Here is a 230,686-nt window from a genome sequence, read left to right as displayed (position 1 = left end):
TAATTTCAGCCGGAAACGACCAGCCCTGCACTTCAAAAACGACGCCAAAAACTTTTATTCCGTGCTTGCCGCATTCTCGGATGAACTCTTTATCATTCATGTAGCCATACATACGCAGTCGTGGGGAAACATCACCGTAAGCCTCTTCTTCGAGATAAGGAAGTGATACAACACCGCCTCCCAGCGCTGACCAAACAAGCAAAGTCGCTTCATAATCCACTAAATCCTCAACCATTTGCGTTCTACGCATCGGCAGACTAGGGTGATAACAATGCTCATCGCGATACCATCCGTCAAAATATATGCCCCGTTCCATATCATTCAGCCTTCTTTCGTTGAGAGTTTTTGGAATCGTTTAAGTGAAAAGAGCTTGAGATCAAATCTCGGTTGTTCGCCCGTCGCCAGCTGGGACAGTATTTCTCCGATGACACTAGCAAACTTAAAGCCGTGACCTGAAAACCCAGCGCCAATGACAACATGCGGATAATCCGGATGACGATCTATGATAAAATGCTCGTCTGGCGTCATGGTATAAGTGCAGGAGGAGCCTTTCAGCAGCACTTTGGCTGCTTGCGGCATGTATTGCTGCATATATTGTTTAAGATCAAATTCATCATCTGGGTAAGCGCCAAATTCCGGCAGAGCTTTCTCTGCTGGCGCCGGGCGATGCTCACCATCGTGGCGTCCAACCTTAACTCCGGAACCGTCGATAGAAGGAAAGCCATAATAAACGCCTTCCGGCAAATCGAACAAGAAAGCTGGAAAGCTCGTGGAATCGTATTCGTCTGTCTCTGTTCCGAACCAACCAACGGCCTTACGGATTGGATCAAGCGGTGGGGTGAGACCGATTTGGCTTAACAATCCGCCTGCGAACTTCCCTGCGGTGACGATGACCGCTTTCGCTCGATAAGTCGCTTCCGACGTTATTACCGTTACGCCTTCTCTATCAGGTCGGATGTCCGTGACTGGCGTCATAACCTTCAGCTCAGCTCCTTTAAGGATTGCTGATTCGCGGAACGCTTTAATACATTCCTCACAGAGCATGATTCCGCTGTCTGCTTCGTAACAGCCGATCATCTTTTCTGGGAATGTGACCCCCGGCCATCGACGGCTCATCTCCGCTGCATCCAGAATCTCAACCGGCAATTTGTGCTCTTCAGCGCTATCCATCATCTCCGTAAGCATTTGTGAACCTGGCTCTCCTGTTTGAAGAAACCCTGTCTGGAGGAACAGCTTCCGGTTGGTTTCATCCTCGAGCTCGCCCCATAGAGCCTGCGCCCGAAGCGCCATTGGCGTATATTCACGACCCTCGCCATAGGCATGACGAATGATTCGTGTTTCACCATGATGTGTCCCGTTGCGGTGAGGTGGATTGTCCGCATCGATTAATAGCGTCCGACATCCCTTTCCTGCCAAATAGTACCCAGCTGACATCCCCATTGCACCAGCGCCAACCACGATAACATCATATTCCTGCATCTATTTCGACCGCCTTTCTGTTCTAGCAATGATTAAAGGCTGCTTTTCCTTGGAAGATCTATAAGCATATAACGCGACTTCCATCGCCCGAAGACCATCCCAACCTGTTATAGGCGAAGGCAAGTCATGGACAACGCAATCGATAAAACTGTCGATTAAACCCTGATCCGCATCCGCGCACCAAAATTCATGCGTCGTTTTCATAGTATCGTCACTATGAAGTGTGATCGCCTGCTTATAGAGGTCAATCCGGCTGCTGCCTTTCGTTCCGATGATTTCGATCGTCAGATCGCCCCAAGTTGGAAAAGATTTCGACTTCGACCAGGATGGGTCCAACGATGCGATAACTCCGTTATCGAATTCGAACGTCAGCAACCCGGAGTCATCCGCGTCGATATCGTGGAATAACGTATCCGCTTCTGCATATACTTCCTTGACTTCCGAGCCTGGCATCAACCAGCGCATGACGTCAAGCACGTGTACAGTATGATCCATGATCGCTCCGCCACCAGACAGCTCTTGTTCGATAAACCAGCCGCCCGGCATCGTACCGCGGTTCGTTCCATTAATAGCAATAATTTCCCCAAACTCGCCGTTTGTTACTTGCTCCTTCATGCGAATGGCTACATCGTGGTAGCGGCACGGGAAGGCGATCATCAGCTTCACATTGTTCGCTTCAGCCGCGTGGATCATCGCAAGACCTTCTTCGATCGTAGTAGCAATCGGCTTTTCACATAAAATATGTTTACCTGCTTTAGCTGCAGCAACCGAAATTTCTGCATGCTTGGAATTCTCCGAGCAAATGATAACCGCATCGAGATCAAGTGCCAGCAGGTCGTTATAATTCGCATGCCATTGCGTACCGAATTCTTCAGCCAATCGCTTGCCTCTGATGACATCTTCGTCGGCAATTCCGATCAATTCCGCAAGTGGATTGTGGATAATGCAATGAGCATAAGACCATGCATGCATATGGGCAAAGCTGATAATTCCGATTTTCATGTTCCTTCCCCCTTACAACGTAATGGCTTTCCCGGTTTCAAGCGAATGTTGTACAGCCAAGATGACATCCAGTGTCCGAAGCACGTCATATCCGCTAATCATTGGTTCTTGGCCATTTACAATACAATCTATGAAATGCTGGAGCTCCAGCTGATACGGACTAACACCCAGTGGACTTTCATTGCGATATTCGATTCCATTTTCCGTTTTGAACGTATTCATGATCGGCATTGAGGCTTCATCATTTTCCATCGTCATTAGTCCACCACGGCCAGCCACTTCCAAAAAAGATCTAAAGCCAGTCGCTAACCCTCTGCCTCCGCTAATATGAGCGATGACTCCGTTCTTCATTCGCAGCGAGACAAACAAGTGGTCTGTGTTTAAACCTTCTTTGCCCAGTCTTCCTTTTGCGTAAACCCGTTCCACATAGCCAAACGTCCAGATCAGCCAATCTATGTCATGCCGTATAGAATCTAGGATTTCATCTCCAAAATTAACATAGGCGCGATACCAATCCTCACTAACATCCTGCAAACTAATTTCCCGTTGCATTCGGACAGTACCAACCTTGCCTAGCTTCATTTGATCAACCAACAATTTAGCCTTTAAATAATCCGGGAAGAAGCGCTGTACATGACTAACCATAAACTTCACGCCTGCCTTGCTGCACGCCTCAATCATCTCTAGTGCGTCCTGCTTCGAACCAACGATCAGCTTTTCACAAAATACGTGTTTCCCCTTCGCAGCTGCCTGCAAAACATGTTCCTTCTGTTGATGAGTTGGCAAGCAAATATCGATGACGTCCGAATCTTCCGCTGCCAGCATTTCTTCAAGCGTCGGGTAACAAGCAACTCCCCATACATTCGCCAATTTGTCAGCAGCTCCCTGAAGCGAATCAACGATCCCAATCAGCTTAGCTCCTTGAATACGCGAGTAAGCCCGCGCATGTAACGTTCCCATTATTCCGGCTCCTACCATTGCAACCTTTAGCATGTTATATCACCTCTACGCGTTGATGGACAAACCCTTAATGTAAGTGTCATGAATGTGAAGCTCGTCATCTAATAGGATAAAATCGGCGTCCTTCCCTACAGCTAGCGAGCCTTTGCGTTGCTCGACACCGCTTTTTCGGGCCGGCACTATTGTAAAGGACGGTAGAATGGTTTCCAATGGAAGCCCTGTGAAGGTGATGACATTTCGCAAGGCCTGAATCATTGTCAACGAGCTCCCGGCGAGTGTATCCGTACCTGTCAGGTGAATAATGCCATCCATAACTGTAGATTCTTCGTAGATTCCGTCAGGCAAACCCGCGTATGCCACTGCGTCTGTAACGACGCATACATTCTGCGGAGTTTTGACGGCAAACAACAGCCTAACACCCGCAGGGTGCACATGGATTCCGTCGGCTATTAGCTCGACAACAAACTCCGGAATGATCAGTCCTGCCCCTGCCACGCCTGGTTCCCGATGATGAAACGGGCGCATGCCGTTAAAATGATGGGTTGAATGCAAGCAGCCAAGCTCGACTGCTTTCGCTACCTCATCATAGGTGGCATCAGAGTGGCCAATTGAAACCTGAATGCCGCGATTGAGTAGATAGGCAGCCAGCTCGAACCCGCTTTTTATTTCAGGTGCCAATGTGACTAGCTTAATTATATTTCCCGAGACATCAAGATAAGCTTGCATTTCGGCCAAGTCAGGCACCCGTAAGTGCTCTGTCATAAAGGCGCCTTTTCGTTTAGGGCTCAGGTAAGGGCCTTCCAAATGTACGCCTAAAAGTTCCGCTCCTGTGAGCCCAGCTGAATAAGCTTCATATATATTGTTTAAAGCAGTGAACACTTGCTCTTTTGTTCCAGCTCCTGTCGTGGCCAAGAAGGAGGTCGTGCCATGTTCAGCATGGAAACGGCTCATTCCGTCTAAATTGGCATACGTCGGCTTCATCACATCAAACCCATTTCCGCCATGAACGTGAACATCGATCATCCCAGGAATGACCTTGTGACCAGCCAAATCCACTATGTATTCAGGCGATTGCGGTAAAGAGACTTCCCTTGCTGAACCAATGGCTTCAATTTTACCATCCGCATTAACCTGCATGCGGCCATTTTCCACAATCCCTGTTTCCGTATAAAACGTTCCGTTTATATAGACTGACGATGCCCTTGTCATTTACTACTTCCTCCTAATCGTAAAAGCTAACAGCGCTAGCTTTTATAGCTTAACTGCCGAATTCGTTTCTGAGGAGATTCGGATCGCTTCAAGCAGCTTGACGATCTCAGTCCCTTGCGCAGCATCGCAAACTGGCTGCTTTCGCTGTAGAACGCAATCAATGAAATGATTGATCTCTTCCTGATAATAGTCGTTGCTTTGCACCTTCATGTCGTATGAGACCGGAATTCGATCACTTTCCTTGAAAAACGTAAACGGATCCAGACTCGCCCCGCCTTTTGTCCCGTATAAATCTATTTTCATAGCGTCATCTTCACTGCCATTAACAGCCCAGCTTGCTTCAATTGTCAGAACTGCACCGTTCTTGAATGTAATATAAGCTGTTCCCAAGTCTTCCACGTCATAGACAGGATTTTCTTTATTGTCTATGGACATTGCCGCATAAAAGCCAACGCCTTCCGTTTGATAAGGAGCCACCTTGCGAAATAGCTTGCCCATAACTTGATCTGGCTCCGGCTGTCCCATCATCCACCAAGCGGCATCAAGTGCATGCACCCCGATATCCATCATAGGGCCACCGCCGGACTGAGCCATATTCGTAAACCAACCAAATGGAACGCCGCGGCGCCGCAGAATACGGGCTTTCGCATAATAAATATCGCCGAGCTCACCATTGGCGGCAATTCCATGCAATGCGCGGCAATCGTAACGGAATCTGCTGCTCATACCGACCATTACGATCCGGTCGCTTGCAAGCGCCTTCTCACGAAGGAGTTTGGCTTGATCAGAAGATACCGCCATCGGTTTTTCGACAAGCACATCAAGCCCATACTCCAATGCTGCTATCGCAAGCTCAACATGGCTTTCATTAAACGTAGCAATACTCACCGCATCCAGCTGTGCATTCGCAAACATTTCTTGTGCTGAGCCGTATGCCTCAATGTTCCCTAATTCTCCCGCAACTTTCTGGGCACGCTCCAAATCGATATCCGCTACTGCAACCAACTCCACCTGGGGATGATTCTGATATTTCGGAATATGAAACATATGAGCGATCATGCCAATCCCAACGATTCCCACTCTAACTTTACGCATTCATAGTCACCTCTAACATAGATTTTTTTTCTGAATTTTGTTGTATCATCACTGCGTTTTATCTACATTTAATTGTTGTAAAAACGTTTTGACAAAACTAACTAAAAACTCAAATTTCAAGGAACTTTCCAGTAATTGTTCCTCTAAAAGACAACTCCTATTTCCCCATTTTCCACAACGACTGGATAACTCTTTACTCTCACGTTAGGATCATGAAGAGCCAACCCTGTCTTGATCTCGAATTCCCAACCGTGCCAAGGACAACGGACGATTTCTCCCAGACGCCCGAACTCATATTCATATACCTCGGATGGCAGAGCGGTTCCGACCACCAAGCCTTTGCATATTGGAGCTCCTGCATGCGGGCAATAGTTGTGCAAAGCGTAATACTCTCCGTTTATCGAATACACTCCTACTGATCTACCTTGGACTTCAATAATAATAGGTTTGCCCTCTTCTATTTGATCAACATGAGCTACAAAGTGAGTTGTCATTCAAAAGCCTCCAATGGCTCTTTCTTTAATTTGTATAGGTTCATCGCGTTTTCTGCCATAATCTTCGAACGGATTCTTTTAGAAAATGAGGCCATCACGACCTTTGGATTGTCAAAATCCCAATGGGGATAGTCGCTAGAGTACATGATATTGTCTTCCATGCCACTCATCTCGATGATCTGCTCTAGATATTGCTTGTTCCCGGGCTCTTCAATTGGTTGAGTAGTGAAATAAAAATGTTCCTTGATATACTCAGATGGTAATCTCTTCAACCAAGGGGCAGACGCTCGCATCGCCTTATAATTCTTGTCCATTCGCCACATCAAGTGAGGCAGCCAACTGATTCCGCCCTCTATGCCTACAAACTTCAATTTCGGAAATTTTTCAAATACGCCTTCGCAGACCAGACTGTTCACGTGCGTCATGTAGTTAGTAGGTAAAATGTTATGCCATTCCATATATCGTGTCGGATATCCGGAAGGTGTCGGCGCGCCTGAGATCCCTCTTCCTTCAGTTCCTGGATGGATAGCCACCGGCAGTCCGTTTCGTTCAGCAGCTTCGTAGATCGGATGATAATAACGTTGGCCGAACGGCAGCCGCGCAGCACTGCACATGATCACTTGAACGAAACCTGGATGGCCGGCCATGCGGTTAATTTCTTTAGCGGTAGCTTCAGGATCCGAATGATTGATCACAATTGACCCTCTAAACCGCGGATCCGTCTTTAACCAAACATCCGCGAGTAAATCGTTATGTGCGGAAACTACCACATTGGCGTAATCGGGATCCGGGTGAATCGACATCTCAATTGCTCGTCCCCAGTTCAGAATCCCATAATCAAATCCGTATAAATCCATGTGCTCCTTGATGATCATAGAAGGATCGCTTCCAGGCGTGCCCCCATCTTCGGGGACTGCGTCTCTCCTCAGCACACCTACCGGTGAATAGAATGGCATACCTATTGACGTTCCGGCTTGCAGCCATTGCCTGTGCCACACTTCAGCCAAATAGGGCAATATTTGTTCTTGATTCCTGACTTCATTGTGAATATCCGTATCTATCAAACCCAGTACTTCAGACACAATTAATGACCTCCTCGCAGTAATTTCTTTTATTAAGAACATCGGTCAACAACTCTCTATTTATAAAGCTTCATTTTAAAGATGAGTTATTTCCCTGCTTGTACTATATCATAAACTCTTGTTATCATGAATAAATTTGATAACGTTTACAAAAGACAATAAAAAAAGCGCATCATACCGAAGATAATAATTTATATTACTATAAAAAAAAAATGACAACCTGCTTTTGATTTATTTTTTTCTAAAAAAAAGCAACCTCAGTCCGATGATAATGAACTAAGGCTGCTTGACTCTGCTCTCTTAAATAGGCAGCTTATTTTTTCGCTAAAATACAATCGTCCACATAAAAGGTAGTTGTATCGTTATTCTGTCTGACTAAGAATACAGCATCATCCAATGTGCCAGTCCAAGCTACATTCACTGTTCCGGTCATTAACGTCCAGCCTGTGTCATTAATTGTGCCGGTAATTGTGGACTCATGCCATGCGCCGCCATAATAAAGTGCAATGGTAATACGCGTATCATTCTTAGTACCCGAAGCGGAACGCACCCAAGCTGATATATTGTAGGTTCCCTGCCCGCTGGTAGACAAGTAGCTTGTCATATGCTGGCCAATCCAGGAATCGACTTGTGTCCGGCTTCCCGCTTGAGCAACATAGCTGCCATTCATTGGTGCAGGAGTGCTTACTTGACTAGCAGTTAATGAGGCTGTCGTCCAGCTTGTTGTCCCACTCTCAAAGCTTGGGTTTTGTAAAACGTTTGTCGTTTTCATCATGGAAATTTTATCTACATAATAGTTGGTTATATCATTATTCTGGCGAATAAGAAATACAGCATCTGTATTAGCCAATGTTCCCGTCCAATTCGCGTCGATGACTCCAGATATTTCGGTCCAACCCGTATTGTTAATTGTGCCTGTCATACTAAATTCATGCCATGCACCGCCATAATATATTGCGATGGTTACACGTGTATCATTCTTGGAACCGGAAGCCGATCTTACCCATGCCGATATATTATAGGTACCCTGCCCTTGAGAGTTCAAGGCACTCCCAATATATTGGCCTACCCATGAATCAACCTGAGTACGGCTGGATGCTTGGAGAATATTGCTGCCGTCAACTGGTAAAGGGGTATTAACCGTACCTATGGATAATTGTGAAGTAACCCATCCACTAGTACCACTTTCAAAGCTGGCATTACCAAGAATTTCAGTTCCACCAGTTCCCGTCGATGCAGTTGTGGGATAGTTGCCGAACAATTGAATTTCGCCAATTCGGGCAAGGTTGTCCATGCTTTGATTCGGATTAGTAATGTATAACCGCCAAGCTTGCGCCGTTATTGCTGTGAATGTTCTGTCCGTTGAATTTGCTGTATTGCTTGCTACTGTATCCGCGTCCTGCCAGCTCGAACCATTATAATACTGCAGCTTGTAATCCCTTGTATTGTAACAAGTGCAATCACCGACAGCACCGGAATGCGAAACGGTCCAGCGGTTTACAGCATATGGAGCTGTCAAATCCAATTGCAGCCAATGCGTACCCGTCGCGTTTCCAGAAATCCACCGAGAATTGATGCCTACAGTACCGTCAACAGCTCGGCCTGCTTCATTGCCTGGTGAACCGTAATCGTCACTTGGCGTTACGGGTACATGATAGGCAAGGTCGCCATTGCCATTGATATAGACATGCTCGAATTTGACAACACCCGGAGTGGTTATGGGATCGATTCGAACCTGCTTAATGGTCCCTGTCCATAAAGTGTTAGCGCTCATATTGAGCACGTAGTTTTTCAAAAGCAAGTCACCAGCAGATACCTGAAATTTAAGCGACTTGGATTCTGAATAATTTGGATCTGCTGTTGTTGTAAAATAAATTTGAGCATTGGTGTCAGCGGACATATTCTGCATGCCAATTGAAACGAATGGATTGCTTGATGCGCTAAGCCCAAGATTGTTAGGTGAGGCAATGGAAGGATCATTGTTCGTGCCGACCATGTCATAAATATTGTTCAACACATTGTTGCCGCCGCTCCAACCGTTTGCATTGCCGTCGCTTTCCCAGCTAAAATCACCCGGATTCACTATCCGTACTTTATTAATGCTTATATACGTATTGGATCCTTGAGTGACTGTGAGTTTAACATCATAGTCTCCTGCTGCCGTCCCAGACGGAACAGTCAGTGTATGAATACCCGACAAGTTTGTCCATGAACCGCCTGATAGACTGGTAAAAGATCCGCTGCCGCCCCCTGATACACTCCAACCAGATGGAACAGTAATTGCATAAGTACCGCTAAGTGAAGTGCTTGCTGTGTAATTACGGATCCGAACGGGTAGATCTTCCGTCCCTCCACTAGTCGTTAAGTAGTTAACAGCAGGCATAATAACACCATTAAGCGGCTGCGCTAGTACCACAAAGGTAGAAAACTGAATCGAGCTGGAGCCGCCATATGTAGCAGTTACCGTCAAATTATTTTTATTCCATAAGCTGCCACTCCCTACCGTCACAGTAAAGGAAATATTCTGTGAAGCGCCAACTGCCAATCCCGAATAGGATGTTCCACTCGAGCTAGTTACCGTCCACCCGCTTGGTACTGCAATGGATGCATTGCCCGTAATCGCTGAACTCGTTTTATTCGTAATTTTTCCGCTGACAACGACTGTATCACCTTGTACCCTAGTCGGATGATCCGGGGCAAATTCCAAACGGACGCCTGGATCTAGATCTGTTAATCCATGACTAGATATATAAGATTTGTAAGCTGAGTTGCTTAGACCAAATACGTCTTGGATGGCATTAAGAAATCCATACCCGTATAAGGTATCCGGCTGCAGCATGCCGCCTTCTCCGGTTTCATTCCATGAATAGAATGAAGCATATCCATTGGAGGATGTTTTCGTGTCTAATAAATATTTGGCAGAAGCAAGTACTCCTGATCTGAAGTTATCTGGTTTAACAGGCTCCGTAATCCCATAATCAATCGCATATTGGGTTCCGTTTGCCCAGCCCGGATATCCCGTGCCGCGCCATGGATTCGGGTTAAATTGTGAAGCCCCATTTCCTAACAGCGGCGCGGAATAGCCTGTGCCGTTATCATTACTGTTAAGCGGCATAAAACCATCGATCCCATCAGCCGTATCCGATGAATTAGGTGAATTATCAGAGGTAATGAATGGTGTTTGCATGCCTGCTGCAGTAATTGCATTCCTCAGTTGAGTGATCGCCGTGCTTAACCCGCTGCTGCCGCCCATTCTGCTCTTGAATGTATTGATCGAAAAGAAATGGAAGTAAGGTTTACCGCTGGCTGTCTTGTCATACTGACCATCTCTCATGAAATTGACGATAGAGGGCACGATTTTTGAGTTCCAATCACTGGCCGGGTAATCTCCGCTATCGACATACATAAGATCGAATTTAAGTAAGTTTTTATGAGGTGAATTGGTAAAATTGGTTAGTGCCTGTTGGCCAGGATTTGCTTGTCCGCCTCCCCAAATATTCCAAAACCAATAAAAAGTAAAATGATTCAAGCCTCGGCTAGCTGCTTCAAGTATATGCTGATCCATAACTGCTTGCTGACGGTCGTCATACCAGCCATCAATCGGCTCGCGGTCTGGAATCGGACCAAAAGCGAATGGACCTGGCGCAGTCAGCATATCTTTTATCCCGCCGTAAGGGTCATTACTTCTATAAAAACGTTTCTGAGTAAGAGTTGTCATTGTAACGTTTAATTCAGGATTCCAATCCGTGAAATAAATAGCTCCTATATCATAAGTAGCATTAGCCTGAGATAGATGAACCGCCAAAGGAGCACATAATCCAATTAGAACAAGAAAAAGTATACGTTTGAAATTAGTAAATAATTGAGTTTTCATAATTCTCTCCCTCCAGTTGAATGAATTAATTCATAATTACTTTTACGTCATCCACGAATGCTGTATTATCGCTTGTTGTTGTACCCACGAATTTAATCGTATGTGTGCCTGCGCTTACGGTAAAATTGCTTGAGTTGTATGCAGAGAAAGTTGCTGTAGCTGGCGTATAACTTCCAACATTTGTAGAGTCCACATATACATCAAAGGACTGCTGACCTCCAAAGTTAGTTCTTTTAGCAGCCTGGAAGGCTATTCGATATGACCCTGCACTGCTAAAATTAACCGTTTGCGTAATTTGGCCACCATATTGAATTAACGCACATTGCACCCCTTCTGGAGCCGTAGCACCAAAGGCGCTTCCACTATGCTGCACGCCTGTCAAGCTGTCAAAAGTCCATCCATTCGTCATGGGTCCGTAGATATAAGTGCTTGTGCTTGGCAATTCAAAACCAGCATTTACTAGTGCAGGTGCAACTGCTGTTGCATATGCTTCTATCTCAGACAAGCCAACGTTACTCCCAGCACCTGTCGTGACAGTAAACTTCATCCAGGTTACATTTTTGCTTGGAAATGAGACGACTAGTGCTGTCCCATTGTTCGGAAGTGCGCCAACACTTACTAAAGTGCTATCACTAAAGGTCAATGTCCCTGCCGAAATGGTATCCGTCGAATTGGGCCGATCATACAGCTTAACGGAATTCAAGGTTTGCGAAGTGCTCCAATTTAACTGAATCCATGGTGTGGTTTGTCCATTTGAAGCCCATTCACCCACATCGGCTTGGCCAATTACGCCATCAACAGCCTTCGTACCCGCATAGGATGAACTATATTGGGTGGAAACGGATACCGTTGCGCTTGGTGCAAGATTACTGCTGCCGCTGTTTGCTGAAGTATACGCAATTGAAGGAGCCCAACTTGTGGTGTCGTTCGAATTGGTACTGTTGCTGCCTACTTCGAACCGAATGAGATCCCCAGCTGCAACTATGAGGTTATCCAAGTTTGAATCTACACCGCTCTGATCATTGTATGTGATCGTCTGATCTGCACTTGCTGGCCATATGCGGGAGCCATTCTTTGTGATTCGAGCTAATACACCGTCACCGCCGCCGATATCCGTTTTTAGCAAATGGCCGCGGATGCTAATTGTACCTGCACTCGGTGCCGTCCAAACGCGTGCAACATCACAGGCTGCGCAAGTGCCAGGATGCAGCTCGGATACGGATACCTTCTGATTGGATGGATTAACCGTATCCTGATACCAATTTCGTTCAGCAGCATTATAGTAAGGTAAATTGCTCCAGCTGCCACCGCTCGGTTTATATTGATAGGTCCAAGCGCCACTGCCTTGTGTGCTTGAAAAGCCATTCATCGCATTATATAGGCCGCTGTTGGCATTTATGTTGTTAGTTGCTGTAATTTGGCTAATGTTATCACCCGATAAAAAAGGTAATGAGCCTTCATTATAGAAATTGTTCGTTAGGCTGCCTGATGTGACTGCAGTCGAACCATGCTGGAAGATCGAGCCTGCGCCAACCTGCGGTGTTCCAGCTTTATTGTGCAATCCATTACCTTCGAATGTGTTGCCGTTTTCAACCTCATTGGTGCTGTGGTCGGCTACCCCCATGCCTGAGTTAATATTTAAGTATTCAACACCTGGCCCAGCATTGCGGCCAATATAGTTGCCGATAAACTGAATGTTATTCGTTAGATACTCATGATCGACTGCCGTTTGATCGTATGAATTCGTATCGGCAGTATCTGTAATAATATTGTTAATAAGCTTGATGTTAGATGCGCGTCCTAGGAAAATAGCCGCTGTACCCGCAGAGGTATGACAGCCCGCCACATTTTTCAACACTGAATTCATCACGATTGAGTTGCTAACGCCCGATAACCTCAGTGAGTCGCTGCACCCTAATCCTGCATTCTGATAAGCAACTCCTGCATGTCCATCATCATCATGAAAATATAGATTGCTCATCGTGAAATTTTGGAATAAATTGTTGCCGTCTCCGCCGTCCGATGAGTTATATCCGTTATAAGAATCCACGGAAAGGCTGTCCACGTTATGTGTGCCTTCCAGGTTTGTAATCGAAACATTACGAACCGCATATTCAACACTTGTAAATGAAAAACCAGAGGTTGTGAAAAGAATACCCGAGGACATAAAAATCCGGTCGCTTGTAGCAGTTGGATCATCCGTGGATGACGAATGATTGCCATTGGATGGATAAGCAATGGTCTGAGCCGCCCAAACACCCCGCATGTCATGCACATAGATATCATTAAAGCTAAGGCTATCATGAGATTTGGTATTGAAATACACATAAATCCCTACACTGGCATTGGCTACTTCAAGTGAGCTGATTTTCCAATAAGAAGGATTGACAATTTTGATGCCTTTGTCAAAGGTTGCCCCGTTGCGAATAATTTTGGGACGGTTGCCTGAACCATAAGCACCAATTTCAGCATAACTTACTGACGTGCCAGAGCCTGCTATAACCATTTCCTGATTCCATGTAGCCCCTCGAGCCAACAGAATTTTATCACCAGCACCGAAGGTCATTGCATTAACTCGATTAAATGTACACCAAGGGGCACTAGTTGAGGTGCCTGCACCTGTGTCGTTGCAATTTGAGCCTGATTGATTGTTCACATAATAGGTGGTAGCGTTTGCAAAAGCTCGTTGATCTGGCGAAAAGGTCCCAAAAAGCAACACAAAGCAAGGTATGATTGTTAACCAAACCTTATAAGACCGAGATATCTGTTTCAATAGATCCACCTCTTTATTTTATTAACATGGCCCCTTCTCCAATTCTAACCAAAAACTCTCTCTCTATTGGTCCTGATGCGCGTAATGAAACACCTCCTCAATTTGAACAGAATCGTTGCCATTCTCCCAGCATAACAATATATCTGACATAAAAGCCGCCCATCTGTGACTAGCCGGGTGACTGGACAACACTTTTGAAACATAGGCAAAATCCTCTGCTTCCATATAAGCAAACAGCAAGCCTTCGTAATAATAAATGCTGTATGAGGTGATCCCTGCTTCGCCGAAGGCTGCAAGCAAATCGGGATAGACATGACGATGTCTATCCACGTAAGTCTCATAATCAGCAGGAGATATCCGCAGTACAAATGAAGAGCGAGCCATATGTATTCCTCCTAAAATGATAAACCATTATTTACTAAGACGTATTCCGATTGATCCAGCATTGATATCATGGCACCAAGCTAATGCAGCTTGAGGATTGGTAAACTCAGAGCCCCAGCCAATGTGATAATCGAATTCATAAAAACCGCCGACAGTCGCTTTAAAGTTGGTTTCCCAATAATTGTTAAGCACCCAAGAATACATGTTAAGCGAGTTAAAATCAAGGTGTTTATCTCCTGCAAGCTGCCGCTTTTTATACGCTAAAGTTCCTAGCTGCATTAACGGGGTATCTGGTGTAGCTATAGCAATTCCATAAGTATCAGAAGTGCAGGCAACGCCTTCTTGAATACAGGAATAATCTGTATTGGTACCGGGCAATTGATCTTTCCAGGCGCGGACAAGTGCTCCTGTTTTCTCCAGCCATAGCTCCTTATTCTCGTCTTGACCCGTTTGAAACGGCAAGCCAATATAAACATTTTCCGGCTGCCATACACTATCTTTGTGCATGCGAACCTGAACGTCTGCTCTGGACAAACCTGTAAATAAAGTTAAAAGCATGGAATAATAGCTAATGCCCGGCACTTCATAATCGAATTCATAGGTTGCTAACAAAGGTCCATTCATGACTTCCCGTACACCGGACAGAATACCAACTGAACGTTTGACATGCGAGCCTTTGCGGTTTCTGCCCATGTTTACACGTGACTCAACCATTTTTTCTTTAATAGGCACGGGCGTAACTTCATATACCGGCGTAAAAGCACCAGCCAGAACACCAGCTTTGATCAAGTTAACTCCCGTATCTGTTGGTATCCATTCTGTAATTCCCTTACCTGTTTCCCAAGATATCCTCACATTAGGTGTTTCAATCGAAGTTCCATCGAATTGAATTCTCAGGTTATTGTCTTGTGCACTTTGTTCGAAAACAGTAGCAATATCCTCTACGCCATCCGTGCCGCGAAGTCTTCGGGAGGAAATCGTTTTATCGGAAGCTGTTTCAATAAACCGGATATACAGCTTCTTTTCTTCCTTAGCCTGAAGCTTTGCGACGACACAGATCAATGTGCCGCGGGCAACTGTTTGAACCTGATGCGCCAGCACTTCTCCGCACTTAGCCTCCACGACCTCAAACGCACCTGCAAATTTGGTCTGCTCCCAATAATCGATGTGAAGCTTATATAAATCCTCAGTGGGATGGTCTTGCGGGTTAATAATTGCATATAGAAAAGGAATGTTGACTGCAAGCTGTGCTTCACCTCTTGCTGCAAGCACCTCGTCTAATGTCTCATATATTATTTGATGCGCGCGGGTTGCGCTCAGCTCTTTTCTTGAGCCTAATGTCTGGACAAGCGCATTCCATGGCTCCTTAACCGAAGATGAGTAACCCCACGTATGTTCAGCATATAGGGTTAGCTGATATTCCGCCTCTGCCATCTGCTCAGCATTGGTATAGGCTTCCATCGGATCAAGCCGGCGTACTTGTGCTAGCTGCCGCTGTGCTTCGCGAAAAATCTTGGTTGCCGCAGCAGTTGAGCCAACACCGTCTGACCACCAATCAGGCCAATCTCCCTGGTAGACGGGAATTTCTTGCGGCTGCACTTGAACAATGTCGAAGAATTGACCCAACGTCATCATCTCAAGCTCGACCTGAGCTCCGAATCTCTCATTCCATTCGCGAATAAAGCTAACTATATCACCATTAGGCGGAGCGTTGTCCGTAATCAAGCCGGATACCATCATGGGCACAAAATCATAAGGATGTTTGTCCGCTTCCAGCTGTGCAAGGTACCTAAAAATCCGTGTTTCAGCAACTTCAAAATGATTATCCATGCTAGCCGAAATATGATATTCATCTTGCAGCATATAAGAGTCCAGTGCACCTGGAACAAGTCCGAGATTGTTGCCAATATGATAGAGGTCACCGTTCCAGACTAGCAGCTTTTGGCCATTAGGCGTTTCCCACCAGAATGGAATTTGTTTCTGACCTAGGGGAAACATGCCATGCTGCGGATGCAAACAGGAGAATAAATGCTCGACACCAGCATCAACAAGCGCTTGCGCATATCCCCAGCTCATCCCGTTGATATCAGCAATCATCGCAGAGCGAATCTTCACTCCCAATTTTTCTGCGTATGCAAAGGACTTGGCTATATTCTTGCTTAACACTGGAATGTCTATCAGATCGGTCATATTCAAGTAATTAGCTGTCAGCTCGATGTCGCCTCTACGAACAGCTGCTTCGAACTTTTCGATCAACAATGAGTCTGACTTAGCTAAAAACCTCTCTACCGGCCAGAAATTCTCACATACCCAGCGAAATCCTTGCCATTCGGGTTTAATTCCATGAAACGCATTCTCGCAAATCTCAACTGCTTGACGTATAAAATCGACATGGTACCGTTCAATTTTTTCTTGGCGTTCCGTGTAACCGATATCTGTATGTGAATGATGAATAACGGCAATTTTCCATTTCTGTTGTAAATCTCGCATCGTAGTGAAATCTCCCTTCATTTTCAGTCACAGTTTAACAATGGGTTACCCCTTCAGGGCACCGCCAGTCACTTGCTTAAAGAATTGTTTTTGTACAAGCAGGAACAAAGCTACGAGCGGAAGTGTCGACAACAAACACAAGGCGAATACCGGCCCCCACTCTGTTGAATATTGCCCTCTGAAGCTAAAAATCAATGAAATCAAGGTCTGTTTGGTATCCCCCCGTAGAAAAATAAGTGGGTACTGGAAGTCATTCCAGATCGGGAATATTGTTGTTACAACAACCGTTCCTGTTGCAGGCAGCAATAGTGGGAATATGATGCGCCAGAACATGTTAAACCGATTGCAGCCATCGATTTTTCCTGCTTCTTCAAGCTCCCGTGGTATCGTCTTCGTAAACCCAACATAAATGAAAGCGGCAAAAGGAATATTGATTGCTGTATATAACAGAACGAGCATCGTTCTTGTATTAGATAAACCAAGTGCTATCCCCATCTTAAATAGAGGTACCATGCTAACCTGTACAGGGATGATCATGCCGCTCAGCAACACCATCAGCATAATGCCAAACAGCTTGCCTCCACCACGTGAAATTGCATAACCCGCCATGGACGATACGGCAATTAATAACAGGATGCTTATGCCGGTTATATAAACTGTGTTGCCTAGCGATTGGAAGAAAGAAGCCTGTTTCAGCACTTTAGCAAAATTGTCGAAGTACGTAAAATCAGGAACATTCAGAAAATCAAACACCTTGCGGTCTGTTTTGAAGCTCGTCACAATAAGCAGGACAAAGGGAAAAAACACCAGTAAGCCAAAGAACATTACAATCAGCTCAATCAGCCAAAGTCTCCATTTTTTCGTACCTACAGCCATTAGTACTCCACCTCTCTTTTTCTGGAGAAATATAGAAGGATGGATGTCAGCGCAATAATAACTACCATAAAGGCAACTGAAGCTGCCGTCGCATAACCCATCTGACGGTCAACGAAAGCGAATTTATAGACTTTAAGCGCCATGGTTGAGGTAGCATCACCAGGCCCACCATTCGTCATGACATAAGGAATATCAAAGTAACGCATTCCACCTACAAGGAGCAGGAAATTGATTATTCCGAAGGAAGGCATTAGCAAAGGCAAAGTAATATGCCAGAGTCTACGCCAAGCGGAAGCTCCATCGATTTTGGCTGCTTCATAAAGGTCTTCCGGAATAGATTGCAAGCCTGCCAGGTAGATAACGGCCCCGAATCCAGCTGTCTGCCACTCATTCATAAAAATAATTGTATTTAAAGCTATCTTTCGGCTGCCCAGCCAATCATGAATGAGTCCATCAATGCCCATCGTATGCAGCAGTGTATTGAATACACCGTCATATTGCAGAATCAAACCCCAAATGACCGAAATGACCATTAGACTCATGAGCTGCGGCAAATAGTACATTGTCCTTAGAAAACCACGGGTTTTTAACGGGAGATTCAAGGCTAGTGCCAAAAGCAAAAAAAGCGGATTTCCGATAATCATTGTGATGAGGGCGAAGAAAATATTGTTTTTAGCGGATTGGATAAACGATTCGTCTTCAATCAGGTAATGGAAATTCTTCAAACCAATATAGATGGGTTTACTCATTCCATCCCATTCCGTAAGTGAATAACCGACCGTTCTAAAAAGCGGATAATAAACAAATACCAAGAAGATTAGCATGGCTGGGAGAACGAACATTAGATACCCCAGTAAATTCTTTTGAGACGGTTTCAAACGTTTCACTGCATTTCACCCCATTTGGAAATGGTATCGGCTGCCACTAAGGGCAGCCGGTACTTGGAACATTTCGTATTCTAATTATTTAAAGGAAACCGTTGATTTATCTTTCTCGTATAGCTTGTCTGCTTGATCCAGATCTTTAGGATCAAATTTCTTATCGGCAATGGTTTTAATAACTGTGTCAATCAACTTATTCAATACAGATGGAGGCAATTTAAGCTGGAATTGTGGAGCTGTTGGCAATGTGGAAAGTGCAGTAACAATATCCTGCATACCAGGGAATGTATAGTCAGCGGTTACACCTTTAATACCTGGAAGCGAGTTTTTGTCTTTCAAGTAAACAGGCAAAATGTCTTTATCCATTAGAATAGCTACATAGTCTTTAGCTTCTTGAATGTGCTTGGACTTAGCATTGACGGATAAAGATACATCAACACCCGAGATCAATGTGGATTTGCCATTCTCATCGAATAATGGGAAGAAGCCAACATCTACTTGTGGAGTCTTTTTGCCTACATCAGCCAAGAACCAAGGTCCGAATACGACCATCGCTGCTTTTCCATCCGCAAACATTTGTTGCTCTTGATCATAATTGATCGATAATGCGTTTGCGTTAAAGTAACCTTTTTGCGCCAATTGCTCAATTTTCCCGAAAGCGTTATTCACTTCAGGTGAATTCACTTTTGCTACGCCGTCGTAAAGATCCTTCTCGAAATTAGGATGAGTTCCGTAAGTGGAGTTTTCAATGATCGGCAATGTAAGTGCCCATGCTGTCCAGTTGTCTTTAAAGCCGCCAGTGATTGGCGTGATTCCCTTAGCTTTGATTGCTTCGCAAACGGCTAGGAACTCGTCCCATGTTTTTGGAGCTGCAAGGCCAAGATCAGCGAAAATCTTCTTGTTGTAGAGCACGCCGAACGTTGCTGTATTCAAACCAGCTCCATATAGCTTGCCTTCAAATGAATTCGCATCTGTTAATGTAGTAAGCATGTTAGGTGCATAGGGCTGATCAGATAAATCAGCTATGTAGCCGCCTTTAGCAAGTACGGTAGGACTTTGATTAAAAAGCACATCTGCGCCTTGACCAGCTGCAAGATCGGTATTCAGGATTTCTGTCAATTTAGCGCCTGGCACTACTTTATACTCTAATTTTGCATTTGGATATTTTTCTTTGAATTTCTTCTCAGCTGCTTCGATGTAAGGCTTAGATTCTGTTTCTGTCCAATAATAAACGCTTAATGTGAACGGGTCGCTTCCTGGAGCAGCCGTCGCTTCCGGTGCTGCTGTTGCTACTGCAGTTGCAGCTGGCGCTAATGAGGAAGCGCTCTCAGTTTCAGCCTTTTTGGTTCCGCAAGCAGTCAACATACTCATAGCAAGTAGAACTGAAGCTGTCAATAATGTTGCTTTTTTCATTTTCATTTAAATCTTCCTCTCTAGGATAGTTTACGACAATTCCCCACTTATAAATGTTTGCATCAAACATTCTGGATAAAGAATGTTATTTGATGTTTTTAGAATACTATACTTTATTTTAAATGTAAACAAATTAATTATATGTACTTTAGTATTCTTTACTAAAACATATAAACAAAAAAAACGTTTATTTATCCTAAGACAAACAAACGTTTTAATGATTGTGTATGTCTGGGTGTCTTATCTAATTAATCTTGGGTATATTCCTTGGTACTGTCACGAATAATCAGCTTAGGAACGACAGTGTCAACAACTGTTTCTGCTGCATTATATGGCTTCCAGTTAAACAGCAGCATCTCTGCTGCCCTTGTACCAAACAGGTATGTGTTATGGTCAATCGTTGTAAGTCCAGGATCAATGTGCTCGCCAAACATTTCATTATCATATCCGATTACACTTAAATCATTGGGTATGCTTAACGATCTTTCACGGGCTGCATTAATGACACCTAAAGCCTTGTAATCGCCTACTGCGAATATCGCCGTTGGTGGCTCCGACAATGACATCAGGGCTTCAAAGCCTTCTGCACCCATGCTTTCATCTTCGTACATTTTATCCACTACACTAACTAATTCAGGATCAAAGTCGATATGATATAAGGACAAAGCCAGCTTGTATCCTTGGAGCCGTAAAGAAAACTCATGATTTAAATGGAGCTGCGAGGTTCCAGTGAGAATTATCCCAATGCGCCGATGTCCGAGTGATAAGAGATGCTGTGTAGCCAGATAACCCCCTGTTAGGTTATCTTCAATTACATATGGAATTTGCAGATGAGGATAGCTAAACTGAACGGTAACCATCTTGCGTTCTTCCTTTTTCCACTGCTGCAATGCTTCCACATAGTCCATTCTTGCCGTAGGAACGTCTGTAATCAGCACATAACCTGCATCTTCCTCATCTGGCAGTTCAAATTTCGGGCCCAGATCGAGAATACGAAATTCCACATCATTTTCTTCGCATATGGCTTGAATGCCTGATAGCAAATTGCGATAGAAGTCTAAAGTGAACATGCGCATTTTGACCCCTGGATGGGCAAAATAAATCCGTTTAAGCTGCGGTAAAGGCTTAATTATTTTGCTGCTGCGCTCAATGCCTGACTTTTGATCTTTGACAAAAGTACCTTTACTGCGGATTCGATAGATTAAATCTTCAAGCACCAATTCACTCAGTGCCCTGCGGGATGTCATTTCACTGGTATTATACAATCGAGCCAGATCGGACTGATTTGGTATAGAATCGTGTGGCTTGAGCTCACCACTAAGTATCTTTTGTTTATAATCATTCACAATTTGTTGGTACATATATATCTTATGATCTTGTTCCATATCTCCACCTCTGCTTTAGTATACTTTAGTTCGTTTATATTTTCAAGATACCTTTTAAATCTGGAGATCTATTTTGATTCCATAAACTTCATAGTTCATAACAAAGATTTGTTTAAAGAAATTTAACTTGTATGTATTACCTAACTTCTCTTGCTGGCGGAAAAATGAACAGGTCTATTTCCATGTTGATCCTCATTAAGTTCAGGACAGACGAATGATTGCATTCGATCTGCCCTTTCCTTGTATATTTCAAGGACTTTGTTTCAATCTTAATCTTAAATATATAATGAGGTGCAATTGACGAAGTAAAAAATACTAAGTAAACAAGATATCCGTGTAGCTATAGAAGGATCCTGGGGTTTTGGTTTTAGATGCTGCTATAGCTAGAATATAAACTTCAAGCTTTTCACTTGTCTGCTTAATGGCTTCAATCTCCAGCTTATGAGTTCCCTCTTCTAGAACGAATTCTACAGATTTACTGCTTACTGCTCGATGATAGGCTGGCATGAATTCCGTTTGATGCTCATCTTCAAATAATAATTTACCGTTTAAGCTGAGCTTTACCGGTGCAGCGGTTGCCGCAATTAACAAAACCGTTCGTGTACTTGGATTGAATAGATTGGATGACGCGTAATAAGTTCCAACCTGCTGTGTATTTAGCAGCTCGCTAAAATTAATCGCATTCCCAGGAAGATCTATTTCCACTGCTGATTCTTGGTCAGGACCTCGCAATGACCAGCGTGCAGCTGTTACTAATATGAAATGTACGGTCTCCTTATGCCATATCTGATCATCATGGTACCGAGCAATATGCAAAGATAATTCGTTGGAAGCTGAAGTTGTTTCATTTGTTTGCACTTCAACATTCCATTCCAAGCTTGCTTCACATTCAAGTGTAAAATCCCTTTCGTCTATTTCAGTCCATCCGTTAGGTAAAGTTAACTTCAGCTTACCTTCCCATAATTCTTTGGAATGATTAGTTAAGATAAATTTAACTTGTTTATTCGCACCACTTCCAATTACAGGTCCATCAACACCATAATCAATCAGCAGCTCAAGTCCGCTATTATCAAAGGTTCCTTGGGGGAGTAAGAAGCGATCCCTGCGTACATTGCGATCTAAATCTGCTTTTCCATCTGCTTGAATTTCATCAACCCATTGAATTAAGTCACCAAAGTAAGAGGGTTGATCTTCAACTATGTCAATTGGGGTATCCCAAACCGCCAAAACCTCTCTGCCCATTCGCATTGTTCTTCTTGTAAGCTCATCCAAATCCTGCGGTGCAGGAAAACCCTTAATAGGCGGACTTACTACTACTCGATCCCCTACTGGCTTTACCCAACGCTCTGGCAAGCTTTCCGGTCCGCCAATAATCCCAAGAATAGCAGCCAAAGTTGCAGCCGTGCAATCTGTATCGTAGCCGCAGTTTACTGCCTTTAATATCGAATCTTCAAAATCATTTCCATACAACCAACCAAGAATAGTAAAGGCAATATTCTGCGGAGCATCGGTAAAATTAGGATGACCGTGGTGCAATAAGATTAACTCACGCGCTTCCAACCATGTTTTGTCAGCTTGATGCCATTTAAGTAAATCCTGCAAAGCAATGGCTGTACGGCATTCCTTAGGGATAAAGGCTAAGCCAATTTGAATTAATTGGTCGCGATCGCTAATTACAAAGGCAGCACTCTCAATGGCAGCGAAGAAAACTTCACCGTACACACCTTCACCTGCGGCATGATCAACAATGGCATCTTCATAAGCATAATATGCGGCAACATGTGGAGCACCTGGAGCTACCATTGCCCAAATTTCGGAGCGAATCGGTGAGCCCATACAGTTATTGAAGGGGTTATTAAACCAACCAGATATAGGAGCCTGCAAGCCTCTTCTTAAATTAGTTAACGCATAGCCGTACTCATCAAACGGAAAGAATACATGCTCTAACCATTCCTGTCCCAGCTCCTTAGCAGTTAGCCTTGCTCCATATTGTTCTAGAGCGTGCAGCCAAACCAGCTGTAAATCCAGATCGTCATTTTCCAATGGCCCATCTGGCAGAATAGGATAAAACTTTAAATCTAGCAATTCCATCTTTCCCTCTACAGGTGCACCTAATGTACCGCCTATATTCTTGCCAAGCCAGCCACCGTATACTTTTCTGTAATATTCCGCTGCATTTAATTTCATTCTTCCCATTTACTGATCCCAACTTCCCATAAAATTTGATATAATCATTTTGAATCGATTCAAATATATCAACAGTTTCAGCGAGATAACATGCACGTGATTATCATTTTACAATCCAAAATCTTAATTGTGTTTAGGAGCTTCCAATGAGTTATTTCTCAATGTCCCGCTTAACGCATATTGATGTCAAATGGGTAAACGTTCATAAAGGAAACGCTGAGTTTCTTCATGTTTCCCATGCAAATCCTTACTTTGAATTAATTATTGTCACGGAAGGTCCGATTTATCTCCAAGTAGAACAAGAAAAGCTTACTCTACAATCTGGAGAATGCTATCTATTAGCACCTTGGGAATTTCATTCCGGATGGAAAGAAATTAGAGACACAGCGGGCTTCTACTGGATTCAATTTGCAGCGGATCCTATGCTGCGCCTGGTTGAGGAAACAATGTTCCCGGCTCAAGCTTTGCAATGGAGCCGCTTTACGGATAAAGATCTTCGTACAGGAAATGATGCATTGATTGATTATTTACTGCTGCCCAGAAAATCGACACCTGTTTTTTTATATGCGTTATTGGGATTTGCAGAAAAACTGCATGACGAAATGGCCAATCCCAGAGGATACAGCCGATATCGGGCAAATATTAATTTAATGCAAATCACTGAGCTGTTAGCTGAAAGCTTATTAGCCCAGAACCACATGGACTCTTCCGTTCCTGCGTCTTATTTAACCTACCGAAAAACCGTGAACTATATAGAAGAATATTATAGCCATGAGCTGTCAAGAGATAGAATGGAAACCAGTTTAGGTAAAACCTATGAATATATTTGCCAGGTTTTCAAGAAGCATTCGAGTATGAGTATTACAGCCTACATGCATCAACTACGCATTCAGCGGGCCAAATATTTATTTGATAACACCCATCGAACCATAACTGAGATTGCTTTGGAAGTAGGCTATCAGGATGCGTTTTACTTTACACGAATCTTTAAAAAGTACGAAGGGGTACCACCTACTCATTATCGTTTAAAAACCTAGCCTGTATCATCCTTGTCATTCACCATAAATAAACGCCCCCCGTAATTATGAAAAATAATTACGGGGGTTCTTGTTAATAATAGGTAATGATTTATTAAGGGCGGGGTGATGATTGCATGAACCACTTAAAAATTAAAAAACAACCACCAACGGAAGCAGAAAGCCATGCAGTTGAGTTGAACCCTGGAGCTATCGATCTGAAAATTGCGCAGATTCAAGCCTATTTATCCTATACTGAAGACTTAATGATTCAAAAGCTCGTAGTTAACAATCAATCGTGCGCGTTATTATATTTAGAAGCCCTTGTAAAAACAGATTTAATTCAATCCAGTGTTTTAAAGCCTTTGCTGGAATCAAACTCAAGTGACATTGAACAGATCCTGAACTCAATCGAAGTCAAGAAATCATCCGATATTCTTCAAATAGGAACATCTTTACTCAATGGATTTTGCATAAGTGTACTAGAAAATGATTCAGCCGCGATCATGATGCCAGTCGCAGAATTGTATAACCGTTCTATCCAAGAACCCAAAGAAGAACAAATCATTAAGGGCTCACATGACGGCTTCATAGAAAGCTTAAGCGTTAATCTCAATTTAATCCGCAATCGAATCAAAAGTCCCAAATTGAAGGTGAAATACTTTACACTAGGTAGTGTCACGAAAACGAAAGTAGCTATGATGCATATGGACAACATAGCCGATACCAATATAATTGAAGAATGCGAGAAAAGATTATCAGCTATCGATCTTGATTATTTGTATTCCGTTGGCAACATTGAAGAGATGATCGAAGAGCACCCGTTATCTCCTTTTCCGCAAACGATTCAGACCGAAAGGCCGGATCGGGCAGTTTCTTATTTAATGGAAGGAAAAATCGTTATCATTGTTGACGGCAGCCCTTGTGTTTTGGTCCTTCCGATCACTTTTTTCTCATTTTTTCAATCCCCGGATGATTACAACGGTAGATGGATTACGGGATCATTTTATCGGATTATCCGTTATATTAGCTTTATGCTTGCCATTAGTTTGCCAGCGATCTATATTGCTATCGTATCATACCACTCCGAAGTACTTCCTGTAGGCATTCTTTATTCCGTTACGGTTTCTTTAACATATGTTCCATTACCACCTATCTTAGAAGCGATTGTCATGCTTATCATTCTTGAATTGCTGAAAGAGGCTGCAATTCGGTTACCTTCACCCATAGCTCAAACGATTGGTATTGTTGGGGGATTAGTCATAGGCACCGCTGTAGTGGAAGCCCATCTGGTTTCTCATACTATGATTGTCGTTATTGGATTGACGGCGATTGCATCTTTCGTAAGTCCGTTAAGTGAGTTCGGAACAAGCTTGAGGATTTTAGGATTTCCTTCGATGCTAGCTGCTTCTTTGTTTGGCTTATTCGGAATCTCCATCATTATGATGGCCATCTGCATTCATTTATGCAAGATTGAGACACTAGGTGTACCTTATTTCGCGCCTTTTGGCCCTTTTAATGGTAAAAAAGGTCAAATTGATATTTTTTTTAGACTTCCTATTTGGAAGACCTCTAAAGACTCGAAGACTAAGAAACCCGGTTTCCATATACAGTCATTTCTCAGGAGGTGGAAGCGCTCTTGAATAATACGATAACCAGATCCCAATTGTTTTTTTTGATAATCAAAACGCAGATTGGAATAGGCCTTTTATCCTTGCCTTCGGAAATTCATAGGATTGCTAAAAGGGATGCCTGGATCTCGGTACTCCTGGCTGGGGTCGTTATTCAGCTTTTGCTTTTCGTTTACTGGCAGTTGCTTAAAAAATTTCCAAATCACACCTTAAGTGAAATTACGGTCCGAATATTTGGATCATATATAGGTAAAGCTTTAAACCTCATTTATTATGTTTTTTATATTCTCATAGCGGGTTATGCGAGTACACTCTATGTCCACTTGATTCATACATGGATGCTCCCCAATACGCCAAGTTGGGTTCTACTTCTGCTCATCATAGGGATTGTTGTCTATTTGGCTATTGAAAATTTGCGTGTAATTGCAAGATTTTTTGTATTAGCTTCATTACTATTCGGTTTTTTGATCCTGATCAGTTTTTTAAACTTTACTAATGAAATGCACTTTTCTAACATTTTGCCGGTAGGTCAATCAGGTGCTATGCAAATTTTCAAAGGAAGTCAAAGAACCTTTTTTTCCATGCTCGGTTTTGAGGTGATCTTCTATTTCTTCGCCCAAGTTCAAAACAATCCCAAAGGTTTGTTTCGTGTAATCTCCTTAGCTAATTGCTTTGTTACACTATTTTATACTTATTTTGTATTTATTTGCCTGGTCGGATTTAGTCCCAAGGCGTTAGAACAAGTGAATGAACCCGTTTTGTTTATTCTCAAAGGGTTAACTTATCAATTGTTTGATCGTTTGGATCTGCTATTTTTGACAATTTGGATTATTCCAATGACCTTGACCATCGTTTCTTATCTATGCATAGCCGGAAAAAGTCTAAGTAGAAACCAAAGCTCTTATCGAAGGTTAGTATGGATCAGTGGGGTGTTTGTCTATTTATTAGCGTGGTATTTATCCGCCTTAGAAAATATAGATATTTTTAGTAAATTATTGGAGTATGGATACTTTATTATGATTGCAGCGTTGCCAATATTGTTATGGTTGGTGTCCTTCCTGCTAAAAAATACTGAAAAGGTTGGGTCAGCTTGAGAAAAAAAATATTTCTTGCAGTCATTATTGGATTACTTTCAGTAGTCCTATCAGGGTGTTGGGACATTCATTATTTAATCAATAAAAAGATGATAAACGGGATCAGCCTGGATGCTGCTAAAGATAATCAAATCACTGCAACAGTTAGAGCTATCAATTTGGAGAGTAAAGGTGGAGGACAATTCGATGTGAAGGATGAATTGATTCAAGCAACCGGGGATTCCGTTTTCAATATTGGTAATAAAATTGATAGTATGCTTCCAGGCACCCTTGAACCAAGCAAGGCCCATGTTGTGATCATCGGGGAGGAGCTGGCGAAGCGAGGCATTATGTCCCCTTTGGAGTTTATTTACCGCAGTCCTAAAGGGTATCTGAAATCAAATGTTCTAATAAGTACAGGATTAGCTTCTGAAGTTATATCAATTGAAAAATTAGCAAAGAGTCCTGTCGCTTTTGACATTAAGCAAATGGTTGTTGGAGCAGAGGGCAAGACGATTGTTCCGAAGCAAACTTTGTATTCTTTATGGAGTCAAATTTCTGACCCGGATGCAGATCTGGTGCTGCCCATGATTCGGATAGTTAGGAATAAAACTTTAATCATTGACCGTGTTGGATTATTTAATGGAGATAAATTTACCGGAGTGACCTTGTCCCGTGATGACAGTATCCTATTAATGCTTCTAAAAAACAAGCTAAACAGACATGCATTCATGGATATACCTATCAGTCAAAGCCCTGAACAGGACAAATCTAAAGAGATAAAAACGAATTTGATTACATTTGAAGCAAGGAAATCAAAGAGATCATTCAAGGTGTTTGTTGATAAAAATACGCAAAAAATCGAGTGCTTCATTAAGGTTGATCTTTATGGTGAGCTTAGAAGTTACTCAAGCAATCTGGGTACTAAAATCGATCGCGAGCAGCTGAATCAGGAATTATCTGCTTCGTTAAACAAACAAGCAGCAGGAGTCGCAAACAGTTTGCTGGAAGCGAATTGCGATGCTCTCGGAATCGGCAGAAAACTAAGAGTAAACCACTCAGAGCTGTGGAAAAACATCGACTGGGAGAATAAGTACAAGGATGTGAAGTTGAAGCCAACCATTCAAGTCCATATCATAAGTACAGGCCTAATCAACTGAGTCTGATCATATTTAATCCAAAACTCCTCCTCTCCTCATTAATAGTCACTTTATACGCTAACTCAGCTTCATGAGAAAAACTCTTTTTCCAGCAGTATACACAACGTGTGATAAAGGGGAAGATGTCGTTCTTGAATATCAGGTGTTTTCCTCCATGGAACGCGTATCGTTACATCACATATTTCTGCCAATCTCCCGCCGCCCTCACCAGTCAAGCCGATCGTTGTTACGCCCATTGCTTTTGCCACTTGCATAGCCCGGATAACATTATGGGAATTACCTGATGTACTAATCCCGAGCAAGGTGTCACCTGCTTTGGCGTAGCCAAAAACTTGTTGGGCAAAGACCATATCTGCTGCTACATCGTTTGCGTATGCAGTCATCAGCGCGGAATGACTGACTAAGGAAATGGCTGGTAAAGCCCCTTGTAAATGGTCTGCCAGATAGGCTCCATCTTCTGGAAAGAGCGAGTGAAATAAACTTCGTTGTTCTTCAGAGAGTGGTCTTCTGGTCATGAAGCCTTTCATTAATTCACCAACGATATGCTCACTATCGGAGGCACTGCCGCCATTTCCGCAGACGAGCAGTTTCCCGCCTGTCCGGAAGGTCTCAGATAACTTACGAAACACCTTTTCAAAATCCTCACTGCAAACGGATAAGTCCGGGTACTTATTTAAAAGCTCACTCATAACCATTTGGTAGCTTTCTGTTGAGAGCAATATATTCTCCCCCTTCGTTCAATTATTAAATAGCCAAGATTTCCTGTGGTGAAGCCGTACCTGTGGTACCCATTTTCTTAATTACAATCGAAGCAGCTAGATGAGCAAATGCTGTTGCCTCTGGTCCATCGCTTCCTGCCCCTAATGCACAAAGCAACGCAGCGGCAAAGCCATCTCCAGCACCAACAATATCAATTGGCGGCTCAACTACTCGAGTTGGGATAAGTATGCATGTTTCGGAATCGATCCATAGAGCGCCATCCGAACCTAGGGTAACGCAACACGTACCGTTTACCTCTTGAGACAGCTCCTTAGCCACCTCGGCCCATTGTTCTATTGTTCGTTCTGCACCGTCATACTCGGATTCTATCCACCTAACGGCTTCAATCTCATTCGGTTTGACAATTACATTGCGAAACAACCCGATTCGATCTCTACTATCAACGACAATTATTTTCCCCTTATCCGCCCAGTAGGAAAGCCTCTCACGAATGATATTGCCAACCACGCCAATCGTTAACTGATCTGTCACTGCAATAATATCGCAAATTAATGCCATGTCATCCAGCTTTTGTGCAAGCTTAACGGCAATGGTTTTATGAAGCTCCTGAAAATTATGAAACAAACCTCCTGTTGGCATAGCTCAAGAAGAAACTCCGTTTCAGCAATTGTTGATGCAGCTTGAACCACAATCGATTTATTTATATTGTGCTGATGCAGCATTAGGGCTAATTGATTAGGCAAATATTCTTGGTGCAGAATGCCTGCATCAGTCGTAAGCCATCCACGCCGCGGCTAAGCTGCCAATAATGCTGATGGGCATCGATTCTCATATTTAATCCTCATCTCTATTTAAGCTTATTGATCAAGATCTAATTTATATTAATGCAATGACTTGTGAGAATCTATCTACCGTCTCTCGCAACTCTCTTGTGCCTGTTAATCCAATAATAAATATGATAAACTCATCAGCATCATCATTAATTGTAAGAACCAATTCTCCTGCCATTCTGTGTTCTACGCTGCAATGTAATACGCGGTTTTTAATAGACCAATCTGTAATGAGTACGGGCACATTAGCTCGAATGTAGGGTTCACCATTTTTATCCACAATAAGATGACTTCCCGAATCAACCGTATAGCGATCGCTCCCCAATGGAAAATTGTTTAAGCCGCCCAATACTCCCGAAAGATTGCCAAAACGGTATCCCCCCCATGCACTAGCACTTATAAATTCTTCTGTATAGACATATCCTAGCAATCCACCCCAGGTTTGCATATGTGTGCAGGTTCCTTCACCGGTAATGGCATGATAATTCTCACGTATTTGACTATGGAGCTTCCACTCTTTCATAAAAATAGTATTGCTCTTCTCAGCAAAAGCAAAAGCAGCGTCATGAAATTTGTAGTTTTTAATGCCCTCATAGACCAGATAGTTCATAGGTCCCCAGATGTAACCTCGCCAATAATCTTGTTCTAGATAAGCTGGATCGTCTTTGGGTACACTCGGGATTACAAATTCTCCCCAAAACCTATTTTCATTCAACAGATGTTCATTCATCATTCTCTGCGCTTGTTCAGGTGTGGCAATTCCAGCAAGCATCGGATAGAAGCAGGTTGGCGAAACACGCTCGTTGAACGCTCCTTTCCAGTCTTTATTCATATAAATCCCTTTTTCTTCATTCCACAGTTCAAAGTTAACAAGTGTTTTCACTCTCTCATATTCAACCGCGAGTGAAATCGCAAAGGTTTGTTTACCTAATAGCTCAGCAATTTTTGACAATGCCCGACAATCCAAGGCATAGAGAGAATTTAGCCCGACATCGGACAGCTCCATTGTATGACTGGCTTTATTATAGATGACCTCATCATACATCGGACTGTTGTCCAATCCCGATTCCCATTTGGCTGCCGTAAGATCATCCACTTGCTCGACTCCTGCAATAAATGTATTCTCTGGTGTATCTGGATAAGGATCGGAGCCCCATTCTAGCAAACCGTCTTGATTCCCGTCTCTATTCACTGTCCACCACTGGTTCCACTTTAGCAGCGCTTCAAAGGTTTGCTCTAATAATACAATATCGCCAAATTGCTCATACAATTTCAGCACACAAAATGCGCCAACCGGCGGCTGTGAACGATCTTCGGAATTACGCAGCTCACCACTGAAATTAGGAATCATTCCACGGCTGGATACTTCCTGAAGAATACTGTAAATCTGCTGATAGGCTAGTTTTTTATCTTGAATGCCGCATAATAAGCTGCTAAGAAAGGTATCCCAGCAGAATAATACATACGAACCAAACATGACCCATTCCCCCATCTTGCCAAGACACCAGGTTCTAGCCACTGGAGTTACAAGTCTATCCTTCACACGATCATAAACCGTATTCCAGAGCATACCTTTCATAATGGCTTCCGGAACTTCGTTTAAAGCATTCTGTCCTTTAACTGCATCATTTAGAGAAATCCCCTTATTCTTAGCAAGCACGCTTTCCATTTCGGGAATAGTCATAGTTGAATTGCACTGAATATAAATGGGTTTATCTGCATGCAGCGTTATGCCTAAATGTGATCCATTCACCAACGTGCTTTCATCAATCTCGCCAACTACTTGTATCGCATATTTACGCTTATCGGATTGCAGAATCAGGTGATGGCCTTCCTTGGCGATACTGCAATTTCCTTTCCCACCCCAACGAAACAATCCGCTTATATAGAATTTAAGATGAGAGTTTAATGGGCTTCCCTGAGGTGAAACCTTATAGACAAATTGATCCCCATTACTGGCAGATTCCAGTTTATAAACACTTCCTTGAAACTTTATTTCAATTTCTGAATATCGCCCATATAAATCATGCATTCCATATTTAGTAATCTCTGTTGCGAAGAATTCATCTTTATATAGCTTTCGCTGATTGTCATAGAACCCGACACGTACTTGTGCCAGATCAGACATTCGCATAACGGCATTCACATGTCTAACATCCCAAGTATTCCAACAATTCAATAAGCTGAGGTCGGTCATCATTGAACCTCCAATGCAACAACGAGAACTTCCCCGTTTTCTTGCTGGAATTCATGTCTTTTGCCATTTAAATAAATAATGAACCGTTGGGCATCTCCCGATGAAATTTCCAACACACCATTTTGCCGGAATTCCATATGAAATTCTAAGCAAGCTCCCTCTTCGTACAAGCTTGTAATGCGAACAACAATATCGGTCTGAATATAAGGCTTGTCATTGCGAATAATGAGCAGTCCCGTTTCTTTAACTACCTTATAGATATCCTTGCCAAATGTTATTCCTGCTAGAGAAGCATGTTCCTCGCTTAAGTTGCCAAAACGCAGCCCTCCCCATGGCTGTGCTTCGACTAATTCTTCAACTGCCAGATAAGGCAGCAGCCCTCCCCAGGTATAAACTGGATCTGCGTTTAACACATCATCTCCATCACCAGTCAAAGCGTTGTAATTTTCATGAATATGATTGTCTTTCTTCCATTCCCCTAAGAACAGCCTCAAGCTTTTCTGGGCAATTTCATAAGCTAGATCGTAGTAGCCATATCTTTTTAATCCTTCTGAGACGAGGAAATTGGTGGGTCCCCAGATTCTTCCGCGCCAGTAATCATTGTCTTCAAAAGCCGGATGACTCTTCATTACAGTGGGTAATACTAGCTCGCCCCAGAATTCATTTTCATTTAACAAATGCTCCTTGATCATTCTTTCCGCCTGTGCTTGAGAGGCAATTCCAGCAATTAACGGATAGAAAGAAGTCGGAGTTAAAACCTCACTAAAGTGTCCATCCCAATGCTTGTTGCAATAAATGCCCAAGCTTTCATTCCAGAGCTCATCATTAATTCGCGCTTTAACCGCTGCATACTCAGCTAATAATTCCTTCGCTTCTTGATCTCTGCCTATTTCTCGGGCTATTTCGGCAAGTGCCCAACAATCCATTGCATACAGCGAGCTCAATCCAATGTCCGTTATATTCAGTGTTTTTCCTTCGGGTATAAAGCTCACATCGTCATACATGGGGCTATTATCTAGACCTGATTCCATCTTAGCAGCAACCTCAAAGGTTTCTCCGAGAATCTTACCCGCATTCTCAACAAAGGGCCGGTTGGAGCCCCATTCCAGCAAGCCGTCTCCGTTTCCATCACGGTTATTAATCCACCAACGATTCCATAGCAGCATTTTATCAAAAACATTATTCAATAGTTCTTTCTCCTGAAATTGCTTATAAATTTTTAGTATACAATAAGAACCGACAGGAGGATTTGAACGGTCAAATCGTGTTAACACCTGTGATCCATATTGCGGAGCAAAATCTGCTTGAAACTCTTCAAGCACACTATATACCTGTCTATAGGCTAGCTCCTTGCTCTGAAGCGCAGCCAATAATCCACCCAAGAAAGTATCCCACGCAAATAAGACATAACCGCCAAAATGAGTCATGTTCTTCATTACACACCACTCACGGGTTACCGGTGTACAAAACCGCTGTTTGGTTGGTTCATAAATCGTATTCCAGGTCATTCCTTTAATAATGGCTTGTGGCGCATCCTCGAGGATCCCTCCTCCAGAAATGGATTCACATAACCAAGCTGCCTTTTTCTGCGCAAGAAACGAATCCATCTCAGTGGCTGACAAGTCATGATTGCAGCGAATGTAGATGGATGTACCGCATTCTAGTAAAATCCCCTGCTGCGAAGTATTAAAAACAGTAGTTTTATCAATTTCACCGACAACTGTAATTTGATAGCTTTGCTCGCCAGCAGTCATCAGTATAGATTCATCGGTACAAACAATTTGGCCCTTGGCATGCCAGCGAAATAAGCCACAAATGAAGAATTTAATGCGAGGCAGTAGTTGATTAGGTGTAATTTTGTAGACAAATGTATTATCAATTGCCGCAAATTCCATGCGATAAATCAAATCCTCATATTTAAGCTCCATATCAAAATACGATCCATCGATACTATGCTCACCAAAGCGATGCACATATTTCCAAAGCATCTGATCGATGTATTGTTTTCTTTTATTATCATAAAGCGCTATTCGAATTTCCATCATTTCTGGAACCTTCATAACTGCATTTAAACATTCGACGTCCCACGTGCTCCAGGTTTTGATTTGCTCCATATCCAGCTCTCCTTGTGTATACTAGTTAATCATCACAGATTAAATAGTATATCTCGGCAAGCTGCAAAACTACTGCTAAATGCAACGAAAAATGGCAATAATCAAAGATTACAATTCATATGCATCACTTTGCCTCTTTTACTGCTGGGATGGTAATCCTTACACAAGTTCCTATCCCCAATCGACTGAACAGCTGGACGCCATAATTGGGACCATATTGCAGCTTAATCCTTTCATCCACATTCCGTATACCATAACCGACATGGATGCCATCCCGAGTAAATATTTGATCAATCGTTTGTTGGTTCATTCCAATCCCGTCATCGATAATTTTAAACTCAATTGCAGCTCCAACTAAGCAAGCTGTAATCCTCAGATTAATGCTATGACTAAAAAGCGCATGCTCCAGAGCATTCTCAACAAATGGCTGTAAGATCAGCTTTACCGTATCGAAACCAAAAACATCCGTTTGAAACTCATATCCCACATGGAGTCTATCTCTATATTTAATTTGTTGAATATCTATATATGTCTTAACTTGCTCTAACTCCTTATTTACAGAAATAATCAACCGCCCGTCATTTAAAGTAAGTCGATAAAATTTAGCTAGTCCCATTACCATTTCGTGGAGCTTATCGATCTCACCAAATTTAGCCAGCCTGCTTATTGAGGAAAGTGTATTGTATAAAAAATGAGGATTAATCTGAGCTTGCAAGGATTCCAACTCGGCTTCTTTCTTCAGGATGTTGGCTAAATAAACCTCTTTGATTAATTCATCCGTATTTTCACCCATCTTATTAAAAGCGTCAGCAATTTGCGTAAACTCATCATTTCCAGAAAAAAATAGCCTTTTATGAAAATCGCCTTCTTTAAATGCATTGAGTGAAGTAACAATCTTGCGAACCCGTTTGGAGAAGTAATTCGATACCAACATCCCAATAATGAATAAAATGAACGAACTAATCAAACAGACCAAAATGGTCAAATTGCGGACTTTTTTGGCGCTTTTCTCAAGTAATGAATTGGGGATAAGGGCTACTAGCTTCCAATTCAAGCCTGGTAATGATTCACTAATCATTAAGTGATCGCTTATGCCAACCTCATTTTCGAATGATTTAGGAGAATTGCTTCCTGAGGCTTTTATTGTTCTCCCCTCCCCATCCAACAGAAAGATCTTGCTGGATTCACCAATTTTACGATAATCCACCGCATCTATTAGATCAGAAAGCCTAACAATCGTCCTAGTCAATCCAATTTGTTTCTTCTGATTGATATCCATAAGTCTGCGAATTAATGAGATATTATGAAACTCCTCGTCATTCTCAACCTGCTGCCAAACAAACTCTGTTCCACGATAGCTTTCTTCTGGTAGTTTCAGGTTCTTAAACCAAGCTTCATTTTTTAGACGATCCATATGTAAAATCTCATAATCCACAAATCTCAAAGGGTCAAACTGAGGGTTCTGATCATTATAAATTTCAGGAATGACTTTATTATCAATATATACTTTAAGCAATACAGGAATATTAGACATATGTACGGCATTAGAAAGTGTCGGCATCAGATACTCTTTCATTAATTCATAACCGATCCATCCATTCTCAAAATAGCGCAATAAGCCTTGAATCTTATTATCGAAGTAAATTTGGTCAGAAATCCGCTTCTCTCCTTCAGACCTATACTGAATATTATCGCGTATTTGTCCCAGTGTCCCTTGCAGGTTCTCCCTGGTTTGCTCCCTAATTGAATTAATCGAAGAATCATAGGCTGCCCAGCCTACAACAATAACGGGAATAAGCACGAACAAAAAATAGGAAAACATCAGCTTAAATCCATAAGGTAAAAAATATTTTCTTGTTGTATCTTGCTTCATTATTATCATCCTCAACTTTGCTTGCGATAATCACCCGGGGTAATGCCGTATTTCTCCCTGAATTGCCTGCTGAAATAGGTTAAGCTCTTATAACCCACCTGATCCGCGATCTCATAAACCTTTAATTTAGGATTTCGCAGTAGCTCTGCTGCCTTCTCAAGTCTTATTTTAATTACATAGTCACTGAAATACTCCTCATTCTCTTCTTTAAAGAGATGCCCCAAATAATTGGGTGAAAAAGCGAAAAAGTTAGCGACATCGCGAAGTGTGAGATTAGTACTCATATGCTTCTGAACATATTGCTCAATTTCATCAATTAGCTTACGGTTTTTCCGTTGTTTTTTCAGTAAGAGCATTTCAGAAATTTCGAACAATCTGCGTCGCAGCCAGGATTTAATGTCATCCATGGTTTCAAAGCGGTAGAGAATATCCAAGCTCTTGAGCTCAATCCCTAGAATACTCTTCAGATTTTCATTCATACTGGAAAGAAAAGAATCCAGTTTCGTAATTATATGAAGCGTTACATTGTAAACTGTCATTTTTTTGCCATAGTTTTTTACTTGCTTATACAGATCCTCTAAACAATCATCTATTTGGACAAGATCATAGTTTGTAATCGCAATGAATAGCGTTTGCAGAAAATCGTCTACGTTCTGAATATCCTGCTGCTCATAGGACTTTGTATCCTCAAAGGTAATGATGCCGTTTTTACCGCAAAAGATTTTATAAGATAAAACCTCCTTAGCCGTGCGGTAGGATTCCGGAAGCTGTTCAAAACTGGTTACCTGCCCTAAGCTTGCTGTTGTTGTAAATAAGGAATATTTGCTCATATAATTCAGGATCCGTTCCAGCTTAGCTCTTGGATCATCTCCTTCTATAATTAGAGCCATACGTGATATATCCGTTTGACAATGCAGACTGATTCCTTCTGCTTTACAGCCAGCAGATAGCACAGCTAATGCTTTATTGACTATCATTTCCTGCTCATCTTCAGACTGACCCTCCAGCTTCCATGAAACATCATCCAACTCCAGCAAGCCAAGCTGATAGGTTCCCACGGTAATAGATGGTTGCGTTTGTTTAATCCAGCTTAGAAACCCCTCGCCCCCGCTTTTCCCTTCGATCCATTGATGCATCATTTCATCATAAGCTAGGTTCATGTGCTGCTTCTGCACGTTCTCCATTCGTTCCCACTCTAGTTCATGATGCAAAGAATCTCTAACATCACTAAGCACTTGGATCATTTCGTCATCGTTAAACGGCTTTAGCACATAACCGCTGGCATTTAACTGAATGGCCTTCTTGGCATAATGAAAGTCTTCATAGCCACTAACAAACACTATTCTTAGCTTTGGGTACATCTCCAATGCTCGGCTTGCCAATTCTAAGCCAGACATTATTGGCATCTTAATATCAGATACTAGAATATCGATTGGATATTCTTTTAAATAATCCAGCGCTTCAAATCCACTATTTAAGGATGCAACAATCTTCATATTTAAAGAATCCCAAGGTAGGAGACGCTCCATCCCTTCAAGATCCAGCATCTCATCATCAACCAATAATACTTTAAACATAATTCCCTTCTCCTTCCAGCTAAGTTAAAAAGGGCATACTTATTTGAAAGTATACCCTTTTTATTGTAGTCTTGTTTGACGTATTTATTGAACTTTTACTTTCGCTACGTTTTCTAGCCATTTTGTTGTTTTGAATAGCAATAGCTTGTCATACCCCTGGCTTACTGCTGAGTCGTTAGCTTCTTTTAGAATGGAATCTACTTCAGCATCGTTTTTCGCATAAATAGCTTTAGCCGTTGCCTTAGTAATAATATCCTGCAAGGCTGTTGCTGCGATACCCTCGGGTGAATCCGGGGATGGTGCTAAATTAGTAAATTCGGTCGTATTCAGCGAGGTTTTCCACATGACATTAAGCTGCTGAGTTGTAGACCAGCTGCGTTGATCCTCTGGAAGGGCACTGTCAATTTTCGCTTTTGTACCATCAAGGAATGCTGTGTTGCCTGCCCAGTCAAAGGATCCAAAATGCTCCTTATCCTTATCAGCCTGCGGTGTAGAGGTCCATTTGGCATTTGGAATCGGTGCTCCATCTGCATCTAACGTGTCCCAATATTGCCCTTTAGGACCAAAGTTCGTAACTGTTTGCCCTTCATTGCCTGTCAACCAATCCAGATAGGCAAATATCGCTTCGGGATTCTTAGCTCCTTTAGTGATGACATTGACATTCCAGCCTTGTGAAGCAAAGCTGTTAGGGAATACTTTGTCTTTAGAGACGCCATCTTTATGAATCGGCCAGATCGCCATATAGCCATCCTCTGGATCTTTTTGCTTAAGGAAATTATGAGCTTCAAGTACTTTAGAGTTCAAAGCATCCCCTGAAACGAACACAGCCACACGACCATTTTTAAGTTTTTCATACACCTGGTCACTTTTTTGTGTAAACGCATCCTGTGTTATTAATTTATCCCGGAAAAGCTGACTGGCATATTTCAATGTAGTGTTAAAAGTAGGGTCTAGGAATAAAGAGGTTAGTTTATCGTCTCTTGGAACTGCCTTCTCATTAATAAAGGTAATCGGATAGTTTTCCTCGAATCCAGTTGCAAATAAATAAACTCCGCCTGCATTAACATCAACTTCTAGTGGAACAATTTTTGGATATTTGGCTTTAACCATTTTCAGATAGCTTGCAAGCTCTTCAAAGGTTTCCAGCTTAGGGGAACCTAAAGCTTTGTAAATTTTAGTATTTATGACATATCCGGCATTGCCATTCGGTTTTTGTGTATAGTAATTAGGGAAGGTATACAGCTTGCCATCCTCAGAGCGAAGCATGTTGAGTGTTGATTCCCCAGCGTATTTCTTTAAATTCGGATATTTATCCAAGTATGGATCAAGTGCAACCAGCTTATCTGCCTTAACCAGCTTTTCCACGTCCGGACCACGATCGAGCAAAATAACATCAGGCAATTCATTCACCGCTATCATTGTACTAAGCTTCTGTACAGCAGCACCGCCTGACTGAATAGGTGTGACGGTCACCTTCAAATTATCCTGAATCCATTTGGAAGGTGAATCTCCACCCCATTGGTTCGTAACCCACCAATCATAATTCCCATAGAAGCTAAAGCTTAGTGGTTCAGACCCCAAAGTGAATTGCGCGGGAGCTGTCGGTGCTGGCTCTGCGCTCGGAGCGGTCGTTTCTACTGCCGCCATGCTGGCAGCTGGTGTCGCTGATACAACTGTTGCCACTTCCTTTTTAGTACATGCCGTTAAGAAAAGACTCATTACCAAAACCAAAGCAAGTGAAAGTTGAAGCATTTTGTGCTTTTTCATTTAACCTTTCCCCTCTCAATCCTATTATATGTTAAGCCCTTAGGCATCAACAACAAAACTATGCAACCTTTCAAACATAAGCACTAGCCTTTAAGTGAACCAACCGTAACCCCTTTAACAAAGAATCTTTGGAGGAATGGATAAACCACGATAATGGGAAGTGTCGCTACAATCATAATTGCCATGCTAAGTGATTTAGTTGAGATCGTCTGCGCATTGTTAAATTGATTCATCGCGGCAGCGTTGCCACCTGTGGCTTGTTGAAGCACTTCGCGGGCTAAATTCGAATTCAATACCTGCTGCAGTAAGCTTTGAATGGGCATCAAGCCTTGTTTGTTGATATAAATCGTAGCTGTGAGCCAATCATTCCAATGGAATACGGCAACAAACAGGGACAATGTAGCAATAACAGGACCAGAAATCGGGACAATAATTCGGAATAAAACGCCAAAGTTGCTGCAGCCATCCAGCTTAGCCGACTCTTCCAATCCATCCGGTATTTCTCGGAAGAAGGAGCGGAAAATAATCATATTCCATATATTAATGATGAACGGAATGATCATAATCCAGAAGCTGTTCGTTAAGCCAAGCGAGCGATTAATTACAAATGAAGGAATCAAGCCTCCAGAGAAAAACATCGTGAAAATGAAAAACAGCATATAAAATTTATAAAACGCAACACCCTTTTTAGATAATCCATAGCCCAGCATCCCTGTAAAAAAGATCGATAGCGAGGTTCCTGCCAGTGTGCGAAGCACGGAAATTCCAAATGAATTCAATAGACGGTCATCTGCAAAAACCACTCTGTAATTATCCAAGGTGAACTGCCTAGGCCAGAACGTAATACCGCCTAAGGATGTATCCAATCCGGAATTAAACGAGATCACCAATGAATTCCAGAAGGGATATGCTGCTGCAAAACCGAGCAGCAGTAGAAATATATAAATAAAAGTGCGGAGGATTTTATCCTCAGTGCTTAATTTCAACTGCCTTCACCTCTTTGCTTTTATAATGAACTACCAAAGACTATGACCAAATCTACGGGCAAGAGCATTGGCTGTGGTTAGTAACCCTACGCTGAGTACTGCTTTAAACAAGCCCACTGCAGTTGCATAAGAATATCTCGAGGTTTGAATGCCGACTCTATATACATAAGTATCGATAACCTCTGATACATCACGAACAATTGGATTAGTGCTTAGCAGATAAAGATCATCAAATCCGGCATTCAACACATTGCCAATACTGAGAATCAGAAATATCATAATTATTGGCATGAGCGATGGAAGTGTAATTGTGAATATTTGCTTGAAACGGCTTGCACCGTCAATCGCTGCGGATTCATACAAATGCGGATCAATTCCTGCGATTGCTGCCAAATATACGATGGAGGAGAATCCGATATCCTTCCATAAATTCGTTCCAATAATGATTGCCCAGAAATATTCAGGGACTGAAAGCCAATTAATCGGTTCACCCGTAATATTGAGCTTCTGCAAGAGGATATTGACACTTCCGTTATCAACCGACAGCATAGAGCCAACGAAACCTGCGACTATGACCCAGGATAGAAAATGCGGCAAATAGCTGATCGTTTGAAACACCCTTTTGAAGAAGATGGACTGTACTTCATTAAGAACAAGTGCTAGAAAAATCGGCGCAGGAAAGATCACAATTAATTTCAGCAAACTTATACAAATTGTATTTCTCATAATTCGCCAGAAATCCGGTGAGTGGAAAAACATCGCAAAATGCTTAGTTCCCACCCAAGGACTATGCAGCATTCCTTTAAACAAGTCATAATCCATAAATGCCGTCAGCACACCATACATAGGTAAATAGGAAAATATTAAAACGAGCAAAAACCCTGGAATAATCATCAGCTGGATATCCCATTGTGTGATTGCCCTCCGCATTAGGGACATTTTTCTAGCTTGTCTTTTATCCGGCTGTGTCACTGTCTCCGTTTGCATTGGCATCCCCTACTGTCCTTTTTTTAAATATCAGATAGTATATAATTCCATACTTTTGACTGATATTTCTTGGCAAACGCACCGTCCTTAAAGGACGGCCTAGCCGTTTACCCTTGTATCTTAATCTTACAGAAATTACTCCGTACCCAACAACCAATCCACGCAACGAAAAGTGTAAAAATTCAACTATTTTCAGCGAGGACACCAAAACAAAGTCAAAAAAACCGCTCCTTATCCATCACTGGAAAAGAACGGCTTATTAACTATTTGATTATTCTAAGTGTAATTTTAATTTTCCCAGCGTCCAATATCTGGGGCTGAACCATTGTAAGGCAAACCTACGTTCAACCCTTTATCCACAGCAAAGCTGCTTGCAGTGCTAGGTTTATAGAATGTATCCCATCTGCTTCCCGTGTTTAGATAACCCGGATTTCCGAGGATATTGTTGGCTTGAGTTGTCGCACCATTAATAACCCAAGGCTTGCTGACAGCATTATATTTCAGGTTATTCTTGAATACGATATTGCTGCCTACAGCCTCAAGATCAGATACACCCACATTCAGAAATGCATTATTTATGACATTCACGCCACTAATATTGCTTCCTGTTACTTTCACAGCATTCATGTAGGTATCGAACACATTATTATAGATATTAATATTAGTGAAGCTCCAGGTTCTGCTGTTGTCGATATAGATTGCGCCAGCACCAGCCCAATTGCTATGCTCTGTAGTGTTGTAGAATATATTGTTATGAATGCTTATATTCTTATGTCCCATATCCCACAATGCCATGCCAAAGCCCTTATTCTGAAAATAGCTATCATAAACTTCGATGCCTGGCGCAGCAATTTCAATCGCTTCCTTAGCACTATCTCCATCCAAATCTATCATTCTAACTCCGTGCACCTTCATATTCTCCGTACCGACCGGTGCATCAAAAATGCCTGGATGATTGACCAAGGATAACCAAGTATTGCAATTGACGTTGTATATTTCATTTCCGGTCCCCAGATTCCAAAGCTCAATAGAAATATTCTCGCCCCACATCGGATCGGATTCACTGACCGTAATCGTACTATCGTGTATTTTTACATTTTTTAAATAACCATCGTAAATAAACTTAATTCCATATCCTCCTTGGTTGTCATTAATCGTAATGTTGTAAATGTCAGCCCCATCAAGCTGAGCAATATTCAGATTGCCAATAGACTCATCTCCAAGGTTTTTTCCCGAATTAATAAACGTACAATTGTAAATTTTTGTACCTGTCATATAATAAGCCGGATAAACAAACCAATCTTTATCTCCTGGACCAAACACGGCTCCACGCTGATCCAAGTTTTTAAACGTCACATGATGCAGAGTTACGTTATTACGGTTTTCTACCCAAACACCAGCTTTTAATGATTTGCTGTTGCCATCAATAGTAAAGCCAGTAATGGTTTGATTGCCATTAGCTGGTGCAATTACCGCACTGGTCGGATCGCGAAATACGGTGTAATGAGGAGAAATAAGCTGGATCAAGCTGCCGTCATACCATAGCTTATAGTCAGCAGCACTTGGATTGATGCCTGGCGCAAGCGTTACACCACTGGATGAGAGGATTGTATTGGCTTCGCCCGCCCCTTGAATATTAACGCCAAGCGGAATAAGCGCTGGCTTCGTTTCAACAAACGTCCCTGCAGTGAGATAAATTGTACTGCCTACACCTGCCGGAACATGTGCCGCAGCATAAGCTAACGTCTTCCATGGATTTCCTGATGCCCCCGTACCTGAGCTGTCATTCCCGCTAGGCGAAACATAATAGGTTGACCCAGGAGGTGGAGTTGGAGTTGGCGACGGTGTAGGCGTTGGTGTTGGTGCTGCACCTGTCGTGAATGAAATACCTGCATTCCCAGCTAATCGGGATCCAGTTGCATTCGTTGCTGTAACTTTCCAGTAATACAATGTATTAGCAGCTAAAGCTGTGGTTGGCGTATAGCTTGTTCCAGTTAGAGAGCTAACATTGATCGCAGGACTTGTATAGCTGCTGTTCGTTGATACAACTAATGTATAGCTTGCTGCTGCGGTCGAAGCACCCCATGTGAAACTAGGTTTTACATTGGCATTCGTTGCACCGTTTACTGGAGCTGATTGACTGAATGTCCCTGGTGTTGGCACAGGTGTCGGTGATGGAGTAGGATCTGCCTGCAAAAGGATATAATCTAGATTCGCAACATCGCTAGAGGACGAATTGCTTTTAAATGAGATTGTGTTGACTCCGTTATTCAAGCTTACATTCTCCAGCTTATCCGCCCATGTATACCAATTGCCTGTGGCGGGCAGGTTAAGCGCCTTAATAACAGTTCCATTTATGATTAAATTAAGTGAGGTAACCGTACTATTCCCTGCTGCATAACGGAGGGTTAAATTACGGTTTCCGGCTGAAGCGACATTAACAGTAAAATCTGTACGAGCATTTGCGTTGAATTGATAGCCTTCGACATAACCAGTCCCGGAATTGCCTGGGTAGCCAGAGGTTGCAATAGTTCCACCGGATAAGCTGGCATTCTCAGCTTCATATTTGGTTGTACCCACCGGAGGAGGTGTTGGTGTTGCCGTAGGAGTTGGTGTAGGTGTTGGTGTGGGAGTTGCCGTGGGTGTGGGAGTCGGTGCTGCGCCTGTTGTGAATGATATACCCGCATTGCTCGCTATTTTTGAACTGTTAGCATTCGTTGCCGTTACTTTCCAATAATATAGGGTGTTAGCAGCCAAAGCGGTGCTTGGAGTATAACTAGCTGTCGCCAGATTGCTTACGTTAATAGATGGACTCGTATAGCTGCTATTGGTCGAAACAATCAACGCATAACTTACAGCGCCTGTTGATGTTCCCCATGTAAAGCTAGGTTTAACATTGACATTGGTTGCTCCGCTAGCCGGTGTAGTTTGACTGAATGCTGCTGGTGTTGGAGCCGGTGTCGGGGTTGGTGTCGGGGGCGGGGTCGGGGTTGGAGTAGCGCTGCCAGTGAATTTAAACCAATCTAAATTCCCTACTCCTTCAACCAAACCATTGGCCCCTTTAAATACTAGATAAAGATTATGAGTTCCACTTGCTCCAGTAACTGTGGTGCTCTGGGTAGTAAAGGTATTCCAGCCTCCTGTGCTCTGTACTGTCAAAGTACCAATTAAAGTACCTGTTGTACTGTCTAGACGAAGCTCGATTTTTTGCCCTGCATATGCTGCATCCACAGCTATATTCGCACTGAAACCAGTAGTTCCTGCCGCAAAAGGAACGTTGTTGTATTGCGCCCAATCGTTATTATCCAAGCTGCCTACGAAAGTGCTGTTATTGGCTATGCCTGACATCCCATTATAGCTCTCAGCCTCAATCGTGTTACCATCGGCACTGGCCTGTTGGACTCGAGCACTCCCTATAAGTAAAGTAAATACCATTACAAAAGCCATGATCATCGAGAAAAATCGCTTAGTATCCATTATTTTCATACTCAAATTCATTGCCACCTTATCTATTGAAAGATACAAGAATAGAGATAGGAAACTTTGATTGAGAGTAGAATAACCGCCTACTTCTACCGCTTAAGAATTAACTTTTGATCTCCATTCAAAAAACTATTCATTAACCATCACCCCCAGTCTTCTATTGTCTCTTCAAATCTTCCTTCTATTCTTGTTCACATTTATTATAAGCTTCACCTTTTTTAACAACTATCGCTAAATTCAACGAAAAGTGTCCAATTTCAACTATCTATTGTCCTACTTAAATATTCTTTATCCCCTGAAAGCTCCATAAGTCGCTTCCCGCTTGGTTTCACCTAGGTAATTCCCCAAAGCTTCGAGCAAGATGCTGCATTGCGCACCGAGTATTCCAGAAATGGAGAGATATGCTCTTCTGCCATCCATAAAGAGGATGCTCCTAGCTCCTGCAACCAAATGGGACGATCTGCATCTAGACTATAAGCTTTAGATAATTCGATGCAGTATTCAGCCAGATGTAAACTGCCTGAGCCTTGCCATCCATATAAATCCAAGGCTTCAGTGAATTTAACCCAGGTATGCAAAGCTGTTGCCGAACCCGCATTGCTTAAAGCCTTGCGAGAAAAGCCCTGATCCGAAAACCATGGATTTGATCAACACCGTTAACATGGAATTTCCCTGGAGCAACCAACTCACAAAAGCTCATCATTTCTGTCTGCCAAAGGTCGCCTTCCTCCATGCTGAAGCGGTCTCCTTTCCAGGTAAGAACATTGATTTCGTTGCCCAGATCGAATCCCATAAATTTCGGATGATCCTTCACTTTATTCGCAATTTGCTGGAATAAAAACTTCTCCGCTTTAATCATTTCACGGTTTGTGAAAAGATTCCTATCTCCCTTCCACGCCGGATAGAATGAAAATCCGCTTAACCATCCATTCAGCACGGTAATCTGAACATCCATCGAGCATTCGTCAGCTATATTCAACAGTTCGTAAAGTCTATTCAGTGCTGTTTCACTAACGTAATCCGGATTAGGCTGAAATATAGGCCATAAACAGTGAATGCGAATATGATCCATTCCCAAGCTGCGGATAGCTTGCAGATCTTCTAGAATACTTTCAGGGTTCCAATCCAACCAACTGTACCACCATTTCTTAGAAGGCACATAGTTAACACCGAATCTTATCATGCTATTCACACTCCAGCTCCTGAGCTCTATTCATCGAAATCTTATACTAATCAACGATAGGAATTTCTAAAGAGAGATAACAGACTCCAACCGTTCCCTTCTTCTTTGATCGCCTCTAGTGCATGCTGCTCCTCCTGATGGCTGGTAACTTCCGCAGAATTAAAGAAAGATTTCGTTTTATCGGGGATCAATTCAGTAAATGGCGCTAAGTTAATCGTCTGCCATTGTTTGCGATTGGATGAGAAGTATCTGAACGGCGGCTCCATTGCAAGCTTGGCACGATCATCTCCACAAATATATTGAATCAGCTGCCAAGCAGCTGCAGATTTTTTAGCGCCAAGAGGGATGCCATATATTTCGTATGCAGTGAAACCTAATGTTTGTTTGGGATTATCGGCCAAGATCGGCAATGAAACGACTCCCCAGTCATTAAATGCTTCTCGATCCCGACGAACGTCCAACAAGTTTCGGAAAAAGTCTGAACCGGCAAAGGTCATTGCAGCGGCACCCTGCATAAATTTATCGTTCCCATGGTCTGAGGCGGAGACAGCTAGTTGGCGAGCTTCGGGTGGCGCTATCGATCCGGAATGATACAAAGAGGCGAAACGATCCAAAAGGGGTATCCACTCATTCATATCGGCATCAGATTCTTCTTTCCATTTGGGAAGTCCCATAGACTCTCCAATGAAACGAATCAATTCTAGGCCGCTTAATCTGGAGTAGGGAGGCTGATAAATTCCATATATTCGTGCCTTATCTGCTTCATGAACCGAGAATTGTGCTACTAGTCGAAACCACTCTTCCCAAGTCATGCCTTCTTTTGGGTAAGCGATACTCTTCGAGTCGAAAATCGATTTGTTATAGAACAGGGCTAAGCTATCGAAGCTTGGAGACAATCCATAGTAACCTCCCCTATTCAATGCTTCCAAGACAGGTGGATAAAAAGCATTCATATCAAACTCGCCTTGTTCAATGTTGGCATCCAAAAGAGTTAGTTTATTATCGGTGGTTAGCTGTTCATACTGGGAGGAATTCATATAAATTAAATCTGGATGCTCATCTGCAATCAGTTGTCGAATGGTTTCTAGATCAAGCTCACCTGATGGATTTTTCTTTACTTTGTCCAGTGAAATTAATTCAATCTGAATATCTGAATGGATGGATTGAAATGGCTCCGAATACATTTTTGTAAAGAACGATTGGGCGCTATACCCGTAGTATCGATTCTGAGATGCTGCAAGCAAAACTTTTACTTTGCCTGAAGATTGAATGAGCTCTTGTGGATCCTTCTGTGAGTCAACTGCGAAGCAACCGCTTAGTAGACCCAGGATGGCTAAAAAAAGAATGCCTTTCAGAATGTGGACTTTTGATGCCACTTTTATTCTCATGCTGGTTTCCCTCCTCATGTGTTTAAGATATGATCGGTTCACTTACTGTTTCGATGTGGTAAAGATTTGCCTGGATTCGAAACATATCTGCATAAACTCCATTTTGGCTCATCAGTTGATTATGGTTTCCCTGTTCAATAATACGCCCCTTCTCCATGACAAGAATAAGATCGGCGTGCTTGCAGCTTCCCAGGCGGTGGGATACCATTAAGGAAATTTTCCCTTCAGACAGCGTTGAGAACAGTCTGTACAGCTCGGCTTCTGCCTTGGGATCCATAGATGAAGTTGGCTCATCCAAAACAACAAGCTCAGCCTCCTTAAAAAGAGCCCGACTAAGCGCAACCTTTTGCCATTGTCCTAAGGATAGTTCCTTCCCGCCTTCAAAAAGTATTCCTAGCTGAGTCTCCAGGCTTTCTGCCTTTAGAGTTAACCATTCATTTATTCCTGTGCGGTGAGCAGCCTGTATTAAGGCTTCCGTATTGTTGATTTGCTCTAAATGGCCTAAGCCGATATTCTCTTTTAATGTTAGCTGGTACTGTACAAAATCTTGAAATACAGCTGTAACCCGTTTACGAAAATCCGTAGGCTCCAGACTCTCCAATGGTATGCCGTCATATAAGATCTGACCTTGACTGGGAGAATATAAACCTATTAAACATTTAATTAGGGTGCTTTTCCCTGCACCGTTCTCCCCTACTATAGCAATCTTCTGACCTGGATGAATGTGTAGAGAAATTTGATCAAGATCAGGCTCTACCGCACCTGGATATTGAAAGGTCAATTCCCGAACCTCTATTCCTTTTTGAAGAGATCCGGATAAAGTACTTGGCTTTTCAGGGGACCTCTCCTCCTCCATCCCAGCAAATGTAAACCACTCACTGACATAGAGAGCGTCTTGATAGAATCGGGATAGAGTAAAGACCATTCCAGACATTGCGTTTTGTGAGTTCCGCATAGCTTGAAAAATGGAAACAAAGGAACCTACCGTCATTCGTCCCTGAACACAAAGCCAGGTTAATAGAATGCAGGCCAAATATAAAGTAAGCTCAGCGCCGCCCTCGTGAACGGATCTGCTGAGCAAAGTTTTACGATGCAATCGCAGCTGTTCCGTCGCGTTTTTCCAAAAAAGCTTGGACCAGAGATCTCGCAAATAAATGGCTGTCCCAAAAACGCGAATCTCCTTGGCAGCTTCACGTCCACATAATAGTTGGAATATATACTTGGAGCGTCTAGCCGTCGGTGTTTGGGCGATCATTTGCCAGAATTGCCATTGTCCAATACGCATATGCAAAAGCATATTTGGAATTAGGATTAGTAATAAAGCGGCAGCAACTGCCCAGTGAAATGCTGCAAGAACGATAAGGACAGCCGTCAGTGTAAAAACGTGTTGGACCAGTGCAAACAAGGATTGGATGACATTCATTGTCCGAAGACTTACACCGTTTGAAACCCTTTGCAGTTGGTCGTAATAGGTCGGTTGATCAAAAACGCTTAGAGGCAGTTTTGCTGCTTTTTCGGCAATTTGCTTATCCATGTGAAAGGATGTTCGGGTTTGTAATTGCAAGGACATGTACTCACCTATAGACCTCATAACGGTCAAGGATGCAAACAAGAAGGACTGTAGAGTAACCCAAGCAAGCGCTGCAGGGAAGGAAGCGGTTTTATTCGGGGAAACCAATGCTTCGGATAGGACATCCACCATTTCCTTCGTAGTATAAATTTGCAGAGCCGGTATGATTGCCGCAACGACTTGCAGCATACCCGCGCCTAACAAGAGCATGCGATCATTGCCCCAAATTAACCGCAAGACAGCCCCCGCTGTTTTCCAAACCATTATTCGAGAAGATGAAGATACATTCACATAACTGCCCCCCTTTATGCTCATCTGAACTCCAAAAAGCCAGAAAAAAAACAGAGGACAACGCGAAGGATGCGATGCCCCTGTTTCACCTCATCTTTATGGACAAGTGCAATAAGAGTTGCCGTCACAAATCTCGATGTGACCATTCCGATCTCCGTACCAAACACATGGATAGGAATAGCAATTGCAAGAACTAGCTGTTTGGATCATTAGTTTTCACCTCCTTTCAATGGCGATCCTGAGAAATTATGCGGTACGAGCTGATTCTAGAAGCAACTGCAAATCATTCTCGGTCTGCACACCGCCTTGCGCCAACACTTTCCCGTCAGCCCCAAGAAAATAGGCAAAGGGGACAAGCTTAGTTCCGAACTCGGTCAATTGATCAAAGGAAATAGATGATACTACAAGCTCATTTAAATTGAATTCTTTAGCCTTAGCCAGAGTATCTTCCAGACTGCCAGCTATCAGGACTAACACCTTAAGCTGAGGCTGTTTATGCTGAAATGGCGTAAGCAGCGGATACAAGGAAGCGCAATATTTGCAGGTAGTTGAAGTAAAGGCTACTATCGTCCCTTCTGTACGGGGGCGAATTATGGGAAATTCTTGCCCGGACACCGTAGTTATTTGCAGCTTTGGAAACAGCATCCCCTTGGGAAAGCCATGGTTACTGTGAGCAAGCTCTCGACGAGTTGAACGCTGGTATACTTGAGTTATGGCTACCGCCAAAAGAAGTAGTACCAAATATTGCATTATTAGTGCCAATTGATTTATGCCCATGGGATTAACCTCACGATTTCTTGACCATCATTTTTTGAAAACGGATCATTGCAGACAAAAGGCCATAAACAGCTAGAATGGATAAGGTGAGAAAAATTGCCGAGGACCATTCCATTAAGCTTGCATGCTGAAGCCCGGTTAACCGTGTATATAAAAATAAATATGTATCAGCGCCGGCCAAAATTAAGATACGGTATACCGTTTTTCTTCCAAATTGTTCAGTTGCTAGATTACCGAAGCAATTACAATCGAGACTTTTACCTTTAGCCCGCCAAACAGCCCAAACAAAGCTAATCAAGAGAGCACTAATGCCCAGTTGTCCGAAGATTCGAATTTTATCAACAAGAATGATTCCAGCAACAATGAGTTCTACAGCGGGAACACCCCATGATCCAATCCTGGACATCCAAGGAGGGAGTCCAAGCTCTTCCAATGTTTTAGCAAACGCTTTTAATTTAGCCAGCTTCGGAAACGCGCTTACGATAAATATAATAGCCAGAAACACCTGTAAGAATGCCGCAAAGCTCATTAAAGCACCTCCTAATATTTGTTTTATTTATGATTAAATTATTATTTCTCTCTATCATTATTCTATAATTTATGGAAAATATATACTGCACTATTCAACTATAAATTAAACTATTCAACTATTTTTCTACCTTTTTTGGAATATAATAGGCACGATGCTGAAAACCTTACTCCCGAACAGTATCTTCTAGAAAAGCTGCAGGACTATCTGCCAATAAACCCATTCCAAGCACGCTGCCATTAATGACCGCTATGTACAACTTCTTTTGCCTTTTGCAAGGTTAGAAAAGGATGGTTTATTAAACCGTCACCTGATAAATCGTCTCCCGTTTTCGCAACATAAATATGCACAGCATCCGTTGATTCTTGATCTGCGTATGCATTAATCGGTATCCATCCAATCATGCCAGATATTACGAGTGAAAAGGTCAAGAGTAGGACTAGCTTTCTTTGCATTTGTCTGAATTGTTTAATGTTGTACATAGGACATCCCCCAAAAAGATTTGTAAGCACTTCCATTACTAGTGTCCGATTACATCAACGAGGTGAGGCTTCAGAAGGCAAAAAATTTATTGGTCTCACACCTGCTGAGTTCAGATCAAATTCGCGACGGGAACAGGATGAATAAGCAAAAGCCGCTCCTCAACCATCACTGGCAAAGAACGGCAGATTAACTATTTGTTTATTCTGAGAGTAATTTTAATTCTCCCAGCGTCCAATATCAGGAGCAGTTCCATTGTAAGGAAGTCCCACATTCACCCCATTATTGACTACCAAGCTGCTTGCTGAAGCCGATTGATAGTAGGTATCCCAACGGTTTCCTGTATTCTTAAAACCTGGAAGACCAAGGATATTCCCTGTACCTAATGTGGGTCCATTTACCATAACAAAGCTTGCTTTTTGCGGATTCGTATGGTATTTAAGATTGTTCATAAAAGTAACTCCGCTGCCATTCTCAACATCTGCTCCCTCAGTATTAATAAACACATTGTTTTTAATATCCACACCGCTTGCGGAATTAAGATTTAGTCCATTCCCCATATGATCGAAGACATTATTGTAAATCTTGATATTACTGGCAGCATCCGGGACAAATACAGCAGCGCTATTCCCAAAGCCAAAACCAGGCGTGCGATTAACATTAGCAAATATATTATTACGAATAATATAATTTTTCAGCTCATAGCTGCCTCCTCCGCGCCAAATAGCGATTCCAAAACCTTTATCTTGAATATAAGTGTCATAAATTTCAACACCGCTAAGCGCGGCTTCAATCGATTCTTTACCGCTTGAACCGTCCTGATCAACCATCCGCACATGGTGAACCTTCAGGTTATTCGTAGCCGTCCCAACTGGCTGATAAGCAGTCATTTGGGCATGATTGACGAATGACATCCACGTATTGCAGGTAATGTTATAAACTTCATTGCCATAATGGAGATTCCACAGCTCAATGGAAATTTTCTCGCCCCACTGTGCATCTGTTTCGTTAACATTAATTGTAGTATCGTGAATCTTCACGTTTCTGTAATGACCAACAAAAATGAACTTGATGCCATACCCCATCGTATCATTGATCGTAATATTGTAAATATCCGCTCCATCTAATCCAGCTATGTTTAAGTTACCTAAGGTTTCGCTGCCTTGCTGCGAGCCTGAGTTAGTAAAGGTACAATTGTAAATGGTAGTATTGTACATCCACTTGCCATCTGGAAGAGGAATATACCAGTACATATCGCTGCGACCAAATACAGCTCCTCGCATTTGCAGGTTGTTAAAGGTCACATGATGCATCGTAACGTTATTGCGATTTTCTACCCATACTCCAGCTTTAATCTGTTTATTATTACCGTCAATAGTAAAACCGCTTAGGGTCTGATTGCCGTTAGCCGAATTAACCATGGTCTCAGGAGCTCCATATCTAGGATTGGCACCGGAATATCCTGGAGAGGTAAGCTGAATCAAAGTGCCCTCATACCAAAGCTTCCAATCCGCTGAGCCCTGATCGACTCCAGGGGCAGGTATGGCACCATTTGAAGTAACTGTAGTTGTACTTTCTCCCGCACCTTGGATATTAACACCAAGAGGCAGAATAGTTGCGACAGTTTCATAATAGATTCCTGCCTTTAAATATATCGTATTGCCTAGTCCTGCTGGAACATGAGCGGCCGCATAAGCCAATGACTTCCATGGGTTTCCATTCGTTCCAGTGCCCGTGGAATCGTTGCCACTTGGCGAGATGTAGAAAGTTGAACCAGGTACTGGCGTTGGTGTTGGTGCAGGTGTTGGTGTAGCTGTTGGCACGGGAGTAGGCGTTGGTGCCGCACCTGTTGTAAATGAAATTCCTGAATTAGTGGCTAATTTTGAACCACTCGCATTTATTGCAGTTACTTTCCAGTAATACAGAGTATTAGCAGATAATGCTGTATTAGGAGAATAACTATTAGTAGTTAATCCGCTTAAATTAATTGCTGGACTGGTAAAAGAGCTGTTTGTTGATACAACCAACGTATAACTAGCAGCATTAGATGAGCTTCCCCATGTGAAGCTTGGCGTTACATTCACTCCTGTGGATCCGTTGACCGGTGCTGTTTGGTTGAAGGCCCCAGGTATAGGCACAGGATCTGCCTGAATGGAGAGATAATCTAGATTCGCTACATTGTTTGCAGATTGGTTGCTTTTAAAAGAAATCGTATTCACACCACTGTTTAGGTTGATGCTCTCTACATCATCCGCCCATGAGTTCCAGCTTCCGGTACCCCCAAGATTTAATGTTCGGATTGTGATGCTGTTGACGATTAAGTCCAGCGAAGATACCGTTCCATATCCAGCAGAATAGTGTAGCGTGATATTTCGGCTTCCAGCTGTACCGACATTGACAGTAAAATCGGTTCTTGCATTGGCATTATAAATATAGCCTTCGACAAATCCAGTTCCCGAATAACCAGAGTTTCCGTTGTTGAACACAGCTCCACCTGACAAAGCCGCATTCTCAGCTTCGTATTTGGTTGTGCCCACTGGAGGGGCTGTTGGTGTCGGTGTTGGAGTAGTCGTATTAATAGTGTATAGCGCTGTTGCAACAGCCGAATTGGTCATGCCTGGTTTAATGGCTATAGCCTTTAAAGTTTTGGTAGATGCTACACTTATTGCTGAAGTATAAGCTGTAGAAGCTGTTGTTGGTGTGGTTCCATCTACAGTGTAACGGATAGTAGCACCTGATGTAGTTGTGCTGATCGTCACGGATTGTGCTGAAGCATAAGTACCTGCCGCTGGATTAAACACAGGTGTCACTACTATAGTTGGTACTGGAGTAGGTGAAGGTGTCGCCGATGGAGTTGGTGTAGCTGTTGGCGTTGGTGTTGGTGTTCCAGTGCCGTCATCAATGGATAAGTCCATATAATCTATATTAGCGGACGATGCTATGTCAGTTTCACTTTTGATTCTTATGTTTTGATAACCAGCTGGGATAGTGAAAGTAACTGTTATAGTGCTCCAAGTACTCCAGGATGCGGTTACCGGAAGTACCAATCCCTGAATTTTATTACTGCCAACAAATAATGATAAATTCGTCACTGTTCCTCCTGTCGCATTGGCATACCGGATATCTAGCTTTGCTGCAATTGACGAGCTTACTGACTTATCGAAACCGATCTGTGACCATTGACTCGTAAAACCAGTTACATAACCTGATCCAGAATAACCGGTGTTGGTAGATGCTACAGTGACGTTTGCTAAGTTACTTGTTTCCGCCTGATATCTTGTGGACGCTCCAAAAGCAGCACTTGCTTGTTGGATACCAACACTTCCTAAAACCAGACTTAATAACAGAACAAAAACCATCCAACCTGAAAAAAACCTCAATCTAACCATGTTATTATTATCCAAAATAATTTGCCTCCTTGTTATTCTAAAATCGATACAAGAATAAATGGTAGTCTTGAGTAAAAATTGTTCACCATAACCTTATAAAAAGCTTATATTATTACACCTCCACTTCTCATTAAATTCCCTTAATCACCATTTATTCTTATACATTTTTAGTATAAAATTCATTTTTTTGAATATCTATCTCTCCCAGCAACGAAAAATAAGAATATTCAACGAAATAAAAAAAAGGTGAACTCTTAAAAGAATTCACGCCAATTATCTACAACAAAAGATAATTATCCCGTGGTCCTCTATTGTAATCTCAACTAGATTAACAAACCTTTATTCGGGTTTAATTGCTGTATGATCAAACGTAAAACCGAATAAAATGTCCGGTGTTGCCAATGCTTTATACTCATCAAATGGCGGTCCTAGCCAAATTAGCAATAACAGAAGCATGATTATTCTTAATTTCTCGGAAACATGGCTGCATAAAATCATTTCCAGCCAGTTATCCAGCTTATCTACTAACATCTTTATTATGGATGACAAAAGCCAGTTGATCTCTGCTACATGGAAATATGCCATGATGAAAGATCTCTCCAAACAAAACTTTGTGAAAACTATTAATATTCATCCAAGTTCATCTAATTACTTCTTAGAAAATATTGATGGTATTAAATCATTGGTCATTTACACGGAGCCGGATGCATTTGGCTGGCGCTATATAAAAATAACCCCTTACAATACCATTGTCAGGGGGATCAACAATTTGAAGGTGAAAACCTTCTACATTGCGGGTGGGATTCTTTTATTAGGAATAATCACCTCATTGATAGTAAGCAGGCGATTATATATGCCTTTCCTATCCATCTCATCCAAGCTAACGACTCTAGAGTCCGAAAAACCCAATAATAAGGAGATACTAAAGCGCGAAATGCTGATGAATTTTGTGCAAAACAGTAAAACTATCCGCTCTGAGGCACTTCAGGAGCTATTTAATCAGTTTGGTGTGACCATTAGCTTGCAAGGCAGCTATGTGCTGTTAATTCTCAAAATTGATAATTACGCCGAGTTTCCAAACGCTTTAATTTTAAGCAACGAAACTTGATGCGATTCTCCAACATGAACATTACTTCTGAAATCTGTTCCCAGCACTATAATACGGAAGCTTTTTATATGGAGAATGATCAAATTGTAGTCTTGCTTAATATGAGCACTTCTTTTGCTGACTTAAACGATTCCTCACTCAAAAGAATATTGCCAGAGGTTCAAAATGCGTTAAATACCTATTTAAAGCTTTCTATCTCGATCATGGTCAGCTCGGAAAGCATGAATTAAGAAACAGTCAACAACATGTTTAAAGAAGCCCTTGATTTAACCAGCTATAGACTTGTTAATGGCCACGGATGCATTCTCTATGCGAACGTTATCCATGAACTAAACACTAAAATCTACATGTGAGGCCAATCAAATTTACCTTTCCATGGTAGATGAAGTATCTACTTATTCATTTAACTCGATAAATATGTGTTTATCGCTTTTATCCTATACCATTCAAAATGCAGTCCAAACCATCCAAAGAAACAATGATCCTGATAATGAAATTCTCTTGAGCTTTTCAGTTAATTTGAACAAAGTAGAGATAGTAAATAGATAAAGTCTATGAAATTATTAATAGTGATTATGTAACCCCCCCATTATCCTTAGACTCAATTGCTGGGAGGTTGGAGCTCTCCCCAAAATACCTTGCAAGACTCTTTAAACAATATACACTTAAGTCCATATTGGATTGCGTTACCAATGCCCGTATAACTAAAGCCAAGGAATTGCTGCTCCAATCTGAGCTCTCCATTGCTGAAATTTCGGAGCAAGTTGGCTTAACGGAGTTACACCAACTAATTATCGGAAGAATTCATAAATAAGAGCAAACCCAATGACGAGTCTGCTCGGTTTATTAATGACTTTAATTTCCTAAGGAACTTAAAATAACGCTCCCCCATTTGGCATAATTTTTCCCATCCGCATGCAATCTACGACTGTTTGTTAGAATGACAGCCGTAAGATTGATTGTGGGATCTAAAAAAAACATGCAGCCGCTAAACCCATTATGTCCAACTGTCGCTGGAGAAGCTAAATCACTAAAGCACCGAAACACATCCACATTCGTTGTGTCCTGCATATCCGTTTTCGTCTTAATCCAGAAAGCTGGCGTTCGACCAAATCTATTACCGGTCGATTCTTGAAACATGAGTCTAACAGCTGGTATAGAAAATAATCTTTTACCAGACCATGTTCCTCCTTGCAGCAACATATTACCAAAGCGCAGTAAATCCTCTGCTGTGGAATATAATCCACTGTCACCCGTTATGTCCAATTCAGACAAATTAGTCTCAGGCAACATGGTCTCTTGATGTAATGGTAACACATAATCCTCGGATTCTGCCATCTGACTGTCGAATGTCGTTCGCAGCATCCCTAAAGGCTCGAACAAGTTCCGCCTAGCATAAGATTCTATGGATTCACCCGTAACCCTCTCCAGAATGTCTGTCAAGATAGAATAGCCATGAGAAAAATATTCGTTTACTTCGCCCGGTCTATTTTTAAGTTCTCCAATGTCATATAGTCGGGAATAGTATGCTTTCCTTTCCCCTATTTTTGGCCAGTCAAATTGGGTATTGCCATCGAAACCGGAAATATGAGTCATCATCTGTAGTATTGTTATATTGGGAAATTTAAACCCCGGTATATATCGATCTATTGAATCATGTAATGCGATCCTTCCTTTTTCCACAAGCATAATCAGCAATGATGCCGTAATGGGTTTTGTGATGGATCCGATATTGAACCGAGTTTTCTTCGTCACCTCCTTGCGCGAACCAGGAAATGCATAACCTGCTGCATAATCGAATACTTTTATGCTATTTCTCGATACACTCACCGAGCAACAGGACAAAACCTCTTGTTCCCTAAGCTTCTCTATATGTTGTATTACATGATTGGACAATGTTCATTTCCCCCTAACTATTCCTTAACTGCACCAAGCACCATTCCTTTAACAAAATACCTTTGTAAGAAGGGATATACGAGCAAAATTGGAATGGAGGCTATAAAAATTTGCGCAGCCTGAACGGAACGCTGAGTTAGCTTCGCCGCATCATTAACGTTTGTAATTAAATCCTTTAGGTTATGACTGACTACAACTGTCTGCAAATATGTGGCTAAGGGGTAATTTTCAGGACGTGTCATATATATTAGGCCATCAAACCATGAATTCCAATGTCCCACCAAGGTGAATAGAGATAACGTTGCCAAAGCAGGCATTGAAATCGGCAGATAAATTTTCCATAAAGTTTGAAGCTGATTGGCTCCATCTATTAAAGCTGCTTCCTCTAGCTCCTTAGGTACATTACGAAAGAAATTCATTAACAGAATCATATTCCATACACTTACAGCACCCGGGAGAATAAGCGCCCACATGGTATTGTTCAGGTGCAGCTTGGAAACCAAAATATAAGAAGGCACAAGACCTCCGCTAAAAAGCATTGTAAAAACAAAATACCAGGCAAAGGTCGCTCTTGCTTTAAGCACCCCCGATTCCTTGGAAAGGGGATAGGCAGCTAGAATGACAACGATCATACTTAAAAGTGTACCAAAGATCACTCTTTTAACCGAAATCCAAAGTGACGAAATAAACAGGTGATTGGCTATCGTCTTATCATAGGCGTCCAGGTTGAAGCCAATCGGCCAGAAGTTTACCAGGTTACCGCTTACTGCAGCTTTATCACTGAATGAGACTGCCAGGATATGTATCATGGGCAATATGCAAAGTAAGCTTATGAAACCAACAAAAACAGTATTAAAGATCGTAAAGACGCGATATGGGGCTGTTTTATAATACACAGGTTTCTCTCCTTTTTAGAAAATCTTGTAGTTGCCATATTTATAAGCCATTCGGTATGAAAAGACGATTAACAGGGTGGATATAACCGATTTAAAAAATCCAAATGCGGCACCAAAACTTAACTGACCGCTCTGTATACCCATTCTATAAACGTAGGTATCGATAATATCGCCTTTACTGTATACAAGCGAGCTATAGAGATTGAAGATTTGGTCAAATCCAGCATTGAGAATACTGCCTAAGGATAATGTGCCAAGCACAATCATAATCGGTATTAATGAAGGTATCGTAACATGTACGGTTTGTTGGAACCGACTTGCTCCATCTGATTCAGCGGCTTCATAGAGAGAAGGATTAATCCCTGCTAAAGCGGCTAGATAGACAATGGTAGAGAAACCAAATTCTTTCCATACGTCACTGATAATCACAGTCGCTCTGAACCAGTTCCCGTTACCAAGAAAGAAGATCGGTTCTATACCAATGACCCCAAGAAAACGGTTTAATATCCCTCCTGAAGGTGACAATACATCCACTAGAATACCACCAAGAACAACCCAAGATAGAAAATGCGGTAGGTAAACAAGTGTTTGCACAGATCTCTTAAATGACTGAACACGCACTTCATTGAGTAATAGAGCAAAGAAAAAAGGGACAAAAAGACCTGCAATAATTTTAAATGCAGCAATAAAAACCGTGTTCCATATAACTTGCACTGCATCAGGGAATTCAAATATGGTGCGAAATTGCTCCAAACCAACCCATGGCGATTTTGTAAAACCAAGCCAAGGCTGATAATCCTGGAAGGCCATAACCAACCCACCTATAGGCAAGTACGAAAAAACAAAAGTTAAGATCACTGCAGGCAGCAGCATAAGATATAACCAGCCGTTGTTACTTCTAGATGACATAAATATTCTCTCCTTCTTTCTAAATCCATTAATATCTGGTGTATACTATTATTATATTTCCTTCCACCTGGAGGATATAGAAAAGGATTTGGTTATTCATAACGTTTTGTTCACTACTTTTCAGGAGGAGCAAGAAAATGCCCCAGGTTAAATCAAATGTATTCACGAAACTCCTCTTACTTTTATTTTTCATTCTATTACCGATCGTAATCTTATACTTATATTCCAATAGGACAAGCGTTAACCTAATCAAATCACAAGTACAAGAGTTGAACTTGAATCGGCTGACTTTTTTCACCAACCAGATCGAAGATGAAACCAATCAACTAAGTGTGCTTGCCGGTGTGATTAGCCGTGATTATTCAGTTCAATCTCTACAATCCAGAGATGATTTTTCATCCTATGCAGAGATATCATCCGTTAACGCAGTCGAGCAAAAGCTAAGACTTCAGCAGCTGTCCAGCAAATGGAGCAACCAATTAGTCGTTTATTATCCCCATGCCAATAGAATCGTGCCTGATTCGCTTTCTTCCATTAACAAATTTGATGTCAAGACGATAGTCAACCCAAGCAACCCATCATGGATATATGAAGAGGCAAAATCGGGGGCTATTGGGAAACCACGTTTCTCACATTTTGTTGTTGATCCTTATTTAGCAGACAGCACAAACGTCCAACAGATTACAAAAACTTATTTCTCAATTGCCATACTCGAGGACATGCTGTTTGAATTCAATAAAAACAAGCAAGGTGAAACTTTCCTCTATCAGGAAATGCACCCCGCTATTACTGGGACATCGGATCCTCAACATGATAGACAAGGTTTTATTGATTATTTAAAAGAGAATTTGAAAGGTCCCGTACAAAATAAACTTGTAGTTGTAAACAATCAGGAGTACTTGCTGAATGCCCTTATATTAAAAGGGATCAATTGGTATGCGATCGATGTTGTACCGATTAATGCTATTCTTTCCCCGATAACAAAAAACCGCAACTTATTCTATATATCCATCGCCATTCTAATTCTAATGGGTGTCGCGGCGTCCTTATGGCTCTATCGCTATATTCAAATCCCTATGGGCAAGCTGCTAGTAGGTGTCCGCCGAGTCAGACAGGGAGATTATTCGATACGTCTTGAACATCAGGATAATAATGAATTCGGCTATCTACTAACTAACTTCAACCAGATGGCAACTGAAATACAAACGCTAATCGAGCAGGTTTACGCAGAGCAAATTCACTCTAGAGAAGCTAAATTTAAGCAGCTTCAATCGCAAATCAACCCTCATTTTCTGTATAACTGCCTCTTCTACATTATGAACATGGCTACTTTAGGAGATGAAGAAGCTGTAGTCGCCATGTCTTTAAACCTGGGAGAGTATTTTCGTTATACCACGCGGATAGACAAGCAATCAGCCACTGTAAGGGAAGAAATCCAATTAATTAAAAACTATTTAAATATTCAGCAACTAAGAATAAAGCGATTATCTTACGAAATTGAGATTCCTGAAGAGATGCTTGATTTGGAAATTCCGCGACTAGCCTTACAGCCTATTGTGGAAAATGCAGTCATCCACGGAATTGATTCTCGTCCTGAACAAGGGTATATTCATGTGAAAGGAATTTCTACAAATAATGAATTCATGATTATTATTGAAGACAATGGACGCGGAATGTCAGTAAATGAGCTTGAGAAATTAAAAGGGACATTATTGCAGGAGCATCAAGAAGAAATGGGATATGGGGTGTGGAACGTTCACCAGCGCTTCGCACTTCAGTTTGGGGAATCTGCTGGATTAGATATTCATCTATCGAAAGACGGAGGCATGCAGTTTATTGTGCGATGGAATCTTAAAAAGAGATTATAAAAGGAGATTATCAATATGGTTCAAGTTTTGTTAGTAGATGATGAAACGTCCGTTGTAGATGCATTATCCATACGTATTCCTTGGGAAGAACTTGGTGTTAGTGCTGTTCATAGAGCCTATTCAGGTTTAGAAGCTTTTGAAATTTTCAAGCTGGGACAAATTGATATCGTCATTACCGATATTCGCATGCCCGGCATGAGTGGACTTGAATTAATTAAAAAGATCACCGCTGTCAAATTTCGTACAAAGTGTATTCTCCTAACTGGTTATGCTGAATTTGACTATGCTCAAGAAGCCATGCGTTCCCAAGTTTTCGATTACTTACTTAAACCTGTTAGTAATGATGAGCTTATTAGTACTGTGAAACGGCTTATTGCACAGTTGAAAGCAGAATGGGACGATATTAGCTCCTATCAAAGAGCATCCAATACGCTACGTGAGCATTTACCTCTACTGCGTAATAATTTACTCCAGGATCTCCTTCAAGGACGTAAAATGGAATCGCTCGCGTTTGCTGAAAAACTCGAGATGCTCAAACTCCCTTTTACCGCTGAAAGTCGCATCTGTATGTTGCTTATTCGAATGGAAGGACACTTTCTGAATTATAATAAACAAAGCATGAGCTTATTCGAGTATGCTGTCTTTAACATTACTGAAGAAATCATGAGTGCTGATTATGATATGTGGTATGGCAAAGATAGCCATGAATATTTAGTTGTCCTGTTAAAGGGAAAATCGATGAATCCAACAGAACAATCAATGAGCGATAATGAACTCCTAGAGCTCAGAGCAGAAGAATTGCAGCATAATGTTGAATTGTATTTAACCGGGAATATTACTATCCTCTTAAGCAATTGGACGGGCTTGTCTGAGAACCTATCTGATGTCTATGAAATCATGCTGTATGAAATGCGCAAAATGATCAAAGGTAATTCCGGGATCTTCAAAACGGTCGATATCTCCTCGCAGAAGGTGCGCATTCAATCTTTGCAGTGTCTTTATGAACCTCCCATGCTTAACCAACTGCTTGAAGCAGGACGTTGGGAAGAAGCAGCAATAAAAGTAGATCAAATTATGAACGAGCTTGCGAACAAATGGAATGATTCACTTGAGCATATAAATGAAGTCTACTACTCTCTACTGTCCTCTTTTAATTATATTGCTCATAAAAGCGGTAAACAGCTTATCCATATCGTTGGTTTGAAGCAACTAGAGTTAGAAGCCTATCAAAGGCGCTCGCTTGAACATTTTCGCAATTGGGCAAAGGATGTCTTGGGACTTATTAGAGAAGATCTCGATCAAGATAACAGGAATACTAATACCATAATCATTAATCGAGTACAGCAGTTTGTGGAGCATAGACTAGCTGAAGACGTATCCCTGCAAGCTATTGCAGATGAGGTTTACTTAAATCCGGGGTACCTATCTAAGCTCTATAAATTAGAAACCGGTGAAAATATAAGCGACTATATTTATCGGCTGCGGATGGACAAATCTGCTTATTATCTAACGAATACTCATTATAAAATCCAAGAAATATGCGAACTAATTGGTTACCAGAACACTTCTTATTACATCAAAATGTTTAAAAAACATTTTAATGTAACCCCGCAGGAGTATAGGATTCAATCCGTTACTATATAAAGAGAAAAGCCACCAGATCCAAAGGGACCAAGTGGCTTTTTCATTATTTAGTTGATGTTTTATACCAATCGTTAACTTCTGCCACGATGTCTTTATACCCTGCATTATTATAGTCTTCTAGGAATTTATCATAGTCATCTACTGGTGCTGCTCCATAAATGATTTTAGTTAAAGTCTCTTTTCTCATTTTGTCCAGCATCGATTGTTTGGACATCATCGTCTTGGTCGTTGGAATACCAATAATAGGAGGTAACTGGTATCCTTTATCGATTCCATCTAGTAATATTTTAGCTCCTTCAAGACTCTTCGCGTCCTCACCACCAAATTGTTTGGTTTCCATCGGAGTTACTGGTTTTTCACCCGCTGTAAATTTGCGCATCATATCAACCCATGCATCCGGGTAAACGAAATCTTTAGGTACACTAATGCGGACTGCATCCATATAATTGGGCACTTTGCTTTTATCATTGGTCGGTTTGCCATCAACAGTTGCCCAATCATAACCTTCAGCAAGACCAAATTCATATTTAGTACCTACATCTGGCTCTAAATAGTTTTTATAAAACCAATTCATGTATTTAATTACAGCTTCGGGATGCTCCATATCTTTCTTTATTAATACATTCATCCCATTTGTTGGACTTTCTTGGGCTACTTTATAGGTCCCATCTGTACCGGATGGATAAGGGTACGCTTTGAACTCTGAACCGGGTACATTTTTGATTAAGTCTGGAAAAGGCCAAACAGACAACCAGTAAGCACCAAATGTAATACCAGCCTTTCCACTGTTAAACAGCTCGATAGCCTTGTTATTATCATAAATACCGCTGTCTTTAGGGAAGTAGCCTTTCTTCATCCACTCCTGCAGCTTGCCTAAACCATTCTTTGCAGCTGGGGACAATAGTGGTTGGTAAGCTTGGCCGTCCTTATCTTTAGTCCAGAAATTATCGGTTGGTATAACTCCATCTGCAGCGAATACAAAATCCGGACTGCCCATCCAAGTTGCATTAACACCCATATCTTTAAGAGCTAAGGCTAATCCATAGGTATCCTTCTTATTATTTCCGTCTGGATCTAGATTTGTGAAAGCATCCATCACTGTTTCTAGTTCAGCAATTGTTGTTGGGGCTTTTAAATTTAATTTAGTCAGCCAATCTTGACGTATCCACATCACATTTCCGCGACCAACCATATTGAAGCTCGGCAGTGCATACTTCTTTCCATCCACTGTTACACCATTCCATAGCTCACTATGATTTTCGTACCCTTTTTTCCAATTATCTATTGCATATTTTTCAAACAGTGGACCTACTTCCTGATACTTACCTGATTTTACCAATTGACTCAATAGAAGTGGATCAGATATAGCCAGCATATCTGGCAATTCTTGATTGGCTGATAGCGCCAAACGAATCTTTTCAATTAATTCAGGCATGTTTGAAGCAGTCCACAAGTACTTCATCTTAATATTCAGATCTTGCTCAATTGATTTATCGATGACATTGTTATCGATGCTTTCGCCTTCTTTAAACTTCACATCGCCTTCGAGTACTTTGGTTGTCGTTAGAGTGACGGTATTCTCATATTTCTGTAGAGGTCCATCCATAACTACAGGAGGACTAACGGAAGTTGCCGTGTTTCCAGGGGTTTCTTTACTCGTCCCTTCATCCTTGCTGCTGGAGCATGCGCTTACAAATGCAAGTAAAACAATTAATAAAATTTGAATCATTTTTCTGTTAAGTTTACTCATCTTTCTGCCTCCCTATATTATAAAACTTTTTTTTGATACAAATTAATCATAATGAAATACGCTACGTACGGATATAGAACAATTTCGAGATTAATAGAATTCTATTGTTCATTCATTATCCATGTTGATGGCGGATAGGACTTATCTTAATTACAGAATCATCAAGATTAGTCCTGCCGCCATCTCAAAAGCTATTGCCTAATCAATTGATACTAATATTCTCTGCGAATGACTGTGTATTTAATGAACCTATTCCTATTTTACCTGAAGTTAACGTGGAGTCTGTTACATTTTGGAATAGTGTGGTCACTGTCGTGCCTCGTGTCCCTTTAATGGTCATAGATCCATTATTGTAAGTGATTTCTATGCTTGGCCAATCCCAATTCTTGATGGTATAGGCTCCTGAGTAAGTCCCGAGCGTAGACTCCACCCCTCCGAAAACCTTCTTTAATTCAACTGTATTCACTGTTCCGCCGCCAAACTGGACAAAATAAGTATTATTAGTATTGGTATAGTTAAAGTAAATTCTCGTCTTTCCATTATTATCTCCTGCATCGGTCTGAAGTGCAGCCTTATAGGTATATGCACCAGAGTAAGTGGCATTATCATAGATACCGCTCGCTAAACCGCTCCAATTCGTCAGCTGCAGCCTTGAGAATGTGACCGAAGCGTTGCTGAGTGTCCAATTCTGCGCTAGTCCATCATCAAAGTTTTCAGCATAAGGCGTAACTGCAGGGCTAGCCGCATTCTCATTAATAACAACTTCAACATCCTCTGCAAAAGATTGGGTACCTGATACGCCAACTCCAATTTTCCCAGAAGTTAAGGAGGTATCTTGAACAAGATTAAAAAGTGTAGTTGTTGTGCCAGCACGAATACCCTTGACCGTGATGTATCCACCTTTTTCATATTTAATTTCGAGCTTAGGCCAAGAGTTGTTTTTAATCTCATAAGCTCCATACGATGCTAAAGTTGTTTCTATCCCGCCAACTACCTTTTTCAGTTCAACAGAATTGCTTGTTCCTCCTCCTAACTGTACGTAATACGTATTGCTAGTATCGAGATAATTGAAGTAAACCCTCGTTTTCCCATTATTATCACTAGCATCGGTTTGCAGCTTCACACGATAGACATAATTGTTTCCTGTGTTAGGTGCAGAGAAAACGCGGTTGCTATAAATCCCCGATGTCGTCCCTCCCCAGTTGGTCATTTTCAGCTTCTGATATTCCACGAGTGTACCCGTTCCTAAACTCCAATTCTGAGCAACTCCATCATCAAAATTCTCAGAGTAACCATCATAAGTCGTCATAGATATAGGAGTCGTAAAAGCAGATGCATTCAGTCCCGTATCCCTTGCTCTTATCTTAAGTAAATAAGTTGTGTTTATAGTTAAATTGTTAAGAGTCAAGGAAGTTTTGCCATAAGTAGATCCTAAGAGTTGACTTCCATTAAATATATCGTATTCCATTACGCGAACATTATCCGTACTAGCTGTCCATGACAATGAAATTGAATTAGTTGTTTTACTAGTCAGCTGAAAATTAGTTGGCACACTCGGTGCTGTGTTATCCATCGCGCTAAATGCAGCATCGGCAAGTACAGCTCTCGGCGTACCTCCCCCGCCAACATTGGTGGAGCTGTTGTTGTCGATTACATATAAGTTTGTAATTAGTTTATTAAAATCATCATAGTATACCTTTGAATTGCCCGTTGCAGAAGAACCTTGATTAAAAGAATATCCGTTCACTTCTTCGAACTCATTCATAGCCTCAACTGATAAACTGAAAGCGTAGGCATCCCAACCCGTATCATCAGCAATGTAAGCCCCGTAGTCTTGAAGTGCATGGAACAGCTTTTTACCTGCTACTGTTTGTAAACCTAGAGATGATTCCGTAGCACTTGGAGAAATTGCCATTAAAGCACCCATTTCAATCTTCGGATTCGTACCGTGATAGTTACTTGGTGCACCTGCATCTGATCGATCTGCTGGCCATCGATAGCCTTTGGTAGTATCCGAGTTGTTATAATATAGATAATTCCCCCAAACATTTAATTTGAGTGCATGCTTAATTGGGGCCGTTCCTGTGAGTTCACCATGTCTAATGGAGCCACCTATAGCAGATAGTCCTGAGCCCCAATGGGTTCCTCCTATTCCCTCCCCTTGAATATCCAAATCTGTCGACCAACGATACCCAAAAACATTGCCTCCAGCGGTACAACGAGTTAGCGGTTCTAACTGAATAAGAGTATGTCCATCTGGTTTTAGAAAAGCTGCAACGTTATTTGGTGTACTGTATGGATTTGTTGTCGCATCCGCAACGATAAAATCATCAGGAATATTGATTGTACCTTGTAGATTGGATGTATCGCTGCATCTGCTAGTCCAATTGGGAACTCCATATATATTTCGGATTGGATCCGTTGAGTAAGTCTTCACATGATATTCTGGATCCGCATGAACATAGCTGCCTACTGGGAAATGCCCAAAGGATTGGTAGGAAGCATTAGAACCAATCGGCATATTCCATATGCTGTTCTGTGAGAATGGAGAAGTCCAAGGATCTCTCGCTGCATGAGCAGCACCACTACCTGATAGAATAAAAACACAAACAACTGCAGATCCAATTACAGCAAGCTTTGATAATTGTGTGACCTTCATTATTTTCATCCCTTCCTTAATCCATTTTAGCATCGCGCTTACACCTCTTAAAAAAATCTAACCTCCTATTGATTTCTTGTAAGTGCTTACATAAATTATAAAACAACTGTTTTTTCCGAGATATAATACTTTCTTCATTTTTATAGTCCATTTATGTTTTAATACAATAAAAAAACGCGCAGCATGAAGCCGTACGTTTCTTAGCATCGTCTAACATCCACATAGCAATATTGCGCGCCGAATTGATTTACATCGTGTCCCCAAACAGAAAGAATGGTTCTCAGTTATCAAAGCGGAAAACATAAGTTGTTTGCGGATCTGCTCTGAGGAATCCTTTAATACTTTTTTTACAGGACCTACATGAAAAGACGTCCTATCCTTCGATAGAGACGTCTTCATGGCTGCTTTAAATGAATTGGGATTATTACTTAGTTGCAGTTGATGAATCAAGCGCCTTCTGCATGATCTCCAAGTAACCTTTCAAGTTTAAAGCTTCAAGTCCTTTAATATAGGAATCCCAATCCTTCTCTAGGCTTTTCCCGCCTGTTACAAATTGAAGCGCATTCTGATCGATGTAATCCTTAATATTCGTTTGCATCATGCTCGCTTGGTCAGATGCAGCAGGGTCAATCCAAATAGCCCAATGTGGAAATACTTCTTCTGGCTGTTGCCCGTCATATAGACTGGTTGCTTCTTGAAGTCTGCGCTCATAACCCGTTGATCCATAAATATCGGTCGCTTGAACCCATCCATTACGAAAATCCTTGCTGTGATTGTATTGCGCTAAAGCACCCCATGAGCTATTGTGCGGTTTTTCCCCATCTTTTAAAGCAATTGTAGCAAAAATCGGCGTTGCACTTTTCTCAATCGCTACATCTCCGGCTTTTGGTTTTGTCCAATCTATATTCTCTTCCCCATAATTACCTAAAAGCTGTCCTTCTTGAGTGAAAACATAGTCCAGCATTTTAATTGCAGCTATTTGCTGTTCTTCATTAGCTTTGTTGGTTAAGACAAATGTTGCTCCTGGATCGACTGGATAGACATAAGTCGAATACGCTGCATGTGGTCCAGTCAACGGTGGAATAGGATTATAATCATTGCCGAATTTGTTACCTGGCGCTGTATTAACAAAAATGGCAGGATGCATGCCAACACCAGCACCAAGAAGCTGTGCATCTGCATTGTCGCCAATTTTCTTAAAAGCTTCTGCATTTTGGCTGAATGCACCCGGGTCAATCAAGCCTTCATCAAACAATGACTTGATGTACGTTAAGCCTTCTTTCCATTCATTCTTATTGGCTGCAATATCCACCTTGCCGCCATTAAGGGTCAGATACGTTCTGTCATCGTCATAAATAAATCCGTTCATCAGATACGGGATGACATGTACACCGTAGATTTCTGTGGAACCGCTCAATGGAACTTCATCCTTCTTGCCGTTGCCATTTGGATCTTGTGTTTTAAATGCTTCCAACACTTTTTTAAAGTCCTCGGTCGTTTTAGGCACTTCAAGATTCAGCTGTTTCAGCCATTTAGTGTTCAACCACATTTTATTGGGATATGAACAATGGAAGCATTCATTTAATTGGTTGAGGCCATATATCTTGCCGTCAGGCGCAGTATTCATTGCTTTATAGTACTCATTTGATTCTATGACTTTTTGGATATTCGGCGCATATTTAGCGATCAAATCGTTGAATGGGACAAGTACACCCTGGTTGCCGAAACGAATCAAATCCGTTTGGGAGAACTTATCAACCCATGGAATAAGCATATACAAGGCTGGGTAATCTCCGCTAGCTAGCGAAATCTGCCTTTTTTCAGCTGCTCCATCAAAAGGTACTGTCGTCCAATCAAAATGGACATTGGTTTTTTCCTCGACGACTTTAGTAAACAAATTTGTCTTCAAATCCTGATCCGTGCCTTGCTGTGCAAAAACACTTATATTTACCACTTTAGCGGATTCGCTACCATTTGTAGCTGCAGCCGTATTCTCTGTATTGTCCGCATCTTTTTTAGTACTGGAGCAACCTGATACAATAATACCAAATACTAAAACTGCTGCAGTCAGAGTCATTAAATAATTTTTCAATAGCAACCTCTCCCTTTTCATCCATAATTTTTAGTGAATATTATGACATTTCCACAGCTGATCTTACATATAGATCCCCCCTTTTATAGCGGTAACTATTAGCCTTTAACTGATCCAATCATCATCCCTTGCACAAAATAACGTTGAACGAAAGGATAGATGATAAGTACAGGTAAGCTTGCCACCACAATAAGTGAATATTTCATAAGATTAACCATCTGTTGTCTTTCGACTATTTTCCCTGCATCCACACTACCGGTGCCATTGTTGAGAATTAGAATGCTCCTCAGGATCAGCTGGAGCGGGTATAATCCCTGCGATTTTAAATAAATCAAAGAATCAAAGTATGCGTTCCATTGTCCAACGGCATACATTAAAGCTAATACTGCGATAATTGGCTTGGAAAGCGGGAGAATGATACTGAATATAAATCGAAAGTCGCTGCATCCATCCATCTCACTCGCTTCAGATAACTCATCCGGAATTGATGATTGAAAAAAAGTCCGCGCGATAATAACCTGCCAGACCCAGATTGCATTCGGAAGCAGAAGTGCCCAACGAGTGTCGATCAACCCTAATGTCTTTACTACAAGATAAGTTGGGATCAGCCCACCTGAGAAAAGCATTGTAAATGTAATGAAAATCATTAAACCTTTTCTGCCGAAAAATGTTTTTTTGGATAAAGGGTAAGCGATCATGATGGTTAACGTGACGCTAATCAGTGTTCCTATGCTAGTATAGAATAACGAATTTCCATATCCGCTGATGACTTGCGAATTTCGTAACACGGTAGAATATCCTTTCAGGGATATATCAACTGGCCACAGCCATACTCGCCCAGATGAAACGGCAGCCGCGCTGCTAAATGATGAACTCACGATATAAATTAGCGGATATAAGACAACTAGCAAGATAAGGGTTAAAAATACATAAACCAGCACAAGGAATATTCGATCTCCGAACGATTCCTGAATAGTTTGTTTCTGCTTCATTCGGATTTCCTCCTTAAGATGTCTTCTACCATAAACTGTTATTGGAAAATCGTTTTGCCAATGTGTTAACCATAAGCAGAAGAATGAGATTAATCATGGAATTGAATAATCCTACAGCGCTTGCAAAGCTATAATTTGCATTAAGCAACCCGATTTTATAAACGTAAGTTGAAATGATTTCTGATGTTGCCAGATTTAACGGGTTTTGCAGCAAATAAATTTTCTCAAAACCTATCGCCATGATACTCCCTACACTAAGAATCAGAATTATTATGGCTGCAGGCATCAGACCAGGAAGATCAACATTTAATATTTTTTGAATACGGGAGGCTCCATCCACTTTTGCCGCTTCATATAAAGAAGGATCCACACCTGAGAGAGCCGCCAAATAGATAACAGCTGAGTATCCGGCTGTTTGCCAAATGTCTGAAAACACATAAATCGAGCGAAACATGCTTGAAACTCCTAGAAAATTAATTGAATCGATTCCCAACGAGTTCATAATTGTATTGATAATCCCTAGACGTGGGGAAAGGAACAGTATGATGACGGAGACCATGACGACGGTCGATATAAAATAGGGTGCATAGGTTACCATTTGAACGGTACGTTTAAAGCGTCTGCTTTTGATTTCATTAAGTGCAATTGCCAGCAGAATGGGAATAGGAAAGCCAATGGCTAACTGAAACAAAGAAATAAGAAGGGTATTCTTAATCAAAGTGGAAAAAGCCGGATTCTCGAAAAACAATTTAAAATATCGGGTACCGACCCAGGGGCTGCCCCATATCCCCTTAATCACGTTGTAGTCCTTAAATGCAAGTACTGCATTGAACATCGGAATATATTTAAAAACAAGAAAGAAAATTACTGGTGGGATTATAAGCAAATATAGCTGCCAATGTCGTTTAAAGCTCTTCCTCGCAATTGCTCGCAGATTAGATGATTTTCCACTCCTTCTCTTAACTTCGTGTTTCGTTTCAATAATCGTATCCAAAGTAACCACCCCTGCCATTTCTACTTCATAGCGATTTGTTCGCGCTTACAATTTCTGATTATAGGATTACTCCTGCATGGAGTATAGGTACATTTCAAATTAAAGGTGCTTTTCTCTTGTTTTTAACTAGGTACAATTATCCTTAAAAGTGCCTTTTTCCATCTACAAAAAGATATGACCGTAAAACGGACATATCTTTTCTGTGGAATTGTGGTATTTCCTGGTTTCATACTGTTTTACTCATCAGATTGCCTGTAAGTACTTGGCAGTATACCTAAAATACGTTTAAAAGCTCTTCTAAAGGAATGGGAGCTATGATAGCCAACACTCAAAGCAATTTCATCGATCGTCAACCTCTTTTCTGTTAACAATTCCGATGCTTTAGAAATTCTTAATTTTTCTAAATAATCCGATAAGTTATCTCCTGTTTGTTCTTTATAGAATTGCGAAATATATTTCTCCTGTTTGCCTACCTGCTCAGCTATTCGAAAAAGCGACAATTCAGGATCCATATACATTTCTTCGATATATCGCTTAATTTTATCTATAGTTTCGTTATATTGCTCATGCTTTCGCTTCACAATCAAGTTGCACAGCTTCTCGATTGCCTTCTCCATATCGATTTTGAACTGTTCAATTCCATCCGTCGGTAGAATTTGAACGATTTCACTTTTTATTACCCAGGTTAACTCAGAATCTTGAAAGGTTTTTTGATCGAGAAGCTTCAGCATTGTCCCCTTTAGCTCCCCTATGAGCTGATTTTTCATGTCTAACGAGAGTTCCCTTACTTCAAAATTCAAATGAAAAATGTTCGTTATAATTCGTTTAACCTCTTCGAAATCACCGACTTTAATAGTATTCTGTAAACGCTGCTCCAATTCGATAGGATAATAGTACATAACGGTTTCCTTGGTAATATTCTGATACCAAATCGTCCCGTCCTTATTTGTAAAAATCGCATACTCTATAGCTTGCTTAGCTTCATCGAACGAGCGGCTAATATCAAAAAGAGATTGATACATAGAGCCCATAGCTACTGTTATAGACATCCGATAATCTCTATCAGCTATAAATGTAAGCCGCTCCAATATTTGCTCAACCTTTCTTTGCCATAAATCATCCAACTCACTTGAGGAAGTAAACAGAATGACGATCTGATCAGAACCCAGATTAGTCATCATCTGACTGTTATCGATTTCCTCCAGCATTTTTTTCACAACCAGACGGGCTACGCTTAATTCATTGAGGATTTCCTTACTATCAATCCCCCCATATCCATTTATTTGCACAATGCCGACATTTCCAAAATCCCCTATTAAACCAACCTTGGTCTGAGCAGCGATTGCCATTATTTCTTGAGTAGATTGGAATTCACTAGCGATAAGCCGTTTAACGAATGCATCTCTTAGAAGCGGGATTTGCCGTTTCAAATCATTCTCCAATTGTTTTAACGGAGCACTATTCCGATAAGCAAGCAAGAAGCCAATTAATAATCCAACCAATAATTCAACAGCAGTTAAGCTCCAAGTAATATGCTTAATTGTATTGGCCTTTTTCATCAGGGTTTGTTTAGGTATGCCCGCTGTATATAGCCAACCATTCTTTTCAGAGCGTATAGAGATTATTATAGTATTATTGCGTTGTTCACTAGATTCGGAGCCTTTTTCTAATTGGCTGAGGGAAAGAGCCTTAAACTGCGTATCGTCAATGCCTGTTTGGAGCAATGTATTTCCCTTGCTATCCGTAATGTGAGCCCACCCATTATACTGATCCGAAATGCTTCCCAGAAAGCTGCTTATTTTCTTCTCATCTATTACGATCACTACGGTAGCCTGTGGATTATTAAAGCTATCCAATGGCAGTGATTGGATAAAGGTAATAACAGAGGTTTGTTCCGTTCTTCTCGTGAATGGGCTAAGCTGATAAATTTCACTATGATGACTTTGATGCAGAAATGTTTTTTCCCATTCATTAAAGCTAAGATTATTATAATGATAAAGCTCGTAGTAATGCTCCAATCGATAAAATGCAGAGCCTTGTGCGAGGATAACATTGTAATTATTTAGATAAATATAGAAATTCTCCAAAAAGTCATTTGTCTGGCTATAGGAGATCATATCTCTTGCGTTTTTCCACAAACCATAAACGTTATAAAGATTTCCTTGCATTCTTTCATTAATAAGTTTGATCATATCCTGATTTATGGACAGCTGCCTGGTAAAGCCTTCTACCTCAGCCATTCGACGCTCTAATACTTCTTTACTTTGCTTTAACAGCATTAAGCTGGCTTCAATTGAACTAGCCTTGGCAGCATCAATCGAAACCCGATAAGAAATATAACCTGTGATATTAGGAATGATTAGAATAATGATGTATGAAATTAGAAATCTTCTCGATATTTTAGAAAAAATGGACATATTTTTTGTCCCCCTATTAACTCATAGTATTTTGATAGCGTTTTCAATTATTCAGAGGTTTGGAATTCATATTTCTATGCCAAAAAGGCCTTTAAGAAACCTTAGCGGAGAATATGTATGTCGAGTGGAATCCAAACGAAATACATACTCGTACATAATGGTTACTCAATAGCCTTACTTTCTTAAAGCTTAAATACATTTTCAGTTACTTAGATAATGATATTGAAACCACTCTACATCCAAATATCCTTTTTCGGTTTTTTCATTATAGCAATATAAGCCTACTCGATCCCCTCTATAGAATCCCCAGTTTAACTGATACTGTCCGCCAAAATCTTGGAAATCCTCCCCGTTTAAGCTATATGCATAAGTATGGATCCCATCAAGATTCCAAGAAGACTTCAACCATAAGAATGAACCTTCTATTATGGGTCCGTCAGAACACGTCCCTGTATCATTGTATTTTAAACGCTTTATACTGCCTTGCTGGCAAACTCCTAAAGTACAATATTGGGTTCCCATATGGCATATGCCCGCTTCCTGTCCATCTTCCATGCCGGTTAGATCTATTTTGACAATGACTTCGCTTTTAGCGGTTTTCATTGCTCTTTGAGTCAGCACATTACAAACCGTAAAAAAATTCCCAATCTCCAGAGGAATACAAGCATGCAGCCTTAAAAATCCTGGTCTTTCCGTTAACGACCATTTGTCTGATCTTGGCTGATGACTCCACTCCCAATGATGCTTGAGCTTGGGATGTTTAAAATCGTCGCTTTGATTAGGAAGTACAATCGGGTAGCCTGCTATCGGTTTTTTCCCTCCCCAAACCATTTCGCCAATGCCGTCACCATCAATGTCTTCTCCAATAATAGGCCAACCATCCATCCAAGTTACAGGCAATAAACTCAAAGTTCTTCCTTCCAAATATCCACATGATCCATGGTGGGTAATAAACAACCATTCACCCGTTGGAGCTTGCACTAATCCCCCTTGATTAGGCTCCCGATCCAATTCCTCACCATGCGTATGCAGAATTTCCTTTTCTTCATAGGGGCCATATAGGCTGGAAGCTCGCAGCATCATAACAACTCTCACCTCATTACCTGATTCAACCCTAATCTCACTATGGAAAAAATAATAAAGCTCGTTTATTTTATAAAGCTTGCTTGCTTCACTGCCTTTATATTGATGAAAAATAACATCGCTCTCCATTAATAGTTGTTTGCCATCGTTACTCATCTTAATCAGATGCATCTGATAGTTATCTGCAAAATGAGTGGTAGCTAAGTAGCCTTGTCCATCGTCATCCCAGAATGGGCAGCAATCATCCCAACCAGCTACATCCCATATGTGCTGCAATGGTTCCCATGGCCCCTCAGGGTTTGTTGCCGTACTCATAAAAAAACCCTCATCAGGTGTACAGAAATACACCCAAAACTTGCCATTGTGGAAACGAATTGCCCCCGCCCAAATTCCTCTGCCGTGGTGGTTCATTTTATCATAATTCAGCTTCGGGCTAATCTGAGTTATGTCATCCACGACATGCCCGATACTGCTCCAATTCACAAGATCTTTGGAATGCATAACAATCATTCCTGGAGATAAATGAAAGGTAGAGGAAATGCAGTAATAATCACTGCCAACTCCAATAACATCAGGATCGCTATAATCTCCTGGCAGAATAGGATTGATATAGGTGCCATCTCCTTGATCTCCCCATAAACCGGATTTTGATAGTTCCATTGCATTATGCATGCTGCTTCCCCCATTAAATGTTGATAATTCGCTTATTTATTAAAGTTCAATAGCTAAGCAATTCACATACTTTGTAGGCTGATGATCAGGCAGACTTACCACGAGTGTTCCATATGGCTGTTCGAACTGAACTTCGCCAAAACCCAAAAGCCGTACGGATTTTACTTTCTCAGCAGTTGTAAGAGAATGAATAACAGCTCTGTTGTTATCTGGCCAACGCATTTGAAAAGCATATAAAATATTTCCTTTTTGGGTGAAGCGAAAATCTGCATACGTCCAATACACGGCTTCCTCTTTAAACCCATCAATGACAACACTAGCAGGACCCTCAACAGCAATACGGAAGGGACGTGTGCCATAAACTCCTTCTCCACAAACTTTATTCCATTTGGCCATTTCCGTTAGAATAAAAGTACATTCATCATCTAGTGTACCATCTGGCTTTTGAGGAAGATTCAATAAAAGGTTGCCGTTTTTCGATATAATGTCAACCAGTATTTCAATAACGTGGCCTGGTTTCTTATACTCGCTGCGTACATCATAAAACCAGTGACCAACACAAGTATCCGTCTGCCAAACCTGTGGTTTAATACTCGCTTCTTGACTGCGCTCAATATCCAATACGCCAATTGAGAAAATCTCCTGGCGCCTATCCTTCTGGTTATAAACCGCTTGATTGACCCCTCCGTGATTAACTGCGCTCGTATTATAAAGATGGGCTACTGCATTAAGTCCCGCCTCATAGGAACCATCACCATGTACGCTTTTATCGGTGCCAAAAGGCAATGGACCATCGGAATACAAAAGATCAGGCTGATAGAGATCAATAATCTCCTTTACCACATCAAACCACTTCTGATGCCATAATGGGTTAGTACTGTACCATGGTTCTAAATCGTACATTCTCCTTGTAGAATCATAATGCTCGTGATTAGGGAGATAGAAATCCTCAAAAGTAGGGTCGTTTCCATCATAGGGCAGTCCGGCAAATGGGCCCGCTTTATCCTTACCCTTAGCCACGCTCAGCCAGCTAAACGTTGCCCCTAAATGCTCTGTAATGCCAAAAGGCAAGCCTCGTTTGACAGCCGCTGCCTTCCAAAGACCTACAATATCTTTCTGAGGTCCTATATTAACCGAATTCCATTTATGAATCTTTGAATCATAATTAAAAAAGTTATCGTGATGCATGGCTTGAGCGACGAAATACTTGGCACCTGCTTTAACGTATAAATCCATCAAGCTTTCCGGATCGAAGTGCTCCGCCTTCCACAACTGTACAATATCTTTGAAGCCAAAGTGAGACGGATGCCCATAATAACGTGTATGATAGCGGTAGAATTCCGTTCCTTCCAGATACATTCCACGAGCGTACCAATCTCCATACATAGGTACCGATTGGGGACCCCAATGCGACCAGATTCCAAGCTTTGCATTTCGAAACCATTCTGGACATTCAAACTGATTTAATGATTCAAACGAGGGTTTAAACGGACCTTTAGTAATGTGGGTATATGCCATCCCAATTCACCTCTTCCATTATATGCGCTCATATGATCTCCTCAAATGAAGCATGATAATCGTAGCACTTCTATGTTATCATTTGAATATACAATGCTAACCTTGTTTTGTATAAAATAAACTTCTTATTAAGGTGTTGAAAAATGGATATTGCTAAGCAGCATTTAATCAAAAGCTATCTATCCAACCTTCAAGTTGACGTTAATGCTATTGGTTACAATAGAGTGTTGATGGACTGGAGAGAAATCGATTATATCCCGAATTATAATAAGTTCTATTTGATTTGTGATGGAGATGGCTGGATCAAAATTGGTGATTCTGAGTTCTATCCCAAGTCAAAGCAAATGATTTTGATGCCTGAGGGAATTGAGCAATCCTATTCCTTAATCAATGATGACGTCTATACTAAGTATTGGTGCCATTTCACGGCTAAAATTGGCAATTTGAATCTTTTTGATTTAATTCAAATGCCTTATTTAATGGAGACTACAGACTTTGTACTTTTAGAGAGTATCTTTCGCGAGCTGCTCCTTCACCAATCAAGCTCAGCTCTCTCTGCTTCGTTACTGCTAAAATCTGCTCTCTTGAGATTAATATCTTATTATTTAGAGCATTCCGTTTTAGCAACCTTCAACAGTCCTAATTCCGAGACAATTGGAATTCTTAATACAACACTGAATTATATCAATAGAAATTTCCACCATAACCTAACGATTAATAAGCTTGCAGCTATTTCATATCTACACCCTAATTATTTTATACGGCTCTTCAAAAAGAATATGGGGACAACCCCCATTCAATATATTAATAAAAAAAGAATTGAGGAGGCTAAACGGCTCCTCAATTCTACAAACCTCTCCTTATCCGAAATTGGTGTTAAGGTCGGAGTCTCTGATATCTTTTATTTATCCAAGCTTTTCAAGGCTCAAACAGGCTTCTCTCCAACTACCTATAAAGAAATTAATACAGCGGAAGCAGCCATTTCTTTTTACTAGGTATTTTTTTCCTCCCTGTTTCGATTTAATTATATTATCATTCCTTCACAGAACCTACCATAGTACCTTTGGCAAAGTACTTTTGAAGGAACGGATAAACCATGAGAATCAGGATTGTTGATAAGATTATTGAGGCCATTTTCTTCGTTTCAGGCGGTATGTTCCGCATATTAAGATCAACAAATGAATCTACACCAAGCGCTGTTGAAGAGTCGCTCAACAAATTTTGCAAGAATATTTGCAAGGGCCACTTTGCAGTATCATTGATATAAAGCACAGCCGTAAAGAATGTGTTCCAATAGGCTACTGCATAGAATATAGCAAATGCTCACAGCTGAATGCCAAAATATGAAGAAGATCGCACCATTTGGCCAAGATGGTTTGGAATGCGATCTTTTATATTTTTGGTACCTAACCTACTCCATCTTCATTTTTCACTAAACATGACGAATAAGAATTAGGCTTCTTCAACAATCTGCAAAATCTCGCTTTATCCTTGAACATAAGAACGGAATGTATATTTGCCCGATCCTGCCCTAACGTTCACACATCCATCTTTCTCATTGATTAGCTTAATTCCAGATACCAAGGCAAGCTGACTGCCGCTCTCAGTTACACTTCCTACATCCGTTGTCGGAATGCAAATTACAATATAAGCTGATATTGGGATATCCACAGTCAATTCCAGCCATCCATTTGGCTTCTGGCACCATTGAACATCTAAACTTCCTTGTGGTAAACTATGAGATGCCTTTACCCAATCAATTCCTTGAGCGAGATATGGTTTAATTGTGATCGGATGCTCTCTTGTGCCGTCATAATCAATTTGAATCCCAGCAAGAGCGGAGTAAAACCATTCTTCAATATGTCCCATCATAAAGTGATTCTGCGAATGGCCAATCGTGGGTCCATCCCAATATTCAGCCAGGCTTGTAGCTCCATGTGCAACTTGATAGCGATAATAAGGCTTATTGGTTTGCTCAAGCATTTTCTGAATGACATCCGATCGATTAAACCGGGCCAGCGCTGTAAGAACATTGCGATGACCGATTTCTCCACTAGTGATGACGTACCCTCGCTTCTTCAGTTCACTGATAAGTCCTTCCAGTGCGGCTTGAGTAGTTTCTAGAGTCGTAACTCCAAGTGAGAGCGGCATGGCAAATGATGTTTGGGATCCAGAGCCATAGCTTTTCTGCTCATCATTAAACCATTCACGGTTGAATGCCTCTTTCACAGCTATTGCTAGTTTCCTATATCCCAGTACATCCTGCTCTTTACCAAGCAAGTGGGCAATATGGGACAAAATTATGCAATCATAATAAAAGGTTGCTGTGGCTGTTATCCCGATAGGAGTTCGATCCTTCCCATCCGTATTCTGCCATACATTTCCCCAATCGCCTAAGCCATGACGGATTATATAATCTGGCGCTTTGGAGGCTAAATAATTTACATACCGCTTCATTGAGTCATAATGTCTTGACAATATGCGGAGATCCTGTCCATACCAATTGTAATAAAACCAAGGCGTGATGACATAGGCGCTTCCCCATTCTGGCGAATCGCGAAACCCATCTGAGAATACAGTATATTCCGGTGCGATATCCGGTATAAGCCCATTCTCAAGCTGCGCTTCATGCATGTCCATGAACATTTTTGGAAGAAGAGCCGATAAATCGTAATTGTACCAAATGGATGGACCCATTAGATGATGCTCCTCAAGCCAGCCCAGCTTCTCTCGATGCGGGCAGTCGGTTAACACACTTTTGATATTGCTCAGCACTGCCTGCAAAATAATAGCATGGATTCCGTTCCAATCTGCCCTAGAGCACTCGAAGCTTCCAGCTTCCTTCAAGTCGGGATATATCATTTCACCAAAAAGCTCCAGCATTACCGGTGGTAATGTTAGACCAGAATCAGACTCCCGAAACGGAACGGCGCCTTCAACCTGAATATATCTAAATCCATGATAGCTAAACCTCGGATGCCACGATTCTTCTCCTTCCCCTTTCAATGTATATGAAAAAGAATTTGGTGACCCCGTCCATTCCTGATAAACATGCCCCTGCTCATCCAGCACTTCTCCCGGCAGCAGCTTGATAGTAGCGCCGCTTACTCCCTTTACGCGAATACTCGGTCTGCCGGAAAAATTAACACCCAAATCGTAGACAAATATGCCTGGAGACGGTTCCTTGATATCCTTAACTGTATAAGTTTTCATTACCTTATTAGGCGGTATAGGATAGCTGCGTAGCTTGCCTTTGGTCGGTTCAACAAGATCCGCTGGCGTCCATGAATCAGTTACGATGAAATTGGGTTGATCCCAGCCAAATAAATCGAGCCTAGCATCGTAATCCTCTCCGCCATAAATGCAAGAGAACACGATAGGTCCCGGGGCGATAAGCCAATCACTTCCGCTAGAAACACGAACCTTTTGACCGTTCACAAGCTCAATCTCCAACTGCATAATGACCTTCGGGAGGCCGAAGCTGCCTTGGTATTTTACATAGCGTGTACCCTTTACATTATAGAATCCATTGCCAAGCATAATACCAATTGCATTCTGCCCTTCAGTTAACCGGTCTGTGACATCATAGGTGCAATAGAGAGATGTTTCATCATAATCGGTCCATCCAGGCTCCAAAACATGCTGACTTACATTGTTCCCATTCATGCGAAGCTCGAACTGACCTAATCCACATATATAGGCAGTTGCACGTTCTACTGGGCTGTCCAGCATGAATTCATGACGAAAAATCGGCAACGGACCCACACCAGGCGTGCCTCCTTCCGGTGTCCAAGCTATTGCAAGAGATTCCGTAAGTCCGATCCAATCGGCATGCCAATCGGTTTTATTAAGCATCCCCATGCCCCAAGAGGCGGTGCTGCTCCATTCACTAATATGACCGGTGCTGTCACCCATCTGCACCCTCCAATAATATCTTCGTCCCGCAAGAAGTGGGGCACCCTGGTAAATGACTGCCGTATGTTCACCGGACACCACTAGCCCCGTGTTCCACATGTTCGCCGTTTCTTGCTCCAGCAATTCCGGACAATCCGCGACAAGGATTCGGTAGCTTATCTGATGTAAACCACGGCTTACCGAATCCGTTTGAAACTTCCAGCTAAAGGCTGGTTGAATGACTTCTAATCCTAATGAATTTTCCGCCTTCTCAACTCTTAAATCTACGACTTGAATTGGACTCACCATACAATATCCTCCCCTTATTCCTTTACACTACCAAGCACTATTCCTTTGACAAAAAATCTTTGTAAAAAAGGATATATCATTAAAATTGGAAGTGAACCCAGGAAAATTTGTGCTGCTTTGACCGTTTGATCTGAAACTTCAGACAGCGATTGCAGAGAGCTGCTACTACTTACCAAAGTCATATTAATATTGAAGAGAACAGATTGAAGATAGCTGGACAAAGGATAGTGTTCGGGTGTATTCATTAGAATAAGCCCATCAAACCAAGCATTCCAATGGCCAACGACGGTAAATAATGAAATAGTCGCGAGGGCAGGCAAAGACAAGGGGATATAAATTTTCCATAAAACGGTTACATAACCAGCTCCATCTATAAAAGATGACTCCTCTAGTTCTTTAGGCAATGCTCTAAAAAAATTAAGCAGTAGAATCACATTGAACACAGGCACAGCGCCGGGAAGAACTAGTGCCCAGACTGAATCCAGCAGCCCAGTATAGCGAATCGTCATATACCAGGGAATCAGACCTCCACTAAATAAAATAGTAAATACAAAATACCATGCATAAAAGGTCCGAAACATAAAAGCTCTGGATTCCTTGGATAAAGGATAAGCAATTAAAACAGCCAATACCATATTCACTAAAGTCCCCAGAATGACTCTTTTTGCAGTTATACTTAAAGCATGAATAAAGTCCGGTGTATTTAAGATAAATTGATAGGATTTAATATTGAAATCAACAGGCCAAAATTTAACCATACCCGATGTCACCGCACCGCTAGAGCTTAGAGAAACGGACAGTACATGAACCAACGGAAAAATACACAATAAGGAGAGAACAATTAAAAATAAATAGTTTGCAGTATGGAATATCTTTCTACCCCAAGTCAATGTATGCATAAGCTATCACAATCCTTTGGTTAAAAGATACGGTAATTGGCAAAACGATAAGCCAACCAATAGGAAACCGAAATAAATAGGAGAGAAATAATTGATTTGAAAAATCCAATTGCCGTTGAAACGCCGTATTGGGCATCCAACATGCCGATTCGGTAAATTAAGGTATCCATAATATCACCGCTTTGATAAACGGAAGGACTATATAAATTAAATACTTGATCGAAGCCGGCATTTAATACATTCCCTAAACTCAATGTCGCCATTAAAATGATGATCGGCAGCATCCCCGGCAAGGTAATATGCCAAGTTTGCTTCCATCGGTTAGCGCCATCTATATTGGCTGCCTCATAAAGAGACGGATTTATCGCTGTTAATGCTGCTAGAAATACAATGGTGCTAAAACCAAATTCCTTCCACACATCTGAGATCACAAGCACAAATGGAAACCATTTGATATTTCCCAAAAACAAGATAGGATCGATACCCAATAACCCCAGAAACTGATTCACGATCCCTTGAGAGGGTGATAAAATATCAATCATTATCCCTCCAAGAATAATCCAGGATAAAAAGTGAGGAAGATAAATCAAGGTTTGAATACCCCGTTTAATGAATACTTTACTTACTTCATTCAGCAATAGAGATATAGTGATCGGAACAACCAGTCCAGCCACGATTTTCATTAAAGCAATAAATACCGTATTCCATAGCACCTGATTAAAATCAGGCAAACTAAAAACATAATGAAAATTACCCCAGCCAATCCAAGCGGAATTGAAAAACCCCCCGGTTGGAGTAAATTTTTGAAAAGCAATGACGTTGCCCAATATGGGGATATACGAAAAAATAAATACGAGCAAGAATCCAGGTAGAATCATCAAGTGCAATGGGAACTGCCGTTTTATTCTACTGTTCAGCATAGCCTCTTCTCCATTCTGTTAGGGTTAGAGAGCGGTAAAGCAAATTTCAAGCCGACTTTACCGCTCTTCCTCTTCTGCTATTTAGAAGCATTCCAATCGTTAACTTCTTTTGTTATTTCGTCCCCGCCAGAGCTTTTCCAGTTGGAAACAAATTTATCAAAGTCATCAATAGGTGCAGAACCCATGATTATTTTAGTAAATGTCTCCACAACTAGTTTATCCAAGGTTGCTTGTTTTTCTCCCATCGTTGGAGTTGGAGCACCATAGAAGCCTGCATTTAGAATAGACTTGTTATTTAAATATTCATTAATTACAGCAAAGGAAGTATCATTCTCTGGGCCAAATACTCTTTCGTAGCCCCAGTCCTTCGTACTTTTCTTATTCAAATTGTCGAAGACCTGCCGGTAATTCACAAGCTGCTCCGCATTTAATTTGCTTGTATCCTTCGTTCTCAAGGCCTCTTTAATCTTTGTTTGTATATCTACATTTTTTCTCGCAGGCCAATAGTTTGAAAAGTAATATTTAAATACGGGTGTTCCATCTTTTGCAATCCCGTACTTTTCATATTCGGCTTTTTCTCCCCACATTTTTTCAGAGTAAAGATTCAAGATCTTAATTAACGCTTCAGGATGTTTAGCACCTTTCTTTACGGCATAATATCGACTTACTGGGAACGAAGCTTGAACAAGAGCCGGTTTATCGTCAACCGATATTATCTTATAGGCACCCCACTGCATATTCGGATCTTTATCCTTGCCGCCCTGCAATGGGAACAAGGGTGTCCACATGGCGCCAAAGAACATTCCTATTTTGCCTCCGGCAGTTAACTCTGCCTCTTTATTGCCATCTTTGATCCCAAACTCAGGATCAATTTGCTTATCATTGTACAATTCCTGAAGCTTGGCAAGCGCTGATTTCATCTCAGGTTGAATATTGCCGTAAACCAATTTACCAGAAGCTTCGGGAACCCATGTATTGGGATAAGCATGATAGCTGTTTGCGAAGCCTACAATTCCACCCGTACCGCCAAATAATTCCTTGCTTAGAGCCAATCCGAACGTATCGCTTTTCTTATTTGCATCTGGATCCTTCTTGGTAAAGGCTTCAGATATTTTTAACACATCATCCATAGTTTTCGGCTCAGTCAGATTTAGATTCTTTAACCAATCCGTACGAATAAACATTAACGGCACCGTATCCGCAGCACTATCCGTATTGGGTATTGCCAATAGCTTCCCGCCAAAGGTTGCTGATTTCAAAGCCATACCGCCATCTTGACCTAATATCTCTTTTGTAAAAGGAGTTGCATATTGATTGTAAAGCTCTGTAAGATCTTCCAATTGGCCTGCATCAGCCAATTGCTTGAGCTTAATCGCATCAGTCAAAAACATATCAGGCAAATTGCCGGCTGCTATGGAAACGCTTAATTTTTGATTATATTCATCAGCCGATCCTTTAACAGACCAAGTTGTTTTCTGCTTAATACCCAGCTCGTCCTCCATCGCTTTAGTCCAAATATTGTTATCGATAGACTCTCCATCCTTGAATGTTAAATCGGCATCGATAGCTCTTGCTATTGTCACCTCAATGGGTGGGTCATATTTGGCTAAAGGGTCTACAGGTTTATTATTGGTTGCCGACACAGCGGGATCAGTCGTATTGGTAGCTTCACCCGGATTTTTCGTAGAACAGCCAGTAGCTACAATGGACATAGCCAGCACCCCAATAAATAACGATGATTTTAATCTTTTCCTTTTCATATTGCGTTCCCCCTATAATTGATGTAAGAAGATCATCTTCCCTTCCTATATTATAAGATGTGCGTCTTTCAACTTTCTACTACCACGTCTTTACTTTCGCTCCCATTTCAATACTTCCTTACTGATTTACTTGTTCATGTGCTCTCTATATTCTTGTGGTGTGATATGGGTCCATCTTTTAAAAAACCGATAAAAATGCTGAGTATGCTCAAATCCGAGGGCCAACGCAATATCATTGGTTTTCAAATTGGTTTCGATTAGCAGTTCCTTCGCTTTATTCAAACGGGCATTTGTTATATAGTCGGATAGGCTATCACCAGTATTCTTTTTGAATAGACGCGACAAATAAGTTGGGTTGTGCATGACCACTTCGCCTAGCCGGGTGAGGGATAAATCGCCGGATAAATTCTGCCCTACATACAGCTTAATTTGCTTGGTCAAATGCCCTTCGATTTCATGCATACCGGACAACCTTTCCATAAAAACAACTTTTGCCATATCAGCAAAATATTGGATAGTTTCATTCCATGAGTCATGACTTCCCATTTGCGTTAATTTACTTAAGTCGATTTTTCTACCCATTTCCGATTCCGACCATGATTCATTTAAAAAAGTGATAAAAATGGAGACCAGAGAATGATAGATCTGAAGCTGATATCTTTCCATATTCGGAACCCGTTCCAAATCGAGGGTCATAATCTCTGTGTAAATTTGAAAGAACTCTTCCTGCTGTCCGCTTTCCAGATTAGTCTTCAGCCCATCCAGCTTTCTCATCTTCGTTCTTAGCTGTACATCTGCCATTTGCACATGTAAGCCTTCAGAGACATTCGTATCTTCAACTAGCAGTAATTCCTCTCCGAGACCTAATCCCTTGCTAAAGAGAAATTGTAAAGATTCGAACTTCTCCGATAGCTTCGAAAAGGGAACAGCCTCTGCCGCCAAGGCAAAGGATACCTTTATCTTAAGAATTTGTTTGGTTGTATTTTGAATTTCTTCCATAGTTCCTTGAACGAACCGTTGCAGCCATTTCCAGATTTTATCTTCATCGAAAGCTTCTTCCGATGTCCGTTTAGGTTGAATAAACCAAAGTAGACGCGAACGCTCATAATCGATGGATACCACTTGTAGAGATTGAGAGAGGTACTCTTCAGCAATATTCTGTATCGCATATAGCAACAGCATCTGATCCGATGGACTATAATCCTCTTCCCAACGATCTACCCTTCCCGCGATTAGAAGCACAGGACAATTTTCCTGTAGAGGTATGTTCAGTTCACCAATCTGCTTATGCAGAATTTGCAAGCTTCGCTGATCATCCTGAATAATATTTAGAAGAAATTCCTTGCGTAAATGGGGCAGAGCATGAGTCATTTGCTGCTTCGCTTTATGAATAAGCCTGTCCGTTTCCAGATCGTTTGTGAAGCTATCAATCGCTTTTTCAACCGTGCGGATAATGGTTTGATTTCCTTCCGTCTTTAACAAGTAATCGAAGCCCTTGTTTCTAATGGCCTCCTGGGCATAGGTGAAATCATTAAAGCCTGTGAGGAATATAACCTTGCATCGCGGCCAGTGATTGAGAATTTCCTTCTGCAGTTTTAAACCCGTCATACCCGGCATTTGAATGTCCGTAAGCACAAGATCAATTTTGACTTTTTGCAGACATTCTAACGCCTCAAAAGCAGAATATGCTTTATGCAGTTCCAAGCTTAAATGACTGACTTCAGTAAACATTTGGACCAGTCCGTCCACAATAATCTCTTCATCATCTACTATTAACATACGAATCATGCGTATCCCCCGCTTTTCTTGAATCCTTGGATTATCAATTCTATTTTTAAACCGCCTAATTCACTCCTCGAGACGGAAAGACCCGAGTCTGCACCGAACTTTATTTTTAAGCGCCGGTGGACATTAACCAATCCAGTGGTTTCCATTGCATCATTAGAGGATGCCAGCAAAGACTTCATTTCCCTTAAAGATTCCTCATCCAGTATATCGCCATTATCCTCGACGGATATCACAAGATTGTCCTCAGTGGCAGCAATCCGAATTTCAACTCGACCGTCTTTGACCTTATCCTTTAAACCGTAATTAAATGCATTTTCGATCATCGGTTGTAAAATAAGGCGAGGTACCAATAGGTTAAGGTACATTTCAGGCAGCTCCTCATACACTGCCGTTACTCGCCTGGAGAAACGAATCATCTGAATTTCCAGATAGATATAGGCGTGTTTAACTTCCGCTTCTAAAGTAACTTCATTGGACCCATTGCGTGTAATAAACTGAAAATACTCTCCTAAATAATCCGCCATCTTCAGTGCGGTCTCTGTATTTTGATACTGCAACAAGCTTTTCATCGAGAAGAAACTGTTATAAAGAAAGTGCGGATTAATTTGCGACTGCAGCTGCTTAAGCTCCGATCGCTGACTGCGAATCTGCTGCTCATATACTTCATCAATTAGTTTTTTCAGCTGATCCGACATGTGATTGAACTGCTCATACAAATAATGAAACTCATCTTCGTTTATATGATGGATTTTAAATTTTAGATTGCCTTGCTCTACTCTCCGAAAAGCAATAACAAGTCTTTTCAGCGGCTGCTGTATTAGACGATAAATCCAAAAAGAAAATACCACAACAACGAATGCCGATAAAGCAGATAAAAGCCAAAGCCATTTATTATATTTATTTAATGGTCCGAGAACTTTATCCTCCGGCACTGTCACCAAAAGTGTAATTCCCAAGATATGCGAATATTCCGAAGTAACCAAATAGGATTTACCCTTCCAGTTTATCGTCCCTTGATTATTATCAGTGGAATTCAACGGTATAGAACGTATAAAATCCCTTGTATTTTCTGTACCCGCAATGGAGTCGATGGAATCAGATATTTCCCAATTTTGTCGGGCATTAAATAGAATTGCCTCGCCTTGGGTATATTTTGTAATTTCCTGCAAGGTTTTTTGAATAGAATCCTTAGACAGCTCCAACTTTAAAGCAAAAACCGGCCTTTGTTGAGGCAGCAGAGGATCAGGGTAAAGCTGGCTGATAATGTAATGTTCGTTTGAATAGAAGAAAGCAGAAGGATACGCCTGCGGACTCGATTCTACGATCAACTCTTGCAGCTCATCATTGCTCATGCTTTCCGAAAAGCTGTTGGGATAAAGTGTTTTACCAATCAGCGGTATATAGAGCTTTGCGCTTTCCAAAAACCGGCTCGATTCCTTGAAAAGGGATATCTTTTTCTGCAGCCTTTGGATAGCAACTCTTCTATCAAATTCAGTCATAATGGGTGCTAGCGCACTTAAATTTTGCAAATCATCATCAAACATATATTCTTTTTTCCGCTTCGTAATCTGTTGGATTTCGGCTTCAAACGAATCTAAATAATAGTGAACCTGAGACTTCATTGAGAGCGTGATCTGCTCCCTTACACTATTTTTTCCAAATTGATTAATTGCAAGACTTAGCGTATAAATTGGTACGATGACTAAAAGAAAGGAAATCACAAGCTTCGGATATATAGATAGCTTCTTTAACATTCTCTCCAGTCGCTCCTTTCTGTTAGTATATTTCCCTCTTATAATTAAACTAATTACTGATTATGAAAACATATTGTAAACAATTTTGGATCAAAAGCATAGTGATCCTATAATCAATCGATCCAAATACCCGAATACCATCATTCACCTTTCGTTTCATTTATGAAATAGAATGAGTCAACTCAAATAATATAAGCCCAGCCAGAACACAAAAGTATTGTGTCAGACTGGGTTTAGTTTATTGAGGTATCATTTCTATCGTAACCTAACGTCCATGGAGAATATCAATCCTGTTAGAATACCTTGAATTCGTAAAAGCTGGCCCATTCTCCTGCTGATAAGCCGGTTACCGTTATTCGCACATATCTGCCGTTGGCCGTAAAATTATCTCTTTGGACTTGCTGGGAGAGCGGATTTGCAGTCTTATCGACGACCGTTGTCCAGCTTGAATTATCCGCAGATATTTCCACCTTATATTTGTACACATTGTTATGCTCCCAATTTACCTCGCTGCCTGTCAAGCTGGTTAAACTGCCCAAATCTACCTTCCACCAATGGTTTAAGCTTGCATTGGCTGCCGTCCAACGGGTAGAAGTACTGCCATCATTTCCTTTTACAGCTTCATGTGATTTGGAGGTTTCTTCACTATCAGCAGTAGCTGGTTTATTTAAAGCAAGATTAGGTTTAGCTGCTTCCTTCACAGAAATATTATCATATTGCGCATAATTCCAGCCGCTGCCTAAGGCAACCATGCCTTTTGTATAAGTCGTGTCGGTAACCGAAGCTACCTGAGCGTTGTCGATAAAAGCTTTAATATTAGAGCCTGTAAAGCTAAGCTTCAAGTTGTGCCAGGTGTTTGCCGTGAAAGGGACAGCTCCAGAAGCCAACACGATTTCACTAGCTGCCGGGGTAATAGGATCGCCTATGCGAAGACTCCAATTGCCACTGCTATCTACTACCAGTTTATAACCCTTCTGTAAGCTTTCCTGCTGTTTGACTCTTCCTTTATCACTGATTCGCCCAATAATGGATACCATTCCTGAATTTTCAATCAACACATCAGAGTTATAATCGAAATCCTTCCACTGCAAATCTCCAAACTCTGTGTACGAGCTAAGATTAGGCTTGAAGCTGCTCCATACATCCCACTCGATTAGAGGTCCGTTGATTACTTGACGTAAAGCTTTCCCGCCTCCGCCGTAACGATTGACGACCTCGAATGCTCCTTGTTCATCCTGTGTATATCAAGGTGTTACACCGACTAAATAATTCTCAAAATTGTTGGTATAGGGACTTGGGAAAGAGTTTAAAGCCAGAATCGGGTCTACGGCAGCTCCTTTATGCTGACCTGTTGTTGTCGTTATAGAGTAAATAGAATTAGCATCCAGATTGATTGTAAAAGAACCATTTATTGGTGTTATATCTGATTGCTGAATAAATTGAGTTGTGCTATTAGATTTCCAAACATGAATAATACCTGTGGATAGACCTCCGGAAAGGTTAAAGGTCATCGCCCGCTATTGGAATATAAATCAATCCGCTATGATCGGCAACTAATCCGCCTATAGCTGCTCCGCCTGCAATTCCGATGTTAATCGCCGTTGGATTTAAAGAAGCCGCCAAATCTTTAGCGCTGGGATAATACGCCTCCGCCAAATTGATCGTACGATTAAACCAAAGCTCATTAGTCCGCCTATTAGAAAATGTCCCTCTGGCGTATTAGTAACTTGGTGGTTGTGGTGCCAAGCACTTAAACCAACGTCAGCACCTCTTCCAACAAATTTTAACATTAGATACCACAACATGATAAAAAATAGTAGGTTACTTTTTATCACAAATAGGTTATTTTTAGATCTGTTACATTTTCATTAATTTCGTTAAAATTCAAGTGAGAGATTCATATATGATATCCTAGGTCGCAGTTCGTGTGGACTAGATCTCTAGATTGATTGGCCTTGTGACTATTGAGCTTATTAAAATAAAGAAAGAGTCGAACAGACAGAAGGATGAAACCTTTCATTTGTCCTGATAGTCTTTGATGGGAGGATAGCAGAGGATGAATAAAAAAAGAATCTTCTTTAAATTTTTACTTTTTATTATTCTTCTCGTCGTTATTCCATATATTATTATGAACTTTGTTGTCTATCGTCAGTTGAACGGGGCGCTAGAAAGTGAAATTAGCGAAACAACACACGGCTCCTTAATGCGTATTAAAGATGTTGTAGATAATGTAATTGAACAAGCTGATCTCATTTCACGTACTCTTTATGTCAACTCCGATATGCGGTTGCTTTCGGCATCTTTTAATAGTTCCGACTTATCGAATCAAATTATCTATTACCGCAATACCATTCAACGCCTGCTTTATTCCTTTACATCCGTTTACACTTATATCGATTCGATTGAAATTTATTCCCAATCTAACCAAATGGCTTTAACCAGCAAAAAAGATATAGGATCGATGCATAACTGCTGCTTAGACGAAAAGAAGGACACCGTTGTCCGGTCATCTCAATCTATGCTTTCTATAGTTAGATATTTCCCCCAGTTAGGTACGGTCACAGTAAATATTGATCTTAATAAATTAGGTGAAATGATTGGACGGACGAAAGCCCAATCCTTGGAGAGCCTATACATCATGGATGAAACTAATACTGTCATGTATAGTGAGGATCCGCAGTATTTACTCCCCCTCATGAAGGAATCCTCATTGTTCCAGCGAGCTTTTGTGAAGAATACCCTGATGCAGTCGATCCATTTTGATGGCAATGTTTATACAATGGCCTCTATTACATCAGACCGATACAATTGGAAGTATATCTCCTTTCTTCCTCCCCAACAGCAGGAGAAGAGCAACTTAGGATTACGCCAGTTCTCTTTCAACTTGCTTATCTTTACTGCTCTAAGCTTATTAATTATTGCTGTATTAATCTCCATTCGAACCTTATCACCCTTGAAGCAAATTTTGACCCTCATCGAAAATCCAGATATATGGCAATTCCGCTACAAAACAAAAAAACAACCAAAAATGAATGAACTTAAATACATTACCAGCACCCTTCTGAGAACTATCCAATCGAATAAACAACTTGAGTTAAAAATTAACGAAAGGTTTATATTATTAAATCAAGCTCGGATTAACGCCCTTCGTTCTCAGATCAACCCTCATTTCCTCTACAATACACTCGAAACGGTTAATTGGATGGCGATATCCTCAACAAATGGAAAAAATCAGCTTTCCAGTTTGATTACAAATTTATCTGACTTATTAAGACAAAGCGCCGCATTCTCTTCCGAGCTTATTCCGCTTGAACAGGAAATTGACAATGCCAAAAAATATGCAGATTTACTCATTAATCGATTTGAAGGCTTAATTGAAATGCACTGGAATATTCCAGTTGCACTATCCACTTATAGAATCATTCAAATTTGCTTGCAGCCTTTGATCGAAAACGCGATTTTCCATGGCATTATTCCCAGAAAGCAAAAAAGTGTTATTCACATCGAGGGTCGAGAGGTTAAAGAAGGTTTACTTGTAGAGGTGATAGATCAAGGTATTGGTATGTCAGTACTGAAGCTGCAACAGCTTAAAGAAACTCTTAATAATTCATTCGAAAATTTGGAAAGCTACTCCGGTCTGCAAAACGTTAACCGACGCATTCAAATGATGTACGGTGATGGATATGGCATTCATATCGAGAGCAAGCCAGAAACGGGAACAACCGCCAGCATATTGGTGCCAATTATGTCAATTTAGGAAACCATATTCGTACACAGGTACCTACATTAACCTCACTGGTAAGTGTAATGCCATAATTGTTGCCAAAAATGAGCTTCATTCGTTGATTTACGTTAAATAACCCAATATTCTTGTAGGCAAGCTCCTCGCTATTATTGGCTAATCTATTATTCAAATCCTTTAGACATTCCGAAGACATGCCAATCCCATCATCCTGAATCTCGATTAAGAGGTCGTTAGTAATATCCCTAGTGCGAATCCATATATTCCCCTTTTTCCTTTTTGGTTTAATTCCATGATAGATGGCATTCTCAATAATCGGCTGAAGCGATATTTGCACAATTTTGTTATTTAGTAAGGTAGGATCAATAGCCCAATTTACATTCAATTTATCCTTATACCGGTATTTCATAATTTGCACATAATGCTGTACATGGTTAATTTCGGACTCTAAAGAAATCAAATGACTTTCTGCATTCAGGCTATTGCCTACAAGATCGCTTAAAGACATCAGCATGGTAGATACTTCATTGTTTGCACCAATTATTTTTCCAGCCAATAGACGAATCGTTTCTAAGGTCGTATAGAGAAATAATGGATTGATTTGTGACTGAAGCGCAGCTAATTGCAGCTTCTGAAAAGCTGCATTTCGATCGTCCAATTGCTGTTCTAATTGAAGATTGGAAGTCATCGTGCTCGTAATATTCTCTGCCAAGAAGCTTAATTCACGTAGATCTCCCTTGCTCTTATCCGCCTTTATCCAATCGATTGGATTTTCCATCAAATGGAGGATTTGCTGAATGGGACGGTAGGTCCTTCTCGCCACAATATAAGAAACCAGCAGGATAACTGCAGCACCTACAATAAAGAATACGGTTAAAAACAATCTTAATCCATTGATTTTATCCTGAAAATTACGTAGTGGAGCTATTGAAATATATTTCCAGTTTGTTACTGATGTTATAGCTGAAACAAAATATATCCTGCCATCTATTTTTTTAATTACACTGCCACCTTCAGTAAGACCATCCCAAGGCTCTTCTTTGTATTCCTCTGCATTCTTGTGATTGCTATAAATCACTTTATCAACTTGATCTACAATCAAAAAATTATCCGTTAAACCTGGATTAGCTCGTCCAATAAATTTTTCAAGCTGAGTGATATCCAAATTAATAAAAAGGGTGCCTGATTTTTCGGTTTTAGCATGCTTCACGGGTTTATTCAGTCTGATAAGCGAAATTGACTTTGAGTTCTCTTTAAAAGATGACATATTCCAAGTTTCAGATGCTGAATCATCCAGACTAGTTCGAATATTATCCCAAGCTAAATCCTGAGAAAACTTCACATATCCTGTACGTCTATTTGAAATGACGTATTGTTCTTTACCAGAATAAATATAGATACTATGGATAAATGGAAAAGTTGGATTAAACATTTTAATGGAGTTATCAATACTGCGGAATACCTCATTAATATATTGTTCAGGTGTAGAGGATTGCATGAATTCTTGGATTTCCGGGTGTTCCGATAACTCTGAGGCCAAACGTTCTGCTTGTTGAAAAACGGTATCGATCATTTCACGAATCCGAAACAATGAGTTTTGGTTAACCGTGCTGATCTCGTTCTTTACGTTTTTGGTAATTTGCTGATATACAATAAAGCTCATCGCAATAAAGGGGCAGAAGAATAGCAAGGTAATCACCAGCAACCCTTTAATAAATAAACTGCGAAATTTATGATTCCAGTTCATTCATTGCTCACCTTCCTAGTAAAATTCTGCCGACCCTTAAGGATCGGCAGAATCTATGTGACTTATTTTTTCTTTTTCGCATCTTCATCGAGCGCTTTTTGGTAAAGGCTTAAATAGTCCGCAAGCTTCAAATCATTCAGACCATTCACATAACTGTCCCAATCCTTCTCTATATCTTTTTTGCCTGTAATAAATTCAACAGTAGATGCAATAACATAGTCCTTCAATGAGGTTTCCATTAGAGTAATCTTTTGGCTGGTATCATTGTCCATAAACAGTCCGGGAATCTCATCACTCTTCTGTTTATAGGGCGTGTATTTATCGATTTGAATCTTCGCCAATCGTTCTACATAGCCGCTTGGCGCATAAAAGTCCTCTGATTTAGTAATTAAATCCTCGAACTCCGTTGTGTCTGCGATTAAGCTTGTTTGGAGCCACAGACCGTCTTTCGCTTTTGAATCATTGTATAATGCATCGGGTGTTAAAGTATATTTAGCTTGATTGCCATACCGGGAAAGCTCCCCATTAGTCGCATCTCGATAGCCCTTCATTTCTGGAAGTCCGAATGAGGAATACAGATTGCCTTCATTGCTATAGAGATAATCAGCCACTCGGAATGCTGCTTCAGGGTTTTTAGCTTTCTTCGTAATAGCGAAAACAAATCCACCCACTCGCTCAGTTGACTTCCAAGGTACTTGTTTCAATCCAGATGGGCCAGTTAATGGAGGAATGGCATCATATTCTTTCCCTCTCGGAGTTGAAATGTCCACTCCCATTGCCAAATGCCCTGCTGAAAATGCACCCAGAACTTCAGTGGGGTTATTACCTAATTGTGATAGTTGTGCTTCAGGCTGGGTAAATCCCGAAGGATCGATTAAGTCTTCTTTAAATAAATCCCTAATATACGTTAAACCTGCTTTCCATTCGGGCTTGTTAGCCGCAGTATCCAGTTTGCCCCCTTGATTTATCAGGAAGTTTTTATCTGGATCAGCTAAAATGAATGCATTCATTAAGTACCATTGTGGTTCGCCTGCCCAAGTCTTGAAGGCGCCGCTTAAAGGGATTTCATCTGCATTTTTGTTCCCATTGGGGTCTTTTGTTTTAAACGCCTTTAGAACATTTTTAAAGTCCTCTGTTGTTTCTGGTACTTTCAGCCCTAAATTTTGCAACCATTGCATATTCATCCATAATTTCGTTCCTGTTTGTACATGCTCTTTCATATCAAGTCCAGGTAAAGCATAGATATTGCCGTCTGGAGCCGTAATTTCATCCCTTAATTTAGGATGCGCTTCCAAAACCTTGTAAATTTCTGTTCCAGGCACAATAAACGAATTTAAGGGAATCAATACTTTCTCATTGGTCCCATATTGAACCAAATCAGCCCGGCTGAGCCCACCGCTCATGATAACATCGGGATAATCGCCGCTAGCCATTAGGAGCTTTAATTTCTGATTAGCTTCAGATTGAGGCGCTACCTGAAATTTAAATTCAACATTCGTTTTATCTTCTAAGTATTTAGTAAACTTATTGGTTGTCACATCCACAATGGCATCCAATTGCACAATAAAAGCAGATAGCGAAACCTTCTTATTGTCAGTTGGTTTTACTGTTACTGTACTTTCTGTGCTACCTCCTGGTGCTGTTGTTGTTTCAGTTGACTTTTCCTTCGTGCAGCCTGCTAATACCAAGACGAACATTAGCGATACTGCGCACATGAGTGATAATGTTTTTTTCACAGAAACCCTCCTACAATTTTATTATACACTTTTTATCCCTCTAGCTATAGAACCATGTATGGCTGCATTAATCCAATCCACCACCTACTTTCACATCAATAGCCGTCACCCCTTTAAAGAGCCTAGCATCATGCCTTTAATAAAATATTTTTGGATAAATGGATAGAGCAACAATAACGGCGCACTAGCTACGACAATGACTGAATATTTCAATAGTACGGCTAAATACTGCCGAGTGATCATGTCTTTGACATCAATATTACTAGTCAGCATATTGGCTGAATTCAGAATCAAGATATTTCGCAGGATAATTTGCAAAGGATAGAGCTGTTGTTTGTTCAAATAAATCAATGCGTTGAAATAAGAGTTCCAATGTGATACTGCAAACATAAGTGTCAATACAGCAAGAATCGGTTTTGACAATGGGAGAACTATGCGAATGAAATAACGAATATCGCTGCAGCCATCCATATCGGCAGCCTCTTTCAGTTCCTCCGGAAGACTGGTCTGAAAAAAGGTTCTTGCAATAATGACATACCAAGCGCTAACTGCACCAGGAAGTACCATGGCCCATACCGAGTCTAGCAAACCTAAATTTTTAACCACAAGATAAATAGGGATTAGCCCACCACTGAACAGCATCGTTAAAGCCATGAAAAACATCAGTACCTTCCGGCCATAGAAATCTTTTTGGGAAAGAGGGTAAGCCGCCAAACAGGTCAGGGTAACATTGATCAACGTACCGAATGATGTATAATACAACGAGTTAACGAAGCCTTTTAGGATAGCGTTGCTTTCAAATATTGCCTTATAAGCCATTAAAGTTGGCTCAACTGGCCAGAGAATAACTCTTCCACTAATTAATGCGGTAGGCGAGCTAAAAGAAGCGCTAATTACATATATAACAGGGTAAGAGACTAGAATCAGAGCGAAGATTAATAGGGTATATACTACAATTAAATAGCCCCTATCGCCTTTGCTATGAGCTTTGATTCTCATACATAACACCTCTTTCTACCATAAGCTTGAATCACTTGTTCTTCGCGCCATTTGGTTGGCCATTAGGATCAGAAGCAAATTAATAAGCGAATTAAACAGACCAACTGCAGTGGCAAAGCTGTAATCACCTTGCACTAGTCCCAGCTTGTACACATAGGTTTGAATGACTTCTGAAACTGATGTGTTGAGCGGATTTTGCATTAAGTAAACCTTCTCAAAGCCCACATTCATGAGTCCTCCAATATTAAGCACCAACAAAACAATCATAGTCGGGCGAATGCATGGGAAATCAATATGCCGCATGGATTGGAATCGCGATGCACCATCGATTTTTGCTGCTTCATGGAGGCTGGGGTCTATTCCAGCTAGTGCAGCAATGTAGATTACCGCTGCATAACCCGTGGTTTGCCAAACGTCCGATAATACGTAAATGCTGCGAAACAAAGAAGAATTACCCATGAAATCCTGAGATGGGATACCCAACGCTCCAGTAATAATGTTGACCAAACCATAGCGTGGTGAAAGAAATTGAAAAATCATCCCCACCATGACAACTGTTGAAATCAGATAAGGTGCATAGGTAACCATTTGAACTATTTTTTTAAATCTCCACATTCGAATCTCGTTTAAGCATAGAGCCAAAATAATTGGCGCAGGGAAGCTTAAAAGCAAGGTATACCCGCTGAGAATGAGCGTGTTACGGATCAGCCTCCAAAAGAAGGGGAGATCAAAAAATTGTTCAAAGTATTTGGTTCCCGCCCACGGACTATGCAGGATGCCGAGTGAAACCCGATAGTCTTTAAAGGCAAGAACGATGCCTAAAAAGGGGATATAATGAAAAATAATAAAGTAGGCTACGGGTAAAGCCACAAAAAGGTAGAGTTGCCATCTTTTCTTGATTTTCTTAAACACTCGACCTAGAGGACTCCATACTCTCGGTTCTCTTTGAGTCACAGTGTTGATACTCATTCCATCACTTCCTCGCATCGTTTGTATATTTTAATTATAAAGAAGCTAAATCTCTGAATATACGCCACTTTTTCTAGAAAAGGGTATGTATTTCAACTTGTTTTTAGGTGCTTTTTGGTATGCATTTATGACTTTAATACAAAAAAAAGCCCATTTTCGCAATAATAAGCTTTGCGATGGGACTTTGGTATCTATTTTCAACTGGCTATTGCATTAAATCTATTGAAAAGTATACCTTATCAGTAAAACAGCAACTATTGACTACTCTTCTTCAGGATCCTTATGATTATTATTTAAAAGATATGCAAGTGTGAATTCTTTGGGAGTTTTACCTGTGGTTTGCTTGAAAATACGTGAAAAGTATTTGCTACTGGTGTAGCCCACCCTCTCACTAATCTCATAAATTTTATAACGCCCTTCTTTTAGCAATTCTATGGCAAGATTGATACGCAACGCAGTTAAATAATCAATAAAATTCTTACCTGTGTGCTGCTTGAATAGGCGACTGAAATAGACAGAGTTCAAGAAAACAATGTCAGCGACAGTCTCTAGGGATATATTTTTGTTGAAATGTTCTTTGATATATTGTTTTGCTTTTTCTATCAAACGACTTGAGGATTCCTTGGTTTCCTTTGCAGCTTCTGTCATCAGCTCGACCAGCTCTGTTTTACCCCATTCTTTCACATCGCGGCTATTGCTAAGCTTCATATCATGAATCGATTTATTGAAGCTGATCTCAGAGTTACTTTGCGAGATCAAGTTAGATAACAAAGCGAGTAAATCCGTAATCAAGCGCTGTGTGAATTGGACAGGCAAATCCTTAAATTCTTCCATAAAACGATCCAATAAACTCGAGGCCGCTTCTAAGTTGCCCTCGACAATATTAGATATGAACAACTTGTATTTTTGCACCAATCGATTATATTCATGTGTTTCAAGGCGCAGTTTACCGTTAGGCTCTGCTTCCACCAAGACTAGAGGGCGGCTGTATGTAGCGAGCTCCGTTATATTCCTATAAAATTGAACAATGCTAACGGTGAATTCCAAACCAAATATCGCTTGCAACGAATGCTGAGCTTCATCCAAATGAACGGACAACGAATGACGTAGGGTTTCATCGTTCCAGCCATCCGGCAAGCTCACAAAAACCATTAATTCGTTATAAGCATCCACTACGGGATAGTAGAGAAATGGAATACCTTGTTTCTCTAATAAATTACGGAGGGAAGAGGCAATATTTTCTTTGCTTTCTCTTGGAATCATGGTTGAATCCAGTGATAACTGCATATGCACTAAACAGCAACGATTGTTAATTAAGCTTAAAGGCAGGTTAAGGTAATTGATTTTTTTGCCTAGCTCTTTCTGGTTTCGAAAAGCTCCGATGAGCAAATCCGTAAAAAATTGATCCCGAAAAATGGGAACAATTTCGTTGTAGCGTTCCCTCTCAAGTCGAAGATCCGCCTCAACATCCCGCTCCCTATCCAATTTCTTCTTAAGATCAATGAATACCTCATGGACTTCTTCAAACTTGGTTGGTTTCAGCAAATAATGATGTACATTATACTGGATGGCTTGCTTAGCATATTCAAATTCTTTAAATCCGCTTAGAATTACGACTTTTGTGCTAGGCATATGCTCATAAATAAATTGAGCTACATCTAAACCTGATGCTTCAGTCATGCGAATATCAGTTAGAACAACATCAATGTTTGTTTTATTCTGCAAATACTCAATCGCTTCCTTGCCATCTTCAAAATTAGTCACCATTTCGTAGCCCAGTGCTTTCCAATCAATGAAATGGACTAAGCCTTGCCGAATAATTTCCTCATCGTCAATTATAATTAAGCGATAGTACATTTCCTTTCACCTTCATCTCAGTAATATTTTCTATTTAGTTATTATGCGTGCGTCGGTATGATGTTGCAAGAGACGCAATTAGAAATTCACTGTATTTCCAATAAGTATATCTTTAGTTCAATTCTTTCGACGATTGAAATTGACGCGGTGACATATTCGTATACTTCTGGAAAAATCGTGAAAAGCTAGTACGTTCCATACCAACTCTATTGGCAATATAGCTTACCTGCCAGTCTGTAGTAAGCAGCAGCTGTTTAGCCCGTTCCATCTTTAATTTGATGATATATTGATGCGGCGTGACACCGAAGGTCATCTTAAAGTAGCGGAAAAAATATTTGGGGCTATAGTTAAAGTGCCGAGCCACATGCTCAATTGAGATAGGCTCCATTAAATGCTCTTCAATATATTGTAGAATATCGTTCCATCTCTGACCGAAGCTAGTTGTAGTTAATTTGAGCGCTTCCTTTTCCTCCATCCAGATGAATCCGAGCAATTCATACATGATAGCTTTAACAGATAAAATCGCGAGCAGATCACCCGATTTAAACGTGCGATGCAGCTTTTTAAAAAGCCTTTCTAGCTTGGCTTTATCTTGAATTTGTAAAAATAGCGGTGAGTCTATCAGCTGGAACAATGGCATGGACCCTACAAATGCGTTAAAGTGGCAGTAATATTGGCGGAAGGGGTTATTAGCAGCAGTTGAAAAGGAGATCATTGCCCCTGCTGGCAAGAGAAATAACTGCCCAGGCAGTGGACTGAATATCTGGTCCCTGATCTGAATGCTTCCTTCCCCTTCGACAAAATAATAGAGACAATTGTTAAGTGTAATATGATTGTGATGCTTCCATTGCGCTGAAACGCGAACAAAACCCACGTCTGTAACCTTAAGCTGCAAATCCTCTAAATGGCGTTTAAGCCTGTCTAGCATAACCAACATTCCCACCGCCTTCATCCTAATTCTCTAAGCAAATGCTAACATAATTTAGTTAATAATAGTAGGTTACTTTTTGCTACAAAAAGGTTATTTTTAGAACTGTTATCTTTGGGTAAATTTCGTTAAGCTTTTATAGAGAGATGCATTTTACAAGGATTTATCATGCATACAATGATTGCTTGCTTCCGCAAGCTTTAAGGAGACTATTCATAATGACAGATAACCCTATTGGATTTCCTAGCAGAGCTTTAGATCTCGATGTTTATCCAGGCTTCCTTAATCCTCCTAAAGGATATGGAGAGGTCGCTTTTTATTGGTGGATTGGTGAAAAACTTACGAAGGAAAGATTATTATGGCAGCTTGAACAATTAAAGGATCACCATATTACCGGATTACAAGTTAATTATGCCCATAGTGATGAAGGCGGCGATTCATATGGGTACTCTTATCCAAGTGATCCGCCGTTATTCTCAGAGGATTGGTGGGAGTTATTTGGCTGGTTTGCAGAAAAATGTGGAGAACGCGGTATCACGGTTAGTCTAAGTGATTATACATTATGCTCACCAGGACAAGGCTGGTATACAGATGAAATTTTGTCGCTTGATCCAAGCATGGTTGGTACGAATCTTAAACATATGGAATGGAACAATATAGTGGGTTTATTAAACTGTACATTGCCATTACCGTCGAAAACCTTGAGTATTACAGCCTACAAAATCAATGAAAATCAGCTTGAGCCCATTACAGCGATCGATTTAATCGGCAGCAAGCAAGATAATATAATAAGTGTTTTTTTACCTGAAGGGAATTGGCGAATTGTAGCCGTTTACAGCGAGGTGAATACTCGTTCCTTAGATCCTATGCACCCAAATGCGGGAGCTAAGGTTATTGAGCACTTTTTTCAGCGTTTTGAAGATCGGCTATCTGGAATTCCAAATGCTAAATTAGGCTTCTTCTTTTCCGATGAATTGGATTTTGGGATTCGCGGACTTTTATGGAATAATACATTCCATGAAGAATTCATGCAACGAAAGGGTTATGACCTATTACCAGAGCTAGCTGCTTTGTTTACGGATATCGGACCACGTACAACTAAAGTCAGGTTAGATTATAAGGATGTATTGGTAGCTCTTTCGGAGGAACATTATTTCATTCCCGTTTATTCATGGCATCAAGAACGCGGGATGATTTATGGCTGCGACCATGGCGGCAGAGGCACGGATCTAGTCGAATTTGGTGATTACTTCCGCACCCAGCGCTGGAATCAGGGTCCTGGCTGCGATCAGCCTAGATTGGAATGCGATTTAGTTAAGAATAAAGTCGCCAGCTCCATCGCCCATTTATACAACCGCCCCCGTACTTGGCTCGAAGGTTATCACAGCAGCGGCTGGAGCACTAATACTGCGCAGCTTACGGAAGCAACCTTTCGCAATTTTGCAACTGGACATAATTTGCTTTCCTTGCATGGTCTATACTATACAACGCTTGGCGGCTGGTGGGAATGGGCTCCTCCGTGCAACCATTTTCGCATGCCTTACTGGCCGCATATGGAGTCTTTTCTCGCCTGCTCAGAACGTCTAAGCTACTTATTAAGCCAGGGTACACATGCATGTGATGTAGCAATCCTCTATCCAGTTGCAAGTGTGGAAGCAGGGATTGATGGAGAAGCAGCTGTTAAAACTTCCTTTGCAATAGGTGAACATTTATATCAACATGGCATTGATTTTGATTATATGGATTTCGAATCCTTGGATCGGGCAGAAGTGAAGGATCAAGAATTGCGGGTGTCGGGAGAAGCTTACCGAGTATTAATTTTACCTGCCATGCGTACCTTGCGATATTCTACCTTATTAAAAGCTTTAGAATTCTATAATGCTGGCGGTATTGTAATTGCGCTTGGCTTTCTTCCCATTGCTAGTGAAAATGCTGGTTTAGCTGATCCTGAGCTAGATCAAAAGGTTTTTGAACTGTTTGGCATGACCGCCAGTAAAGCCGCTGAATTAAATCAGTTTTTTATGAATGAGAATCAGATAGGTGGAAAAGCAATTTTTGCTATTACATTTGCAGAAGTTACTCAGCTTATTACTAATTCTTTCCCTCGGGACTTTGTTTGTCTGGACGTACTGCCTGAGAATGAGTTTCCTTATATAATGCATCGAAAAATTGGCAGCCGTGATCTATATATGGTCCATGGAGCACCAAAAGGCACGAAGTGCTTTTTCCGTTGTCATGGCTCCATTGAGCTTTGGGATCCATGGACTGGCGCTGTTACAGAAATCCAGGCTTACAACGTGACATCCGAGGGGACAACCATCTTGCTGCCATTGGATAGCGAGGCCGCACATTTAATTGTCTTTCAGAAGCGAGATGAACTCACAGAAGGAACTCAATTACAGCCAACTCTCTCATTGTCTACGAATACTTCAAGCAAAAAACGAGATGAATTGAACCATGAATGGGAATTTGAATTACAGCCCACATTAAACAATCAGTTTGGCGATTTCCGGCTGCCTGCAGCAGAGGAGATAATTGGTGCGGAAGCTTCAAGCTTTAGATTTGCCTTAGAAACAACAGCTAATCCTGGATGGGAAAACAGTGGATTCAATGACTCTGAATGGCAAAATGCAACCAGCGGCTATGGACCGTATTTCTGGAAGCTGGGTCCGATACCTAAGGACTCCATTACGAATAAAGTCGAAAGTCAATTATCCACTCTGCTAACCATTAAACCAGGAGATTCTGTGATGATTGGCGGGCATGCCTTTCCTTGGCAGACCTATGAATTCTCAATGCGATATGGTGTTGAAGGCGATCCTGGCCATCAAGGCTATCATGGTTTAAAAGGCAAAGTAACGGATCAGTTCTTTGCTTTAGGCAAAGCAAATGTTGATCAAACCGAAACGGTATATTCCTCAGAAACTGCTGGAGATGTTTATTATTTATGGTCCACTTTTGATGCTGAAGGTGAAACAAAAGCGAACATGAGGATGGATGGAAATTTGCCAGCTAGTATCTGGCTTAATAGTTCTAAAATGGAGCTAGTCGAAACTATCGTATCTATTGAAGCTAGGAATAATCATGTACTGCTGCGATACGATAATCCAGGTCGCAGCTCTGTAGTATTCGAAGCTTTGGATACCCCATTAGATTGGCAGCAAGCCTATCCTCTAGCTATGAGCTGGTATAAAAAGCCTGGCCTATTTCCTTATAATGTACGTTTAAATGAACACTTCGCTGCTGGCTGGTATCGTTTCACGGCTCCTCCAGGACTTCAAGCCATGGAGATTACAGCTTATGGCGATGTTGAAGCTTGGGCTAATGGCATTAAACTTTCTGCTGAGAGCTCTAAGAAAAACCTCGATGGTTCACTAACTTATACAATTACAACCTCTGAGAAGCTTGAGTATTCAGAATTAATCGCCTTAAGAATTCGATACAATAGTACCCACTTTGCTGGAGCAGCAATACCTCAACCGATTCGCTTCACTTGTTCGACAGGTTTAATTAAACCTGGTGATTGGTCAAAGATAGATGGTTTATACAGCTATTCAGGTGGAGTGATCTATAGAACCTCCTATATATGGGATCAACTTCAATCTCCAGTAGAATCTAAGGTTCTACTCGATCTTGGCAAAGTGATTTCTACTGCAGAAATTCGCATAAACGGAAATCACATAGGTACTTTAGTTGCTCCACCATGGAAATTGGATATAGGGACTTACCTCCAAACAGGTCAGAACCTAATTGAGATTCTTGTTTATAATACACTAGCCAATCACTACACAACGATCCCGACACGCTTTCGTGGGGACTTAACCTCTGGGTTGCTTGGACCCGTAGTTATTGAAATTAACTAAATCGCTCAAGGATAAACAGTTCCACCCGCTCTACTTTTAATAAAAACGGTGCGTTTGTCCGGAATTCTAAGATCAGTATAAGTAAAAAAACTTATACTTTCTTAGAATTTAAAAAATGGAACAGGACAGAAGAATGTGAACCATTCTTCTGTCCTGTTCCTATTTAGACGTGTCTATGATGATAAAATTATTTACTGAATATAAAATGGATTTTCAAAGTATTCGGTATTTTTTAAAGTATCTTGCCCTCTATTTCAGAGTTACACTAAATTTGCACAAAGATAACCAGCTAGCTGAAGGATGCTGAAGGTAACTTTGCATCTAACACTGTTCTCACATGGAGGTGAAAAGTCCTTAGAATCTATTTAAATGACATCATGATGAACTTGTAATTTATCATTGGCATCGAAGTAATTAATCCCCAAAAAATGAGAGGCGGTAAATTTATGAATAAAATCGTTAAAAATAGCTCGAAAAAATTACTACTGTTTCTACTAATGTTTGCAATGACAATTTCATGTTTGATAGTGACACCAATCGCCAGCGCTTATGGACCCTCAACTATGTACACGGGTACGAACCCAGCTCCAGGTTATGGGCGAGCCGCACAGTTGCATTATAGTGGTGCAAATAATGGAAAAATGTATGCCATATTCGATCATAATGTAGCCACTACACCCACTTTCAAAGTTTTTGAAAGCACCAATAATGGCTCAAGCTGGACACAGGTAGGTCAAGTAAGCGATACACAGAATGGTTGGGGGATGAGATACCAGCCACATATTTATGAGCTGCCGCAAGCCATAGGCACCATGCCTGCTGGAACACTCCTCGTTGCTGGAAACTCCATTCCTGGAGATTATACCGCAACCCGAATCGAACTCTATAAGAGCAACGATCTGGGAAGGACATGGACCTTCGTAAGTCACATTGCAGTCGGTGGGGATGCTAATCCTGACAGTCTCCATGACCCAATTTGGGAGCCCTTCCTTATGGTGGCCAACAACAAACTGATTTGTTATTACTCCGATGAACGCGATCCAACCTATGCTCAAAAGCTTGTTCACCAAACTTCAACCAATGGCACCACTTGGGGTTCGGTTGTGAATGATGTCGCATTGTCAACGCAATGGTATCGTCCGGGTATGGCTACGATTGCCAGAATGGCCAACGGAAAATATATTATGACTTATGAAATGGCGCCTTTAAGCGGCTGGCCAATCTACTATCAAATCTCAGATAATCCCGAGGTCTGGAATCCTTCGAATCAGGGCACGTACCTTGGTGCTGGAGGTGGTACACCTTATGTAGTGACCATGCCTAATGGCAAAATAGTCGTTTCCATGCTTGAACACGATAACCTATTCGTGAATAGCGCAAACGGAACTGGAGCCTGGACAGAAATTGCAAGTCCAATTGCAACCAGCTATAGCCGAGGCTTGCTGCCGCTTGATAATGGGCGCCTGTTTATTATGTCAAGTGTAGGCAATGACATGAAATATGCCGACATGGATGCAGGCGGAACATTAGCTAAATTTATTAATCGGGTTACAGGCAAGGCCCTTGATAACACAGGTTCTACAACAGATGGTACTGCCGTTGCTCAATGGACGAATGTAGCATCCAACAATCTGGTGTGGGAAGTGCAAAAGCTCCCCGAAGGTTATCTAAAGCTGCGAAGCGTGACGGGTGCAAGAAATTTGGACACCTTAAATCATACGGTTAACGGTCAAACTGTAGGTCAAATGAGCAATTCCAGCAGCTACAACCAGCAGTGGCGGATGGACTTTACCAGTGATTACTACCTCAAGCTGATCAATCGTTCAAACGGTTTAGCAGTAGATACTGGAGGACTTAATTCTAATGGAGCACTTATGCAAATGTGGGGTCTTTCATCCAACTTCAATCAATTCTGGACGATGGTACCACAAAACTAGCCTAATTTCTAAAATCCTTTCTTACGAAGCAGAGGCAACCACTAGGTTTCCTCTGCTTTTAACTACGGATGGCTGCCTTACCTCGCCTGAAAGACTATACCAATCTGCTCGCTATCTTCTCCGACTTTTTCTAGGAATTGAGGCTGTCTCTATGGGAAAACTCCCCCTTTATAAGCAAATTCAACAAATTATTCGCGAAAAGATTGAATCGGCTGAGCTTCGACCTAATGATCGGGTTCCCTCCGAACAGGAATTTATGGAACAATTTAATGTTAGCAAGATGACGGTAAAGAATGCTCTTACCGAACTTGCTGACGAGGGCTTAGTAGTTCGCATTCAAGGGAAAGGTACGTTTGTATTAAATAACCCTTCAGCTTAGGTTAACGCCAATAATTTAGAAAAACCAATTACGGGTCCTAATCTTATTGGCTTTATCATCCCTTCAATGGGAAGCAATGTGATTTTAAAGCTTTTGGAATATATCGAATATTACTGTAAAGAAGCAGGCTATCAGCTTATCCTCCATAATACACGCGAGTCTTCTATTGAAGAATCCAATGCGATAAAGCAATTAGTTGAAGCAGGAGTAAAAGGAATAATCATTTTTCCAACTGAGATTGAAAAATATAATGAATCGCTGCTCAGGTTGATCTTAGATAAATTTCCTGTTATCTTTATTGATCGTTATCTTTATTGATCGTTATCTTAAAAATATGGATACATACCGTATAACTTCAGATAATTTTAATGGCGTCTATAAAACTATTTCCTATCTCTTGGATAAAGGGCATCATCATATTTCAGTCCTATCACCCGAGAATACGAATACAGCAATTAATGATCGTACTGATGGCATAGAAAGAGCATTCACTGATCGCGGTGTTTCTATAGACAAAGGACTATGGTGTTATCTTCCTTTGGAGGTTCTTCATTAGCATTCATTAATGAAGCCTAAAAGCATGTCGGAATGAAGTATCAACAATCGGTCGAGTGCAATATGGGCTGTTGCTTTATCTGTTACAGCCGGATCAAGCTCAACTGCTTGATGCGCTAGAGCAACGTCTCCCTTAACGGCTGCCTCTGCGATCAACTCATGTACATCGGAGATCGTCCGACATAGCTCCGCCAGCGCTTGCGGAAGTGGTGGCACAGCGATTGGCGTCCATTTGCCATTGGCGATGGAAACAGGCACCTCGACAATTCGTTCCTCCGGCAGCTGCGGAATAGCGCCTGAATTGCGAATATTGAGAATATCGATTCTCTTCACCTCTCCACTATTTAGAGCCAACGCCACATCGACTGGATGCTCCCAGCTTCGGTTGCTGAACAGATCAGCCCAATCTCGCTCTCCTGCAGCAATCGCTTTAATCTCATCTAATCTTTTCTGCCGTTCCTGCTCTGTTCCATGATAAGGAGGCGTCGTTGTGTAATGAATGTCCTCCTGCACAGGCAAGTACTCAGCATGATGATCAACCGCACCCGCGGCAATCGCTCCATAAGCCTCCAGCCAGCGGCGCATGACTATAAGCTCTCGACGCTTGCCCTCCTCCAATGCGGAGAAGTCCCCTTCTCGAATATAAGCAGTAATAATGGGAAGCAGGTCTTCACCTGTAAGCTTGTCCTTCATAGAAAGCAACCATGCAAAGTGGTTGAGACCTGCTGTTACAATCTCTACCTCAGCTGGTTTTTTTCCAACCAATTGGGGAAGGATCGCATAATTCTCAGGTCCTTGATAGGCGATGTTGCAGAATCCAGCAGAACGAATGGAGGTGAATCTATCGATTGCCGTCACTACCCGCGGCATCGGGTTCGTCACATCTAAAATAATAGCATGCGGGCACATCTCCTCCATGTCCCTGCAGATAGCAATTAGAAGTGTAATCGAGCGGAAAGCATTCAGCATTCCGCCTATACCTCCACATTCTCTCGCTTGATCTGCCATTCCGAGTTCAGATAGAATTTCATAATCCATACTCCAGCGCCGCGCACCCTGTGGTGAAGCGGACACGATTACATAATCCGCACCGGACAAAGCTTCTCTGCGATTCGTCACTGCACTGATTTGAACGGAAACGCCCAACTCCTTCGCTATCCGCTTTCCCGCTCCAGCCATTGCTTCTACAGCTTCTAGATTGGGATCTACTAGCACCAATTCATCATTCGACAGCTTGTGCTTTACAATAATATCCTCCAATACCGTGGGAGCAAATACGAAGCTTCCTCCGCCAATTAATACAAATTTCATTCTGAATACCTCCATACATATCTATACTTTCAAATACAAGCTCAAGCGCATCCAATTCCAGCATTTCTTCAGTCCAAGTAAATATTAGAAAATCCGCAGTCTAAACCGCGGATTCCCCTATATTTATTACTTCTTTTTACTTGCTTGAAATTCTTTAAACTGCTTGTCATACTCAGCGATAACCTTATCCAGACCAGCTGCCTTCAAGCTTGCAAGTGCGGCAGGAAAATACTTGTCATAATCTTGTACACCCATTTTAATCGGGATAATTTTTGACTTAATTTCAGATAAAACATTGGCATATTCTACTGCTATGGGTTCACTATTAAGATGAAAACCAATCACTGTGGATAAATCAACTTTCATATCAGGTGCTTCTGTTTGAACCTTCAAATAAGCATCCGGAACGTCTTTGTCAAAAAGCATAAATTTGACATTGCCAATCATCCAGGATGGGAAATAGTAGGGCTGGTTATCCTTATCTTTAATGAAATCTGCCTTGCGCTCACCCACTGCTGTATATTGCTTGCCTTCAGCTCCGTAAAGGAAGAGATTATGATTTTCTTTACTGCTGTAGAGCCAATTCAAAAATTTGATAGCTGCTTCGGGGTGTTTAGCCGTTACGGGAACAGCATTAGTATTCCCAAATGCTAGAAATTGCAGCAGTGATTTTTCAGGGGCTAGGTAGCCTTCCTCTATTACTGCTGTTGGATTGTTCTTTTTAATACCTACAGCCGCATAAAGTGCAGCGTTTGTAGTAAAAGTAAAATCGCCTAATTCCATAGCCTTGTTGCGCTCTTCCGTCTTAAACGTCAAGATGTCGGGATTAATCAGTTTTTTCGTATATAACTCTCGGAAAACTTTTGCATCCTGTTTGAATTCATCGCTTTCTAACCATGAGCTCACTTTTCCAGTTTGGTCTACTTTTGCAATTTGTTCACGATAATCAACATAGAATGGCCATGAATCATAAGTGCGGTGTAAGAAAACAGGGGTAACGTCCATTTCAGTTTGAATATAAGATTGTTTTCCGGAAGCTTTTTGCATAGCTTCTGCAGCAGCAATAAACTCATCCGCCGTTTTAGGTACTTGTACGTTTGCTTTATCCAATAGATCTTTACGAATCCCTAATGTTCCTAATTCTCCGCTGCTTGCCGTTTCTAGACGCCACTGAGCAGGTACTGAATATATTTTCCCGTTAACTTTAGCTGCATCCCAAGCATAGGAAGGGATTAATTCCTTTAACACAGGACCATATTTGTCAATTAATTCATCCAGCGGCTGGAGAGCTCCACGCCCCACATAAGCTGCGGCAGGTACAGCACCGTTCTCCATTACATGAAGCATTTCAAATTCTTCGCCTGTGCTTAGCATAAGGTTAGACTTTTGATCCCATGCATCCCACGGAATAAACTTAAGCTCAAGCTGAACATTGACTCCATCTGCTTTCAATTTATCATTAACCAGCTTCACTACTTCATCTTGGTTAGGCTGAGCCGTACCCGGTATAACATAACGCAATTTAAGAATTTCCTCCGAGGTACCTGCTGTCGCCTTAACGTCTGTTGCTTTTACATCCGTACCTTCATTAGTACTTGATTTGCTGCATCCCATAATGAGAACAAACATTATCATTACAGCCAGGCTTGCAGGAATCCAACGCATTTTCTTCTTGTTCATTTTCAAATCCCCTCTCACTAATCCATTATTATATATAAAGCTTTTCAGCGATATATTAACCTTTAACAGCACCGACAATAAGACCTTTGATGATGAAACGCTGCAAGAACGGATAAAGTAAAACAATAGGACCAATGGTGATGATCGCGATTGCCATTTTAAAAGATTCCTTAGGGACGGTTAGATTTCCCGTACTAGATATCCCTTGCATCTGGTTGATCATACTGATTTCGGATTGCAGCTTGTACAATAAATATTGCAGAGGGTACAAGCTTTCTTTATCGATCAACATAATGGCGTTAAACCAATTGTTCCAATACCCAAGCCCATAGAACAAAGCCACTGTTGCAAGTACAGGCATGGAAAGCGGGAAAACGATACGAAAAGCGATATAGCCATCATTGGCTCCCTCAATTCTCGCTGATTCCAATAAGGCTTCAGGCAGCCCTTGCATAAAGTTTCGCACCAGAAATAAATTAAATGGGCTAAATAATAGCGAGGGTATAAGCAGCGCTAGGAAGTTATTCTTAAAGCCTAGCAAATCATTTACCATATACCATGGCACGAGACCTGCATTAAACAACATGGTGATGAAGAAAAATAACGCGATCATATTGCGATATCTTACCTGACGATTTGCCAGCATATATCCGGCCATTCCCGTGATGAGGACAGCCGCCAAAGTCCCAATTACCGTTACACCGATCGATACCATATAGCTTGAAATCAACTGATCGCTACTTGAGAATGCGGTTTTGTAAGCTGCTAACGAAAATTTATTCGGGAAAAAGCTATATCCTTTTTTGAGAACGGAATTTTCATCTGAAAAAGATACAATCAAAACAAGCAAAATGGGAAGCGTACATAATAATGCGAATAACGTGACAATAATACCGTTAATAGTCTGGAATAAATCATTTTTTTTCAATAGATTCACCTCTTTCTCTAAAACATAGCGTTATCTTTATTAAATCGCTTAACAATCCAGTTTACTGAAAGCACAAGCACGAAACCAACCACGGATTGATAAAACCCAATCGCCATAGCAATAGCCGGATTACCTGAGATACGCAGGGTGCGGAAAGTATACGTATCAATAACATCGGTTGTTGAATAAAGCATCCCATTGTCTCCAATAATGGAATAAATCATCCCGAAATCAGAGTAGAAAATTCTCCCAATGGCCAAAAGCGTTAGAATCGATACGGTTGGCATGAGCATAGGAAGGGTAATAGATTTGATTTGCTGCCAACGGTTAGCCCCGTCCATTTTCGCTGCTTCATATAAAGAATCATCAATGGCTGAAATCGCTGCCAGATAGATTACCGCCGACATCCCGGTTTCTTTCCACACATTAAGACCAACCAATATCCACGTCCATGGCTTTGGATGGGCATACCAGTTAAACCGCTCCATCCCAAGTGATTCCAACGTATTGTTAATGAGCCCATGCTCGGTTGCAAACAAGCTATAAACCACATAGCTGATAATGATCCAAGACAGAAAGTGGGGAAACAGCAATGTAGATTGAGAAACACGCTTGAACCAACGTGAACGAATTTCATTTAATAAAATCGAAAACATCAGCGCCACAATTGTCCCAAAAAGGATATAAAGGAAGTTAAGCTTAATAGTATTCCAAGTAACCATGATGGCCGCTGTTGAGTGGAAAAAGAATTCGAAATTCTTCCATCCTACCCATTCACTATGGAAAATACCTTTCGTATAGTTAAATTTTTGGAAGGCAATGATCATGTAGGGCAACGTCAGGTAACCATAGATAAGAGTATAGAGCGCTGCGGGTAATACGAGTAAATAAGAAATTGGATTTTTACGAATATCTGTAATCAATGTATATCTTCTATTCGATTTTGCCTTAGTTTGGCTCAAAGTCGTTTCCCTCCTTATGTTGTTGTTAACTTCGCTTTGATATTCTCAGTATGTTGGTTTATGTCTAAGCTGTGTAGTCAACATTTTCAAAAAGCCTTTAAAATCAAGGGATTTGGACACTACAATTTTTCGGTATGGCTTTGATTTTTTAAAGTCGGAGCTGAGATCATTGCTTATCAGAGGGGGATATTCTAGAATAATAAAATTAGGGGGCTATGAACGATGAAATGGAACCAATTATTCCGCTACTCTGTTTACCGCAATCTTTTGGTTTATTTTGTACTGCTTGTCGCTTTAGTAGTCGTCGCTGTAAGTAGCACATTATATTTTTTCTTTGCTACCAAAACCGAGGAGACCATCAGCAATAACGTGATTTCCATGCTGCGCCAAACCAGCTATACTTCCAGTATTATACAAGGACAAATTCAGACCATCGGAAATCATCTATTGAATAACAATCGCATTATTACAGTATTAAGAAAGCCGCAGCATGATCAAATTGAAGACCGCGATGCGATGGATATCCTATTAGACATTCAATCCGCCTATCCATTCATTAAATATATCGGTGTTTATAATGACAATACGAAACGGTACTTGAACACAGCCGGGACCCCTTATCAATTGAATGATAAGGAAAAAGAGTGGATCACTGGAACTCGAAACGTTCAATTTATCGGATTTTTTCCTCAGAAGCTCCAATCTGGATTCTCATTATCAAGCACGCAAGACCATATCCTTACCTTTATTTTACGTCCCAACTATGCACTAACTAACGCTTACAAAGGTGCCATAGTCATTCATGTGAATGAGCAATACATCCTAAATACGATAAAGTCCATTCGCAGCAGCAGTGACGATGTCTTTGTGATGGATGAAAAAGGACTGGTTCTCTCCCATACCAATTCGGAAGATTTCATGCAAAGCTTCGCCACTAAGCCTTATATTCAAAAGATCCTTAACTCCACTAAAAAATCGGATCATTTCGTTACCGAAGTTGAAGGTAGAAAACAGCTTGTCACCTTTGTGGAATCAAATGAGCTTAATTGGTATTTTGTCAGCGTCAAGCCTTACAATCTGCTGATCTCAGACATTTCTACATTAAAAAACTTTACCTGGCTGCTGGCATTAGTTATTATCCTACTCGGTGTCCTGCTTGCTTATTTTGCCGCTAACCGGCTTTATAATCCATTAGGCCGTTTGATAAGCAAGGTTTATGCCGCTTCCGGAAATACCACTCCCGGCACAGAGCAGAACCGCAACGAATTTGCACTTTTATCTGAAGCATTTTCCAACGTAATCGATCAAGCAAGCTCCGTTGATATAGAAATCAAACAGTCCTTGCCTGTGCTTAAGAAAGCGTATCTTCAACATCTTCTAAAAGGCACTCTACAGGATCTATCGAGCACACATGTGATCCAATCCAATATTGACGCTTATTTCACAAGTCCCTACTACACTGTGCTTTTAGCACAAATTGATAATTATGATGATTTCCATCAACAGCATAACCAAAAGAAACAAGGGTTGTTCCGTTTCTCTATCTGCAATATCAGTAACGAACTGCTGTTGAAGCATGTCAACAATGAAACGATTGTTATGGATGAAAAAAACATAGCTATCTTATTATTTCTGGGGACGCCTACAGTTCCTGCCCACATTCTGATTACCCTTGCCGAAATTCAGGAAGTCATCCGCTCTTATTTCAACTTTACGATTTCATTTAGCGTTGGAGATTCTGTCAGCTTAAGAAATGAGATCCATCTGTCTTTTGAGTCCGCTCAGGAATATGCTAAATACCGTCTTTTTTATGGACATCAATCGATCATTCATCAGGAAATGATTCCGGACCCTCAAAATCATACAAGCCTATATCCAAACCTTGCTGAGAAGAAATTAAACGAAGCGCTGCGCTTGAGCCATGCCGATAAGACCGAGCAGGCGCTCGATCAATTTGTTAAAGCTATGAAGGAAATGACCTATTATCAAGCCTTATCTTGCGCCAACCAGCTGCTTAATTCACTAATGAGGGATTTCGATGGTGCTTTAAATATCATGCAAGAGCATTCTAAGGAATATTATGATACTGTTAATCAACTGCACCAGAAGGAAACTTTACAGGAAATCCACTTCTTACTGCAAAGCTTCTGCCGCTTAATTCAGACCCTTACGGAAAATAAAAATATCTCAAAAACAACGGCTTTAATCGATTCCATTTGCAGTTATTTGCAAAAGAATTATCACGAGCCTGATTTAGGCATTGAAACCATCGCTGCTAATGCACAGTTAACACCCAGCTACTTAGGTAAGTTATTCCGCAGCCATTCCCAGATGTCCTTTAATGATTACTTGAAGAACATCCGCTTGGAGGAAGCCAAAAAGCTGCTATTGAATACCAATGACCCTATTACAGTCATCAGTGAAAAAGTAGGCGTCCTTAATACCACCTACTTCTTTACTTTATTTAAAAAAACTTACGGCATTTCGCCCAATCAATATCGAGAGCAAAATACACTCTCTTAGAACTCAATTAAAACCATCTGATGTCCATTTATACAAGGAACTACAAATTCAACTGTGGCGCTTTTTATTGTGAAGTCCAGCTCAGTCCCTTCTGGAACCAATTGAATTGCTTTTATTTGCTTAGGAGCATTCATAGTAACCTTAATATCATAGATAGGAATCGTATCTTCAATAACCTCTAAGAACTCCGCTTTTCTTTGTGGAATATAATGCAGCAAATGCACAACCCATCGATTTTCTGCCTGTTGTTCATTGATGTAGGCTTGTATCGTTGAGGGGCCATCGTGTCTCAACAATGGCTCTGGCAATAGGATGTCTAGCGCATTCAGCAGCAAGGTTTTACACCATTTGGGAGCAAAGCTAGTATAAATATCAAAGATAGCATGGGCGAAATAAATCACATTTCCCTGCTTTACAATTCCTGCTGATCCAACTCTACCCGAAGACGGCGCTTGTCTATGTGAGAAAAAGTGCTTATAAGTCCTGTAGAAATACGGCTCCATCACATCAGCAAGCACTTCAGCGTTCTCCATGGCTGCAACCTCAACACACTTCGTATACATTACGTGCACAGTCTCTGGCAGATCTTTACCAATCTTCCCTTTAGGCATGATGTAATCCGCATATTCGCTGTTTCCGTATACTACACCTCTTACAAGCTTCCCCGTTTCCATGTCCACAGGGCCATTTCCAATTAAGCTTATTCCCAGAGATTTGAGCATAAATCCATTTTTCGCTTGATCCATACCGGATTCAAATGAAGCAATCAGCGAACCACCAAGGTCCACATAATGTTCTAGCTTCTTATTCAAATCATCACTCATAATAATGCCGTCTGGGAGAATTAAAACCTGGTATTGTAAAAAGTCACTTTGTGAATCAAGGATATCACACTGGTGTCCAGCCTCCTGCATCATTCGCACAGCACCAATAACCGAGCTCTCTTTCCCGCCAAATTCTTTAGTAGAAAGGATACCTATCTCAGTAACTGGCTTAGCACCTATGCACCAAGGCTCTACTTTTTCAACCTTTTGATAGACAGGACCAATTAAATCATAGACATGCTTGTCTAATTTTCCAGAGGGGTCAAGCTGATCGCCGATCATACATTTGGCACCCAGAGCGAGCGCATGAAAGCATTCGTATTCCAGTGCCTCCTTGTTCTTAAAGGAATGGAAATCTCCCCAGCTGATATGAAATTTTCCTGTTTGTGCGATATACTCAGGTCCAAGTGTCCGATTAAACAGTGCGGCTGTTTTAGCTTTTAGATATCCGGAGGTAAATTGTCCCGGCAATACATCAAATTCAAGATGGGTGAATCCCGGAAGTGCCTCTCTATGTCCAGGTCCAACCTCTCCATTGTTGTAATAGATGCTGCAATCCTGATTAAGGCTTCTTACAAAAGCTGTCATATCACGAATGAATTCATTAATGAGGATTATACTAAACGCTCTTCTTTCCTCTTCTCTAGCAGGTTCCATATTTAATTCCAGCATCGAAGCACGGCAGTATTTACAGGAGCAGTCCGTTTCCCACAATATATCAAAAAATAGCCCGTCCGTAGCTAAATTTTCGAGTATATCCTTAACCATGTCCTTTAGCATAACTTTATAAGGAGAATTGATGCACAATTTTCGGTAAAATGGTGCTTGAAAAGGTTCAGCACCCACTTGTCGCCCATTTGGATCAACTGCAATTCCAATCGGCCCTCCTCGTCCATTAACAGACAGCCATTCTGGATGCTCTTCTGCTGTATAATAATCCATCTGAACGGTTAGATAAATCGGTGCTCGAATCCCGACTTTATGGCAAGCTTCAATCTGATCTTTAAGTAAATTCTTATTCTTCAAATGCGGGTGTACTCTTTCAGGAAAAGCCTTGGAGTCATAATAGATAAAGCCATGGTGGCATCGCGCAAAGCAGGTTATGGAATTGACACTCGCAGCTTCCAAGGCTGCCGTAAATTCAGCTGCATTAAAGTCTGAACCGACATTCTCGATTTCAGGGCTGGTGTGAAAGTCCAAATGTATTTGTCTAAAGGGTAAATTTATTGCCATTTCATCTCATCTCCTTTGAAATTAAGCGCTTGGTTGTTCTATATTTCAGTTTGCGACAAAATAAAATTATAATTGCCTGAACCTACATTCAGGATTAAATGATTGTCCTCTATTCTGTTCCAAGTAACTCCAGTACTGCACTCAATCTTTTTACTATCCGGCTCTATTAGTTTTCTGCCTTCTTTTAATGAGAAGTTATTAAAATGGAATATAGGAAGATATACAATCCCTTTACTGTTAACTGGTATGGTAACATCCAGCAAAAACTGGCTGGCTGTTTTAGTCCAACTAGAACAAACGAGCCCCCTGATAGTTTCGATAGAAGCTGAGGCAGATGTATGGGAAGAGATAACCGTTGGCTTGATGCTAATTTCTTCATAACCTGGTTTTAGCGGCTTGATCCCTGCGATCGTATTATAAAACCATGCTTCAACGTGACCCATCATAGCATGCTGCTGTGAACAGCTGCCGTCCCAGTATTCAGGCATCGATGTCTTTCCTAGACTCAATAAATAATTGAAGCTGGGGGCAGTTGGATTCATTATGATCTGATCAATTACCTGATGATAGCCATGATCCGATAAAGCTTGCAGCATATACCGATGTCCTATTTCTCCCGTTTGAACATGATTTCCATTTGCGCTAATATCATCGAGCAAGGTCTTCAACACCTTTTGTTCGTAGCCTGCAGGAACTAGTCCTAATGCTAATGGCATGGCCTCATGCGCTTGTGTTATAGGAGAATAACAGCTTGTTTCCCAATTAAAAAATTGCTCATTGAACGAAGTTTTAACTTGCAAAGCAAGCTTAGAATATTCTGTTGATTCTTCGGTATAACCAAGCAGCTCGGCTATTTGGCTCATAATAACGATATCATGATAATATTGGGTTGTTTCAACGAGCTCCGTATTCCAAGCTTGAATTCCTCCCCAGTCTCCAAGTCCAATCTCAATAATATTATCCTTAGCAATGGACAGCAGATAGCTCAAATACTTGCTCATGGTGTCATATTGCCTTTGTAAAATCGTTATATCTCCATAAATCCAATAGATATGCCATGGGGCTAAGATAGCCGCGCTTCCCCAACCCGTAGATTGACGAAATCCCGCTTCAAAAACCGTATATTCAGGTGCTATATCAGGGACAAGGCCATCAGCTGTTTGGGCTTCCGACATATCTTGTGCAATCTTGGACCATAAGGCATGAATCTCGAAATTATAGGCAAATGAATCTGCCAAAAGCTGACTGCATTCCAACCATCCCAGTTTTTCACGATGCGGGCAATCAGTAAGCACGCTTTGTAAATTAGATTTGAAAGACTGCATAAGCATTTGGTGAATGCCATTATAGCTTTCGTTGGAGCTGCTAAATTGACCAGTTTGCTTGGCAGCGCTGTACATATTCAACCCTTTAACATTAATAATAGTAGGTTTCAAATCAGCATTTATCCAACTGGCTCCTTCGATCTGGAGGTACCTAAAACCCGAATAATAGAACATCGGTCTCCAGGTCTCAACAACTTCTCCTTTTAATGTATAACTGCAATATTGGATAGCTCCGATAGACTCTTGATCTACTGTTCCATCTGGCTTCAAATTCTCAGAGGGGAGAATTCGCAAGGACTGACCTGCTTTTCCTTGCACAACTATTTCAAAAAAACCAGAAAAATTTATCCCTAAATCGTAAACGTATAGCTCAGGCTGCGGCTCCATAATATTAACAACCGAATAGGTGCGCATTATTTTTAAAGGAGGCTGCTTTTGGGAGGTAAGCCTTCCATTAACTGGAGCAGCCACAACGACTTGATCCCATTCTGAATCATTAAATTCCACACTATTCCAGCCTGGTAATTCTTTTCTTGCATCATAGTCCTCTCCACCATAAATATGCGAATAACTGATTGGGCTTTTAGCAGATTTCCATGATTCATCACTTACTATTTTCAACACAGAATTATCCGTAAATTCGATATGCAGCTCACAAATCAGTTGATTAGGACCAAAATCGGTATTCAATTTGGAATATCTGCCTTGGCTGTCATGCACATTATAGAAGCCGTTACCCAGTATTACGCCTAACGTATTTGCACCTAATTTAATTTCTTTGGTCACATCAAAGGTTACATAGAGACAAGATTTATCATAATTAGTCCAACCAGGATCAAGCTCATGATCACCTACTTTATCTCCGTTTAAATAAAGGGTAAATTGACCCAATCCACATATATAAGCAAATGCATGTTTTACTGCTTTAGTTGAATTAAATAATTTACGAAAAAGTGGACTTGCATAGCTGTTGCTGCTGTCACTATCCTGGATCCATTTGGCTGTCCAATGCTCGATTTCCATGAAGCCCGTAACAAAGGAATAGTTCATACTCCAGCTGCCTGCGTTATTAGCTCTGCCCCACGTTCTTACCTTCCACCAATACTTTTTAGCGCTTTCCAGTAAAGACCCTTCGTACAACACATCATGCTGGATTCTGGATGTAATTTTACCGGAGTCCCATTGATCACCCACATGATTATCTAGATTAACCTCCGTTGAAGCAACGATAATCTGGTAAGCCGTTTGTATCTCGTCTCTATTACTATCTGTTATTACCCATGAGAACCTAGGCGCCATGGTATCTATGCCTAATTGCTCATAATTATTGGAAATCTTAGCTGTTACCATGATTGCTCCCATTTGAATGCTCCTTTATCCTAAATAAATCATGATAGGGCGGCGTGCGGGCACCTTGATTCGAATTTTTTTATGCTCTAATCGATAAGGATACGTTTCGCTGCGGTCTGAAAACAACGCTTGAGTCTCTATAATTGTAGAGTGACTAGGTAACGGATATTCCAGCTCACGTTCTTCGGTTGAGTAGAATACGATTCTTTTATCGTCAAGTGCACAAGTCAAACTACTATCCTTGAGAATAGTAACACCGTCCAAAATCGCCTCATGAGTTTTCTGAAACTCATTCACCTTTATAAGGCCACCGCCTGATAGTCCGATAGATGCAAGCTCCCCAATTCTTTCAAAGGTCTCGATATCCAAGGCATGCAGCTTCATCCAGGGTACAAGATTTAAATAATAGAAATCCGTAATATCCTCATATTCAGAATCGGCTCCAAACCATGGACCTGGACGACTATTATAAAAGAGGATTGAACCTGGATCCTTAGGAGCAGGACCCGGCTCCCCTCCATAAATCACCGAATGCTTATAGATCAGCGGCAGTAAAGGGATAGGTTGACCACCGAATGGACATTTGCCCCCATGAACCCCGTCCACACTAAGGGACATCTTACCAACCCATGGATAACGCAATTGCTCCGAAACAACGTTGATGCCATATTGCGCAAATTCATCAAAAAGCTTTACTCTGCCTTCGAAGAAATTTTTGACACCACTAGCCGGATGCTCGGGATCCCAATCATGTTTGATGGCAAACCAAGATAACACGTCAATCAAAGTTGTTTCTTCGAGCTGATAATAATCTTTAGTAAAACGAACGCGCTGCGGGGCAGCAGCTTTCATATATTTACTGAGGCCAATAATATAAGAGACATCCTTACTCCAAACTCGGCTTTTCCATATTTCCCCGTCTGGACGTCTTGCAATAATCGTTTCATCCCACTGCGGGCTTGTCATGTAAGCATCGTCATAATTGTCATCCAGACTAACCACGCAGTTATGAGCTTTTGCATTCAACTTCAACTGCAAATAACCGCTATACCCACCTAATCGTGCATTAACTTTATCGACAGCCGGATATCCAGTGTCATGTCCTTCATATTGAAAGCCCGCTAAATAGGCAATCTGGGGGGCGTTGTCCGTTAGCATGGAAATTCCGCTAATTAGTTCTTCGCATTGTGCAAAGGTAGTCCGCGGCTTTTCAAACATTGGGTTATCGCATCCAATTAAATAAAGCAGCTTATCATTATAATAATCAGTGGGAATGCGGGGCATCCGCTCCTGAACCAGCTTTGCCGCATCCAGCCAATCAACTTTACCGTTTCCATCATGGTCTCCAATAAAATCTAGCCGGCAAATGGATTTTTGTTCTGCTAATAAGTTTGGTGTACGATCATTACCGGAATTACGTTGATTGCCATCGTTCAAGTTGTAAGATTGGCTGCCATTGACGCGATAGGTTTTTACCGTACCGAGCAGCGCAATACGCTGATCATTCTGAGCATCCACTTGCAATAATGTACCATCTAGAAAAGACTGCACCTCAAGCGCACAGGCACCATTTTTATTCCCGGCCATGACAACGGGTAAAGCAGCCAGGACTTTTCCAAAATAAGGGTCTTCCGGAAGAGCACCGATTTCAGCCTCCTTCAAGGTAACAAGACTGCCTCCCTCATTGCCATGGGCTAGCCAAGCACCATCTTCATCCTCGCGAACACTGACAAGTCCAGGCATGGATACCTCAATCAGCTCATATCCTGCATGCTCCAAAACCTCCTCAAGGGTAACGATTAGTGCTGCTGCTTCAAGCGTATAGCGGATTACAAAAGAAACAGCAATAGCAGCTTCAAAAAATGTCTCAAAATGAAAATCGATTATATTTTCGTTCTTCTCAAATTTAGAAACGGAAATAGCTGTTGTGAGAAATTTGCGTGGATCGAGCTGACAAATTGTCACTTCCATTGGTGCGCCGTAAGGCTCCCCCCAAAAGCTATTGTTGTTTGCCTTCATTAGATATTGATAAGGCAAACCATCCTGTGAGTCATATGAAACTTGTAAAGCGTTCGATTGTAATAGTATGGGGAGCTGTGGCTCCTTTCGATAAACGCTGTTGCCTCTATTACTGTTTAAATCTATCGTCATTGTCATTCCTCCAAATCATTTTTTTATAGGAGCAAATAAGTCATGGTAAAACAAAGCACCCCTCCCATCCTTAGCTTGCAAGGGGTGCCTTGTTTTAAATTAAATTACTTCGTATCCGGATTTCTGTTCAAATCATTTTTTGCAATATAATCGCTGATCGTTGAAGTTATGCCTTCCCAGTATTTCCAGGACTTATCGAAATCCATGCCTTTGATATCTTCAATCGTTTTCTGCTTTAATTCTGCATATTCAGCATCATCTTTAGCCAGCACAACTTTCACAGCTGCTTTTAGCATATAGTCCATAATCTTGTCGTCAATCCGTTTCAAATCGTCTGGTTGTAACGGACGAAGCAACAATACTGCCGTATTGGCAACCTTATTTTCTACACGTTTTTGCAACAGATCTGCCGCTCCAGTAACACCTAACTCCGCATAGTACTCTTTTTCAAGCGGGGAATAATTATTAATCGTAAACTCTGGCAATTTAAAGAGGTTTGTATACTCTCCGCGGAAGTTTTCTGGAAGTCCTGGGAAAATATCTTTGTAGCGTCTGATACCCGTTTTTATTTCTGCATCTTTATCATCAATTGTTTTCAGTGCTTCCGGAGTAACTGTCAGCTTACCGCCTGCATCGTCCCAATCTTTACCCTTAATACCATTGTTAATGGTTCTTGAACCTTCAACCGAATAAAGGTAATTATAAAGCTTCATCGCTTGCTCTGGATATTTGGTTTTTGAGGAAATCGCATAATGCGAATCCGCTCCGAGCGGCTGCCAATAACCGCCCCATCTAGCTTTAGTTCCTTCTTTTGGAGGAATGGCCATGAAGCCTTTGTTCTCGCCAGCATCTTTAAACACTTTGTTTGGATCGCTAAACCAGAAGTTTCCAAGACCACCTACAACCTGCAAATCCCGACCTTTTTGAATCGAATTGTCAAATTTCTGAGTAAAGGAATCCGGGTCTAAGATACCTGCTTTTTTAGCCTTGTAAAATAGATCAATTGTTGTCCAGTAGCTGCTATTTTCATTGGTTACTACAGAAAGCGGCTTCATATTATCAGCCATGTCATAATCAATTAGACCATTATTCCACATCCCGTTAAGGTATCCAGGTGTTGTCCAGCTCCACATTCCCCAGTCGAACCAAGGCGAAAGACCATAGACTTTCTTGCCTTTATCATTCGTTGGATGTTTCTTCACCATGTCCGACAATACTTTTATATAATCATCCACGTTATTGACTGGTGGAGATCCCAATTCCTTGTAATAATCCCAACGTAGATACATACCTACGTCCAAATTAAGCGTATAATCCTCTGGCGCTCTTGTTATGAAATAGAGCTTATGATCCGCATCGCTCAAAAATTCTTTGTCAAAATTAAGCATTTTATCAAACTGCGAAACGTTTGGCGCTTGCTTAACCAGTTCGTCTAAAGGAAGGACTGCTTTTGCATCCAATAATTTTTGCACAAATTTGCGATTGACACCCATGACGTCAGGCATATCGCCGCTTGCCAGCTTAGTTGAGAAAAGGTCTTCGCTTTCTTGCGGGTAAAGCTCGATTTTACAGCCTACAACCCGTTCGATTTCTTTGGAAACAGGATCTGTCTGAACTCCCGGACTGTCAATACTCTGATTAAATTTAAAGCCCCATAGCTTTAGGGTACAATCATTTGCTACCGCAGCTGCCGTTGGTGCAGGTGCATCAGATGTTACCGCTGCAGGTGCAGTAGATGAGTCTACTTTCGTTGATTCCGTTGCTGTTGAGGAGCTTTTTGAACACCCAATTAGCGATACTGACATAATAATGGCAAGAGACATGCTTAACACGACTGAAAACTTTTTGAATTTCATACTTAAACCTCCTCTTTGTATTGTATCTCCAAATAACAATAAAGCTATATCTAAACCAAGCCTCTTGCCATAATCCCCCCTCTCAAGGAACATTTCTTACCCTTTAACTGCACCTAATAAGATTCCTTTGACAAAATAACGCTGCAAAAACGGATAAATCAGCAGAACGGGTATTGTCGCAACCATGGTGATTGTCATCTTTACAGCAGTCGGTGTAATTATGGCTTGACCTGCTGCAGAAAGGGTCGATGTCTCGCCTCTTTGATATTGCCGGGCAAGTGCTTCAGATTGATCAAGCACTCTATACAGCAAGTACTGCAGCGTTTGCAGTTTTGGGTTTTCAACAAGAATTAAATTGTCAAAAAAGGAGTTCCACTGATTTACGGCTGCAAACACCCCGACAGCAGCTAGTATAGGCATGCTGAGAGGTATAATAATTTTCAGGAACACAGTAAAATAGCCTGCCCCATCAATAACAGCCGACTCTTCCAGCGAAGCTGGGAGCTGTTCAATATATACCTTAATCAAAAGAACAAAATAGCCTGACATCGCCGAGGGAAGCACATATAATAGAAAGTTATTGTTAAGCTCATAGGCTCTCATCACCAGAAACCACGGAATCAATCCAGCGGAAACATACAGACTAGCAATTGTCACGCGGTACATAAAGGTCCGAAACAGGGTTTCTTTATGTGTCATAACAAAAGCAAAGATCGTACAGAAAAATAAAGTGATTACTGTGCCGACTAGGGTCCGCGATGCAGAAATAATAAAAGCCGAGATGATCCCATCGTTGCTTAAGATCAGGTTATAATTGCTTAGCGTGAGATGGACAGGCAGAAGAGCAATCCCTCTCCCTGCATCCTCAGGTGAACTAATCGTATAGATGAAGATATAGTAGAAAGGGTAAACACATATAAACGCAAAGAGGCTTAGAAAGAAATAATTCAAGACATGGAAGCTTATGGTACCTACGGATCTATTTGTTCTCATAACAACCCTCCTCAGATGATCGACTGTCCTCTTATTTTTTTGGAAATCCAGTTTACAGAGAATAGCAATATCAAGCTAACAATCGTTTTAGTCATGCCGATGGCAATGGAAAAAGAATAATCATTGAACTGCAAGCCGATTCTGTATACATATAAATCGAGAACCATGAGCTTGTCGGTAACAAGTTGGTTATTGAAAACAAAATATTGTTCAAATGCGTTGCCTACGAACGAACCTCCCGATAATAGGGAACCAATGCCCAGAATCAGCAACACCATAAAGGTCGGTGCAATGCCAGGGACAGTGATATGCCTCATCATTTGAAATCTCCCTGCTCCATCTACCTTAGCCGCTTCATATAGAGAAGGATCTATACCCGCAATAGCTGCAATGTAGATAATCATCGAAAAACCGAGTGACTTCCATAAACCAACAGCAGTTTGAAAATACCATGCCATATCAGCGTCCCCAAGGAAATTAGTAGGATCATTAATTAAATGCAGTTTAAACAACAACTGATTTAGTAGACCATCGTTAATTGAAAAAATAGAGAAAAATACGGAATAGACCAACACCCAGCTAATAAAATTCGGAATGGTTGTTACCGTCTGCAAGAAATTCCTAAACCGCTTACTGGGGATCTCAGATAACAGAATCGCACCAATTGCCGGCAACGGCGTACAAAGAAGTGTTAGGAAGCTGAGCACCAGCGTATTTCGCAAGACGAGAAGCACTTCCTTATCTCCAAAGGCAACCCGGAAATATTCCAAGCCTACAAAGGGGCTTCCAGACAAAGGAACCCCAGGCCTATACTTAAAAAAAGCGTATATCCATCCGTATAGGGGCACATATAAGAAAGCAATCAGCAGTATGAAGCTTGGTAAAGCCATAAGGAAAAGAGTTGTTCTAGCTTTCATTATTTATTCCTCCATTTAAGATTACCGTATGTCTTATCGGCTTGTGTTCCTCTTTCGGCTTTATTATATATCCACCTCGCAATAGAGAAGTAGTTTAAAAATTTACGATTAAGTAACGATTCCACGAATGCTGATTCAAGTGCGTTATCAGCCAAAATAATATGTGTTATACTTGCTTCCTACACAAGCAGATCATGCTGAGCGTTTACAAGGAGGAACGAAATGAAGCTGTTATATCAGCGTTTTATTAGCAGAAAATATTTTAATAAGATCTTTTTGGTATATATGCTAATCACGATCGCCACCTTTTTTACGATGTCTTATGTAACTGTCAATAGCACAACTTCGCTTATTAAGGAGAAAGAATTAAAGTATAACGATGTTATTATCCATCAAATTATGTCCCTGCTCGATGCAAAGCTGGATACCGTAACGACATTATTGAAACAAACCCTGATTGATAAAAAATTTGTCCAGGACATCGATTATTTCATGCAAGCCGAGTACGAACCCTTCAGCTTGAAATATATTGAATCAAAGTGGATATTCGATGACTATATGTCCTCAGCCATTAGTCGTGATCCGGATATCGCCGGGATATCTGTTTACAAAAAAAAGGATTCTCGCATTTATGAATATTCCAATACTTCTGTTTCCTATAGCGATTATGAAGACTACCTTTATCAAGCTACCTTGCAAAAAGGAGAAAGCTCATCCAATTATACCGATATTTTCGGAGCACATATCCCGACCTACCGCAGTGCTTCCTCCCCTTTAGTTTTTACAATCTCGATGAAGCTTAAAGAGGATAACCTGATCGACATTGCAGGCTTGCTATTGGTCGATTTCAACCCGTTAATATTCCAGAATATCATTTCACTACAAAACGATTTAGGCAGCGAGTTCATCATTCTGACCAAAAATGGCGACCTAATCTTCGACTCTACCAATAAATACTATGGCAAACCTTATCCCTACTTTAATCAGATTATGCAATCCGGCAATTCAACCGTAATCGATGGCGTAAAAACAGTCCTATATAAGGAAGTATCCTCCGAGACTGGAAATGTCGTCGTCAGTCTTTTTCCCGAGAAACTGATTTTGTCGAAAGCGAATCAAATTCGCAACAAGATCCTTCTTATATCGCTTGGCTGTATCGGCGCTTGCATCCTGTTAATGTTCGCAGGATCTAGACTTTTCTCTAGTAGAGTTTCCCGTATCACCAAGCATTTAAAAATTATTGGAACGGGGAATCTATCGATTCGCTTGCCTGTAAAAAACGATATGGATGAATTTGATGAAATTTCCATCAGCTTCAACCGGATGTGCGAAAAATTAGTCGATTATATTGATCGTTACTATGTCTTAGAGCTCAAGCAAAAACATTCAGAGCTTAAAGCGCTGCAGGCGCAAGTTAATCCGCATTTTCTTTACAATACGCTTGAAGCCATTCGCATGAAAACAGTTATGTCAGGCGACCAGAGCGCTGCTCATATGATTTACATTCTGGCAAAGCTTCTCAGAAGCTCAGCTAAGGATCAAATGGCTGTTACCGTCGAGGAAGAAATCGGTTTTTGTGATTTATATCTCAGCTTATTTAAAATCCGTTATGCGGAAAACTTTTCTTATACCTTTGAGATAGATCCCGATATCCTGCAATTGGGGATGATTAAACATCTGTTTCAACCTATACTGGAAAACTATCTTATTCACGGTTTCCGACCTGAACGAAAAGACAATCAGTTAACGCTTAAGGGAATTAAGGAGGGTGAGGATTTAATTGTAACAATCGAGGATAATGGCAGCGGCATGACCGAGCTTAAATTAATAGAGATCAGACAGCATTTGGATTATTCCAACCCGGCTAAGGATAGCATTGGCATGTCCAACGTTAACGAACGGATAAAAATTGCTTTTGGCAAGCAATATGGTTTAAGTGTAACGAGTCTTAAAAATCAGGGAACCGTGGTTACCATCGTTTTCCCAGCAAAGCTAATTAAGGAGGTTCAGCAAGATGTACAAGGTAGTAATAGTCGATGACGAACCTCTAATTCTACAAGGGCTCCAAAGCTTAATCAACTGGGAAGAGCTTGGCATGGAAATTATCGGCCGGTGTTCCAATGCAACCGAAGCTCTTGAACTGCTTACTCATTGTTCCGCTCACATCCTAATAACAGATATCAAGATGCATGAAATGAATGGGCTTGAGTTAATTTCAGCACTTAAAGCCAGAAAACTAAATATGAAATATGTCGTGTTAAGCGGCTACGATGATTTCGAATACGTGAAGAAAGCTATTGAGCTCGGCATTGAAAATTATTTGCTGAAGCCTGTATCCGTAATCGAATTAAAATCAACCATCCAAACCATTGCTCAAAAAATCGAGAGTGAAATTGACAAGGAAATCGAGTTCAGGCAAGGCCAGAATATCCTTAAGGATAATATTCTATATCGGTGGGTAGCAGGTGATATCGACAAAGGCGAATTTCTAGAAAGAGCCAGATTGCTTCACATGTCTATTGGCACCTCCGGATATCTCACAACCATCATCAAAATGGTGGATCATCCCGAACGTAAGCTTGGTGAGAAAATCCCACATCAAACCCTACTCCGCTTTGCCATTCAGAATATTTGCAGTGAAATAATCGGGCAACAGCTGCTTTTTCAAATATTTTGCAGTCCAGAAGAAGATATTGTCATTGTTTTCTCTCACGATTCAGAAAAAGATATTTCATACATTAAATCAATCCTCAAGGAATGTGTGGAGATTATCAATAAATTACTAAAAGTAGATGTTTTGGTTACAATCGGGAGCTTGGAATCGATGTTTCAAAATGTCCAAACCAGCTATAATCGCGCCAAACGGCTGCAAAATTATCAGCTGCTCCGACCATCAAATAGTGTTTTAGTCTATGAGGCTGTCATGGATTCTGCAAACGATATTATGGAGATTGTTGACGGGACAGAGCTTCAAATAGCCATTGCAGAACAAGATCGCGATCGTTCCATAAGATTTGTAGATAATATTGCCTCTCTCATATTGGAGAATAATACCTATAATTCAACACAGGTTCAGGAGGTGATCATCGAAATCCTGTTTCATATTAAATATGCCTTGCGCAAAAAACTGCACGATCCTGAGACATTTTCCCTCTTGCTTCCCAAAATATCGATTAATACATTTGCGAATTACTCCAGCTCACAGTCGTTGGATGAAATTAAAAGCTTGATTCACTATGCAATCGATTTATTGGAAAGAAAACCGGATGATTTTAGTCCAATTATTAGTAAAGTTAAGAGTTACATTGAACGTTTTTATACGCAAAATATCAACTTATCGACTGTCTCGGAAAAGTTTAATATCAGCCCTGGTTATCTTGGCTATATCTTTAAAAAACAAACCGGCGAGCAATTTACCAATTATATCAACCTGATTCGAATTCAAATGGCCAAAAAGCTGCTAACGGAGACAAACATGAAGATAGCTGATATAGCGGAACAGGTCGGATATTTAAACACTAATTATTTTTTTACGACATTCAAAAAGCTTGAGCAATTATCTCCTGCAGAGTTTAGAAGAAATTTAATTCAATAAAGTACCTAGACCTACTATAAAAATATTGGAGGCTTACGATTTATGAAAAATGTATGGAATTCGTCAAATGGATCCTTAGTCATTGCCCCAGACCCAACAAAAACTTATGCAGATAGTGGATCAGCGTACGCACGGATAATATGCTTAAAAAATAGCGGAGCTAATAACGGAACATTATTATGTACTTTAGAGCTATATGCTTATGTAAATGAAGAAACAGTTTGGCCGATATACAGAAGTTCGGATAATGGAGAAACTTGGCAGTTCGTCACTCACGTCCGAGATACTCAGTATGGCTTCGGAAACAAATATCAACCCGTATTATATGAACTTCCACAGCAGCTAGGAGACTTGCCTGCAGGTACGCTATTATTATCCGGTGTCAGTATTCCTAAAGACGGTTCCAGTACTACAATTACCGTATATCTGAGCAAAGATTGTGGAGATTCATGGAATTATTTAAGTACAGTTGATCAAGGGGGACCTGCCATTTGTGATGCAAGTTTGGGAGCGGACACAACATCCATTTGGGAGCCTTTCTTTGGTCTAGATAAATGGGATAACCTTGTATGCTATTATTCAGATGAACGCCAAAAGAAGCATGGCATTCACCAAGCACTGGTGCACCGAATATCCGCGGACGGTGGTTTGACTTGGGGAGAAATGGTAAATGATGTAGCCCTAATAAACAATAACGATCGACCTGGTATGATAACCGTAACTAAATTGCCTAATGGCAAGTATTTTGCAGCCTATGAAGTGGTAAATCGTCCGAGCATGGCTAATAATCTTGGACCGGTATACTGTAAATTCTCGGATGATGGCGTAACTTGGAACCCCGATGAAATAGGCACACAGCTTTTGATGGATGATGGCGCTGGGTTAGGTGCGGCACCTTATTGCAAATGGTTTCCTGCAGGCGGCCCTAATGGCATGATCATTGTCTCAGCCAAATGGAGTATTACCCCGGATGGCAATAAAACAGATGGTCAAAGCTTCTTCGTTAATTACAACTTAGGTGAAGGAAATTGGGAAAGGCTTCCTATGGCCGTGACGTATGATCAGGATTTAGCGGGATATAGTCAGAGCTTTGATACCAGCCTGGATAATTCAATTCTCTTTCAAGCAACCTGCGTTGAGAATCTTTCAACAAATCGCAATGAAATCCGTGTGGGGACAAGGCCTTTAAATGCCATAAGATATGAAGCTGAGCAAGCTGTCTTACATAACGTGCAGATCCTATCGAGTATGGATGCTTCTGGCGGTGAAGAAGTTGGGAGATTCCTCGAAGCGGATAGTTCTATTAAATTCGAAAAAATTAACGTGCCGATTAGTGGAATATATGAATTAAATATCAGGTATTCAAATGGAACAAGTGAAGAAAGTGTACAAATGGTTAGAGTCAATGAAGAAAAAACCTCTTTAGTAAGCTATCCAGTCACAGCAAATTGGAGCCGATATCTTTGGGCCTCTTGCTCCGTTTCATTAAACGAAGGCGTTAATGCCATTCAATTTATCGCACATTACGGTGAAGTAGAGATTGATTGCATCGAAGTTTATTCGTAGTGTATTATCTCTTATTACTATGATCAATATCGACCTGAGAACTAACTAACTTCGCAAAAGCCTCTTGCCACGCGGCATTAATGTAATTGCTAACTTATAATCAAACCAACCATTTGACGAAGTAAAATAAAGTTTTTGTATGAACCCATAGGATTTGACAGGGTTTTTTAAAATTTATTTGATAACCAAAAATATTTAAAGTTTTTTAATATCATCATTTGGGGCAGAAATTCATATAAAATCAAGAAAATAAAGTTTTTCAATCAAATGAGCAAATAGCAAATACAGATGACTTATTGTAATACGTCATCTGTATTTGAACCCAAACACCAAAATGCCCCCTGCGCAATTCTTTATAAAACAAACTTGTAAAATTCCTTTTCTATCTCCTTAATTACTAATGATGAACACTGTTGATAACTTTTATGAGACAAAATTGAATTAAGAGATACTTTTTGTCCATATCCTTGTTTTTGTTTGCCCAATTTGGTTCTCTACGAGATAAGGGAACTGGAAAATCATTATCAATCCACTCTTGGTCGGACCTTTTTAAAAAAGTTATATCAGCCCTTCCAATATGCTCATTAATAGCTTGTCTAGTACAGTTTGAGTGTTTTTGCATAAACTCAAGAATAGTTTTTTTGATTTGCTCTAATCTTTTCTCTTGGTGACCTTTTGCTACTCGAAGTGTTGATAGGAAAACGTCTGACGAATTGTTATTTTCTATATACAAAGTAATATATTTTTCAACTGTATTAGGTTCACAATTCATCATTTTCGCAGTTAACGAAAATGATTTAGTTTCTTCATACGTTTGAATTAATTTATTAAACCATTCTTCAGATCGAGTAATGTTTTTTTGCTTTCCTTTTATTTCTGTTAGATGAGAATTGTCAAAATACGGTCCTCGAACAATCGGTGTGTGGTAGTTAAGATAAATTTCTGCACTACCTGAAAAAAACCTCATGAGAAGTAATTGAGGTAGTAAACGCTTATTCAGTATTCGAAGACTAGTTTTAGAAAAATTGTATGATTTTGATTGGCTAAACGATACGCCTATATTTATTAATATCTGAATCAATTTCATAATTCCAAAGCCTTGCTAGATCTATGTGTTTAAGACATAAAAAAAGGAGAACCTCCCTAAATCTCGAAGTGTTAAGTACCACTACCAAACACCGAGAAAGGAAGAACTCCCAATGTATAGTATTCAACAAGAAAGTCTGTTTTCCTTGCAAGATCTTTTAAGAATGTCACCTAAAGATACGTATGGTTATCTTTTTGAGACGTTAGATATCAATCCATTCTTACGCGTTGTTTCCAAAAAAGCGTTTTTAGGGGCACCGACTCAGCTCAACTATGTAGCTATGCTGCAATCGTTATTCATTCGAATCGTTGAACATATTCCAACCATTAAAGATTTGCAGAAACGATTGAAACGAAGCATTGAGTTCAGCACGGACTGTGGATTTACGGGCTCTGATCGCATTCCGAGTGAAGCTTCGTACACAAGACTTATGCAGAAACTTCAACCATCTGAAGTCTTCCAGCAATCGCAACAAACGTTAATCCAGCAAGCCTTTCAAGAAGGTTTTATCGATGCTTCAACTGTTGCTTTAGATGCAACTCACGTTGAAGCAAGAGATCGCCAACCCGAAAAAAAGAAGGATGAAGCACAAGCACTAAACAAAAAAGAGCCAAAGAAGAAACGCGGTCGCAAGTCCAAAGGTGAACGTGATCAATGGCTAAAGGAACAAGTGGAGCTTGAAGAAAATCGAACGCTATTCGAGAAAAAAGTGGAAGCCCAAGCATCCTCTCGTACCGATTTACAAGCAAGTCGAGAGCATGGGTGCAAGGGCGCTCATCGATTACAACCGTCGGAATGAACATCAAGAAGAGGGCATGGATAAATACTTTCGTCCCGTCTGTAAAGAAGGTCACTCTTATCGGTACGATAGCTTCGATGCCAAGTACTAAACGATCAAATACACACAGCCCAAAGAATGTTCATCCTGCCCTTTTAACGATGGACACTGCCAGAAGGTATTTAAGAAAAAGATCGATGATAACCCAAGAAGATATACAGTTCCAGCGCGTGGTAGTGACAGATTTAAGGAACATTACAAAAAAAGAACAGCCGTTGAACGTGTGAATGCCTACTTAAAAGAGTTCTTTCATCGATGCAAAGGCAATTCAATCTTGTACAGTCGACAGGATGTGTCGGGATTATATTTGCATTCCTTCTTCCCTTACTTGCTGAAAAAAACATATATTTCAAGGGATGGATCATTTTTCTCATTCCTTGGTGGATAATCTACTTACTCTCAGCTCTAGCTAAAACAGAAGGTACTTTGAACCTTTCAGTAATGACTGTGTTATCTAATGGTATTTCTACGTCAATTATTGGGCTGACGGGTGTGTATAGCTATCGGATATTTGGAACTAAATAGTATTTGGTTTGGATTCTTGCAGGACAGAGGCACAGATCGCTAAATCACAGAATATCGACATCAACCACCCAATAAACACCTTTCTTAACTGCTCGCCGAATATGACGAATCGCTCCCTTTGCATCTCGCTTTGGGCGAAATCCGTAAGAACATTCCTTAAAGTCCGTCTCAAAGATTGGCTCGATCACCAGTTTCGTTGCCATTTGTACAACGCGATCGCGTATTGCGGGGATACCGAGAGGACGGAGCTTTCCGTCTGCCTTCGGTATTTCTTTACGCCTTGCTGGTAACGGATAGTACGTGCCTGCAATCAGTTGATCTCGTATCTCTTCGGTAAAGCGTTCTTCGCCATATACTTCTACGATATGATCGATGGTGACTCCATCAATTCCTCCACTTCCCTTGTTACCTCGAACTCGTCTCCATGCTTCCCCTAAGATGTCTTCCCGATGAATCTTGTCGTAAAGCGCATGAAACCTTCGCTTTGGATTTTCCTTAGCGGCAAGATATAGCTTGTCTTGAAGTTCTTGAGCTTTTACTTTGGTGTAGTTAGCAGGTTTAGCCGCATTCACTCACTCTTACCTCCTCAACTTGCTTGAACAAAGTAAGGGTTCTTCCCTCCACAAAGTTTTGTTGTCTTTGCTTCATCGGTACTACTACCCCCTCCGACTCCCTTCCCGCAGCTCGCCACTTCACCTTTCGGGCTTATAGGTCCACTCCTTACGAAAAAAAAAAAAGAATCTCGTGCGGGTTAGGGTCTCCCTAGTTCCAAACACAACTTTCCCAACATGCCGATCCCTATACACCGGAGAGTTCTTCCGCGCTGCGCTTCCAAGGGCTTCACGCGTTCCATGGTCTTCGCCTATATTCACGAGGCTCGACTCTCTCTTGTCCTTTTCAGGTCTTTTTTGACGATGCGGCAGGATTCACTTGATGTTACGGCCTGCTGTTTTGCTAGCACTCTTTACAGAGTTACATTGTCACAGGGCTTCAACCTTAGGATCTCTCCACCAGTTGCCTGTCAGCTACGAGGCGACTTGGCTCTTACCTCGATTGATCTTTCATCAACTAGTTGTGCCTAGCTTGGCTAGGCGCGCTGAACAAAAAAAGGACAATGCTTAGTCGATTAATCTCCTAAGCATCACCTATTCTCAAAATGGCCTCACATCTAATCTAATCTTACACACGAAACCCTAAAGTAACGATTTCTGCCGAGTTTACTGTAAGACATTTAATATCATTTTGCTTTACTGCAATCTGCTCTTCCTTTTCTTCAAGAATGTTGCTTTTATAGCAATTAAGGAGGGAAGTCTGCCCTTTTAGCTGTAATTCCGTTTCTTCAAGCGACATATTAAACCAACGTACAATGAAATCGTTGGTTTCTTCTGCTATCTTTACACTAGATAAAGCAAGTGAATTTCCTGACCATTCCAAGAAACCATGATTGGCTGGAATAGAACCCGATTGTAATAGCGTTTGTTTCATCATCCAGGGAATCTGATATTGGTAAGCTTCTACATATGCGCCAGAATCCATGCCAGAAGCGGCATGAGGAATAATCATAAAATTCACCTCATGCTTACCTAAGCATTGCGCTTCGGGAGTGGGAAAATGCCCCCAGTCGCCTAGCTCCCCCACCGAGCGGAGTAACGTTATTGCGATAGTGTTATGACCATCCCTTAATACCTCATACTCTTGTAAGCCTAAATTAGCAATGGTTAAGCCCATTTTCTCATCGCTTACCCTGACAAATGCTTGTTGGTGCTGACAATTGGATGGATTGACCCATTCCTCTGATGGTTCATTCGAACGAGTTGCCACCTCGAAAATGGAATCCACATGATGTACAGTTGTTTGTAAATCTGTGGGAAATAAAACGCGTACACGATGGTCTTTAGCCTGATTATTAAATTTAGTTTGTACTTTAAGACCTCTCTCGCCTTTCTCCAAGCTAATGAGCGTACTTATGCTCAAAAGTACAGTCTCCTGCGTTCGTTGAGATCGACGCTCCATGAGTCCAACAATCTCTTGCATTTCTCTAAGCAAATCTTCATCAGCGCTAGCAGGAATTGCCCAATCATGCACAATTTCATAGGAAGCACGAAAGGCAGTATTTTCAACCAAGTTTATCCTGGCAGGAAGTCCTTTTGTCGTTAAAACGCTGTCGCCTTCTGGCTGTTTAAAGGTGTATTCATTGCCAATATCACCGACGTTTTCATAGACACAAAGCTCATTAAAGGTATGTCCTGATTCTTTATGAGTCAATTGTATAGAGCCATCAAACGCGATATGCACCTTTAGCCATTCGTTTTCAAGCATGCCATTTCCTTTAACCATGGAACTAAATTCGTCTGTAGGTTTTTCACTCTTATTAACATAGCCGTATGCTTTATAGCCAAGCGCAGGGACTTTTTCCGCTTCAAATGTAAGTCGAATTTTACGAGTCATATAAGGCTGGCGGAAACGATCATTTGGTAGATCATAGCTAAATTGAACACCCAAATCCTCCATGGTAAAAGGGATACTCCCCCCATCTGAATTTATCAAATCGCCTGGTAGAAGTGGCTCATTTTTTAATAGTGCGGCGGCTTGCTGAGGCGGCATTTCATTAGTAGAAATTCGCTTTATTTCTAATTCTACTTGAATTACACCTGTTCGAATCCAACCGGATGTATTGAATACAATGAAAGGAACTGTATCCGTATCTATCGGAATGAAGCAGCTTGTATCGATTAGCGCACAAATAACACTCATACTGTCAGCTGCAATTTCATCCGCAACATCCAGACTCTTGGCGAAACGCGTCATCATTTCTTGATGCACTTCATCAACACTGCAGCCGCATATGCTGTCATGAGGATGATTCTGCATAAGTGTTTTCCAAGCATACGTCAATAAATGATGGGGGTATGGTGTTCCAAGCAGATGAGCAAAAGCCGCCAATGGCTCAGCTACTTTTTCCAGCATCGCTTGACCCAACTGATTAGCCTGCTTAATATAGACTCGTGTAGAGGCTGTATTAACCAAAGTTCCCCATCCGTTTGTTTGCTGACTGCGAAGCTCACCCTGCACCACTGCAAGCTCTTCAGGAAAGGACAACTTCAACTCACCAATATAATCTCTGAAATTTGAATGCCTGAAATCAATGTCTGGAAAAAGCTTTCTTGCTGTTTCCAATGCCATGGACAGATCGGACTGAACGGGCTGGTGATCGCAGCCATTCATCAATAGCAAATGACTGGTTGATGCAAAACGCTCAACATTTCCAAGCCTTTCCTGCCAAAATATTAAAGCCTCAGCTTCATTGACTGGAATCTCCATCCCATTGTGATACCAATTGGCGAATAATATTCCCGTTACAACCGAACCATCCGCGCCGCGCCAATTCATTTCTGAAAACGGGGATTCATATTTGGCACTCTCTTCAACCGTATTATTGACCCCAACAGGCTTCACCCCTCTGCCAAATACCGCTGTATCCATGCCAGCCTGACGTAAAAGTTGTGGAGCCTGCCCCATATTGCCAAATGAATCAGGAAAATATCCAATCTTACACACATCTCCATATGCTTTGGCATCTCGCAATCCGACTAATAGATTGCGGACATTGGCTTCACTGCTGATTAAAAACTCGTCCTGCAAAATATACCAAGGCCCAATATGCAGATTTCCTGCTTTTACAAGCTCTATCAACTTCTGTTTTCGCTCAGGACGAACCTGCAAATAATCTTCTAATATAATCGTCTGACCATCCAAATGAAAACTTGCAAAATGAGGGTCTTGCTCGAATAAATCTATTAATGAATCCATTAGCTTAATCAAACGGACATGATGTTTTTCATAGGGCATATACCATTCTCTGTCCCAATGTGTGTGTGAAATAACGTGTACAACCTTGCTATTCAAGTTAGCATACCCCTTTCAATTGATAATTTAACCTTTCACTGCACCTGCCGTCAATCCGTCTATCATGAAGCGCTGCAAGATAATATAGAGCACTAATACTGGGATAGCTATCATGGTTGATGCAGCAAAAAGCTGCGGCCAGTCAGTACTAAATTGTCCTTTAAAAGCCACGAGTCCTAAAGGTAATGTCCGGTGTGAAGCATCGCTAGTGAAAATTAATGGTGTAAAAAAATCATTCCAAACCCCAATCATATTAAAAATAATGTTTGTAACCGTCGCTGGAAGCACCAGTGGAAATATAATTCTATAAAAGATAGTCCATGATCCTGCGCCATCCATTTTGGCTGATTCATCCAGTTCAAATGGAATGCTATTATAAAATTTTGTGAAAATAAAAACAGTAATGGGTAAACTTTGTGAGGTATATATTAAAATCAAGCCAATTTGTGTATTATACAATCCCATTTTTTGCATCTGCATAAATAGGGGAATCAGTCCAACCTGACCTGGAAGAATGAGTCCCGCGATAAAAAAGGCGAAAATCAGCTTTGCAAGCCTTCCAATTCTAATTCGAGCTACGGCAAAAGCTCCAAGCGCTCCCGTGCTTATAATGGCAACAATAGAACCTCCTGTAAGCAGAACACTATTACCTGCATTGGATAACATTTCTCCATTTATCCATGCCAATAAATAATTTTTCATAAAAATCGGATGCGGTAATGCAAGTGGAGTTTTGAGAAAATCCGTATGGCTTTTTAAAGAAATCAGCATCATTATAATAAGTGGTCCGATAATAATAAGAGCCGCTATAATTAGTAAAAGATAAGAAAGGATTAGAGGCATACTTTTATGTGGCTTCATTTAATATTCTACCTCCCTCTTACTCATAAAGTAATACTGGGTGGAAGAAATCACTAGGATTAGGAAGGTCAGTGCCATTGCAAGCGCTGTTCCATACCCTAGCTGCTGCGATTTGAAAGCAATACTGTAAATAAGCGTACCGAAAACTTCTGTTTGATGAGCAGGTCCGCCCTGTGTGAGCAAATATACCTGATCGAATAATTTTAAGCAGCCGATTACGGAAATCATCATATTAATGGTAAATGATGACGCTAACAATGGGATTGTGATATGAGTAAATTTCTTCCACGAGCCAGCTCCGTCTATTTCTGCAGCCTCATACAAATCTTTTGGAATCGTTTGCAAGCCAGCGATATAAATAACCATTGAATATCCAGTATATTGCCATATGATGACAGCACAAATTGAAAACAATGCGTAAGTTGGATCTCCTAGCCAATTGATTTCTGCTGCACTCAAATAACCCAATCCACTAAAAACCGTATGCAATACTCCCTCTAGCGGACTATAAATATAGTCCCATATATACCCAATAACTGCAGAACTTAATAGCACTGGAAAAAAGATAATCGCTCGAAAGAACATATGCCCCTTCATTTTTTGATTTAAGAGAATGGCAAAGCTCAAAGCTAATACATTTTGTACAATAATGACAACTACGGAGATGATCAGGTTGTTTTTAAGTGCAATATGGATCAAGTCATCTTTAAACAAATCTATATAGTTGGTCAGACCGTTAAACCGTGGAATATCGCCAAATCCTTCCCAATACGTAAAGGAATAAAAAAATCCTCTTGCAATTGGATAAGCAAAAAACAAACTATAAATGCCCAACGCAGGCAGCACGAACATAGCAAAGCGAATAAAGTCTCTCTTTTTCTCACTCATCCTAATCTACTCCTTTGAAAAGACAAAGGGAGAGCATGCTCTCCCTTGTAATCATTCTATTGGTAAGCTGTAACTGCTTTACTTTGTTTTATTCGCTTTATCCTGAACTTCTTGCAAATTTTTCACCACATCTTCTGCTTTACCACCAAGCAATAGCTTCTGAATTTGCGCATTTGCTTCATTCGCAACTGCCGGAGAAATCAGCGATGACGGCTCTGGGATTGCCATCTCAAACAAAGGCAGCCATTCTTTGGCAAGCGGGTGGAAATCAGCAGTTGCTCCCTTAACGGTACTTACAATTTTCTGATCCAATGCTTGCAGAGATCCGCTTTCCGTAGTGGAAGAGAACTCAAGGAATTTCTTAACAGCATCCTGATGCTTGGACCAGGAAATGCCACTTATGACTGCATCCGTAACCTGCGGTACAACCAGTTTCTTATCAGCCGCATTGGTTGGGTAAGGAAATACACCGACATTAAAAGCTTTGAAATCAGCTGCGAATTTATCTAATGCCCAACTTCCCATGATCCACATAGCCGCTTTGCCATCTTGAAGCGCCTGTACAGCTTGATCGTAAGTTATGCCAAGTGCACCTTTACCAGAAAGGAAATACCCTTTGCCAACTAATTCTTCAACCTGTTTGTAAGCTGCTAAATATTCAGGATTCGTCCATTTGCCTTCGCCTGTTTTCAATTTAGCAAGTGAATCTGGCGTTTCCGTTTCCAATGCTGTCCATTGAGGTAGAGTATAATATCCAGTCGTCCATCCATCTTTACCGGAGATGACCAACGGGGCTATACCGGACTGTTTGATCTTTTCACTCGCAGCTAAAAAGTCTGTCCAATTAGTCGGAATAGCAATCCCTAGCTTTTTAAATAAATCCTTGTTATACCAAACACCAATGGCATAAGTGCCCTGGGCAAATCCATAATTTTTACCATCGACTGTACCCGCTGTCACGGCAGCAGGCATTAAGTTATCTAAAAATGTCGATCCAGTAAGCTCTGTTACACTATTAAGCTTTACTGCATATCCAAGCTCATCCGGGTTGGGATGGCTGCCAATAAGATCCACATCTGCATGTGCAGCAAGTCTCGATTTCAGTACAGTTGTATAATTTGCAGCGTCCACTTGCTCCAATTGAACCGTAATATTCGGATATTTCTCGTGGAATTTGTCTAATGCTGCTTTGGAATAGGGTACCCAGTGAAGCAGCTTCAAAGTAACCGGCTCTTCCTGCGGTGCTTCCGTTGCTTGTGGAGCTTCCGTTTTAACTGATTCCTTTACAGTAGCCTCGGGTTTAATGCTCTCTTCTGTTGATTTCTTGCTGCCACAGCCTGCAAGCGCTGTCATAACAATCACTACTAATACTGACATCCATACTAAACTCTTCCTCATGCTAGTTCCCCCTACAATGTTTTTGAAGTAGCATCGCTTCCTTCGCCCTTTATATTACGCTGGACTATAAGGAGCAACAAGGCTCTAATCGATGCTATAAATTCACCTTTCTTTACTTTTAGAAGGAATAGCTTCACTTTTTTTGTTGTGTAAAAATCCACCCTGGTTTTTAACCCATTTATTCCTTTAGTCGTCGATATTCACTTGGCGTCATTCCCGTCATGACTTTAAACCATTTTGTGAAATAACGGGGATTGGGATAACCCACCGCTTTACCTACTGCAGCTGCAGTCTTATTGCCATTCAGCAAGAGCTCCTTGGCTAAATCAAACCGTAAATTGCTCATATGACGGATAAAGGACTCCCCTGTATTCTGTTTGAATAATCTGCTGAAATAAGAAGGAGTAACCCCAACCAAATCAGCTACTTGCTTCAAACCGATAGCATCTTGGAAATGAGTGGCCATAAATTCTAGTGATTTTTGTACCATTTCTGAAATCCCATCATTATGTACCAATTTCAAATTTAGAATCATCTCATTTATTGCTCGACGAGTTTGCTTCCAATTTTTTAAGTTCTGCTGCTCATCCCAATAAAGCTCCATCCCTAACGACTGCTTTATATTCCAAGCTAACTCTTCCCGTAAAACTGAAAAGCTCGTATCCTCTGAATAGCCTTGTTGCATAAAAATTAAAATCAACCCGCCTCGGAAAGCTACAACTTCCATTTTGTCAGTGCCTTTATGATCTTTAGCCAGGGTAAAAAGCGTTTTTACAGATGAGCTATTGTTAATAATGGTAAGCGTGTTAGTCTCTTTAAGGGCAATTACTGCAGCTCTTGTTGTATCCACCCAAAATGGGAAGCCAAATAAACTTTCTTCTTCCTCTCGAAGATCCCAAGTATCCTGCATTAACGCATTATCAATCACATGCTCCTTTAGCAGTTCTTGCTGCATTTGAGAAATGCCATGATTATCTGATAATTGAATCGAGTCACCCACTGGAATTGATTTCATTATTTTATCAATCGAAGCTTTTATTTCAGCTATACTCATCGTAGGCTTCAATATATAATCCGAAACACCTAATTGAATAGCTTCTTTAGCGTATTGAAAATCATCGTAACTACTGAGAATGATAAAGCCAATATTCGGATAACGTTCCTTGCATAACCTAATCAATTGAATTCCATCCATAATGGGCATACGAATGTCAGTAATGATAATATCAATATGACAGGATTCTACCCATTCCATTGCTTCTTGGCCATTAGCTGCTTCTCCGATCAGTTTGACACCTAACTCAGTCCAGTCAAGCATGACTTTCATCCCTAGACGAATCAGGGTTTCATCCTCTACAATTAATAAATTCCTCATTGCTCCTCCTTATTAACGGTCCATGGAACTCTTATGGCGACAACCGTTCCCTCTCCTAAAATGCTTTTTACAAATAGGCCATAGCTCGGTCCAAATTCGAGAATAATTCTTTCATGAATATTCTTTAATCCTGTTCCAGATAGCCCTTGATTATGTTCAATACCAGACCCAAATAACCCCGAAAGCTTCTCCTCTTGCATTCCACTACCGAAATCCTGAACAAGAATTAACAGCTCATTCTGACCACCAGGATGAATATCAATTCTAATTTCCCCTTTGCTGGTATCCCCATCCAAACCATGAAATATGGCATTTTCCACAATAGGCTGAATCAGAAACGGCATTATCCTTAGCTCCCCAACTTGCTCGTCTATAGCATAGGTTATAGCAAAACGCTTCATATACCGTCGCTCCAGCAGAGAAACATAAGCTTCAATAAAACTAATTTCTTCTTGGATCGTAACCCATTTACGATCGCTTCGCGTACAATATTTCATTAATTGGATAAATATACCGAGTGTATTTGCTATATCATTCGCATTTTGCATATGAGCCATCATTTTTATCGCACTTAATGTGTTGTATATAAAATGAGGGTTAATTTGCGCTCGCAGTGCATCAATCTCCGCTTTGCGTTTACTCTTCTCTTCCAATGTGATTCGTTCTATTAATTGGCTAAGCTCTTTCACCATGGAATCAAATGAATTAGACAACAAACCAATTTCGTCTTTTTGCTGCATGCTGATTGTAACGGGAAAATCGCCATTTTGCACCTTATTCATCAATCTAGAAAGTCTTTTAATCGGGGAAGCTACACTTCTAGCGACAAATCCCGCCAAAATAACCGAAACCAGCAATAACGTTACAATTATCCCTAATGCGAGTTTCACTATTCTATCCAAATCCTGGTAGAGTGCTTTTTTTGAGGTCAGATACAAGGTTGTCCAGCCGGAATATTCCGATCTGCTTGCAACGCCTACCATCCCGCCAAAAGGTGCGTTCCAATGAATGGAATGCAATTGCGGTTTTCCATCCAAGGATTCCTTCCATAATCCTTTCCATTCATCCTCCTTGAGGGGAATGGATGAGTGTATTATTCTCCCATATTGATCAGCAATTAAAACGTAGCCATCTCTAGGCTTTTGGGCAGCAAAATTAAAGATATAAGGATCAATATCAACCACGAACACGCCTAAAGGTTCATTCGTATCCACCTGAGTGACGTGACGCGCCAGTGAAATCGTCATTTTGCCGCCGTTGTCGTAAACCTGCGTTTCCAGCCTCAATCCTGAATTGACAAACTCCCCATTTTTTATCAAGGTTTCCTTGAACCATTTTTGATCCATCAATGTATTATTCGGTCGAATGCTTGTATTTTGGGAATACCCATACACTTGACCGCCATCCGTAATCATATAGACAGCCATGATCCCCTCGTGAAGTACTTGCAAGCTGGTAAAGTAAGTTTTCATATCCTTTTCAATTTGCAGAGTTTCTGGTGTATACGTTTCCTGAGAAAGCTTAAGCTTTGTCATAGTTGAGTAAATACGCTGATCAATAAAGGGAAGTATAGTCATACGATCAATACCACGCAAAAATGCGTCTACATTATAATTGATTTGGCTGGTTATGACTTTAAAGGAATCGTTAGCCTTGCCCTCGAGCGTACCAACAGCAATAAAATAGGCTGCTGTTCCAAAAACGCTCAGCGGCAAAACGGCAAGCAATAAATATGTAATGAAAAATTTGGATTGTATTTTCAAATCCTTCCAGCGCCGCCAAGACCAGCCAATCCATGCCACACATTTCACTTCCTTGCCAAATCAAATTTAGTTCATTCATCGTAACTGAAAGAAAAATTTGCGTCAATGAAGATTTAAAGATCGGATTCACTTTATTTGTTGTACAAAAAATAGGTGCTTAATAGCATAAATAGAGTGCTATTTACTATTGAGATTTTCAATTATACTATCCAATGTAAGCGGTAACATATTATAAGAAGGATGTGACATTATGAGAAAAAAATTTTCCACAAGGCTTCTATTTGCAAGTTTAATGGGGGTACTACTACTGCAATTTTCTATGCCAGTTTTCCCTATGTTTTCTGTTCCAATTGCTTATGCAGTAGATTCTATTCCACCAGGTGCAATTACCGACTTAGGCACCACGCAAACAAGCAGTACTTCCATTACAATTAGCTGGACAGCTCCTGGTAATGATGGCAGTACAGGAACTGCCACTTCCTACGATCTTCGCTATTCGACAGATGGCGTTATTACGGAGACTACATGGGCTGCAGCTACTGCGGTATCTGGAGAACCAACTCCCTCCGTTGCGGGATCAGCTCAAAGCATGTTGATTTCAAGCCTGGCAGCCAGTACAAGATATTGGTTTGCCTTAAAAACATCGGATGGAACCAATGTTTCTGCGATTTCAAATTCACCGGCAAATCTAATATCGGATCTAAGCCAGGTCAATGTATTAAGCTTTAACAATAACAGCTATGATGCCAGAGACCGTAGGCTTATGCGCGTGATTCAGCCTGACTATATTCATCGTTCGGCTTTCGAGTGGGAAGGAACCCAATTTCAGGATCGCAGCTTTGAGGGGTCCAAGCAAAGTTTGGACCGTTTAACCAAAGATGGCAGCATGATAGGCGGAGGCATATCTGCCAACTATTGGGCGCCTTCTTTTGAAACAATTGGCCCAGGAGTTGTTGTTGCACAGGCGGATGCAGGCAATGTAGGCTGGTCGCCAACAACCAGCTTCGTTAATAGAGACAGCATAAGCGGTCAAAATCAGCTCATATATAAAGCCAAGAAACAAATTGACAACGGTTTCTATGGGGTCGAATTTGACGAATACTTTATGAATGGCGGGCATTTAGCCTCCGATATTGCTCAAGTTATGAACACAGTAAGAAGTTATGCGTTATCCACCTTTAATCGGAAGGTGTACATTTCTGCCAATTCCGATTATGGCGGTCAAATGGGCTGGTCCTATGTTGCGAATGGTACAGAAGCCGTGGATTACTATCTAAATAATTATCCAATAGAAGCCGGCAAAATATTTGATGGCACAGTGAATCATATCCCAAGCTTGCGCACACATAGTCAAACTCTTTCACCTAAACCGGTTTTTTACTTTGTAGATTTTGGCAGCCCTTACGATACTTCAGGTCCAGATTTCAGCAAATGGGTTAACTTTACTCGCGTTGATAATGCCCAAATCCTAGCATCAGGCGCATTTCCCGCCCAAGGGCGATCTTTCTATAATACAATTGACGGTTATCAATTGGGCGTATTCACGCAAAATGCTAATATCGCCAAATTCATGAAAGAAAATAAACTTTTATGGCATAATCTCACCTGGATTACACCAGCCACTCTGACTACAAGCATTAGCAATGTGTGGAAAAGTGCATTCAGTCAAACAGGGAGAACTATTCTCCATTTGGTAAACGGAAATTACAACAATACAACTCAGGTCATGACAACAAAAACTAATTTTACAACGAGTATAACCTTAGCCAGCGCCCCGAGCAGAGTTTGGATTACAACTCCGGATAAGCCTGCGAGTACTCGAAAACAAATTTTATCCACTTCAAATTATACCTATAGCGGTGGAGTGTTGACTATAACTATACCGGAATTACAATTTCATGATGTAATTGTGATTGAACAAGGAACAGCATATGATCCTGTCTACAGTCCGATGCAGGTCATTTTCCCATTTGAAAACCCCAAAAATCTTCCTGTTGGCAATAAATTTCATATTATCCCCTTGCAAACAGAAGGATTCAGTCAAAATTTCACTTGGTATGTCAACGGGATTGCAGGAGGGAATTCAACAGTAGGAACAGTTGACAGCAATGGCTACTATACAGCCCCTTCCATCATTCCTTCTGGTGGTGTTGTGACAATCAAGGCAGTCAGCCAAGAAATGACCACCATCTTCAACCAGTTTGATTTAACTATAACTAGTGCTCCTTCCGTTCCTTGGAATGATGCCTTTACATCAGATACTGTTGGGCAAGTTCCTGCCAATTGGGCAGTAATTGATGGCTATGGGGACTGGAAACTTGATTTGGATGGTGCTACCAAAGTCTTGCACAACTTTAATTTATCCGATGGCTCGGTTCAAGCTGGAACCGCGCAATATTCACCGCTTATTGCCAGCGGAAATCAATCCTGGACGAATTATAATTATAAATATTCCGTAAAAACATTGAAAACACCCTTGGTCTGGTATGGAGATCCAGGAAGCAAACCGGATACCCACATTGGCATTGTGTTTAGATTTAAAGACAACAAAAATTACTATGAATACCGATTGTGCTACGATAACCAAATAAGATTATTTAAAACGGTCAACGGGATTACAACCTCTATAGGACTGCCTGCACCTGCTGCTTTTCCAGCAGTGAACACATATGTGGATTTGGAAGTAAAGCTAACGGGAGCTTCTTTTCAAATGTATGTAAATAACGCTCTGGTGCGGAGTGATTCTGACAATTCAATTGCATCAGGCGGGATTGGCATTACCACCGATCTAACTGAAAACGAATTTAAAAATATCGCCGTAACTGCAAATACTGGTTCAACACCAGGCAGTATCGCAACCACAATTGATGATCTAACTGAATATTCCAAGATATTTTCCCATAGCGCCAACTTATTCTTTGACGGAAGCACTCCATTAAATCTGGGAGGAGATACCTCCCGATTAGCACGAACAACGAATACAAGTGAAGCTATTATTTATAAGGCTGCTTTGGGCATGGATCTCAATCATTTTGCAGTAGATACCTGGTTCTGGCCTAGTGAGCCTACGATCGATTTCCAATTCTATACTTCACCGGATAATACGACTTACAGCTTATTTATGCCACTCAAATCTGCGATTGCTGGAGCTTCGGGTATCTGGAATGAGGTAAGCTATAGCGGATCACTGCCTATCGGCACACAGTATTTAAAAATTGTTTACATGAATACTACAGCTAATGCATTTAACCCGCAAATTGGCAAAGCAGTCATTTCAAGTCAAATTCCCATCGTTGATAATCTAAATGATTACTCACTAAGTTATGCGCATAGTGCAAATTTATATTTCGACGGAAGCAATCCTGCCAATCTTGGCGGTGACACTTCGAGGTTGGCAAGGACAACGAATTCCAGCGAATCTATTGTTTTTCAATCCTTGTCAGGTACAGATATGACTACCTTCTCGACAGATACCTGGTTTTATCCGGGAGAGGCCATGGTTGATTATCAACTTTACAGTTCTCCAGACAACTCAAACTATACTTTGTTTACACCGGTAAAAGCTACCACATTCGGTACAGGAAGTGGATGGAATAAAGTCGTCTATTCAGGATTGTTGCCTGCCGGAACCAAATATTTAAAAATGGTATTTCCAACTACAATTAACGCATGGAACCCGCAAATTGGAGCTTTCAAGTATGGATCTCAAGCCTCTTTAACAGACAATCTGAATGATTTTTCCTATTCAGCCACCCGTTCGTTTAATTTGTATTTTGATGGAAGCAGCTCAGTTAATTTGGGTGGAGATACCTCTCGATTGACAAGATCGACAAATAGCTTTGAGAATATTGTTTATGCAATTTCTTTAGCCCATTCCATGTCAGTTGATACCTGGTTCTGGCCTGGTGAAGCCAAAGTAGATTTTAAGTTTTACTATTCGCCGGACAATATAACCTATACATCGTTAAGTCCTACTCTAACAAATGTTACAGGTACAGGCTCGAATTGGAATAAAACTACCTACACGGGAACATTGCCTATTGGAACCCGATATTTAAAGATAGAATATCGAAATACCTCATCTAACCCATGGAATCCACAGCTTGGTAAAGTGATCTTGAAATAACAGGAGTATATTGCAAAAAAGCTTAAAGGGACGGTAATTACCGCCCCTTTAAGCTTTTTGCATTATTAGCTATGAGCATTATTCATAACTTTAATATATGAGGGTACAATTCCATCTGCTAAAATTATATGTCCCGGATGAGAAATCACAATTTCCCTCTGCTCGCCTGGGAGTAAATCGAAGTATTCATCATTCAGGTGAATGGTTTCGTCCAAGCTAAAGTGAACAGCGTGAGCAAATGTATCACTTGAAACGATAAAGCTGGTATGGCTTTCATCCAGCTCATGCACCTTTTCCACTTTTAATTTTGCTTCCGGAAGCTTCAATTCACGAAATACCTCAGCTCTAAGAATTACAGGCTTTATTTCATTGTTATTAATTATAGGCTTCACATAGATAAAGGCTTGCGTTGGATCATACAACTCCGCTGTCCATTCCAGTAAAACACTACGAGAATGCGGCGGCAACTCAAGTTCTATTTGTTTGGCTTCTCGCTCTTTTCCATCATATCGCATTAATCCATATTCGAAGGAATCTTTAATCATTTCACGCGTTTCATTCACAACTGTCAGCTGGATTAAACCTTCCTTCTGACGCAAGATGAGCTTCACGGGTTCAAACGCCCTTTTAACAAAGTAGTATGATATTTTCCTTGTTAAATAGTAGTCAATGATTGTCCAGCCAACCTCGCCCCAGCAATCATTGTACATCCAGAATAACGCTCCTGCGCAAAATAGCTTGGAACGCATGGCTTCCAGGGAATACCCATACATTAATCCTTGACATAAGCCTGCATATAACAGATAATTATCGATCTCCATTTGCTGCGAATCCACATAATGCTTATTAATGCCAGCAAGTACGGTGTCTTTTTCAAATGTATTGTTGTGTAGCTGCCATACCTTGCTTTCCCGGTCAAGTATCTGCCCATTGTGATAAATTTCTATAGTTGATTTACGGCAAGGACCGACATAACCGTATTCGGAAACAAATTTTGCTGTGACTTTGTCATACTCCTCAGGTGTGATGCGTTTCTCCATGTCTTCGCTCATCATACAATCATGCCAATGGTGTCTGTCACCGGATTGACTCCCATTTGGCTTTTCTCCACCATAGGGGGAGCTATTCCAATAAGGGATTTCCGGACAATTCTGCTGAACCAACCGTGGTGCTATCTCATTGTAACAAACAGCACCTCCGTAAAAATGAGCAGCCTCCGTCTCATTCCACCATTCATCAAAACCCCAATGATTTTCATTGTTGCCGCACCACAGCGCGATTGAGCAATGATTGCGTAAACGACGCGTCTGGTAATCGATTTCCTTCTCTACCTCTTCACGAAACCAAGCTAATTGATCTGGATATTTGGCACAGGAGAACATAAAATCATGCCAAACCAGAATGCCATACTTATCGCAATTGGTATAAAAAGCATCTCTTTCGTAAATGCCGCCGCCCCAAATACGCAGCATATTAAAGTTAGCTTCTTTCGCTTCCTTAATTAAAGCTTCATACTTGGCATCCGTCACTCGAGCGTAGATAGAGTCGGCAGGAATCCAATTACCGCCTTTACTAAAAAGCGCAACCCCATTAATTTCGAATGCGAAAGCACGCTCATCTATACCCTGAGGCAGCTTATCCACATTCAAGTGCAAGGTACGAATACCAAAATCAAACGTCGGATATTCGACGAAATGAGATTTAGATTGCGCTTCCACTTTTACCGAATAAAGCGAAGCTTCACCCATTCCATTGGGCCACCAAAGCTTGGCATCGATCACTTCCAATTCCAGAGTAATATAATTCAATCCAGAACGAAGGCAGGGCTCTGACTTTAGAATAGCAATCTGCTTGGCATCATGGAAAAGCTCCAGTTTCAAAGAAGCATCTAATGTTTTAAAAGGATGAAGATTTTCCATTTCGATTTGAAAACGAACCTGAGCCGTCGATTTGGCATTGATCCCTACCGTAGTCGCATACACATTTCTGATCTGCAGGCTGTTGAAGCATTCGATTGTGACCCCTCCCATAATTCCACAAGTTGCCACTCTAGGTCCCCAATCCCAGCCATAGACATATTGCGCTTTACGCAACATACCTCGGCGATTGTCACCGCGTTGTCCAACCTGATCATTCTCAAAAACAACCTTTGTTTCGCCAATCAGCGCTAAATCCTGTTCCGAATAAAGCTCAAGACCCGAGGTCACCCTTACCATAATTTGATTGGCGCCTACTTTGGCTTTGGCTTTAATATCTGCAGCAAAGGGATAAAATGCACTGCGATGATGCCCCAGGTGACTATCATTCAGCCATATATCCGCTTCCACATCCAGGGATTCGAATGCAAGATTCAATCGTTCCGAAGCAAACTGCTCCTCTGTTAAATCAAATTGCTTCTTAAACCACCAAGAACGCTTTTCGATCCACTCGCTGGAAAAACAATCATCTGCAAGCAAGGGTTCCTTGATAATGTCTTGAGCGATCAATGGCATGTGAACATCACACGGCAGGTTGGTTTGCAGCCAATCCTTCTGCTTATTAACCACCTCAATATAATCCGCTGCTTGACGAAATAAAGGCTCCCAGGTAAGCTGCCAATCTTCATTCAATTGCATATTCATCCTTGTACCCTCCTTGTGTTATAATTCATTTGTATTGATATTATAATAAATAATTATTTTATATTCTTCTCTTATCTTGATATTCAATTATGTTGTATTGATATAATTAAAAAGGAGTCTGGACATGATCCATCTAAAAGCAGAAGATTTAATCGCCTCTGAGCTGGAAGCCAACTTTCATTTTCACCATAAGCTGAAATACTGGACCATCGTACATAATCATGATTTCTATGAAATATTTATGATTACCGAAGGTACGGTCACTCACATTGTTAATGATATCCGACAAACCCTGTTTAAGGGTGATCTCATCTTGATTCGACCTGAGGATGTGCACAGCTATGAGAGATATGAGGATCAAGATGTAGCCTTATTAAATATCAACTTTCACTCCAATGCCATTTCTTCAGCATTCCGCTATTTAGGTGAGGATTTTTTTGCGGAGCGTTTGCAGAGAATCGGATCACTCCCTCCTCAGGTACGCTTATCTGTCGAGCAAATTCAGTATATTTGGAGAAAATACGAGCAAATAGCAGCCATCCCAATGGAATGTGCGGCTGAAGCTTGCTCAGTGATACGCGGCCTATTGATCTATTTATTGAATGAACATTTCTTCCCTGCTGCTATTCCAGCAGCTAAACCAGGAATGCCTGAGTGGTTAAGCATATTGCAGCTGGAAATGCAAAAAAAAGAAAATTTTTCTGAAGGCATTCCTGCACTTTATCGACTCGCAAACAAGACTCCAGAGCATCTTAGTAGAACCATTCTTAAGCACTTGGGTAAAACCCCCACTATCTGGATTAATGAACTCCGTTTGCAATATAGTGTTCATTTATTAAAGCATAGTACGATTGATATTGTTACGATTGCATTAGATTGCGGCTTCAACAGCCTTAGCCACTACTACAAGTCTTTTCAGATGACCTATTATACGACACCTGGAAAGTTCAGGAGCGCCAATCAAAAATTGGCTATTCCGCAATAATTATTTAAAACCTATATTCCTGCCGGTAACGGGATGGTGTCTTTCCTACGATTCGAGAAAAGCTTTTTGAAAAGCTATGTATACTTGAATAGCCGAGCAGCTCGGCTATCTCCGTAATGGACAGGAGAGATGAGCGAAGCTCGTCTTTTGCTTCGTCCATCCGGCAATTCAGCCAATATTGTTGGGGTGTCAAGTCCGTATGCTCCTTAAACAATGCATAAAGATGACTACGGCTGAGTCCCGTTTCACTGTACCACCATTTTTCTGCATCCTCTCGCTTTTTCCCATACCTGTCTGCTTTTAACCTGTTCATTAGGTTACGGATTCTTGGATCAAGCGGGCTGCCTCCCACACCAAATATTTCCATGCACTCCTCGATAAATTGAAGGAACCGTGCTTGCTTGCGCAACGATTCCGTTTTCGCTCCAGTATTCATGACTTCGAATGGAGTAACTAAATGATCAAAGTGCTCCGTCCATGGTTTGCTTGAACCACTCACTCGATATAAATCAAGAGCAAACGGCCCCGGGGGATGCAGCCTCTCGGGAAAATACAAATTACCAGGATCACAAAAATAGTCAAGCGGAGCTTCTAATTCGGTCACGGAATTACGGCACCACTCGAAAAACACGACCTTAAAAACAATGGGATTCTTACTATCCAGTACCCATTGATGTCGAATCCCTGCCTCGATGTACAATTGTACGCCTTCGCAAATTTCGTATGTTTTCTTCTCGGTTATCAGTCGTCCCTTCCCACTCTCAATTCGGTATAAGGAAGGAATGTAGCAAATTCGCGGCCCATAGCCGGACTCAGGATATGTGCGAACAAAGCTAGAAAAACGATAATAGGGAACGGAACTCAAGGACCTCAAAGAATTTATTATATGTAGAGTCATATTGATCCGCCTCCCCAAAAATATTACTGGACTTTAGGAACAATTCCAGAGTTTAGACCAAATACAATCTTAATTAAATCAGTAATAATAAGAGAATAGCAAGCAGAATATTAAACCAATTACTAATCATTATAAGGAGGATTTCTTTATGACACAAGATCAACTTAAACTAACTAAAGAAGGATTTGAGCAAGCGGGGTATGCCTTATTTCCAAACGTGTTGGACAATGGATTAATGAACGAAGCCAAACAACATATAGAGTGGCTTATCGAGAAGAATCCCCATATTCGACCCGAAAGCCTTGGCACAAATCTAGTCAAGGACGATCCCTTTTGGCTTCGTCTTGTCAGCGATGATCGTTTGCTCGACATTGCCGAGCAATTCATTGGTCCCAACATTGCCTTGTTTGCTTCGCATTATATAAGCAAGCCGCCTTTCGATGGACAGCCAGTACTCTGGCATCAGGATGGCAGCTACTGGCCGCTTGAACCGATGAACGTCGTATCGCTTTGGTTGGCCGTTGACGATTCCTTGCCAGAGAATGGATGCTTATGCGTTATACCGGAAACGCATACGATGGAGCTCCAGCAAATGAAAAAAAACCTGACTATAGCCAATGTGCTTGAATCCGAGGTTGATCCTGCGCTGGTGGAGGAAGATAAAGCTGTAGATTTGATATTAAGTTCAGGCGGTGTATCTGTGCACCATCCCAATGTCATTCACGGTTCCAAAGCCAACCATTCGCCATTGCGAAGATGCGGCTTGACGATCCGTTACATCCCTACAAGCACCATAATAACGACCGCCAATTGGCCTTCCGCATTTCTCCTTCGTGGAAAAGCAATTTCTGGCATTAATGACTATCTTCCTAAACCCAAATATAACAAAGAAAAGCATATGCCCTTCCAAGGTTGCGAGGAATGGATATGAGCCTTACTATTTTACAAGATATGAGTGCTCCAGGAAATCAGAATGTAGAAAACTCCTCGTTAAAGCTTAAACGACTTTATTACCTGGAAAGGGAAATGATGCGTTTTATGGGTGGCTTCCTTCCAGAGGTGGCTACTTGGTCATTGAAATTATTATTACCGCGCCATATGTGGGAAGATTCGCTGCGGGCAGGTCAGTTGCGTACAAGGATTCTGGAAATGCGTTACCCGCGTAAAGATGTGGACAAAGATCATAGTCCAGCGCTTCAAAAGTTGATTCAAGCCATTTCTCGCTGCTCCAATGAGCGAGAGTTTATTGAGGGCATTTATTTTGCAGCGAAACGGAATCTTTGCCTGGCTTATGAAGAATACACGGCAGCAATTGATCCGTTGGATGATGCCCCAACCTTAGAATTTATAGCACGATTTGCTCCTCAGATTCGGGATCAAATCCTTGATATGGAACAGTATTACGTCCAAACATACGGAGAACTATCCCAAGCAACGAACTGGCAAGGAATTATTCAAGCGTATATAGATGAAATCGGCGGTGTTTTCGGTTCGTTTGAAAGCGACAATCCTATCATGGAAGTGCTTTTGAATAAACCGGCATACGTTATACCCGAAATTCCAAAACGCGATCCAGCTTTCGAGCAAGGCGTCTATATGGTTTATCCGCAGATTCCGGAAAAGTTTGTTGAGAAGCAAGTTTGGTTCGCTACGATTCACGCTAATGAAATGTGGGCGGCAGAAATTGCGGCGCAGGTACTGTGGGAATGGGATGATATGCCGTGGGATTTTTACATGGATTGTGCCCGCTGGTCCTACGACGAGACAAGACATACGGCAATGGGTATTCGTAGGCTTACCTCTTGGGGATTTACACCTGGGATAGATTTCCCTATGGTTCCAGAGCCTTTCAAAGCGTTGCAAGGCAAGAGTTCATTAGACAAGCTTGCTTTACTGCATGCTTTGGAATTGAGCGCAGTTGGCAGCAAACTGGATTGGATTCACATTTTTGAAACAGGCGGCGATTCTTCCACATCGCAGGATATAGATTTTGATTGGGCTGACGAAAGCATCCATCTGTTATACGGCCACAAGTGGGTGCTGCACCGATTAGGCGGGGATTTGGATTTGCTCGAGGAGTTGAAAGAAAATGCTCTCTCCTATTATGAAGCATGGAAATCCAAGGTTTATCCAACTTGGGATTACGAGCCTTTCAAAAGTCGCCTTTCGAATAGAATACAAGAAATTGAAAAGATACAAGGAGTCAAATAAATGCCAACTCATCAAATTACCTTTCTTCCTACCGGGGTTGTCTTTGAAGCAAACGAGGAAGAAACCATTCTGGAAGCTGCCTTACGTCAAGGGATAAAACCCGCTTTTTCTTGTCGCAGCGGAACATGCAGAAGTTGCTTATATCAGATTGTAATCGGACATGTCTCACAGGAGGATTTGGATTATATCTTGCTGAGCAAAGAAGAATGGGCAGCCGGACGACGATTAATATGCTGCAGCCGCCCGAAAAGCGATACTATACTTGAGAAGCCTAATCAAAATCGAAAAAAAATAGAGCTATAACTATTTCAAGCAGAGTTTTACTTAATTCCCCTCACTAAATTCGGATGTTCAAATATCAATTGTTAGAATCGATGAATGACATATTGGATGTTTATGAAGTTGAACGCTCCCAATATGATATGTCGTTTGGGGCTTGATTTAGGAGTAGATATGGTAACGGGACGGATAATCGGGGTTGAAACAACCTGCTCTTGCCTCTGAGATTTGTAGTGCCAATATTTTATTGATGTAATCTCACGTTATGCACGGTAGACCAAGCCTTCATGGTCTGATACTGCTTGATAGGCTCGAATACGTGCTGTCCATATCACTTATACATTTGCTTAGATTTAAACGCCATCCTTTTCTGTCTGGGATGGCTTCAGTATGCACTTTTGTTTTTGTTATGAACAGATGTGCTGGGTTTGACGCTTACTGTATATATACAAACAACTCCGTTGTAATTTGCAAAAGAGCGCCTATTTCCTGCGGAAACATTGCGCTCATTCATTATATTAGTGAGAATCTAAGAAGGGACGGCCAAGGTAATGCGATATGCCATATAAGCACTTCAAGCCCTTTATTAGCACATTTTCGGAAGATATTCAGTTCAGAATATATTCAACCATTTTCGGGTTCTCTCCGAATACCAACTTTGCTACCATAGCTGAACGGGAAGGCTTCAAGCATACAAGATATAAGAGTATAGCATTTTAGCGCTCAACTGGAATCAAACCGGGTTAGTATAGGAAAGACAATTCCAAAACGCATTGGGAATTACGTAAAATAATTCCCCTCCCCAAGGTGATGTAGATTCTCGCACTTTTTTATGGAAGTTTTTAAAGTTTACAAACAATTTTTCTCTAAGTGTCATAATAACTATTTAAATTAACCTTTTTATAGAATCATATCCTGTTTAAATTTTCAAAGCGCACAATCGATAGGAAAATAATTACCGCTCCAAGCGTTCAATGAGGTCCAAGCTGTGAATGGCTCTGCCCAGAATGGGTCTGATACAGGAAGACCTAACGGTAAAAAAACCGTAGTACAAAGATACAAGCTGCCTGTTGAAATGTAATGTTCTCCGATATTAGGTTGAAATCCACAGAACCCAATAGTCAACCAACCGTTGGTATCGAAGTTATCCGATACTTGCATCATTCGCCGAATAACGGCCGATAATCCGCTTCGTACCTGCCCAGGTTTGAGATGATTGGGCAATAGCTGTTGAAGCGACATTTGCGCCAAATGTTGAAAGGCTCCGAACCGATAGACGAGCGAACGACCTATTGGAGGAAAAGTACCTTCTGGTGAAATCAACCTTTCTTGTACATCCGCATATCTAATGGCTCTGGATAATACAAGCTTACGGATTTTTCCCCAAGCTTCATCCTTATCCCCAAAAACATTCAACACGTCTACAAGCATGGGTTGAATCACAAAGCTATTGTAATAATCCCAATGAAAGCTCGCTCCGTCGCCATATGCACCGTCTCCCATATACCATTGCTCATGCTGCCGAATAGCGTAGTCAACTCGCATGGAGTCAAACTCTTCACCTAGCCGATATAAGGCTGCTTCGACCATAGCACTGAACAATAACCAATTATTAAACATAGGCTTAATTGTACGTGTCGAACTTAAAGCTGCAATTAAATTTCTTCTCACGTGAGGTTCGAGCTTACTCATTAATTCATTTGGCGCACGCAATAAAGCATGTGCTAAAAAGGCGGCGTCAACTAGAGGCTGACTGCCGTTCTTAAAATTCATAAAATCTGGAGAATCCGGATCCGTTCCGGCATCGATAGCTTGCCTAGCCAATTCCGCATAGGCAATTCGTTGCACTTCTTCTTCCTCTTCACAGCCTATGCATTCCAGCCAAGGCGCGATCCCGCAAAGCGTCCGACCCAATGCCTCTAAGTGCATATAAGGCGATCTGTCCGTAGTTTCCCCTTGGTTTGACATAAGCTGCTTAAGCTTTTTGTCGCGTAATGCATAGAGTACCGGTCGAACAATTCGTATTAGCGTCTCAATCCAATAGCTGCGATCCACAATACCTTCCTGATTTGCAATCATCCAAGAAACACTCCATCCATTGCATATAATTACTTATCTATAATCCTTCGGACTCACACCAACATACTTTTTAAATATCTTGGAGAAGTAGGTCCTTTCCTGGTAGCCAAGCTTCAATCCAATTAGCTCAATATTAGCTTGTTTGTTCTTTACCATTTGACAAGCTAGCTTCATCTTGTATAAATGTACATAGTCAGTAAAGTTCATTCCGGTCTCCTCTTTAAAATTTCTAGATAAGTAGCTCGGATTTAAATATAAATGCTCCGCGATGTCAACCAAGGAAATATTCTCATTGAGATGTTCCAATATATATTGATCTATCTTCTGCAGCTTAGGCGTTTTTTGGAAAGCTATTTCAGAGTTAGATGTTTGGATTTCCGTCATTTTGAAAAGCATCATCTGCATAGTCTCATCCAAACGATTACTTTTTAGGAGAGCGGTATGAAATGATGTATCGCTAGGCATCCTGTTTTCGAGTTCCAATGAATGTATACGCTGTGAGCATTTTCTTTTAAAATGTACAGGGTCCAGCTGCAATTCCCGCGCTTTAAGTTCTATGGAGTTTAAAGACAATGTCACTTTTTCCAAGCGTTTCTCTTTCATTCCCTGAGAAATAAGGTTCCAGTCTTCGCTAAGAAGCTGTTCATCCATGGACCATAGAGGGGATTCCGTATGAATATTAGCTTGTCCTAAATCAGTATCATTGTAATAAGACCCATGATTCCATTGCTTCATCTGCTTATAATTTAATCGAATACCATCCACCCCACGAAACGGAGCAGCAGCATAAACCGATATTTTTACCTTAATAAACTCTTTGATCTTCGTCTGCAATTGTGACAGATAGGACAGGAACTGTTCCTGTGTATTTTGACTAATGTCAGGCTGATAGTTAAGAAGGCAAACGAAATGAAAATTAGGATCAAGGAAGGTGGTGACATGATTAGACCCAATTTCTAGCTCCTCCGAAATATTCTCGATAGCATAGAGGAGCAGCTTTTCGTCTTCATAGCGATACTGCTCAAGAAGCGAGTCCATATGGAGGTATCCCAGTGCCATAAAAAAATGAGAATGCTTCCAGTCTATTCCCATGCGTCTCCCAACGACAACAATTTCATCTGTAGCCAAATCTAGCGTAATCTGCTTGAAGAATTGATGCTTCAGTACCCCCTTATTCTTCATTAATTCTTGCTTGTAGGTAGACTCCCCAATTTTCTCTTGTACCTCTTTCAGCTCATCGATTGCTTTTATCAAGCTTTTGCGGAGTTGAGCTTCCGTTAATTCGTCTTTAATCAAGTAATCATCTGCTTGAAGCTGCACAGCTTTCCTTGCGAACTTAAAATCTTCATGACAAGTCAAAAAGATGACTCTCACATGAGGATTGGATCGTTTGATTTCCGTAACGAGTTCGAGACCATCCATGTGCGGCATACCAATATCCGTGATGACAATATCTACGGGAATTTCATAAAATTGGTGTAATGCTCTTTTACTAGATTGAGCTGTAGCAACAACCTCCAAACCCATTTCCTGCCATGGGAGGAGCTTGCTCAAGTATTTCAACATCGGTGCATCATCATCGACCAGCATAACCTTGATCATTATAGCCCCCTCCTTACTGGAATGCCAAGTATAACGGTTACGCCTCCAAATTCGTTGCTTTCGAGAAACATATGGGCATCAGCTCCATATGTAATTTGAAGCCGCTGCTGCACGTTCAATATTCCCACTCTTTTATTTATTGATGAAACTTCTTCTTGGTTGGAATGACGAAGTATAGTGTTAATCTCGTTAAGTCGATCCAAGCTCATCCCTATGCCGTTATCGGAAACGCGAATAATCAGCTTACCCTCTCCGAATTCAGAACGAATTTGGATACGTGGATCGGTTATTTCTTCAGAAAAGCCATGTACAAATGCATTTTCGACCAACGGCTGAAGCAGCAGCTTTGGAACCTCAAACTCCGTATAGTTAGGATCAAGCTCGACCTCGAATACAAGCGATATGTCGATTCTCATTTTCATAATCTCAATATAGTGTGCAAGCAAGCTGCATTCGCTTTGCAGGCTGTCCTGTTCGTTGAATTTCAAATAGGATCTCAAAAGACTCATGAGCGAGTCTATTTTTTGACTGTGAACCAAGTCATCGTTAAGAACCAGATTGCATTTAATGGAGTTCAAAGTGTTCAGCAAAAAATGCGGACGAATTTGAGCAAATAATGCCTGCAGCTCCAATATACGCTTTTGTTCCTGTTCTCGTTCAATCTCAGCGAAGAGCTTGTGAATCTGATCTAGCATGACATTTAATGTTCGGCCGAGATCGGCAATTTCATCGTTTCCATCTGTTTGAAAGCGGATATTTAGCGCACCATTGCCAAATTGCTTGACACCCAGCTGTAGTTTTCGAATCGGACGATGCAACGACCTTGCTGTAAATAAAGAAAGCACAGAGAAGACAATAAATAAGGGAATAACTAACATCAAGGACCAATAAAAGGTGCGGCTAATTTCGCCGGTAATTTCTAGATTGGAAGTTTCGTAGACTAGTTTCCAGCCGGTCTTTGGGATCACCATCTCATTGCGAATAAAGCTAGTAGAAGCTTTTTCGGATTCGTAGGAGCTGGTTGCATTACCCGCGATTCGTTGCCCGTCGTTATTGAACAGCGTGAAAGAACCTGTTGGCACCTGATCAAACAATTTACGGAAGTATATTTGCGGAATTAGAATGTAAAGAGTTGCTAGCAATTCATCATTAGTAGAGTCATGTATAACTCTAGCCGCCAAATAATTTAAAGAGGTATGATTGGCATCAGACTGAAAAGTCCCGATCCACTGAAGTAAAGTGGGTTTCAAAGGATCTACGCGAGCTGTAGCAGCCTCCCAATTCCTGCGAATTTCCCCCGGTAAGATTACGTCGCCTTCTGTCGATTGAACAATAAATCCCGCATTATTCGCTAAGAACATGATAATATCCGTGTTCATTGTTTTGGCGGCAACCAGGTTGAAAAACTCCTTAATATCCAAATAAGTCCGTAAATCTGAGAAACTTTCAATTTGCTTTATGGACTTAAAGTCTTTGAGCCTAGATCGTACATTTGAATCTTGAACAAAAAAATTAGAGGCGTAGGTGAGATCATCTACCATTCTAGTAATATCTTTGGACATGACCATTAGAAGTGATTTATTACTTAGTTCAATCTTTTCCTTCACACTTTTTTGCGTGTTAAAATAGTTAATGAAGGATACGATTATGGTTGGCAGCAGGATCAATATTAAAAACGAGATTTGAATTCGTCGGTAAAACGAATTTCGGAACAATTGAACCATCGTCAGCACGCTTCCCTTAGCTAATAAGACATACAATCATCATTTTCCTGATCGTATCATACTATCTTCTCATTCTCTATATTGTCTTGGATAAAATAAATGATAGGACGCTAAGATCAGCGCCCTACCCCTCATTCTACTTACTTCGTGTTTTGTTTAATAATTAGATCAGCCTGCTCCATCATCCATTTCTGCGTATCTTCTACTGTTCCATTATCGAGAATGAACTTACTAAATCCGTCTTCCATAATTTTCTTTAATTGTGCAGCATACGCTACCGAAATTTCTGTATCAACCGATGTCTTGAGACGCTTATCATAGAGCGAACTGGTCAAAGTAGGGATATCAATCAGAGTCTTATTGTTGCCATACAGCTTTTCAATAAGTGCGTTTGAATCGACCTTCTTCCAGCCAGAAAGCTGAGTTCTTGCTTCTGTTTCCATCGAAATATACCGAAGGAAGGTGTAGGCTTCATCTTTATTCTTCGAGCTATTGGAGATAGCGCCATAAGTGCCGCCGATGTTGGTTAAACCAATTTCAGCATCCTTCGATGAACGAGGTATCGGTGCGAATACCGTCTTGAAAGTATGTGGGTATTTATCCAGCTCATTCATGCTTGTTAACATGAAGTTACCTGTAAGCAGCATAGCTGCTTTTCCTGTTAGAAATTCTGTGCGGTAGCTAAGCTTTGCACCAATCACATCTGCGAATGGTTTTGTGGATTTATCTTCCTTTTCCATTGCGCGGCGAAGGTTGAAGAAGTAAGTAAAGGAAGGATCCATAAAATTCGATTTGAAATCAGCTGTCAGATATGGATTAACCTTATCGGTATAGGCTATTGGGTTGGCATAATCACCCCAGCTATGGAAATAGGTGCCGTATTGCTTATCATTGCCTTCACCCTTAGTCAGCTTCTTCGCATAGTCACGGAATTCATCCCATGTCCAACCTAGCTCAGGTATAGGTAGATTCGCTTCCTTTAATGCATCGGCATTCAATGCCACAAGCCATGGCGTGGAGTCCGTAATTATCCCATAATACTTGCCTTTGTATTTCGGATTGATGTAATATTCTTCTTCTGGTTTTACATTCTCTTTAGCATATAGATCATCAAGAGGCGCTAATACACCTTGAGCCGCTCTAGCCGACAATTCTTCAATGTTCGGAACTTTAAAGATATCCACTTGCTCGCCAGATGCGATCGTTACATCCAATTTCTTAAGAGCTTCCAATGAATTTCCTGGAACGAGGGAAATGGACTCTACTTTAATCGTTGGATACTTGCTTTCAAAGGTTTCTATCAGTTTCTTTGTTGCGATTGCGTCTGCATCATTGTCCCAATTGTAATATTTCAATGAAACGTTCTTTGCAGGCTTCTCTGTCGTCACAGCTGCTGCTGTTGTCGGTGATGGGCTTGAACTCGATTTGGCATCTTCGGACTTTGAGCCACATGCGCTCAGCACAGACATGGCAATTAAAGTTGTGCTTAATAGGATTAAACTTTTTCTTTTCATTGTTATTTCCCCCTTAGGATGATTAAAAGCTACCTTACACAACGAATTGTAACTTGTAAAGACTTGATTTCACGTATACAATTTTGTGGATTTTGTGCCATATTTCGACCTTACCCCTTAACACCGCCCAATGATATCCCTTGAATGACTTGCCTCTGCAAAACAATAAAAACAACCAGCAACGGTACAATTGCGGAAAGAGAGCCCATCATCAGGATCGCATAATTATCGGCATAATCGTTCTTAAACAACTGCAGCCCCAGCGGGATTGGATAAAGCTTCTTGCTAATTAAGAAAATCAACGGATTTTGATAATCGTTCCAGGTCCAAATAAATTTAATGATGCCCACCGTTGCTAAAATCGGTTTGCAAAGCGGCAGCATGATTTTCCAGTAAATGAGGAAATACCCTGCACCGTCTATTTTAGCCGCTTCGATATAATCATTGTGAATACTCATCATGAACTGCCGCAATAAAAATGTAAAATAAATCGAGAACATGCCCATTAAGATCAATCCAGCATGTGTATTATACAGGTGCAGCCATTTTAAGATTAAAAACCTGGGCACCAGCGTAGCTTCTGAAGGGATGATCATAAACGACAGAAGCAGACCAAACGCCACATTTCTGCCACGGAAGTGCAATTTCGTAAAGGCAAATGCCGCCATCGAGGAAAAGATCAACGTGGCAAGTGTCATTAAAACAGACAGCTTTAATGAATTAAAGTAAAACAATGAAAAAGGCACATTTCCGAACCATACCGCCTTGAAATTGCTAATAAGGTTCCAATGCTTCGGGATCCATTGAATTGGGAAGCTCATAACGTCCTTCTCTAGCTTCGATGCGGCCGAGACCATCCAAATAAGCGGTAGCAAGAAAACCGCTGAAAATATGCCAAGCAGAATGGAAGTGATTGTTTTAGAAGCATTTATTTTTACTGAGGCCATGGTAAACCTTCCTCTCTAATTGTTTTTTTTCTGAAGCTTCCACGTCAATAATGTAATCAAGCCTACGATAAGGAATAACACCCATGAAATTGCCGATGCATATCCCATACGGAAATTCCGAAAACCTTCTTCATAAATCCGATAAACGAGCACAGTTGAAGAATCGTTAGGTCCGCCGCTTGTCAAGAAAGCAATTAAATCGAATACCTTAAACGAAGACATTAATGTAGTAATGAACAAGAATGAAGTTGTAGGGCCAAGCAGCGGCAGTGTTATCTTAAAGAATTGCTGCGTCGCATTTGCTCCGTCGATTTTCGCTGCTTCATAAATTTCCTCTGGGATATTCGTCAGTCCTGCGATGAAAATGATAATTTGATAACCCAGTGCCGCCCAAATGGAGATGATAATGATCGCTATTAGCGAATAGTGTGTGTCACCTAACCATTTAGGTGGATTAGTCATCCCTAATTTGATGAGAGTTTGATTTATCGGCCCTAGTGACGGGTGGAATAGTGCGCTCCAGATGGCTCCCAAGGCGATAATTGAAGAAATATACGGAATGAAGAAAGCGACTTTAAAGTAATCCTTCCCGTATACTCTGGACTGAATAAGCACGGACAAGAGCAGAGCCATAAAAATACCGAGTGGAACGGTGACCAGCGTATACGTTAAATTATTTTTTAAAGCCATGAAAAACTTCTCATCATGAAACAGCAGCTTAAAATTGTCTAATCCAATAAAATGAATCGTCGAAAGTCCCCCAACTAGATTCCACTCGCTAAAGCTCAGATATAAGGAAAACACAAGTGGAAAAACACCCAGTAATAGGATTCCTATAAACTCCGGAGCTAGAAAAAGCCAACCTGCTAAGGCTTCTTTTCTTGCATTGTTCCAAAACAAGCGATGACTTTTATTAAACATGATGCCCACCTCAATAATTTCAACTATAAGTCTCACGGCTTACACTATTAGTATAGAGCTTAAGATTCGAAGCCGAGATCGTATTATTTTACTGATTTGTGTAATTTCTTTACCTTTTAAGCTTTCAATCTTTTCTTTAGGATGTCAGGTTTGTTGAACATTGTAATGATTGGGCACAAATAGGTCGAGATCTAACACAGACATCACTCTCTGTTTTGATATAATAGCGAAGTAAACAGCTAGATCGTTCTGAAATGTAAGCGCTTAATACAAACTAAAGGAGGAATGCAGGATGAAATCATTACAAATTAGCAAAAGCTGGTTTCCATTGTTGTTAGCTATATTATTAGTAATGACAGCAACAGCATTGTCGTTTCCCGAACAAGCTAAAGCAGCCGGGATTACTTATTATGTCGATTCTTCTCAGACCAATGACAGTGGAAATGGAACAAGTCCGGCCACAGCTTGGAAATCGTTGACGAAGGTCAACAGCATCACCTTCCTGCCTGGTGACAAAATCTTATTCAAATCCGGCGGGACTTGGACAGGACAGCTGCATCCGCTTGGGTCAGGCAGCAGCGGCAACTCGATCTATATCGATAAATTTGGAACTGGCAACAAACCAATTATTAATGGAGGAGGCATCACAGGAAGCGGTACGGTGTACTTGTATAATCAACAATATTGGGACATTCAAAATCTGGAGATTACCAATGACAGTGCGACAGAAGGCGACCGAAGAGGCGTCGATATAGTCGGTGAGAATGCTGGCACCTTAAACAATATTCATCTAGCCAACCTTGACGTCCATAATGTAAAAGGCACAAACGGTTTCGATGCAATAGCGAAGTTATCCGGTGGCATCTCCGTACAGGTGATCGGCGGAACAACAGCAACCAAGTTTAACAATGTATTGATTGAGAATAATAATGTTCATGACTTGGTACGAACTGGAATCTTTACACAGTCCACTTGGCGGAATCGACTTAGTCAAACGAACGGGTCTGGTGCTTGGACGCCGATGACAAATGTAATCGTTCGCAACAATTCCGTTACTTCGGTAAGCGGTGATGCCATTGTGGTTCGTGCGGCGGATGCTCCGCTGATTGAATACAATGTGGCGGGCAATAACAATACGAGCAACGGTCAATTTACCGATGCAATATGGCAATTCAACACAGATAATGCCATCTCTCAATATAACGAAGCATACGGTCAAAAGACGACGTCCGACGGACTTGGTTTCGATGCCGATTGGAACAGCAATGGAACAATCATTCAATACAACTATAGCCATGATAATGAAGGCGGCGGCTTTATGATCATGGGCCCCGGCCTTGGCTACAATGATAATGTGACCATTCGATATAACATCAGTCAGAACGATAAACAGCGAGGCTTTTACTTCTCCGAAGGAGTAAACACGAATACCAAAATTTATAACAACACGATGTATATTAAGAGCGGCTTAACTACACAACCCGTTGTGATTACAGGATCCTCAACGAATTCATACAGCTTCAAGAACAACATCATTTATAATCAAGGTTCTGGTACGTATTCAACCGGCAATGGTGTGTTCGATTACAACCTATTCTACGGCAACCATCCCGCCAGTGAGCCTGCCGACGCTCATAAATTGACTGGAGATCCGCTATTCGTAAGTGGTGGAACCAGTGGAACCGGCATTACTAGTGTGGCCGGTTATAAACTGCTGACAAGCTCGCCAGCCCTTGGTTCAGGAGTGCTAATTTCCAGTAATGGCGGCAAGGATTATTGGGGGAATTCAGTTTCCACATCTTCATCTCCAAACCGCGGTGCTTATAATGGGACTGGCCAAACGGCAACTACCGTTTCATTGCCAAGCTCGACAGATGATTCGTTCATTAAAGACGGTTCGTCCGCAAGCACGAATTATGGGACGAATACTACGCTCGAGATAAAAAAAAGTGCAACGGCTGGCTTTACGCGAAAATCATATTTGAAATTCAATCTATCGGCTCTTTCCTCGATAAACAGCGCAGTACTTAAGCTGTATGGAAACAATACCACCGATACTACATCTGTTACGGTCAGCATCTTCGCAGCCGCTTCCGATACCTGGACTGAATCTGCTTTAACGTGGAATAATGCGCCAGTTGAGACTGGATCGGTTTTAGCGACGACTGCGGTCAATTCGACTGCTCAATTATATAGCTTTAACATTACAAATTATGCCCAATCTCAGCTATCTGGCGATAAAATAGTGACGCTCATTGTCGAAACGACAACCGCCGATGATAAGCTCATTACCTTTAACAGCGACGAGAATAGCGTCAACAAACCACAGCTGATTATCCAGTAAACCCGAGGATAAACGGCTACGCCGTCCTTTATGGACAGTGCGTTTGCCAAGAAATATCAGTCAAAAGTATGGAATTAAATACTTTCTGATATTTGCACAAAAAATGAGCGCGACAAGAATATGTCGCGCTCTCCTACATAAATCACAAATCGGAGGTGAGGCATGGATGAGATCAACCATTCCGTTACGTTATCTAGTGTTGACGTGTTTCTTACTGCTATTTGCATTCGTATGTGCATTTCTTTGGATAACACATAAGCCAACCGCGGTTGATACTATTGTTGCAACCGTAAACTCCGAACCGGTCCAAGCTCAAGAGCTCCGTTTCTTTATGAACAAGCACCGTGCCGAAATCGTTCAGTTTTATAAACAATCCTATAACATCGAAATGAGCAAATCATTCTGGACAACTAAGATTCAAGGTGAAGCTCCTGCGGAACGATTAAAACGATTGGCACTTGAGGATGTTAGCCAAGTCAAACTTGTGCAAATTCTTGCTAAAGCAACCGGATTAAACTCTTATCTGGATTACTCTGCTTTCTTAAAGGCATGGCATGCTGAAAATGTAAGAAGAGCTGCAGCGGTAGAAAAAGGTGCTGTCATATATGGTCCGATTCAGTATGATGAAGCTATGTATTTCGATTATATTCACAATAATCTAATTCATCAGATACAAGCGAAGCTAACTGAACAAGCTGAGCCTTTAGATGAGAATAAATTACAAGTGCTTTATGACAGTCTCAAGGAATCTATCTTTAAAAAGGAGCCAATCACCCGCGTCCAACTACTTTCTGCACCCTATTTAGATAGGAATGGAAATATCGATAGTGATCGCAAAAAGCTCGCTGAAATGGCAATGCGCCAAGTCGAAAGCGATATAAAAGAGGGAATCAACTTCGATGTACTTGCTCAAGCCTTCATTCAACAAAATAATATCGGCGTAGATTTGAAGGAGCGCATCCTTAACGATTCAACAGCAAGATTAGATTATAAAGAAGATCCGGAATTTACAAAAGAGGTTTCGCTTCTTAAAATCGGTGAAAGCAGTAAACTACTGGAGCTGGATAATGCTTATATGATAATAAACGTAAAGGCAAGATTGAACGGGGGTTATCGGGGTATGGCTGAAGTCAAAGATATCCTGCAATTAAAGTATGCGGAAGAGCTCTATCATACTAAACTCGAGGAGCTCTCCCAACATGCTTCGATTGTTAAAAACGAACGTTTGCTTTACACCTTTGATGTCAGTCCATGATTAGCTTCCGGTGATACTGACTCTTAAATGGATTTAGTATTATCTTTCATACCAATAGCCGGGTCCTCCGCTGTGATCATATTATAGCCGAAATTTGGCGTTATCCCAAAATTTCATCTTCAACAATAACCAAACGAAATAACTCACGCAGTTTCCCTTTGTAATTACCAGTTCAAAATATGTCGAAATTCAAGCTGGAGCCCAGCTTTCATCGCAGCACTTTCTGGGAAATCGGGCTCATTGGGGCGAGTGTTAAAGTGATTATCAGAGAATCTATTCGACTCGAAACCGTTCTTGATCACATCATGATAAAAGATAGGGATTACAATGTCATGCATAATGTTATTACTGACTTCAAACCCACCTGATGCCTCATCCAAATAGATTCCGCCAGGAAACCCACTCGCATTTAAATATTGGGTATAAGACGGATTGGATTCGGATGAGTTGTGTACCATAATTCCTAGTTTATATAGCATGCCTTCTTTATTCCCGTTATGATGGACATAATTTCCTTTAATCACGGATCCTGGCTGTAGCGATAATGTATATATGCCAGCACCATCATGAAGCTTCTGCAGCACATGATGAACATGATTATATTCTATACGGTTCCGGTTAGCGACTGTAGGCAAATGAAAGCGTGGGTAATGAACAGGAGGCTTGGAAAAATAACGATCATCACTGCGTGGGTCTGCATATCCCCATCCCCAGCCAACAGAGATACCGCTATAGGCAACATGATGGATTTCATTGTGAGCAATAACCGTCCCTTCCGTATACCCGGCAATCACTGCTACACTTCCCTTAAATTCAGTTCCAATATCAGAGAAATAATTATTCTCGATTACATTATCATTCACAATGTTACGTGGGTCTTCAGGATGTGCATCAGAGAAAGTAAATCCACCGACCTGTATCCCGCTTCCGGCAATAGCATAAAAACGATTCCCATATATTCGTGCATGAGTCGTACCATTGATCAAATCGACAGCACCGGTACCAAGGTGATGAAACTTGCAGCCTGTTATGGTAATGCCATCCGTTGCATCTAGCACAATCCCTGATGGACAGGTTAAGTAAGAAGAATGCAGCAGCAAATCATCATCAGGATCTTTAATCAAATTCGCCTGCACTTCGGCATGACCCGTTTCGCTCGGGTGCAAACATGTCGTGAAGCTGAATTCGAGATCACAAAACGCCAAATTTGTTACTTTACATTCCAGACTCCCCTTAACTATGATCAATTGTTCTGTAATGGGCACATCCATATACTTAGTTTCAGGACTCTCTTCTTCAGTCGATAAATAATACAACTCTCCTTTTTTACGATCGAAGTACCATTCTCCAGGCTTGCTCATCAGCTCGAAAACATTCTCTATGTAATTAGGTGTACTAATACGTACACCACCCTTAATCAAACAATCTCGGAAACATGGCATTCGCATAGTCACAATCGTTCCCTCAGCACTACTCCTAACCGACTCTACGGGTACAATGCAATGGGTCCAACCTACGTCGTATACGAATTCAATATCCTGCGGATTGCGCCAATCAACCATCTCGCTTAACTTAGTGGAATATCCTTCATAGACAGGGAATTCTCCTTGAAATGTCGTTACACGTTCAAGTTCATTCCAAAACTGAAACCTATCGTCTGTCACGGTTTCCCAACCTAGAGTAATGATTTCTTCACTACGCGGTCGGGGTACTGAATTCCCATCAACATATAGATGACGAGTATTTTCAAGCCACGGAAGCTCTACCTTCCAGAGCGGATATTCGCATTCGCTCTCTACCCTATTCCAACCTGTAATTCTTTTAGCACCGGATATCTGCACATTTTCACCTGGATATGTGCAATAAGTGATACAATTTCCATTAAATCCTGAATCCCTTTCATCAAAAACAATGGGCGCATCCAACTCGTAAACTCCACCTCGTATGTAGACGATGATATCGCTCTTTATACTTATTTTGAGTTCTCTCAATGCATCCCTTGCTCTTGTGATCGTACGAAAAGGCGAAGCTTCATTGCCTTCATTATCATCGTTTCCATGGAGTGCTACATAAATGAAATAATGGCTAGAACCTTGAATCATGTGGTTCTCCTCCTTAAGGTTAGTATGAATAAAGTCCACGTTATATTGTACTCGCATGGCAACATAGATTGAGTACGGAATCGAACTGTTAACTGTGGAATATCAATTGTTCGCGCCTTAATCTTTTTCAAGGTTTTTTTCGCGATACTCGATCGGAGTCAGCCCTGTGAGGGCTTTAAACACTTTGCTGAAGTAATATTGCTCTTGAAAACCTGTTAGCAGAGAGATTTCCTTTGATAACAAATCAGGTCGTTCTATCAAGAGCTCCTTAGATTTCTGAATGCGTAGCTTTGTTAAATATTCAACGGGAGAAACACCCATTTTATTCTTAAATATTTTACTTATATAATACGGAACCAACCCAAACCGCTCTGATAATACTTGATGATTAATCGATTCCGTATAGTGTTTTTGAAGATATTCTTCGATTTGGTTTACGAGCAAATTAGAATCATTTTGTTTGGAAAGTGCGCTTGGGAAAAAACCGTCAAAAATATATTTAAGTCCCTCCTTTATCTCCTTGAATGAAAAAGCATTGGAGAGCAGCTCATCCAGCTCCAATTCTAAATGAACCCGATCATGGGCTTGTGAAATTGAATGGTTCTGATAACAAACGGACAGCAAATATCTAAAGTGCATTTCAATGAAAATTTGCGGAGCTTCCGCTTCCTCCAAACTATCCAGAATATGATCCAGCTCCTGATTAAATGGCTCCTTCTGCTTTTTTTGAATATACAGGGATAGCCTGTTCACCATGTTAGCATCTATCTGCAGACTTTGTGGATCAGAAGCATGGTTCCAAACGTTGTCAAAGAGGTATTGTGATCTTCCGGGAGTCACACTTTTACTGAGCTTTAGAATGGATTTGGGAATATCGTAGCTCAAATCCTCCGGTTTAATAAATTCATTGCCTTTGACTAAAGTAATTGGAAGTGGTATTGCTTCTGAAATAAGGTTATACACCTGATCGGAAACATCCGCTAAGGAATCAGTGATGTCCCGGAATCCAATAATAATCACCTTTTCATTCCCCGTGCTTCCATCTACAACCCAGACATTTCCAAGAAAAGCGAAAGCTTCATCCAGCTTTTTCGTTATTACTAGCCGATCCCATACAAACCGGTTGTAATAATATTTTCCAATCGAGAATGTAACGTAGGGACCGATGGAAAGCACATAAGAACTAAACACTGTGAAAATAGAAGCAACCGGCATTTCCCGATTGGATTTAGCTTGTACCAAGGACTCCCAATAGGCCTGCCATGATGCCTGCACCGTTTCGTAAAATTTAAATGATACCCGTTCCAGCAGTTCAGCAAGTGCTTCTACCGATAAGGGCTTTAATAAATAATCCTCGACTCCCAATTTCATCGCCTTTCTAGCAAATTCAAATTCCTGATAACCGGAAAGAATAATCGTAATTATATTCGGGTAAAGCTTATGCACAACCGTCAATAATTCCAGACCGTCCATCGCCATCATAGAGATATCGGTAATAATTACATCGGGTTTAGCTGCAGCTATCATACTTAAGGCTTCCTCACCATCAAATGCCTCGGCTACCACAATAAAATCCTTATGATAAGTTTGAATTAAATGCTTTGTGTCTCTTAATATTGGAGGCTCGTCTTCAATAATCATAATTCGGATCATAACAAAGGACCTCCAATTGTAATTCTCGCACCTTGTTGAGGCAAATTAACTATTTCAAAAACAAGCTCATTTTCATACAGTATCTTTAATCGTTCATAACAGTTGATTAAACCCAATCCACCTATTTCATGGGCATTGTCGAGCTCGCTTTTATTTAATTTCGCATCAAATTCCTTCCGCTCCTCTTCTATTTTATCCAGGACATTCTTTGAAAACCCATTTCCATTATCTATAATTTCGATATTCCAAAACCCATCAGCAATCCCGCCCATGAGAGTGATTTCCCAAACCGGTTTTCTACCTTTAAAGGCATGGTTAAAACAGTTTTCTACTAGCGGCTGTAGGATCAGCTTAGGAACATGAATCGCGTACAAAGCAGGATCGACTTCCATGATAAAATTAAAATGCCTCTCAAATCGATGCTTCATTAATTTAATGTAGGCTTCCATTTGTGCAAACTCTTCATGGAGCGTGACCTCTTTGTTATTCCCCGATGTTAAATACCTTAGGATATTGGAGGTTTGAGTGCAAATTTCACTGACCTTAACATGATCATTCTCGCGTGCGGCTGAATTAATTACAGCAAGCATGTTGTAGAGAAAATGCGGATTCATTTGCGATTGCAACGCCAAGAAATGCGCCTTAGCTTCTCTGGAACGGGAAAGAATCAATAAATTCATTGACTCCTCCAGCCTTATCATCATGTTATTGAAGGAACGGTTTAATAACATAATTTCATTATGAGTCTTAGGCTCCGGTAGATTCAATTGCCAATTGCTTAAGCTTACCTGCTTGATGGAATCATGGAGCTGAAGCAGAGGCTTGCTTATACTTCTGGAAAGAATATAAATGACCCCTAGTGACAAAAGTAGAAGAATCAATCCCACAAGTGGAATCATCATCAGAATAAATCGCGCCGGGTATAGTAATATGTGCGAAGGTTGAATATAAATGGTTGTCCAACCTGTTAGTTCTGAGCGCTTAAAGACAATAACCTGCTTGTCCAAAGTCGTTTTGCCTTCTTTATTATCTTGAATGATTGGGTGAAGGAGCTCCATTGTACTTCTTATGCTCGTGTTTAATTCGAGCTGTGGATAAATTATATCTCCTTCTTGATCAATCAAGAGGGTCGACACTTGCTGCATATTGCTGACATTCATAATTTTCTCAAGAGCGGAGTAAGGTTGCTGTACCTCGGCAATACCGTAAGATATATTATCATATCGAATTTCTCTAATTAACGAAACGAGTTTAAAGTCGCGTTGATCGGACCACGGGTCATATTGAGGGTCAATGAGAAGCTTACTGCCTTTCAAATCCGATAGTTTCTTGAGCCATGGCAAACTTTGAATGCTTTTCTGAATGGACTCCGGTTTTGTTGGTACGTTGCCAAGACCCATATAATCACCTTCGGGCTTATAAATGCTTAGCCGCCAAGCTGTTGATTTGGGTCCATTTATCGAAGAAAGGATATCCTCAATCTCTCTTGCCCCCTCCAAATCCGTATCAAAGTGATTTACTGCTTGTGCAGCATCAAATGAGGCCAGCTTGTCCCTGATTGTTTTATTGCTCATTAACTGCAAGGCCAAATTATCCATAGTAGATACAAAGCTATCCGCTTGTTCAGAGGTTTTTATTGTAAGCTGCAGCAAATTTTCCTTCGCTCTCGTTTCCAGATTTTTATAGCTATAAAGATACACGCCAAGAGTGGTCAGAAGGATAATAACGATGTTGATCGTTGAATAATAGATAAACATCTTTTTCTGGAAATTGGTATTTTTCAGCATGCCAGGAGCCTCCAAAATGCTTGATAATTCATTATACTATGAATCATCCTTTCACTGCGCCCGCCGTCATGCCCTCAATTACATATTTCTGAAAAGAAAAATAGAGAATTGTAATAGGGGCAAGCGTAACAACCAAAACCGCACAAACGAGATTCCAATCTCGGGAGTACTGACCAAAGAACCCGTAAATGCTTAAAGTAATAGTCCATTGCTTAGAATTGTTCAGTAGAAATAAAGGCAGCAAGAAATCATTCCAAATCGTTATGGCAAGTACAATAACATTAGTTGCTGTAACCGGAAGCAGCAAGGGAAATATTATTCGAAAAAACAATTTAACAGACCCGCAGCCTTCTACAATAGCTGACTCATCGAGCTCGCGTGGAATTCCTTTGATGAAACCCGTATACAGGAATACACTCCATGATAAAGTAGTGGAAACGTAGACAAGAATAATGCCTAGATAAGTACCATTAATATGTAAAAATTTATTGACTGCTATTGTGGTAATTAGGAATAAGGGGACAAACAAACCCATACTGAATAAATAGTAAATCGATTTGGTACGCTTATTGCTAACTCTTGCTATGATAAAAGCGGCCATGCTGGAGAAGACAATCACAATCACTAGGGTCGTAACTGTAATGAAAACACTATTCAACAATGAACGAACCAGGTTTGCCTTCTCAAAAATATCTACATAATTGGAGAACATCCATTTCGTTGGCCATTTCAAGTTAAAGGCATCGGCCTCTCCAGACGTTTTGAGAGAGGTTAGCACCATAATTATCAACGGTGTAATATAAATCAGACTTAGTATAAGCATAACAATTTCTAACAGGTACAACCTGAATGCATGCATCGATATTCTCATAACTCGACCTCACGTGATCTTAGAATATACAGTGAACTTAGTACGATTACGGCAATAAAAATCAGCAATACCAGATTAGCTGCCGTTCCCAACCCATATAAACCGCCCCCAAACTTACTGTACACAATGCCATTCAGCACTTGACTTGAGTTTCCCGGCCCGCCATTGGTCATGACATAGACTATATCGAAAACCTTTAAGCCGCCAATGAGATTCAAGATCACATTAACTGTAATAGAGGACATGATAAGCGGAAGTATGATCGATTTAAGCTTCTGATAATAAGAGGCTCCGTCGATATTCGCGGCTTCCAGATAATCCTTGGAAACTGCTTGCAAGCCGGCTAGAAACACAATCATGCAAAAGCCGCACCACTTCCAAATTTCGACTAAAATAACAGACCAAATCGCGAATACCCGACTGCCCAACCAATCGACAGCCAAGAAGTCTAAGCCAAGGTTGCGTAGGAATAAATTTACCATACCCTCCGGTCTTAGTAAGGATGAGAATATCAATCCCACCACAACCAAGCTCATAATGCTGGGAAAAAAGTAAGCTGTTCTTAGAAAATTTAATGTTTTTAGTTTTTCATTCAAGGCTAGAGCTAGGAATAAACCAATTGTAATTTTAAAGAAGGTAGTGACTATAGTAAACAAAAGCGTATTTTTAAGCGCCAGTATAAATACGTCGTCTTCGAATAGATAGTTAAAATTATCCAGGCCAATAAACTTGATGGCTCTGCTTGAATCCATATCCCAATCGGTAAATGAATAATAAAAGGAAAGAATAGAAGGCACAAGAAAGAATAAAAGGTAAATAGAAAGAGCCGGGATAAGAAACCAATATTTGTAGGGTCTGATTTGTAAATACATCTAACTCACCTGCTTTTTTAAATAAAGTAAGGGGCTTTGACAGCCCCTCCATTAAAAATATATTTTATTCTACCAGCCTGATAGCGATTTAGCTTTAGCTTGCTGTGCAAATCGTTTATCCATGCTTTCAAGCACTTGTGTAGGCGTTTTTCCCCCAGCCAGCATGTCTTGATACATCTTCCAGATATCATTATCCAACCCTGCCGCTATATCACCACCGCCAAAAACAGAGGCTGTAATATTGCCTTTTTTAATGTAGTTGTCTTCAACCTCTTTAATAGGTAACAGCACATTACCGCTAGGTACATCCGTATAAGCGCTAAAACCAGGGTTCTCCTCATAATAAGCGCTGATTACATCCGGTTGCGTCCAAGCTTCAACGACTCGTTTGGCAGCTTCCAAATGCTTGGCATTCTTAAATACCAGCAAGGAAGAACTGGATGGAGCAACAAACATCGGGGCATTATCCTCAAAAGGGATGGGGAACATACCGAACTTCTGGGAAATTCCAGGGTATTTCTTATCCAATTCACTTGGCTCCCATTGTCCCATTGCCACCATCGCTGCTTTCCCAGATCCTATAATTTCATGCATTCCATCATAAGTTGCTGTGATATGATCCTTATTGATCAATTCTTTTTGAACCAATTCCAAATGCTTGCTCAATACGGAATCAAGCTTAGGAATATCCTTCATCTTGATTTTATTCTCAAGCACCTGCTGCCCTACCGCAAGATACTCATCCTTAAATCCAATCACTTGGCCAAAACCAACTGTTTCCCATATTTGAATGGTCCATAAATCTTTATCCATCATATAAACAGGTGTCACACCCGATGCTTTGATTGCTTCGCATACTTTAATGAAATCAGCCCAGGTGGTAGGAACGGTCAAGTTTAATTTAGTGAATATATCTTTGTTATAGAACATCCCCAGAACAAAACCCGTAGAGTTAATCGGTGCCGCAATATATTTGCCATCTTTGGTTTTGAAATCTTTATTAACTAAACGAGACACCCACGATTGGTCCGATAAATCCGTGAAGGCATCATCCGGATAAATGGCAAAAGGGCCGCTAGCGCCTCCAGCGTTGCCGTGGAGTAAATCCGGCACTTCGTTGGCAGCAATTTTGGTTTTCACCAAATTGTCCAACTGATTGTCAGGCGTAACCTGAAGGTCAATGGTAATGCCTGTCTTCTCTTTAATCTTGGCAATGATTTGCTTGTAGGATTTCTCCTTATATTGCGCTGCTGGAATTAACATGGAGACCGTCTCATCCATCATTTGAGCTTTTGGCTCTTCACTAGGTGGAGCCGCTGTTTCAGCCACTGTCGCCTTGACCTCAGGACTTGCACTTGCTTCTGTATTGCTCGTTGATTTGCTGCAAGCTGTTAGTGCGATTATAGTTATTAGAAGCATAACTATCATAGTTGTTCGTTTTGCTTTAGCCGTCATTTTTTTCATTTCCCCCTAGGATCGTTTGGTTTGTTTACATTTCTATCATAAAGGACAGTATAGATGGGGTAAATGAACAAAGTTATACTGTTAAATTGTAATATATGATAATGAGCATCCCTTTATTGCGCTTTTATTCTTTGCAGCAAAGACTCGTCCACATCTACTTTCGCTTTTGCAACCATGGCCTCAAGCGTTGCTTTATATTTCTCCTCGGATTGTTTTCTAATGATTTCGTCTTTAGCTGTTGCAAAAGGAAGATAGGTTTGCTTGATTTCGATAATTTTAATAATCGCGAAGCTCCCATTTTCCTCGATGATTTCGCTAATTTCGTCCTGATTTAATTGGTTGGCCGCTTTAAACAGATAGGGCCCATTCATTGAATCGAACTTGAGCGTTTTCGTATTGAAGAATTGTTCCTCAGCCTTTAGTGAGGATCTTGGCGTGTATTTGTACTTTTCGTATAAGTCATCAAAGCCGTCCGGAGATTTATTCTCTATATCCTGCATAACAGACAATAAGGCTGCTCTGTCATTTTCGCTTTTATCTGCATAGGATGCTGAGATTTTTCTCAGCTTGATTTCAGGAGTCCCCTTAAACAAAGAGTCTAAGTTGGCTTCATAGTAGGCTCTAGCTTCCTTGTCCAAAATGGTTAACTCTTTGCCGATTTTTTCCTTGGTCTGCGTTTCCATTTCACTCATTCGAATCTGATAGTATTCATTCACTGAAAACTGGTTTTTTCCAAAAACAATTTCGCCTTTTTTCTTTTTGTTTGCATTTTCAATGTTTTTTTGAGCAAGCTCCTCCAATAGGTGCTCATATCGGATATCCGCCATAGCTCCATGCTCTTTAGCGAGAATCTGCTTCAGCTTTAATTCAATGCTATATTGTAATAAATCATGTTCTTGATATAATGTCATGGTTTTATACTCACCTACTGTAACTGGCTCTCCATTAACTTCAAACAGTACTTTGTTGTCGATATTGCCAGTTGGTCTATTAAGCAGCAATACAAGGATTAGTAACGCTGTAATGAATATGGCTGCAGCCAATATGAGAATGACTCTTCGAATTTTGAGTTTGCTAAACATAAATAGAATCAACCTTTCCGTAGTTGACTGTGTGCATTTGTACAGCAAAAGAAGAAGGTTATCCCTCCTTCTCTTACCGTCTAATTACTAGTAGGTTATTAATGGATTCCAATAAGTAGAATCGGATGAAATGTTTGAATTCTTGTTTAAGAGAAATTTAATTTCGTCATTTGGAGCAACATCAATGTCGATAATCGGATCAACTCCAACAGCATCATTATAAGCTAATTGGTACCAGCCGGAGGAGGGATTTGGCCAAATTTGTATATTATTCTTTAGAATAATGGCCCTGACTCCATCACCTCCAGAGGTATCTGCTTTTTTCAATCTTCCCGAAACGGTTATTTTCCTGGTTACTGTGGACTTCCAGATTAATAGGGTATCGTAAGTGTCCGGGTGCAGATTCACAGATGGCCCTATTAAATTATAAGCATAGGTTCCTTCCCAGCGGCTTTGGCCAAAATCATAGACAAGATTATTGTAGGAGCTACCCGTGTACTCTTTATAATACCAATTGTTCTGCCCCTGGGTGGATGAAACCTCATTGGAAAACAAATGGGATTCCACAAACTCATGTGCGCCGATATCAGGAGAACCTTGATACAAAGTATTGCCGTAATAATCTTTACCTCCGTTATTTGCAATTGTCTTTCCTGCATTCTTAACAGCTGCTCCCGATGTAATTTTGTAGCCGCCAACGCCCGATCTATAGTCCCCCCCCTTACCCGGATTAACAAAAATAGCCGTAGATGTTATCACCTTGTGCGTATCGGTTGGATAGCTTGAGAAACCAATAAATGCATTATAATCATAGATGGCATCGCTTGGGAAAGTACCTGAACCGGTATTACTCATAAATATATTGTTATAGAATTGGGCTCCTGCCGTCGTATCTCCCGGATCATTCTTATCAATAATTTGCGCCTGTGACGCTTGATTATTATACAATGTATTATTATAAGCCAGCAGCTTTCCATTCATGGTTATTATCCTTGAATTAACATCGTTTTGAGCTACATTGTATCGGAAAACCACATTTGTGAGGTTAGAGCCAGGTCCCCAGTTGAGCAAAGTTCCGCCCTCATTGTCATGTGAATAGTTGTATTGATAGGTGCAATTACCCCATATGCCCCAATCACAATCCCATCCCTCGCCGTCGCCAAGGATAAATTGGGTGTACGCAGCTTCATTGTATTGAAAAACCAAATTTCTCGAGGAATAACCCCAAATACCGGCAAGATTTGAGCTTTTTACAGGATCCCCATTAAAACCTGCATATAGCGAGGTGTTGCTGTTGATTAATGGGGCATCGGAAAAACCTACAATAATACCATCCTGCCCCGTTTTTAAAATAACATTATTTGAAATAACTACATTAGTATTCCATTTAACGGGATTATCTTTATAAAGATTATTGCCTGGAGTTCCATCATCAATTTTATCTACACTCATAAGATGGATACCCATGACCCGCAAATCATGAATGTAATTGTTGTCCACTGTAATCCCATTAAATCGTGTATTCGCTGCAGTGTCTATGGCAAGGAACATAATTCCTGCATTGTGATAAAAGTTGGGGGTAGCTGTCCTATCATTCACGCCATCGACACTATTGACATCACAATTTGTGATGGTAATTCCATTGATCACTCCTCCATAGCTGTTGCCCATGACCAGAATGCCTGACTTCATCGTGTAAGTACTGGACGTATTCTTAACTTGCAGGTTCTTTATGGTCCAATATTGTTGATTATATAACTTTATCCCTGCATCGGCTCCAGACCCATTAATAATCGGAGAATTCCCACTCCCATACTTATCAATAGTAATTTTATTGCTGCTGGTACCTGAGCCTTTCGGATAGAGTTGTCCATTCCACGTTCCTCCCGATTTGAAGAGAATGGAATCGCCAGCCACAAATGTAACTGAATTGACTTTGGTCAATGTTTTCCAAGCACTTCCGGTACTTGTTCCACTATTCACATCATTACCAGCTGGATCCACATAATAAATCGTCCCTAATGCAAAAGCTTTGTTAGGCACCCAGTCCATCTTGCCTTGCGAAATTGAAAAAATCATTATAAAAACAATCAACAAGGTTGCCGACTTTTTAAGCACTCTAAACATTTTTAATCTCCTCCCAAGTTACAACAATTTTTTAAAGCTTAACGATAAACGAGTCAAACATGTAAGCGTTTACATTTTAATCATATAACAAATTAAAATGCGGGTAAATGAACAATGTTATACTTTTAAATTGTAATATTTGATAATTAAAAAAATACTAACAACCGAAGGATAGCTTGAGAAATTTTCCATCATTTCAGAATATGTTCATAAATATTGGCAATAATAATGTAATAGGGGATCAGAACCCTATTTGATGATAATCTGCCAATTGAAGCTTCTTGATTGGCAGATTTTCAGCAACCTATCCATCCAGAAACTCCATCATTTTGATCAAACCCTGGATGTATCCAATCGTAAGTCCTCAACTGCGATGCTGCCATTGTGTATCGCCTATTACAATGCTGAGCGCATGATCCAAAATATGCATCGCCTGATTTTTGCAACAAATACGATCAATGGGCGGATTCTTACGTACCAGCAATTTTTCAAGTTTTTGTTTCAGGAAGGAATTCTCGAGCAGAATATTGCCCCCTAGGCTTAAAACCGCTTCCTAAAGAAAAGACCATGCTGTAAACGTTTAGTGAATTACAGTTGTAGGCGATTCTCATGTTGCCGGATCGAACTACATTTAAAGATCAACGGTATTATGCCCTGCTATTGATCTTGCTTGACACAGGCATGCGTGTTAACGAGTTAGCTGAACTACACAACTGCAGTACAAAAATCACTCCCTTTCGAGGAACTGGTCACCTTGTTTACTATTGATCGCCAACTCAAAAACTGCACGTTGAGAACATTCAATTTTACCAAGAGAATCTGAATTATTTACAAAAGGTCTATGAAATAAAAGGAAATCTGTTGGATGCTACCTTAATTACACACAATCATCTCAAGTAAATTGTGATTGGGTATATGATGGAGAAGGAATTATCCAGCTACACGATTAATGGGAGGTTGAAATCCTATAAAGTCTTTTTTAAGTTTTTAGCTCAGGAGGGTTATAGGGAGAATGACATCTCTACAGCCATTCCACTCGTCAAATCTGAGCAGAATATGATCCCTTCTTTTTCGAAGCAACAAGCGCTCGAACTTTTAAATCAACCCAATCGCAAGACGTTTATTGGACTCCGGGACTATACCATGATGATGGTACTTTTAGAAACGGGTATTCGGATTCAAGAGTTGTTGTCTCTTCAGATCCATGATGTCGTTTTCAGCGAAAATGAACTTCGTGTATTTAAAGGGAAAGAACGCAAAGCGAGACAGGTCCCATTTCAAAAAACTTGTGCAAATGTATTAGAGATGTATCTCCGAGAACGGGGAGAATTACAAACCAATATGCTGTTTGTCACATTGGATAATCGCACCATACACCCCCGAACGGTACAAGAAAATATTCATGAGTATGGAAAAAAAGCAAAGATATCCGGTGTTCGTGTCTCACCTCATACCTTCCGCCACTCGATGGCCAAGTTTTATTTGTTGAACGGTGGAGATGCATTTACACTTCAACAAATCTTGGGTCACAGTTCTCTTGATATGGTAAAGCATTATGTAAATTTGTTCCGCAGTGATATTTAGGAGCAGCATCGTAAATATAGCCCGTTGGAGAATATTAGACTTTAATACCTGCTTCTATGTCTCACTTACTGGTCAATCAGGGACTACATTAAAGGAATCCCTTGATTGGTCTATAACAAAAAAATTGATAAGGATACCGTACAAGCTATGTATCTCCTAACTAAACTATCTCAATAGCCACCTCACCTGATATTGAAGTCGGGAGGCAGCAGTATGTTTTCTTTGTTGGAGTTTAGTTAGCTGAAATTCACCAAAATATACTTTTTTATAATTCCCTTATTTGAATACCTTTAATCTTTCAAGAATTTCTTTGTACTCCATATTTCCATCATTTTGTGTTGTTCGATTGATTCTTCGCCTGCTTCAGATTCATTCAACCACTTCTCATGTTTATTAATACATTGCATATTATCATAGTCTGCCATCACCAGGAGCCAACATAATTAATGCCCGCACCGTCATGAAGCTGAACTCCAGTCCCCAATCAGAAAGTGGTCTCGGAGGATTAAATGATTCTTACACCTGTCTATTTTTCTAACAAATACCTGTATTCGGATTCCAATCCCGCCTTGCTTACTATATCTGACATAAATTTCGAATCACCCGGCAGATTATCATAATGGTTGTCATGAAAGTGGTTCGTGTAAAATCGGTCACGCATAACATTATGATAAAAAATCGGAATAGCCACTCCGTGAGTTACATTAAACGCAACTTCAAATCCACCTGAACCTTCGTCTAGATAAATTCCACCTGGAAATCCTGGTGCCTGAAGATAGGTCTTATGCTTTTCTCCATCCTCCGGAAAACAGGAATGATGATTCATTACCGCGTCCCTGTAACGCACTTCACCTACATGTCCATTGTCATGAACGTAATTGCCGATTATGGCGGAATCCGGCTGAAGCGATAGCGTGTAAATACCCGCACCGTCATGTAACTTTTGCATCACCTGATGGATATGATTAAATGCAATTCGGTTGCGCCGAGCCACAGTGGGCTTTTCGTACCGATTGTAATTAGCCGGTGGCAGATTGGACCAGCGTTTATCCGAATCGGGGTCAAAGTACCCCCAGCCCCAGCCAACCGATATTCCCGAATAAGCCACACGACATATCTCATTGTGTTCAATAACCGTACCTTCGGTATACCCTGCCAGAACCGCTACACTTCCTTTGTACTCTGTACCAATATCGTAAAAATAATTATTTCGAACTACATTATCTTTTACGATTAACCGTAAATCCGTCGGATGGGCATCGTGTTCCGTGAACCCTCCTACTTGTACTCCACTGCCAGCTATATCGCTAAAAACATTGCCAATAACCTGAATATTACAGGAGCCATTTTCAATATCGATTCCTCCACTTCCCAGGTGACGGAAGCTGCATCCTGTAAATATCACGTCCTGAACGGCATTCAATAAGATTGCAGCAGATGGCTTAATAAATGATGAATGTAAGTTCTCATCGTTATTAGGATCTTTGATAAGACTTGCCTGCACTTCTGCATGTCCTTGTTCTCCGGGACGGAGCCAGGTTGTGTAATTAAAGTCAATATTATGGAAGCTAAGCCCTGACACCGGCTGTTCCGGTGTTCCTTTAATAACCAGCAGTTGCTCCACATAAGGTACTACAATATCCATATCATTAGGATTTTCTTCCATTAGAGACACATAATAAAGTGTCCTGGTGAGGCGGTTAAAATACCATTCACCTTGTTTATCAAGCAGCTCGAATACGTTTTCCACATAGCTTGGAGCACCAACCTGCACACCGCCTTTGATCTGGCAGTCCCGAAAGCATGGCATCTTCATCCGAACCGCAGTCCCGTCCGTCAGCTGCTCAATGCCTTCAACCGGACATATAACGTGGGTCCACCCCACATTATAAACAAACTCGATATCCTGAGGATTGCTCCAGCTTGCCATTAGATTATCTTTATTCAGATATCCTGCATAAACCTGTTTCTCTCCTTGAAAGGTAGTATACGTTTCCAAGTGTTTCCAGAATGGCATCTCATCATTTTGTGCAATCTCCCAGGCGGATGTTTCTTTTACAGATGTCCGTGAACGTGGTGCCAGACTGCCATTTACGTATAAATGACGGGTATTGACCAAATCAGGGACATCCGTTCTCCATAAAGTCAAGCCATCCCACGATTTAACTGTTTCCCAGTTGCCTACTTTTTTCCCACCGCTTATTACAGCATTTTCTCCAGGGTACGATTAGAAAAGGGCAAACCGAAAATAATTTGTCTGTCCTCTCTGCAGTAGAATGACTCAATAAAATATTTGGTATTACGGCATAGTTAATTACGGTTTAATAGGTAATTGCTATGACTTTTAATTCTTGCACTACAATCGGGGAGAGGACTGTTTATTGGTTTGGAGCTTTCCGTTTCCGGCTGAGCTTATTGCGAAAGCCTGAAGAATGTCGGATTGCATATGAAGTTCTCGTTTACTCTACAATTACTCAGCCAGAGGAAGACTGATCTTCGCCTGGGTTCCACCTCCAGAACCGGTCAAGCTCTGCCAATCCACAAATATTTTCTAAGGTGTTGTATAAAAAATGCGGGTTAATTTGAGCTTGCAGCATAGCAAATTCAAACTCTCGCTTCTCCTTTTCTTCCTGGTACACCCTCTCTACTAACGCTGATGTTTTTTGAACCATACGATTGAATTCCTTTGATAACAAACCCACCTCATCTTTATTGGCAACATCAACTCTCATTTCCAGATCACCTTCAGCAACACCTTTTACCATTTCTATCAGCAGTTTAATCGGTTTCGTAATTGTAATTGATACTACATTCGATAGAAAGATAGCAACAACTAATAAAATGATCCCAATCAGATAAATTTGAATGGTTAAATTTGTTTTATCGATTGTAAATTCCTTAACAGGAACTTTAGCTAACAGAATCCAACCCATTCTGGGATAAGATTTGCTGGCAATCAGCTGTTTTTATCCATCAATGGTCACTACACCTCTAAATGATTCTATATTGATAATTTTTTTAAAATAAGGTTCGCTATTTATGTTTTGATAGAGTTTTGACCGATCAGCATCAGAAATAACCCTTCCATCTGAACCAACAATAAAAAAACCGCCAGTATCCCCTATCTTAATATTCGCATACAAACCAGAGAGGTAAGTCTCATTAATCGTTGTTTCAAGTACACCAAGCAGATTGCTGGAAGCTACATCCAAAATTAACTCTATTAAACGCCAATACATTCTGTGCTTTTCCATTTTTTAAGTATTTACTTGGTTGCGTATTTTCCCAGATTGAATTGTGAGTCAATTAAAAAACTACTTTAATCTCATGTTAGCTTCTTTTCTAAAGTAGCACCAATAAAATTCAAAATCTTTTTCAGTATTTACGATAAAAATAAACTCACAAGCCTAATAAACTTGTGAGTTCTGATTTAATTTGTACATAAATGCATTTTTATCCAATAATAAAAAATATTGTAAACCAACAATCGATCTCACCTAATGGAAAGTCCTAGCTCTTTCAGTTCTAAACTATATTTGAAAATTCAAAACATTGTTGGGTAATTCAAAACTATTTGGATAAGCAACACTTACATCGTGGCTTAAAAGCTAAAGTGACTGAAGTTTCTCCTCCAAAAAGGTCCACAAAATAGTGATACTCGGGAATAAGTGGAATTAAATGTATCGACAAAGAGGCTCAGTGCAGGTCACGGGTCACCTTCGCAGCGATTTTCACAAAGACCGCATGCATAACCGTATCATCCACGAGCTCCTGGAATTCCGCTTTTATCAGCTGGTTTTTCACGAGACCATAGTAAGCCGCGATCACCTGCTCAAGGGTCAGCTGGTACTGCATTAGAAACTTAACCTCCAGCATAGCCCGTGTCAGTACATAATCCTGCAAGAACATGAGTTGCTCGCTATTGGCATGGAAGACCCCATTCTGAATGCCTTGCCTATAGAATGATGAAATATGAGCTTGGCGGTCGAGCATGGCGTCTTGAAGGCGCTGATGTTGATCTTCGTAAACAGCTTGTAGTTCCTTGAGAAATCCATCTGAAATATAAGCGCCGAGGATAACTGACTGCTCGAACAGCATTTGGAATCCCCTTCCAAAAGAGGCTAAATTGCCGTCCTGGGGGGCAATTTGCTCTCGGATATAGTCGACGAGAACACTCACTGCCGCATCTATGACATCGACTTTGGAGGAGAAATATTTATAAAGCGTCGCTTTACTGACGTCCATATGCTTCGCAATTTCTTCCATCTTCAACGATTGGAAACCGTTTCTTCGAATCATGGGGACGACTTTATTGACTAGCTTCATCTTCGTTTCATCTTGTTGAGGATTGACTTCCACTACGACCACCCTTTCCTACCTGTTCCCAGTATAGCAGATTTGAAGAATTAATGTACATAAAATACTAATTATACGCACTATACGGTTTTTACTTTTTTCGTTTTATTTATATATTCGACCATGCTATAGTTGATTCAACGAAGCGTAAGATGCGTTTCGGACCTATTCTACCTCGAATGGAGAGATCAATACATGTCTGGTCAAACATTGGAACAACGCATTCAGAAGTTAGAAGATATTGAAGCGATCCAAAAGCTGCAATATACCTACGGGCATTATGTAGATAAAGGCTGGAACGGCAAGGAAGTCTTCTTTGACAAGCTTCCATCCTTGTTCACGGCCGACGCCACATGGACCTCTGCGGCTATGGGAGTCGACGTCAAGGGCGCCCTTGAGATCGTAGAAATGCTGAAGGTGCAGACGGCAGGCGGAGAGCTCGGCATGCACAGCTTCACCAACGATATCGTCGATGTCGATCGCGACACAGCAACAGGCAAATACTTGCTGTGGGTCGGCATTAAAGGGAGCGGCCAGGCGAACCTGGTGTACCAAAGCGAAGACGTGCGCTATGTCCGCGAAGCAGACGGGTGGAAAATACAGAGTATTGTGCTGGACTTCGCTTCGATGCTGAATTCCTGATTAGCCTGATTTATCCCAATTAACAAAGGAGTGGATTTAACCATGATAACCAGAACACTAGGGAACAGCGACTTGAAGGTGTCCTCCATCGGCCTCGGCATGATGGGTATGTCGCCTGGCATATACGGTCAAACGAACGACGAGGACTCCATCCGCACGATCCATCGGGCGTTGGAGCTAGGCGTAACGTTGCTGGACACGGCAAGCCTGTACGGGTTCGGTCACAACGAGCAACTGCTTGGCAAAGCGCTTAAGAACCGTCGCGAACAAGCGGTCGTCGCAACGAAGTTTGGCTTTCAGAAGGATTATTCCATCAACGGCCGACCCGACTTCGTCCGGAAATCGATCGATGAGAGTTTGCAGCATCTGGATCTCGATCACGTCGATCTCTATTACCAGCATCGCGTCGATCCGAACGTTCCGATCGAGGAAACAGTCGGCGCCATGGCTGATCTCGTGAAGGCCGGTAAAGTGCGTTATCTAGGATTGTCGGAAGCCGGAGCGGCTACGATTCGACGAGCTCACGCCGTCCATCCCATCTCCGCCCTCCAGACGGAATACTCCCTATGGAGCCGCGAAATTGAAAATGACATCCTGCCTGTCGTCACAGAGCTCGGCCTGACGCATGTTGCCTACAGCCCCTTGAGTCGGGGTATTATCTCCGGAGAAATCGCATCCTTCGAGGATCTGACCGAGGACGACATCCGCCGTCATATGCCCCGTTATCAAGGTGAGAACTTCCAGAAAAATCTCGACGTCCTCGAGGAGATAAAGAAAATTGCACGGGAAAAAGCATGCACGCCCTCCCAGCTAGCGCTGGCCTGGACGATCGCGAACGGCGCGCTCCCGATTCCAGGCACGAAACGGATTTCATACCTGGAGGAGAACACGGCTTCAGTCAACGTGGTGCTGACGGCTAACGATCTTGCCCGAATCGAGTCGGTCAGTCCGAAGGACATCGCTCACGGCGAGCGCATGCTCGAGATGCATATGAAGGACGTCAACCTATAGGACTTCTTTTAAAGAAACGCGCTACGAGAGCTGATGTTAAGAGAGCAACAAGCACCACAAAATGACGCAGGCGATTCTTGATGAAATGAGCGCTACAATATAAATTAATAAAAGCTAGATATAAAGAGCCAAGACGAATATACTGCGTCTTGGCTCTTTATATCTAGCAAGAAGAGGAGTCAGTGTCAATGAATCAACCAGCAAGTAATTATGTCCAAGCAGATTATAAACCTAATAAGAAAGCAAAACTGCACAGCAAATCGTGGCAACTACATACTAAAACGGATTCAATACCAGTCCACAAAAAAGACAGTCTAAACCAGCATACTCATTGATTCAATACTCTCATCTGGGCCTCAGGATAACGTGTTCCCGATGCGATCCCTTTCGGGGCAATCTCGTTAATACGCAATAAGTCTGAATCTGTAAGCACAACATTGAATACAGAGATGTTTTCCTCAAGATATGCTCTTTGCTTCGTCCCTGGAATCGGTACAATATCATCTCCTTGTGCGAGCAACCAAGCCAAAGCCAGCTGGGCTGGCTTGCAGTTTTTGTCCTTGGCCATAACTTCGATTTTATTCACAAGATCCAAATTTTTCCGAAAGTTCTCCCCTTGAAAACGCGGCGAATTGCGGCGATAATCGTCTTTCGCGAGATCCTCAAACTGCTTGATCTGTCCTGTTAGGAAACCTCTTCCAAGAGGACTATAAGGAACAAACCCAATCCCTAGCTCTCGGCATAATGGCAAAATTTCATCCTCAACCTCTCTACTCCAAAGCGAGTACTCGGTCTGCAGCGCCGAAATGGGGTGAACATTATGGGCGCGACGGATCGTTGCAGGAGCAGCCTCAGATAAGCCTAAATATCGGATTTTCCCTTCTCGTAATAACTCAGCCATCGCTCCAATCGTTTCTTCAATTGGTGTGTTTGGATCTACACGATGCTGGTAATACAAATCTATATAATCGACATTCAGCCGACGAAGACTAGCATCGCATGCTTGCTTTACATATTCGGGACTGCCGTTCACACCTGCATAAGATCCATCCTCAGCTCTCACGTTGCCAAACTTCGTTGCCAGAATGACTTTATCTCGCCTTCCTTTTATAGCACGGCCGATAAGCTCTTCATTTTGGCCTAGTCCGTAGGAATTCGCCGTATCTAGAAATGTAATGCCAAGCTCCAATGCACGGTCGATCGTCCTCAAGGATTCTTGCTCATCCCTGCCACTGTAAAATTCAGACATACCCATACATCCTAAACCCAAAGCGGATACTTCAAGTTCTCCTAATTTTTTTGTTTGCATTAAATGATTCCTCCTATTTCTAGACTTTAACAACATTTTACGTTTGAAGCACAAAGCTAATCAAATCCCTTTTTACTTCAAACCTCCATAATGTACAATTGCTTACTTAAGGGGATCATTATTAAGGAAAACAAGATGAGATTTTATCAAAATTCCTTTACCCATTGGAGCTGCATATCATGAAAATTGTTTGGAGTCATGGGGAAGCTACTCTACAAAAGGTTCTAGATCAGGTTTTGGTGCAAAGTTCTGATTCATGATAACCTAACTGTTATGAAGCCATAGAATGGAGCAACTTACATTGGTAGCCAGATTGAATATAATAGTTCAAGTTATCGAGATATAGTAGGAATGATGAAAATTGAAGCAACTCATTGGTATAAAGTGTTCTTAAACAAAGCCGATGATCGGGTGTATCTTCATAGAGACTTGTATGCTGCATGAAGGATAGCTTCGAAATATGAAGGAACCTTAGAATGAAGCAAACCTACGAACATAAGAGGCAATATACTGCGGATATAGATGCAGTAACCGGCAATGTAAGATATAGATTAAAAGAGTTATTCTTGCTTCCCAATAAATCTTCCTTCGTTCTTCGGGTGGGGTCAGTGCTTTTTCAGCTTCATCCAATCGACCAACTGCGTGAATGAAAAAGTATTTAATCGCTTGATAAATAGTAATCAATCGAATAATGACTTTACGAATCAACAAAACGATAATAGCCAGGCGCATTTTACTTTTTTCCGTATCGCTTCCTACATTGAAAGTGCCCATAAGCATTGATAGCAAATGGGCATGTGCGCCATGTGTTATAAGTTCCTTGAATTTTTTGCCACAAAGTGCCGTATAAGCACTTCAATCGACGAATTGTCCATGGTCTCCAGGTACTTCTGACAGATTAATTTCCTCTTTTGCATTTCGTAGTAATCAAGCAGAGCTTTTTCCAAATGCAAACTGTGCTGAACCAAGAATGACGGATCCAGTATGCGCCGTAAAATCAGTTCGTCGTCCAATATAAGAATTGCTGAGTTCACGGGGTAAAAAACACCTTGCTTCGCTCCCAAACGATATAGTTTATCAAGCCGTTCGAAGCGGAAATGCTGTGCATCCGCAATCTCTTCATACAACCGCGGATTATTTGTTTTGAAGTCATTGACGAAATGCTCTGAAAAATAGTAGTTGATCATTAAAGATTGTTCAAATGATTGTTGATACCCTTTCAGAAAAGAATCGCTTCCCTCCATTGAAAGTACTGTCTCATTACGCAAATAATTTTTAAAATTCGAGATGATCATGGTTAATATTTCATCTTTTGATGAAAAATATTTATACATTGTCACTTTGCTTAGTTCCATATATTTCGCCATGTCTTCAGCTCTCATGGAATTCAGGCTGTCTTTGCGGGAACGAATAATGAGACGTCTTATCATTTCTTCGCGCATCTCATCGCGTTGATTTTCGTGCATATTTCTCCCCCTTACCGGTCTGATGCATATTATAACACAATTATACATTCAAAATACCAATAAAACTAAATTAACTAAATGTATTGATTTAGTTAATTTAGTTTGATATTATAGTTTAAGTCGGACGACAACACTATTCTTTACAATGGAGGAATTATCAATGAAAACTTGGTTTATAACCGGAACCTCAAGCGGCTTTGGCCGAAGCCTTACTGAGCTATTACTCGAGCGAGGCGATCGGGTTGCAGCCACTGCCCGTAAAACGAATACGTTAGACGATTTGAAAGCCGTCTATGGAGATCAATTGTGGGTCGCAGTACTAGACGTAACTGATACTCAGTCGATTCGCGAAGTTGTCGATCAGGCATTTAAAGAACTCAGTCACATCGATGTTGTTGTTAATAATGCGGGATATGGTTTGTTTGGCGCGTCAGAGGAAGTTAGCGATGAACAAATCACACATCAAATAAACACCAATATCATTGGTTCGATTCAGGTTACTCGGGCTACTCTTCCTTATCTCCGTGCTCAGGGCGGCGGCCGTATTCTACAGCTTTCCAGCATGGGTGGACAAATCGCTTTTCCAGCACTTAGTATTTATCATGCGACTAAATGGGCTATAGAGGGCTTCATTGAATCCGTCGTGCAGGAGGTAGCTTCTTTCAATATACAAGTTACATTGGTTGAACCAGGCGGCGCTCGTACGAACTTTGCAGGAGGCAGTATGATTGCGGGAGAAGCAATGGCTGTTTATGAGAATACACCCGTTGGCTATATGCGGAACACTATGAAAGTAATTGATAATGAGGCTATAAAAGGGGATCCGGTGAAGATGGCTCATGCCATGATTGCTGCCGCAGATGCAGAAAAGGCGCCTTTGAGATTAACGCTGGGAAGCGACGCGTATGAGTTCGTTCACAAAAGCTTGACTTCACGTCTGGCCGTGCTTGAAGCTCAAAAGGACCTTGCCTATTCTACCGATGTTGACGCTTAGAAAATGAACTACCTTTCTATTGGCAATTGAATTATAATGGAGCAGCCTTCGGCTGCTTCTTCTGGGAAAAAGGATGCTGCTTCTATTTGGCAGCATCCTCTTTTTGTTCAATGCAATTTCCTACAAAAATCGATGAAACAGATACTCCGATAGTGGTGCAAAGCTCTAATTCGTGATAATGTAATTGATAATAAAGTCAAGGGATGGAGCAACATATTTTGAAATGAAAATGGATTTATTTGAAAGGAAGCAATATAAATCGGCAATTATTTTACTAAGGGTAAGATGGTATGTGAGATATTTCCAAGAGCGTTATAGAGTTTTTTATTAGTTGTACTTTACTTGTCAACTTTATCTAAGAAATCTGCCGGCAAGCGGTCTCCGGAAATTTCAATCTTTGAAAGTGCGTCATTCAAATCAACCAGTTCCACAGGAGTTAGTTGAACCTCCGTTGCGCCAAGGTTTTCTTCAAGACGCTCCAATTTTGTTGTACCTGGAATCGGAACAATCCATGGCTTCTGGGCAAGGACCCACGCGAGTGCGATTTGAGCCGGCGATGCGTCCTTCCCAGCAGCAATCATCTTGATCAAATCGACTAAAACCTGATTTGCTTCCATATTTTCATGTGTAAATTGAGGAACAATGCTTCGGAAATCGGAGCTTTCAAATGTTGCATTCTTATCAATTTTTCCGGTAAGGAAACCCTTGCCTAGCGGGCTGAAAGGAACAAAACCGATTCCGAGTTCTTCAAGTGCAGGCAGAAGTTTTTCTTTAGGGCTTCTCCACATCATGGAGTACTCACTTTGAATCGCAGTGACCGGATGAACCGCGTTTGCACGGCGAATCGTGTCCACTCCTGCTTCAGAAAGTCCCCAATACTTAATTTTACCTTCCTTGATTAGGTCTTGTACGACTCCGGCTACTTCCTCAATCGGCACGCTCGGGTCAACACGATGTTGATAGTATAAATCAATAGTATCTATTTTAAGGCGTTTGAGTGAGCCTTCGACGGATTGCCTGATTTGCTCTGGCTTGCTGTTAAGCACCTGCTGGCCATTTACCGAATAAAAACCAAATTTAGTCGAAATGACAATATCTTTCTTGAATGGGGCAAGCGCTTCTCCTACCAATTCTTCATTTGGACCATACGCTTCGGCAGTATCGAAGAAAGTAACACCGCGATCAACAGCCGCATGAATCAGCGAAATCATTTCTTTTTTGTCTGGTGCAGGACCAAATGCAACGCTCATTCCCATACAACCGAGCCCAATAGCAGAAACTTCCAATTCTTTTCCTAATTTACGTTTTTGCATTATTTATCTTCCCCTTCATTTTTGGTTGTCACATTCAACTGTTTCATTTTGACTGTCCACCTGTAAGCTAGAGACAACCGGGGAATAGTAACTGAATAGCTTTAGCAACTATATTAGCTTCTCCAGCAACTTACGGCTCTCGCAGCGACGAAATTTCCTTTTTGCACAACCAGCTAGAACAGAATGGGAAACAATTTGTCTCTAGAAAAGACACGGATTTTATCTACAATCTGAACGGCAGAACTATCTACGCAAGACTTCGATTCCACCAGTAATGTACTTTTTATTGACTGGGTTTGCGAGAGTCTCATGTGGGAAGCCCAAGTCAATGCGGCTTGCTTCGTCAAGCCGCTTGATTTGATCGGAACTGAGATTAACTTCTAGAGAGCCCAGGTTATTTTCTAATTGCTCAACTGATCTCACTCCCAAAGTAATGGATGTGACGGTTTTCTTGGAGAGGAGCCAAGCGAGCGCGACTTGTGCAGGCAACTTGTTAATCTCTGAGGCAATTTGATTTACTTCTTCCACAATTGTCATGTTGCGTTCCGTAAATTTGCCTTGAGTGATAATGCCAGCTTTTTTAGTGCCTTTAATTTCTGCTGAGTCGACTGAATATTGAAAGTCTTCTCTGGTATATTTTCCGGATAACAGTCCGCTTCCAAGCGGCGACCATGGAACAACACCAAGCCCCATATCATTGGCCATCGGAATCAGTTCCCGCTCGCTCGTCCGCTCAATAAGACTGTATTCAATTTGAAGTGCCACAAGTGGAGACCACCCCCGCAGATCGGCTATCGCTTGCATTCTGGCTACTTGCCAAGCGGGAGTGTCCGAGATCCCCACATAGAGGACCTTTCCCGAGCGAACCAAATCGTCCATTGTTCGCAATATTTCTTCAACAGGTGTCGTGTCATCCCATATATGCATATAGAGTAGATCAATGTAATCGGTTTTGAGTCTTTTAAGACTTTCTTCAACTGAGCGAACCATGCTCTTGCGATGGTTTCCGCCTCCATTTGGATCGCCAGGATGTGCATTCATCGTATATTTGGTGGATAGAACAATTTGGTTACGCTTATCTGCCAGAAGGTTCCCCAACATCTTTTCGGATGAGCCGTTCATATATACGTTAGCCGTATCCACGAAGTTGCCGCCTCGGTCGGTATAAAGATCAAGTATTTTCTGAGCTTCGTTCATGTCAGTGCCCCAGCCCGCCTCCGTGCCAAAGGTCATGGTTCCAAGACTCAGTTCGGAAACGCGCAGACCGCTTTTACCCAAGAGATAATATTTCATATATTTTCCATTTCCAATTCAAATTTGTTTTTGTAATTACTATATTGACCACTATCTTGACCGTAAAGAATAGTCACCTTTGGGGCGGAACTTTTAATTTTTTCATGACTTTTTTTAAATTCATTAAGCTGATTCTGATATAGAAGTAGCTGACGATCATTACGCCGATGCTGTCAAAGGTGACATTTTTTAAAATAACCTATTATCTGTTACATGTAGTTTTGCAATACACTGTCCCTCCATAATTTAAATTTTGAATTAACATTTACTATATTTACACTAACTGTACTTAATGTCAAGTAATAAAACAAAAAAACTTGACACTTTTCATCTATTTTGTTAACTTAAACTCATGGATAAAAAAGAATCGGCAAGACTGGGACATGTTCTTGAAACAGCTCTTAATATTTTTTCACGATACGGTTATAGAAAAACGTCCATTGAGGATATCGCAACAGCAGCGGGCATCTCTCGACAAGGGATATATCTTCATTTTAAAAATAAAGAGAGTATCTTTAGCGCTTCAATTCAAAAAACGATTTATGACGGCCTTCAAGTGGGAGATCAGATACTTGATGATGATGCGTTATCGCTGGAAGAAAAACTGTTTAAAGCATTAGATGAATGGTTTGGTCGGCATGCTGGCCTCCTTCTTCCTGAAGCCTCCGATCTTGCTGCTCAATGTCAGCGCGTTCTCGGGGATGTTATTGCAACAAGTAATTCCTCTTTCCAAACAAAACTTCAAAAAATCATTCAGGCTTCATCTGTAAAAGAATCAACGGAATCGGTTAAAGATGCTGCGATTATTGCCGAGATATTATTTGCCTGTGGATCGAAATGGAAACATAGTTGCTCTTCACGTCATGAATTTATGGTGAAGATGTCTGATGCAATCCACTTGTGTTGCCGTGATTTAAGTAATTTAAAAGAAGCTACAAATAAAGAGTCTAACTGAAAAACTCAGTTAGACTCAGACTGTAGACAAAGCCCCAGTTTATGTGGGGCTTTGTTTAATTCATCTTTTATTAAGAAAAATGGCTCTGTTTCTTATCGTGCACTTTTCTCTCTATTGTTATCATGAATAAATAAGCAATAATGCCTTTCAGTCCGAGTAATTGGAGTACTAGCAAGCTTGACAATCATCGACTTAATTGTTAATTTTAAAATATGGACAAAAAAGAATCGACAAGACTAGATTACGTGTTGGATACAGCAATATCTGTATTTTCCAAAAATGGTTATAGGAAGACATCTATTGAGGATATTGCAAAGGCTGCGGGCATCTCACGTCAGGGAATTTACCTTCATTATAAAAATAAAGATGACCTTTTTCGCGCCTCATTTCTTAAAGCTTTTAATGATGGTCAACTTACAACTGATCAAGTAATTGAAGATGACACATTAAGCTTGGAAGAAAAACTTTTCAAGTTATTAGACGAGTGGTTCGGCCGTCATGTAGGACTCCTTCATCCCGATATCCAAACCCAATGCGAACGTATCCTCGGAAACGCTGTTATGATCAATAGTTCTTTATTTCAAATGAAAATCGAACAGACTATTCTGTCGGCATCTAAGGAGAAAACAGACAACAAAGAAAAACAAGCTAAAACTATTGCTAACATTCTTTGCGCTTGTGCCTTAACCTGGAAATATGCACTTGTACTGCGGCAAGAGTTCTCAGATAAAATGAGTGCTGCCATTCACCTATGTTGCAAAGATTTATAGTGACGGATGAGCAAGCTGATTGCGGTCAACGGCGATTCCTTTCCAACAGAAAATGATGCCCTTGATCTTAAAGAAACCGCTGCCAATTGGCAGCGGTTTTGGTTTTAATCAACAAAAGAGTGGACATGTGGTCCCTTCTGGATATAGCCTAATTTTAAAAACCTCTACACCAATTACGGGAACAACAGATTGCCAATGAGCTCCATAACGGTATGGCACAATCCTTAATAAGTGACCTTCGCAGTAATTAATCAAAGTTTGACCCTGATTAGATTTTCTTTTTGCATAAAAAAAGACAACCTTTTATTTGTGCTGGTTGCCTTTTATGTAGCTAATATTTCTAATCAGTTTGATTCGATTTATCACATTAAAAAACTTTGTTTTATATACAAAAACTTTATTTTATCTCGTCAGTAATTTTCAAAATCCTTTTCAGAGAGCTCGTGTGCGCCAACCATAATTCACATGAAAATCCATTTTCTAAGCTTCTGAAATAGCGAAAATAAATCCCATGATCAAGAATGTACGAGCCAATAAATAATTTCTTTCCCTGCAAGTCTTCTATGGAGCTTATCTCATTGTTTGACAGGTCAACAGATACTTTTGTTTAAAGCAACACAATTGTAGGTTCTGTTGCTGAATGGCGCTTTATTTAACAAGATAAATGCTATTCTAGAAAGCCAATTTGGATGTAGGGGCCAGTATCTGACCAGTAAATAGCTGTTCAAACAAAATATGCTAAATGGCAGTTCCCTGCTCCACACTAATCGCTGGTTCTTTATGTTTTTTCAAAACAGACAGGAGACTAAGCACAATACTTGCGAAGCCGATGATACTTAATGTCCAGATTGCATCGCCTATATTTAACCCTTTACCAAAATAGAACAAATCGCGCAGCCCCTCTACAGAGAAACGAAGCGGTATCCACGAGTAGAGCCAGTCATGGCTGAAGGCTGGAAGCAGTTGCGGTGGCAGAGACAATACTGGTGCACCGAAGAAAAAAACTAGGACGAATAACGGCACGCCTGCAAGTCCAAGCCAGCTCACAATCGCGGTTTGCAGCAGGAAGAATATGAATCCGGCAAAGAACAAGAAAAGATAGGTCTCCCCATAATTTGGAATCGATAATCCCAGCCATTGGCCTGCTATCAGAAGAATACTGCCAGCTGCTGCCGCATTAACGACAACACCACCCGAGATCTGAGCTACCCGTATGCCAAGGCGGTGGAGACGTGAGCCTGATTGAACTGCTTTCATTGATGCTATAAAAAGTAACATAGTACCCACCATAGCACCAAACCAGGCAAGCTGAGTCAGAACAATAGGCGCATTGCCGTTCGAGCTATTCGTTCCTACAGCATTGATCATTTTCGTTGTGACAGAAATAGGTGAAGCGAATGCTTTGGCTTGATCAATGGTTAGCGTAGTACCGCTGTGTTGTCCAAGTTGAGCCAACAGCTGCTCTCTTATTTGCACGTTGATGCCTGCAACCATCTGGCTGATTACTTGGTTTGTCATGGCTGCTCCGTTATAATTCATCCCTTGATTCACATAGACAGTAATCAAGGAGGGCAGAGGCTGGGGGGTCAACAAACTGGTAATTTTAGTACTAAAATCAGCTGGAACCACGATGGCAGCGTAAGCCTGCTCATGATTCATCGCGTCGATTGCTTCCTGCTCGGTCCCCAGTATCGACCAATGCAGCGGGGAAATCACACCTACTGAAGCTGGAGCCATTGATAATTTATCCTCAATCGTCTTGCCAAAATTCATTTCTTGATTAGTCGGCAATTTAACTCCGCTATCGCTCTGAACAAGCAGTACAGGCAAATTCTTCGGTGCAGGGTTGACTGTTGATCCTAGTTGAGCTAAACCAAGAAACAGGACGACAAGAAAAACAGCAGGAATAGCAAGATACGGGTGTTTCTGTTTAAAAAAACGATTCATATACATCCTCCTATAGGCATTTAATTCATTCAACGTTGTGTGAACGAATTAGCAAAAAAATAATCACTTTCTCCATAACGAGACTGTAAAAGTGACCATATTCTTCAAATAACTTTCCACGTCCGAGTTGTCGACTAGGTTCAATTCTGTCACTTCAGAAAAAACAGCCATAATGCCTATCGAAACGACTTGTTTTGCGGCAGCTTGAAAGTCCATTTCACGAATTTCTCCGTCCTTCGCTCTATGTGCCAAAGCATCAGTTAGTGCTTGACTCCTTTGCAAAATCATTTTGCTGAAAAAATTTTTGTCCTCTGACATAATCGATTCGGAATTGTGCAGCATGATTTTCAAGAAATCTCTATCGCCTGCCATCGTTTTGACCATGCCGCTAACCAGAAGATAAAGCGCCTCTTCCAATGGCTGCCCCGGCTTAATACCGGCAATCAGATCATCCATAATCTTCACCCTGTAAGCCTGAGTCTCCTGAAAAATGGTCTCCAGAATTTCCTGCTTGCCGCCAGGGAAATAATGATACAACAGCCCATCTGTAATCTCTATATGCTTGTTGAGTGTCCGAATAGAAGTACCATGATAACCGTGCTTAGCAAATAACTCCTTAGCGCCTTGTAGAATTTGAGCTCTGCGTTCAGCTGCCTGAAGGTCGCGACTAGTTCTGGGCACTTTTTTCATGATCTCGTTCTCCTATCTTAATTGCACAAATTCATTAAACGATCGTGTAACGAAATTATAATTTATTATTCTATTGAAGTCAACAAGCAAACATTAAACTATATGGTTCGGATAGTAAGTCAAACATTCTAATGCCTAATCTTTCTGAATCTTACTCTCCTATATACAATACATTCCACCGATGACCATCCAAATCGGAGAAACCGGCGCCATACATCGATCCATGAACATTTGGCTTACTAAAGATTGTGCCGCCTGCCTTTTCCGCCTTTTCTACCATTTCATCCACTTCTTCCTTGTTCTCTGCTTCAATGGTAATCAATACTTCTGTACCTTGTTTTGTATCTGCAATTTCATTTAACGTTGAGCTTTTGAATGTAGGCTCAGGAAAAAGCATCACAATAATATCTCCAATGGTTAAGCAATCACCGTATCGCGGATCCTCAGAAAATCCGAGCTGGTTGAAAAACTCTATAGACTTTTGGGGATCTTTCACAGGTAGGTTTATCCAAACTTTCTTTACCATGTTCATTCTCCTCTTTTCTTTTCTTAATTTATTTTACGGCTAAATCGTTCCATTTATCTTCTTCGACTGTAAAAGAATCCGCCACCGCCAAATACTAATATAACAATAATAATGATTAACACTGTATTCATGATTAGTCACACCCTATTTTCGTATTTATAACAATACTTAAATATACACACTACAGAGGAAATTGAAACTCCAAATAGTTATTTCGCTTAAAGAACATTCCAATCTACAAAACTCAAATTGTAATAGTAAATATTATCCACATTTCCTTACGATTCTCCTTATTAGTCGACATTTTGCTGCAAAAAAGGAAGAGATCGCATTACGCTCCCACCTATTTTTTTTGTGATTGGATCTATAAGGTGAAACAGCAAATCAAACATATAAACTAAACTGTGTTTTATGACGAAATAAAATAAAGTTTTTGTATGATGCCCAAGATTTAACCAATGATTTATAAAGCTTAATTGGCATTCTAAAATAATTAAAGTTTTTTAATAGGGTCATCTTGGTTAGAAATTTAGTTAGATTTAAGAAAATAAAGTTTTTTAATCAAACCAAATAGTCTTTTGAGCAAATAGCAAATACAGATGAGTTAATCCAGATCACTTCCTCACGACCGAAGCATTCCGCGGCTTTACCAGTATGATTCCCGGCAAAAGCGAATCGGATTTAATGGAAGGCAAGGGCGGTAAAATGACGACCAACACACCAAAGCAACCTGCACTGTAGCTACTAAACTGGTTTTTCACATCCTTAAAGTACTCAAAGATGATCGCCCTTATGTCATCTGTGATGTAGACGGTGAAGTCATAACCAAACAGCAGGCTAGGCAAACCACTGTTGAAAAAATGGAAAATAACTGAAGAAAACCCAGAAACCTTTAAGACGAAAAAAATAGAATCCAGATCGGTATGCAAGAGTCAGCCTAAGCTCCTCACCCTGATCGGGATTCTTTCCTATTTTTAACACGAGTACTATCATTGATAAATATCTATTTTTAAATTCTTCTTTTATATTATGTCTGCGGTCGAGTCAATAATATAAAAGTACCTAGCGAATGCCGATTCGAATATCTAAACCTTTACATTTTTAAAAGCTATGACCTGATCTCGAATTGCTTTTTCGGTGGGCAATCTTTCAATACTAGATGCCCCGAAGAATCCTGCTATTCCTTTGGTTTTTGAAAGGACATATTGTACATCCTCCGGCTCAGAAATTGGCCCCCCATGGCAAATGACTAAAATATTGGGATTTATTGATTTCGCTACATCATGTATGGATTGAATTTTTTCTACACAAACATCGATGAGCTGGGCTGATTTAGAACCAATTGTACCTTTAGTAGTTAATCCCATATGCGCGACTAAAACATCGGCCCCAGCTTTTGTCATTTTCTCAGCTTCAATTTCATTGTAAACATAAGGTGAGGTAAAAAGTCCAAGCTCCTTAGCATGCCCAATCATTTCAACCTCAAGATCGTAGCTAAATCCCGTTTCCTCCATATCCTGTCTTGCTATCCCATCAAAGTAACCAACCGTTGGATAGTTCTGAACACCTGAGAAGCCCATCTCTTTAATTTGTTTCAAAAACAATGGCATAATTCGAAAAGGATCTGTTCCACATACTCCAGCTAACACTGGTGTGTCTTTAACAATAGGTAGGACCTCTCGTCCCATATCAACAACGATTTGGTTAGCGTCGCCATAAGGCAGCATACCTGCTACTGATCCTCGTCCAGCCATGCGAAACCGCCCTGAGTTATATATTATGATTAAATCTATGCCGCCAGCTTCCGCACTTTTAGCCGAAATCCCTGTACCCGCTCCTGCTCCAATAATAGGAACCCCAGCAGCTACCCTTGCGTGTAAACGTTCCAAAATTTGTTCTCTAGTAAATGACATATGAAAACCCTCCTATTAAATTGTCTGATTATTAATTAAGAAGACTAGCTTCTTTGCCATTTGGAGTGCGAATTCTTCATCGTTGATATGGTTATCCAATTCCACAAGCTCAATACGAGGATCAAGCTTTTCACGAAGAGCTTGGAACAATGCCGCATCCTCTTGAGGCCCATTAAATGGCTGACCTTCTTTATCAAGTGCAGATACACCCTTTAAAGGAATGTAGAGGGAAACGCGATCTGGATACCTATTTAATTTAGATGCAATCAATTCACCTAGCCGTTTATTCTCCGCTATATTGGTGCGCATTAAGGTTATATTGGGGTTATGCTGGTGGAGCTGTCTCGTCCTCAGTTGCTCAGGAACCGTTTCAAGCGGACCAAAGTTAGCCATATCTAACGCCCCCAAGGAAACCACCTGCGGAATGCCAAACTGACCCGCCATCGTTAAGCGAGTCGGACCTGCACTTAATAAGCCTCCAGCAACATCATCGGCCAACTCACTAGTTGTTATATCCAGTACACCTGCAAAAAAGCCAGCAGCAATTAAATGCTCCATAGTTTGTCCGCCAATACCTGTTCCATGAAAAACTAAAACCTCGAAGCCTTGCTCTTCCAAGTAACTTCTTGCCTTATCCACACAGGGTGTTGTTACCCCAAACATCGTAGTCGCAATCAATGGCTTGTCTATATCCGCTAATAAAGCTTGTCCTTGAACCATACCAATTAATGCATTAGCCGCATTGGCTAACATTTGACGGGATATACGATTTAACCCGGATATATCTACAATTGAATTAAATAGTGTTACGTCTTTCATCCCTACATAAGGCCGGGTATTTCCAGATGCCATCGTAGTAACCATAACCTTGGGAATGCCAATTGGAAGTGATCGCATAGCAGCAGCGCCAATCGTAGTGCCCGCACTCCCGCCTAAACCAATAATTCCATCTATTTGCCCTTTATTATGCAATTCAATTACCTTAGCAATCGCTCCATTCATCATAGTTTCTACAGCTAGACCACGATCTTGTGTAGAGATGAGATGCTGTAAGTCAGCACCACCTAAGGTAGCAATTTCTTCATTCGAGACTTCAGGCAAGTAAAACGCAGGACCTAATACCCCCGTATGAATCGTAAGTGTGTTCAGCCCTGCAGCTTCAATTAAACCTTTAATATAGGCAAATTCAATTCCTTTGGTATCTAAAGCACCTATTATTACGACTGTTTTTCGCATACTATTCACCTGCTGCTTTTCATAATCAACCTTTAATTCCAGTTAACGCGATACCTTCAACAAAATAACGCTGCGCCACAAAGAACAAAACAATAATTGGAGTAACTACAGCCAAAGATGCTGCCATGAGATATCCCCATTGTGCATGAAGTTCTCCTTTAAAAGAAGCCAGACCAATCGCTAAGGTATATTTTTCACTAGAATTTATATAAATTAAAGGTCCTAGGAAATCATTCCACACATCAATAAAAGTAAAAATCGTAACGACAATAAAAGCTGGCTTAGCCAAAGGAAGAATCACCTTATACAAAACAGTAAACGGTTTCGCGCCATCCATAAAAGCTGCTTCATCTAATTCTTTGGGAATGGTCATGAAAAATTGCCTCATTAAAAAAATATGAAAGGCACCTCCACCAAACCAAGCCGGAATAATCAAGGGCAAGTAAGTATCAAGCACACCGAGGTATCTCCATAGCATAAAAGTCGGAATCAACGTAACCGCATAAGGCATCATTAGCGTTGTCAACAAAATCCCAAAAACAATTTCTCGCCCAGGCCACCTCAATCTTGCAAAGCTATAAGCTGCAATTGTGCTCGTTATAACAACACCACTAATTACAAACAATTCTATCGTCATCGTATTAATAAAATAACGTAGAAAAGGTGCTGCCGTTAAGGATTCTGAGAAATTATCCCATTTAAAAGGTTTTGGTACCCATTGTGGCGGAAAAATAAAGATTTGATTATTATCCATTAAAGAGCTTCTTAGTAGCCAAGCAAATGGAATAATCATGAAAAGACTACCTACAATTAATATTACATAGGTTAGAATTCGTAGAATCGCGAATTTTTTCCGTGATCTAGCATTAACAATTGTATTCATCAGCGTTGATCCCCCTCGTAATAAACCCATTTACGTGAGGTCTTAAACACGATAAAGGTCAAGATCATAATTATGAAAAATAATATCCAGGCAAGTGCACTTGCGTAACCAATTTTTGTTTCTGTGAAAGCAGTTCGATATAAATAGAACACATAAAATAAGGATGAATTATTAGGACCACCATCCGTCATGATATAAGCTTGATTAAAAATTTGAAAAGCCCCAATCAAAGACATGATTAAATTAAAAAAGATGGTTGGTGTCATTAAAGGGATGGTTACATGAATTAGCTTACGCAGAGCACTGCCCCCATCAACTTCAACTGCTTCATATAAATGAGTGGGTATACCTTTAAGTCCAGCTAAGAAAATAATCATCCCATTCCCTATTCCCCACGCACTCATAATCACAATGGAAGGAATAACCGTAGCCTCGTCATAAATCCAATTCGATGTAGGTAAGCTAAATTGTTTAAGAATTAGATTAAATAGACCAAAATCAGGATTATATAACCATAGCCAAAGCATGGAGCTCGCGACACTTGGAACAACTACAGGTAAATAATAAACAGTCCGGAAAAAGGAGAGTCCCTTTACCTTTTGGTTAAGCAGCATAGCTACAATAAAGGCTAAGAACAATACTATTGGCACACTAGCAAGTGCATAATAGGTAGTCACAAATGCTGATTTTTTGAATAACGGATCTACCGTAAATATATGCTTATAATTCTCCAGTCCAATAAAAGCAACATGATTATTACCAATTTGCCAATTCGTTAGACTAAAATATAAGGAAGCAATGATCGGACCTAAGGAGAAAAAGAGAAATCCTAATATCGCCGGCAAGGCGAATAGAATTCCCCATCTTTTTTCCATTCTTGCCAGTCCGGAGGTTTTTCTAGGAATTTTCAATTTCTTCATGGTACCCTCCTTGTGCCACCTGAGTTTAAGCAGGTGGCCCTAATTATCTTAGCTTGATTAATTTTGTGTGTATCTACCTTGAAGCAGTGGTTGTACCTTAGGAGCAAGTGCGTCCAATACTTCCTTAGCTGGTTTTTTGTTGGTCCATATATCATCTAATGCTGAATCAATCAAAGTTCCAATTTCCAAGTAACCGATTAACGAATTTGTCGGCATAGCCACTCCATTTTTAAACTGATAATTTACTACAGCATCATTAAATTCAGCTGGATGACTTGCATTTTTAGTCCATAGATCAATGGAAGCTTGTTCTGTAAAATATTTTGTTTCGATCGGCATCCAAAGTCCCACTGAATATAAATCTACTTGGGCTGGATCATTATAATAGGAGTAAAATTCAAGTGCTTCAACGGGATGCTTAGTTGAGCTAAAGATAACCCCACTTGCCCCTACAACACCTGTTTTTGGTTCCTTGTATTTTGGCAGCACACCAATACCATAATTTAGCTTAGTTGAAGCAAGATCTAATAGCTTCCACATACCATCTTGAATCATCGCAACCTTCTTGGTTTGCAATTGCACTTCTGTTCCTGGTGCATTTTTCTTCGTTGTTGGTGTTGGTGAAACATGATACTTATAGACTAAATCCTGTAAATTTTGGAACGCTTGAATAGACTCAGGCGAATTCAAGGTATATGTCTTCCCATCCGCACTAGCTATGTCTGAGCCATTGCTAAGAATATATGGGAACCAGCCTCCTGATCCATTCGGAAAGTCAAAGCCATATTGTACAATATTCTTAGAGTCAAAGCCTGCCTCTGTAGCATTTTTACCATTTTTATCCTTGGTTAGCTTCTGAGCTACAAGTAGGAACTGATCCCAAGTCCATGCATTCTCAGCCTTACTTGGGGGTAAATCCAAGCCTGCTTCAGTAAATAAATCTTTATTATAGAATAAGTTCAAACTATCTGATGCAAGCGTTGAACCAATATATACTCCTGGAGCTGGATAAAGCTTAGCTTGTGGGATACGATCCTCTAATTGTGGGAATTGTTTTAAGTAAGGTGTGAAATCAAGTAGCTTACCTTCTTTTCCCCATTTCAAGGCAAGTGGTGTATCCAAGTAACCAACGTCTGGCAAGCCGCCAGCTGCCATAAGTGTATTGATTTTAGTTCCATAATCCCCTGGAATGTATAAAGGCTTAACGTGAATACCTGGATGAGATGCGTTAAAGGATTCAAGCATTTTATCAATGGCTTTTTTCTCATAAGTACTTCCCCAGTAGGAGAATGTGAGTTCAACTACTTTTCCATCATTAGCTGCCGGAGCAACTGTAGGTGCAGCCGTATCTGTTGGTGCTGTGCTCGTAATGGCATCTGTTGGTTTTACACTTTCTGCTGCTGATGCGCTATTAGTTGCCGCTGCATCATCCTCTTTCGTGCTTCCGCATCCCCATAAAGCGATCGATAAAACTGAAATTAAAAGAATGGATAATAAGCCTTTTGTCATTATTTTCTTCATGTACAAAACTCCCCTTTAACAATCTGATTAGTTTCTAAAATAGTCTTCAATAGCTACGTGCCTTTTTAATCTCGATGAATCTGCGGTAGCGAATAAAGCAGCTAATGTTTGTAAATTGTCCAGCCCAGAAGGTTGAGGTGCACGATTTTCGCGGATAGCTTCAGCAAATTCAGCTAAAGTACCGTGTATGCCCTCATGCTTATTTGGGATAAGAGGAAGCTTGGTAATCACTTTTTCCGCATTTACGGTGTATACTCCATACCCTTCACCCAAGTCATCTAGATGAATCGTGCCTTGTTCACATTGGATGCGCCAGACGCCTTCCCATGGATCCGCGATTCCTTGTACAATCAAGCTGCTAAGATAGAATACAGGAACTCCTAAATTCGTTTCATAAACAGCTTGGACATGAGGATCGCCTAAGTAACCACTATCAGGCTCATTCCACGTTTTACCGGAAACACTCGTAATCTCTGTATCCAATAAGAAACGAATCATATCCACGTGATGCACAGTCATTTCTAAGAGAATATAATTCTCTAAGGCTAGCTGATAAGCTCTTCCTATATGGTTACAAAAGAAGTGCGATTCAACAAAAAGCGGCTTACCCAGCGGCTGCTGCAATAAAGCTTGCTTTAAAGTAAGTACAGTTGCATTGAAGCGATAATTCTGGTTAATCATAATTTGCCTATCGTTCGCTTTAGCAAGGGCAACAAGCTCTTTGGCTTCTTCCAAATGCAACACAAACGGCTTCTCAATCAACACATGAAACCCTTGCTCTAGCGCACTTTTTGCAATTTCATAATGTGCAGGTGAGAAGGCCTCAATAAGCACCGCATCTGCTTCTAGCTCTGAGAATGCAAGCTCATGATCTGTATAACGATTAGCATTGGCAACAGCAAATTCTTCGCCTGCTTCCCGTAACGCCTCTGGATTCTTGTCGACTAGACCTGCAAATGAGAAATCCGCTGAGGGGACGACTATGTTTCTCGCCACACCTCTACCATGACCACCCAAACCAACGTGTATTAGCTTTAATCCCATCTCTTACTCCTCCTTATTGCGATATAAGTATCCGATTGAACCTCCAGGAGGGAGAACTCCGTAGATATAAACGGCTGTCATTTCCTCGGTAACAATTAAGGAATGCTCGTCTCCTTCTTTGGTTAAAACCAAATCACCAGGACCAATTTCATACGTATCTCCCTCGGTCGTACAAACACCTCTACCGCTGACAATAATCCAATATTCATTGCAAGCATGATAGTGCAAAGGAACTTCCTGGCCTACCTTTAAATGATTGATTCCATAATGATTAATCTCACTCCATTGCGGAAACTCTTCTACCTTCTGTTTGGCTACTTCAATAACGGGCATGCGTCTCAACTCCTTCATATTTGTTTAAGCTTTTGCTGCCAATGTCCCAATAATACGATCAATTTGTCGAAGATGAATATGCGTATGCGTTATAAAATTTTCGAAAAGCTTATGAACAGTTACCCGCTCACCTTTATAATTCAAAGCACTTAAGCTCCAATCTTCATCTGTTAAACCTTTATAGAATAAGCCATTGTAATGAGCAGCACTCCGAAAAAGCTCAAGCGATTCTTTAGCCGGAATCGCATTAACCTTGGAACGGGCAACCCATTCATCCTGAGCATACAGCGGCCAAATTTCTAGAAGTGGTTCAGCCAGTACCTTCCGTACTCTAAAGTAATGAACAACGGTTGCATCTACAAGATGTCCCAGAACCTCCGCGATACTCCATTGATTTAAAGCCGACTTCCACGTTAGCTGTTCCTCATTTAAAGATTGAAGCTTCTGCTCTAATAAAAGATAAAGCTCGGTATACTCATTAATATTGGCTAATTGAATGTCACTCAAATTATCCACTCCTTTGCTGATCTTAGTTGCCTTGCCATTCGTCAAACACTTGCTCTGTATGTTCACCTTTTTTAGGAGGTCGACGATAAATTGAATTTTGAAATCCACTAAGCTTAACCGGGAACGGAACTGTTGAAGTCGTTTGCCCACCTGGAAGCTCTAAATCTTGGAGCAACTCAAGCTCACGAACAACAGGATCATTGAGAATATCTTCAAAGGTATTAATAGGTGCACAAGGAACACCTCGGCGATCAAACTCTTCTAACCATGCTGCCGCCGTTTTCTCAGAAAATGAAAGCTGCAGTATTCCAGCAAGTTCTTTTTGATTAGCTGCTCTTAAAGCCTGTGTAGTGAATCTTGGATCGTTAGCAAGCTCCGGCTGATTAACAGCTAAAGCAACCTCACGCCACAGCTTATCGTTTCCAGCAGCTATAACAAACGGTTTATCCAATCCTTGAAAGCCTTGATAGGGGGCATTACGTGGATGCGCCGTTCCTAAGCGACGTGGAACTTTCCCATTCCCAAAATATTCACTAGTTTGCAGGGCAGATATACCAAGCAAGCTTCCAAGCATAGAACAATCAATATGAGTGCCAATACCGGTTTGTTTCGTCTGTAATAGCGCAGCTGTAATCGAATAGGCACTGTATAAGCCTGCTGAAAAATCAGCTACGGGAACACCGCATTTTACCGGATTACCATCTTCATCACCTGTTACACTCATCAATCCACTGATGGCTTGTACGGTTACATCAAAAGCTCCTTTTTGCGAATAGCTTCCTGTCTGCCCGTAACCTGAAATCGAGCAGTAGATTAATGCAGGGTTTGCTAATTTTAAATTCTCATATCCTAATCCAAATTTACTTAGCACTCCTGGTCGGTAATTTTCAATGATTACGTCTGCATGCTGGCAAAGCTGTTGAAGTCGTTTTAACTGATCCGGATTCTTAAAGTCAACGGCGATACTCCTTTTATTACGATTCAGGGAAGCAAAGTTTGAGCTGAACCCGTCACCGTCTTCATCAACAAAGAATGGCGGCCATTCTCGCATTCCATCACCGCTATCAGGTCTTTCAACCTTTACAATGTCAGCACCTAAATCGCCCAACAACATTCCAGTAAAAGGCCCAGCTGCTATTTGACCAAATTCGATGACTTTAATTCCACTGAGTGGCCCTTTTTGAAAGTCACTCATGACAGATAAATCGCTTCTGCATTGTCATGCTTTGTTACCACATCTCTTAAGCTGCCGGTTAAGGGATCATGAATATGACGAGGCTTCTTACCAATATCCGCACCATAAATATGAATCGTGATAGCCGTATCATCGGATAGATTAGAAACCCCATGAATATCGTATTTAGGCGGATATACAAAGGAAATGTCTCCCTTAACAACTTGAATTGTCTTTGCAATTTCTAATATGAATTGCTGTGCAGCAGCAAGGCCGTTATCTATGCGACGATATCGGGTTTCCACTAGTTCACCTGTATACACTCCAACCAACCCCCAAATTAGGTGATCATGCACAGGTGCCTTCTGTCCCGCCCCCCAAACGAATGCAATTACAGAGAAGGCTTCATCCTCTGGCTTGTATAACAAATATTGGGCATATTTATCAGCTTGTGGCTTAAGATAGCTAGCAGGAACTAGATTCTCTGTTTGTAATAGTTTTTCTAAAAAAGGACGAATTTGATCAACAATTGCACTGTAATCTTGATTCACTGCTAGAACAGAACGGATATCGTGCTCTAACTCGCTAAATGGATATTTTATACTCATGATTTGTACAACCTCCTAAAGTTCTAATGCTGCCAATCTGGCACGGACCCTTGGAATGATCTCACTTCCGATAGCTCCAATTGTCTCTAAATGGGGAAAGCCTCTTAATAAGACCTTATCAAAGCCTAATTGGATATATTCAATAATTCGATCCGCTACTTGATCCGGTGTACCTACTAAGGCTATCGAGTTTCCACTTAATACTTGAGTTAAGCCTGCCCACAAATTTGGACCAATTCGAAAATCCTGAGCTTTAGAATCTACCATCAGCTGATGCAGCCTTTTCAAACCAACGGAATCTCCTTTAATATTCGCTTGTTCCTTACCTGAGATGGCGATATGATCTGCTTTACTGATCGTTTTCTGAGCATTCGCCCATGCTTGCTCTTCTGTATCCCCGAGGATTACCTGAAAAGAGATACTGTAGCTTAGCTTTCTGTTGTGCTCACTTACAGCCGCCTTTACTTCTTCAATTCGTTCCCGAATAAAATCAGTGGTTTCTCCCCACATCATATAAACATCCGCCACAGAAGCTGCTACTTGAATACCTGCTTCTGAAGCACCACCAATATAGATTTGCGGTTCAGCTTGCACGGGTTTTGGAAATAAGGAAGCCGCTTTTAGTTGGTAAAACTCACCCTCATGATCAAATTTTTCTTCTGTAAACAAGCGTTTAACCACCTGGATAAATTCATCTGTACGGCGATAACGCGCTCCATGATCCAAAAAATCTCCGTCACTTGCTTGCTCGGCTGGAGAGCCACCTGTGACAACATTTATTAAAGCTCTACCACCGGATAAATAATCAAGACTAGCAAATTGCTTCGCAAAAACAGTTGGCGCTGTAAAACCGGGACGAACCGCAAAGAGAAATTTCAAGGTTTCCGTTTTGGGTACTAGGGTTGCTGCAATAACAAGTGAATCCAAGCAGTTGCTGCCTGTAGGCAATAGTAACGTTCCAAAACCGTTTTTTTCTGCTGCAATCGCGATTTCTGTAATGTAAGCTAAACTCGGCTCACGTTCTGCTGATGCCGTCCAGCCTTCAAGCTTGCTTGTTCCGCCACCCGTATTTCCCACATACTCTCCATCACCCGAGGTAGGTGCCATTGTAATAAATTCAACCATTATGTCTAATCCCTCCTATAGTAAATTCCGGATAAATTTGTTTAAGCTCTTGCCTTACCTTAGTTCTTAAAGCATGCAGCTCTATAGTTGATGGTGGTACAATTTCTAGAATTGGCTGCTCCATATTCTTAATATTTAAATCGAAGCCTGTTTTTTGTTGAATTTCATCTGCATTCATTTCAGGTGCTGAATGAGTTAACTCTAATCGCCCCGTAATAATCGATGGTCGAAGGATTGCGAGCGGTGTGATAACTGCTTCGAGCAAGCCATGCTTTTCTTCGCGAAAATTAAGCGAGGAATGACTTGAAGTAAAATCTAGCTTCTCCGGAAAACCTTTTACTTGATGATCTGTTTTAAAAAGCAAGATTCTTTTACAGCGATAGTAAACCATAGCTGAGCCTGCTCCACCGGGAAGCCTAATCTTCGGAGATTCATAATCTCCAATGACGTGCAGGTTAATGGATCCATACGAATCAATTTGCGCACCACCAAGGAAAAACACATCGACTCTTCCTTGTTGAATCCAATCAAAAAATTCTTTAGTCCCTTCGAAAGGCCAGTGAGCTGGATCTCCAATGATGTAAACATTAGCTTTGGGTGCATGCGTTGCAAGAGCTAACAACGCTGCCGCTGCTGGAATCGGAGAATGATTACCAACGGCGATTGTTTCTCTATCTCTTAGTTCACGAGCTAGCGAACAAATCATCAACTCCTCCGCGCTATATGTCATAACAACTCTCCTGTCGAATAAACCGATGGATATAATCTGTGTAGTTAGAATAAGTAATTATATTTTCATGCAAGTATCGCTCGAACGCTTCCGTGCTTTTTGAAGCCTCTACATATTTCAATATGTAGTCTCGATCCATCGAATAATAAGGTGTACAGCTTGTTGGATAGGCTCCATAGGGCGCTTCAACAATTGCTGTAATATATTGAGAAGGCACCAATGTTCCCAAAGAATGATTTAAATGTCCCACTTCAACAATTTCTTCAACAGAAACTATAACTTGCTTCGATGCTTGTGCAAGAACTCGATTATTCTGCATCTTGTTTACAATTACATTTCCTGACCTATCCGCTTGGTAAGCATGAAAAATACTAACATCTGGTTGAATAGGCGGAACCAAAACAATATCTTGATAAGGAGGAAAGGGATTAGAAATAACTTTAAAATCTGCTCTCACTTTCAGATAATCTGTCCCCAGCATTCCTTGAACAGACATAAAAGGAAGACCCATTACAGCTGCTTGTAGACCAGCCGCAAATCCAGGACAGCTATGGTCTAAAGTTTTCACAATGCCATTTTCAGCAGCTCGTCTATAATGTGGAGCAAAACCAAACTCACCTAAGGTAATATGAGATAGCTCAATCGTGTCAATAATTCCAGCACCAATTAAGATATCCGCGTTTATTGCAACTGAACCGCTGCAGAGCAGATGCAATTGCTTAAGCTCACTTCGAATGATTTCTCGAATGATAGCCATTGGGGACATGTCCATATTCCCGCTAACTGCAATAACAGCTCTATTATTAATGAGTGAAACGGCCTCACTAATTCCAATGAATGGAACGGACAGCTTAATCACTTCCCCTCTTGAGAAATTGAAGTCTCCATTACTTCGAATATAAAACTTTGCATATAGGGATACTTGGTATTAATTCGTGAATTATAGACTGAATTCTACGATGTGAAGTATCATTAGTGAAATTAGAGTTTATGAAGCGTTGATTCATTTTTCTTGAATTCTTCCAATGCATTCCTTGCAAGTCCATCAATTACTTGATCATCCATTGGCGGGTTATGCAAACCGCAATGAACATCACGGAATAACCTTTCAAGCTTATTGGCTTTTAACAAGCTTTTGCCACCCATAATACGCATGGCTAACTCCACTATTCTTATCGCCTTGTTACAGACCACATGTTTGGCATGCTGAAACTCCACTGACATATGAGGGCGATATTCTATATTCTCATCCCACCTTGCTGCTGCAGCATAAAGTAAAGTACGGGCTGTCTTAAGCTCTAATTCCAATTCACCTAATTTGGCTCGCACATGAGGTAACTCGCTGATAGACCCCTGCAAGCTTGGCGGGCTGTAGTTAGTAGCAAAATCCAATATTAAATCTCTTGCACTAAAAGCAATTCCCGAGTAGACGGCAGGTATATGAAAAAGAGATGCCCCACTATCCTTCCCCAATCTTTCTAATCCGCTGCCGTATTCCCCCATTAGGTCATGTTCAGGTACAAAAACCTCATCTAATATTAAATCATGACTGCCTGTTGATCGCATTCCCATTGTGTCCCAAGTTGTAACCAATTGAATTTTATCGCTTTTCTCAACTAGAAACTCCCCATAAGTTTCTTCATTCTCTAAGGAAGCATATACCGTAAATCGTTGTAAAATAGGAGCAAGAGTGCAAAATGATTTTCGACCCTTTAAGATATATCCTCCAGGTACCTTACGTGCTATCGTTTGAGTTCTTCCCCCTCTTCCTGGATTACCAGCAGGCTCAGTGACGAACAAATTTAGCAATTCCCCGCTAGTTATAGCTTCTTCACACAATCGTTTAAAGATATCTTCCTTCCAAGGTCTAACAACACTCAGATTATAAAAGAAACCAAGATGCCAGCCAACCGATAAAGCAGTCGATGCATCACAGCGTGCTAACCTCTCCTGAATCAATATTATCTCATACAACGAAATGCCTCGTCCGCCATACTCCTCAGGTATAGTCAAATCAAAAAAATTATTTTTTCGTAATATATCATAATGTTCAAAAGGAAAATCACCCGATTTATCATATATGTCAGCGGTTATCGCAAGTTGAGAGGCTAGTTGGTCTGCATATTGAGCAAGCTCTTGCTCTCGTTTATTACGTATAAATCGATCTATTTCCTTAGGCATAATCTATTCCTCCTCTCTGCTTATGAAGCTCTAAGCTGCCAAATAAACTTTTTTATTCTATTCAATATTAATTCGTAGTATTTTTGTAGGTTTAATGTGATTTTGATTCGATAAGTGTTATGATACAGTATAATTTACTAATTGTATAATTGAAAAATAAGAACGAACGGTTCATTTTTTATGAACTAACCATTAAAGTGAGGTGTATCCATGGATTTGCGGACAATTAAAACGTTTAAAACAATTATTAAGCTAGGCAGCTTTCAGAGGGCTGCTGAAGAATTACAATACGTTCAGTCTACCGTCACCACGCATATTCAAAAGCTAGAATCTGATTTAGGTGTTAAGCTCATTGAACGTGGAAAAAACCTCCGATTAACTGAGGCAGGACGTTTATTTAGTGAAAAATCGGATAGCCTAATTAAGGATTATGACTACTTGAATCATGCGATGAACGAATTTATCAAGGGTGAATCTGGTGTAGTTCGACTAGGGATAATGGAGCCAACTGCCAGCTACCGCATCCCCCTCATTCTCGCACCTTTTATGCAGCTATATCCCAAGCTTCAGATTAGCATTCAAATTGGCAATACTTCTATTCTTAGCGAAATGCTTGATAATGGGATTATTGATATTGCGATTTGCACTACGCCAGAGTCTGGAGTCGGCTCTTCTTTTGAGCCCCTATTTGTTGAAAAACTTGGACTACTTGTTCATCAATCTCATCCATTAGCAATTAAAGAGGATATATATTTGCACAACCTGCAGAATGAGAACTTATTACTTACTACCTCTACCTGTCCATATCGCAAGAAGTTGGAAAGGTCCTTGCTTGAGAAAGGTGGGAGCCCTTATTTAGCTACTGAAATTGGGAGCATGGCCGCCTTAAAATATTATGTTCAAGCTAACTTTGGTTTAGCCGTTGTCCCTTTAATTTCGGTCACTCCCTTACCTGAAGGCACTATCTTAAAAGAATTGCGGGATTTGGATTCAGGTCTAATCACAGGTATGCTTAGAAAAAAAGAAAGCCCCCCATTTAATTCGGCTGGGGAGCGATTAATTGCCTTTTTGCGTCAAGAATTGCTTAATTTCGAATAAATATTGCGATGAAGTAGAATCCTTACGCGAATCTACCTATTAATGCAAATACACGCAAAACCATACATGGTCGAGTTCAATTGCACATGCTTTATGGCCAAAATGGAGTAGACAACTAACATTAGATATCAAAATAAGGAGCAGATGCATTTTGGCAATCTACTCCTATTTTCGTTTTTCTATTGTCTGGAACTATTTCCAGTTAAGATATTTATTATCCCAGATCAAGAAATCTTGGTAAGATATTTTTTTCCACGCTGCTTATTGTAATTGCTAATTTATAACCAAACCATGTTTTTTCTATCAAAAGAACTGATTAGTCATGTCTTCTTCAAGGTGCTAAAGTTGTAATACCGACTAAATTCATTGGGTTACCCAATTAAAAAAGGAATGATATTTCATGTCAAAAATCGCCCGCAATTTAACAGAACTGATTGGTCATACCCCTCTATTGGAGCTTACCAATTATAATCGTATTCGAATGCTGGGGGCTTCTTTAATAGCCAAGCTGGAATATTATAATCCAGCCGGAAGCGTCAAGGATCGTATTGGCGTTGCAATGATTAAGGCTGCGGAAGATCAAGGCTTACTCCATAAAAATTCGGTCATTTTTGAGGCTACTAGTGGTAATACGGGGATTGGACTAGCTTTTGCTGCTGCAGCATTAGGCTATAGGCTCGTTATTACTTTACCTGAAACCTTCAGCATTGAACGTCGAAAGCTGTTAAAGGCTTATGGAGCTACTATAGTGTTAACTCCAGCTGCCGAAGGAATGGCAGGTGCTATTCGCAAAGCTGCTGAATTGGCTGAACAAACACCCGATTCATTTATTGCTCAGCAATTTGATAATCCAGCTAATCCAGAAATTCATCGCCAGACTACAGCAGTTGAGATATGGGAGGATACCGCTGGTGAAGTCGATATTTTCATTGCAGGCGTTGGTACAGGTGGGACTATTACGGGGGTTGGCGAGGTTCTGAAGCAGAAAAAAGCTTCCGTGCAAATCATTGCCGTTGAGCCAGCCGATTCACCCGTATTATCAGGCGGAAAGAAAGGAATTCACAGCATCCAAGGAATTGGGGCAGGCTTTGTACCTGATAACTTAAATCTCGCTGTTGTCGATGAAATCTTTAAAGTGAAAACGGAGGATGCAACAGCGACAGCTCGCGCATTAGCCAGATTAGAAGGATTATTAGTGGGTATATCGTCAGGTGCTGCCGTATTTGCGGCAACTGAAATCTCCAGAAGACCTGAAAACAAAGGCAAAAAAATTGTTGTTCTACTACCGGATTCAGGAGAACGTTATTTATCCACTGATCTTTTCGAGTAATAGCATGTTAAAAATATGGGTATTATGCAACTTAATGTAAACAAAACCGTCTAGTTTAATAAAGCATAATTCAATCATTATGTTCTTATTTTTACTAGCGGAGGTGTACGCGATGATTTTCCATAAAGATGCGCTAAAATTGTTGATTGTGTTATTTACTATAGCTCTAATCCTATCCAGCTGCAGCCGCAATGTGATCTCTGAGAAAAATCCTGTTATCCAACAACAAGTTAAAATTGATTGGACAGATTTTCTTAAGATTAATGCTACTTCTTATACCGGTTCTCAGGAAAAAGCTCTTACTGACCCAAGCAAGCTTGGTGAAGAGATTGGCAAAGTTACTTTCCATGTAGCAGATGTAGTCAATGATCCGCATTATATCCCTAAAGATGGAGATGCCGCACTCTTAGCGGTAGGGTCCGTTGTTCGTGCAATTGCTGATTATCCAAATCATGAAATTGTCGCAGTTCAAAATAAAAATTCTATTGGTGGTTACAAAATTTATGTGGAGGATAGTAAACAAAAAGAGCTTAGATTGTCTTTCGAAGAAGCTGTTCAGAGCAATAAGGTAACTGAGATAGCTATTTATCCAATGAATAACAAGCAAAAGCTCATTGTTAAATTGGACAATGGACAAGAGCAGTCTCTAATTAGCATGCTGCAAAGAGCTGCAAAAGAACAAATTCATCCTGATAAAGCTGCAGTGGTTGAGCCGATTTATTATCAATTTGTGATGAATAGCGGTTCGGCAATAGGTTATGTGGATACCTTCTATAAAGCAGACAATTATTACTATTGGTATCATCCTGAAGCCAATCAGCTGCAAAGTGCTTTTGCCAATTTTTTTCCCGAATGAAAGAGATCTAGTTAATATAAATGCTCAAGGGGCTAAGTGAAATGGCAATCCTCCAAGTCGTTTATGACTTGGAGGATTGCCTCTTCATTTTTATAATATCAAATTTACACAGCACTTAACTTGCGGTGCTTCAAGCGAACAAGCCGCATCCATTCATAGGTTTTGTTTACGTCCTTTTCCTTAAGCTGCTGCTCATTATAAAGCTTGAATAAAACAGGCTTAAGATACTTATCACCCAGCTCTGCGAATAATTCCTGTACTTGCTTCTGTTCTTCGTGATCAACCGCAACTAACTCCAGCTCAACAAGTGTATCGACATCATAGCCTTCCTTGGCTAACTCCTCTACAGCCAGTATTAAATCACGTCGTGTCATGGATAGCTGCTTCTCAAGCGTTGCTAGGTTTCCCCCTTGCGCTATAGCCTCTAGAAGCTTACGTTTTCCAGCCAGCTTCACCTCAGCTGTTTCTTGACGCAATCGTCTTTGCTCACTCAGCCACATTTCGAACTGCTGCATATCAATTCTTTCATTCACCCAATGAAGTGGAAATCTAGTTTCTCTTGCAAACTCTTTGGTTATGGCAATGATTGCTTCACCATATGTACCAATTCTACCTTCACCCAAGCCAGGGATTTGTTTGAGTTCTTCTAACGAATGCGGCAAAAATGCACTAATCATATCAAGAATGCGATTGGAAGCGATAATAAATGCTGATCTCCCGTCCTTGCTTGACTCTTCTTTTCGCCATGCACGCAAGATATTAAACACCTCATCATTGCGATGCAGCTCGCTGTAATGATAGAGCATTTGCGTTTCCCTGCTTCTCGAAGAAATGGCTTGCTCACCATCTCCATAACCTTCAAGCAACGGTACATACCCTTCTTTGATTTTATCTTGCAGCCTTTCACGGAAAACCTGAAGCATAACATTCCATTGTGTGCCTTCAAACCAGCTGGATTGCTCTGCTTTTCCATCCTCATTAATCTCATTCCATAATACATGCCAAGCCCCTTGCTGTTCACAAATCGAAACCTGTGAAGTCTTAACCTGATTTTCCTCCACTCTTTTCTCCAAGCTGTTCAAAAAAATTAAATTCATCCTCTCATCCTCCAAATCTTTTTTCAGGAACGCAAAAACACCCCTCCCGCGTAACTTACGCAGAAGGAGTGCTTCTCCCTGTTTTCCCTGAAATTAGGTTGATTGTAACATGAACTTGTCGTGTAGGCAATCATTTTTTAATATGTTATGATTAGGCTATAGAGAAATGGGAGTGAATACATGTCAGACCAAGAACTAGATTTTTTATATGATACTACAGAGGATACGAGAACTCGCTTTGTCAGCTTTATCGGGAATAGTATGAAACGCTTCGATTTAGCGATCACTTCCTCCAACCGTTTTTATGGCAAGAAGCTGGTAACGGATATTCAAATGGGTAAAACCGTGATTGTTGGACCTGATGATTTAGCTATGGAGGGTTTTATCGAGCATGTGTTTAAACTGGATGAAGAAGAAGCTATCGAATTGATCGAATTTCTTGAACAAATCATTGGGACTGTTAATTTTACAGATCTATAATCCGTTATTTCCGCATAGATCTTCCGCTCATTGGAGACAATGTGTTTAAAGCGGGAGGTGCACTATGGCATGGTTTAAGAAAGAAAATCGTGATTCCTACACGGATTTATCCACTGTTGAATCTGGGCGCAACGATTTAACTGCAGAGGAATTCCCTGAAGGGCCTTATGGTTCAACTAGCAATCATCAAGCATTAGGCAAAAGCACTCCGTGGCGTCAAGACCAACGTCCTCCCAATCGTTTTACCTATGAGAATCGGGAGCTGCACGAAGGTTTAGACCGCGACTATCCAGGTGATCATGAAACACTAGAAGATCCGATTGAATGAAGCCTGAAGTTATGCCTTTGACCTTTTTAAGGTCAGAGGTTTTTTAAATTCCAAGAAAGTATAAGTTTTTTTGCTTATACTAATCTTAGAATTCCGGACAAACGCACCGTTTATCCTTGATTTCACCAATCTTAACCAAATCTTATGTTCGTCTTAAGGTTCTTTTAAGAAGTTTGGGTTAATATAATAATAAGTCGTCGGACAAGCAAGAGTAAATGAAACCCTTAGTCTATAACATCGTAGTAAGATGAAGGAAGCTAGGCTAAAAAGTCGTTCGCAGGAAAGAGGAAACACAATATGAACCCGAAGCGAATAATTATTGTAGGAACTATGGCAATCGCAATTACCTTCAGCGCCGGTATGTTTGGCAATGATGCAAATGCCCAAACCCTGTCCATCTCTATTGATAAATCAGGCAATTATAACAAAGAAACCATTCCATCAGCAGACCCTACCTATACAGCTACTACAGATGAAGATATTACACAAATATTGGGATTGGAATCGGATGAAGCCTTATATGAAGCTTTATATACAGGTAATTCTTTAGCCGACATAGCAGATAATAACCAAATCCCTATACAGGACGTGATTGATTTACAGGTTGCTGAATTGACTCAGCAGTTGGACTCTCGGCTTGCAAGTGGCAGTATCACTCCAGTTACATACCTTTTGCAAAAATCAGAGCTGCCCGATATTGTTACAAAAAGTATTCATGTAAGAATGACCCCATAATGCAGAAAAAAGGCTATGACTTCACGTCATAAGCCTTTTTCTATTCCTGTTTGCGATTCATGATTCGAATGCACAGGTAACTATATGGCAATAAATAAAGGAGTGGATAACCCAGATATATTCTTCATGATAAGTCCGTTCCAGTGAGCAGCTTGGTTTGATCACCACGCAATAACATTAAGCAGCCTATCAAGATACAAATGGCAGCAACTCCCAACATTAAGTTTAAAGAAACGGAATGGATTAAGCTTGTGCTTAATAGAGGAGCTATCGTTCCACGAATACCAAACAATAATAAATGCAAACCAAAAACAACGGCTTCACGACCTGGTGCTAATTTAAAAACATAAGCCATGCAGCCAATATCCCAAATAGCGTCACCAATCCCCTGAAAGCCTCCTGCGACAATTACAGCAGCATAATTCCCGAATAATCCATAAAGGATGGGAGGAATAGCATAAGCCGCAATCCCAAAAAACATTGCCCTCTTAGGTGAGTAGCGATCAATTACCCAGCCCATAATTAAGTAAGCAGCAAGCAAACAAAAGAAATAGACCATTCGGGCATAGCCAATTTGAATGTTGGTTAATTCTAGCTTTTGAACCTGAATAATTTGATAAAGTGGACTGGCCAACAAATTACCGAAGCCAGCAAAAGTAGTCGCTACAAAAAACAAGGCAAGCTTACGATTCTCTTTAATTAGCTTCAATTGATCGAATAAGGTTGCTCGTTTAGTTGGCAGAACTTTATGATTATCTATCGCTACTTCTTTGACCATAGTAAATAGAACAATCGAGATAACCCCAGTCACTGCTGCAAGGATCAATGGACCGCCACCGCCTGAGCTATCAATCCAACGCCCAATCACATAGGCTAATGGAATCATCAATGCCCCCATTGCAACGCGAACATTGCCCATTATTCGACCGCGCAGCTCAGCTGGGTAAATCCGCGTCATAATACTAGCATAAGCAGGAGCTTGAATGCCCATAAGAAGATGGAAAACTAAAGAAGTAGCTACATAAACCCATGGTTTGGGATAAATTAATGGGAGGATAATTAGCATGCGGCCGATTAAATTCGGATAAAACATATAAAGCTTAGCATTGCCCTTCTCAATCATACTGGCCCAAAAAGGTGCTAGCAATAACCCAATGGCAGGAGCAGCAGTAAGAATCCCGACATCTAAACTCGAGGCTCCATGACGCAATGCAAGCGGAATAAAAAATTGGCCTAATACTACACTTATAACACTAATGAAAATAGCCGCAGCAAATTCCCAACGGAAATTATTCCAGACCGTCTTGCTCATCAGCAAACCCATTTTACTTACATTTGTTTCTGCATTCACAGGTAAGCCTCCAATCTAAGGTAAACAGCAAAAGATTAACGGTTAATCCATAGCTACTATACCTCTTTTTGGCTAAAAAAAATAGCGACAAATCGTTCGTCGCCGCTTCTGAGCTATGATATTTTTTTACTGTCTTGAAGCTGCTCTACACTTAAGCCTTGCAGCAGTGTCCTTAGCTTTTGTTTAAATTCTAGATCAACCTTAGGGCTTTGTTCGATAAGCCTATAAGCTGTTTTAATAGAATCCCAATAAGCTGTCTTCTTGGGCATGGATTTAATCGACATAAGCAAGCCGATCAACTGATTTGCCTTTTCATTCGTAACCTCAGCATCTGATAATTTACGAGTTAAATTCAATAGCTTACGAGAAGGTTTATTCAAACTGGATATAACTATCATTAATAGTCCTGCTAATACAATAATTCCGAGAATCCATAGATAACCGTTTTGTCCCATATCAATTCCCTCCTTTCATTTGAAATTCGAATACAATGAAGGGGATAAATTAAGTATAGACACAAACGATTAATATTCGATGAAAAGCAGATTACATTTATGTTACAAAATAAGGATAAAACAAGCTTCTACTCCACACGAATGGCTTGTTTTTGAGCTAATAGACATAGCTCTGCTGCTTTGAATGCATGCTCCTGCGTCATCGCCAGCTCTGTGCGGTGAATACAATCGAGAATTAGCTGACCAAAATAAGGAAATCCAACCTGACCCTTCAAGCTATAGTGCTGCTCTCCTTGCTGATTGACCAAATATAAATGATCTCCCTGTGGATCTCTAGCAATATCAATGTATTTGCGTATTTCGATATAACCCTCTGTCCCCATAATAATTGTCCGCCCGTCCCCCCAGGTGCCTAATCCCTCTGGAGTCAGCCAGTCCACTCGAAAATAATTCGTCGCTCCATTGTCGCCAACGAGTGTGGCATCGCCAAAATCCTCGAGCTCTGGGTAAGCTTTATTATGATAATTAGCTACTTTACTGCTAACAACCTTAGCATCCTTGCTGCCAGAGTAAAATAAAAATTGTTCAATTTGATGACTGCCAATATCACATAAAATCCCGCCATATTGTTCATGCTCAAAAAACCATTGAGGTCGTGATGCTGCATTAAGCCGATGAGGGCCTAGTCCAATAACCTGAAGGACACGCCCAATTGCTCCTGTTTGAATGAGCTGCCCTGCAAAAACAGCACTTTCTGAATGCAATCTCTCACTATAATAAACCGCATATTTCTGGCCTGTAGCGACTGTTTTAGCCCGAGCTCGCTCTAGCTGGTCTAGGGTAGTAAAGGGGGTTTTATCGGTAAAATAATCTTTCCCGCTCTCCATCACCCGTATGCCTAAATCTGCGCGTTTGGCTGGAACAGCGGCTGAGGCAATTAATTGAACTTCCTTATCGGCTAGTATTTCTTGCTCCGATGAAGCTGGCGATACTTGAGGGTAGGCCTCACAGAAAGCCTTAACTTTAGCCGGGTCTGGATCATAAACCCATTTAAGCGTCGCACCTGCTTCGATCAATCCATTACACATCCCGTTGATATGCCCATGATCCAAAGCAATAGCAGCAAAAACAAATTCTCCTTGGTTAACCACCGGATTTGGTTTCCCTTTCGGTGCATAATTCATGCCATCTTTGATTTCCATGCTAATGTTACCTCGTTTCATGAGATATTAGTTTTTTGGATTGGCTCTCATTAATTCGGGCTTGCAATTGTTCATAGAACAGGTCTTCATCGATTGGCAGGTCTACCCAATTATCCGTCCAAGCGGATAGCAGCATAGCATTGGAAAGCATCAAGCCATTAATCCCTTCTTCTCCAGGAGCTAACAAAGGGACACCTTCTATAACAGCATCTACCCAATTCTGGATAATTCCATTATGAGCGGATTCTTTGCCTTCAATTGGAATTTCAATTACGGTATGCTCAGGTTGTCCAAATTTCCCTGTGAAGCTGCGATTAAATTCTGGCGCAGACATATGCAAACGCCAAAATGTTAGCTTGCCATCTTCAATAACTATTTTGCCAAGATCTCCACAAATTTCGAAACGGTTCGTACCAGGCGCTTCTCCAGTTGTGGTTACAAAAACCCCTGTTGCTCCATTCTCATATTCTACAAAAGCTGTGACATCGTCTTCGACTTCTATATTGCGATATTTACCAAAATAGCAGGCTGCCCGAACTCGTTTTGGCATCATGCTAGTAGTCCACTGCCATAAATCCAATTGATGCGGATCCTGATTAATCAGAACACCGCCGCCTTCTCCAGCCCAGGTTGCTCTCCAAGTCCCTGAATCATAATAGCTTTGCGGTCGAAACCAGTTCGTAATAATCCAATTGGTTCGGCGAATTTCACCAAGCTCTCCGGCATCAATCATTTCCTTAAGCTTAAGATACAGTGGATTGGTGCGTTGATTGTACATCATGCTGAATACTTTACCAGAAGCTTTAGCCGCTTCATTCATTTGCCTTACCTGCTTCGTATAAACACCTGCCGGCTTCTCACACAGCACATGAAGACCTAATTCAAATGCGCGAATCGCGAGCTCAGGATGATCGTAATGGGGAGTAGCAATAATAATACCGTCAAAGCTAGACGATGCAAAGAAGGCTTCCGTGTGGTCAAAGATTTGAACGGATTCATCGAAGGTTTCTTTTGCCCACTGCAGTCTTTCTGGGATTGCATCACATAGAGCTGTAAGCTCTGCTCCGGCAATTTCATTCTTGAACAAGCTGAGTGCATGAGCGCTGCCCATATTACCAATTCCAATTACACCAATCCGCATTTTTCTCATAGGAAGTATCGTCACCCTTTCTTAAACCTAGACACATTGTACCATTGTACCCGCATTCAAACTTCATTAATGTTTATTCTTTTATTAATTCATTTAACTCTTGTTGTTGTGTTTAGCAGCCATTCGCGATATGGTTAGGATAATAATTGCAGGAGGAATCCAACAATGAACATTTTTCGCCAACAAGCTGCACCTATATCGATTAACACTTCATCCGATATGCATTTTCAAATGAAGCTGCATGCTCATCCCTTTTACGAGATTTATTATTTTCGTCAAGGTAAATGCACTTATTTAATTGGGGATCAGATTTATGTACTCTCACCCGGTGATTTAATTCTGATGCATGGACTTACTCTGCATTCTCCAAGCGTAGATCCTGAGGTTGAATACAAGCGAACCATCATTCACTTCGAGCCTGCCTATATAGCTAATATGATTCAACCGCCGTTTTCACTTAATGTGCTTAAGCCTTTTCAAGAGCTGCGCAACCACCGCTTCCAGCTGCAAGGTGAAGAGAGAAGCCAAATGGAAGCGTCGCTGCTAACTTTGGAACAGCTCTTTACACAGCAAGATGCGATTTCTTATCATCGTTTTCATGCTTTACTTTTGGATCTGTTATTTATGATTTATGGTTATTGCCAGAAACCATTGGGGGATAAACCTGAATTCCCTTCCTCTAAGGAACATCATGTTCAGCGAATTATTACCTTTGTCGAGGAGAATTTTCAAGAGGATATCCATTTGGATGAGATAGAAGGAAGTATTCACTTAAGCAAATATTATTTGGTCAAAATATTCAAAGAAGTAACAGGCATCACGATTTTCACTTATCTGTATCAGCGCAGGATCAATCAAGCGAAAATCTTATTCTTATTGGAAAAGCAGAAAAGCGTCACAGATATTTGTTATGAAATTGGCTTTAAGCATCCTGCTCATTTCAGTCGGATTTTTAAACAATTGGTTGGCTGTACACCAGAAAAATATCGCAAGTCCATTCTCTAATAATCAATGAGAGTTAAGTTGATCTTTTTAAGCAATTTAAAAAATAATCACTTTTTATCTTCATCTGAATAGGCTGTAGTACCACTTATGTTCAGGAAGGTAGGAATACAATGGCTTATCAATTACCTGTTACCATTCATACTCACACCATGGGATCTGGTGTGGTTCACATTGAATATCCCAGTATATCTGGACCCGTGCAACCTCAGGTAGCTCACCAAATCAACCAAACCATTGTCCATCTTGTCAATTGGATGCTGGAGCAGCAGAAAAAAACGCAGTCAGGCACACTCTCACAAATGCTCGGACACTACGAAATTAAAACCAACGAACGAGGCATACTCAGTCTAACGCTTAATAATTATGCTTACTCTACCCCAATGGCTCATGGCTTTACGATCCTAAAATCGCTTACTTTTGATGTGAATACAGGGAAGCTTTATGAGCTTCAGGATTTATTCAAGCCTGGTTCCAACTATGTCGAGGTGATTTCTAAACAGGTTTCACAGCAGCTTAAGCAACGTGATCTGCCTTTGTTAGACGGCTTCACAAGCATTCACCCCAATCAAGATTATTATCTAGCTGATAAAGCGCTTGTGATCTACTTCCAGCTTTATGAAATCACACCTTATTTCGTTGGCTTTCCGATGTTCCCGATTTCGGTTTATGATCTTATTTCGATTGCAGTCGAGCCAGGTCCACTTCCTACATTATCTGCGGATACGGTGTAAAAGCGAAGCTACCTACTGATAAGGCCATACTTGGTTTTTATGCGTTCTAATTTCTCAAGCATTGGCTGTGAAATGAAAAACAAGAACACCACCGTGGCAATTGCATGCACAATATCAAACCAAAAACCTGAAATATACGTTGCAAGCAAAGCCTTCCAGGAGAACTGTGAAGTAAACATTAAAAGCGAGCCGATATTAATAATTCCGCCGTAAATAAAAAAAGTCGCTAACCCACCAAATATACACAAAGCAAGCTTAGTCTTTTTAAGCAGTCTTTTATCAAATAAGACACCTGCCAAAAAACCAATAATGCCAAAACAGAACATTTGCCAAGGTGTCCAGGGTCCTTGTCCAAAGAAAAAATTAGAAACAAATCCTGTCGTTGTTCCGACGAGGAAGCCTGCCTCCGCCCCCAAGCTTACCCCTGCGATAATGACAATGGCAACTACCGGCTTGAACTGCGGCAGCATGAAGAATGCTGCTCGTCCAGCCACTCCAATGGAAGCTAGCGTAGCAATGACGATTAACTCTCTAGCCTGCGGTTTGCGATTTTCAAACACCATAAAAAAAGGAATCATCGTATAGAGTACAATCAATAGGCTGATAAAATAATATTTGCGATCATCGAGTACAAAGACGCCTAACATGATTGTGGCAGGGATGATAATCAGAATAAGTATCGAAGCTAGCATTGTCCGACTTGCCCAACGAAAACCTGCTAGCTGCTTTTCTTGCATAAATCAATCACATCCTCAACGGTGATGGCATTACTCCATACATGACGAACCATCCGGTTTGCGGCTGTCGTATAAAAGCTATTGCCTGAGAAAAATTTTCTAGTTGTGTTCGTCGTGATAATACTTCCATCAAAAAACATCGCGCATACCTCTCCATACCTGGCACAAAACTCAACATCATGGGAGACCATCACAATCGTAACCCCATCTGCATTTAGCTTTTTCAAAAATAGAGCAAGCTTTTCTTTGAAAAATCCATCCAAGCCTTTGGTTGGTTCATCTAAAAGTAATATCCTTGGCTCTAGCAATAATACCTTGGCTAGTGCTGCTCGCTGCTGTTCTCCACCGCTCAAGTCATACGGATGCATCGTGAGAAAAGGCTCAAGCTCTGCAAAAGCAATAACTGCCTTTACCTTATCTGTTTTCTCTTCCTTGGTTAACTGGCTTGAAGATAACATTTCGTATAAATCATCTTCCACGGTTTTTTTTACGAATAAGGATTGTGGGTTTTGCGGAAGTATGCCCAGATTTTTCGTGAAGATCTCTTTTGCATTCATTTTCAGCGGGTTCTTGCCGCCGATTAACACTTTACCTCGATAGGGTTGGAGAATACCGCTCATTAAGGATAGCGTCGATGTTTTCCCTGTTCCATTACCGCCAACTATACAATAAAATTGCCCTTCGGCCACTTCAAATGACAAATCTTTAATAATATCGGGTCCAATCTTGTCATATTTAAACCAAACATCTTTGAATTTTATTGCTATATGGCGCCCCGGTTCTTCAGAGCTTTCCGAAATCTCTTTTGCAGCCGAAATCGTTTTATCACTCAAATAAGAATCCAGCCATTGACGTCCTTCCTTCACGTTTATAGGACAAGGCATCTCATTGTGCACTCCTGCATGAATTTGTACTGGCGAGGGCATCGCGAGAAACATCGGATGATTCCACTCGCTTAATAATTCTGCTGCCTTACGGGGTGAATTGTCTGCAAGAATGACTCCCTCATCCATTACAACCAGGCGATCTGAGATAGGCAGGATTTCCCCGAGTCGATGTTCTGTCATTATTATGGTAGTACCCAGCTCTTGATTTATCTTTTTTACCGTTTCTAAAAAATCTGCTGCTGCGATTGGATCAAGCTGGGAGGTTGGCTCATCAAGAATTAATACCACTGGATGCATCGCCATAATGGAAGCTAAATTAAGCAGCTGCTTCTGGCCTCCAGATAGCTCTGCTACATTCTTATGAAACCAGGCTTGGATCCCAAAAAAGCTTGCCATTTCAGCCACACGCAAACGAATGGTGCGATTGTCATAACCTAAGCTCTCAAGCCCGAATGCAAGCTCATGCCATACCTTGTCTGTGACAATCTGATTGTCCGGATTTTGCAGCACAAAGCCTATTTCTGCGGTTTGGGTACGTTGGTCCATTTCTTCTAGCGGTTTACCTCGATAATGGATTTCTCCATTACGCTCCCCATGGGGAGTAAGTATGGTCTTTAGATGTCGAAGCAGAGTGCTTTTTCCGCTGCCCGATTTGCCGCATATCGTAATAAATTCACCGCTTTTTATTGTAAGATTAATATGAGAAAGAGTCATGTTGGTTTTTTTAGGAAAAGTGAAGACTAAATCTTTGATTCGATATATTTCCATTTCATTGCCTCCACAATATTTATGATCACAGGCAGCATGCATAGAATCAAATAAGCTATATACACAGCCATACTAAATGGTGTAATTTCCATTGCCTTAATAGAAGGGAAAAAACGCATGGTGTTCTCACCCATCGAAGCTCCAAGGACTACCAAGAGGATCAAGCCCAGCATAAAAGTCAGAATTATTCTATCCCTGCTGTCAAACCGATATATCGAAAAGCTCGTGCGGCGCGGCAATCCATAACCTCGTGATTTCATCGAATCAGCTGTTTCAATGGCGTTTTCTAGCGCCCAGGTGGTCATAATAGAGAGAATGGTTATTCCATTTCGAGCTCTTGTCAGAAGGTTCCCTTGTGAAACATCCCTGCCTATACATTTTTGAGCATTTGAAATCAGCTTAATTTGGTTCATGTATCGGGGTACAAAACGGAGAACCATGGATAAAACCAAAGATAATGCCGGCAGCAGCTTCCCAAAAATATAAATAAATTTGTCCGAGGTCATAACAACGTTATAACAGGAGAACCAAATAATAACTGTTACATACATAAAAGCTGCCGCCACACCGTATAGAATCGACTCCAGGGTAATGGGATTGCCGTTTTTTAAATAAAATAAAATAGTAACACCTGCATGATTAAAAGCAGGATTTAGCGCAGCCATCAGCAATAATAAAGGCAGCATATACAATAGATTAAATTTGATCGCTTTTTTCCCTTTTAACATAATAGAATAGACAACAGCGCTAAAGAAGCCTATCACCTGCAGGATGGGGTGCATAAAAACCATACTAAACAGCAATATCACGACAAAATAAACAAAATTGATAATTGGATGAAAGGAAGAAAAGCTATCTCTATCCCGCATTATTTTTTTACTCCTCCCGCTGCCGTATCCCCGCCAACATCACGGCCTAAATCACAGGTATAGACCCAATCAACAACATCGCCAGCTTTTAGCACATAACGACTGCTGCCATAATTCGGAAACCAATCATTCACTTTATACATCCAACCGCTCAGCTCACCACAATCGAATTCATATAAATTGTTTATGCCCTCAATATAATTACTGTTGTAAATAGGTGTCATTGAAAATTCCATATGAATTTTATTTTTTTTCATCTCTCGCAGTAAAACGTCAAACACAGACTCGCCCTCATAGAAGGTTACCGTCTGTGTTTTATAAATAATGCCGTCATCTGGCAGCACTTCAAGCTTATCTTTATTAAAAATATCTAAATTATCCAAAATGGTTTTACAGCTTACTGTTAATGTGATCGTTAATGGTTTACTCTTGTCAATCGCTGCATCCTGCCACTCAACAGGTTGAGGCTTTCCCGTTGGCACTGGATCAGTCAGATATTTATCTTGCTTTGCTTCTGGATCTTTTTCAGCTTTTACAATCGGTGTTGCTGTTGGTTTTGGCGATTTTGTTGGTGTTTGGTTTACTGCTGGTGTTTGCTTTACTGCTGGTGTTTCTGTTGCTTTAATTGGAGCTGGTGTTGATGTTTTTGTTGGCATTGTAGTTTTGTAGGGCTGTTCACTGGCTTCCTCTGGTTGCTCATCTTCAGCAACCAGAGGTAAAGCTGTAGCTTTTATTAACTCTGACTCAACGCTTTTTTCTTCTGCTTTATTTGAGGTTTTGTGATAATCCCCACCCCAGAAGAAGGCGATAGCCAATGCGCCAATAATCAATATCGCTGTCAGCCATCTTTTATTAAACATCGGTCATGTCATAAAGCCGGGTTAGTCCATGAACAAACCTATCATAAGCTACCAGTGCATACATAGCTTGATCTGTTGCCATAAAATCAACTTCACCGGGTTTTGCCCCGCCATTATCGATTCCGCCTTGCATCACATGATAGAATCCTCCGTCTGCTGCTGCAAAGCTCAGTAAGACATCGATCGGAGAATGTCCATTTTTAATAAATCTGGGATCCGTGTGCGGATCTATGCCAAGACTGGTCAAAGCTACAATAACCTGAGCAATGCTTTCAGAGTTGACAGCTCCTAAGCTGGCATAGCCTCCGTCTAATTCCTGAACCTTTGACAACCAATCTACTCCGCGATCTACAGCCGCTTTAACAGCAGAATTGGTTGTATAATAAGGCACAAGTCCCTGGATAGCCATTGCCGTAATATCTGGGTCCGCTTCAGCAGCATTAACCCCTAACGCCCATCCTCCACCGTTGATCTCTCTTTTTAGAATAAAATCAATCAGCATTTCTCTGGTTGTTTGGGTCTTTACTTCTTTTACGATAGGGATTTCATAATGCTTGCTGTCCAATGCGATAAGCGCAAAGATCGGTCCATTAATGCCTTGTCTAATCAATGTATCAAAATCAGCGAGCGGCTCTCTTAAATTATAACCTGCTGCATGATCGATATCTTTCCCAAGCGAGGTTAGCGCCAAAATCACTCTATCATATTCTGTATATTTAACATTATGAAGTTTCCCTAATTTTTCCTTAAGCGTACTTTCTACATTCGCATAGTATTTCGCATAAAAGGCATCCGGAACCTTAACCTCTGAACGAGCCAGGCTAAGGATCGTCCACTCCCCACCAATACTGGATATAATCGGATTAGTAATTGCCTTTTGCATAAAAGCTGCCGTTTGTTCAATATAATTCTTAACATCTTTATTGGCTGTTGCATTTCCTAAATTTTTATCAGGCACTTGTTGCTGAATTTTATAATCATAAGCTTTAGCAGCAACAACCGCTGCCATTTCTCTTGTAACAATGCCCTGAGGATTGAATAGATTGTCACTACCCTGCATCAACGCAGCGGCTACAATAGTCTCGACTTCCGCTTTAGCCCAAGCCGATACTTTTTCTCTATCTTTCATTTCAGATGCTAGCTTAGCCGGTTGAATTCCCAAAGCTCTTATAATAGTTACAGCCATTTGCTCACGGGTAATCTTATCATTCGGATTAAATTCATTGTTAAAGCCAGTAATAAATCCTTTACTATAAGCAGCATTCACATATGGAAAGAACCAATCGGCTTGAGTAACATCTGTGAAGCTGATCGCCTTATCTCCCTTAATATCAAGTCCTGTAACAGAAACCAATATTTTGGTAAATTCTGCTCTTGTAATTGTGGCTTGAGGATTGAATTTACCATTGCTGCCTTGGATAAGTCCATTTTGTGTTGCAGCACGGATAGGTTCAAAAGCCCATGATGAGATCGCATCGCTATCTGAATACAGCTGCTTTAAATCAATCGGTTTTACTGAATCAGCTTCAGCTTTGGTCGTTGTCGTTGTCGTTGTATAAGATACGAAGCTTGTAAAATGGTTTGTTTTGATAATAAGCTCATTATCCTTAACAAAGGCATAGGTTATCTTCTCATTTCCTTCCGTTGCAAGCTGGCCTGCCTCTTCCGTTTCATAAATTTGAATTGGTGTAAATTGGTTATTTTCCAAATATCCTGGGAGTTGCCCTTTCCCACCTTTAATTATTAAGGTAAGCGGCTTATTAAATAAAGTAGATTTCGTCGTACTTCCCATATTGAACGCATTGTTAATATGTGCGAGTTTAGTGTTAGTGCTTAAGCTGCCTTTTATAAGATTTAGGATTGTTGTATCACTGGGATCGATTGTCGAGATATATTCCAGTTTAGGATCTCCTGCCTTAAGCTGGGTTCCTTTATCAATAGTGACGGAAATATCGCCTTTTGTAGCTGTGATCCGAGGAATATCGACTGTGACATCCTTTAAATCAAGGAATACTTTTGAATTACCTTTAGGTATATTAAAAGTGATTTGGTTCGTATTCTTTAGTTCCTTTGTTATATCCAAAGTATATTCCGTTTGAATATCCTTCGGCACCTCAAATACAGGTGATTTAACATTGGAGGCGGGTGTTGTTGGAGCTTCCCCATTGCTAGGAAGTGGTACACCTAAATCTTCGCCTAAGCTAATCGTATATCTCCATTGCAGGCTATCTCCAGCCATAAGAACATAATCACTTGATCCGTAATTGGGATATACGCCGTTAACATTGTACATCCAGCCACTGCCGCTGCCATTGTCAAATTCTCCATCACCAGCTATTGACTGCACGTATATACTTCCGAAACCATCGTACCATTGAGATCTATAAGCTATACCACGACTGTCGAGCACTCTTTTTAATACGGACCATGCCGTGTCGCCTGTTTCTAGCTCCACCGTTGTGGGTGAAACTACAAATCCTTTTTTAATGGTAACTTTATCTACAGATAGAGTCACATTCATATTAGGTGTTGGAGCAGTTCCGCCCCCATTGTCTGGTGGTGTTTCTGCTGCTTCAGATGAATTATAGGCAATATAGTCCGTAAAATGCTTTGTTTTTACGATTAGGTCATTGCCGTTCTCGAAGGCATATTCATCCTTACCGCTATTTACCCCTTCTAAGTCACCTGGGTATTTTTGAATGGCATAAGGTGAGCCATTCTGGATAAAAGCAGCATCCTTTCCCCTCATGCCCGTAAAGGTTAATAGGACAAACTGACTGAATTCTACCCTCGCATTTCCGCCCATGGAAAAAGCCTTAATAATCGAATCGAGCTTTTTCCCGTTTGGCATAATGGTGCTTAGCTTATCTTTTAATTCCGTATCCGAAAAAGCTGTTGATGAAAGAAGCTCTACTGCAGAGGTGTCACCGCTTAAAGCTCTCGTCCCCTTCGGAATAACTATAGAAACTTCGCCTTTGGCAGCCTCCAATTTAGGCAGATTACTGTTAAGAGGTAAATTAACGCTAACTTTCGAAAGCTTATCCGTAGGAATTTCTACTGTTATCTCTTTGTTGCTATCCGCCGTAGTAATCGGAATTACATAGTTGCGATCATCTAGCGGAATATCAACTTTTGGTTGGTAAGTATTAGGTAAGGATACTACTATATCTTTTGACAAATCTGGCTGTGTTGGTTCCTCTGGTTTTACTGGTGTAAAGATCAAGGTTGTGGCTAATCCTGCAGGAGTTCCCGTATTCT

General features: G+C 41.0%; 176 protein-coding genes and 2 pseudogenes (2 of these 178 only partly in view). 43 read left to right on the top strand and 135 right to left on the bottom strand.

The window, feature by feature from the left end; translation table 11 throughout:
• The 17 genes from EHS13_RS10150 to EHS13_RS10070 all read right to left on the bottom strand — a co-directional run.
• A protein-coding gene (locus EHS13_RS10150) for a hypothetical protein (protein ID WP_155700229.1) crosses the window boundary here: on the bottom strand, window positions 1-316 show its beginning. It extends 1,874 nt beyond the left edge of the window; only the first 316 of its 2,190 coding nucleotides appear in the window; it begins with the start codon at window positions 314-316; the stop codon falls past the left edge of the window.
• A 5-nt stretch (window positions 317-321) separates the two neighbouring features.
• Window positions 322-1,479: an N-methyl-L-tryptophan oxidase gene (gene solA / locus EHS13_RS10145; protein WP_155700228.1), complete on the bottom strand. Its 1,158-nt coding sequence runs from the start codon at window positions 1,477-1,479 to the stop codon at window positions 322-324.
• Complete coding sequence (locus tag EHS13_RS10140; RefSeq protein WP_155700227.1) at window positions 1,480-2,481, bottom strand: Gfo/Idh/MocA family protein; 1,002 nt, start codon at window positions 2,479-2,481, stop codon at window positions 1,480-1,482.
• Between the two features lie 12 nt (window positions 2,482-2,493).
• Entirely contained in the window at window positions 2,494-3,459 is a 966-nt protein-coding gene (locus EHS13_RS10135; protein WP_227014010.1) for a Gfo/Idh/MocA family protein, read from the bottom strand.
• A gap of 27 nt (window positions 3,460-3,486) precedes the next feature.
• Window positions 3,487-4,650, bottom strand: a complete 1,164-nt coding sequence (gene nagA, locus EHS13_RS10130) for an N-acetylglucosamine-6-phosphate deacetylase (RefSeq protein WP_155700225.1) — start codon at window positions 4,648-4,650, stop codon at window positions 3,487-3,489.
• Window positions 4,651-4,692: 42 nt separating this feature from the next.
• A complete protein-coding gene (locus EHS13_RS10125) occupies window positions 4,693-5,745 on the bottom strand; it encodes a Gfo/Idh/MocA family protein (RefSeq protein ID WP_155700224.1) in 1,053 nt (350 codons plus the stop codon).
• A gap of 143 nt (window positions 5,746-5,888) precedes the next feature.
• Window positions 5,889-6,239, bottom strand: a complete 351-nt coding sequence (locus EHS13_RS10120) for a Rieske (2Fe-2S) protein (RefSeq protein ID WP_155700223.1) — start codon at window positions 6,237-6,239, stop codon at window positions 5,889-5,891.
• Window positions 6,236-7,171, bottom strand: coding sequence for an amidohydrolase family protein (locus EHS13_RS10115; protein WP_405083555.1), 936 nt, complete (start codon window positions 7,169-7,171; stop codon window positions 6,236-6,238). Before EHS13_RS10115 ends, EHS13_RS10120 begins: the two co-directional genes overlap by 4 nt.
• Before the next feature lie 463 nt (window positions 7,172-7,634).
• Complete coding sequence (locus EHS13_RS10110; protein ID WP_155700221.1) at window positions 7,635-11,195, bottom strand: carbohydrate binding domain-containing protein; 3,561 nt, start codon at window positions 11,193-11,195, stop codon at window positions 7,635-7,637.
• A gap of 25 nt (window positions 11,196-11,220) precedes the next feature.
• A complete protein-coding gene (locus EHS13_RS10105; protein ID WP_155700220.1) occupies window positions 11,221-13,968 on the bottom strand; it encodes a DUF7402 domain-containing protein in 2,748 nt (915 codons plus the stop codon).
• Window positions 13,969-14,031: 63 nt separating this feature from the next.
• A complete protein-coding gene (locus tag EHS13_RS10100) occupies window positions 14,032-14,352 on the bottom strand; it encodes an L-rhamnose mutarotase (protein WP_155700219.1) in 321 nt (106 codons plus the stop codon).
• A gap of 27 nt (window positions 14,353-14,379) precedes the next feature.
• A complete protein-coding gene (locus EHS13_RS10095; protein ID WP_162463049.1) occupies window positions 14,380-16,842 on the bottom strand; it encodes a glycoside hydrolase family 38 N-terminal domain-containing protein in 2,463 nt (820 codons plus the stop codon).
• Window positions 16,843-16,887: 45 nt separating this feature from the next.
• Window positions 16,888-17,718, bottom strand: coding sequence for a carbohydrate ABC transporter permease (locus EHS13_RS10090; protein ID WP_155700217.1), 831 nt, complete (start codon window positions 17,716-17,718; stop codon window positions 16,888-16,890).
• Window positions 17,718-18,605, bottom strand: coding sequence for a carbohydrate ABC transporter permease (locus EHS13_RS10085; protein WP_155700216.1), 888 nt, complete (start codon window positions 18,603-18,605; stop codon window positions 17,718-17,720). The genes EHS13_RS10090 and EHS13_RS10085 overlap by 1 nt, the downstream gene beginning before the upstream one ends.
• 75 nt (window positions 18,606-18,680) lie before the next feature.
• Window positions 18,681-20,018 (bottom strand): ABC transporter substrate-binding protein, encoded by a 1,338-nt coding sequence (locus EHS13_RS10080; protein ID WP_155700215.1) that lies wholly within the window; start codon window positions 20,016-20,018, stop codon window positions 18,681-18,683.
• 242 nt (window positions 20,019-20,260) lie between these two features.
• On the bottom strand, window positions 20,261-21,397 hold the full coding sequence (locus EHS13_RS10075; RefSeq protein ID WP_155700214.1) for a GntR family transcriptional regulator: 1,137 nt from the start codon (window positions 21,395-21,397) through the stop codon (window positions 20,261-20,263).
• Between the two features lie 315 nt (window positions 21,398-21,712).
• Window positions 21,713-23,593: an ADP-ribosylglycohydrolase family protein gene (locus EHS13_RS10070; protein WP_155700213.1), complete on the bottom strand. Its 1,881-nt coding sequence runs from the start codon at window positions 23,591-23,593 to the stop codon at window positions 21,713-21,715.
• A gap of 137 nt (window positions 23,594-23,730) precedes the next feature.
• On the opposite strand from EHS13_RS10070, the gene EHS13_RS10065 reads away from it, so the two are divergent.
• The 4 genes from EHS13_RS10065 (at window position 23,731) to EHS13_RS10050 (ending at window position 28,464) form a co-directional block, all read left to right on the top strand.
• On the top strand, window positions 23,731-24,621 hold the full coding sequence (locus tag EHS13_RS10065) for an AraC family transcriptional regulator (RefSeq protein WP_155700212.1): 891 nt from the start codon (window positions 23,731-23,733) through the stop codon (window positions 24,619-24,621).
• A gap of 116 nt (window positions 24,622-24,737) precedes the next feature.
• Window positions 24,738-26,243 carry a spore germination protein gene (locus EHS13_RS10060; protein ID WP_155700211.1) on the top strand — a complete coding sequence of 502 codons (1,506 nt, stop codon included), beginning with the start codon at window positions 24,738-24,740 and terminating at the stop codon, window positions 26,241-26,243.
• Window positions 26,240-27,325 (top strand): GerAB/ArcD/ProY family transporter, encoded by a 1,086-nt coding sequence (locus EHS13_RS10055; protein WP_162463048.1) that lies wholly within the window; start codon window positions 26,240-26,242, stop codon window positions 27,323-27,325. Before EHS13_RS10060 ends, EHS13_RS10055 begins: the two co-directional genes overlap by 4 nt.
• Entirely contained in the window at window positions 27,322-28,464 is a 1,143-nt protein-coding gene (locus tag EHS13_RS10050; protein WP_155700209.1) for a Ger(x)C family spore germination protein, read from the top strand. The genes EHS13_RS10055 and EHS13_RS10050 overlap by 4 nt, the downstream gene beginning before the upstream one ends.
• Window positions 28,465-28,532: 68 nt before the next feature.
• On the opposite strand, the gene EHS13_RS10045 is transcribed toward EHS13_RS10050, so the two are convergent.
• The 19 genes from EHS13_RS10045 to EHS13_RS09955 all read right to left on the bottom strand — a co-directional run bounded on the left by EHS13_RS10045 (window position 28,533) and on the right by EHS13_RS09955 (window position 55,136).
• A complete protein-coding gene (locus EHS13_RS10045) occupies window positions 28,533-29,183 on the bottom strand; it encodes a D-sedoheptulose-7-phosphate isomerase (protein ID WP_227013877.1) in 651 nt (216 codons plus the stop codon).
• A 25-nt stretch (window positions 29,184-29,208) separates the two neighbouring features.
• Complete coding sequence (locus EHS13_RS10040) at window positions 29,209-29,808, bottom strand: PfkB family carbohydrate kinase (RefSeq protein WP_162463047.1); 600 nt, start codon at window positions 29,806-29,808, stop codon at window positions 29,209-29,211.
• Between the two features lie 252 nt (window positions 29,809-30,060).
• Window positions 30,061-32,214 (bottom strand): MGH1-like glycoside hydrolase domain-containing protein, encoded by a 2,154-nt coding sequence (locus EHS13_RS10035; RefSeq protein WP_155700207.1) that lies wholly within the window; start codon window positions 32,212-32,214, stop codon window positions 30,061-30,063.
• Window positions 32,211-34,325 carry an MGH1-like glycoside hydrolase domain-containing protein gene (locus EHS13_RS10030; RefSeq protein WP_155700206.1) on the bottom strand — a complete coding sequence of 705 codons (2,115 nt, stop codon included), beginning with the start codon at window positions 34,323-34,325 and terminating at the stop codon, window positions 32,211-32,213. Before EHS13_RS10030 ends, EHS13_RS10035 begins: the two co-directional genes overlap by 4 nt.
• A 124-nt stretch (window positions 34,326-34,449) precedes the next feature.
• Complete coding sequence (locus EHS13_RS10025) at window positions 34,450-36,198, bottom strand: sensor histidine kinase (RefSeq protein WP_155700205.1); 1,749 nt, start codon at window positions 36,196-36,198, stop codon at window positions 34,450-34,452.
• Window positions 36,199-36,209: 11 nt separating this feature from the next.
• Window positions 36,210-37,775, bottom strand: a complete 1,566-nt coding sequence (locus EHS13_RS10020) for a response regulator transcription factor (RefSeq protein ID WP_155700204.1) — start codon at window positions 37,773-37,775, stop codon at window positions 36,210-36,212.
• A gap of 84 nt (window positions 37,776-37,859) precedes the next feature.
• Window positions 37,860-39,542, bottom strand: coding sequence for an extracellular solute-binding protein (locus EHS13_RS10015; protein ID WP_155700203.1), 1,683 nt, complete (start codon window positions 39,540-39,542; stop codon window positions 37,860-37,862).
• An 83-nt stretch (window positions 39,543-39,625) separates the two neighbouring features.
• Window positions 39,626-40,528 carry a carbohydrate ABC transporter permease gene (locus EHS13_RS10010; RefSeq protein ID WP_155700202.1) on the bottom strand — a complete coding sequence of 301 codons (903 nt, stop codon included), beginning with the start codon at window positions 40,526-40,528 and terminating at the stop codon, window positions 39,626-39,628.
• A 30-nt stretch (window positions 40,529-40,558) separates the two neighbouring features.
• On the bottom strand, window positions 40,559-41,467 hold the full coding sequence (locus tag EHS13_RS10005; RefSeq protein WP_405083579.1) for an ABC transporter permease: 909 nt from the start codon (window positions 41,465-41,467) through the stop codon (window positions 40,559-40,561).
• 336 nt (window positions 41,468-41,803) lie between these two features.
• Entirely contained in the window at window positions 41,804-45,001 is a 3,198-nt protein-coding gene (locus tag EHS13_RS10000) for a carbohydrate-binding protein (protein WP_227014009.1), read from the bottom strand.
• Window positions 45,002-45,330: 329 nt separating this feature from the next.
• The gene (locus EHS13_RS09995; RefSeq protein WP_162463045.1) at window positions 45,331-45,576 is read right to left on the bottom strand and encodes a glycoside hydrolase 5 family protein; all 246 of its coding nucleotides are present in this window, start codon (window positions 45,574-45,576) and stop codon (window positions 45,331-45,333) included.
• A 23-nt stretch (window positions 45,577-45,599) separates the two neighbouring features.
• Window positions 45,600-46,181: a cellulase family glycosylhydrolase gene (locus tag EHS13_RS09990; protein WP_227014008.1), complete on the bottom strand. Its 582-nt coding sequence runs from the start codon at window positions 46,179-46,181 to the stop codon at window positions 45,600-45,602.
• 50 nt (window positions 46,182-46,231) lie between these two features.
• Window positions 46,232-47,569 carry an ABC transporter substrate-binding protein gene (locus tag EHS13_RS09985; RefSeq protein WP_162463044.1) on the bottom strand — a complete coding sequence of 446 codons (1,338 nt, stop codon included), beginning with the start codon at window positions 47,567-47,569 and terminating at the stop codon, window positions 46,232-46,234.
• A gap of 22 nt (window positions 47,570-47,591) precedes the next feature.
• Window positions 47,592-49,430 carry an ABC transporter ATP-binding protein gene (locus EHS13_RS09980; protein ID WP_162463043.1) on the bottom strand — a complete coding sequence of 613 codons (1,839 nt, stop codon included), beginning with the start codon at window positions 49,428-49,430 and terminating at the stop codon, window positions 47,592-47,594.
• Between the two features lie 246 nt (window positions 49,431-49,676).
• Complete coding sequence (locus tag EHS13_RS09975; protein ID WP_155700195.1) at window positions 49,677-50,207, bottom strand: TlpA family protein disulfide reductase; 531 nt, start codon at window positions 50,205-50,207, stop codon at window positions 49,677-49,679.
• A 10-nt stretch (window positions 50,208-50,217) separates the two neighbouring features.
• A complete protein-coding gene (locus tag EHS13_RS09970; RefSeq protein WP_155700194.1) occupies window positions 50,218-50,736 on the bottom strand; it encodes a MauE/DoxX family redox-associated membrane protein in 519 nt (172 codons plus the stop codon).
• 239 nt (window positions 50,737-50,975) lie between these two features.
• Window positions 50,976-51,218 carry a hypothetical protein gene (locus EHS13_RS09965; protein WP_155700193.1) on the bottom strand — a complete coding sequence of 81 codons (243 nt, stop codon included), beginning with the start codon at window positions 51,216-51,218 and terminating at the stop codon, window positions 50,976-50,978.
• 216 nt (window positions 51,219-51,434) lie between these two features.
• On the bottom strand, window positions 51,435-54,620 hold the full coding sequence (locus EHS13_RS37160) for a chitobiase/beta-hexosaminidase C-terminal domain-containing protein (protein ID WP_155700192.1): 3,186 nt from the start codon (window positions 54,618-54,620) through the stop codon (window positions 51,435-51,437).
• A gap of 324 nt (window positions 54,621-54,944) precedes the next feature.
• The gene (locus EHS13_RS09955; protein ID WP_227013876.1) at window positions 54,945-55,136 is read right to left on the bottom strand and encodes a hypothetical protein; all 192 of its coding nucleotides are present in this window, start codon (window positions 55,134-55,136) and stop codon (window positions 54,945-54,947) included.
• Between the two features lie 7 nt (window positions 55,137-55,143).
• Here EHS13_RS09955 and EHS13_RS09950 point away from each other — a divergent pair, with 7 nt between their 5' ends.
• The 3 genes from EHS13_RS09950 (at window position 55,144) to EHS13_RS37510 (ending at window position 56,527) form a co-directional block, all read left to right on the top strand.
• Window positions 55,144-55,713 carry a hypothetical protein gene (locus EHS13_RS09950; protein WP_227013875.1) on the top strand — a complete coding sequence of 190 codons (570 nt, stop codon included), beginning with the start codon at window positions 55,144-55,146 and terminating at the stop codon, window positions 55,711-55,713.
• A gap of 14 nt (window positions 55,714-55,727) precedes the next feature.
• On the top strand, window positions 55,728-55,943 hold the full coding sequence (locus tag EHS13_RS09945) for a hypothetical protein (RefSeq protein WP_227013874.1): 216 nt from the start codon (window positions 55,728-55,730) through the stop codon (window positions 55,941-55,943).
• A 386-nt stretch (window positions 55,944-56,329) separates the two neighbouring features.
• Window positions 56,330-56,527: a helix-turn-helix domain-containing protein gene (locus EHS13_RS37510; protein WP_162463042.1), complete on the top strand. Its 198-nt coding sequence runs from the start codon at window positions 56,330-56,332 to the stop codon at window positions 56,525-56,527.
• Between the two features lie 41 nt (window positions 56,528-56,568).
• On the opposite strand, the gene EHS13_RS09935 is transcribed toward EHS13_RS37510, so the two are convergent.
• Genes EHS13_RS09935 through EHS13_RS09925 form a run of 3 tightly spaced genes read right to left on the bottom strand, consistent with a single transcriptional unit; the run spans window position 56,569 to window position 59,414 of the window.
• Window positions 56,569-57,609 (bottom strand): serine hydrolase domain-containing protein, encoded by a 1,041-nt coding sequence (locus EHS13_RS09935; protein WP_155700188.1) that lies wholly within the window; start codon window positions 57,607-57,609, stop codon window positions 56,569-56,571.
• Between the two features lie 17 nt (window positions 57,610-57,626).
• Window positions 57,627-58,505: a carbohydrate ABC transporter permease gene (locus EHS13_RS09930; RefSeq protein ID WP_155700187.1), complete on the bottom strand. Its 879-nt coding sequence runs from the start codon at window positions 58,503-58,505 to the stop codon at window positions 57,627-57,629.
• Window positions 58,506-58,520: 15 nt separating this feature from the next.
• Complete coding sequence (locus EHS13_RS09925; protein ID WP_155700186.1) at window positions 58,521-59,414, bottom strand: ABC transporter permease; 894 nt, start codon at window positions 59,412-59,414, stop codon at window positions 58,521-58,523.
• Window positions 59,415-59,551: 137 nt separating this feature from the next.
• Between EHS13_RS09925 and EHS13_RS09920 the strand changes: the two genes are divergently transcribed.
• Window positions 59,552-61,282, top strand: coding sequence for a sensor histidine kinase (locus EHS13_RS09920; RefSeq protein ID WP_155700185.1), 1,731 nt, complete (start codon window positions 59,552-59,554; stop codon window positions 61,280-61,282).
• Window positions 61,283-61,297: 15 nt separating this feature from the next.
• Window positions 61,298-62,926 carry a response regulator transcription factor gene (locus tag EHS13_RS09915; RefSeq protein ID WP_155700184.1) on the top strand — a complete coding sequence of 543 codons (1,629 nt, stop codon included), beginning with the start codon at window positions 61,298-61,300 and terminating at the stop codon, window positions 62,924-62,926.
• Between the two features lie 43 nt (window positions 62,927-62,969).
• Here the strand turns inward: EHS13_RS09915 and EHS13_RS09910 are convergent, their stop codons facing one another.
• The 8 genes from EHS13_RS09910 to EHS13_RS09875 form a co-directional block, all read right to left on the bottom strand.
• Window positions 62,970-64,676 (bottom strand): type 2 periplasmic-binding domain-containing protein, encoded by a 1,707-nt coding sequence (locus EHS13_RS09910; protein WP_155700183.1) that lies wholly within the window; start codon window positions 64,674-64,676, stop codon window positions 62,970-62,972.
• Between the two features lie 202 nt (window positions 64,677-64,878).
• Window positions 64,879-67,368 carry a fibronectin type III domain-containing protein gene (locus EHS13_RS09905; protein ID WP_155700182.1) on the bottom strand — a complete coding sequence of 830 codons (2,490 nt, stop codon included), beginning with the start codon at window positions 67,366-67,368 and terminating at the stop codon, window positions 64,879-64,881.
• Between the two features lie 391 nt (window positions 67,369-67,759).
• Complete coding sequence (locus tag EHS13_RS09900; protein ID WP_405083554.1) at window positions 67,760-69,427, bottom strand: type 2 periplasmic-binding domain-containing protein; 1,668 nt, start codon at window positions 69,425-69,427, stop codon at window positions 67,760-67,762.
• A gap of 98 nt (window positions 69,428-69,525) precedes the next feature.
• Window positions 69,526-70,419, bottom strand: coding sequence for a carbohydrate ABC transporter permease (locus tag EHS13_RS09895; RefSeq protein ID WP_155700181.1), 894 nt, complete (start codon window positions 70,417-70,419; stop codon window positions 69,526-69,528).
• 25 nt (window positions 70,420-70,444) lie between these two features.
• Window positions 70,445-71,299 (bottom strand): ABC transporter permease, encoded by an 855-nt coding sequence (locus tag EHS13_RS09890; protein ID WP_155705288.1) that lies wholly within the window; start codon window positions 71,297-71,299, stop codon window positions 70,445-70,447.
• A 350-nt stretch (window positions 71,300-71,649) separates the two neighbouring features.
• Window positions 71,650-73,830, bottom strand: coding sequence for a helix-turn-helix domain-containing protein (locus tag EHS13_RS09885; protein ID WP_155700180.1), 2,181 nt, complete (start codon window positions 73,828-73,830; stop codon window positions 71,650-71,652).
• Between the two features lie 201 nt (window positions 73,831-74,031).
• Entirely contained in the window at window positions 74,032-75,585 is a 1,554-nt protein-coding gene (locus tag EHS13_RS09880; protein WP_227013873.1) for a glycoside hydrolase family 43 protein, read from the bottom strand.
• Between the two features lie 39 nt (window positions 75,586-75,624).
• A complete protein-coding gene (locus EHS13_RS09875; RefSeq protein WP_155700178.1) occupies window positions 75,625-77,103 on the bottom strand; it encodes an alpha-L-fucosidase in 1,479 nt (492 codons plus the stop codon).
• A gap of 143 nt (window positions 77,104-77,246) precedes the next feature.
• Between EHS13_RS09875 and EHS13_RS09870 the strand changes: the two genes are divergently transcribed.
• A complete protein-coding gene (locus tag EHS13_RS09870) occupies window positions 77,247-78,098 on the top strand; it encodes a helix-turn-helix domain-containing protein (RefSeq protein ID WP_155700177.1) in 852 nt (283 codons plus the stop codon).
• A 37-nt stretch (window positions 78,099-78,135) separates the two neighbouring features.
• Here EHS13_RS09870 and EHS13_RS36715 read toward each other — a convergent pair whose 3' ends face one another.
• The 11 genes and pseudogenes from EHS13_RS36715 to EHS13_RS37155 all read right to left on the bottom strand — a co-directional run bounded on the left by EHS13_RS36715 (window position 78,136) and on the right by EHS13_RS37155 (window position 90,050).
• Window positions 78,136-78,375, bottom strand: a complete 240-nt coding sequence (locus tag EHS13_RS36715) for an ABC transporter permease family protein (protein ID WP_155700176.1) — start codon at window positions 78,373-78,375, stop codon at window positions 78,136-78,138.
• Window positions 78,376-78,588: 213 nt separating this feature from the next.
• Window positions 78,589-81,306 carry an alpha-L-rhamnosidase gene (locus EHS13_RS09860; RefSeq protein WP_155700175.1) on the bottom strand — a complete coding sequence of 906 codons (2,718 nt, stop codon included), beginning with the start codon at window positions 81,304-81,306 and terminating at the stop codon, window positions 78,589-78,591.
• A gap of 14 nt (window positions 81,307-81,320) precedes the next feature.
• Window positions 81,321-82,205 carry a carbohydrate ABC transporter permease gene (locus EHS13_RS09855; protein WP_155700174.1) on the bottom strand — a complete coding sequence of 295 codons (885 nt, stop codon included), beginning with the start codon at window positions 82,203-82,205 and terminating at the stop codon, window positions 81,321-81,323.
• Window positions 82,206-82,225: 20 nt separating this feature from the next.
• Window positions 82,226-83,125, bottom strand: coding sequence for an ABC transporter permease (locus tag EHS13_RS09850; RefSeq protein ID WP_155700173.1), 900 nt, complete (start codon window positions 83,123-83,125; stop codon window positions 82,226-82,228).
• A 77-nt stretch (window positions 83,126-83,202) separates the two neighbouring features.
• Complete coding sequence (locus EHS13_RS09845; RefSeq protein ID WP_155700172.1) at window positions 83,203-84,885, bottom strand: extracellular solute-binding protein; 1,683 nt, start codon at window positions 84,883-84,885, stop codon at window positions 83,203-83,205.
• A gap of 126 nt (window positions 84,886-85,011) precedes the next feature.
• Window positions 85,012-86,673, bottom strand: coding sequence for a response regulator transcription factor (locus EHS13_RS09840; protein ID WP_155700171.1), 1,662 nt, complete (start codon window positions 86,671-86,673; stop codon window positions 85,012-85,014).
• Window positions 86,670-88,427, bottom strand: coding sequence for a sensor histidine kinase (locus EHS13_RS09835; RefSeq protein ID WP_155700170.1), 1,758 nt, complete (start codon window positions 88,425-88,427; stop codon window positions 86,670-86,672). Before EHS13_RS09835 ends, EHS13_RS09840 begins: the two co-directional genes overlap by 4 nt.
• A gap of 293 nt (window positions 88,428-88,720) precedes the next feature.
• On the bottom strand, window positions 88,721-89,128 hold the full coding sequence (locus EHS13_RS37505) for a discoidin domain-containing protein (protein WP_405083578.1): 408 nt from the start codon (window positions 89,126-89,128) through the stop codon (window positions 88,721-88,723).
• A gap of 3 nt (window positions 89,129-89,131) precedes the next feature.
• Window positions 89,132-89,647, bottom strand: a pseudogene (locus EHS13_RS37500) (family 16 glycoside hydrolase); the annotation flags it as partial.
• Window positions 89,648-89,671: 24 nt separating this feature from the next.
• Entirely contained in the window at window positions 89,672-89,938 is a 267-nt protein-coding gene (locus EHS13_RS09825) for a hypothetical protein (protein ID WP_155700168.1), read from the bottom strand.
• Window positions 89,928-90,050, bottom strand: coding sequence for a hypothetical protein (locus tag EHS13_RS37155; RefSeq protein WP_264373578.1), 123 nt, complete (start codon window positions 90,048-90,050; stop codon window positions 89,928-89,930). The genes EHS13_RS09825 and EHS13_RS37155 overlap by 11 nt, the downstream gene beginning before the upstream one ends.
• Before the next feature lie 433 nt (window positions 90,051-90,483).
• On the opposite strand from EHS13_RS37155, the gene EHS13_RS09815 reads away from it, so the two are divergent.
• Window positions 90,484-92,184: a sensor histidine kinase gene (locus EHS13_RS09815; RefSeq protein WP_155700166.1), complete on the top strand. Its 1,701-nt coding sequence runs from the start codon at window positions 90,484-90,486 to the stop codon at window positions 92,182-92,184.
• Here the strand turns inward: EHS13_RS09815 and EHS13_RS09810 are convergent.
• The 6 genes from EHS13_RS09810 to EHS13_RS09785 all read right to left on the bottom strand — a co-directional run bounded on the left by EHS13_RS09810 (window position 92,171) and on the right by EHS13_RS09785 (window position 100,414).
• Window positions 92,171-93,916, bottom strand: coding sequence for a sensor histidine kinase (locus EHS13_RS09810; RefSeq protein WP_155700165.1), 1,746 nt, complete (start codon window positions 93,914-93,916; stop codon window positions 92,171-92,173). The two genes, EHS13_RS09815 and EHS13_RS09810, sit on opposite strands and share 14 nt — an antisense overlap.
• A gap of 62 nt (window positions 93,917-93,978) precedes the next feature.
• Window positions 93,979-95,652 (bottom strand): extracellular solute-binding protein, encoded by a 1,674-nt coding sequence (locus tag EHS13_RS09805; protein WP_155700164.1) that lies wholly within the window; start codon window positions 95,650-95,652, stop codon window positions 93,979-93,981.
• 105 nt (window positions 95,653-95,757) lie between these two features.
• Window positions 95,758-96,651 carry a carbohydrate ABC transporter permease gene (locus tag EHS13_RS09800; RefSeq protein ID WP_155700163.1) on the bottom strand — a complete coding sequence of 298 codons (894 nt, stop codon included), beginning with the start codon at window positions 96,649-96,651 and terminating at the stop codon, window positions 95,758-95,760.
• A 15-nt stretch (window positions 96,652-96,666) separates the two neighbouring features.
• Window positions 96,667-97,620 (bottom strand): ABC transporter permease, encoded by a 954-nt coding sequence (locus EHS13_RS09795; protein WP_155700162.1) that lies wholly within the window; start codon window positions 97,618-97,620, stop codon window positions 96,667-96,669.
• A gap of 261 nt (window positions 97,621-97,881) precedes the next feature.
• Entirely contained in the window at window positions 97,882-99,477 is a 1,596-nt protein-coding gene (locus EHS13_RS09790; protein WP_155700161.1) for a response regulator transcription factor, read from the bottom strand.
• 112 nt (window positions 99,478-99,589) lie between these two features.
• Window positions 99,590-100,414, bottom strand: a complete 825-nt coding sequence (locus EHS13_RS09785; RefSeq protein WP_162463041.1) for an AraC family transcriptional regulator — start codon at window positions 100,412-100,414, stop codon at window positions 99,590-99,592.
• Window positions 100,415-100,623: 209 nt separating this feature from the next.
• On the opposite strand from EHS13_RS09785, the gene EHS13_RS09780 reads away from it, so the two are divergent.
• The 5 genes from EHS13_RS09780 (at window position 100,624) to EHS13_RS36700 (ending at window position 107,140) form a co-directional block, all read left to right on the top strand.
• Window positions 100,624-104,268 (top strand): glycosyl hydrolase, encoded by a 3,645-nt coding sequence (locus EHS13_RS09780; protein ID WP_162463040.1) that lies wholly within the window; start codon window positions 100,624-100,626, stop codon window positions 104,266-104,268.
• A 446-nt stretch (window positions 104,269-104,714) separates the two neighbouring features.
• A complete protein-coding gene (locus EHS13_RS09775) occupies window positions 104,715-106,205 on the top strand; it encodes an RICIN domain-containing protein (protein ID WP_162463039.1) in 1,491 nt (496 codons plus the stop codon).
• 151 nt (window positions 106,206-106,356) lie between these two features.
• Window positions 106,357-106,584 carry a GntR family transcriptional regulator gene (locus EHS13_RS36710; protein ID WP_227013871.1) on the top strand — a complete coding sequence of 76 codons (228 nt, stop codon included), beginning with the start codon at window positions 106,357-106,359 and terminating at the stop codon, window positions 106,582-106,584.
• Window positions 106,585-106,650: 66 nt separating this feature from the next.
• Window positions 106,651-106,902 (top strand): type 1 periplasmic-binding domain-containing protein, encoded by a 252-nt coding sequence (locus tag EHS13_RS36705; protein ID WP_227013870.1) that lies wholly within the window; start codon window positions 106,651-106,653, stop codon window positions 106,900-106,902.
• Window positions 106,903-106,918: 16 nt separating this feature from the next.
• A complete protein-coding gene (locus tag EHS13_RS36700; protein ID WP_227013869.1) occupies window positions 106,919-107,140 on the top strand; it encodes a type 1 periplasmic-binding domain-containing protein in 222 nt (73 codons plus the stop codon).
• Here EHS13_RS36700 and EHS13_RS09765 read toward each other — a convergent pair.
• The 4 genes from EHS13_RS09765 to EHS13_RS09750 all read right to left on the bottom strand — a co-directional run bounded on the left by EHS13_RS09765 (window position 107,137) and on the right by EHS13_RS09750 (window position 112,020).
• Entirely contained in the window at window positions 107,137-108,450 is a 1,314-nt protein-coding gene (locus EHS13_RS09765; RefSeq protein ID WP_162463038.1) for a family 4 glycosyl hydrolase, read from the bottom strand. The two genes, EHS13_RS36700 and EHS13_RS09765, sit on opposite strands and share 4 nt — an antisense overlap.
• Before the next feature lie 126 nt (window positions 108,451-108,576).
• Window positions 108,577-110,130, bottom strand: coding sequence for an extracellular solute-binding protein (locus EHS13_RS09760; RefSeq protein WP_155700156.1), 1,554 nt, complete (start codon window positions 110,128-110,130; stop codon window positions 108,577-108,579).
• Window positions 110,131-110,185: 55 nt separating this feature from the next.
• Window positions 110,186-111,067, bottom strand: a complete 882-nt coding sequence (locus tag EHS13_RS09755) for a carbohydrate ABC transporter permease (RefSeq protein WP_227013868.1) — start codon at window positions 111,065-111,067, stop codon at window positions 110,186-110,188.
• 8 nt (window positions 111,068-111,075) lie between these two features.
• Window positions 111,076-112,020: an ABC transporter permease gene (locus tag EHS13_RS09750; protein ID WP_155700154.1), complete on the bottom strand. Its 945-nt coding sequence runs from the start codon at window positions 112,018-112,020 to the stop codon at window positions 111,076-111,078.
• Between the two features lie 222 nt (window positions 112,021-112,242).
• Between EHS13_RS09750 and EHS13_RS09745 the strand changes: the two genes are divergently transcribed.
• Window positions 112,243-114,543, top strand: a complete 2,301-nt coding sequence (locus EHS13_RS09745) for an AraC family transcriptional regulator (protein ID WP_155700153.1) — start codon at window positions 112,243-112,245, stop codon at window positions 114,541-114,543.
• Here the strand turns inward: EHS13_RS09745 and EHS13_RS09740 are convergent.
• The 6 genes from EHS13_RS09740 to EHS13_RS09715 all read right to left on the bottom strand — a co-directional run bounded on the left by EHS13_RS09740 (window position 114,540) and on the right by EHS13_RS09715 (window position 125,192).
• A complete protein-coding gene (locus tag EHS13_RS09740) occupies window positions 114,540-116,600 on the bottom strand; it encodes an alpha-amylase family protein (RefSeq protein ID WP_155700152.1) in 2,061 nt (686 codons plus the stop codon). The two genes, EHS13_RS09745 and EHS13_RS09740, sit on opposite strands and share 4 nt — an antisense overlap.
• A gap of 38 nt (window positions 116,601-116,638) precedes the next feature.
• Complete coding sequence (locus EHS13_RS09735; RefSeq protein ID WP_155700151.1) at window positions 116,639-119,287, bottom strand: family 78 glycoside hydrolase catalytic domain; 2,649 nt, start codon at window positions 119,285-119,287, stop codon at window positions 116,639-116,641.
• A gap of 12 nt (window positions 119,288-119,299) precedes the next feature.
• Window positions 119,300-121,426: an endo-alpha-N-acetylgalactosaminidase family protein gene (locus EHS13_RS09730; RefSeq protein WP_162463037.1), complete on the bottom strand. Its 2,127-nt coding sequence runs from the start codon at window positions 121,424-121,426 to the stop codon at window positions 119,300-119,302.
• Window positions 121,427-121,530: 104 nt separating this feature from the next.
• Entirely contained in the window at window positions 121,531-123,282 is a 1,752-nt protein-coding gene (locus tag EHS13_RS09725) for a type 2 periplasmic-binding domain-containing protein (protein ID WP_155700149.1), read from the bottom strand.
• A 96-nt stretch (window positions 123,283-123,378) separates the two neighbouring features.
• Window positions 123,379-124,275: a carbohydrate ABC transporter permease gene (locus EHS13_RS09720; protein WP_155700148.1), complete on the bottom strand. Its 897-nt coding sequence runs from the start codon at window positions 124,273-124,275 to the stop codon at window positions 123,379-123,381.
• 11 nt (window positions 124,276-124,286) lie between these two features.
• Window positions 124,287-125,192 carry an ABC transporter permease subunit gene (locus EHS13_RS09715; RefSeq protein ID WP_227013867.1) on the bottom strand — a complete coding sequence of 302 codons (906 nt, stop codon included), beginning with the start codon at window positions 125,190-125,192 and terminating at the stop codon, window positions 124,287-124,289.
• 222 nt (window positions 125,193-125,414) lie between these two features.
• Here EHS13_RS09715 and EHS13_RS09710 point away from each other — a divergent pair, with 222 nt between their 5' ends.
• The 3 genes from EHS13_RS09710 to EHS13_RS09700 are packed head-to-tail and all read left to right on the top strand — an operon-like array spanning window position 125,415 to window position 130,353.
• Window positions 125,415-127,232, top strand: coding sequence for a sensor histidine kinase (locus tag EHS13_RS09710; RefSeq protein ID WP_155700147.1), 1,818 nt, complete (start codon window positions 125,415-125,417; stop codon window positions 127,230-127,232).
• A complete protein-coding gene (locus EHS13_RS09705; protein ID WP_155700146.1) occupies window positions 127,207-128,787 on the top strand; it encodes a response regulator transcription factor in 1,581 nt (526 codons plus the stop codon). Before EHS13_RS09710 ends, EHS13_RS09705 begins: the two co-directional genes overlap by 26 nt.
• 42 nt (window positions 128,788-128,829) lie before the next feature.
• Window positions 128,830-130,353, top strand: a complete 1,524-nt coding sequence (locus EHS13_RS09700) for an exo-alpha-sialidase (RefSeq protein WP_155700145.1) — start codon at window positions 128,830-128,832, stop codon at window positions 130,351-130,353.
• Between the two features lie 397 nt (window positions 130,354-130,750).
• Here EHS13_RS09700 and EHS13_RS09695 read toward each other — a convergent pair whose 3' ends face one another.
• Window positions 130,751-131,440, bottom strand: coding sequence for a hypothetical protein (locus EHS13_RS09695; protein ID WP_155700144.1), 690 nt, complete (start codon window positions 131,438-131,440; stop codon window positions 130,751-130,753).
• 112 nt (window positions 131,441-131,552) lie between these two features.
• On the opposite strand from EHS13_RS09695, the pseudogene EHS13_RS09690 reads away from it, so the two are divergent.
• Window positions 131,553-132,666 (top strand): annotated as a pseudogene (locus EHS13_RS09690) (transposase).
• Window positions 132,667-132,847: 181 nt separating this feature from the next.
• Here EHS13_RS09690 and EHS13_RS09685 read toward each other — a convergent pair.
• The 7 genes from EHS13_RS09685 to EHS13_RS09655 all read right to left on the bottom strand — a co-directional run bounded on the left by EHS13_RS09685 (window position 132,848) and on the right by EHS13_RS09655 (window position 143,033).
• Window positions 132,848-133,375: a reverse transcriptase domain-containing protein gene (locus EHS13_RS09685; RefSeq protein ID WP_155700143.1), complete on the bottom strand. Its 528-nt coding sequence runs from the start codon at window positions 133,373-133,375 to the stop codon at window positions 132,848-132,850.
• Window positions 133,376-133,982: 607 nt separating this feature from the next.
• Window positions 133,983-136,709: an alpha-mannosidase gene (locus tag EHS13_RS09680; protein ID WP_155700142.1), complete on the bottom strand. Its 2,727-nt coding sequence runs from the start codon at window positions 136,707-136,709 to the stop codon at window positions 133,983-133,985.
• 27 nt (window positions 136,710-136,736) lie between these two features.
• Window positions 136,737-137,570 carry a carbohydrate ABC transporter permease gene (locus tag EHS13_RS09675; RefSeq protein ID WP_155700141.1) on the bottom strand — a complete coding sequence of 278 codons (834 nt, stop codon included), beginning with the start codon at window positions 137,568-137,570 and terminating at the stop codon, window positions 136,737-136,739.
• Window positions 137,571-138,458, bottom strand: a complete 888-nt coding sequence (locus tag EHS13_RS09670) for a carbohydrate ABC transporter permease (RefSeq protein WP_155700140.1) — start codon at window positions 138,456-138,458, stop codon at window positions 137,571-137,573.
• 78 nt (window positions 138,459-138,536) lie between these two features.
• Window positions 138,537-139,856, bottom strand: a complete 1,320-nt coding sequence (locus tag EHS13_RS09665) for an ABC transporter substrate-binding protein (RefSeq protein ID WP_155700139.1) — start codon at window positions 139,854-139,856, stop codon at window positions 138,537-138,539.
• A gap of 178 nt (window positions 139,857-140,034) precedes the next feature.
• Complete coding sequence (locus EHS13_RS09660; protein WP_155700138.1) at window positions 140,035-141,231, bottom strand: response regulator transcription factor; 1,197 nt, start codon at window positions 141,229-141,231, stop codon at window positions 140,035-140,037.
• Window positions 141,228-143,033: a sensor histidine kinase gene (locus EHS13_RS09655; protein ID WP_162463036.1), complete on the bottom strand. Its 1,806-nt coding sequence runs from the start codon at window positions 143,031-143,033 to the stop codon at window positions 141,228-141,230. The genes EHS13_RS09660 and EHS13_RS09655 overlap by 4 nt, the downstream gene beginning before the upstream one ends.
• Window positions 143,034-143,244: 211 nt before the next feature.
• Between EHS13_RS09655 and EHS13_RS09650 the strand changes: the two genes are divergently transcribed.
• Window positions 143,245-147,120: a fibronectin type III domain-containing protein gene (locus EHS13_RS09650; RefSeq protein WP_155700136.1), complete on the top strand. Its 3,876-nt coding sequence runs from the start codon at window positions 143,245-143,247 to the stop codon at window positions 147,118-147,120.
• A 65-nt stretch (window positions 147,121-147,185) separates the two neighbouring features.
• On the opposite strand, the gene EHS13_RS09645 is transcribed toward EHS13_RS09650, so the two are convergent.
• Window positions 147,186-149,741: a glycoside hydrolase family 2 protein gene (locus EHS13_RS09645; RefSeq protein WP_155700135.1), complete on the bottom strand. Its 2,556-nt coding sequence runs from the start codon at window positions 149,739-149,741 to the stop codon at window positions 147,186-147,188.
• 124 nt (window positions 149,742-149,865) lie between these two features.
• Between EHS13_RS09645 and EHS13_RS09640 the strand changes: the two genes are divergently transcribed.
• Complete coding sequence (locus tag EHS13_RS09640) at window positions 149,866-150,726, top strand: helix-turn-helix domain-containing protein (protein WP_155700134.1); 861 nt, start codon at window positions 149,866-149,868, stop codon at window positions 150,724-150,726.
• Between the two features lie 4 nt (window positions 150,727-150,730).
• On the opposite strand, the gene EHS13_RS09635 is transcribed toward EHS13_RS09640, so the two are convergent.
• Window positions 150,731-151,600 (bottom strand): AraC family transcriptional regulator, encoded by an 870-nt coding sequence (locus tag EHS13_RS09635; RefSeq protein ID WP_227013866.1) that lies wholly within the window; start codon window positions 151,598-151,600, stop codon window positions 150,731-150,733.
• A 172-nt stretch (window positions 151,601-151,772) separates the two neighbouring features.
• Between EHS13_RS09635 and EHS13_RS09630 the strand changes: the two genes are divergently transcribed.
• The 3 genes from EHS13_RS09630 to EHS13_RS09620 are packed head-to-tail and all read left to right on the top strand — an operon-like array spanning window position 151,773 to window position 154,138.
• Window positions 151,773-152,555, top strand: a complete 783-nt coding sequence (locus EHS13_RS09630) for a phytanoyl-CoA dioxygenase family protein (RefSeq protein ID WP_155700132.1) — start codon at window positions 151,773-151,775, stop codon at window positions 152,553-152,555.
• Entirely contained in the window at window positions 152,552-153,835 is a 1,284-nt protein-coding gene (locus tag EHS13_RS09625; protein ID WP_162463035.1) for a DUF455 family protein, read from the top strand. The genes EHS13_RS09630 and EHS13_RS09625 overlap by 4 nt, the downstream gene beginning before the upstream one ends.
• The gene (locus EHS13_RS09620) at window positions 153,836-154,138 is read left to right on the top strand and encodes a 2Fe-2S iron-sulfur cluster-binding protein (RefSeq protein ID WP_155700130.1); all 303 of its coding nucleotides are present in this window, start codon (window positions 153,836-153,838) and stop codon (window positions 154,136-154,138) included.
• A gap of 903 nt (window positions 154,139-155,041) precedes the next feature.
• Here the strand turns inward: EHS13_RS09620 and EHS13_RS09615 are convergent.
• The 6 genes from EHS13_RS09615 to EHS13_RS09590 form a co-directional block, all read right to left on the bottom strand.
• Window positions 155,042-156,193: a DUF2264 domain-containing protein gene (locus EHS13_RS09615; RefSeq protein ID WP_155700129.1), complete on the bottom strand. Its 1,152-nt coding sequence runs from the start codon at window positions 156,191-156,193 to the stop codon at window positions 155,042-155,044.
• 33 nt (window positions 156,194-156,226) lie between these two features.
• Window positions 156,227-157,795, bottom strand: a complete 1,569-nt coding sequence (locus EHS13_RS09610) for a response regulator transcription factor (RefSeq protein WP_155700128.1) — start codon at window positions 157,793-157,795, stop codon at window positions 156,227-156,229.
• Complete coding sequence (locus tag EHS13_RS09605; RefSeq protein ID WP_155700127.1) at window positions 157,795-159,555, bottom strand: sensor histidine kinase; 1,761 nt, start codon at window positions 159,553-159,555, stop codon at window positions 157,795-157,797. Before EHS13_RS09605 ends, EHS13_RS09610 begins: the two co-directional genes overlap by 1 nt.
• Before the next feature lie 104 nt (window positions 159,556-159,659).
• On the bottom strand, window positions 159,660-161,033 hold the full coding sequence (locus tag EHS13_RS09600; protein ID WP_155700126.1) for an ABC transporter substrate-binding protein: 1,374 nt from the start codon (window positions 161,031-161,033) through the stop codon (window positions 159,660-159,662).
• A gap of 110 nt (window positions 161,034-161,143) precedes the next feature.
• Entirely contained in the window at window positions 161,144-161,980 is an 837-nt protein-coding gene (locus tag EHS13_RS09595; protein WP_155700125.1) for a carbohydrate ABC transporter permease, read from the bottom strand.
• A gap of 15 nt (window positions 161,981-161,995) precedes the next feature.
• Window positions 161,996-162,901, bottom strand: a complete 906-nt coding sequence (locus EHS13_RS09590; RefSeq protein WP_155700124.1) for a carbohydrate ABC transporter permease — start codon at window positions 162,899-162,901, stop codon at window positions 161,996-161,998.
• A gap of 292 nt (window positions 162,902-163,193) precedes the next feature.
• Here EHS13_RS09590 and EHS13_RS09585 point away from each other — a divergent pair, with 292 nt between their 5' ends.
• Complete coding sequence (locus EHS13_RS09585; protein WP_155700123.1) at window positions 163,194-165,245, top strand: CBM96 family carbohydrate-binding protein; 2,052 nt, start codon at window positions 163,194-163,196, stop codon at window positions 165,243-165,245.
• A gap of 166 nt (window positions 165,246-165,411) precedes the next feature.
• Entirely contained in the window at window positions 165,412-166,500 is a 1,089-nt protein-coding gene (locus EHS13_RS09580; RefSeq protein ID WP_155700122.1) for a peptidylprolyl isomerase, read from the top strand.
• 164 nt (window positions 166,501-166,664) lie between these two features.
• Here EHS13_RS09580 and EHS13_RS09575 read toward each other — a convergent pair whose 3' ends face one another.
• From EHS13_RS09575 to EHS13_RS09540, 8 genes are all read right to left on the bottom strand, one after another.
• A complete protein-coding gene (locus EHS13_RS09575) occupies window positions 166,665-168,602 on the bottom strand; it encodes a right-handed parallel beta-helix repeat-containing protein (protein ID WP_162463034.1) in 1,938 nt (645 codons plus the stop codon).
• A gap of 117 nt (window positions 168,603-168,719) precedes the next feature.
• Window positions 168,720-170,255, bottom strand: coding sequence for a response regulator (locus EHS13_RS09570; protein ID WP_155700120.1), 1,536 nt, complete (start codon window positions 170,253-170,255; stop codon window positions 168,720-168,722).
• On the bottom strand, window positions 170,252-172,042 hold the full coding sequence (locus EHS13_RS09565) for a sensor histidine kinase (RefSeq protein WP_155700119.1): 1,791 nt from the start codon (window positions 172,040-172,042) through the stop codon (window positions 170,252-170,254). The genes EHS13_RS09570 and EHS13_RS09565 overlap by 4 nt, the downstream gene beginning before the upstream one ends.
• 43 nt (window positions 172,043-172,085) lie before the next feature.
• The gene (locus tag EHS13_RS09560; protein ID WP_155700118.1) at window positions 172,086-172,913 is read right to left on the bottom strand and encodes a carbohydrate ABC transporter permease; all 828 of its coding nucleotides are present in this window, start codon (window positions 172,911-172,913) and stop codon (window positions 172,086-172,088) included.
• Entirely contained in the window at window positions 172,910-173,785 is an 876-nt protein-coding gene (locus EHS13_RS09555; RefSeq protein ID WP_155700117.1) for a carbohydrate ABC transporter permease, read from the bottom strand. Before EHS13_RS09555 ends, EHS13_RS09560 begins: the two co-directional genes overlap by 4 nt.
• Before the next feature lie 69 nt (window positions 173,786-173,854).
• The gene (locus EHS13_RS09550) at window positions 173,855-175,249 is read right to left on the bottom strand and encodes an ABC transporter substrate-binding protein (RefSeq protein WP_155700116.1); all 1,395 of its coding nucleotides are present in this window, start codon (window positions 175,247-175,249) and stop codon (window positions 173,855-173,857) included.
• 113 nt (window positions 175,250-175,362) lie between these two features.
• Window positions 175,363-176,331, bottom strand: a complete 969-nt coding sequence (locus EHS13_RS09545) for a peptidyl-prolyl cis-trans isomerase (RefSeq protein WP_155700115.1) — start codon at window positions 176,329-176,331, stop codon at window positions 175,363-175,365.
• A gap of 87 nt (window positions 176,332-176,418) precedes the next feature.
• Entirely contained in the window at window positions 176,419-178,458 is a 2,040-nt protein-coding gene (locus EHS13_RS09540; RefSeq protein WP_155700114.1) for a right-handed parallel beta-helix repeat-containing protein, read from the bottom strand.
• A gap of 256 nt (window positions 178,459-178,714) precedes the next feature.
• On the opposite strand from EHS13_RS09540, the gene EHS13_RS09535 reads away from it, so the two are divergent.
• Window positions 178,715-178,996, top strand: a complete 282-nt coding sequence (locus EHS13_RS09535) for a hypothetical protein (protein WP_227013865.1) — start codon at window positions 178,715-178,717, stop codon at window positions 178,994-178,996.
• A 365-nt stretch (window positions 178,997-179,361) separates the two neighbouring features.
• The gene (locus EHS13_RS09530; RefSeq protein ID WP_227013864.1) at window positions 179,362-180,042 is read left to right on the top strand and encodes a tyrosine-type recombinase/integrase; all 681 of its coding nucleotides are present in this window, start codon (window positions 179,362-179,364) and stop codon (window positions 180,040-180,042) included.
• A 526-nt stretch (window positions 180,043-180,568) separates the two neighbouring features.
• Here the strand turns inward: EHS13_RS09530 and EHS13_RS09525 are convergent.
• The 4 genes from EHS13_RS09525 to EHS13_RS09510 form a co-directional block, all read right to left on the bottom strand.
• On the bottom strand, window positions 180,569-182,191 hold the full coding sequence (locus EHS13_RS09525) for a right-handed parallel beta-helix repeat-containing protein (RefSeq protein WP_155700111.1): 1,623 nt from the start codon (window positions 182,189-182,191) through the stop codon (window positions 180,569-180,571).
• A gap of 325 nt (window positions 182,192-182,516) precedes the next feature.
• Window positions 182,517-182,975 (bottom strand): sensor histidine kinase, encoded by a 459-nt coding sequence (locus EHS13_RS09520; RefSeq protein WP_155700110.1) that lies wholly within the window; start codon window positions 182,973-182,975, stop codon window positions 182,517-182,519.
• Between the two features lie 33 nt (window positions 182,976-183,008).
• On the bottom strand, window positions 183,009-183,296 hold the full coding sequence (locus EHS13_RS09515) for a cache domain-containing protein (RefSeq protein WP_155700109.1): 288 nt from the start codon (window positions 183,294-183,296) through the stop codon (window positions 183,009-183,011).
• A 442-nt stretch (window positions 183,297-183,738) separates the two neighbouring features.
• The gene (locus EHS13_RS09510) at window positions 183,739-184,401 is read right to left on the bottom strand and encodes a TetR/AcrR family transcriptional regulator (protein ID WP_162463030.1); all 663 of its coding nucleotides are present in this window, start codon (window positions 184,399-184,401) and stop codon (window positions 183,739-183,741) included.
• Between the two features lie 192 nt (window positions 184,402-184,593).
• On the opposite strand from EHS13_RS09510, the gene EHS13_RS09505 reads away from it, so the two are divergent.
• Together EHS13_RS09505 and EHS13_RS09500 are read left to right on the top strand one after the other, a co-directional pair.
• Window positions 184,594-185,040: a nuclear transport factor 2 family protein gene (locus EHS13_RS09505; protein WP_155700107.1), complete on the top strand. Its 447-nt coding sequence runs from the start codon at window positions 184,594-184,596 to the stop codon at window positions 185,038-185,040.
• A 42-nt stretch (window positions 185,041-185,082) separates the two neighbouring features.
• The gene (locus EHS13_RS09500; RefSeq protein ID WP_155700106.1) at window positions 185,083-186,051 is read left to right on the top strand and encodes an aldo/keto reductase; all 969 of its coding nucleotides are present in this window, start codon (window positions 185,083-185,085) and stop codon (window positions 186,049-186,051) included.
• Between the two features lie 328 nt (window positions 186,052-186,379).
• Here the strand turns inward: EHS13_RS09500 and EHS13_RS09495 are convergent, their stop codons facing one another.
• From EHS13_RS09495 to EHS13_RS09485, 3 genes are all read right to left on the bottom strand, one after another.
• Complete coding sequence (locus tag EHS13_RS09495; RefSeq protein ID WP_155700105.1) at window positions 186,380-187,360, bottom strand: aldo/keto reductase; 981 nt, start codon at window positions 187,358-187,360, stop codon at window positions 186,380-186,382.
• A 471-nt stretch (window positions 187,361-187,831) separates the two neighbouring features.
• Window positions 187,832-188,140, bottom strand: coding sequence for a hypothetical protein (locus EHS13_RS09490; protein WP_227013863.1), 309 nt, complete (start codon window positions 188,138-188,140; stop codon window positions 187,832-187,834).
• A 29-nt stretch (window positions 188,141-188,169) separates the two neighbouring features.
• Window positions 188,170-188,826: a TetR/AcrR family transcriptional regulator gene (locus EHS13_RS09485; RefSeq protein ID WP_155700103.1), complete on the bottom strand. Its 657-nt coding sequence runs from the start codon at window positions 188,824-188,826 to the stop codon at window positions 188,170-188,172.
• 160 nt (window positions 188,827-188,986) lie between these two features.
• On the opposite strand from EHS13_RS09485, the gene EHS13_RS09480 reads away from it, so the two are divergent.
• A complete protein-coding gene (locus EHS13_RS09480; RefSeq protein ID WP_155700102.1) occupies window positions 188,987-189,820 on the top strand; it encodes an SDR family oxidoreductase in 834 nt (277 codons plus the stop codon).
• Between the two features lie 338 nt (window positions 189,821-190,158).
• On the opposite strand, the gene EHS13_RS09475 is transcribed toward EHS13_RS09480, so the two are convergent.
• Entirely contained in the window at window positions 190,159-191,133 is a 975-nt protein-coding gene (locus EHS13_RS09475) for an aldo/keto reductase (RefSeq protein WP_155700101.1), read from the bottom strand.
• A 243-nt stretch (window positions 191,134-191,376) separates the two neighbouring features.
• Window positions 191,377-192,426 (bottom strand): aldo/keto reductase, encoded by a 1,050-nt coding sequence (locus EHS13_RS09470; protein WP_155700100.1) that lies wholly within the window; start codon window positions 192,424-192,426, stop codon window positions 191,377-191,379.
• A 352-nt stretch (window positions 192,427-192,778) separates the two neighbouring features.
• Here EHS13_RS09470 and EHS13_RS09465 point away from each other — a divergent pair, with 352 nt between their 5' ends.
• Both EHS13_RS09465 and EHS13_RS09460 read left to right on the top strand, forming a co-directional pair.
• Window positions 192,779-193,381: a TetR/AcrR family transcriptional regulator gene (locus EHS13_RS09465; protein WP_155700099.1), complete on the top strand. Its 603-nt coding sequence runs from the start codon at window positions 192,779-192,781 to the stop codon at window positions 193,379-193,381.
• Window positions 193,382-193,593: 212 nt separating this feature from the next.
• Window positions 193,594-194,151, top strand: a complete 558-nt coding sequence (locus EHS13_RS09460) for a TetR/AcrR family transcriptional regulator (RefSeq protein WP_155700098.1) — start codon at window positions 193,594-193,596, stop codon at window positions 194,149-194,151.
• Between the two features lie 738 nt (window positions 194,152-194,889).
• On the opposite strand, the gene EHS13_RS09455 is transcribed toward EHS13_RS09460, so the two are convergent.
• The 18 genes from EHS13_RS09455 to EHS13_RS09365 all read right to left on the bottom strand — a co-directional run bounded on the left by EHS13_RS09455 (window position 194,890) and on the right by EHS13_RS09365 (window position 211,489).
• A complete protein-coding gene (locus EHS13_RS09455; RefSeq protein ID WP_162463028.1) occupies window positions 194,890-196,098 on the bottom strand; it encodes a YhgE/Pip domain-containing protein in 1,209 nt (402 codons plus the stop codon).
• 63 nt (window positions 196,099-196,161) lie between these two features.
• Window positions 196,162-196,788 carry a TetR/AcrR family transcriptional regulator gene (locus EHS13_RS09450; RefSeq protein ID WP_155700096.1) on the bottom strand — a complete coding sequence of 209 codons (627 nt, stop codon included), beginning with the start codon at window positions 196,786-196,788 and terminating at the stop codon, window positions 196,162-196,164.
• A gap of 151 nt (window positions 196,789-196,939) precedes the next feature.
• Window positions 196,940-197,314 (bottom strand): VOC family protein, encoded by a 375-nt coding sequence (locus tag EHS13_RS09445; protein ID WP_155700095.1) that lies wholly within the window; start codon window positions 197,312-197,314, stop codon window positions 196,940-196,942.
• 614 nt (window positions 197,315-197,928) lie between these two features.
• The gene (locus EHS13_RS09435; protein WP_155700094.1) at window positions 197,929-198,243 is read right to left on the bottom strand and encodes a hypothetical protein; all 315 of its coding nucleotides are present in this window, start codon (window positions 198,241-198,243) and stop codon (window positions 197,929-197,931) included.
• A 156-nt stretch (window positions 198,244-198,399) separates the two neighbouring features.
• Window positions 198,400-199,227, bottom strand: coding sequence for a phosphoenolpyruvate hydrolase family protein (locus EHS13_RS09430; protein ID WP_155700093.1), 828 nt, complete (start codon window positions 199,225-199,227; stop codon window positions 198,400-198,402).
• Between the two features lie 15 nt (window positions 199,228-199,242).
• Complete coding sequence (locus tag EHS13_RS09425; RefSeq protein ID WP_155700092.1) at window positions 199,243-200,463, bottom strand: Tm-1-like ATP-binding domain-containing protein; 1,221 nt, start codon at window positions 200,461-200,463, stop codon at window positions 199,243-199,245.
• Between the two features lie 25 nt (window positions 200,464-200,488).
• Window positions 200,489-201,346: a carbohydrate ABC transporter permease gene (locus EHS13_RS09420; protein ID WP_193571487.1), complete on the bottom strand. Its 858-nt coding sequence runs from the start codon at window positions 201,344-201,346 to the stop codon at window positions 200,489-200,491.
• Window positions 201,346-202,266, bottom strand: coding sequence for a carbohydrate ABC transporter permease (locus tag EHS13_RS09415; protein ID WP_193571486.1), 921 nt, complete (start codon window positions 202,264-202,266; stop codon window positions 201,346-201,348). Before EHS13_RS09415 ends, EHS13_RS09420 begins: the two co-directional genes overlap by 1 nt.
• 57 nt (window positions 202,267-202,323) lie before the next feature.
• A complete protein-coding gene (locus tag EHS13_RS09410; protein WP_155700090.1) occupies window positions 202,324-203,787 on the bottom strand; it encodes an ABC transporter substrate-binding protein in 1,464 nt (487 codons plus the stop codon).
• A 27-nt stretch (window positions 203,788-203,814) separates the two neighbouring features.
• Entirely contained in the window at window positions 203,815-204,831 is a 1,017-nt protein-coding gene (locus tag EHS13_RS09405; protein ID WP_155700089.1) for a Gfo/Idh/MocA family protein, read from the bottom strand.
• A gap of 3 nt (window positions 204,832-204,834) precedes the next feature.
• A complete protein-coding gene (locus EHS13_RS09400; RefSeq protein ID WP_162463027.1) occupies window positions 204,835-205,164 on the bottom strand; it encodes a cupin domain-containing protein in 330 nt (109 codons plus the stop codon).
• A gap of 24 nt (window positions 205,165-205,188) precedes the next feature.
• Window positions 205,189-205,671, bottom strand: coding sequence for a DinB family protein (locus EHS13_RS09395; protein ID WP_162463026.1), 483 nt, complete (start codon window positions 205,669-205,671; stop codon window positions 205,189-205,191).
• 22 nt (window positions 205,672-205,693) lie between these two features.
• Entirely contained in the window at window positions 205,694-206,866 is a 1,173-nt protein-coding gene (locus EHS13_RS09390; protein WP_155700086.1) for a CaiB/BaiF CoA transferase family protein, read from the bottom strand.
• A complete protein-coding gene (locus tag EHS13_RS09385; RefSeq protein WP_155700085.1) occupies window positions 206,863-207,453 on the bottom strand; it encodes a cysteine dioxygenase family protein in 591 nt (196 codons plus the stop codon). Before EHS13_RS09385 ends, EHS13_RS09390 begins: the two co-directional genes overlap by 4 nt.
• A 15-nt stretch (window positions 207,454-207,468) precedes the next feature.
• Window positions 207,469-208,578, bottom strand: coding sequence for an LLM class flavin-dependent oxidoreductase (locus tag EHS13_RS09380; protein ID WP_155700084.1), 1,110 nt, complete (start codon window positions 208,576-208,578; stop codon window positions 207,469-207,471).
• The gene (locus tag EHS13_RS09375) at window positions 208,571-209,308 is read right to left on the bottom strand and encodes a CoA-transferase (RefSeq protein ID WP_155700083.1); all 738 of its coding nucleotides are present in this window, start codon (window positions 209,306-209,308) and stop codon (window positions 208,571-208,573) included. Before EHS13_RS09375 ends, EHS13_RS09380 begins: the two co-directional genes overlap by 8 nt.
• Entirely contained in the window at window positions 209,298-210,167 is an 870-nt protein-coding gene (locus tag EHS13_RS09370; protein WP_162463025.1) for a CoA transferase subunit A, read from the bottom strand. The genes EHS13_RS09375 and EHS13_RS09370 overlap by 11 nt, the downstream gene beginning before the upstream one ends.
• 122 nt (window positions 210,168-210,289) lie before the next feature.
• Window positions 210,290-211,489 (bottom strand): acyl-CoA dehydrogenase family protein, encoded by a 1,200-nt coding sequence (locus tag EHS13_RS09365; protein ID WP_193571485.1) that lies wholly within the window; start codon window positions 211,487-211,489, stop codon window positions 210,290-210,292.
• A 210-nt stretch (window positions 211,490-211,699) separates the two neighbouring features.
• On the opposite strand from EHS13_RS09365, the gene EHS13_RS09360 reads away from it, so the two are divergent.
• The 3 genes from EHS13_RS09360 to EHS13_RS09350 all read left to right on the top strand — a co-directional run bounded on the left by EHS13_RS09360 (window position 211,700) and on the right by EHS13_RS09350 (window position 214,773).
• Complete coding sequence (locus EHS13_RS09360) at window positions 211,700-212,587, top strand: LysR family transcriptional regulator (protein WP_155700080.1); 888 nt, start codon at window positions 211,700-211,702, stop codon at window positions 212,585-212,587.
• Window positions 212,588-212,987: 400 nt separating this feature from the next.
• On the top strand, window positions 212,988-213,917 hold the full coding sequence (gene cysK, locus EHS13_RS09355; protein ID WP_155700079.1) for a cysteine synthase A: 930 nt from the start codon (window positions 212,988-212,990) through the stop codon (window positions 213,915-213,917).
• 112 nt (window positions 213,918-214,029) lie between these two features.
• Entirely contained in the window at window positions 214,030-214,773 is a 744-nt protein-coding gene (locus EHS13_RS09350) for a hypothetical protein (RefSeq protein ID WP_155700078.1), read from the top strand.
• Between the two features lie 104 nt (window positions 214,774-214,877).
• On the opposite strand, the gene EHS13_RS09345 is transcribed toward EHS13_RS09350, so the two are convergent.
• Window positions 214,878-215,870, bottom strand: a complete 993-nt coding sequence (locus tag EHS13_RS09345; RefSeq protein WP_155700077.1) for an HRDC domain-containing protein — start codon at window positions 215,868-215,870, stop codon at window positions 214,878-214,880.
• Between the two features lie 180 nt (window positions 215,871-216,050).
• Between EHS13_RS09345 and EHS13_RS09340 the strand changes: the two genes are divergently transcribed.
• The 3 genes from EHS13_RS09340 to EHS13_RS09330 all read left to right on the top strand — a co-directional run bounded on the left by EHS13_RS09340 (window position 216,051) and on the right by EHS13_RS09330 (window position 217,413).
• The gene (locus EHS13_RS09340; RefSeq protein ID WP_155700076.1) at window positions 216,051-216,350 is read left to right on the top strand and encodes a DUF3055 domain-containing protein; all 300 of its coding nucleotides are present in this window, start codon (window positions 216,051-216,053) and stop codon (window positions 216,348-216,350) included.
• A gap of 64 nt (window positions 216,351-216,414) precedes the next feature.
• Window positions 216,415-216,678 (top strand): hypothetical protein, encoded by a 264-nt coding sequence (locus tag EHS13_RS09335; protein WP_155700075.1) that lies wholly within the window; start codon window positions 216,415-216,417, stop codon window positions 216,676-216,678.
• 297 nt (window positions 216,679-216,975) lie between these two features.
• Window positions 216,976-217,413, top strand: a complete 438-nt coding sequence (locus tag EHS13_RS09330) for a hypothetical protein (protein ID WP_155700074.1) — start codon at window positions 216,976-216,978, stop codon at window positions 217,411-217,413.
• 124 nt (window positions 217,414-217,537) lie between these two features.
• Here EHS13_RS09330 and EHS13_RS09325 read toward each other — a convergent pair whose 3' ends face one another.
• The 4 genes from EHS13_RS09325 to EHS13_RS09310 form a co-directional block, all read right to left on the bottom strand.
• On the bottom strand, window positions 217,538-218,764 hold the full coding sequence (locus EHS13_RS09325) for an MFS transporter (protein ID WP_227013862.1): 1,227 nt from the start codon (window positions 218,762-218,764) through the stop codon (window positions 217,538-217,540).
• Between the two features lie 113 nt (window positions 218,765-218,877).
• Window positions 218,878-219,219: a hypothetical protein gene (locus tag EHS13_RS09320; RefSeq protein ID WP_155700072.1), complete on the bottom strand. Its 342-nt coding sequence runs from the start codon at window positions 219,217-219,219 to the stop codon at window positions 218,878-218,880.
• A 128-nt stretch (window positions 219,220-219,347) separates the two neighbouring features.
• Window positions 219,348-220,421, bottom strand: coding sequence for a Gfo/Idh/MocA family protein (locus tag EHS13_RS09315; RefSeq protein WP_155700071.1), 1,074 nt, complete (start codon window positions 220,419-220,421; stop codon window positions 219,348-219,350).
• A 7-nt stretch (window positions 220,422-220,428) separates the two neighbouring features.
• Complete coding sequence (locus EHS13_RS09310) at window positions 220,429-221,571, bottom strand: Gfo/Idh/MocA family protein (RefSeq protein ID WP_155700070.1); 1,143 nt, start codon at window positions 221,569-221,571, stop codon at window positions 220,429-220,431.
• A 165-nt stretch (window positions 221,572-221,736) separates the two neighbouring features.
• Between EHS13_RS09310 and EHS13_RS09305 the strand changes: the two genes are divergently transcribed.
• Both EHS13_RS09305 and EHS13_RS09300 read left to right on the top strand, forming a co-directional pair.
• On the top strand, window positions 221,737-222,576 hold the full coding sequence (locus tag EHS13_RS09305; RefSeq protein ID WP_227013861.1) for a helix-turn-helix transcriptional regulator: 840 nt from the start codon (window positions 221,737-221,739) through the stop codon (window positions 222,574-222,576).
• A gap of 110 nt (window positions 222,577-222,686) precedes the next feature.
• Window positions 222,687-223,307: a DUF3298 and DUF4163 domain-containing protein gene (locus tag EHS13_RS09300; RefSeq protein WP_155700069.1), complete on the top strand. Its 621-nt coding sequence runs from the start codon at window positions 222,687-222,689 to the stop codon at window positions 223,305-223,307.
• A gap of 8 nt (window positions 223,308-223,315) precedes the next feature.
• Here EHS13_RS09300 and EHS13_RS09295 read toward each other — a convergent pair whose 3' ends face one another.
• The 5 genes in view from EHS13_RS09295 to EHS13_RS09275 are tightly spaced (each overlapping or abutting the next) and all read right to left on the bottom strand, a layout consistent with a single transcriptional unit that may run on beyond the window.
• The gene (locus EHS13_RS09295; protein ID WP_155700068.1) at window positions 223,316-224,044 is read right to left on the bottom strand and encodes an ECF transporter S component; all 729 of its coding nucleotides are present in this window, start codon (window positions 224,042-224,044) and stop codon (window positions 223,316-223,318) included.
• Window positions 224,026-225,699, bottom strand: a complete 1,674-nt coding sequence (locus tag EHS13_RS09290; RefSeq protein WP_155700067.1) for an ABC transporter ATP-binding protein — start codon at window positions 225,697-225,699, stop codon at window positions 224,026-224,028. Before EHS13_RS09290 ends, EHS13_RS09295 begins: the two co-directional genes overlap by 19 nt.
• Entirely contained in the window at window positions 225,672-226,568 is an 897-nt protein-coding gene (locus EHS13_RS09285) for an energy-coupling factor transporter transmembrane component T (RefSeq protein WP_155700066.1), read from the bottom strand. The genes EHS13_RS09290 and EHS13_RS09285 overlap by 28 nt, the downstream gene beginning before the upstream one ends.
• Window positions 226,568-227,428, bottom strand: coding sequence for a DUF4430 domain-containing protein (locus tag EHS13_RS09280; protein ID WP_155700065.1), 861 nt, complete (start codon window positions 227,426-227,428; stop codon window positions 226,568-226,570). Before EHS13_RS09280 ends, EHS13_RS09285 begins: the two co-directional genes overlap by 1 nt.
• Window positions 227,421-230,686, bottom strand: the 3' portion of a protein-coding gene (locus EHS13_RS09275) for an S-layer homology domain-containing protein (protein WP_227013860.1). 3,349 nt of this gene lie beyond the right edge of the window; the window shows 3,266 of its 6,615 coding nt (coding positions 3,350-6,615); its start codon lies beyond the right edge, outside the window; the stop codon is at window positions 227,421-227,423. Before EHS13_RS09275 ends, EHS13_RS09280 begins: the two co-directional genes overlap by 8 nt.

Source organism: Paenibacillus psychroresistens (genome assembly GCF_009728935.1).
GTDB lineage: Bacteria > Bacillota > Bacilli > Paenibacillales > NBRC-103111 > Paenibacillus_AC > Paenibacillus_AC psychroresistens.
Note: the sequence above shows the minus strand (reverse complement) of the source record. Positions and strands in the feature narration are given on the sequence as shown.

Excerpts from the sequence above, each read along its gene's own strand:
- solA (WP_155700228.1), bottom strand. The coding sequence starts at position 1,479 with ATGCAGGAATATGATGTTATCGTGGTTGGCGCTGGTGCAATGGGGATG.
- EHS13_RS10140 (WP_155700227.1), bottom strand. The coding sequence starts at position 2,481 with ATGAAAATCGGAATTATCAGCTTTGCCCATATGCATGCATGGTCTTAT.
- EHS13_RS10135 (WP_227014010.1), bottom strand. The coding sequence starts at position 3,459 with ATGGTAGGAGCCGGAATAATGGGAACGTTACATGCGCGGGCTTACTCG.
- nagA (WP_155700225.1), bottom strand. The coding sequence starts at position 4,650 with ATGACAAGGGCATCGTCAGTCTATATAAACGGAACGTTTTATACGGAA.
- EHS13_RS10125 (WP_155700224.1), bottom strand. The coding sequence starts at position 5,745 with ATGCGTAAAGTTAGAGTGGGAATCGTTGGGATTGGCATGATCGCTCAT.
- EHS13_RS10120 (WP_155700223.1), bottom strand. The coding sequence starts at position 6,239 with ATGACAACTCACTTTGTAGCTCATGTTGATCAAATAGAAGAGGGCAAA.
- EHS13_RS10110 (WP_155700221.1), bottom strand. The coding sequence starts at position 11,195 with ATGAAAACTCAATTATTTACTAATTTCAAACGTATACTTTTTCTTGTT.
- EHS13_RS10100 (WP_155700219.1), bottom strand. The coding sequence starts at position 14,352 with ATGGCTCGCTCTTCATTTGTACTGCGGATATCTCCTGCTGATTATGAG.
- EHS13_RS10095 (WP_162463049.1), bottom strand. The coding sequence starts at position 16,842 with ATGCGAGATTTACAACAGAAATGGAAAATTGCCGTTATTCATCATTCA.
- EHS13_RS10090 (WP_155700217.1), bottom strand. The coding sequence starts at position 17,718 with ATGGCTGTAGGTACGAAAAAATGGAGACTTTGGCTGATTGAGCTGATT.
- EHS13_RS10080 (WP_155700215.1), bottom strand. The coding sequence starts at position 20,018 with ATGAAAATGAAAAAAGCAACATTATTGACAGCTTCAGTTCTACTTGCT.
- EHS13_RS10075 (WP_155700214.1), bottom strand. The coding sequence starts at position 21,397 with ATGGAACAAGATCATAAGATATATATGTACCAACAAATTGTGAATGAT.
- EHS13_RS10070 (WP_155700213.1), bottom strand. The coding sequence starts at position 23,593 with ATGGGAAGAATGAAATTAAATGCAGCGGAATATTACAGAAAAGTATAC.
- EHS13_RS10065 (WP_155700212.1), top strand. The coding sequence starts at position 23,731 with ATGAGTTATTTCTCAATGTCCCGCTTAACGCATATTGATGTCAAATGG.
- EHS13_RS10060 (WP_155700211.1), top strand. The coding sequence starts at position 24,738 with ATGAACCACTTAAAAATTAAAAAACAACCACCAACGGAAGCAGAAAGC.
- EHS13_RS10035 (WP_155700207.1), bottom strand. The coding sequence starts at position 32,214 with ATGATGACCGACCTCAGCTTATTGAATTGTTGGAATACTTGGGATGTT.
- EHS13_RS10030 (WP_155700206.1), bottom strand. The coding sequence starts at position 34,325 with ATGGAGCAAATCAAAACCTGGAGCACGTGGGACGTCGAATGTTTAAAT.
- EHS13_RS10025 (WP_155700205.1), bottom strand. The coding sequence starts at position 36,198 with ATGAAGCAAGATACAACAAGAAAATATTTTTTACCTTATGGATTTAAG.
- EHS13_RS10020 (WP_155700204.1), bottom strand. The coding sequence starts at position 37,775 with ATGTTTAAAGTATTATTGGTTGATGATGAGATGCTGGATCTTGAAGGG.
- EHS13_RS10015 (WP_155700203.1), bottom strand. The coding sequence starts at position 39,542 with ATGAAAAAGCACAAAATGCTTCAACTTTCACTTGCTTTGGTTTTGGTA.
- EHS13_RS10005 (WP_405083579.1), bottom strand. The coding sequence starts at position 41,467 with ATGTCCCTAATGCGGAGGGCAATCACACAATGGGATATCCAGCTGATG.
- EHS13_RS10000 (WP_227014009.1), bottom strand. The coding sequence starts at position 45,001 with ATGAAAATAATGGATACTAAGCGATTTTTCTCGATGATCATGGCTTTT.
- EHS13_RS09990 (WP_227014008.1), bottom strand. The coding sequence starts at position 46,181 with ATGATAAGATTCGGTGTTAACTATGTGCCTTCTAAGAAATGGTGGTAC.
- EHS13_RS09985 (WP_162463044.1), bottom strand. The coding sequence starts at position 47,569 with ATGAGAATAAAAGTGGCATCAAAAGTCCACATTCTGAAAGGCATTCTT.
- EHS13_RS09975 (WP_155700195.1), bottom strand. The coding sequence starts at position 50,207 with ATGGGCATAAATCAATTGGCACTAATAATGCAATATTTGGTACTACTT.
- EHS13_RS09970 (WP_155700194.1), bottom strand. The coding sequence starts at position 50,736 with ATGAGCTTTGCGGCATTCTTACAGGTGTTTCTGGCTATTATATTTATC.
- EHS13_RS09965 (WP_155700193.1), bottom strand. The coding sequence starts at position 51,218 with ATGTACAACATTAAACAATTCAGACAAATGCAAAGAAAGCTAGTCCTA.
- EHS13_RS09955 (WP_227013876.1), bottom strand. The coding sequence starts at position 55,136 with ATGTTAGTAGATAAGCTGGATAACTGGCTGGAAATGATTTTATGCAGC.
- EHS13_RS09950 (WP_227013875.1), top strand. The coding sequence starts at position 55,144 with ATGGATGACAAAAGCCAGTTGATCTCTGCTACATGGAAATATGCCATG.
- EHS13_RS09945 (WP_227013874.1), top strand. The coding sequence starts at position 55,728 with ATGAACATTACTTCTGAAATCTGTTCCCAGCACTATAATACGGAAGCT.
- EHS13_RS09925 (WP_155700186.1), bottom strand. The coding sequence starts at position 59,414 with ATGTCATCTAGAAGTAACAACGGCTGGTTATATCTTATGCTGCTGCCT.
- EHS13_RS09920 (WP_155700185.1), top strand. The coding sequence starts at position 59,552 with ATGCCCCAGGTTAAATCAAATGTATTCACGAAACTCCTCTTACTTTTA.
- EHS13_RS09915 (WP_155700184.1), top strand. The coding sequence starts at position 61,298 with ATGGTTCAAGTTTTGTTAGTAGATGATGAAACGTCCGTTGTAGATGCA.
- EHS13_RS09910 (WP_155700183.1), bottom strand. The coding sequence starts at position 64,676 with ATGAGTAAACTTAACAGAAAAATGATTCAAATTTTATTAATTGTTTTA.
- EHS13_RS09905 (WP_155700182.1), bottom strand. The coding sequence starts at position 67,368 with ATGCTAAAATGGATTAAGGAAGGGATGAAAATAATGAAGGTCACACAA.
- EHS13_RS09895 (WP_155700181.1), bottom strand. The coding sequence starts at position 70,419 with ATGAAGCAGAAACAAACTATTCAGGAATCGTTCGGAGATCGAATATTC.
- EHS13_RS09885 (WP_155700180.1), bottom strand. The coding sequence starts at position 73,830 with ATGTCCATTTTTTCTAAAATATCGAGAAGATTTCTAATTTCATACATC.
- EHS13_RS09880 (WP_227013873.1), bottom strand. The coding sequence starts at position 75,585 with ATGCATAATGCAATGGAACTATCAAAATCCGGTTTATGGGGAGATCAA.
- EHS13_RS09875 (WP_155700178.1), bottom strand. The coding sequence starts at position 77,103 with ATGGCATATACCCACATTACTAAAGGTCCGTTTAAACCCTCGTTTGAA.
- EHS13_RS09870 (WP_155700177.1), top strand. The coding sequence starts at position 77,247 with ATGGATATTGCTAAGCAGCATTTAATCAAAAGCTATCTATCCAACCTT.
- EHS13_RS09860 (WP_155700175.1), bottom strand. The coding sequence starts at position 81,306 with ATGGTGAGTCCAATTCAAGTCGTAGATTTAAGAGTTGAGAAGGCGGAA.
- EHS13_RS09855 (WP_155700174.1), bottom strand. The coding sequence starts at position 82,205 with ATGCATACATTGACTTGGGGTAGAAAGATATTCCATACTGCAAACTAT.
- EHS13_RS09850 (WP_155700173.1), bottom strand. The coding sequence starts at position 83,125 with ATGCTGAACAGTAGAATAAAACGGCAGTTCCCATTGCACTTGATGATT.
- EHS13_RS09845 (WP_155700172.1), bottom strand. The coding sequence starts at position 84,885 with ATGAAAAGGAAAAGATTAAAATCATCGTTATTTATTGGGGTGCTGGCT.
- EHS13_RS09840 (WP_155700171.1), bottom strand. The coding sequence starts at position 86,673 with ATGATTCGTATGTTAATAGTAGATGATGAAGAGATTATTGTGGACGGA.
- EHS13_RS09835 (WP_155700170.1), bottom strand. The coding sequence starts at position 88,427 with ATGTTAAAGAAGCTATCTATATATCCGAAGCTTGTGATTTCCTTTCTT.
- EHS13_RS09825 (WP_155700168.1), bottom strand. The coding sequence starts at position 89,938 with ATGACCTTTAACCTTTCCGGAGGTCTATCCACAGGTATTATTCATGTT.
- EHS13_RS09815 (WP_155700166.1), top strand. The coding sequence starts at position 90,484 with ATGAATAAAAAAAGAATCTTCTTTAAATTTTTACTTTTTATTATTCTT.
- EHS13_RS09810 (WP_155700165.1), bottom strand. The coding sequence starts at position 93,916 with ATGAACTGGAATCATAAATTTCGCAGTTTATTTATTAAAGGGTTGCTG.
- EHS13_RS09800 (WP_155700163.1), bottom strand. The coding sequence starts at position 96,651 with ATGAGAATCAAAGCTCATAGCAAAGGCGATAGGGGCTATTTAATTGTA.
- EHS13_RS09795 (WP_155700162.1), bottom strand. The coding sequence starts at position 97,620 with ATGAGTATCAACACTGTGACTCAAAGAGAACCGAGAGTATGGAGTCCT.
- EHS13_RS09790 (WP_155700161.1), bottom strand. The coding sequence starts at position 99,477 with ATGTACTATCGCTTAATTATAATTGACGATGAGGAAATTATTCGGCAA.
- EHS13_RS09785 (WP_162463041.1), bottom strand. The coding sequence starts at position 100,414 with ATGTTGGTTATGCTAGACAGGCTTAAACGCCATTTAGAGGATTTGCAG.
- EHS13_RS09780 (WP_162463040.1), top strand. The coding sequence starts at position 100,624 with ATGACAGATAACCCTATTGGATTTCCTAGCAGAGCTTTAGATCTCGAT.
- EHS13_RS09775 (WP_162463039.1), top strand. The coding sequence starts at position 104,715 with ATGAATAAAATCGTTAAAAATAGCTCGAAAAAATTACTACTGTTTCTA.
- EHS13_RS36710 (WP_227013871.1), top strand. The coding sequence starts at position 106,357 with ATGGGAAAACTCCCCCTTTATAAGCAAATTCAACAAATTATTCGCGAA.
- EHS13_RS36705 (WP_227013870.1), top strand. The coding sequence starts at position 106,651 with ATGGGAAGCAATGTGATTTTAAAGCTTTTGGAATATATCGAATATTAC.
- EHS13_RS36700 (WP_227013869.1), top strand. The coding sequence starts at position 106,919 with ATGGATACATACCGTATAACTTCAGATAATTTTAATGGCGTCTATAAA.
- EHS13_RS09765 (WP_162463038.1), bottom strand. The coding sequence starts at position 108,450 with ATGAAATTTGTATTAATTGGCGGAGGAAGCTTCGTATTTGCTCCCACG.
- EHS13_RS09760 (WP_155700156.1), bottom strand. The coding sequence starts at position 110,130 with ATGAACAAGAAGAAAATGCGTTGGATTCCTGCAAGCCTGGCTGTAATG.
- EHS13_RS09745 (WP_155700153.1), top strand. The coding sequence starts at position 112,243 with ATGAAATGGAACCAATTATTCCGCTACTCTGTTTACCGCAATCTTTTG.
- EHS13_RS09740 (WP_155700152.1), bottom strand. The coding sequence starts at position 116,600 with ATGGCAATAAATTTACCCTTTAGACAAATACATTTGGACTTTCACACC.
- EHS13_RS09735 (WP_155700151.1), bottom strand. The coding sequence starts at position 119,287 with ATGGGAGCAATCATGGTAACAGCTAAGATTTCCAATAATTATGAGCAA.
- EHS13_RS09730 (WP_162463037.1), bottom strand. The coding sequence starts at position 121,426 with ATGACGATAGATTTAAACAGTAATAGAGGCAACAGCGTTTATCGAAAG.
- EHS13_RS09725 (WP_155700149.1), bottom strand. The coding sequence starts at position 123,282 with ATGAAATTCAAAAAGTTTTCAGTCGTGTTAAGCATGTCTCTTGCCATT.
- EHS13_RS09720 (WP_155700148.1), bottom strand. The coding sequence starts at position 124,275 with ATGAGAACAAATAGATCCGTAGGTACCATAAGCTTCCATGTCTTGAAT.
- EHS13_RS09715 (WP_227013867.1), bottom strand. The coding sequence starts at position 125,192 with ATGAAAGCTAGAACAACTCTTTTCCTTATGGCTTTACCAAGCTTCATA.
- EHS13_RS09710 (WP_155700147.1), top strand. The coding sequence starts at position 125,415 with ATGAAGCTGTTATATCAGCGTTTTATTAGCAGAAAATATTTTAATAAG.
- EHS13_RS09705 (WP_155700146.1), top strand. The coding sequence starts at position 127,207 with ATGTACAAGGTAGTAATAGTCGATGACGAACCTCTAATTCTACAAGGG.
- EHS13_RS09700 (WP_155700145.1), top strand. The coding sequence starts at position 128,830 with ATGAAAAATGTATGGAATTCGTCAAATGGATCCTTAGTCATTGCCCCA.
- EHS13_RS09695 (WP_155700144.1), bottom strand. The coding sequence starts at position 131,440 with ATGAAATTGATTCAGATATTAATAAATATAGGCGTATCGTTTAGCCAA.
- EHS13_RS09675 (WP_155700141.1), bottom strand. The coding sequence starts at position 137,570 with ATGAAGCCACATAAAAGTATGCCTCTAATCCTTTCTTATCTTTTACTA.
- EHS13_RS09670 (WP_155700140.1), bottom strand. The coding sequence starts at position 138,458 with ATGAGTGAGAAAAAGAGAGACTTTATTCGCTTTGCTATGTTCGTGCTG.
- EHS13_RS09665 (WP_155700139.1), bottom strand. The coding sequence starts at position 139,856 with ATGAGGAAGAGTTTAGTATGGATGTCAGTATTAGTAGTGATTGTTATG.
- EHS13_RS09660 (WP_155700138.1), bottom strand. The coding sequence starts at position 141,231 with ATGAGGAATTTATTAATTGTAGAGGATGAAACCCTGATTCGTCTAGGG.
- EHS13_RS09650 (WP_155700136.1), top strand. The coding sequence starts at position 143,245 with ATGAGAAAAAAATTTTCCACAAGGCTTCTATTTGCAAGTTTAATGGGG.
- EHS13_RS09645 (WP_155700135.1), bottom strand. The coding sequence starts at position 149,741 with ATGAATATGCAATTGAATGAAGATTGGCAGCTTACCTGGGAGCCTTTA.
- EHS13_RS09640 (WP_155700134.1), top strand. The coding sequence starts at position 149,866 with ATGATCCATCTAAAAGCAGAAGATTTAATCGCCTCTGAGCTGGAAGCC.
- EHS13_RS09630 (WP_155700132.1), top strand. The coding sequence starts at position 151,773 with ATGACACAAGATCAACTTAAACTAACTAAAGAAGGATTTGAGCAAGCG.
- EHS13_RS09625 (WP_162463035.1), top strand. The coding sequence starts at position 152,552 with ATGAGCCTTACTATTTTACAAGATATGAGTGCTCCAGGAAATCAGAAT.
- EHS13_RS09620 (WP_155700130.1), top strand. The coding sequence starts at position 153,836 with ATGCCAACTCATCAAATTACCTTTCTTCCTACCGGGGTTGTCTTTGAA.
- EHS13_RS09615 (WP_155700129.1), bottom strand. The coding sequence starts at position 156,193 with ATGATTGCAAATCAGGAAGGTATTGTGGATCGCAGCTATTGGATTGAG.
- EHS13_RS09610 (WP_155700128.1), bottom strand. The coding sequence starts at position 157,795 with ATGATCAAGGTTATGCTGGTCGATGATGATGCACCGATGTTGAAATAC.
- EHS13_RS09600 (WP_155700126.1), bottom strand. The coding sequence starts at position 161,033 with ATGAAAAGAAAAAGTTTAATCCTATTAAGCACAACTTTAATTGCCATG.
- EHS13_RS09595 (WP_155700125.1), bottom strand. The coding sequence starts at position 161,980 with ATGGCCTCAGTAAAAATAAATGCTTCTAAAACAATCACTTCCATTCTG.
- EHS13_RS09590 (WP_155700124.1), bottom strand. The coding sequence starts at position 162,901 with ATGTTTAATAAAAGTCATCGCTTGTTTTGGAACAATGCAAGAAAAGAA.
- EHS13_RS09585 (WP_155700123.1), top strand. The coding sequence starts at position 163,194 with ATGAAATCATTACAAATTAGCAAAAGCTGGTTTCCATTGTTGTTAGCT.
- EHS13_RS09580 (WP_155700122.1), top strand. The coding sequence starts at position 165,412 with ATGAGATCAACCATTCCGTTACGTTATCTAGTGTTGACGTGTTTCTTA.
- EHS13_RS09575 (WP_162463034.1), bottom strand. The coding sequence starts at position 168,602 with ATGATTCAAGGTTCTAGCCATTATTTCATTTATGTAGCACTCCATGGA.
- EHS13_RS09570 (WP_155700120.1), bottom strand. The coding sequence starts at position 170,255 with ATGATCCGAATTATGATTATTGAAGACGAGCCTCCAATATTAAGAGAC.
- EHS13_RS09565 (WP_155700119.1), bottom strand. The coding sequence starts at position 172,042 with ATGCTGAAAAATACCAATTTCCAGAAAAAGATGTTTATCTATTATTCA.
- EHS13_RS09560 (WP_155700118.1), bottom strand. The coding sequence starts at position 172,913 with ATGAGAATATCGATGCATGCATTCAGGTTGTACCTGTTAGAAATTGTT.
- EHS13_RS09555 (WP_155700117.1), bottom strand. The coding sequence starts at position 173,785 with ATGTATTTACAAATCAGACCCTACAAATATTGGTTTCTTATCCCGGCT.
- EHS13_RS09550 (WP_155700116.1), bottom strand. The coding sequence starts at position 175,249 with ATGAAAAAAATGACGGCTAAAGCAAAACGAACAACTATGATAGTTATG.
- EHS13_RS09545 (WP_155700115.1), bottom strand. The coding sequence starts at position 176,331 with ATGTTTAGCAAACTCAAAATTCGAAGAGTCATTCTCATATTGGCTGCA.
- EHS13_RS09540 (WP_155700114.1), bottom strand. The coding sequence starts at position 178,458 with ATGTTTAGAGTGCTTAAAAAGTCGGCAACCTTGTTGATTGTTTTTATA.
- EHS13_RS09535 (WP_227013865.1), top strand. The coding sequence starts at position 178,715 with ATGATAATCTGCCAATTGAAGCTTCTTGATTGGCAGATTTTCAGCAAC.
- EHS13_RS09520 (WP_155700110.1), bottom strand. The coding sequence starts at position 182,975 with ATGGGTTGGATTCTGTTAGCTAAAGTTCCTGTTAAGGAATTTACAATC.
- EHS13_RS09515 (WP_155700109.1), bottom strand. The coding sequence starts at position 183,296 with ATGGAAAAGCACAGAATGTATTGGCGTTTAATAGAGTTAATTTTGGAT.
- EHS13_RS09505 (WP_155700107.1), top strand. The coding sequence starts at position 184,594 with ATGTCTGGTCAAACATTGGAACAACGCATTCAGAAGTTAGAAGATATT.
- EHS13_RS09500 (WP_155700106.1), top strand. The coding sequence starts at position 185,083 with ATGATAACCAGAACACTAGGGAACAGCGACTTGAAGGTGTCCTCCATC.
- EHS13_RS09495 (WP_155700105.1), bottom strand. The coding sequence starts at position 187,360 with ATGCAAACAAAAAAATTAGGAGAACTTGAAGTATCCGCTTTGGGTTTA.
- EHS13_RS09490 (WP_227013863.1), bottom strand. The coding sequence starts at position 188,140 with ATGCTTATGGGCACTTTCAATGTAGGAAGCGATACGGAAAAAAGTAAA.
- EHS13_RS09485 (WP_155700103.1), bottom strand. The coding sequence starts at position 188,826 with ATGCACGAAAATCAACGCGATGAGATGCGCGAAGAAATGATAAGACGT.
- EHS13_RS09480 (WP_155700102.1), top strand. The coding sequence starts at position 188,987 with ATGAAAACTTGGTTTATAACCGGAACCTCAAGCGGCTTTGGCCGAAGC.
- EHS13_RS09475 (WP_155700101.1), bottom strand. The coding sequence starts at position 191,133 with ATGCAAAAACGTAAATTAGGAAAAGAATTGGAAGTTTCTGCTATTGGG.
- EHS13_RS09470 (WP_155700100.1), bottom strand. The coding sequence starts at position 192,426 with ATGAAATATTATCTCTTGGGTAAAAGCGGTCTGCGCGTTTCCGAACTG.
- EHS13_RS09465 (WP_155700099.1), top strand. The coding sequence starts at position 192,779 with ATGGATAAAAAAGAATCGGCAAGACTGGGACATGTTCTTGAAACAGCT.
- EHS13_RS09460 (WP_155700098.1), top strand. The coding sequence starts at position 193,594 with ATGGACAAAAAAGAATCGACAAGACTAGATTACGTGTTGGATACAGCA.
- EHS13_RS09455 (WP_162463028.1), bottom strand. The coding sequence starts at position 196,098 with ATGAATCGTTTTTTTAAACAGAAACACCCGTATCTTGCTATTCCTGCT.
- EHS13_RS09450 (WP_155700096.1), bottom strand. The coding sequence starts at position 196,788 with ATGAAAAAAGTGCCCAGAACTAGTCGCGACCTTCAGGCAGCTGAACGC.
- EHS13_RS09445 (WP_155700095.1), bottom strand. The coding sequence starts at position 197,314 with ATGGTAAAGAAAGTTTGGATAAACCTACCTGTGAAAGATCCCCAAAAG.
- EHS13_RS09430 (WP_155700093.1), bottom strand. The coding sequence starts at position 199,227 with ATGTCATTTACTAGAGAACAAATTTTGGAACGTTTACACGCAAGGGTA.
- EHS13_RS09425 (WP_155700092.1), bottom strand. The coding sequence starts at position 200,463 with ATGCGAAAAACAGTCGTAATAATAGGTGCTTTAGATACCAAAGGAATT.
- EHS13_RS09420 (WP_193571487.1), bottom strand. The coding sequence starts at position 201,346 with ATGAATACAATTGTTAATGCTAGATCACGGAAAAAATTCGCGATTCTA.
- EHS13_RS09415 (WP_193571486.1), bottom strand. The coding sequence starts at position 202,266 with ATGAAGAAATTGAAAATTCCTAGAAAAACCTCCGGACTGGCAAGAATG.
- EHS13_RS09410 (WP_155700090.1), bottom strand. The coding sequence starts at position 203,787 with ATGAAGAAAATAATGACAAAAGGCTTATTATCCATTCTTTTAATTTCA.
- EHS13_RS09405 (WP_155700089.1), bottom strand. The coding sequence starts at position 204,831 with ATGGGATTAAAGCTAATACACGTTGGTTTGGGTGGTCATGGTAGAGGT.
- EHS13_RS09400 (WP_162463027.1), bottom strand. The coding sequence starts at position 205,164 with ATGCCCGTTATTGAAGTAGCCAAACAGAAGGTAGAAGAGTTTCCGCAA.
- EHS13_RS09390 (WP_155700086.1), bottom strand. The coding sequence starts at position 206,866 with ATGAGTGACTTTCAAAAAGGGCCACTCAGTGGAATTAAAGTCATCGAA.
- EHS13_RS09385 (WP_155700085.1), bottom strand. The coding sequence starts at position 207,453 with ATGAGTATAAAATATCCATTTAGCGAGTTAGAGCACGATATCCGTTCT.
- EHS13_RS09380 (WP_155700084.1), bottom strand. The coding sequence starts at position 208,578 with ATGGTTGAATTTATTACAATGGCACCTACCTCGGGTGATGGAGAGTAT.
- EHS13_RS09375 (WP_155700083.1), bottom strand. The coding sequence starts at position 209,308 with ATGACATATAGCGCGGAGGAGTTGATGATTTGTTCGCTAGCTCGTGAA.
- EHS13_RS09365 (WP_193571485.1), bottom strand. The coding sequence starts at position 211,489 with ATGCCTAAGGAAATAGATCGATTTATACGTAATAAACGAGAGCAAGAG.
- EHS13_RS09360 (WP_155700080.1), top strand. The coding sequence starts at position 211,700 with ATGGATTTGCGGACAATTAAAACGTTTAAAACAATTATTAAGCTAGGC.
- cysK (WP_155700079.1), top strand. The coding sequence starts at position 212,988 with ATGTCAAAAATCGCCCGCAATTTAACAGAACTGATTGGTCATACCCCT.
- EHS13_RS09350 (WP_155700078.1), top strand. The coding sequence starts at position 214,030 with ATGATTTTCCATAAAGATGCGCTAAAATTGTTGATTGTGTTATTTACT.
- EHS13_RS09345 (WP_155700077.1), bottom strand. The coding sequence starts at position 215,870 with ATGAATTTAATTTTTTTGAACAGCTTGGAGAAAAGAGTGGAGGAAAAT.
- EHS13_RS09340 (WP_155700076.1), top strand. The coding sequence starts at position 216,051 with ATGTCAGACCAAGAACTAGATTTTTTATATGATACTACAGAGGATACG.
- EHS13_RS09335 (WP_155700075.1), top strand. The coding sequence starts at position 216,415 with ATGGCATGGTTTAAGAAAGAAAATCGTGATTCCTACACGGATTTATCC.
- EHS13_RS09330 (WP_155700074.1), top strand. The coding sequence starts at position 216,976 with ATGAACCCGAAGCGAATAATTATTGTAGGAACTATGGCAATCGCAATT.
- EHS13_RS09320 (WP_155700072.1), bottom strand. The coding sequence starts at position 219,219 with ATGGGACAAAACGGTTATCTATGGATTCTCGGAATTATTGTATTAGCA.
- EHS13_RS09315 (WP_155700071.1), bottom strand. The coding sequence starts at position 220,421 with ATGGAAATCAAAGATGGCATGAATTATGCACCGAAAGGGAAACCAAAT.
- EHS13_RS09310 (WP_155700070.1), bottom strand. The coding sequence starts at position 221,571 with ATGAGAAAAATGCGGATTGGTGTAATTGGAATTGGTAATATGGGCAGC.
- EHS13_RS09305 (WP_227013861.1), top strand. The coding sequence starts at position 221,737 with ATGAACATTTTTCGCCAACAAGCTGCACCTATATCGATTAACACTTCA.
- EHS13_RS09300 (WP_155700069.1), top strand. The coding sequence starts at position 222,687 with ATGGCTTATCAATTACCTGTTACCATTCATACTCACACCATGGGATCT.
- EHS13_RS09295 (WP_155700068.1), bottom strand. The coding sequence starts at position 224,044 with ATGCAAGAAAAGCAGCTAGCAGGTTTTCGTTGGGCAAGTCGGACAATG.
- EHS13_RS09290 (WP_155700067.1), bottom strand. The coding sequence starts at position 225,699 with ATGGAAATATATCGAATCAAAGATTTAGTCTTCACTTTTCCTAAAAAA.
- EHS13_RS09285 (WP_155700066.1), bottom strand. The coding sequence starts at position 226,568 with ATGCGGGATAGAGATAGCTTTTCTTCCTTTCATCCAATTATCAATTTT.
- EHS13_RS09280 (WP_155700065.1), bottom strand. The coding sequence starts at position 227,428 with ATGTTTAATAAAAGATGGCTGACAGCGATATTGATTATTGGCGCATTG.